The 230686-nt window shown below is 29.8% G+C and carries 178 protein-coding genes, 4 tRNA genes and 2 pseudogenes (1 of these 184 cut by a window edge); 104 read left to right on the plus strand and 80 right to left on the minus strand.

The window, feature by feature from the left end; all coding sequences use genetic code 11:
- Positions 1-281: 281 nt before the first annotated feature.
- Positions 282-710, plus strand: a complete 429-nt coding sequence (locus tag DAD81_RS16290) for a DUF6526 family protein (protein ID WP_111709376.1) — start codon at positions 282-284, stop codon at positions 708-710.
- 45 nt (positions 711-755) lie between these two features.
- Here the strand turns inward: DAD81_RS16290 and DAD81_RS16295 are convergent, their stop codons facing one another.
- The 6 genes from DAD81_RS16295 to DAD81_RS16320 form a co-directional block, all read right to left on the minus strand.
- Positions 756-1973 (minus strand): ABC transporter permease, encoded by a 1218-nt coding sequence (locus tag DAD81_RS16295; RefSeq protein WP_111709377.1) that lies wholly within the window; start codon positions 1971-1973, stop codon positions 756-758.
- 2 nt (positions 1974-1975) lie between these two features.
- Positions 1976-3145 (minus strand): ABC transporter permease, encoded by a 1170-nt coding sequence (locus DAD81_RS16300; protein WP_157961161.1) that lies wholly within the window; start codon positions 3143-3145, stop codon positions 1976-1978.
- Position 3146: 1 nt separating this feature from the next.
- Positions 3147-4139 carry an HlyD family secretion protein gene (locus DAD81_RS16305; protein WP_111709379.1) on the minus strand — a complete coding sequence of 331 codons (993 nt, stop codon included), beginning with the start codon at positions 4137-4139 and terminating at the stop codon, positions 3147-3149.
- A 7-nt stretch (positions 4140-4146) separates the two neighbouring features.
- Positions 4147-5517, minus strand: a complete 1371-nt coding sequence (locus tag DAD81_RS16310; protein ID WP_111709380.1) for a TolC family protein — start codon at positions 5515-5517, stop codon at positions 4147-4149.
- Between the two features lies 1 nt (position 5518).
- On the minus strand, positions 5519-6112 hold the full coding sequence (locus DAD81_RS16315) for a TetR/AcrR family transcriptional regulator (RefSeq protein ID WP_157961162.1): 594 nt from the start codon (positions 6110-6112) through the stop codon (positions 5519-5521).
- A gap of 160 nt (positions 6113-6272) precedes the next feature.
- On the minus strand, positions 6273-7415 hold the full coding sequence (locus tag DAD81_RS16320) for an acyl-CoA dehydrogenase (RefSeq protein WP_111709382.1): 1143 nt from the start codon (positions 7413-7415) through the stop codon (positions 6273-6275).
- 784 nt (positions 7416-8199) lie between these two features.
- Between DAD81_RS16320 and nhaD the strand changes: the two genes are divergently transcribed.
- From nhaD to DAD81_RS16350, 6 genes are all read left to right on the plus strand, one after another.
- Positions 8200-9564, plus strand: coding sequence for a sodium:proton antiporter NhaD (nhaD, locus tag DAD81_RS16325; RefSeq protein WP_111709383.1), 1365 nt, complete (start codon positions 8200-8202; stop codon positions 9562-9564).
- A gap of 102 nt (positions 9565-9666) precedes the next feature.
- A complete protein-coding gene (locus tag DAD81_RS16330) occupies positions 9667-10359 on the plus strand; it encodes a MotA/TolQ/ExbB proton channel family protein (RefSeq protein WP_111709384.1) in 693 nt (230 codons plus the stop codon).
- Between the two features lie 60 nt (positions 10360-10419).
- Positions 10420-10812 carry an ExbD/TolR family protein gene (locus DAD81_RS16335; RefSeq protein ID WP_111709385.1) on the plus strand — a complete coding sequence of 131 codons (393 nt, stop codon included), beginning with the start codon at positions 10420-10422 and terminating at the stop codon, positions 10810-10812.
- A gap of 4 nt (positions 10813-10816) precedes the next feature.
- Positions 10817-11701, plus strand: a complete 885-nt coding sequence (locus tag DAD81_RS16340) for a cell envelope integrity protein TolA (RefSeq protein WP_111709386.1) — start codon at positions 10817-10819, stop codon at positions 11699-11701.
- A 6-nt stretch (positions 11702-11707) separates the two neighbouring features.
- Positions 11708-12925 carry a bifunctional folylpolyglutamate synthase/dihydrofolate synthase gene (locus DAD81_RS16345; RefSeq protein ID WP_111709387.1) on the plus strand — a complete coding sequence of 406 codons (1218 nt, stop codon included), beginning with the start codon at positions 11708-11710 and terminating at the stop codon, positions 12923-12925.
- A 138-nt stretch (positions 12926-13063) separates the two neighbouring features.
- A tRNA-Val gene (locus DAD81_RS16350) sits at positions 13064-13141 on the plus strand.
- A 740-nt stretch (positions 13142-13881) separates the two neighbouring features.
- Here the strand turns inward: DAD81_RS16350 and DAD81_RS16355 are convergent.
- Entirely contained in the window at positions 13882-14751 is an 870-nt protein-coding gene (locus tag DAD81_RS16355) for an AraC family transcriptional regulator (RefSeq protein ID WP_111709388.1), read from the minus strand.
- A gap of 155 nt (positions 14752-14906) precedes the next feature.
- On the opposite strand from DAD81_RS16355, the gene DAD81_RS16360 reads away from it, so the two are divergent.
- The 8 genes from DAD81_RS16360 (at position 14907) to DAD81_RS16395 (ending at position 24201) form a co-directional block, all read left to right on the plus strand.
- Positions 14907-16346: a sugar porter family MFS transporter gene (locus DAD81_RS16360; protein WP_111709389.1), complete on the plus strand. Its 1440-nt coding sequence runs from the start codon at positions 14907-14909 to the stop codon at positions 16344-16346.
- Entirely contained in the window at positions 16339-17049 is a 711-nt protein-coding gene (locus DAD81_RS16365; RefSeq protein WP_245949332.1) for an RraA family protein, read from the plus strand. Before DAD81_RS16360 ends, DAD81_RS16365 begins: the two co-directional genes overlap by 8 nt.
- A gap of 11 nt (positions 17050-17060) precedes the next feature.
- On the plus strand, positions 17061-17342 hold the full coding sequence (locus tag DAD81_RS16370; RefSeq protein ID WP_111709390.1) for a UxaA family hydrolase: 282 nt from the start codon (positions 17061-17063) through the stop codon (positions 17340-17342).
- Positions 17343-17346: 4 nt separating this feature from the next.
- Positions 17347-18537, plus strand: coding sequence for a UxaA family hydrolase (locus DAD81_RS16375; RefSeq protein WP_111709391.1), 1191 nt, complete (start codon positions 17347-17349; stop codon positions 18535-18537).
- A gap of 10 nt (positions 18538-18547) precedes the next feature.
- Positions 18548-19312 carry an SDR family NAD(P)-dependent oxidoreductase gene (locus DAD81_RS16380; protein WP_111709392.1) on the plus strand — a complete coding sequence of 255 codons (765 nt, stop codon included), beginning with the start codon at positions 18548-18550 and terminating at the stop codon, positions 19310-19312.
- Positions 19313-19374: 62 nt separating this feature from the next.
- Entirely contained in the window at positions 19375-21213 is a 1839-nt protein-coding gene (locus tag DAD81_RS16385; RefSeq protein ID WP_111709393.1) for an alpha-L-fucosidase, read from the plus strand.
- Entirely contained in the window at positions 21213-22361 is a 1149-nt protein-coding gene (locus DAD81_RS16390; RefSeq protein WP_111709394.1) for an alpha-amylase family protein, read from the plus strand. The genes DAD81_RS16385 and DAD81_RS16390 overlap by 1 nt, the downstream gene beginning before the upstream one ends.
- A gap of 40 nt (positions 22362-22401) precedes the next feature.
- Positions 22402-24201 (plus strand): arylsulfatase, encoded by a 1800-nt coding sequence (locus tag DAD81_RS16395; RefSeq protein WP_111709395.1) that lies wholly within the window; start codon positions 22402-22404, stop codon positions 24199-24201.
- 123 nt (positions 24202-24324) lie between these two features.
- Here DAD81_RS16395 and DAD81_RS16400 read toward each other — a convergent pair whose 3' ends face one another.
- The 9 genes and pseudogenes from DAD81_RS16400 to DAD81_RS16435 form a co-directional block, all read right to left on the minus strand.
- The gene (locus DAD81_RS16400) at positions 24325-25122 is read right to left on the minus strand and encodes a DUF1961 family protein (RefSeq protein ID WP_111709396.1); all 798 of its coding nucleotides are present in this window, start codon (positions 25120-25122) and stop codon (positions 24325-24327) included.
- Positions 25123-25258: 136 nt separating this feature from the next.
- Positions 25259-26413 (minus strand): alpha-amylase family protein, encoded by a 1155-nt coding sequence (locus DAD81_RS16405; protein WP_111709397.1) that lies wholly within the window; start codon positions 26411-26413, stop codon positions 25259-25261.
- Positions 26414-26593: 180 nt separating this feature from the next.
- Entirely contained in the window at positions 26594-26806 is a 213-nt protein-coding gene (locus DAD81_RS21045; RefSeq protein ID WP_262511284.1) for a transposase, read from the minus strand.
- Between the two features lie 42 nt (positions 26807-26848).
- Positions 26849-26959: pseudogene (locus DAD81_RS21050) on the minus strand (IS6-like element ISPmar1 family transposase); the annotation flags it as partial.
- A 107-nt stretch (positions 26960-27066) separates the two neighbouring features.
- Positions 27067-27915, minus strand: coding sequence for a sugar phosphate isomerase/epimerase family protein (locus DAD81_RS16415; RefSeq protein WP_111709398.1), 849 nt, complete (start codon positions 27913-27915; stop codon positions 27067-27069).
- 117 nt (positions 27916-28032) lie between these two features.
- Positions 28033-28860 carry an SDR family oxidoreductase gene (locus DAD81_RS16420; RefSeq protein WP_157961163.1) on the minus strand — a complete coding sequence of 276 codons (828 nt, stop codon included), beginning with the start codon at positions 28858-28860 and terminating at the stop codon, positions 28033-28035.
- Complete coding sequence (locus DAD81_RS16425) at positions 28850-30436, minus strand: sugar porter family MFS transporter (protein ID WP_111709400.1); 1587 nt, start codon at positions 30434-30436, stop codon at positions 28850-28852. The genes DAD81_RS16420 and DAD81_RS16425 overlap by 11 nt, the downstream gene beginning before the upstream one ends.
- 9 nt (positions 30437-30445) lie before the next feature.
- Complete coding sequence (locus DAD81_RS16430; protein ID WP_157961164.1) at positions 30446-31162, minus strand: ThuA domain-containing protein; 717 nt, start codon at positions 31160-31162, stop codon at positions 30446-30448.
- Positions 31163-31249: 87 nt separating this feature from the next.
- On the minus strand, positions 31250-33598 hold the full coding sequence (locus DAD81_RS16435) for an agarase (RefSeq protein ID WP_157961165.1): 2349 nt from the start codon (positions 33596-33598) through the stop codon (positions 31250-31252).
- A 318-nt stretch (positions 33599-33916) separates the two neighbouring features.
- Here DAD81_RS16435 and DAD81_RS16440 point away from each other — a divergent pair, with 318 nt between their 5' ends.
- Together DAD81_RS16440 and DAD81_RS16445 are read left to right on the plus strand one after the other, a co-directional pair.
- Positions 33917-34813 (plus strand): tetratricopeptide repeat protein, encoded by an 897-nt coding sequence (locus DAD81_RS16440; RefSeq protein WP_111709403.1) that lies wholly within the window; start codon positions 33917-33919, stop codon positions 34811-34813.
- Positions 34814-34857: 44 nt separating this feature from the next.
- Entirely contained in the window at positions 34858-35520 is a 663-nt protein-coding gene (locus DAD81_RS16445; protein WP_111709404.1) for a helix-turn-helix transcriptional regulator, read from the plus strand.
- A gap of 145 nt (positions 35521-35665) precedes the next feature.
- Here DAD81_RS16445 and DAD81_RS21260 read toward each other — a convergent pair.
- Together DAD81_RS21260 and DAD81_RS16455 are read right to left on the minus strand one after the other, a co-directional pair.
- Positions 35666-36034 (minus strand): annotated as a pseudogene (locus tag DAD81_RS21260) (DDE-type integrase/transposase/recombinase); the annotation flags it as partial.
- Between the two features lie 105 nt (positions 36035-36139).
- Positions 36140-40225, minus strand: coding sequence for a hybrid sensor histidine kinase/response regulator transcription factor (locus tag DAD81_RS16455; RefSeq protein WP_111709406.1), 4086 nt, complete (start codon positions 40223-40225; stop codon positions 36140-36142).
- Positions 40226-40987: 762 nt separating this feature from the next.
- Between DAD81_RS16455 and DAD81_RS16460 the strand changes: the two genes are divergently transcribed.
- From DAD81_RS16460 to DAD81_RS16475, 4 genes are read left to right on the plus strand one after another with little or no spacing between them, the layout of a single operon-like run.
- Entirely contained in the window at positions 40988-42580 is a 1593-nt protein-coding gene (locus tag DAD81_RS16460; protein WP_111709407.1) for an arylsulfatase, read from the plus strand.
- Between the two features lie 22 nt (positions 42581-42602).
- Positions 42603-44981, plus strand: coding sequence for a glycoside hydrolase family 95 protein (locus DAD81_RS16465; protein ID WP_111709408.1), 2379 nt, complete (start codon positions 42603-42605; stop codon positions 44979-44981).
- A 1-nt stretch (position 44982) separates the two neighbouring features.
- Positions 44983-46407, plus strand: a complete 1425-nt coding sequence (locus DAD81_RS16470) for a sulfatase (RefSeq protein ID WP_111709409.1) — start codon at positions 44983-44985, stop codon at positions 46405-46407.
- Complete coding sequence (locus DAD81_RS16475; RefSeq protein ID WP_111709410.1) at positions 46404-47942, plus strand: glycoside hydrolase; 1539 nt, start codon at positions 46404-46406, stop codon at positions 47940-47942. Before DAD81_RS16470 ends, DAD81_RS16475 begins: the two co-directional genes overlap by 4 nt.
- A 181-nt stretch (positions 47943-48123) precedes the next feature.
- On the opposite strand, the gene DAD81_RS16480 is transcribed toward DAD81_RS16475, so the two are convergent.
- Entirely contained in the window at positions 48124-48606 is a 483-nt protein-coding gene (locus DAD81_RS16480; RefSeq protein WP_111709411.1) for a hypothetical protein, read from the minus strand.
- A 92-nt stretch (positions 48607-48698) separates the two neighbouring features.
- Entirely contained in the window at positions 48699-49073 is a 375-nt protein-coding gene (locus tag DAD81_RS16485) for a hypothetical protein (RefSeq protein ID WP_111709412.1), read from the minus strand.
- Between the two features lie 777 nt (positions 49074-49850).
- Here DAD81_RS16485 and DAD81_RS16490 point away from each other — a divergent pair.
- From DAD81_RS16490 to DAD81_RS16555, 14 genes are all read left to right on the plus strand, one after another.
- Positions 49851-52910: a SusC/RagA family TonB-linked outer membrane protein gene (locus DAD81_RS16490; protein ID WP_111709413.1), complete on the plus strand. Its 3060-nt coding sequence runs from the start codon at positions 49851-49853 to the stop codon at positions 52908-52910.
- Between the two features lie 12 nt (positions 52911-52922).
- Entirely contained in the window at positions 52923-54500 is a 1578-nt protein-coding gene (locus tag DAD81_RS16495; protein ID WP_111709414.1) for a RagB/SusD family nutrient uptake outer membrane protein, read from the plus strand.
- A gap of 68 nt (positions 54501-54568) precedes the next feature.
- Positions 54569-56047: an arylsulfatase gene (locus DAD81_RS16500; RefSeq protein ID WP_111709415.1), complete on the plus strand. Its 1479-nt coding sequence runs from the start codon at positions 54569-54571 to the stop codon at positions 56045-56047.
- A 33-nt stretch (positions 56048-56080) separates the two neighbouring features.
- The gene (locus DAD81_RS16505) at positions 56081-57409 is read left to right on the plus strand and encodes a hypothetical protein (protein WP_157961166.1); all 1329 of its coding nucleotides are present in this window, start codon (positions 56081-56083) and stop codon (positions 57407-57409) included.
- A 41-nt stretch (positions 57410-57450) separates the two neighbouring features.
- Entirely contained in the window at positions 57451-57633 is a 183-nt protein-coding gene (locus DAD81_RS16510; protein WP_111709417.1) for a hypothetical protein, read from the plus strand.
- A gap of 28 nt (positions 57634-57661) precedes the next feature.
- Positions 57662-60841 (plus strand): glycoside hydrolase family 2 TIM barrel-domain containing protein, encoded by a 3180-nt coding sequence (locus tag DAD81_RS16515; protein ID WP_111709418.1) that lies wholly within the window; start codon positions 57662-57664, stop codon positions 60839-60841.
- A 223-nt stretch (positions 60842-61064) separates the two neighbouring features.
- Positions 61065-64136 (plus strand): glycoside hydrolase family 2 TIM barrel-domain containing protein, encoded by a 3072-nt coding sequence (locus DAD81_RS16520; RefSeq protein WP_111709569.1) that lies wholly within the window; start codon positions 61065-61067, stop codon positions 64134-64136.
- Positions 64137-64218: 82 nt separating this feature from the next.
- Positions 64219-65730, plus strand: a complete 1512-nt coding sequence (locus DAD81_RS16525; protein ID WP_218939725.1) for an alkaline phosphatase D family protein — start codon at positions 64219-64221, stop codon at positions 65728-65730.
- Positions 65731-65845: 115 nt separating this feature from the next.
- Entirely contained in the window at positions 65846-68116 is a 2271-nt protein-coding gene (locus DAD81_RS16530; protein ID WP_111709419.1) for a glycoside hydrolase family 3 N-terminal domain-containing protein, read from the plus strand.
- 385 nt (positions 68117-68501) lie between these two features.
- Positions 68502-69959: an arylsulfatase gene (locus DAD81_RS16535; protein WP_218939726.1), complete on the plus strand. Its 1458-nt coding sequence runs from the start codon at positions 68502-68504 to the stop codon at positions 69957-69959.
- A gap of 55 nt (positions 69960-70014) precedes the next feature.
- Entirely contained in the window at positions 70015-71490 is a 1476-nt protein-coding gene (locus DAD81_RS16540; protein ID WP_111709420.1) for a sulfatase-like hydrolase/transferase, read from the plus strand.
- 107 nt (positions 71491-71597) lie between these two features.
- Complete coding sequence (locus DAD81_RS16545; protein WP_111709421.1) at positions 71598-72725, plus strand: alpha-L-fucosidase; 1128 nt, start codon at positions 71598-71600, stop codon at positions 72723-72725.
- A 37-nt stretch (positions 72726-72762) separates the two neighbouring features.
- Positions 72763-74139: an alpha-L-fucosidase gene (locus DAD81_RS16550; protein WP_111709572.1), complete on the plus strand. Its 1377-nt coding sequence runs from the start codon at positions 72763-72765 to the stop codon at positions 74137-74139.
- Positions 74140-74183: 44 nt separating this feature from the next.
- Complete coding sequence (locus DAD81_RS16555) at positions 74184-75758, plus strand: sulfatase family protein (RefSeq protein WP_111709422.1); 1575 nt, start codon at positions 74184-74186, stop codon at positions 75756-75758.
- Positions 75759-75950: 192 nt separating this feature from the next.
- Here DAD81_RS16555 and DAD81_RS16560 read toward each other — a convergent pair whose 3' ends face one another.
- From DAD81_RS16560 to DAD81_RS16595, 8 genes are all read right to left on the minus strand, one after another.
- Entirely contained in the window at positions 75951-78869 is a 2919-nt protein-coding gene (locus DAD81_RS16560; RefSeq protein ID WP_111709573.1) for a glycoside hydrolase family 3 N-terminal domain-containing protein, read from the minus strand.
- Between the two features lie 13 nt (positions 78870-78882).
- Positions 78883-79896 (minus strand): dipeptide epimerase, encoded by a 1014-nt coding sequence (locus DAD81_RS16565; protein WP_111709423.1) that lies wholly within the window; start codon positions 79894-79896, stop codon positions 78883-78885.
- Between the two features lie 139 nt (positions 79897-80035).
- Positions 80036-81100 (minus strand): anhydro-N-acetylmuramic acid kinase, encoded by a 1065-nt coding sequence (locus tag DAD81_RS16570; RefSeq protein ID WP_111709424.1) that lies wholly within the window; start codon positions 81098-81100, stop codon positions 80036-80038.
- A complete protein-coding gene (murQ, locus tag DAD81_RS16575; RefSeq protein ID WP_111709425.1) occupies positions 81097-81924 on the minus strand; it encodes an N-acetylmuramic acid 6-phosphate etherase in 828 nt (275 codons plus the stop codon). The genes DAD81_RS16570 and murQ overlap by 4 nt, the downstream gene beginning before the upstream one ends.
- On the minus strand, positions 81914-83371 hold the full coding sequence (locus tag DAD81_RS16580) for a sodium:solute symporter (protein WP_111709426.1): 1458 nt from the start codon (positions 83369-83371) through the stop codon (positions 81914-81916). Before DAD81_RS16580 ends, murQ begins: the two co-directional genes overlap by 11 nt.
- Before the next feature lie 84 nt (positions 83372-83455).
- Positions 83456-84802 (minus strand): RagB/SusD family nutrient uptake outer membrane protein, encoded by a 1347-nt coding sequence (locus DAD81_RS16585; RefSeq protein ID WP_157961167.1) that lies wholly within the window; start codon positions 84800-84802, stop codon positions 83456-83458.
- A gap of 24 nt (positions 84803-84826) precedes the next feature.
- The gene (locus DAD81_RS16590; protein WP_111709428.1) at positions 84827-87832 is read right to left on the minus strand and encodes a SusC/RagA family TonB-linked outer membrane protein; all 3006 of its coding nucleotides are present in this window, start codon (positions 87830-87832) and stop codon (positions 84827-84829) included.
- 138 nt (positions 87833-87970) lie between these two features.
- Complete coding sequence (locus tag DAD81_RS16595) at positions 87971-88720, minus strand: DeoR/GlpR family DNA-binding transcription regulator (RefSeq protein ID WP_111709429.1); 750 nt, start codon at positions 88718-88720, stop codon at positions 87971-87973.
- A 243-nt stretch (positions 88721-88963) separates the two neighbouring features.
- Here DAD81_RS16595 and nagB point away from each other — a divergent pair, with 243 nt between their 5' ends.
- From nagB to DAD81_RS16615, 4 genes are all read left to right on the plus strand, one after another.
- Positions 88964-90901, plus strand: coding sequence for a glucosamine-6-phosphate deaminase (gene nagB / locus DAD81_RS16600; RefSeq protein ID WP_111709430.1), 1938 nt, complete (start codon positions 88964-88966; stop codon positions 90899-90901).
- A 213-nt stretch (positions 90902-91114) separates the two neighbouring features.
- Positions 91115-92221, plus strand: coding sequence for an acyltransferase family protein (locus DAD81_RS16605; RefSeq protein ID WP_111709431.1), 1107 nt, complete (start codon positions 91115-91117; stop codon positions 92219-92221).
- 53 nt (positions 92222-92274) lie between these two features.
- Positions 92275-92352 (plus strand) — tRNA-Val (locus tag DAD81_RS16610).
- 362 nt (positions 92353-92714) lie between these two features.
- Positions 92715-93041: a YegP family protein gene (locus DAD81_RS16615; protein ID WP_111709432.1), complete on the plus strand. Its 327-nt coding sequence runs from the start codon at positions 92715-92717 to the stop codon at positions 93039-93041.
- Between the two features lie 132 nt (positions 93042-93173).
- Here the strand turns inward: DAD81_RS16615 and DAD81_RS16620 are convergent, their stop codons facing one another.
- The 4 genes from DAD81_RS16620 to DAD81_RS16635 form a co-directional block, all read right to left on the minus strand.
- Positions 93174-96482, minus strand: a complete 3309-nt coding sequence (locus tag DAD81_RS16620) for an alpha-amylase family glycosyl hydrolase (protein ID WP_111709433.1) — start codon at positions 96480-96482, stop codon at positions 93174-93176.
- A 130-nt stretch (positions 96483-96612) separates the two neighbouring features.
- Positions 96613-97995: a SusE domain-containing protein gene (locus DAD81_RS16625; RefSeq protein ID WP_111709434.1), complete on the minus strand. Its 1383-nt coding sequence runs from the start codon at positions 97993-97995 to the stop codon at positions 96613-96615.
- Between the two features lie 17 nt (positions 97996-98012).
- Positions 98013-99557, minus strand: a complete 1545-nt coding sequence (locus DAD81_RS16630; protein WP_111709435.1) for a RagB/SusD family nutrient uptake outer membrane protein — start codon at positions 99555-99557, stop codon at positions 98013-98015.
- A 9-nt stretch (positions 99558-99566) separates the two neighbouring features.
- Positions 99567-102626 (minus strand): SusC/RagA family TonB-linked outer membrane protein, encoded by a 3060-nt coding sequence (locus DAD81_RS16635; RefSeq protein ID WP_111709436.1) that lies wholly within the window; start codon positions 102624-102626, stop codon positions 99567-99569.
- Between the two features lie 302 nt (positions 102627-102928).
- Here DAD81_RS16635 and DAD81_RS16640 point away from each other — a divergent pair, with 302 nt between their 5' ends.
- The 12 genes from DAD81_RS16640 (at position 102929) to DAD81_RS16695 (ending at position 121914) form a co-directional block, all read left to right on the plus strand.
- On the plus strand, positions 102929-103948 hold the full coding sequence (locus DAD81_RS16640; RefSeq protein WP_111709437.1) for a LacI family DNA-binding transcriptional regulator: 1020 nt from the start codon (positions 102929-102931) through the stop codon (positions 103946-103948).
- A gap of 262 nt (positions 103949-104210) precedes the next feature.
- A complete protein-coding gene (locus DAD81_RS16645; protein WP_111709438.1) occupies positions 104211-105554 on the plus strand; it encodes an MFS transporter in 1344 nt (447 codons plus the stop codon).
- Position 105555: 1 nt separating this feature from the next.
- Complete coding sequence (pgmB, locus tag DAD81_RS16650; RefSeq protein ID WP_111709439.1) at positions 105556-106212, plus strand: beta-phosphoglucomutase; 657 nt, start codon at positions 105556-105558, stop codon at positions 106210-106212.
- Positions 106213-106216: 4 nt separating this feature from the next.
- The gene (locus DAD81_RS16655; RefSeq protein WP_111709440.1) at positions 106217-108523 is read left to right on the plus strand and encodes a family 65 glycosyl hydrolase domain-containing protein; all 2307 of its coding nucleotides are present in this window, start codon (positions 106217-106219) and stop codon (positions 108521-108523) included.
- Positions 108524-108539: 16 nt separating this feature from the next.
- Complete coding sequence (locus tag DAD81_RS16660; RefSeq protein ID WP_111709441.1) at positions 108540-110405, plus strand: glycoside hydrolase family 13 protein; 1866 nt, start codon at positions 108540-108542, stop codon at positions 110403-110405.
- Between the two features lie 238 nt (positions 110406-110643).
- Positions 110644-113007 (plus strand): glycoside hydrolase family 31 protein, encoded by a 2364-nt coding sequence (locus tag DAD81_RS16665; RefSeq protein WP_111709442.1) that lies wholly within the window; start codon positions 110644-110646, stop codon positions 113005-113007.
- Between the two features lie 3 nt (positions 113008-113010).
- Positions 113011-114678, plus strand: a complete 1668-nt coding sequence (locus DAD81_RS16670; RefSeq protein WP_111709443.1) for an alpha-amylase family glycosyl hydrolase — start codon at positions 113011-113013, stop codon at positions 114676-114678.
- Position 114679: 1 nt separating this feature from the next.
- On the plus strand, positions 114680-116797 hold the full coding sequence (locus tag DAD81_RS16675; RefSeq protein ID WP_111709444.1) for a glycoside hydrolase family 97 protein: 2118 nt from the start codon (positions 114680-114682) through the stop codon (positions 116795-116797).
- 86 nt (positions 116798-116883) lie between these two features.
- Positions 116884-118764 carry an alpha-amylase family protein gene (locus DAD81_RS16680; RefSeq protein WP_111709445.1) on the plus strand — a complete coding sequence of 627 codons (1881 nt, stop codon included), beginning with the start codon at positions 116884-116886 and terminating at the stop codon, positions 118762-118764.
- 252 nt (positions 118765-119016) lie between these two features.
- The gene (gene pfkA / locus DAD81_RS16685; RefSeq protein WP_111709446.1) at positions 119017-120003 is read left to right on the plus strand and encodes a 6-phosphofructokinase; all 987 of its coding nucleotides are present in this window, start codon (positions 119017-119019) and stop codon (positions 120001-120003) included.
- 29 nt (positions 120004-120032) lie between these two features.
- A complete protein-coding gene (gene gap, locus DAD81_RS16690) occupies positions 120033-121037 on the plus strand; it encodes a type I glyceraldehyde-3-phosphate dehydrogenase (protein ID WP_111709447.1) in 1005 nt (334 codons plus the stop codon).
- Between the two features lie 22 nt (positions 121038-121059).
- Positions 121060-121914, plus strand: coding sequence for an N-acetylglucosamine kinase (locus DAD81_RS16695; protein WP_111709448.1), 855 nt, complete (start codon positions 121060-121062; stop codon positions 121912-121914).
- Here DAD81_RS16695 and DAD81_RS16700 read toward each other — a convergent pair.
- Both DAD81_RS16700 and gldJ read right to left on the minus strand, forming a co-directional pair.
- Positions 121906-123165 (minus strand): UDP-N-acetylmuramoyl-tripeptide--D-alanyl-D-alanine ligase, encoded by a 1260-nt coding sequence (locus DAD81_RS16700; protein WP_111709449.1) that lies wholly within the window; start codon positions 123163-123165, stop codon positions 121906-121908. The two genes, DAD81_RS16695 and DAD81_RS16700, sit on opposite strands and share 9 nt — an antisense overlap.
- Positions 123166-123228: 63 nt before the next feature.
- Positions 123229-124938 carry a gliding motility lipoprotein GldJ gene (gene gldJ, locus DAD81_RS16705; protein WP_111709450.1) on the minus strand — a complete coding sequence of 570 codons (1710 nt, stop codon included), beginning with the start codon at positions 124936-124938 and terminating at the stop codon, positions 123229-123231.
- Between the two features lie 162 nt (positions 124939-125100).
- Here gldJ and porU point away from each other — a divergent pair, with 162 nt between their 5' ends.
- Genes porU through DAD81_RS16730 form a run of 5 tightly spaced genes read left to right on the plus strand, consistent with a single transcriptional unit; the run spans position 125101 to position 132071 of the window.
- Positions 125101-128901 carry a type IX secretion system sortase PorU gene (gene porU / locus DAD81_RS16710; protein WP_111709451.1) on the plus strand — a complete coding sequence of 1267 codons (3801 nt, stop codon included), beginning with the start codon at positions 125101-125103 and terminating at the stop codon, positions 128899-128901.
- 37 nt (positions 128902-128938) lie between these two features.
- The gene (gene porV / locus DAD81_RS16715; RefSeq protein WP_111709452.1) at positions 128939-130075 is read left to right on the plus strand and encodes a type IX secretion system outer membrane channel protein PorV; all 1137 of its coding nucleotides are present in this window, start codon (positions 128939-128941) and stop codon (positions 130073-130075) included.
- Positions 130076-130084: 9 nt separating this feature from the next.
- Complete coding sequence (gene cdd, locus DAD81_RS16720; protein ID WP_394340172.1) at positions 130085-130582, plus strand: cytidine deaminase; 498 nt, start codon at positions 130085-130087, stop codon at positions 130580-130582.
- A gap of 2 nt (positions 130583-130584) precedes the next feature.
- Complete coding sequence (locus DAD81_RS16725; protein WP_111709454.1) at positions 130585-130968, plus strand: group III truncated hemoglobin; 384 nt, start codon at positions 130585-130587, stop codon at positions 130966-130968.
- A 38-nt stretch (positions 130969-131006) separates the two neighbouring features.
- Entirely contained in the window at positions 131007-132071 is a 1065-nt protein-coding gene (locus DAD81_RS16730; RefSeq protein WP_111709455.1) for a 3-oxoacyl-ACP synthase III family protein, read from the plus strand.
- A gap of 69 nt (positions 132072-132140) precedes the next feature.
- Here the strand turns inward: DAD81_RS16730 and pafA are convergent, their stop codons facing one another.
- Complete coding sequence (gene pafA, locus DAD81_RS16735; RefSeq protein ID WP_111709456.1) at positions 132141-133826, minus strand: alkaline phosphatase PafA; 1686 nt, start codon at positions 133824-133826, stop codon at positions 132141-132143.
- Positions 133827-133940: 114 nt separating this feature from the next.
- Here pafA and DAD81_RS16740 point away from each other — a divergent pair, with 114 nt between their 5' ends.
- The 5 genes from DAD81_RS16740 to DAD81_RS16760 all read left to right on the plus strand — a co-directional run bounded on the left by DAD81_RS16740 (position 133941) and on the right by DAD81_RS16760 (position 138236).
- Positions 133941-134681: an MlaE family ABC transporter permease gene (locus DAD81_RS16740; RefSeq protein ID WP_111709457.1), complete on the plus strand. Its 741-nt coding sequence runs from the start codon at positions 133941-133943 to the stop codon at positions 134679-134681.
- Positions 134682-135452 (plus strand): ABC transporter ATP-binding protein, encoded by a 771-nt coding sequence (locus DAD81_RS16745; RefSeq protein ID WP_111709458.1) that lies wholly within the window; start codon positions 134682-134684, stop codon positions 135450-135452.
- A gap of 59 nt (positions 135453-135511) precedes the next feature.
- Positions 135512-135584 (plus strand) — tRNA-Lys (locus DAD81_RS16750).
- Positions 135585-135631: 47 nt separating this feature from the next.
- A tRNA-Tyr gene (locus DAD81_RS16755) sits at positions 135632-135712 on the plus strand.
- 112 nt (positions 135713-135824) lie between these two features.
- Positions 135825-138236, plus strand: a complete 2412-nt coding sequence (locus DAD81_RS16760; protein ID WP_111709459.1) for a TonB-dependent receptor — start codon at positions 135825-135827, stop codon at positions 138234-138236.
- Here DAD81_RS16760 and DAD81_RS16765 read toward each other — a convergent pair.
- From DAD81_RS16765 to DAD81_RS16785, 5 genes are all read right to left on the minus strand, one after another.
- Complete coding sequence (locus DAD81_RS16765) at positions 138233-139660, minus strand: DUF389 domain-containing protein (protein WP_111709460.1); 1428 nt, start codon at positions 139658-139660, stop codon at positions 138233-138235. The two genes, DAD81_RS16760 and DAD81_RS16765, sit on opposite strands and share 4 nt — an antisense overlap.
- 161 nt (positions 139661-139821) lie before the next feature.
- Positions 139822-140418 carry a SprT-like domain-containing protein gene (locus tag DAD81_RS16770; protein WP_111709461.1) on the minus strand — a complete coding sequence of 199 codons (597 nt, stop codon included), beginning with the start codon at positions 140416-140418 and terminating at the stop codon, positions 139822-139824.
- Positions 140419-141099 carry an SDR family NAD(P)-dependent oxidoreductase gene (locus tag DAD81_RS16775; RefSeq protein WP_111709462.1) on the minus strand — a complete coding sequence of 227 codons (681 nt, stop codon included), beginning with the start codon at positions 141097-141099 and terminating at the stop codon, positions 140419-140421. It abuts the gene before it with no gap.
- 77 nt (positions 141100-141176) lie between these two features.
- The gene (locus DAD81_RS16780; protein ID WP_111709463.1) at positions 141177-142700 is read right to left on the minus strand and encodes a hypothetical protein; all 1524 of its coding nucleotides are present in this window, start codon (positions 142698-142700) and stop codon (positions 141177-141179) included.
- A gap of 22 nt (positions 142701-142722) precedes the next feature.
- Positions 142723-143757 (minus strand): glutaminyl-peptide cyclotransferase, encoded by a 1035-nt coding sequence (locus DAD81_RS16785; RefSeq protein ID WP_111709464.1) that lies wholly within the window; start codon positions 143755-143757, stop codon positions 142723-142725.
- 118 nt (positions 143758-143875) lie between these two features.
- Between DAD81_RS16785 and DAD81_RS16790 the strand changes: the two genes are divergently transcribed.
- The 4 genes from DAD81_RS16790 (at position 143876) to DAD81_RS16805 (ending at position 147991) form a co-directional block, all read left to right on the plus strand.
- The gene (locus DAD81_RS16790; protein ID WP_111709465.1) at positions 143876-144127 is read left to right on the plus strand and encodes a type B 50S ribosomal protein L31; all 252 of its coding nucleotides are present in this window, start codon (positions 143876-143878) and stop codon (positions 144125-144127) included.
- 126 nt (positions 144128-144253) lie between these two features.
- On the plus strand, positions 144254-145360 hold the full coding sequence (locus DAD81_RS16795; RefSeq protein WP_111709466.1) for a nickel-binding protein: 1107 nt from the start codon (positions 144254-144256) through the stop codon (positions 145358-145360).
- 19 nt (positions 145361-145379) lie between these two features.
- Positions 145380-146450 (plus strand): nickel-binding protein, encoded by a 1071-nt coding sequence (locus tag DAD81_RS16800; RefSeq protein WP_111709467.1) that lies wholly within the window; start codon positions 145380-145382, stop codon positions 146448-146450.
- A 146-nt stretch (positions 146451-146596) separates the two neighbouring features.
- Entirely contained in the window at positions 146597-147991 is a 1395-nt protein-coding gene (locus tag DAD81_RS16805; protein ID WP_111709468.1) for an FAD-binding oxidoreductase, read from the plus strand.
- A gap of 153 nt (positions 147992-148144) precedes the next feature.
- Here the strand turns inward: DAD81_RS16805 and DAD81_RS16810 are convergent, their stop codons facing one another.
- The 3 genes from DAD81_RS16810 to gcvP all read right to left on the minus strand — a co-directional run bounded on the left by DAD81_RS16810 (position 148145) and on the right by gcvP (position 153879).
- Positions 148145-149797: a pyruvate dehydrogenase complex dihydrolipoamide acetyltransferase gene (locus tag DAD81_RS16810; protein WP_111709469.1), complete on the minus strand. Its 1653-nt coding sequence runs from the start codon at positions 149795-149797 to the stop codon at positions 148145-148147.
- Positions 149798-150790 carry a pyruvate dehydrogenase (acetyl-transferring) E1 component subunit alpha gene (pdhA, locus tag DAD81_RS16815; RefSeq protein WP_111709470.1) on the minus strand — a complete coding sequence of 331 codons (993 nt, stop codon included), beginning with the start codon at positions 150788-150790 and terminating at the stop codon, positions 149798-149800. It lies immediately after the preceding gene.
- 242 nt (positions 150791-151032) lie between these two features.
- The gene (gene gcvP, locus DAD81_RS16820) at positions 151033-153879 is read right to left on the minus strand and encodes an aminomethyl-transferring glycine dehydrogenase (RefSeq protein ID WP_111709471.1); all 2847 of its coding nucleotides are present in this window, start codon (positions 153877-153879) and stop codon (positions 151033-151035) included.
- A gap of 138 nt (positions 153880-154017) precedes the next feature.
- Here gcvP and DAD81_RS16825 point away from each other — a divergent pair, with 138 nt between their 5' ends.
- Together DAD81_RS16825 and DAD81_RS16830 are read left to right on the plus strand one after the other, a co-directional pair.
- Positions 154018-154845, plus strand: a complete 828-nt coding sequence (locus tag DAD81_RS16825) for a UbiA prenyltransferase family protein (protein WP_111709472.1) — start codon at positions 154018-154020, stop codon at positions 154843-154845.
- A gap of 10 nt (positions 154846-154855) precedes the next feature.
- A complete protein-coding gene (locus DAD81_RS16830) occupies positions 154856-155665 on the plus strand; it encodes a class I SAM-dependent methyltransferase (RefSeq protein WP_111709473.1) in 810 nt (269 codons plus the stop codon).
- 47 nt (positions 155666-155712) lie between these two features.
- Here the strand turns inward: DAD81_RS16830 and DAD81_RS16835 are convergent, their stop codons facing one another.
- Both DAD81_RS16835 and DAD81_RS16840 read right to left on the minus strand, forming a co-directional pair.
- Positions 155713-156486, minus strand: a complete 774-nt coding sequence (locus DAD81_RS16835; RefSeq protein ID WP_111709474.1) for a zinc ribbon domain-containing protein — start codon at positions 156484-156486, stop codon at positions 155713-155715.
- Position 156487: 1 nt separating this feature from the next.
- Entirely contained in the window at positions 156488-157582 is a 1095-nt protein-coding gene (locus DAD81_RS16840; protein WP_111709475.1) for a Nif3-like dinuclear metal center hexameric protein, read from the minus strand.
- Between the two features lie 99 nt (positions 157583-157681).
- On the opposite strand from DAD81_RS16840, the gene lpxK reads away from it, so the two are divergent.
- From lpxK to DAD81_RS16855, 3 genes are read left to right on the plus strand one after another with little or no spacing between them, the layout of a single operon-like run.
- Positions 157682-158719: a tetraacyldisaccharide 4'-kinase gene (gene lpxK, locus DAD81_RS16845; RefSeq protein ID WP_111709476.1), complete on the plus strand. Its 1038-nt coding sequence runs from the start codon at positions 157682-157684 to the stop codon at positions 158717-158719.
- Positions 158691-159500, plus strand: coding sequence for a purine-nucleoside phosphorylase (locus tag DAD81_RS16850; RefSeq protein WP_111709477.1), 810 nt, complete (start codon positions 158691-158693; stop codon positions 159498-159500). Before lpxK ends, DAD81_RS16850 begins: the two co-directional genes overlap by 29 nt.
- A 40-nt stretch (positions 159501-159540) precedes the next feature.
- Positions 159541-160026: a thioredoxin family protein gene (locus DAD81_RS16855; RefSeq protein WP_157961168.1), complete on the plus strand. Its 486-nt coding sequence runs from the start codon at positions 159541-159543 to the stop codon at positions 160024-160026.
- A gap of 591 nt (positions 160027-160617) precedes the next feature.
- Here DAD81_RS16855 and DAD81_RS16860 read toward each other — a convergent pair.
- The 5 genes from DAD81_RS16860 to DAD81_RS16880 all read right to left on the minus strand — a co-directional run bounded on the left by DAD81_RS16860 (position 160618) and on the right by DAD81_RS16880 (position 165574).
- Positions 160618-161853, minus strand: coding sequence for an OmpA family protein (locus DAD81_RS16860; protein ID WP_111709574.1), 1236 nt, complete (start codon positions 161851-161853; stop codon positions 160618-160620).
- Between the two features lie 138 nt (positions 161854-161991).
- Positions 161992-162888 carry a Ppx/GppA phosphatase family protein gene (locus DAD81_RS16865; protein WP_111709479.1) on the minus strand — a complete coding sequence of 299 codons (897 nt, stop codon included), beginning with the start codon at positions 162886-162888 and terminating at the stop codon, positions 161992-161994.
- A 5-nt stretch (positions 162889-162893) separates the two neighbouring features.
- Positions 162894-163382 (minus strand): SixA phosphatase family protein, encoded by a 489-nt coding sequence (locus DAD81_RS16870; protein WP_111709480.1) that lies wholly within the window; start codon positions 163380-163382, stop codon positions 162894-162896.
- A 30-nt stretch (positions 163383-163412) separates the two neighbouring features.
- Positions 163413-164060 carry a pyridoxamine 5'-phosphate oxidase gene (gene pdxH / locus DAD81_RS16875; RefSeq protein WP_111709481.1) on the minus strand — a complete coding sequence of 216 codons (648 nt, stop codon included), beginning with the start codon at positions 164058-164060 and terminating at the stop codon, positions 163413-163415.
- 50 nt (positions 164061-164110) lie between these two features.
- The gene (locus DAD81_RS16880) at positions 164111-165574 is read right to left on the minus strand and encodes a sodium:solute symporter (RefSeq protein ID WP_111709482.1); all 1464 of its coding nucleotides are present in this window, start codon (positions 165572-165574) and stop codon (positions 164111-164113) included.
- Between the two features lie 78 nt (positions 165575-165652).
- Between DAD81_RS16880 and recR the strand changes: the two genes are divergently transcribed.
- Positions 165653-166264 carry a recombination mediator RecR gene (gene recR / locus DAD81_RS16885; RefSeq protein ID WP_111709483.1) on the plus strand — a complete coding sequence of 204 codons (612 nt, stop codon included), beginning with the start codon at positions 165653-165655 and terminating at the stop codon, positions 166262-166264.
- Between the two features lie 3 nt (positions 166265-166267).
- Positions 166268-167416, plus strand: a complete 1149-nt coding sequence (locus DAD81_RS16890; RefSeq protein WP_111709484.1) for a glycosyltransferase family 2 protein — start codon at positions 166268-166270, stop codon at positions 167414-167416.
- 4 nt (positions 167417-167420) lie between these two features.
- Here the strand turns inward: DAD81_RS16890 and DAD81_RS16895 are convergent, their stop codons facing one another.
- The 6 genes from DAD81_RS16895 to DAD81_RS16920 form a co-directional block, all read right to left on the minus strand.
- Positions 167421-169478, minus strand: coding sequence for an acetate--CoA ligase family protein (locus tag DAD81_RS16895; protein ID WP_111709485.1), 2058 nt, complete (start codon positions 169476-169478; stop codon positions 167421-167423).
- A gap of 16 nt (positions 169479-169494) precedes the next feature.
- Positions 169495-170079 (minus strand): indolepyruvate oxidoreductase subunit beta, encoded by a 585-nt coding sequence (locus DAD81_RS16900; RefSeq protein WP_111709486.1) that lies wholly within the window; start codon positions 170077-170079, stop codon positions 169495-169497.
- A gap of 6 nt (positions 170080-170085) precedes the next feature.
- A complete protein-coding gene (locus DAD81_RS16905; protein ID WP_111709487.1) occupies positions 170086-171702 on the minus strand; it encodes a thiamine pyrophosphate-dependent enzyme in 1617 nt (538 codons plus the stop codon).
- A gap of 219 nt (positions 171703-171921) precedes the next feature.
- Positions 171922-172482 carry a CopD family protein gene (locus tag DAD81_RS16910; protein ID WP_111709488.1) on the minus strand — a complete coding sequence of 187 codons (561 nt, stop codon included), beginning with the start codon at positions 172480-172482 and terminating at the stop codon, positions 171922-171924.
- 8 nt (positions 172483-172490) lie between these two features.
- Positions 172491-173507 carry a ferrochelatase gene (gene hemH, locus DAD81_RS16915; protein WP_111709489.1) on the minus strand — a complete coding sequence of 339 codons (1017 nt, stop codon included), beginning with the start codon at positions 173505-173507 and terminating at the stop codon, positions 172491-172493.
- Positions 173508-173511: 4 nt separating this feature from the next.
- Complete coding sequence (locus DAD81_RS16920) at positions 173512-174405, minus strand: AraC family transcriptional regulator (RefSeq protein WP_111709490.1); 894 nt, start codon at positions 174403-174405, stop codon at positions 173512-173514.
- Positions 174406-174678: 273 nt separating this feature from the next.
- Here DAD81_RS16920 and hemA point away from each other — a divergent pair, with 273 nt between their 5' ends.
- The 7 genes from hemA (at position 174679) to hemN (ending at position 182863) form a co-directional block, all read left to right on the plus strand.
- Positions 174679-175932: a glutamyl-tRNA reductase gene (hemA, locus tag DAD81_RS16925; protein ID WP_111709491.1), complete on the plus strand. Its 1254-nt coding sequence runs from the start codon at positions 174679-174681 to the stop codon at positions 175930-175932.
- 2 nt (positions 175933-175934) lie between these two features.
- Complete coding sequence (hemC, locus tag DAD81_RS16930; RefSeq protein WP_111709492.1) at positions 175935-177536, plus strand: hydroxymethylbilane synthase; 1602 nt, start codon at positions 175935-175937, stop codon at positions 177534-177536.
- Positions 177537-177547: 11 nt separating this feature from the next.
- Positions 177548-178513: a porphobilinogen synthase gene (gene hemB / locus DAD81_RS16935; protein ID WP_111709493.1), complete on the plus strand. Its 966-nt coding sequence runs from the start codon at positions 177548-177550 to the stop codon at positions 178511-178513.
- 103 nt (positions 178514-178616) lie between these two features.
- Positions 178617-179912, plus strand: coding sequence for a glutamate-1-semialdehyde 2,1-aminomutase (gene hemL / locus DAD81_RS16940; RefSeq protein WP_111709494.1), 1296 nt, complete (start codon positions 178617-178619; stop codon positions 179910-179912).
- Positions 179913-179941: 29 nt separating this feature from the next.
- Positions 179942-180967, plus strand: coding sequence for a uroporphyrinogen decarboxylase (gene hemE / locus DAD81_RS16945; RefSeq protein WP_111709495.1), 1026 nt, complete (start codon positions 179942-179944; stop codon positions 180965-180967).
- On the plus strand, positions 180942-181493 hold the full coding sequence (locus DAD81_RS16950; RefSeq protein WP_157961169.1) for a GNAT family N-acetyltransferase: 552 nt from the start codon (positions 180942-180944) through the stop codon (positions 181491-181493). The genes hemE and DAD81_RS16950 overlap by 26 nt, the downstream gene beginning before the upstream one ends.
- A gap of 11 nt (positions 181494-181504) precedes the next feature.
- Positions 181505-182863 (plus strand): oxygen-independent coproporphyrinogen III oxidase, encoded by a 1359-nt coding sequence (gene hemN / locus DAD81_RS16955; protein ID WP_111709497.1) that lies wholly within the window; start codon positions 181505-181507, stop codon positions 182861-182863.
- A gap of 71 nt (positions 182864-182934) precedes the next feature.
- Here the strand turns inward: hemN and DAD81_RS16960 are convergent, their stop codons facing one another.
- From DAD81_RS16960 to DAD81_RS16975, 4 genes are read right to left on the minus strand one after another with little or no spacing between them, the layout of a single operon-like run.
- Positions 182935-183789 carry a TerC family protein gene (locus DAD81_RS16960; RefSeq protein WP_111709498.1) on the minus strand — a complete coding sequence of 285 codons (855 nt, stop codon included), beginning with the start codon at positions 183787-183789 and terminating at the stop codon, positions 182935-182937.
- 3 nt (positions 183790-183792) lie between these two features.
- Positions 183793-184164 carry a hypothetical protein gene (locus DAD81_RS16965; protein ID WP_111709499.1) on the minus strand — a complete coding sequence of 124 codons (372 nt, stop codon included), beginning with the start codon at positions 184162-184164 and terminating at the stop codon, positions 183793-183795.
- Positions 184165-184174: 10 nt separating this feature from the next.
- Positions 184175-185518: an adenylosuccinate lyase gene (purB, locus tag DAD81_RS16970; RefSeq protein WP_111709500.1), complete on the minus strand. Its 1344-nt coding sequence runs from the start codon at positions 185516-185518 to the stop codon at positions 184175-184177.
- 58 nt (positions 185519-185576) lie between these two features.
- A complete protein-coding gene (locus DAD81_RS16975) occupies positions 185577-186146 on the minus strand; it encodes an adenylosuccinate lyase (protein ID WP_111709501.1) in 570 nt (189 codons plus the stop codon).
- A gap of 180 nt (positions 186147-186326) precedes the next feature.
- On the opposite strand from DAD81_RS16975, the gene DAD81_RS16985 reads away from it, so the two are divergent.
- The 4 genes from DAD81_RS16985 (at position 186327) to DAD81_RS17000 (ending at position 188697) form a co-directional block, all read left to right on the plus strand.
- Positions 186327-187310 (plus strand): DUF1028 domain-containing protein, encoded by a 984-nt coding sequence (locus tag DAD81_RS16985; protein WP_111709503.1) that lies wholly within the window; start codon positions 186327-186329, stop codon positions 187308-187310.
- Positions 187311-187317: 7 nt separating this feature from the next.
- On the plus strand, positions 187318-187755 hold the full coding sequence (locus DAD81_RS16990; RefSeq protein WP_111709504.1) for a heme-binding domain-containing protein: 438 nt from the start codon (positions 187318-187320) through the stop codon (positions 187753-187755).
- Between the two features lie 34 nt (positions 187756-187789).
- Complete coding sequence (locus DAD81_RS16995; RefSeq protein WP_111709505.1) at positions 187790-188425, plus strand: carbonic anhydrase; 636 nt, start codon at positions 187790-187792, stop codon at positions 188423-188425.
- 80 nt (positions 188426-188505) lie between these two features.
- Positions 188506-188697, plus strand: coding sequence for a cold-shock protein (locus DAD81_RS17000; protein WP_111709506.1), 192 nt, complete (start codon positions 188506-188508; stop codon positions 188695-188697).
- Between the two features lie 122 nt (positions 188698-188819).
- On the opposite strand, the gene DAD81_RS17005 is transcribed toward DAD81_RS17000, so the two are convergent.
- Positions 188820-189476 (minus strand): outer membrane beta-barrel protein, encoded by a 657-nt coding sequence (locus DAD81_RS17005; RefSeq protein WP_111709507.1) that lies wholly within the window; start codon positions 189474-189476, stop codon positions 188820-188822.
- Positions 189477-189649: 173 nt separating this feature from the next.
- Between DAD81_RS17005 and mnmA the strand changes: the two genes are divergently transcribed.
- Genes mnmA through DAD81_RS17025 form a run of 4 tightly spaced genes read left to right on the plus strand, consistent with a single transcriptional unit; the run spans position 189650 to position 194133 of the window.
- The gene (gene mnmA / locus DAD81_RS17010) at positions 189650-190837 is read left to right on the plus strand and encodes a tRNA 2-thiouridine(34) synthase MnmA (RefSeq protein ID WP_111709508.1); all 1188 of its coding nucleotides are present in this window, start codon (positions 189650-189652) and stop codon (positions 190835-190837) included.
- Positions 190838-190886: 49 nt separating this feature from the next.
- Complete coding sequence (locus tag DAD81_RS17015) at positions 190887-192569, plus strand: S8 family serine peptidase (RefSeq protein WP_179950068.1); 1683 nt, start codon at positions 190887-190889, stop codon at positions 192567-192569.
- Positions 192569-193513, plus strand: coding sequence for an NAD(P)H-dependent flavin oxidoreductase (locus DAD81_RS17020; RefSeq protein WP_111709509.1), 945 nt, complete (start codon positions 192569-192571; stop codon positions 193511-193513). The genes DAD81_RS17015 and DAD81_RS17020 overlap by 1 nt, the downstream gene beginning before the upstream one ends.
- Positions 193498-194133: a SanA/YdcF family protein gene (locus tag DAD81_RS17025; RefSeq protein WP_111709510.1), complete on the plus strand. Its 636-nt coding sequence runs from the start codon at positions 193498-193500 to the stop codon at positions 194131-194133. Before DAD81_RS17020 ends, DAD81_RS17025 begins: the two co-directional genes overlap by 16 nt.
- A 64-nt stretch (positions 194134-194197) precedes the next feature.
- Here DAD81_RS17025 and DAD81_RS17030 read toward each other — a convergent pair whose 3' ends face one another.
- From DAD81_RS17030 to mtaB, 8 genes are all read right to left on the minus strand, one after another.
- Positions 194198-194467: a DUF1456 family protein gene (locus tag DAD81_RS17030; protein ID WP_111709511.1), complete on the minus strand. Its 270-nt coding sequence runs from the start codon at positions 194465-194467 to the stop codon at positions 194198-194200.
- A 32-nt stretch (positions 194468-194499) separates the two neighbouring features.
- Positions 194500-194982, minus strand: a complete 483-nt coding sequence (locus DAD81_RS17035) for a GNAT family N-acetyltransferase (protein ID WP_111709512.1) — start codon at positions 194980-194982, stop codon at positions 194500-194502.
- A 54-nt stretch (positions 194983-195036) separates the two neighbouring features.
- Complete coding sequence (locus tag DAD81_RS17040) at positions 195037-195960, minus strand: sterol desaturase family protein (RefSeq protein WP_111709513.1); 924 nt, start codon at positions 195958-195960, stop codon at positions 195037-195039.
- An 86-nt stretch (positions 195961-196046) separates the two neighbouring features.
- Positions 196047-196430, minus strand: coding sequence for a sulfite exporter TauE/SafE family protein (locus tag DAD81_RS17045; RefSeq protein ID WP_317047334.1), 384 nt, complete (start codon positions 196428-196430; stop codon positions 196047-196049).
- Between the two features lie 23 nt (positions 196431-196453).
- Positions 196454-197383 carry a lytic transglycosylase domain-containing protein gene (locus DAD81_RS17050; RefSeq protein ID WP_111709514.1) on the minus strand — a complete coding sequence of 310 codons (930 nt, stop codon included), beginning with the start codon at positions 197381-197383 and terminating at the stop codon, positions 196454-196456.
- 154 nt (positions 197384-197537) lie between these two features.
- Positions 197538-198200 carry an alpha/beta hydrolase gene (locus tag DAD81_RS17055; protein ID WP_111709515.1) on the minus strand — a complete coding sequence of 221 codons (663 nt, stop codon included), beginning with the start codon at positions 198198-198200 and terminating at the stop codon, positions 197538-197540.
- The gene (locus tag DAD81_RS17060; RefSeq protein ID WP_111709516.1) at positions 198193-198840 is read right to left on the minus strand and encodes a MarC family protein; all 648 of its coding nucleotides are present in this window, start codon (positions 198838-198840) and stop codon (positions 198193-198195) included. Before DAD81_RS17060 ends, DAD81_RS17055 begins: the two co-directional genes overlap by 8 nt.
- Before the next feature lie 15 nt (positions 198841-198855).
- Positions 198856-200190, minus strand: coding sequence for a tRNA (N(6)-L-threonylcarbamoyladenosine(37)-C(2))-methylthiotransferase MtaB (gene mtaB, locus DAD81_RS17065; RefSeq protein ID WP_111709517.1), 1335 nt, complete (start codon positions 200188-200190; stop codon positions 198856-198858).
- 48 nt (positions 200191-200238) lie between these two features.
- On the opposite strand from mtaB, the gene DAD81_RS17070 reads away from it, so the two are divergent.
- The gene (locus DAD81_RS17070; protein ID WP_111709518.1) at positions 200239-200556 is read left to right on the plus strand and encodes an antibiotic biosynthesis monooxygenase family protein; all 318 of its coding nucleotides are present in this window, start codon (positions 200239-200241) and stop codon (positions 200554-200556) included.
- Positions 200540-202144: an ABC transporter substrate-binding protein gene (locus tag DAD81_RS17075; RefSeq protein WP_111709519.1), complete on the plus strand. Its 1605-nt coding sequence runs from the start codon at positions 200540-200542 to the stop codon at positions 202142-202144. The genes DAD81_RS17070 and DAD81_RS17075 overlap by 17 nt, the downstream gene beginning before the upstream one ends.
- Positions 202145-202179: 35 nt before the next feature.
- Here DAD81_RS17075 and DAD81_RS17080 read toward each other — a convergent pair whose 3' ends face one another.
- Positions 202180-202926, minus strand: coding sequence for an arylesterase (locus DAD81_RS17080; protein WP_111709520.1), 747 nt, complete (start codon positions 202924-202926; stop codon positions 202180-202182).
- Between the two features lie 31 nt (positions 202927-202957).
- Here DAD81_RS17080 and DAD81_RS17085 point away from each other — a divergent pair, with 31 nt between their 5' ends.
- The 9 genes from DAD81_RS17085 (at position 202958) to DAD81_RS17125 (ending at position 216297) form a co-directional block, all read left to right on the plus strand.
- Positions 202958-203653, plus strand: a complete 696-nt coding sequence (locus DAD81_RS17085) for an ABC transporter ATP-binding protein (protein WP_111709521.1) — start codon at positions 202958-202960, stop codon at positions 203651-203653.
- 37 nt (positions 203654-203690) lie between these two features.
- Positions 203691-206186 (plus strand): ABC transporter permease, encoded by a 2496-nt coding sequence (locus tag DAD81_RS17090; RefSeq protein ID WP_111709577.1) that lies wholly within the window; start codon positions 203691-203693, stop codon positions 206184-206186.
- A gap of 394 nt (positions 206187-206580) precedes the next feature.
- Positions 206581-207120 (plus strand): YfiR family protein, encoded by a 540-nt coding sequence (locus DAD81_RS17095; protein ID WP_111709522.1) that lies wholly within the window; start codon positions 206581-206583, stop codon positions 207118-207120.
- A 6-nt stretch (positions 207121-207126) separates the two neighbouring features.
- Positions 207127-209454 carry a TonB-dependent receptor plug domain-containing protein gene (locus DAD81_RS21150; RefSeq protein ID WP_157961170.1) on the plus strand — a complete coding sequence of 776 codons (2328 nt, stop codon included), beginning with the start codon at positions 207127-207129 and terminating at the stop codon, positions 209452-209454.
- Between the two features lie 49 nt (positions 209455-209503).
- Positions 209504-211825 (plus strand): TonB-dependent receptor plug domain-containing protein, encoded by a 2322-nt coding sequence (locus DAD81_RS17105; RefSeq protein ID WP_111709523.1) that lies wholly within the window; start codon positions 209504-209506, stop codon positions 211823-211825.
- 39 nt (positions 211826-211864) lie between these two features.
- Positions 211865-212338 carry a hypothetical protein gene (locus DAD81_RS17110; RefSeq protein ID WP_111709524.1) on the plus strand — a complete coding sequence of 158 codons (474 nt, stop codon included), beginning with the start codon at positions 211865-211867 and terminating at the stop codon, positions 212336-212338.
- A gap of 170 nt (positions 212339-212508) precedes the next feature.
- Positions 212509-214131, plus strand: coding sequence for a sensor histidine kinase (locus DAD81_RS17115; protein WP_179950069.1), 1623 nt, complete (start codon positions 212509-212511; stop codon positions 214129-214131).
- Between the two features lie 9 nt (positions 214132-214140).
- The gene (locus DAD81_RS17120; protein WP_111709526.1) at positions 214141-214536 is read left to right on the plus strand and encodes a response regulator; all 396 of its coding nucleotides are present in this window, start codon (positions 214141-214143) and stop codon (positions 214534-214536) included.
- Positions 214537-214545: 9 nt separating this feature from the next.
- On the plus strand, positions 214546-216297 hold the full coding sequence (locus tag DAD81_RS17125) for a response regulator (RefSeq protein WP_111709527.1): 1752 nt from the start codon (positions 214546-214548) through the stop codon (positions 216295-216297).
- Positions 216298-216401: 104 nt separating this feature from the next.
- On the opposite strand, the gene DAD81_RS17130 is transcribed toward DAD81_RS17125, so the two are convergent.
- The 9 genes from DAD81_RS17130 to DAD81_RS17170 form a co-directional block, all read right to left on the minus strand.
- Entirely contained in the window at positions 216402-217190 is a 789-nt protein-coding gene (locus DAD81_RS17130) for an aldose epimerase family protein (protein WP_245949337.1), read from the minus strand.
- Between the two features lie 143 nt (positions 217191-217333).
- Positions 217334-219460 (minus strand): S9 family peptidase, encoded by a 2127-nt coding sequence (locus DAD81_RS17135; RefSeq protein WP_111709528.1) that lies wholly within the window; start codon positions 219458-219460, stop codon positions 217334-217336.
- 61 nt (positions 219461-219521) lie between these two features.
- The gene (locus tag DAD81_RS17140) at positions 219522-220541 is read right to left on the minus strand and encodes an endonuclease/exonuclease/phosphatase family protein (RefSeq protein ID WP_111709529.1); all 1020 of its coding nucleotides are present in this window, start codon (positions 220539-220541) and stop codon (positions 219522-219524) included.
- A 1-nt stretch (position 220542) separates the two neighbouring features.
- Complete coding sequence (locus DAD81_RS17145; RefSeq protein ID WP_111709580.1) at positions 220543-221376, minus strand: rhomboid family intramembrane serine protease; 834 nt, start codon at positions 221374-221376, stop codon at positions 220543-220545.
- 1 nt (position 221377) lies between these two features.
- The gene (locus DAD81_RS17150) at positions 221378-222112 is read right to left on the minus strand and encodes a rhomboid family intramembrane serine protease (protein ID WP_111709530.1); all 735 of its coding nucleotides are present in this window, start codon (positions 222110-222112) and stop codon (positions 221378-221380) included.
- Between the two features lie 19 nt (positions 222113-222131).
- Positions 222132-223946 carry a DNA mismatch repair endonuclease MutL gene (gene mutL, locus DAD81_RS17155; RefSeq protein WP_111709531.1) on the minus strand — a complete coding sequence of 605 codons (1815 nt, stop codon included), beginning with the start codon at positions 223944-223946 and terminating at the stop codon, positions 222132-222134.
- Positions 223946-224233 carry a hypothetical protein gene (locus DAD81_RS17160; protein WP_111709532.1) on the minus strand — a complete coding sequence of 96 codons (288 nt, stop codon included), beginning with the start codon at positions 224231-224233 and terminating at the stop codon, positions 223946-223948. The genes mutL and DAD81_RS17160 overlap by 1 nt, the downstream gene beginning before the upstream one ends.
- Positions 224234-224308: 75 nt before the next feature.
- On the minus strand, positions 224309-224788 hold the full coding sequence (gene ribH, locus DAD81_RS17165) for a 6,7-dimethyl-8-ribityllumazine synthase (protein ID WP_111709533.1): 480 nt from the start codon (positions 224786-224788) through the stop codon (positions 224309-224311).
- 6 nt (positions 224789-224794) lie between these two features.
- Complete coding sequence (locus DAD81_RS17170; RefSeq protein ID WP_111709534.1) at positions 224795-225559, minus strand: tetratricopeptide repeat protein; 765 nt, start codon at positions 225557-225559, stop codon at positions 224795-224797.
- A 112-nt stretch (positions 225560-225671) separates the two neighbouring features.
- Between DAD81_RS17170 and recF the strand changes: the two genes are divergently transcribed.
- Both recF and DAD81_RS17180 read left to right on the plus strand, forming a co-directional pair.
- Positions 225672-226751 (plus strand): DNA replication/repair protein RecF, encoded by a 1080-nt coding sequence (gene recF / locus DAD81_RS17175; protein ID WP_111709535.1) that lies wholly within the window; start codon positions 225672-225674, stop codon positions 226749-226751.
- Positions 226751-227047 carry a DUF721 domain-containing protein gene (locus DAD81_RS17180; RefSeq protein ID WP_111709536.1) on the plus strand — a complete coding sequence of 99 codons (297 nt, stop codon included), beginning with the start codon at positions 226751-226753 and terminating at the stop codon, positions 227045-227047. Before recF ends, DAD81_RS17180 begins: the two co-directional genes overlap by 1 nt.
- A 31-nt stretch (positions 227048-227078) precedes the next feature.
- On the opposite strand, the gene DAD81_RS17185 is transcribed toward DAD81_RS17180, so the two are convergent.
- The gene (locus tag DAD81_RS17185) at positions 227079-227513 is read right to left on the minus strand and encodes a nucleoside-diphosphate kinase (protein WP_111709537.1); all 435 of its coding nucleotides are present in this window, start codon (positions 227511-227513) and stop codon (positions 227079-227081) included.
- Between the two features lie 173 nt (positions 227514-227686).
- Here DAD81_RS17185 and DAD81_RS17190 point away from each other — a divergent pair, with 173 nt between their 5' ends.
- The 4 genes in view from DAD81_RS17190 to DAD81_RS17205 are tightly spaced (at most 13 nt apart) and all read left to right on the plus strand, a layout consistent with a single transcriptional unit that may run on beyond the window.
- A complete protein-coding gene (locus tag DAD81_RS17190) occupies positions 227687-228718 on the plus strand; it encodes a DHH family phosphoesterase (RefSeq protein ID WP_111709538.1) in 1032 nt (343 codons plus the stop codon).
- Positions 228708-229250 carry a gliding motility-associated peptidyl-prolyl isomerase GldI gene (gene gldI, locus DAD81_RS17195; RefSeq protein ID WP_111709539.1) on the plus strand — a complete coding sequence of 181 codons (543 nt, stop codon included), beginning with the start codon at positions 228708-228710 and terminating at the stop codon, positions 229248-229250. The genes DAD81_RS17190 and gldI overlap by 11 nt, the downstream gene beginning before the upstream one ends.
- Positions 229237-229965, plus strand: coding sequence for an FKBP-type peptidyl-prolyl cis-trans isomerase (locus tag DAD81_RS17200; RefSeq protein ID WP_111709540.1), 729 nt, complete (start codon positions 229237-229239; stop codon positions 229963-229965). The genes gldI and DAD81_RS17200 overlap by 14 nt, the downstream gene beginning before the upstream one ends.
- Positions 229966-229978: 13 nt before the next feature.
- Positions 229979-230686: the 5' portion of a peptidylprolyl isomerase gene (locus tag DAD81_RS17205; RefSeq protein WP_111709541.1), read on the plus strand. 405 nt of this gene lie beyond the right edge of the window; only the first 708 of its 1113 coding nucleotides appear in the window; its start codon is at positions 229979-229981; its stop codon lies off the right edge, out of view.

Below are 230686 nucleotides of genomic sequence, written 5' to 3' on the forward strand. Positions count from 1 at the left end.
TCCGAACAGAGAAGTTAAGCCTATCAGCGCAGATGGTACTGCCACTAGGTGGGAGAGTATGTCACCGCCTTTCTTTTGAAAAACCTTCAATTTAATTATTGAAGGTTTTTTTTTGCCCTTTTTTTAACTCAAAACCTTCGTTTAATTCATTCTTAACCTTGAATTATAGGTGTATTAGCATATACCACTATTAATTTAAATACTTTTGTTGTTATTAGTTACCTAAATAGTTACCTAATTTTGTTTAACTTTAAAAATAAATAAACTAATAAAAATAATTTATGAAACATCAAAATTTAGAAAATCACGGTAGAATTGTAATAGGTTTTCACGGTTTAACATTCTTAGCTATTATTGTATTGTTAATAGGCTCCATTATGTCATTGGTAAAATCAAATGAAGAGACTTTATATACTGCTTCATTGCTTGTTTTGATTGCAGTTATTTTGTTGATTTTATCTTATTATATTAGAGGATTTGCGTTAAAAGCTCAAGATAGAGCAATTAGAGCTGAGGAAAAGTTAAGATATTTTATATTAACGGGAAAGGCAGCACCGAATGAGTTAACTACACGTCAGTTTATTGGTCTTCGTTTTGCTCCTGATGATGAATTTGTAGAGTTATGTAAGAAAGCTATAAAGGAAAACCTTTCTGAAAAAGATATTAAAAAATCTATTAAGAATTGGAAAGCTGACAATTATAGAGTGTAAATTTTTGTACCTAATAACTTAATTAAAAAATCCTTATAATTTATTTTATAAGGATTTTTTAGTTATATTTTTTCGCTCTTTAGTTGATTGTAATTTTAATGTAATTGTAGCTAGTACAAAATAAATAAGGGCTAATAACCATAAGTGATTCCATTCAGGTGAGACTTCACTAAAAGATGCTTTCATTTGTGTTAGTTTTACAAATCCATTGATACCTGGTGTTGAAGGTATTGTTTGAGTAATATATTGGTAAAATTTAGGAAATCCTTCCATAGGAAAGGATAATCCGCTTAACATTAAAGATGGTATTGACGTTAAAACTATAAATACAACAGAATCTTCTCTTCTTTTAAATAATGAACTCATAGCGATACCAAAAAATACCACAGCTAATAAATAAGGTAAAGAGAATATATAGACCATCCATAAAGAAGATCTAACAGGTATAGAAAATAGAGTATACACAATACCAATTTGGATTGGTAAAATAATTGAAAATAAAGCGGTATAAACAAATGATTTCCCTAATAATACTGGAATCGTTCCACCTTTGTGAAGGATTCGAGGGAAATTTGACAACATGTTGTTATCCTCATGTCTTGTACCATTTATGATACCTATAGCCATTAATAAAACTAATTGAACTATTAATGCAGTTAAAACGGGAATTAAATAAGTAGCATATCCTGAAGATGTGTTAAATAAACTGGTTGTAACTGTTTGAACAGGAGTATAGTTAGCCTTCGCTTGTGCTATTGAATTTCCCTTTGCCATATTTTTTTTAATGACAATACCTGCGTTAAAATATCCTGTAGCAACCGTTACATCTCCTATTACTTCTTTGTAAAAGAGCATATTTGAAGCATCAGCATAAGTTGTTATGGTTGTTTGTCTCCCTCTCCTAAGATCTTTTCCAAAATTCTTAGGGATTATTACAACTCCCATAATTTTGTTCGAATAGAAATGCTGTTTAGCTTCTTGTAAATCGGCATAATTTGTTTTTGTATCTATACCTTTTGAAGTATTTAGCATTGAAATATAATCCCTACTTGTTTTAGAAGCATCTTGATTTACAATTGCTATAGGTACTTCTTTAACAACTTCGTTCGAGTATAAATACGTGTAAACAATTAAAATTATAAATGCTACCGATAAAAAAGTACTAACTAAAGCTTTGTCTAATTTTATAGCATTCCATTCTGTAGCGACAGAGTTCCAAAATGATATTTTAGCACGATGATATTTTTTATAAAATGATTTCATATTTATGTACGTTCTAAAAATGAACCTCTCTTTAATAATTTGTTTAATTTTTTATAGCTAATTAAAAAAACAAAAACATTTATAAATATTAATATTAATATTGGTTTAAAAGAAAAGAATATGGGGATTCCTCGTTGTGTTTGATCTACAAATAATTCAAAATAATGTGTAAAAGGGAATATTTGACTTAAATATTGTATGAATTTAGGCATCCCAAAAATTGGAAAAGTAATTCCAGAGAAGGATAAACTAACAGCTGCAAATCCCGATCCGAAAGTTAACGCTTCCCTAAAACTTCTACTTACTGCTATAAATAATAGCGAAAAAGCTTGTGTAGAAGTAATTAATAAAAATAGCCCTAAAAGAAGTATTATTTTATTCCCGGTTAAAGGGAAATCTTGTAAAACAAACATACTATAGTACATTAAAATACCTATAAATAAAAACCATAATGTGTATGGTAATGTTTTTGCAAATATAATTACTGGTAAATTTTCTTTACCTATGTTATATAGTTTTTCTCCTTTATTATATTTTAAATCAACACCAAAACAATAAATGGTAGTTAATATTACAAATATTTGTAAAAAATAGGTTAAAAAACCTGAGTTTAAATAATAGGAGTAATTGGTGTATGGATTGGATAAAACGTGATTATCTGAAGTTATAGGTTGGAAATTTGCTTTTGCTTGGCTTATTGAGGTTCCATTAGCCATTTGTTTTTGAATATTTACACCAGCTGAAAATGTTGCTACGACTTTTCTAAAAGCTTTATTTTCTAAACCAGAAGGCAATAAAACATTGCTATTATATTGGTTTATTACTTTGGTTTGTTTGCCTTGTTTAAGATCACTTGCAAAATTAGCAGGAATAATGACTAAACCATATGCCTTTATTTCTTTTACCAAGCGCTCTCCTTCTAATTGATCGATTGGCTTATATTTTACCAATATTTCAGGAGTAGCATCTAACTGACTTATTAAATTTCTTGATATGGAAGAATTATCTAAATCTAAGACAGCTATTGGTAAATCTCTTGCAACTCCTTTACTTAGTAGGGTGTTAAAAAAAAGTATAGCTATAATCGGTAGAATAACTGCAAAAATAAAAATTGCTTTATTATGAAAAAGCATTCTAAATTCACGGTTAATGATGTTTAAAAACGGTTTCATTTTAGTTTTTAAATTGAGAAGCATCAATTAAAATACTCATTCCTGGGCGTAATTCAATTTCTGAATTTACAGGAGAAGCCTTAATTTCAAAAGTTCTAATGTCAAAATCTCCAGTTGTTTTTGTTGCGTTCCAAGTTGCGAAATCTCCTAGGGCTGCAACATAGTATATTTTAAATGTCACGGATTTGTTTTGTAATGCAGGGATTGTTGCTGTAAATTCTGAACCTTTTTCAAAATTGAATAAACTAGTTTCCTTCACATTTACAACAGCAAATGAATTTGATAAATCTACTAAATGCACTACAGGATACCCAGCTCCAATTAATTCTCCTTGTTCAGGTAAAAAATCCATAACTTCAGCATCAATAGGGCTAGAAATGAATTGTTCACTTTTATAACTTTCTAATTCATCTAAAGCTCCCTCAGCTCTTTTTAGCAATGCATTTGCAGCGGCAATATCTTCTTTTCTGGCTCCTTTTAAAGCAATTTTGTATTGTTCATACGCAGCTTCTTGGTCTTTTAATGCAGCATTTTTCTTTGCTAGAATTTCATCTCTTTGTTGTTCAGAAACCACACCATCTTTAAATAAATTTTCAATTCTATTGTAAGATTTAATCATTAAATCTGCTCCAACTATGGCTTTTTCATAAACACTTTTGTATGCATTTATTTCTTCAATTCTAGCTCCATTTACTGCTTTATTTTGTTGTGCACTTGCAGCATCTTTTGCCGCCAATGCTTGTCTTTCTTTAGCATTAATTTCAGGGCTTTCAAGTGTGGCAAGTAGTTGACCTTTTAAAACACTTGAACCTTCTTTTACTTCAGTAGTTTTTAAACGTGAAGGTATTTTTGCTGAGAGATATATTTCTTTAGCTTCAATTCTACCTTGAAAAACCACTTCTTTAGGTTTATTTATTAGCCAAATACTTATCAGTAATAATATAGCGATAATTAAAATGCTTACTATTAATTTTATAGGTTTTGAATTTTTCATTTTAATATTAAATTTTATTCAAGAATTTTTCTGTTTTGTTGATATTTACCATTAATTCTCCATAAGTTTTGTTGTAATGGTAAAGCGCTTTTATTTTGTATAACTTTATTTCAGTTAGTTGCAAGGTGGCATCTATAACTTCTAGGGATGTTCCTGTACCTTCTTCAAAGGCACGTGTACGCATAAATTTAAGTTTTTCTGCAAGTGCTTCATCATTTTTTAAACTATTGTATTGTTCAAGTTGCTTTTCTAATTCATTGTAAAGTTTTTCTGTATATGTCAATAAATTTAGCTTTGCTTGTTTTTCGAGTTGTTGAACTTGAATAACCTTATGTTTTGCAGCTTTAATTTTATGTTCTCTTTCAAAACCATTAAATACATCCCAAGAAGCACCAACACCAACTATCCAATTAAGATCTACTAGCGATAAATTATCTTTCCATAAAGTATGTTTTCCAAAGAGTGCAACTTTAGGAAAGTATTCGCTAGTTTCAACTTTAACTCCGATTTTAGCTAGTTCTTGATTTTTTTCTAGGAATTTTAGTTGTTCATTTTCTTTAATCATTTCAGTTTGAAATTCCTTTAAAGAAGTTTGTATTGAAGGAATTATAAAATCTGATGAAGTAGTATTAAAATCTTTACCGCCAATTAAATTTTTAATAGCTGTAGTAGCGAGTGAGACATCTTTTTCAGCGGCTAATAATTCTCTTTTTGCGTTTGAAAGGGCTACTTTAGCATTTAAAGTTTCAACTTCAGGAATTATTCCATTTTCAAATAATTTTGTTGCGTGATCACTATGTATTTGAATTGTTTGGTAAACTTGTTGCCGTAATTCTTTAGCTTCATTTGCTAATTTTAATTTATAATAATAGTCTATTAAGTTAATTATTAGCGAATTTTCTTTAATTGTATGACTATTTTCAGAAAGTTCATATTTAATTTGGGAAGCTTTATTGGCAGCATTTATTTTTCCACCAGCAAAAATTGGCCAATTAATATCAGCAGTAGCAAATCCTAAATTTTTTTCAAGGGCTGTAAAATTCCAATCACCAAGTACTGTAGGATCTGAAATACCAAGAAGTCCGCTAGCCATATTCCGTTGTTCGTTTAAATCAAATCCGATATCATTTTGTAAATGTACATAAGTACCAGATAGACTAAGAGAAGGATAGCGCAATCCTTTAATAGCTTTTTGTTCCTCTTTTTTTGCATTTACTTCTTGTTGAGAAGCATTTATATCTCCATTTTTTAAAATCATTAATTCGTAAGCTTCTTTTAATGATAATTCTTGAGCATTAGTAAAAGTGCTTAAAAAAAGTAATAGGAGAGGGATTGTTTTAGCTGATTGTTTTAACAGCAATTTAAAATTGATAAACATTTTAATTATCTTTTTTTAGTATGTTTAGTATGTTTTCAGTTAAATAAATAACATCATTATTATTTATAGTTTCAATTCCAAAATTGTTTACCTTTTTAAAATTAATATAATCTACTACGTAAATAAAAAGGTGAAAATGTATTTGTAATATGTTGATGTTTTTTCCTATTTCACCAGATTTTTGGCCAATACTTTTAAGGTTTTCTATTAGTAGTAAGTTTCGTTCTTTTAAACTTTTATCAACCTTAAAATTATTGTTGTGAAGTAATTGGTAATAAAATTTTGAAGCTTCAGGTTTGTTTACGGCATAATTAATTCTGTTTTTAATAAAAGCTGTAACAATTGCAGTTACACTTGTTGGATTTGAATTAATTAAAATTTCTAATTCATTATTAATTGAAACAACTTTATCGAAATAAAGTTCATCTATTAAGGCTTGTTTACCGCTGTAAAGTCTATATAGATATCCTCCACTAACATTGGCATTTTTAGCGATCATTGCAATGGTGGTTTTTTCTATTCCACGATCAACAATAGTTTTCATTGTAGCTTTTTTAATTCTTACAAGCTTATCATTATCAATTTTCCGAGCCATTACACCTTTTAAAATAGAGTGTAAATGTATGAATAAACATTCATTCATTAATAAACTATATCATAAAATTTTGTTATAAATTTTAAGTTTATTGTTTGAAAAAACAAAAAAAGTCTGCACTTTTAATGCAGACTTTAAGTATTGTAAGGTATTGTGGAAATTATTTACCTAATACGCTTCTTGAAATTACTATTTTTTGAATTTCGGAAGTTCCTTCGTAAATTTGAGTGATTTTAGCATCACGCATTAATCGTTCTACATGGTATTCTTTAACAAAACCATATCCCCCGTGAATTTGTACAGCTTCAATAGTTACTTGCATAGCCATTTCCGCAGCAAATAATTTAGCCATAGCACTACTTAAGTCATAATTATTTCCTTGATCTTTATCCCAAGCAGCTTTCATACAAAGGTGACGAGCAGCCTCTATTTGTGTGGCCATATCTGCTAATTTAAATGCAATTGCTTGATGTTTACTAATTTCTTTTCCAAAAGATTTTCTTTCTTTTGAATATTTTAGAGCTAACTCATAAGCACCGGAAGCAATTCCTAATGCTTGAGAAGCAATTCCTATGCGTCCACCGGCTAAAGTTTTCATTGCAAATTTAAATCCAAATCCATCATCTCCAATTCTATTTTCTTTAGGTACTTTTACATTAGTAAACATTAGTGAATGCGTGTCTGATCCACGAATACCTAGTTTATTCTCTTTTGGACCAACTATAAATCCTTCCATTTCTTTTTCAACAATAAAAGCATTAATTCCCTTATGGCCTTTTTCTTTATCCGTTTGGGCAATTACAATATATACACTTGCAGTGTTACCATTTGTAATCCAATTTTTTGTTCCATTTAATAAGTAATGGTCTTCTTTTTCAATAGCAGTTGTCTTTTGTGAAGTTGCGTCAGATCCTGCCTCTGGTTCACTTAAACAAAAAGCTCCAATAATATCACCTTTAGCCAATGGGACTAAATATTTTTGCTTTTGTTCTTCTGTTCCATAAGTTTCCAAACCCCAACAAACCAAAGAATTGTTAACCGACATAACTACAGAAGCGGAAGCATCAACTTTAGAAATTTCTTCCATTGCAATTACATATGAAACAGCATCTAAACCACTACCACCATATTTTGGGTCTACCATCATCCCCAAAAAGCCAAGTTGTCCCATTTGTTTAACTTGTTTGGTTGGAAATTGTTGGTTTTCATCTCGTTCAATAACACCTGGTTTAAGCTCATTCTGAGCAAAATTTCGAGCTGCATTGCGTATCATTATATGTTCTTCAGATAATTTAAAATCCATAATTGATAAATTTTTTAGAAAATTGATTGATGTATCTCAAATATAGTTTTTTTTTAATAGTTTTTTATTAAATATGCCTATCAAATAGGTACAAAAATTTGAGTTGGAGAAACATTTAGTAATAAAACGAAATTAATGGTTGTTTGTTATTTTAGAATTTAAGATTTTGTGTTTGGAAGGTAAGGAACTCCTTTATTACTAATTAGAGATTTATTATTATTTAATTATGTTTATTATTTAAGTTTAAAAGGATTTTCTTTTAACATTTACCAATTAAATTTTTTAGGTTTTAAAATAGTAAAAAAACTAATTTTATTAATAATTATAAATTATCTATTGAAGCTGTTTTAAGAATTTTTATAGAACATATTACAAAATAAACCTTGGTAATTATTAATACTAATTCTACAATAAAAATATTAATCACTAGAGCTAGAGTGACCAATAAATTTTTTATTTTAAGAATAATAACCTTGGTAAAATGTATAAATGGAATACCTAATACATTATTAATTGATTAGGAAGAAGTTCTAGTTTTAGTATTATTAGAAGTGTTAAGTATTGAAAATGAGGTTGATTGGTTAAACGATGTAACAGTGTCTATAAAAAATAATTCTTCATGTAAAATCATTATATATTAACCATGAAGTTTATTATATTTGTTATTCACACAAATTCTAATTAATCAAATATAGAGGTTTAAATAATTTAAATTTTAAAGGGACTTAATATAAAATTTATAATAACCTATATTTACAGCAAAACAATAAATTAATAATAACAAATGGATACACTAATAATTATAATTTTTATTTTAGGTTATTTAGCGATAACCCTTGAGCACAATTTAAAATTGGATAAGTTAATTCCTGCTTTAGCAATGATGGCAATTCTATGGGCATTAGTATCATTTGGGATTGATGATTTTACCAGCTGGTTTGATTCTGCTGGACATAAATTAGTAGAAGGGTTTTCAGGTTTTACTAGTGAAGAAAAACATCATTTACTAGAGGAAACATTGTTACATCATTTAGGGAAAACAGCAGAGATATTATTTTTCTTATTAGGAGCAATGACTATTGTTGAAATAATTGATTATTTTGATGGTTTTGCAACTTTTAAAAACTATATAAAAACAAAGAAAAAGAAAAAATTATTATGGATTTTTGCTGCATTAGCGTTTATATTATCTGCTATTATAGATAATTTAACGGCTACAATTGTTTTAATTACAATTCTGCAAAAAATTATTAATGATAAAAATACAAGGCTATGGTTTGCAGGATTAATAGTTATTGCAGCAAATGCTGGAGGAGCTTGGAGTCCTATTGGAGATGTTACAACTACAATGCTTTGGATTGGTAAAAAAGTAACTACTTTTAAATTAATTGAATACTTAATTATACCATCTTTATTATGTGTTTTAGTTCCTGTTTTAATAGCTTCATTTATGAAACCATTTAAAGGAAGTTTAGATGTTGTTGAAGGAGAGACAAATGGTAAACCTAATAAATATGGTCCAATAATGCTTTATTTAGGTTTATTTGCAATCATATTTGTACCTATATTTAAAACAATTACGCATTTACCACCATATGTTGGTATGATGTTGTCATTATCTGTTGTTGGTATTTTTGCTGAAATTTATAGTAGATCACAATTTAGTATTTCACATGCAATAGATACAGAAGGTGATGATTCTCAAGGGTTTCATAGCCCAGTTCATCAATCATTATCTAAAATTGAAATGCCGAGTGTCTTGTTTTTCTTTGGAATTTTAATGGCGGTTGCCGCATTAGAATCTTTAGGAATGTTATTTATTGGTGCAGAACATTTAAAAGTAATTATACCTAATAATGATATTGTAATTCTTTTACTAGGTATAGGATCTGCAGTTGTAGATAATGTACCATTAGTTGCAGCAAGTATGGGAATGTTTCAAGCTGGTATAGATGATCATATATGGCATTTTATAGCTTATTCGGCAGGAACAGGTGGTAGTATGTTAATTATTGGATCAGCTGCAGGTGTTGTTGCAATGGGAATGGAAAAAATTAATTTCTTTTGGTATTTTAAAAATATTGCTTGGCTAGCAGCTATTGGTTTTTTAGTTGGAGCACTCGCTTTTATGCTATTAAGAAATTTTTAAATAAATTTTAACCCAAGAGTTTAATTCTTGGGTTTTTTATTAAAATATTATTAAACAATTTTCAGAAATTTTATTCGTTAAAGAAACATAAAAATTAAATTCATGTTATTAAGTATTTTACAAAATCCCCCAGAAGAATTAGCAGAAGTAGTTTCAGAAGAGAAAACACTTTCCATTTATAAATTAATAATGGATGGAGGTATAGGAGGACAAGTTATAATTGCCATACTAACTGTTTTATTAGCAGTGGCTTTATATATTTATTTTGAAAGGTTTTTTGCAATTAAAGCAGCTTCAAAAATAGATAGTAACTTTATGAATCAAATTAGAGATTATGTTTCAAATGGAAAATTAGATGCTGCTAAAGCATTATGTTCTCAAGCAAACTCTCCAGCTTCAAACTTAGTTGAAAAAGGAATTTCTAGAATTGGAAAACCCCTGGCAGACATCAATTCAGCTATTGAAAATGCAGGTAGGTTAGAAATATATAAATTAGAGAAAAATGTTCCGGTTTTAGCAACAATTGCAGGTGCTGCTCCAATGATTGGGTTTTTAGGAACTGTAATTGGTATGATTGTGGCAATTCATGAAATTGCAAATGCAGGTGGACAAATAGATATTAAAATGCTGTCTGATGGATTGTATACGGCAATGACAACTACTGTAGCAGGACTAATAGTTGGTATTATATCTTATATTCAATACAACCACTTGGTGGTGAGAACAAATAAGGTGGTGTACGAAATGGAAGCCAAATCTGTTGAATTTCTTGATTTATTAAACGAACCTATATAGTTGATGGTTTACAGTTTCAGTATAAAAATAAAACTATTCAACAACAATAAATAATAGCAAATGGATATTAGAGGTAGAAATAAAATAAATCCGAATTTCAATATGTCTTCAATGACAGATATTGTGTTTTTATTACTCATATTTTTTATGATTACTTCCACATTGGTAACTACTAGCGCATTAGATATTTTGTTGCCAAAAGCCAGTGGTAAAACGGAAAACAGAAAATCTGTATCTGTGAGTATAACTAAGAAACTCGCTTTTTATATTGATAATAAAAAAGTAAGTGAATCTAAATTGGAACAAGATTTGTTATCTATTTTAGCAGGTAAGGAAAGTCCAACAATTGTTTTACGAGCTGAAGAAGGAGTTCCTATTGAAAAGGCTGTAAAAGTAATGGATATAGCCAATAGAAATAGGATTAAAGTTATTTTAGCTGTTAGACCAAAATAAGAATATGTCTACATTATTAAATACAAAACATAAAAGAAAATCAGCTGTTATAACAAGTGTTATAATGAGTTTGTTATTGATAGCAATTTTTTTTGTTGGAATGAAATATATGGATCCACCAGCAGAATATGGAATTGCTGTTAATTTTGGAACTTCAAGTGTTGGTAGTGGAAATGTTCAACCTAAAGAACCTTTAAAAGCCGCTTCAGAAGAGAAAATAGTTGAAGAACAACAAGAAGAAATAAAAGAAATTAGTGAACCTAAAGTTGTGGAAGAAACATCTGAAAAAACTGAAGATGTTGCAACTCAAGAAAACGAAGAGGCAATTGCTATAAAAAAGGAACAAGAAGCAAAAAAAAGAGCTGAAAATATTGCTAAAAAAGCTCAATTAGAAAAAGAAAGAATAGAAAGAGAGCGACAAGCCGAAATTGCAAAACAGAAAGCTGAAAAAGAGGCTAAAAGAAAGAAATTAGATGCATTGATTGGTGGTGTAAAGAATTCTACTGGAACTGCAACCGGAGGAGAAGGAAACGATGGTGTTCCTGGTGATAAAGGAAAAATTACTGGAGATCCTAATGCTAGTGGTTACTACGGTAATGGTGGTGGAGGCGGTAATGGAGATTACAACCTGGGTGGAAGAAAACCTTTAAGTAGACCAAAACCAGCATATATTTGTAATGAAGAAGGTTTAGTTGTTGTTAGAATTGAAGTTGATGTTAATGGTAGAGTAATTAAAGCAACACCAGGTGTAAAAGGATCAACAAATACAGCTTCTTGTTTGTTAACACAGGCAAAAGTAGCTGCATTAAAAACCAAGTGGCAGCCAGATTCTAAGGCACCATCTAAACAAGTTGGAACTATAAAATATAGATTTTCATTATCTCAATAACTTTTAATGGATTATAAGAATACCGTCAATTGGATGTTTTCGCAATTGCCAATGTATCAGAGGCAAGGTGAAACTGCTTTTAAAAAAGATTTATCTAATACTTTAAAACTTGCAACATATCTTGGAAATCCGCAGAGGAATTTTAAGTCTGTTCATGTAGCGGGTACCAATGGAAAGGGATCAACCAGTCATATGATTGCATCTGTTTTACAAGAAGCAGGCTATAAGGTTGGTTTATATACTTCACCCCATTTAAAAGATTTTAGAGAACGAATTAAAATAAATGGTGAAGTAATTTCAGAAAGTGATGTTATTAATTTTACTGAAGCAAACAAATCTTTTTTAGAAGAAAATAAATTATCTTTTTTTGAAATGACTGTAGGTTTAGCTTTTAATTGTTTTGCCAATCATAAAGTAGATATAGCAGTTGTTGAAGTTGGTTTAGGAGGACGTTTAGATTCAACAAATATTATTTCACCAGAAGTTTCTATAATTACAAATATAGGTTTAGATCATACACAGTTTTTAGGTGAAACCTTACCCGAAATAGCCTTTGAAAAAGCGGGTATAATTAAAGATTCAATTCCTGTAGTAATCGGTGAGTATCAAAGTGATGTTTATACTGTTTTTAAGAATGTTTCAGAAGATAAAAATGCAATTATTTACAATGCGTTTGATTTAGAGGGAAATCCTTTTAAAACCGATTTACAAGGTGATTACCAAGAGAAAAACATTAAAACAGCTGTTCAGGCAATTGAAGTTCTTAATTTAAAGAAGTACAATATAACTAGGCAACAAATTGAAGCAGGTTTATCAAATGTTGTTAAAAATACAGGACTGTTAGGTAGATGGCAGGTTTTAAATGAAAAACCAAAAGTAATTTGTGATACAGGACATAATAAGGATGGGTTAACCTATGTATTTAATCAATTAAAAAAACAAAATTATAAGAAATTGCATATAGTAACTGGAGTTGTAAATGATAAAGATTTGAAATCAATTTTACCATTGTTTCCTAAAAATGCAATGTATTATTTTTGTAAACCAGACATTCCTAGAGGGCTTTCAGAAAAAGATTTACAAAAAACAGCTTTTGAGTATGGTTTAATAGGAGATACTTATAAATCGGTAAATGAAGCTTACAAGTTTGCTCTTCAATCTGCAGATAATAATGATTTAATATTTATAGGAGGAAGTACATTTGTTGTAGCTGAAGTAGTTTAATTTTAGGTGAAAGAAATTAAATTTAATTACTAAAATATTGAAATTAAAGAGGTTGTGTTTTATTGTGATTTTTTATTAAAAATTATTTCAAATTAGCTTTGTTACTATGATAATAGACTGTATATTTGCATCCGCTTAGGGCAATTAGCTCAGTTGGTTCAGAGCACCTCGTTTACACCGAGGGGGTCGGGGGTTCGAATCCCTCATTGCCCACCAAAGTAAATCCTACTATTTCTAGTAGGATTTTTTTATGCTTTATATTTTGGGAATTAGCTTATTTAATTGGGTTTAAAACTATGATGGTAAATCAATTCAGATTTAATTGTTTTTAAGAATGACTCTGTCACAGTATTATCTCAACAATTTCCTTTATACTCATACTTTGAGTAATTAGTTTATTTGTTTTCTAAATTCTTTACTGGCATATTGGATTCCTTTACACGAATAAAAAAGCAACAATCCAACAACAGTAAACTGCAACTAATAAGAAGAAAATACCTATGGTAACGGAACAGAAAGCACATAATTTTTTGAGGATTAGTATATTTAATGTAAATCCAACAATAATAAAAAAATAAATATTAAAAGTCTATTTAACCGCAAATAAGATGTTGAAATTTCAAAAACCTATGAAATTGAGTAATTATTTATTTGAATTATATGGCAACACATAGTATTGTTTACTTTGATGATTAAAATTACTTAAATCCAGCCAATACTATTTATTAATTAGGCCCACTACTACGTGAGATTTAAAATAGAATCCGTTGCATCTTTTAAAATAGAAGTAAAAGATAAGCAACTATATTTAAAAGAATGCATCTTAAAAGAAAAGCTAATCCTTTATTGGTTTAAAGGACTAGGCAAAAATCAAACTAAACTCAATTAAATACTGTTACCGTATCTAATATTTAAGATGCGGTAACTTTATGCTTCTATTTCGTACCCTATAGAAATTAAATTGTTTTGATATTTATTCTAAATTTAGAGGGTAATGTTTTTTTGTGTTTTTTAAAAGTTCTAATAAAATGAGGGATGCTATTAAAGCCGCAACTAAATCCTATTTCAGATAGGCTCATTTGATTTTCTTGGATTAATCCACAGGCATAATCAATACGTAATTCATTTAAAAATTCTTTAAAAGTTTTTCGAGTATGTTTTTTGAAATATCTGCAAAAAGCATTTGGTGTTAAATGAGCGATATTACATAATTCCTGTATAGTTATATCTTTTGTGAAATTATCTGAAATATAATTAATCACATTATTTAATCGTGTTAAGTTTTTATCATCTAAAGAGAAATTTACTGATGACGACCCCAAGATACTTATACCCCTATCCTTACTAAGAATATCTAATATTTCAATAAAACCAATAATTTTTCGGGATTTAGATAATTCTTCAAGTTTATACAATTTTCCAAGAACAGACTGTGTAATTTCCGGACTAAATAAAATACCTTTACTTGATTCATCTAGAAGTTTCTTAATTAAATTCATTTCAGGAATACTCCAAAAAGATTCACCTAAAAAATTTAATTCAAAATGTATGACAAAAGCATGTGCTTTAAGTTTTGATTCTTTGGAAAAGTGGGTATGGTCATTTTTCCAACAATGGGGTACATTTGGACCAACAAGAACTAATTCACCAGGAAGAAATTTATGAATACTATTTCCAACGAATCTAGTGCCTTCACTTTTAATAATATACACAAGTTCTAATTCATTATGATAGTGAAAAGGATTATAGAAAAAAGGAGTTATTTCATTCACTATATAAAACGAAATATCTGTTTTATTTGGAACTTGGATTAATTTAGGCTTCATATAAATTACTTTTTCAATCAAAAATAATCATTTAATTAATACATTTAAGGTAGAATACTGCAATTTTGTGCTTATAAACATAAATTATTTAAAAATATATTTTAATAATTTTGTTATCAAAGAAGTGAATTTAAATAAAGAACCTAAGACTGAGTATGAAAATAAAATCAGAAAAATTAAATTACGAGACAAATCGCTCAAACTTTTACTTATGGTTTATTTGTATAATAGCTGCTTTTGGAGGACTCCTTTTTGGATATGATGCAGTAGTAGTATCAGGTACAAATTCACAAGTGGTTGAGCAGTTTTCTTTCTCAAATGCTGAATTAGGCTTTTATGTAAGTTGTGTTCTCTGGGGATGTGCAATAGGTTCTGCTATCGCTGGGCCAGTTTCTGATACATTTGGCCGTAAAAAAACTTTAATGATTGCTTCAATATTAATTTTTATATCTGCAGCATGGAGCGGTTTAGCAAGTACTCCAACGGATTTAATAATAGCTAGGTTAATTGGAGGGTTAGGAATTGGTTCTGCAACTATGGTTTGCCCTTTGTATATTTCAGAAGTATCTCCAGAGAAAATGCGAGGTAGAATGGTTACTTTATTTCAGCTAACCATTACTATTGGTATTGTTATGTGTGTATTTGCTAATTGGGGGATTTTCAATTTTAAAGAAGTCAATTCAGATAGTATAACCGGAGATACAAGTATCTCTAAACTTTGGAAATGGGTAATAATAGATGAGAATTGGCGTGCAATGTTTATGGCTGAAGCACTACCTGGATTACTTTTCTTAGGATGTACATTTTTTATACCCGAAAGCCCTAGATGGCTTGTGAAAAAAAATAGAGGACAAGAAGCTGAAAATATTTTGGCTAGAATTAACGGCCCAAAACGTGCTAAGGAAATAAGAATGGATATAGAAGATACACTTACTGAAGAAGGAAGAATTAATTTTTCAGACTTATTCAAAAATCGCCTGCGCCGTCCATTAATTTTGGCAATTTTAATTTGTATATTGTCTGAAGCTTGTGGGGTTTCAGTAATATTTTATTATGGACCTCAGATTTTTGAAAGTGCAGGTTTTGATTTAGGTGGATCATTAGGTGGCTTTGCAAGTATTGCTATCGTAAATTTTATAGCAACACTTTTTGCTCTAGTATTTATTGATTCAGCTGGAAGACGAAAACTACTAGCAGTTGGAACAATAGGAGCATTCTTTTCGCACATTGCTATTGGTTTATTATTTATGAATGGTTCTACAGGTTGGCCTATTGTACTTGCTATTAACGTATTTATAGCCTTTTTTGCTTGTGCTATTGGTCCAGTAAAATTTGTGATTGTATCTGAGATTTTTCCTAATCAAGTTAGAGGAAAAGCCATCGCATTGGCTACGTTTTGTATTTGGATAACTAGCGCTGTTGTAGCACAGGTATTCCCTATAATTGAGGCATCAACACCAACAGGGACGATTTATTTCTTCTTTGCGATTGAACTATGTATATTACTTTTGGTAGTGAAGTTCTTAATGCCAGAAACAAAAGGGCGAACAATAGAAGATATTGAACGGTCTTGGTTAAAAAAAACTAATGAATAAATTTTTAAATATGAATCTTTGGAAAAATGACAGTGAGTTATTTCAACTTGCAAAAAAAGAACTTTTTGTAGCTCTTGTTGGTGATGTAATGGATAAAATGGGATTGTTACACCAATTCTTACCACAACAGATTAAGCCTTTGAATAGTGAAATGGTTGTAATAGGTAGAGCAATGCCTGTACTTGAAGCAGATGTGTTTTCAGAAAAACTAGAGGGCACGGCAAATCCAATTATGGCAAAACCTTTTGGTTTAATGTTTGAAGCTTTAGATAGTTTAAAAAAAGATGAAGTTTACATTTGTTCAGGAGGTTCCTATAATTATGCTATGTGGGGTGGATTAATGAGTACAAGAGCAACAAATTTAGAAGCAGCGGGAGCAGTAGTAAATGGTTTTTCAAGAGATACAAATGAAATACTACGTCTTGACTATCCTACATTCTCTGGGGGTACTTATGCCCAAGATCAAGGACCTAGAGGAAAAGTAATTGATTATGGTATTCCAATTGAGTTTGGTGGTATTCTTGTAAATCCAGGAGATGTGGTTTATGGAGATCGAGATGGAGTACTAATTGTACCTGCCGAAAGAGTAGAAGAAGCTTTTTCCTTGGCTTTAGAAAAAGCTAGAGGAGAAAAATCTGTTCAGATAGCATTGGAAAATGGGATGAGTACCGTAGAAGCTTTTGAAACATTTGGAATTATGTAATTTTAAGAAATATGGCTAAAAGTAAAATTATTATACTGCATCCATCTGATAACGTAGGAGTAATAATATCAGATGTTAAAAAGGGTGAATCTATTGAAATTAGTGGGGGAATAATTAAAACAATTTCTGATATAACTTTTGGGCATAAAATGGCGCTTAAAAACTTATCTAAAGGAGAAAAGGTGAAAAAATATGGTGTACCTATTGGGATAATTACTTCAAATGTTGATGCTGGTGGTCATGTTCATATTCATAATATTGAGAGTTTGTACATGAAACAATATACAAAATAAAGAAATGTTAAGAGGCTATTTAAGAAAAGACGGTAGAAAAGGAATTCGGAATTATACACTTGTTGCGTATACGGTTGAATGTGCTCACCATGTAGCTAGAGAAATACAATATCCATTTAGAGATAAAGGTGTACATCTAATTGGATTTCATGGATGTGCGCCAAACGATTACGCAAATCAAATGATGCAATCACTTTGTACGCATCCAAATGTTGGAGCAGTACTTATTGTGTCATTAGGTTGTGAAAATTTAAATAAAGAATTACTTGAAGAGAGTATAGGCAAGGCAGGTTTACCAGTTAAAACGATAACTATCCAGAAGTCAAAAGGAAGTAGAACATCTATTTTATTGGGGCAAGAATGGATTCAAGAACAAATTGAAATTCTTAAAGAAGTACCTACTGTTCATATGGCAGTTGAAGAATTAGTGGTTGGAACAATATGTGGTGGATCTGATGCAACTAGCGGAATAACAGCAAACCCAGTTATTGGTAAAGTTTTTGACAGCATATTAGCTCAAAAAGCAACAGCTATTTTTGAGGAAACAGGAGAATTGATCGGTTGTGAACATATTATGGCTGAACGTGCCTCTACTCCTGAATTGGCAGAACTACTCATTAAAACTGTAAATAAAGCCAAAGATTATTATTTAAAAATGGGCTTTGGAAGTTTTTCAGATGGTAATGCAAAAGGTGGACTTTCTACAATCGAAGAAAAATCAATGGGAGCCTATAGTAAAAGTGGGAATTCGAAAATTGATGGTATTTTAAAACCTACAATACAACCAACAACGAAGGGACTATTTTTATTAGATGTGGTGCCAGATGGTGATCCTTTATTTGGTTGGCCTAATGCTAATGATAATGCCGAAATAGCAGAGTTAATAGCTTGCGGATCGCACTTAGTTCTTTTTTCAACAGGAAGAGGGTCGGTAGTTGGATCAGCAGTAGCTCCTGTAATTAAAATTTGTGCAAACCCAGAAACCTATGACAATCTTTCTGAAGATATGGATATTAATGCTGGTAAAATTTTAAATGGAGATACAACTATAGAGAAAGTAGCTAAAGAATTGGAAGATTGTATAATAGATATTGCAAATGGAAATTTATCAAAATCTGAAGAACTATTGCATCAAGAATTTCAGTTAGCGTATAAAAAATTTAACAAACTAGAACCTGGTTGTTTACCAGGATAAAAAACAAAAAATGAATTTATCACAATTTAGTTTAAAAGGAAAAACCGCCTTGATTACAGGAGGAGGCTCAGGAATTGGCCTTGGAATTGCAAAATCCTATATTGAAGCTGGTGGGAAAGTAATAATTATTGGAAGAACAGAAACTACACTAAAAGAGGCTTGTGAAAATCTAGGTGAAAATTCTGCTTATTATGCTTTTGATATCACTCACCAATTAGGAATTAAAAATTTAGTAAATCAAATAGAAACCGATCACGGCGCAATTCACATTCTTGTTAATAATGCAGGAATTCACTTAAAAGCTTCGGTATCTCAAACTACAGATGAAAGTTTTTTGAATGTTATTCAAACCCATTTGTTAAGCTCATTTACATTAAGTCGAGAGGTAATGGAATCGATGAAAAGAAATAACGTTAAGGGCTCAGTAATAATGATTAGTTCTATGACTGGAATTATGGCAATGACTCAGGTTGTTGCTTATACAAGTGCAAAAACAGGTATGTTAGGTCTTATGAGAGGTTTGCTTGCAGATTATGCAGAAGATGGTCTTCGTGTAAACTCTATAGCTCCAGGTTGGATTGAATCTAAAATGTTGCATCAAGCATTGGACAATGATGAAAAGCGAAAAAATAAAATTTTAAACAGAATTCCATTTAAGCATTTTGGTAACCCTGAAGATATTGGGAATGCTGCTATTTTTTTAGCATCAGACGCCTCAATTTATATTAATGGGGTTTTATTACCTGTAGATGGTGGTGCGGCAGTAGGATTTTAGTAAGTCCTATTTCTTTAAACTTTTGAGACTTTTTTAACTATTTTGAACTATATATTAAAACAATGAAAACTATCTTCTTAACTTCTTTACTAATTGTTTTATCGGCAACACTTTTTGGTCAAGAAAACAACGCCCCAACCAAAGTCGAAATTGAACCAATTTCTGATAAACAATACAATAACGATTGGGCGGAAATAGACAAACGTCCCTTACCTGGTTGGTTCAACAAAGCCAAGTTTGGGATATTTGTAGTTTGGGGTCCTTACTCAGTTCCATCTTATGCACCCGTTGGACCAAATGGTTATGCCGAATGGTATTGGGCACGTCTTTTAAATGGAGATAAATCCGTAGAGAAATTTCATAAGAAAGTATATGGAGACACAAAAGTTGAAGACTTGATTCATGATTTTACGGCAGACTTTTTTGATGCGGATGAATGGTGTGATTTATTCGAAAAAAGTGGTGCAAAATATGTTGTAACTACTGCAAATTACCACGATGGTTTTGCAATGTATCCTACCGAATATTCGGAAACACAATCTACAAAAGAATGGAATAGTATGGTTGTTGGCCCTAAACGAGATGTCATAGGGGAACTGAATGATGCTGGCAATAAATTAGGCCTAAAAATGGGGATATATTATTCTTTGTACGAATGGTATCATCCTCTTTGGCTCAGCAATCGCGATAAATTTGTGACAGAACAATTCCACCCAAAACTGAAAGAGGTGGTTACAAAATATAAACCTTGGAGTATCTTTTTTGATGGAGATTGGGCTATGTCAGGTAAGAAGTGGAGAAATAATGAATTAGCGAAATGGCTTTACAACGAATCTCCAGTGAAAGATCATGTGGTAGTGAATGACCGTTGGGGAAGTTCACGTGGTATAAACGGTGATGTTTTTGAAAGTGAATACGGTTATGGGAAATGGACTTCTCCTGAGCATCCTTGGCAAGAAGATCGTGGAATTGGACAAAGTTATGGATATAATCGAGAAGAGAATATTAACGATTACAATAGTGCAGATGAGTTGATTGAACAATTGTGTTTAGTCACAGCAGGTGGTGGAAACTTCCTTCTTTGCGTGGGCCCTACAGCCGACGGTCGTATTCCTGTAATTATGCAGGAGCGTTTACTTGAAATAGGTGATTGGCTAAAGGTAAATGGTGATGCAATTTACGATGCAGGCTCCAATCCATTCTGGCCAAGAACATTCGATTGGGGAACAATAACTTCTAAAACCGATACACTTTATGCTCATGTATTTAATCCGAAAATCAATAAAATTACGATTGATGGCTTTTCAGGAAAAGTTACTGAAGCTTATTTCATTGGAGAAAATGGAAAACAGCCAATTAAGTACAAGTCAAAAAAAGGGATGCTGAAACTGCAATGGTCAAACGAGGTACATCTTAGTTCTGTGAGTGTTATTACGCTAGTTACTGAAGGAGAATGTACTTACGATAAGATTCAACGTCAATCGAAAAATGGTGAACTTTTTTTAACAGCTCGTGCATTTTCTTTCTCAAATTCAGAAATAAAACCGATGTATGGAGGCTTCCGAGATCGTATGAAAGTAGTAAACTGGAATAACAGGGATGATTTTGCTACTGCCAATGTAATTATTTCAGAACCTGGGAAATACAAGGTTTCATTAACTTATATGGCAACGGCCAACAACCAGACTGGAAGTGAGCTGGAATTAAGTTTTGCGAATAAAACCTTTCAGCACACAACCATTCTTTGCAAGGAAAATGAAGATTTTATTTTCGAGCCTAAAACCTTAGGAGAAGTTCAAATAGGTAAACCTGGAAGATACACTATTATCATTAAGCCTAAAAAAGAAGGAGTATGGAATGGCTTAGGTCTACAATCGTTTAAAATTGAAAAGATAAAATAATGAAAAATCTAATAATTGTAGTTGGGATAAGCTTGTTTTTGTTTGCATGTTGCAGGAATAAAACCGAATTTAAAACTACTCAAAAAGAAGAAGAAATAAAAGCTTTCTGCCTCGATGTTAATTGGCGTATTGCCAGTGATAAGAGAAAAGAAAATATTAATTCTTTTGCACCTCCAGGAGCATGGGCCGATCTTGATCCTGCGGAGCATGTAGCATGGTGCAAAGAATTGGGTGCCAATGTAATTCAAACCTTTGCTGTCTCTTGTAACGGTTATGCATGGTATAAAGGAGGGGAAGTACCTGAACAACCGGGATTGAAAACCGACTTTTTAACTGAAATGGTTAAACTTGGACATAAAGAAAATATGAAAGTGTTCGGCTATTTTTGTGTAGGTTCAAATACTCGATGGGGACTAGAGCATCCAGAACTTAGTTATGGCACACCCAGCCGACCACATATTCCCTTTACAAAAGAATACAATACCTTTTTAGGCGAATCCATAAAAGAAGCTTTTGAACTTACAGAAATGGATGGATTCATGATTGATTGGTTTTGGAATCCAACAGTAGGTCTTGGAGGGCCAGCTCTACCAACACGGTGGTTAGCTTGTGAGCAAGAAATGTATGCCGAGTTAATGGGCGAACCCTTTCCTGGCAAGGAACAAGTGAGTGACTCCCTTGAGTTGGAATTTAACAGAAAAGCCATAAATCGTTGTTGGCAGCATATAAAAAGAACAGCCAAGACGGTAAAATCCAATGGTGTTATTTGGTTGTCGTGCTCAGAATTAACACATCCCGAGATGCAAAACCACCCCTTAATTAAGGAAGTAGATTGGTTACAAAATGAAGCGGGAGATAAAGAATCATTTGATATAATCCGAACACAAACTGGTAAGCAAACACGATTAATAACCACATTTAGCGCAAATTTCTTTAAACGAAATAATTTGAAAGGTGAGGAAGTGGCTACATATGCTCAAAAAGAAAACATTGGCATGTACTGTTATGCTGGTCCTAAATCATACGATTATGCATTTCCACCAGTTGAAGATTACATTTCCAAACCTTTAGAGTCGTTCACCGATTTAGATGAACGTAATATTGCGATTTTAGCGAGAGTTTTTAATAATTTACCCTTTGACAAATAGGTTAAATTATTTCTGAATATAATTTTATACAAGTACCATTATGAGAAATTTATTGATTTTAATTATTTGCCTAGCTTTTTATGCCTGTAATAATCCTAACACCGAAAGACCAAATGTAATTATCATTTTAACGGATGATCAAGGATATGGTGATTTTAGTTGTCATGGAAATCCGATACTTAAAACACCTAATGTGGATAATTTATATAATCAAAGTATTAGGTTTACAGATTTCCATGTCTCATCGATTTGCACACCTACACGAAGTCAGCTGCTTACGGGTCAAGATGCTTGTCGTAATGGTGCTTTTGCTTGGGCCTATAGCCGTGAAATAATTCACTCGAACATTCCAATGATGCCAGAAATATTTAAAGAAAACGGGTATAATACTGGACAATTTGGTAAATGGCACCTTGGGGATAATTACCCATATCGACCTATGGATAGAGGGTTCGACGAATCGGTAAAACATGGTGGAGCGTCCATTTTTCAAACGCCGGATTATTGGGATAATGATTATCAGGATGATTTTTTTGAACACAATGGTGTAATGCAACAGTACAAAGGTTATTGTACCGATGTGTGGTTTGAGGAGACCAAAAAGTTTATTCAAAAAAGCAAAAATGATGGTAAGCCATTTTTTGTATATCTGCCCACTAATACACCCCATTCACCAAATATTGTACATGAAAAGTACAGTGAAAAGTACCGAGATACACTGAATCAAGGTTACGAGCCTGTTAAAGAGTTTGCCGAAAATAAATTTCACGCTGATGGTATTTCATGGTTTTATGGTATGATTGCCAACATTGATGAGAACATTGGAAAAATGGATGAGTTCCTAAAAACAAATGATCTTTTTGAAAATACTATTTTCATTTTTATGACTGATAATGGAGGAACAGGTGGTTTGCGTGTTTTTAATGCCGGGATGCGCGGTGGGAAAACTAGTTTGTATGAAGGAGGGCATCGTGTACCTTTTTTTATACGTTGGCCCAATGGCAACCTGTCAAAACCTAAAAATATTGATAAGTTAACTCACTCGCAGGATATTTTACCTACGTTGATTGATTTATGTAATTTGAAGTGTGATGAGCAAGACTTTAATGGTGTTAGCTTGAAAAAATTAATGACTGATGCAGATTCGGAATTGGAAGAACGCATATTAGTGATGCAGAATGCCCAATCTGCACTGCCAAAGAAATTCGATGCTACTGTAATGTGGGGTAAATGGAGATGGATCAAAAACAATGAGTTATACAATATTAAATCCGATCCGGCACAACAAATCAATATTGCAGATAAGTATCCCATGGTAGTAGAAAAGATGAGAGCTTACTATGAACAGTGGTGGTTATCGGTTCAACCTTCATTAGAAAATGTACCTGCATTTCCGGTAGGAGGTGATAAATGTGAGGAGGTAACCCTAACTTGTTTCGACTGGCACGGTATTGAAGGTGCAGGAAATGTAACAGTTCAACCTACAATTCGTAAAGGCCAATCGGCAAATGGTTATTGGAACATTGAGATAGTAGAGGATGGTGAGTATGAAATTCGCTGTTCCCGTTGGCCTGCTGAAGCCAAAACACCTATAAGAGCCGGATTACCAAAGCATGAAACTATGACCATTACATATCCAGAAGGGAAGGCTTTGCCAATTGCTTCTGCACAAATTAAAGTAGGGGATGCATCAAAATCAATTAAAATAGAAAATTCTGATTTGTTTGCTTCTGAAAGATTTATTTTGTCAAAAGGTAAATACAAACTAAAAACTACCTTTTTTGATAAAGATGGAGAACTTGTTTGTGGGGCATACTATACCTATTTGTATAAAATATAAATTTCTTAAGAAGGTAAATATAACGTTTGATATAACAGTCAGGACTGTTATATTAGAATTAGAACCTAACAATTAAGAAAAAAATAAATTTCTAATAAAGGGTAATGTGTAGTTATTAATGATTTATTCTAACCCCCAAATTTTAAAGTTCTTATATCTTGCACTTCTTGTGTACATATGCCTTAAACCGACCCTTCCAGATTTGCATGAAGTAAATTTTGAAACATCCCATTTACAAACTAATCGGTCCTCAGCATTCATTTTATTTTGAACGTACATTTCAATTGTATTGTTAAATTTAATGACTTCAACATGATATGTCACATCTGTTTTAAAAAGTCCCGTTTTAAAATGGTCTCCTAGAACATAGGTTCCTTGAAACCTTTTAAGACTTGGGACATATCTACGTAATCGAATATAATCACTCCCTTTTGAATACTTGTTTGCATCAAAAGCAGCATAGCTTATGTGATATGTGTTCATATTCTTAATATATGTACTCATATGCGGTACTGTTCTTTTATTATTCCAAAGTGATATATCCATTGGATATGATGAATCGCCTTTTCCCGTAGCAAGAAAGTATAGAATATTGACACAACGTGAAGTAGTATCGGTACGCGTATAATCGTATTCAATAGCTATGTTTCCCTTGAAGCTTTTTTTTGTCCATAGCACCATGTGACATGTGTCATTACCATGCTCTGTTCCGGCAATTAACTCCATTCCTTTATCTGAATTTTTAACTTTAGATTTCTCACCATCAAGCATCCATTTTTGCTTCCAATTACTTATGCCCTTGTCTTCAAATAGCAGCTCCTTTTTTGACCATTTAGCTTTTCGTTTTTCCTTATTTGAACAACTATAAAAGCTACAAGTTAAACAAAGTGTGAAAAATAAAAAATAGATTTTAGTCGGCATATTTATAGTTTTTAAAATATTGATTCAATGTATTAATTTTATCATTTTCCCAATTATTTTTCATTCTACTTTATTAATTACTCAAAGATATTCGATCTTGGATATTTAAGAATTGGAAAGATTCTATGCGTTTTCTTTATGGTTTTACAAATTCAGGAGAATAACCATGAAATACACGAGCCAGTAAGGCAATGTTTTTTTCTACTCCAGTATCAAAATCAGTCAGCGGACGTGTTAAATAACTTTCAACAGGCTCGAAAAATTGGTCATAAGTTTTTAAACTTGTGTAGCAATAAATACCAATATTATCTTCTAGTGCATACTTTACAACATCTTCTGCTCGTAAATTCATTCGCTTTAAAAAAGTAGTTGATAATGTCGCAAGTAGACGGGTATGTTCACCTATTTGTTTGCGAGCAAAATCTACAGATTCTTTGTCACCGGCTTCATTTTGTAACCAATCTACCTGTCTTAGTAAGTCGGAATTTGTAATCTCTGGATTTTCAATTTGAGAACATGAGAGCCAGATAACACAATTGGGTTTTGTAGTTTTTGTTGTTGTATAGATTGCTTTCCAGCAGCGATCAATTGCTCTTCTTTTGTATTCTAGTAACTCTTGGGAAGTTACATTGTCTTTTCCTGGGAATGGTTTTTTCATTAGCTCAACATACATCTGTTGCTCACATTTCAACCATTTTTGCTCACGTTCCGGACCACATACTGCAGCTGTTGGATTCCAAAGCCAATCGATCATAAAACCATCCATATCTGTTTTTTCTATTGCATCTTTTATAGTAGTAGTTAGATAATTCAGGTATTCGGTAGTAAATGGAATATGTGGTTGATGCGGTGTTCCATAACTTAGATCAGGGTGTTCTAAACCCCATTTTTCGTTTGAGCCTACACAAAAATAGCCAAACACTTTCATGTCATTTTCACGTCCTAATTTTACCAAGTCTGTAAGAAAATCAGTTTTTAAGCCCGGTTGCTCAGGTACTACACCATCTTTATACCAAGCATAGCCATTAGACGAAACAGCAAAAGATTGAATAACATTACATCCGAGGTTCTTAAGCCAATCTACTTGTTCTTTTGGGTCAAAATCCGCCCAAGCTCCCGGAGCCGCAAATTTATTGCCATTTGTTTCTAGAGTATCACTTTTAGTTCGCCAATTGTAATCGATGCAGAAGGCCTTAATAGAATTATTTGTTTCAGTCTGACATGAATTTCCAAGGATAATCAGAACTAAGTACAGTGTGCATTTTTTCAATTTTGCATAAATGTCGTTCATATGTTTATTGTTATAGAGTTATTCATCTTTTATATCTAAAATTACATCTTTCTCCCGTGATAGTGGTGTTACTATTGTTTCTTTAATAATTTCGTCTTTAAATATACACTCTACACTTGTAATGTTAGGTTCTGTCACATCTGTTAAATTTAAGTATAAAGTTTTAAACTAATTTATTTTTTAAGATGCTAATGATATAAATGATTTGTAGGTTGAACTTTTAGGGTTCAACACTTGATTTTTCTTTATCATTCTAACAACTTCTATTCCTGATACGGTTTGCTTTGCTGATTCAAATTCTTTAAAACCTAAACATAACATTATACGCCACTTTATCATTGGATGATTTTGTTCTGCAATATTAATCAAATACTTGCATTGCCTTATTTTAATGTTTGAATAGTTGCATGATTCACTTTAACCCCCCCCCGCCCCGCCCCTAATAAATAAGAGTTCCTCTACATCTCTATAGCTATGACTAAACCTTAATTTAAAATAAACCGCTTGTAATATGATTGCCTTGGGGAAACAATGACTTTTAAACATCTCTTTTTAAAGTAAAGATAGATTTTTAGGTTTTCTTTAAACTAGATGCGACAGAACCGAATATTAATAGTAAAGAGCAGAACAAGGTCAATGTAAATTTTTTCATTTTAATAATTTGCCCTATGATTATTAATATACTCGGTTACATAATTAAAATAATCTACCGATTTACTGATGTATTCAACATTACTATTACTAAAATATTCAAACGAGATATTCCCATTAAAATTCTGACGTTTTAGTTCGTGTAACATTCCTATTACATCCATACAACCAGTTCCCCAAGGAAGAATACCTTCTTTATCACACCTGTCTTTTAATTGAATTCCAATAACCCTGCCTTCGCAAAGTTTAAGCATTTCCAGCGGGTTTAAACCTGAATAGGCCCAATTATTAGTATCAGGATAAATACCAATGTTTTTACTCAATTTTAATGTTTTGAAATAAGACATAATAGTACTAGGGTGCCAATATTTTGTTGGTGCCGGGTGGTTATGAATACCAACTGGAATACCATATTCTTGCGACAGTTTATCTACTAATTTTAGGTCCTTATATTCGGGTTCACTAATCAGCATTTTCACCCCCATATATTTAGCAAATTCAAATATATCACGCCATTCTTCTTCGCTTTCACCTTGAATAACACCAAAATGATTTAGCTCCATGCCTTTATCTTTAAAAAGCTTTTTTACCTTGTCCAATTTTTTCTTATCCAACCAATAATGAAGCGTATCAATTCCTAATCCCACATGCTGAGTACCACGATAAGTATCAACTTTTGTTAGCCCAGTAGCTTTTATGCTATCTAGCGATTCATTAATAGTATTTTCTTTTATAAAACTAACTGTGTGTACTGAAAGTGTCCAGTTTAGTTTTTCTGCCCCGCTTTTTGTTTGTCCAAATCCTACTATATGAATAGCGAAAAGGATTAATGTAATCATGTAATATTTCATCAGTAATATATTTAATTTATAAATCAATATTTAAATGGGCTTCACCACCAAACCCGACTTTATAATCTTTGTCTTTAGTGCAAACTATCTACTGTTATGGGCTAGAGTAAAAAACTATCACAGAATAACCCTAAGTAGGTTTTTTTCTTGTTTTACAAACTCTTTTTCATTTAAAAGAACCTCTTCAATATTTTTATCATCCGAGAAAAAATACTTACCTGACAATTTATCTGCTCTCCCACTAATGAGAGCAGAAATTAAGTCAATGGAATCTTGAGCATCAGACATTTTTCCATATTTAAGAATTTCTTCTAGTTTGGGCATGTATTTTCGACATACATCGGATTCTACTAGGTCCTCTGTACGTTCATTTTTTATAAAACCGGGATTAAAGCTAAATGCTTTTATATTTAAATTTTCTTCTTCTAATTCAATATTAACCGTTTCTGTAAATTTCACTATTGCTGTTTTTGCAGCACCGTAAGCAGAACCAAATGGCTTTGGCTCTTGAACTCCACCACCACCTAAATTAATTATATATCCAGAGTTTCTATTTTTCATAAGGTTAATAGCTGTTCGCGTACCTATAAAAGCGGTATAAAGATTTAAAGATACTTCGTTCCACCAATTTTCAGGTTCTAGCTCCCATGTTGGGCCAATGGCATTATGATTATTAACACCTACGTTATTAATCCAAACGTCGACTTTACCAGTGTTTTTAATAATTTTATCGCTAGCGTCTAAAACCATCTGTTCGTTCATCATATCTACAATATTAAAGGAAGCACTTCCTCCTAGAAGTTCAATATCTTTTACCAATTCCTCTAGACGATTTTTATTACGTCCTAAGCAAATAATATAATTTCCTTTTTTAGCTAAGCCTTTAGATATCATGCTTCCAACACCTCCACTCGCTCCAGTAATAACGATTATTTTATTTGACATTTTTATTTGTTTTTTTAGATAATACATTCTGTATTTGTTCTATGCTCATGTTTTTTGTTTCTGGTAAATATTTTATTAGTATAGCTAAACCTACTAATCCAAATAAAGCGTAACTCAAAAAGATATAAGCTACCCCCATATTTGCTAATTGCCAGGGGAAAAATAATTGCACTAAATAACTTGAAATACTAGTTAAAAACGCAAATGATGGAATCGCAATACTACGTAAAGAAATTGGAAATATTTCAGAAAACAATACCCATAGCACAGGGCCTATAGAAAAATGAAATGCGGCTATAAAACTTAAAATTCCAAATAAAATTAGACCTATATTTAACTTTGCAGCCTTTTGAATAATTGAGCTAGAATGTATTTTAGCTTCGTCTTCCCCTAATAGAAGTATAATTTTATCTTTAAAAACAGTATCACTTTCAAATTCTTTGTCAGCCAAAGAATTTAACACATGTTTATTTTTGATATCACTTAATTGAGAGACATCTTCCGTAGATAACTTATAGGTAGCGGCTTTAAATCCATAAGAACAGATGCTCAAACTTATAATTATCCATAAAAGCCCCCATATTACCATAGGTCTTCTGCCAATTTTATCAATTAAAAAGATGGCCAAAACAGTAAATAAAAGCCCGGTAAGTCCTACCCAAATAGCCTGAACAAAAGCAGCGTCTGTTCCAACTCCTAATTGCTCAAATACGGTAGGGGCATAGAACAAAACAGCATTAATCCCGGTTAGTTGTTGTACCAATGCAATGGTTACTCCAATGATTAATGTAAGTCGCATTGGCTTTCCTAAGATCTCTTTAAATTGAATCCAGATAGATTGATTTTGCTCCGTTTTAGACAAGTTTTCTTGCATGTCAATAATTTGATTATCGACTTCATTGTCTGGATAAATCTTTTTCAAAGTAGCTTTTGCGGCTTCAATATTATTGGTTAAAACTAACCAAGATGGACTTTCTGGAATAAAAAACAATAATATGAACCATAACAACGCAGGTAAAATTTCGGAACCCAACATCCATCTCCAAGTTTGCTCTTTCATTCCCCAAGAATCTATCCAAAGAGCATCACTGCCAACAGCTTGAATAATCAAATAATTTATAAAATATGCCGCCAATAAACCAATTACAATATTGATTTGATTTACAGAAACTAGCTTTCCTCGCCATTTGGGTGGAGCAATTTCGCCAATATACATGGCTGCAAGAGATAGCGAACAAAATGCCATACCTCCTAGAAATCTAGCGACAACTAAACTGGCATAATTAGGAGCAAAAGTGGAGCATACAGCAGAAATTAAATATACCAGAGCTACTAACTGTAGCGCTTTTTTTCTTCCAAAACGATTGCTGAGATATCCTGCTAGGGGTAAAGCGGGTAATACCCCCAAACCGGGTGCGCTTACCACAAAGCCTACTTCCCAATCGTTTAATAAAAATTCTTGAGTTATGTATTTAATTGTTCCTGAAATAACCGCGGCATCTAAACCGAAAACAAACCCTCCTAAAGCTACAATTGCAGCAAATGTAAATGCATTAATTTTTTCGTAATTTCTCATTTAATATTTTCAGTTTCTATTTAAACCAACGTAGTAGAGCGCATTGGTAATTAATTTTTTATAAGATGTATTTTCGTAAGCTTCTTTTGTAAATCCAGGCATTACATACACAATTTTTGATTTATTATAGTAATGACTCCAAGCGATTACGCTAGAAACGTCTGAATGATTACTACCTAGCAAAGGATGTACAGAGGGATCTCTATAAATATTTCCGTAATAAGCATCTTTTAGTGTAAAGTTCTCCAGTGCTTTCGTTACTGGGTGATTCTTATCAATTACCTCAATATCAAGTGTCATGTCTGTGAAATAAGTAGAATGCAGTTTTTCATCTTCAGTATAATTCTTTAAAAACCATTTTCCACCAATCAAATCGTGATACTCATCCCACTCTGGTTGAGAGGAGAGTGTAAAATGAAGAAATACCATGCCTATACCATGCTTTGTTAAAACGATATACTTTTTTTTATTCCAATCGTATTCAGAGTAATGTTTATTCTGATTGAGAAAAAGTATAGCGTCATATTTTTCCTTTATTTCATCTATTTTCATATCATAAAAATGTGAGTTAAGGACCAATGTTGCATTTACACCATCAAGATTGGAACACATATTTTCAAAATCTGGCGTATCATATGTATGACCTCCTCTAACCACCAAAAGGGATAATTTATCTTCTTTAGCTCTAAAACAAGACAGCATCAAAAGTGAACAAAGAATATACATCAATGGTGCTTTAAATATTTTAACTAACATGTTTCATCTAATTTTATGATTTTGTTTTGAAGGTGATTTCATTGGCATATTTAACATCTATTCAGACATAATATGCTTCTTTTTCTTCTCTTTTTTTAAATCGCCAAAACGTCTTGTATATAAATTTTCATGTAATTCTTTAGCTGCTTTTACCATCTGCGGATAGGGGATATCTGTCCCTGTAACGAAACCAACATTATAATTTTCACCATCATGGGCTCTTCCTGATATTGGCGAATCTGTGTATTGAAACCAATGAGCTCCTACGAAATAAGGGTTGTCAATAACGTCTCCAGTATATTGTTTATACATGCGAGCTCGATCTTCTTGATTTGTTGCATGAACAATACCTGGATGAAAAAGCCCTGTATCTAAAGCTCCAATATGATATTCACCTATAATTGCAGGCTTATCAAGTTTTTCAAGAAATCCCCAAGACTTTTTTCCGATACTCTCTCTATAGTAATTTATACTAAAAACATCAATGTATTTAGCGGCTGCCTGTCTTACTTCAGCAGTCATGCCCCAAGGGGTAAATCTAACTCCCATATAAAGATGATTTGGAAGTTTTTCTTTTAACTCTTCATTTACAATTCTAAAATATTCAGAAGCGTAAACTACAGTCATTTCTGCTAAATCGTCTAATAATCCTTTACTAAAAACGGTGTTATTATCAACTGCGACTCCCTTAGCTAAATCATTCCAAGAATTAATTTTTATACCCCAAGACTTACTCAACGATTTTATATTTTTATACTTTTCTTTAAGCAGTTTCATATAAACAGCTTTTGTTGGTTGTTCTTTCGCATTTTTCTTTAAAGCATCAATAGCTATAATAAAGCGTTCTTTAGGACTCGTATGATTTCCCCAACTTTTTTCGTTGTCAATAAAAACTCCAATACACCAAGGGTTACCTTTCACCTCATCTGCGACAACTTCTATGGACTGTTTTGCTCTTCTAGCAAACTCAGGATCAAATGGGTCTGGCATTGCTCCCCAATAGCCTTTACTTAGTGTTTTAAAATCACCAATAATCCATCCATTAGCAAAATATGGCATACGTTTGCTGCCATAGAAATCTTCAGCAGCCCAATTACCAAATGAAGTGAATCCCCAATCTAGCATACGGTCAATAGTTATATCTCTCCATTTAAGGATATAAGAGCCTGGATATTGCTCACCATATTTACGTTCTAAATTTGCTTGGTAAAAACTATAGGTTTCACCATGCTTAACAGGGCCTTTATGTGTTTCTCTGCGGTAACTGTAATGATTTGCTAATGGGTCGTTGTAGTCTGGAAGTCCAACAAACATATCGTTTCGATTAGGGTAAGCCCTGTATGCCGTATTTGTAATTTTCTCATTAAGCGTAACAATCCCTTTCGAATCTTCTGGAGTAACATCTTCAGGGTCCACATAACGTACAGAATCGTTTTTATAGTCAATCCCCGTAAAAGTTGTGGTGTTAGCCATACGAGCGTTTGCTATTCCTGTCGAGAAAAACAAATACCCTTCAGGATCGACTAAAGCCCACTTCTTTCCAACTTTTTCGGTTCTAAAAAACCCGGTTGCCTTTAATTTTGGACCATCTTTCCACCCGCCATAAGTACTACGGTCTGGCATTGGTTTAGATACCGCTAGTTCTCGTAATTCTTTTTCTGCAATTTGCCTTAATTCTTTATCCGATTTAACCTTTAAAGGGAAATCTAATTTATTACTTTGTCCGTATTTATCTACGATATTTTTTAAATAATCAGGATCAGTTTCGGGACTTTCGACCAAACGGATATTATCTAAAACTACTGTTTTATCCTTAAAATTACTTTTTACAAAAAACTTTATTTTTGAAATTTCTGAAAAATTAAGATTGTATTTCCATCCATTAATAAGCATTTTAACGGCTTCTGTTTTAAAAGCAACAGGATCGTCTCGTAATCCATAATCTTCACCAAGGGATTTGCCTTGGGCTTCTAAATAGTATGTTTTAGTTTGCCTTGAAGGTAATGCTACAGAACGTGATATGTTTTCATTATTAACGCTTTCAACACCAACATGTAATTGCACAGAAACATCTGTTAAATTAGTAGCATCGAAAACCAAACAAAAATTCTTAAACTCATTAGTAATCCATGGGGATTTAGGTTTCAAACTAACCCCCGAAGTTGACTCGTCTCCTTTAAAAGTTACTTTTAAGGCCTTATGACCTAGAGTTACTCCTTCTCCTCCAACAATTTCGGATGTGCCTTTTTGATATTCAATATCATATAAAATGTTTTTTGATTCGAAATTAAATAATTCCTTTTGCTTTTGATCTGCCCAAATCATTTCATTATTTTGTCCGTGTGAAATTATTGCGAAGCCATAAGCACACAGAACAATCATTTGTTTTATTAAATGTTTCATCATAATATTTTCTTTTATTAATCTTGATACTTTTATCTTAATGGTTCTAAGTATATTCCTGTTTTAGTTTAAGTAAATAGATAAAACGATTAAAATATAGGTATCTCAAAAATAACAGAAATAGAATTAAAAAATTAAAATTACTTATGTATTTAATATAGACATTTTGTAAAATTCAATAAAAATAATATAGACAAATTGATTATTTTTCTATTACAACCCCTTTTATTTTCTTACATTTAATAATTACATTTATTTTGATGATTTTTTTAAGATAATACTTTTTAACAGGGATTCTAACAATCAAAGATTTATTGACTAATGGTGTTTCATACTGCTTTTATTTTATTAACATTCCTTTATCAATTCGGTTCTAATTTTACTGAAACCGGATTTGAATCATTTGAGGTAAATCAAAGTCATTTCAATCAAGAAATTTTAGGCTCCGATAGTATGTCTTCTAATAGACAATCTCAAATAGAATACTTTGCTAAAATAGATACCTTACACGCAATTGATTCAATTATTAAAGGAGCAAATACTAATGCTTCCATTGGGAATTATTCAAAATCTTATGATGGTTATTGGGAAGCTCTAATTTATTCAAGTGAAATATCAGATAGTACGAGTATTGGTGAAATATATACAGGACTAGGCGTTCTATATAGCATGTTTGGAAGAAGTGTTGATGCTGAGAAATATTTCAACTTATCGTTATCATTACAAAAGAAAGATACAATAGAATCTGATAGAAAATATGGTTTACTTAGTAATACATATTATATGTTGTCTTGTCATAATAGAGAAAATAACAATTATGGAATTGCTCAAAGCTACTTAGATAGTTGTTGGGTTTTAATTAGGCAAAATCCATTAAAAATAGAAACCTATTTTTTGGAGGCAGAGCAAGGTTATCTTTTTTTTTATAAAGGTGAAATAGATAAAGGACTTGATCTTTTACTTAAGACTGAGAATGAATTTATTTCAAAAAACCCTTCATATTTAGTGATTCTTTATTATTTCTTAGGCAATATGTATTTTGAGAAACGAGATTATAAAAACAGTGAAAAATACTATATAAAATCATTAGAGTTTGCTGAAAAATATAATAGTCATCAAAACTATGTGCCAAGAACTTATCAAAAACTGGCAAATCTATATGTTCAAATAAATAGGGTAGACTTAGCTTTTAAAATTTACAGTTATCAAAAGATTTAACAGAACAACTTTTTAGCGCTAGGAGTAAAACAAATGGAGATGTTTTGGAAATTAAAGATGATTTTAGAATAAAAATCGAACTTCAAAAAAAAAAGCTAGAAACATCTAAATACAATGAATTGAAGCAACAGCAGAAAAATTTATTTTTAAAAAATGTAGTATTATCTATTTCATTTGCTTCTTTAATCATAATCTTGAGTTTTATTGCGTGGTATCTTTATAAAAGAAGAAAAACGGAGTACGAGAACTTTTTGATTAATCAAAAAATGAATGAAGAACGTACAGAGGAAATTATTGAATTTAAAAATAAGGAACTTACCTCATCTGCTCTTCAGCTTATTCAAAAAGATGAACTTATTCTTGAAATTAAAGAAATGTTAACCATGGTGAGTAAATCCAGTAGTAAAGAAGTTAGCCCGATTTTAGCTAAAATAAAGGTTAATAAAATCATGGATTGGAAAGAATTTAACACTCGGTTTACAACGGTAAATAAATCCTTTTATAATGCATTGAAAAATCAGTACCCTGAATTGAGTAATCGTGATCATAGGTTGTGTGCTTTAATTAAGCTCAATTTCTCAAGTAAAGAAATCTCTAGATTAATTGGTGTTTCAATGCAAAGCGTAAATACATCGCGCTATAGACTTAGAAAAAAAATGAATTTAAGTAAAGATGAAAATTTGTCTGAAGTACTGTTTCTTTTTTAATACAAAATCAATTTTATAATTCTTTCAGATTCTATATCATGTAGTTAAATGGAAAACTAAAACTATATTCAGATACGATAGAACCATATATGGATTCTGTCGCATCTGTTAAATCTAAGCATAAAGTTTTAATCTAATTTATTTTTTAAGATGCTAATGATATAAATAATTTGTAGGTGGAACTTTTAGGGTTCGACAGTTGATTTTTCTTTATCATGTGTACAATTTCGATTCCTGAAATAGTTCTTTTGGCTGATTCAAAATTTTTAAAACCAAGACCTAGCATTATACGCCACTTTATCATTCGATGATCTTGTTCTACAATATTATTCAAGTACTTACATTGCCTTATTTTAATGTTTGAAAAATTTCTCCGATTGTATCGCTTTATCGCTGCTGTATTCGACTCGCTCTTATCGATGTTTATCAGTTCTGGCATAACATCACTTTCGAGGACTTTAATTAAAAATCTTTGTGCAGATATTCGTTGTCTTCTTTTGGTTAACAAAAAGTCTACAGTATTACCATCTTAATCAACCGCTCTATATAAATATCACTGTTTCTATTAATAAGATTTAATTAAGAGGATAACTCATTAAAGCGTATATAATACTTTAAATTATGATTCTGAGTGTTTTTTTATGTATTCAGTTGGACTAATACCATATTCTTTACTAAAACATTTACTAAAATATTTTTGATTATTAAAACCAGTCATAAAAGCAATTTCAGAAATGTAAATTTTATTTTTCTTTAGTAACTGAGCGGCTCTTTTCAATTTAATTGTTTTTATAAAGTTTACTGGTGTATCATTTAAAATAACTTGAACTTTTCTGTAAAGGTTGGCTCTACTCATACCTATTTCAGATGCTAGAAACTCAACATTTAAAATGTTATCACTTATATTATCTTCAATTATTTTTATAAGTTTTTTTATGAATTTTTCATCATTTGAATCTATTTGAATATCTGTAGGAGCAGTGGTTATTAATTTACTGTATTTTTCTTTAAGCTCTTTTCTTGTTTTAATAGTGTTTTTTATTTTCCATTTTAAAAACTCAATGCTAAAAGGCTTTTCTATATGATCATTTGCACCAAGACTTAGACATTCAACTTTTGTTTCACTCGAATTTTTAGCGGTTAACATAAAAATTGGAGTATTATTAAATATTGGGTTTTTCTTAATCTGTTTAAGCATTGAAATACCGTCTTGTACTGGCATTAAAATATCGCTGATAATAAGATCTGGTTTTTCTTTTACAGCTACCTCATAACCTTCTTTTCCATTTGAAGCTTCAACTACATCATACTCTTTAAACAATTCTTCCATAATCATTTGTCTTAAATCATCATGATCTTCTACTATTAATATTTTTGTTTTATTGGTTTGTTTCTTTATTTCATTGTTAGGGTAATTTACTAATTGATGGTCGATAACCTGAAATTCTGAAGTCTTAATGAAATTCTTTTTTAAAGGCATTCCAGTTTCAATACGTTCATTTTTATGATATCTATTTTTTGATATAGGAATGTAAAAGGTAAATTCTGTATAAACATTTTCTTCGCTCTCTACCATTATTACTCCGTGGTGTGTTTCTATTAGTTTATAAACCAATTCCATACCAATACCTGTTCCTGGAATTTGTTTTTTTTGTGGTTTTGTTGCTTGATAGTAGCGGTTAAATATATTTTTTATATCTTTTTTTGGAATACCAGTACCATTATCTCTAACACTACATTGTAAATACTTTCCATCTATATTATGGTTGCCAATTAATATATTATCAGCTTTTAAAAGGTTTAAGTTTACTGTTATTTTTCCTTTTTCTCCTTTTTCTTTGGTATACTTAAATGAATTAGATAAAAGGTTAAATAATATTTTTTCTAAAATATCAACATCGTACCAGCCTTTTATTTCTTTTTCTTCAGATATGAAATTATACTTAATATGATAAATTTTAGCAAAATCATTAAAAGCGTTTTTAATGATATTTATATCTTTAACAATATCATTTTTAGAAATATGTAATTGAAATTTACCTTCATCAAATTTACGAATATCCATAATTTGATTAATAAGTCTATGCATTCTTAACGTATTGTTATATATGCGCTGCGAAGTAATGGGGTTTAAAGTATGTGTTTTTTCTTTAATTACTTTTTCAATACTTCCAAGTATTAAAGATAATGGTGTTCTTAATTCATGTGAAATATCAGTAAAAAAGGTCATTTTCATTCTACTATGTTCATTGTCTTTTTCTCTACTAATAGTTTCTTTTAACAAGTTTTTCTTTAACAAATACCATCTTCTAATTAAGAACGTACTTACGTATATAATAATTAATGCTAATAAAACATATATTAAAATAGCCCATAAACTTTTCCAAATAGGAGGATTTATTTTAAAGGTTACTTTAGATGGTACTTCATTCCAAATACCATCACTATTTGAGCTTTTAACCATAAAAGTATAAGTTCCTGGAGCAAGATCATTATAGTTTGCATTTCTATTAAATGCGTTGGTATAAACCCAATAATTATTTAAACCCTCTAACTTATAAGCATATTCATTTTTATTAGGAGCAGTAAGGTCTAATGATGAAAAATTTACATATATATTGTTTTGGTTATATGGTAAAACAATCTGTTTATCAGAGTAAATATTTATTTCGTTTACGGGGCTTAATGCATTATCTGCATTATTTTCATAAACCTCACCAAGTGTAGAAAAGCTAGTAATTGCTGTTGTTGGAACAATATTTTGGGCAATTAATTTTTTAGGATATACACTATAAAAACCATTAGCGCATCCAAAATATAAGATTTTTTTTTGTGGATTTGAAGCACTGGAATTAAAAACAAATTGACTTTCATTTATTCCGTCTTCAACACCAAAAGACATAAATCTTTCAGTTTCTAAATTCAACAAAGCAATTCCGTCTCGGGTACTCATCCAAATATTACCATCAATATCTTCCTCTATTGCCGAAATTATATTTGGATTATTTGTTTTGGTTTCTCTGAAATTTTTAAACTTTTTTATTTTTTTATCATACATATTTAAACCGCCACCCCTTGTGCCAATCCAAATATTTCCATTTTTATCTTCATAAAGACTTAAAATGGCATTTGAAGTTAATCCATTTGCAAATGTTGGTAAATAGTGGTTTATACTCTCTTTAACAAGATCCACAATATATAATCCTTCTCCTCTAGTGCCAATCCATAATTTATTGTCTGATGTTAATAAAAGTTTTGAAGTGTGATTATTTTTTAATTCTTCTCTAACTTGTTTTTTAAAATCTGATAAGGAATTTTCACTATTAATAATATCTAAACCAGAGCCCCATAATGCAACCCAAACTTCATTTTTATTAATTGCAATTATGTCTTTAATTGGATTATTGTAAGTCTTAATTTTAACCAGATCAAGTTTAGATTTATTGGGCTTGTAATTTTTAGAAGTGTAAATATTAAGATTATCAGCAATTAAAAGTTCTGTTTTATCAAAGTTTTTTGTAACAACATTAACTATTTCAAGATTGGTTTCAATCTTCGAGTAGCTTTTGTTTTTTTGATTAAAGTTAAATAATCCATTTAGGGCTACTAAAGTATTATTAGAATTTTGATTATTAATACTGTGTACTAAATTATTTTGAGAATAAAATTCATAAAATTCAAAAAGAGGTGTTCTACCTAAATATTTATTTACTCCTTTAAATGAACCAATCCATAGATTTCCATAAGTATCAAAAATTGTTGAAGTGATATTGTTATTTAGTAAATTAATATTATTAGATTCTTTTGAATAATAAGAAAAATCATATTGATTATTTTTTCTGTTACCTTTAATTAATCCAGAAGATGTTCCAATCCAAAGATCACTGTTTTTAGGGTTAATTGCTATAGTACTTAAAGTTATATTTGAGTCAAGTTTTTTTAATATTTTAGAATAATGTTCTCGCACTTCCAAGCTACTATCCGATTTGTTATAGCCTAAAATGTATATGTCGTTTGGAGTTATAGAAATAATTTGATTATTTCCATAAAGTTTCATATTTACTACGTTTTCTTTAAATTTTGTTGGTGAAATTTCTCCCTTAGCATTTAGTTTGTAGATGCCATCTTCTGTTCCAATCCAATTTCTTCCAAAATTATCTTCAACTAATGAAATTTGCTGTTTTTCAATTTTATAAATGTCTTTTATTAATTGAGAACTAAATTCAGCGTTTAATTTTATTTTGTTAATGTCTTTTTCTGATTGGATTTTTAACAATCCATAATTTTCTAATTTCACCCATATTTTTCCATTTTTACCTTTATTTGTAACAATAGATGTTCTGTTTTTTAAGAAACCTTTAAACTTATTCTCTTTTCTATCAAAGCAAATAAGATAACTTTCACTACCTATCCATAAATTATTAAAATCATCTTCAAAAATTGAATTTATATTATTATTGGGAAGGGAATTTGGGTTAAAAAGATCATACTGATATTTACTTATATTATGCCCGTCATATTTATATAAACCAGAGTTACTACCAATCCATAAAAACCCAAAACTATCTACAAATAAAGTGTTTACTTTTTTATTGAATAGTACTCCATGAATATCTAACTTATGAAGATTAATTGAATTAGTCTGTGAATAGATTACTGTAATACTTAACAGTAAAATAGCTCTTACAAAATATTTTTTAAACATAATGTACTTTATTAAATTTTAAAAAAATGAAAGAGTAAAAATGTTTCACTTTTTATGGTTATAAGATTTAAGGCAATTTACATAATGTTTGTCTAATTTGCTGAGTTTTTAGAGCTATTAGATAGTGAAAATGTCTATAATGATGGTTAATAATGTTGCAATTTATTGTTTTTACTACTGTTTCGAGTTTTTGCAACATTTATAGGGAGTGTTTGGTAATATCTTTCATAATTACTGTTGTAAATTCGTTTTTGTTAAATAATCTAACAGTACAAAATAATACGAGTATTTATATTAGGTGTTTCTTAAAAGAGTAAACAGACTAGGAATTACAAAAAAAAATCAGTTAAATACAATGTTTTAATAGAAGCTAGAACGTTTTAAAGGTATTTAATTTTGAATGGGTTTTATTTAAAATTTATTAAATAATATAACATTACTTATGACTTATAAGGGCATAAAATTAAAAGACATGAAAGTGTTTTTAATGTTAGAATTACAGATGAAGTATGTAATTTTAAACATCTAGATTTTATTTAGATGGTTGATGAAAAAAAGTTTGAAACAGGATATCATCTTATCTAGATTAAAAGATCTCATAGGCTTACAGATATATCAATTTCAAGAGTAAAAGTTAATTCAAAATATGCACTAAAAGGTTTTGTTACAAATAATGGTAAAACAATTGAAAATGCTTTTGTAAATAAACATATAACGAAAAAATAGAATCAAATATATAACCAACAAATAATAGAATTACAAATGAGAAAAATTTCCTTAATACTGTTACTGTTTTTTGTAATTGGAGCTTGTAAATCAAAAAGAATAGCTGAAGTAACTTTGTCTGTAGAAAATGCCACAAATAAAAAACCTAATATTATTTTAATTTTTGCAGATGATTTAGGGATTGGATTATTAGGTCAAAATGGGCAAAAAATCATAACAACTCCAAATATTGATAAATTAGCAGAAGAAGGAATTACTTTTAAAAATACGTATTCAAATATGTTATGTGCTCCATCCAGAGCGTCCTTAATAACGGGACTAAATGATTGCCACGCTAACAAGTTTGATATAACTTCAGGTGGAGTATATAAGAAATTAAGTACCGGAAAAGCTACGTTAAGTGAAGTTGAAAAAAGCATTAACAAAGTGCTAAAACCTATTAATGAAGATGCCGTTTTTCTAGGTGCAGTTGCTAAAGAAGCTGGTTACAAAACTGCTCAAGTAGGAAAATTAGAGTGGGGGTTTTCAGCAACTGACACACAAATGAAACGTCACGGCTGGGATTATTATTTTGGTTATTTAGACCACGAAAGAGCACACGGTTTTTATCCTTCATTCTTGTTTGAAAATGGAAAAAAGGTTGATATTTCGGGGAATTTACTTGTAAATTCAGGTAAATCTCACGAACCTGAAACAGCCGAAAGTTATAAAGAAAGACATGATATGACTGGCAAAAAGGTCTATTCTCAAAACTTATTTATGGAAAAAGTTTTAAGCTTTATAACTGAGAATAAAGAAGATCCTTTCTTTTTATACTTTCCCACACAATTACCGCACGGGCCTGTTTCAATTCCTAAGGTACATTTAGATTTTGTGAATGATGATAGACTAACCCCAATTGAAAAAGAATATGCTTCAATGGTAAAAATGTTAGATGATAATGTTGGGCAAATTATGCAGAAATTAAAAGATGAAAATATAGCTGATAATACCATTGTAATATTTATGTCTGATAATGGGCACGAAATTTATTATGGACAAAAAGGAAGAGTTCAAAAACCATATATGAATATGAAAACTGGAGAACGCTTTGATAATTTAGAACGCAAATATTACAGCGATTTAGGAGGTGATGTTTTTGATGGTAATGGAGGTAGAGCAGGTTTAAAACGAAGTAATTTACAAGGAGGAATAAATGTTCCTTTAATTTTTAATTGGCCAAATAAAATAAAGCCGGGCACTACAAGTAATAGATTGGTGGCTAATTACGATATACTTTCTACAATTGCAGATATAACAGGATTTAATAAGCCAGTTAAAACTGATGGAATCTCTTTTTATAATGAGCTTATAGGAAGTGGAGAAACAAAATCACATGATTTTGTTGTTTATTCATCATACACTGGCCCAACATTAATTACAAACGAAGGCTGGAAAATAAGAACATATTTAAAAAAAAATGTGTTCGAACTTTATTATTTACCAAATGATTTTAAAGAAGAAAATAATTTATCTGACGAATATCCAGAAAAATTAGAAGAACTTAAACAAAAATTATTAATAGCCTGCGAAGGAGATTTTAATAATGGGTTTTATTCTTCAAAAAATAGCGAAATAAAAATAAATTAATTGACCATTTTAACTATACAAAATGAGAAGAATATATAGTATTACTAAAAAAACTTCATTACTAATTGTTATGGTTTTTATGTTGGTTTCTTGCAATAAAAGTAACTTAGAACATAAATATAAAAATCAAGTGTTATGGTATAAACAACCAGCACAAATTTGGAACCAATCCTTACCGTTGGGTAATGGTAGAATTGGTGTAATGGTGTTCGGGAAAACTTCAAATGAACGTATTCAATTGAATGATGACTCCATGTGGCCAGGCTCAAACGGCTGGGATGAGCCAGATGGAAATAAAGAAGATCTTCAACAAATAAGAGAACTTCTATTTGCTGGAGATAATAAAAGTGCAGATAAACTTTTTGTTGAAAAATTTTCTCGAAAAGGAGTTGCTAGGTCTCACCAAACTTTAGGTGATTTATATATTGATATTAATCACGAAAATATTACAGATTATCATAGAGAATTAAATATTAGTAATGCAACTTCAACGGTTTCCTATAAATCTAATGGTGCATTAATAACTGAAAAAGTATTGGTTTCACATCCCGATCAAGCAATTATAGTTGAATTTGAATCTAAAGCAGAAAATGGTTTAAATGGAAAAATTCGTTTAACAAGACCAGAAGATAATGGTTTTCCAACTGTTGTTTCTAAAACAACTGAAGACAAGCTTCTTTTAATGACAGGAGAAGTTACTCAACGAGCAGCAGAATTCAATTCAGAGCCAAATCCAATATTAGAAGGTGTTAAATTTCAAACTTGTTTAAAAATTAAAAATGAAGGCGGGGAAATTATTAAAGGAGATGATTTTTTAGAGTTGAAAAACGTGAAAAAAGCTACTTTTTATGTAGTTTCTAACTCTTCATTCTATTTTGAAGATTATGTTCAACAAAATAAAATTGAATTAGCTAATGTAATTCAAAAAGACTTTAAAACTATTGAAAAAACTCATATTGAAGATTATAAAAGCTTATTTGATAGAGTTAGATTTGAGCTTCCTGACACTGGTTTAGATTCAATACCTACGGATGAAAGAATTCAAAGAATTAAAAAAGACAATATAGATTTAGGTTTAGAAGCTTTATTATTTCATTATGGCCGTTATTTACTAATTAGTTCATCTCGTGATGGTACTAACCCGGCTAATCTTCAAGGTTTATGGAATGAGCATATTATAGCTCCTTGGAATGGAGATTATCACTTAAATATAAACCTTCAAATGAATTATTGGTTAGCTGATGTCACTAATTTGGGAGATTTAAACGCTCCGTTGTTTGATTATTTGGATAAATTGGTTGAAAATGGCAAAACTACGGCAAGTAAAAATTTTGGATGTCGTGGTTCTTTTTTCCCCCATGCAACTGATATTTGGGCACCAACCTGGTTAAGAGCTCCAACGGCATATTGGGGTTGTTCGGTTGGAGCTGGAGGTTGGATGATGCAGCACTATTGGCAACATTATGAATTTACAAAAGACACTATCTTTTTAAAAGAACGTGCTTTTCCGGCTATAAAAGAAGTTGCATTGTTCTATAGTGATTGGCTAATTGAAGATCCAAGAGATGGAAAATTAGTATCTGCTCCTTCTACATCTCCAGAAAATAGATTTTATAATGAGAAAGGTGAATTAGTAGCTTCTTGTTTGGGAACCGCAATGGATCAACAAATTATAGCAGAAGTATTTACTAATTATATAAAATCTTGTGAAGTTCTAGGAGTTAATAATGATCTTTTGAAAAAAATAAAGTCTCAATTAAAACAACTACGATTTGGTTTTGTAATTGGTGATGATGGTCGAATTTTAGAATGGGACAGACCGTATGAAGAACACCAAAAAGGTCATAGACATATGTCTCATTTATATGGATTCCACCCAGGAACTAGTGTTTCAAGAGATAAAACACCAGAAATATTTAATGCGGTTAGAAAAACGTTAGATTATAGATTGGCAAATGGTGGTGCAGGTACAGGTTGGAGCAGAGCTTGGTTAATAAATTGTAGCGCAAGATTGTTAGATGGGGAAATGGCACAAAAACACATTCAATTGCTGTTTAAAAAATCTATGTATCCAAACTTGTTTGACGGGCATCCACCATTTCAAATAGATGGTAATTTTGGTTATACAGCAGGTGTAGCAGAAATGTTGTTGCAATCTCATGAAGAAAATACTATTAGAATATTACCAGCTTTACCAAATACTTGGAAAAAAGGACAGGTAAAAGGATTAAAAGCAAGAGGAGGCTTAACCGTTGATATTTCTTGGAGCAAAAATAAATTAGAAGAAGTAATAATTACATCAAAATTTGATACTAATCTTACTTTAATTTATAAAGATACTAAAACACCTATAAATTTAAAAAAAGGTCAAACATTTGTATACCAACCATTAAAAAATTAAAATGAAAAATATATTTTTATTTACAATTGCCTTACTTCTATTTAGTTGTGCTAAATCTAAAAATAAAACAATTAAAAAAAAGAAGCCTAATATTATTTATATAAATGTAGATGATTTAGGTTGGATGGATACGGAAACCTATGGAAGTTCATTTTATGAAACTCCAAACATTTCTAAACTAGCCAAAATGGGAATGAAATTTACCCAAGGTTATGCTTCCGCAGCAAATTGTGCCCCAAGTAGAGCTTGTTTAATTAGTGGTCAAAATACACCTAGACACGGAATTTATACAGTTGGTAATTCAGATAGAGGAAATAAAAAAACACGTAAATTAATACCTGTAGAAAATACTGAAATACTGCACGATAGTGTTTTTACTTTAGCTGAAATGTTTAAAAAAGCAGGCTATGTTACTGGAACTTTTGGTAAATGGCATTTAGGAGAAGATCCTACAACACAAGGGTTTGATGTAAATGTAGGTGGTGGTTTAAACGGTAATCCAGGTTCTGAAGGTTATTTTAGTCCGTATAATATTAAAAATATTGAAGATAATACACCAAATGAAAATTTAACGGATCGGCTAACTTCAGAAGCTATTAAGTTTATTCAAAAAAATAAAGAAAAACCATTTTTTGTGTACCTTCCTTTTTATGCAGTTCATACACCTTTGTCTACAACATCGTTATTAGAAAAAAAATATACAGATAAGGGAGGGAATCAACTTCAAAATAAAGCGGTTTATGCTGGAATGATTGAAACAGTTGATACAAATATTGGCCTTCTATTAAATACTTTAGAAAAGCTAAATTTACAAAATACCCTTATAGTATTTACTTCAGATAATGGAGGAATTAGAGCCGTTTCGTCTCAAGAACCGTTAAGAGCAGGAAAAGGTTCTTATTATGAAGGAGGTATTAGAGTTCCGTATTTAATTAGTTGGAAGGGAGTTATTAAGCCAAATACAGTTTCTAACGTTCCAATTACTAACCTTGATTTTTACCCAACTTTTATGGATGTAATAGATGTGAAATTACCAAATAAAATTTTGGATGGTAGATCAATTTTACCAGTTTTAAAAGGGAAATCAATAAATGAAAGGGCATTATTTTTTCATTTTCCAATTTATTTACAGTCCTATGCAGGAAAAAAAGATGATGCTCGTGATCCATTGTTTAGAACCCGTCCTGGTTCTGTTATTATTGACGGTAATTGGAAATTACATCAATATTTTGAAGATAATACTTTAGAATTATACAACTTGAACACAGATATAGGAGAACGAACAAATGTTCTTGATGTTAACCCAAAAAAGGCAGCAGAACTTTTAGAAAAATTGGATAATTGGAGAAAAAACACAAATGCGCCAATACCAACGGAAATAAATTTAGACTATGATTCTAATTTTGTAAGTAAAAAAAATAGATGAATACAAAACTGAAATATATTTTTATAAGTTTCATTTTTCAATTTTCTTTTGGTCAAAAAAAAGAAGCTTTAAAAATAACTGTTTCTCCTAAAGTTGAGTATCAAACCATTCATAATTTTGGAGCTTCAGATGCTTGGACTACACAATTTGTAGGTAATTGGCCTTTAAAGAAAAAGAGCGCAATAGCCGATTTATTATTTGGTTTAGATTTCGACTCTACAAATTCACCAAAGGGAATAGGGTTGTCGGCTTGGCGATTTAATATTGGAGCAGGAAGTTCAGAACAAGCAGAGCTAAGTGGTATTAAGGATCCTTGGAGAAGAGCGGAAGGTTTTTTACAAAATGATTTGAGTTACAATTGGAAAAGTCAATTGGGTCAACAATGGTTTTTAAAAGCAGCAAAACAAAGAGGTGTAAAAGATTTTATAGGTTTTGTAAATAGTCCTCCGGTACAATTAACTAAAAATAAAAAAGCGTATCCATCAGATCCAAATTCATCAAATCTTTCAAAAGAAAATTATAAATCTTATGCTGTTTTTTTAGCTGAAATTGTTAATAATTTTAAGAATCGTTTAAATATTGAATTGAACTATATAAGTCCTTTTAATGAACCTCAATGGGATTGGGTTAAAGGAAATCAAGAAGGGTCGTCTTGGAACAATGATGAATTGGCAATGGCAACAAAAGTTATTGATTCAGTTTTTAATAATGAAAATATTAAAACAAAGTTAGAGCTTACTGAAGCAGGATCTATTGATTACTTAACTTCAGAAAAAAATAAATTAAAAAATAGAAGTAATCAAGTAGATGCATTTTTTAATTCAGAAAGTAGTAATTATCTGGCTAATTTAAATTCTGTGGCTTTAAAATTTGCAGGACATAGCTATTTTACAACTTGGGATATTTCAAAATTAAAAGAGGAACGAGAAAAGATAGCTCAGAAATTAAAACAATATACTAATCTGGAATATTGGATGACAGAATATTGCGTTTTAGAAAATAATGAGGAAATAAGAGGAAAGGGAAAAGATTTAGGAATGAAAACAGCGCTATATGTTTCAAGGATTATTCATTCAGACTTAACAATTGCAAATGCAAGTGCCTGGCATTGGTGGATTGCATTAAGTGCTTATAATTATAAAGATGGATTAATTTATGTAGATAAAAACACCAATAGTGGTGATTTTGTAGATTCTAAATTGTTGTGGGCATTGGGTAATTATTCACGGTTTATTAGACCAGAAGCGAAAAGAATAAAAGTTGATTATAAAGAATTAAATTTAATAGATAATTTAAAAAATGGACTGTTAGTTTCAGCGTATAAAAATATTGATAATAGTGTTGTGGTGGTTATTGTTAATCAACAAGAAGAAGCTGTTTCTATAGATTTATTAATAGATGATGTTCCTGCCTTTAAAGCTTTAAAAATGTTTACAACAAATAAAACTTTAAACTTAAAAAGTGTTGAAATAAAGAAAAATAAGCAATTTTTGGTTTCTGGTAAGTCTGTAAATACTTTAATTTATACAAAATAGCTTATATTTTCTGTTACATATTATTAATTTACATTTTCAATATTAATCTTTATTTTATCTTGTATTTCCATAAAAAAAATAGTGTTAAGAGTTACACTATATAAGAATGAGACAAACATTTAAAAAAAAGCCTAGCTAATTTTATTTAGTTAGGCTTTTTTAATTATTAATAGCTGTATTTTTATTTTTTACTTTCTAGCTTGTTATTAATCAATTTGTTCCATTTTTGTATTGATTGTAATTCTCCACTTAATTGAAAACTCTCTTCTGAATTATAAAATTCAAATAAAATATTGCTTTGATTTTTATTAATAGGAATAAAATCTAAATTTAATTGTTCAATTTCTTTATCATTATAGGAATTAGAGCTGCTATAATTTGCGAGTTTACATTTTTTAATTGTTGCAAGATCAATAAATTGCTCCTTAATTACATTTTTATTTTTTAATTGAAAGAAAACAAAGTTTTTAGTCTCGTCTATACCAATGGCATAATTCCCACAAGTTTCGTATTGTGTTATTTCACTATCTTGTTTTTTTGCCAATTCTTTTAGCGACGATATTAGTGCTTTTTCATTTTTTTTTCTACTTCTTGTTGTTATTACAAAGGGTATTGCACATACCGTTGTACTAATAATACCTATTAGGGCTGTTCCTAAATCCATTTTTTTAATTTTTTAATTTTAATACAATAAGTTTTTTGCGAGGTGGAAAGCCACAACGCATTTAAATAGTTTATTTTAATACCAAAAAAGTATTACCAAAAATTATGAAAAGGGAAAATAAGGTCGGATTTTCTATTTCTTATAAGTACATTTTTAAAATAGTTTTTATATTGTCTGTACTTATTTTTAAATATTAATTCACTTGAAACTACGGTTTCCCAAAAGCTTTTGTAGTGTAAATTAAAATTAGGTGTTATATATTCTATATTTTCTGAAACTAAATTTTCAGATTGTTGTGTGTGAACAATTGGAGCTTTATATACGTTTGTATAGTACTCTTTCTGTTTCTTGTTTTGTTCAATTTTTTGAGCACTAGAATAGGCTACTGTTTTTACAGGTGCAAAAATGCCAAAACAATAAATTGAAATGAGCAATAATACTTTTAATATTTGATGTAACTGGTTCACCTTTAATTTAATTTTTTTTATAAAGTAATTATTTACTTCTAAAAAAATTGATAATTATTAATCTATAAAATTCGTGTAAAAAAAATCAACAAATAAAAATATTTCAATTTTTTAATTGCTGTTTACTTTTTTTTCGAGAGCAAAATTAGTTTTTTTATTAATTATTATAATTAAAATTATTATTTATTTTTAGGTTCTAATTAATATTTTTTTCAATTAATATAATTAGTTTAATAATTTCATTATTATCAACTCCATATTTATCTGGCGCTCTTGCTATATTTAATAATCTTTGTTCAATTTCTTCAATTATTTTAAGTTTTAAACTTAAACTATAATCTTTTTGTGTTCGCTTTCTTTAATTTTAATCTTGTATTTTCATAAATAAGTTGTGTTAAGTGTTAAACTATATTAAGATTAGACAAATACCTTAAAAAAAGAACTCATAATTATATTTAAATAAGATTTTCATGCTTTTCAAATACTAGAGATATACAATATTATAATAAAATAAAAACATTAGTTTTTATTTTATTGAATGATATGGTAAAAGATTAAAAGTATTTTAATAGTTAAATTAAATTTTCTGTAATTATATAGATTTAGAATGTTTTAATAGATGTAAAATTGTTGCAGAGGGTTTAATATTTGTTAATTATTGCAATTTGCAACATAAGTACCCCTTTTTAGAGAACCTTACTTGTTATTTATCTTCTAAATTTGTTTTAATCATTTGTTATAATGATGCAACCAAACTATAAATAAATATTAAGTAGTATGAAATTAAAACTAAGTATTTTATTACTGTTATGTTGTGGTTTTATGTCCTTAAAGGCACAAACAATCATTTCAGGAACAGTTACAGACAACACAAACCAGCCTTTACCAGGAGTTAACGTTTTGGTGAAAGGAACAAATCGGGGAGCAAGTTCCGATTTTAACGGGAATTATTCTATTGAAGTTTCTAAAGGAGAAACTTTACAATTTTCATATGTTGGATTTGTTATCCAAGATATTTTAATTGGTAATCAAAAGGTATTGAATGTTACCTTAAAAGGAGATTCACAACAATTAGATGAAATTGTGGTAATTGGGTACGGAACTACATCTAAAAAAGATTTGGTTTCTTCAGTTTCCTCTGTGAAATCAGATGTTTTAGAGAATCAACCAGTTGCAAGATTAGATCAAGCATTGCAAGGTAGAGCAACAGGTGTTTCAGTAACATCTAATAGTGGTGATCCTGGTTCAGGTTCAACTATTAGAATTAGAGGTACAAGTTCAATAAATGGAAATAACAACCCATTATACGTTGTTGATGGATTTATTGTTGGAACTGGATTTAACTTAAACACTTTAAACGTAAACGACATTAAATCTGTTGAGGTTTTAAAAGATGCTACTGCATTGGCGATTTATGGAACCAGAGGTGCTTCAGGGGTTATTTTAGTTACAACTAAAAATGGTACTGAAGTTTCAAAAGGAAAACCAAAAATTAGTTTAAACCATTATAACAGTATTCAAGAAGTAGCTAATGAAATTGATATTGTAAACGGACAAGATTATGTAAATTATATTAATGAAGCAGGTCAATTTAATCCAAATTTAAATAACGGATTTGGGGGTACAGATGCTAGTTTACCATTATTGTTTGATGAGCCAGGAGTTGTTGAAACAACTGATTGGCTAGATCTTGTTTCTCAAACGGGTCATGTAATGAATACTGATTTATCAGTAATGGGTAATTCAGAAAATTCAAATTATTATATTTCTTTAAATCATTTTGATCAAGAAGGGATTTTAAAAGGTTCTGGTTTAGAAAGAGTTACTTTTAGAACTAATATTGATGTAAAACTTTCTGACAAGTTTAAAATGGGAATTCGGTTAAATGCTACTCATTATAAAAAAGAGAATAATAAAGTAAATTATTCAAATATTGTTGATCAAGTTTTACCAATAAGAACTGTGTATGATGCAAATGGGAATTATACAGGAATTAATCCAATAAGTTCAGCAACTGAGCGAAATCCTGAAGCGGATATTCAATTAAGAGTTGACCATGATTTAATAACAAAACTTGTTTCTAATGCATACTTTGAGTATGAGTTATTTGAAAACTTTAAATTAAAATCAACTATTGGTGCTGAATTAACACATGCTAAATACAACGATTATCTTCCTGGAACTTTACCAGATAGAGTAATTAGTAAAGGTGGTACAGGATATGGTAAAGTAGCAACAAACTTTGCTAAAAGTGTTTTGAACGAAAATACATTTACTTATGATCTAGATTTAGATGATCATTCTGTTAAATTATTAGGAGGATTTACTTGGCAAAAAGACAATAATGAAAGTACAGTTTCAGAAGCTGATGGTTTCCCTAATGATGCGGTATCATTTAATAACCTGTCTTTAGGAGATGCAGAACTTTATTTTGCTAATTCAGGATATAGCCAAAGAACTTTAACTTCATTTTTAAGTAGGGTAAATTATGGTTATAAAAGTAAATATCTTTTAACATTAGTTGGTAGATATGATGGTTCTTCAGTTTTTGAAGAAGGAAATAAATATGCATTTTTCCCTTCAGTAGGTGCTGCTTGGAATGTTACTGAAGAAAGTTTTATGGAAAATGTTGATGTTATTAATAAATTAAAAGTTAGAGGTAGTTACGGTATTGTTGGAGAACAAGGTGTAAACCCTTATAACTCTATTGCAACATACAATAACACAATAAATATTTTTAATGATAATGTTGTAAATGCGGTTCAATTAGGATCTGTACCAAGTGATGGATTAAAGTGGGAAACTACTAAACAGTTAGACCTTGGTTTTGAAGTAAGTCTTTTAGATGATAGAATTTCATTTGAAGCAGATTATTATAACAAAACTACAGAAGATTTATTATTAGCTAAAGCTTTATCAGCTCAAGCGGGTGGTGGAACTCAATTACAAAATGTAGGTTCTGTAAGAAATAGTGGATTTGAGTTTTCATTAAACACTATTAATATTGAGAAAAAAGATTTTTCGTGGAATTCAACATTAACAATTTCAACAAATAAAAGTGAAGTTATAGAATTAGATGGTAGAGATTATATTGATTTGCAATCTACGGGTAATCAAGGTGGTACTTCAGCAAGACTGATTGTTGGTGAATCTATGCCTGTATTTGTTGGTCTTAATTATTTAGGTACCTATAAAACGGCAGAAGAAATAACTGCAGATGGAAGAGAAGGAATGTCATTTATTGGTGGTCCAAGATTTGAAAATTTAGATGATAACCCTACTTGGAATGATGAAGACGCAACTATAATTGGTAGCCCTGAGCCAGATTTTTATGGAGGTTTTAGAAATACATTTACATATAAAGGACTTTCCTTAGATGTCTTTTTTCAAGGTCAATATGGAAGTGATATATTTAATATAAGAACTCAAACTTCATATTACGGTAGAGGTGAAAAGAATTTAGATTCAAGAGTCTTAGATCGTTGGCAAGAAGGAGTTAATGAAAGTTCAGATGTTCCAAGAGCTGGAGCTTCTACAAGTTTATTTAATCCAAATAGTACTGTTAATATTGAAGATGGTTCATTTTTAAGATTAAAAACTACTACTTTAAATTATAATCTTCCATTGGAGAAATTAGGATGGAATGATACCTTCAGTGCATTTAATGTTTATGTTACAGGTTCTAATTTATTTTTAATCTCTAAGTTTAAATTAGGAGATCCAGAAACAAATAATTTTAGCTCAGGTAGTGGTTTTGGATCAGTATCTCAAGGTTTTGCTGGTGGAACTTACCCGTATGCAAAGTCTGTTACATTAGGATTAAAAATGGAATTTTAAAAAAATAATAAAATGAAAAACATACTAAAAAATAAAGTAGTCCTAGTATTATTAGGTTTATTTGCTATAATTTCATGTGATGAATATTTAGAAGAAGATTTGAGGGATGCAATTACTCCTGAGAACTTTTATAATAATGACAAAGAGGCTGAATTAGCTGTAAACGGAATTTATAGAATATTCCATGATAATAATTTATATAGACAAAGAGGATTAGATAATTATTATACACATGGTGCTGATGTAGTTGGACCAAATAGAAATGTAAACGGATCTATTCACAATTATTTAATTGCAGAAGGTGTAGCCGACGGAAACGGTACCTGGGCTCAATTATATGAAGTAGTAAATGGAACAACTGAATTTTTGGCAAATATTGATGGTAATGAAAAACTAACTGAAGCCAATAAAAACCAAGCAGTAGGAGAGTTGTTATTTTTAAGAGCCTTAGCTTTTTACCATTTAACAAATTTATGGGGAGATGTTCCTTATTTTAGAGAAATGTTAAATCCTATAGAAGCAGGAGAATTAGGTAGATATGATAAAGATTTAATTAGAACCGATATGAAAGATGATTTAACAAGAGCTATATCTTTGTTACCATCATCATACAGCGGTTCAGATTTAGGAAGAGCAACAAAATGGGCTGCATATGCTTTAAAAGCAAAGTTTCATTTATTTGACAAAGAATGGGCGTTAGCTAAAAGTGCTTGTGATGAAATTATTAATAATTCACCACACACTTTATTAGATAATTATGCAGATGTTTTTAACCAATTAGATCCTACAAATGCAATAAATAACGAACATATATTTATTATTGATTTTAAAGCAGATGAGCTTGCTACAACAAGAACTGATGATTATAATCCTCGAATAAGAGATGAACCTTCAAATAGAAATGGTAATGCTGTAGACGAGTTTGGAAACCCAGTTCTTAAAGCAAATGGTACACAAATGAAACGTTGGGAATATTTTCAAAGTTTAATGTTAGAACAAGAAGAAGATATGCAAGGGTATGGTTGGTCTGTACCTTTACCTGAAATAGCTGACAGAAACAATTGGCAAGAAGGAGATTTACGTTATGACGCTTCTATTGTAACCGAATATTTAGGTTTTCAACTTGCATTCCCATATTACAGAAAAAACTGGAATTTAGATCAAGTTAACTCACTAAGAGGAAATCACCATGAAAACTATATTGTTTTCCGTTTGGCAGATATTTATTTAATGGCTGCTGAGGCAGAAAATGAAATGAATGGACCTGCAAATGCATATGCATACGTAAATAAAGTTCGTGAAAGAGCTTTTGATCCTGATCAACCTTGGAGTGGAATGTCTCAAACTGAGTTTAGAGAAGCTATGTATTCTGAAAGAAAATTTGAACTTGCTGCCGAAGGACACAGAAAAATGGATTTAATTAGATGGGGAATATTGTTAGACGTAGTTAAGTCTACAGTTCACAGAAATTGGAATAATCCAGCGGCAAATATTCAACCGTATCATGTGTTACTTCCAATACCACAAGCGCAAATATTGCTAAATGAAAATTTATTAACATCAGATCCTTCAAATAACGGTTACCGTTAAAATACCAATAATTTAAAGTCAGGGTGTAAATGTTAATTGCACTCTGGCTTTTTTAAAATATTCTATTTATGAAAAGATTACTGCTTTTTACACCCTTTTTATGTTTTTTAATTAGCGTTGTTTCTTGTTCTAATAAGAAAGAAAAAGATACAGATTTAATTACAGTACAAAAGAGTTCAAACAAACCTAACATCATTTATATTCTTGCTGATGATTTAGGTTACGGAGATTTAAGTTCCTACGGGCAAGAAAAATTTACAACACCAAACATTGATAAACTGGCCTCTGAAGGTTTAGTTTTTACACAACATTATGCAGGTAATACTGTATGCGCACCATCAAGGTCTGCGTTATTAACTGGAATGCATACAGGTCATACGCCTGTAAGAGGAAATAAAGAAATTCAACCAGAAGGACAATATCCAATACCTGCAGATACTTATACTATGGCAGAAGCTCTTAAAAAAGGAGGTTATGTAACAGGAGCATTTGGAAAATGGGGATTAGGTTACCCTGGTTCCGAAGGAGACCCTGTATATCAAGGTTTTGATACTTTCTACGGATATAATTGCCAACGTTTAGGGCATAATTATTATCCTTTTCACTTATGGTCTAATAGAGATTCTATTGTTTTAAGTGGTAACAAAGGACACCTAAAGGAGCAATACGCTCCAAATTTAATTCAAGAAAAAGCTATTGAATTTTTAGAGAAAAATAAAGACACTACATTCTTTTTGTATGTACCAACTATAATTCCTCATGCAGAATTAGTTGCGCCAGATTCAATAATGAATAAATACAAAGGTAAATACCTTCCTGAAACAAAATATGAAGGAGTTGATGGAGGGCCAGATTACAGACTTGGTTTTTATGAGTCTCAAGATGAACCACATGCCGCTTTTGCTGCTATGATTGACGTAATGGATACTCAAGTGGGAGAAATCATGAAAAAAGTTAAAGAACTGGGAATTGAAGACAATACAATTTTAGTATTTGCCTCAGATAATGGCCCACATACTGAAGGTGGTGCAGACCCAGATTATTTTAAGAGTAGCGGACCTTTTAAAGGAACAAAAAGAGATTTATACGAAGGAGGTATTCGTGTTCCAATGATTGTTAAATGGCCTGGAAAAATTAAAGCAGGAACAAAAACAGATTTAGTTTCAGCTTTTTGGGATGTGTTTCCAACATTTTCAGAAATAGCAGAAATACCTGTACCAGATAATTTAGATGGTATTTCATTTTTACCAACATTGTTAAATAAACCTGAAGAACAAAAACAACACGAATATTTATATTGGGAATTTCACGAAAAAGGAGGAAGACAAGCAGTTAGAAAAGGGAATTGGAAAGCCGTTAAGTACAATGTTTTAAAACATCCAAATGCTCCTATAGAATTATATGATCTTTCAAAAGATGAAGGGGAAACAAATAATATTGCAAGTAAACATCCCGAAATAGTTAAAGAAATGGAGCTTATTTTAAAAGAAGCGAGAACTCCTTCAGATGTTTTTACATTTAGTCAAAGTACTTTTGTAGCAGATTAATAAAAGAATATTGTGATTATAAATTTAATATCAATGCAGTTTAAGAATAATTTATTTATCACAATATCTTTATTATTGTTATTGTCATGCGGCGGAAATAAGGATGAATTATTAAATGAAGAATCTGAATTTGAGCAAGAAGAAACAATTATAACAACAATAAATAGCGTTATTACTTTTAATGAACCAGGTCAGTTAATAAATGTGTTTTATTACGATGTGAAATTTGGTAATAAAGCTGTTACATCTGCTTCTCAAGCAAAAGAAATTTTTGGAATTGATGATTTAAACGGAATTAGAATACCCATTTTTGGTAATATTAATAAGCCGGCTCATCCTAATGAAGGAGTTATAATTGATTCCTATTATGAAGGTATTATTAACTCAATAAATTTTGCAAAAGAGGCCAGAGGAACTAAAGAATTTAAAGTTTTTGCTAGTAAAAAATTGGACGGAGCAGATTCTTTTCCAGATTGGGTAAAAGATGATAATGGTATAGTTCCAGAGAAATATGCTATTCTGTTAGCTGATTTTATTGAGTTTATGAATTCTGAAAATATACAAATTGATTATTTAGGAATTGATAATGAATTTATTTACAATGAAGGAAATATTACTCCAGAAAAATATTCTGAAACAATTGATTTTTTAAGAAATATAGCTTTAACTCGAGGTTTTGAAATGCCTCTTTTATTAGGTTACGATGATTATGGGCCAAATAAAAGAAATTGGGTAAAAACCTTGATGGATAATAATTGGGGAGATAAAATGGATGTTTATGGAACACATTATTATCCAGAATGGAGACCTAAAACCAAATTGTTAAATGATTTAGCCTTAATAGGAAACCGTCCATTTTGGTCTACGGAACCTCACTGGAATGCTAAATCTGATGTAAATGATTTGGACGAAGCTGAAGCAGGAATGGTAAGTCTTTGGGATCAAATAGATGTGGGTATGTCTGGTTTTATGTGGTGGGGTTATGGAACAGATAACTCTTTACGAAGTAATTTAATGAGAGCGGCTTCTGTTCCTTTATTAGGGTCCCGACCAATAAAAATTACAGATGTAGATGGAGAGGATATTACTGAGCTAGGTAAATTACAAACAAGAGCATTTATTGAAGATAAATCTATTACGGTTTACGCAATTAATATGAGTTCTTCTAATAGTTTTGAAAATTATACTTTTAAACTAGATGGAGGAATAATTGAAGAAAAAGTATATTGTAAACAATGGTCTAATGTATTATCTAATGAGGGTGATACTCATTTAATTAATCCAATTGGAGATAATTCAAATGTATTTTCAATAACATTACCAAAAAGATCAATTTCTAGATTTGTATTTACAATAAAGTAAGTTTTATAAATAGTTAATTAACAATATTAACTTTCAATTATATGAGAAAAATAACAAAAATAATATTCCTTTTAGCGTTTGTTTATTCAACGTTGTGTTTTTCGCAAGTTAAGTTACCATCATTCTTCAATAATAATATGGTGTTACAACAAAACACCTTAGTTTCTATATGGGGAACTGATAAACCAGCATCATCATTTAGAACTGATAATTGGAAAAATTAAAAAAATATTAAATCAAAAATAGAGTATTATGCAAAAGTTTTATTACCTAATATTAATCACTGTTTTATTTTCTTCGTGTGAGAATAAAATAGAACGACCGAGTTATGTTGCCGAGAAATGGGAAAATCCAGAATGGGAAAATCCAGAAGTTTTTCAAATAAATAGAGAAGAACCTACTGCTTCATTTTATAAATATAATAAAGAAGATGCAGCATTAGAAAATGAAAACTGGGAAAATTCTTCATTGTACCAATCATTAAATGGAACTTGGAATTTTTATTATGCAGATAGCGTGCAAGCGAGACCGGTAGATTTTTATAAAAACGATTTTGATATATCTGCATGGGATAACATTGAAGTTCCATCAAATTGGGAAATGAAAGGATTTGGAATTCCAGTGTATACAAATAGAACTTATATGTTTCCAGCAAATCCTCCTTTTATACCTCATAATATTAATAATGTAGGTAGTTATAAAAGAGATTTTGAAATTTCTGAAAATTGGGATGGAAAAAATATTTACCTTCATTTTGAAGGCGTAAGTGGTGCTATGTATATTTGGATAAATGGAGAAAAAGTTGGTTATAATGAAGGTAGTAAAACAGCCGCAGAATTTAAAATAACAGATTTTGTTAAAAAAGGAAAAAATACTGTTGCAGTTCAAGTATTACGTTGGTCTGATGCCAGTTATATGGAAGATCAAGATTTTTGGAGATTGAGTGGTATTGAACGAGATGTTTATGTTTATGCAAGTGATAAAATAACGTTAAGAGATTTTAGAGTAACCTCTGATTTAATAAATAATTTTACCGAAGGCGTTTTTAAAGTAGATTTAAAAGTTGATAATAATACAAGCAACACTATTGAAAAAGACGTGAAAGTTCGGTTATTGGATGGTAGTAAAGAAATTTATGCGGCAACCAAAAAAGTAAATTTACAACAAGGTAGAAATACTATTGTCTTTAATAAAAACATTTCAAATGTAAAAACGTGGAATGCAGAAACACCTAATTTGTATACACTTTTAATTAGCGTGAATGGCGAGTCAACGGCTATAAAAGTTGGTTTTAGAAACATTCAAATTAAAAACAATCAGTTTTTAGTAAATGGAAAAGCTGTTTTGTTAAAAGGAGCAAATCTTCATGACCATAGCGATACTGAAGGACATGTTATTTCAGAAGAATTAACAATGTTAGATTTAGAGGTGATGAAACAAAACAACTTAAATGCTATTCGTTGTAGTCATTATCCTAAAAATCCACATTTTTATAGATTGTGTGATAAATATGGGTTTTATGTAGTTGATGAAGCAAATATTGAAACCCATGGAATGGGAACAACAAATCAAGGTTTAGATAACGATGAAAAAGCGAAAGCTATTCATCCAGCATATTTACCTGAGTGGAAAGAAATGCATTTGGATAGAACAGTTAGAATGTTTGAACGTGATAAAAACTACCCTTCTATTGTAACTTGGTCTTTAGGAAATGAAGCTGGGAACGGAGCTAATTTTGTTGCAACTTACAATTGGTTAAAAGAAAATGATACTACGCGTCCAACACAATATGAAGGAGCTACACAATACAGTAATACAGACATTCAAGCACCAATGTATTGGACTATTGAAAAAATGAAAAAATATGCTGAAAATAATCCTACTCGTCCATTAATTCAATGTGAATATGCACATGCAATGGGGAATAGTGTTGGTAATTTACAGCAATATTGGGATGTAATAGAGGAGTATGATATTATGCAAGGTGGATTTATTTGGGATTGGGTAGACCAAGGAATGCTAACCAAAAATGAAGCTGGTGAAGAGTTTTGGGCGTATGGCGGAGATTTAGGAGCTCAAGATTTACAAAATGATAAAAATTTCTGTTTAAACGGAATTGTAAATCCAGATAGAACAGCACATCCTGCTTTGTATGAAGTGAAAAAAGTATATCAATACATTAAATTTAAAAATGTAAATGCTAAAAAAGGAGAAATTTCAATTAAAAATATTTATGATTTTATCAATTTAAAAGAATTTGATTTTACTTGGAAACTTTTAGAAAACGGAGTTGAAGTATCAGAAGGAACAATTCCAGTACTTGATATTGAGTCTTATAAAACCAAAACTGTAAAAATAAAACTTCCTAAATTAAGTAATTCTTCAGCTGAATATCATTTAAATGTGTATGCATTAAACAAAAAAGAAACTGATTTAATGCCAGTTGGACATATTGTAGCTTTTGAACAGTTTCAACTAACAAATAAGAGTTTACCTGTTTCAAATAGTGAAACAACAGAAGAAATAACTGTTATTTCTAAAGATAATATTGCAACTATTTCAAATAATAATTTTGAACTAAAATTTAATACAAAAACAGGTTTAATGAGTTCATTAGATTATGGTAATGGAAATTTATTGGTTAAAGGAGTTACTCCAAATTTCTGGAGAGCAACTACAGATAATGATTTTGGAGCTAAATCTCCTGAATTATTAAAAGTTTGGAAGCAGGCTTCGGATAAGCAATCTCTAGTTGAAGTTAATTTATTAAATAATTCAAAAAAAATAGAATTAACTGAAGAACCAAAAGTATTTAATACAATTGAAATTCAAACTTTATTTAATTTACCATCAGTTAATGGTCAAATTATTGTGAGTTATGCTATTAAAAATAACGGAGAAATTTCAGTTAGTAATCAGTTAAAAAATATAAGTTCAGAACTTCCAATTTTGCCGAGATTTGGTAATAATTTTATTATAAATAATCAATACCAATCTGTTACGTGGTTTGGTAGAGGTCCTCAAGAAAATTATAACGATAGAAATACAGCGGCATTAGTTGGGTTATATAAAGCTTCTGTTGAGGATTTATACTTCCCGTATATTCGTCCTCAGGAAAATGGAAATAGAACAGATGTACGTTATATTGAATTTACCAATACTGAAGGGAAAGGAATTAAAATTGAAGGAAATCCATTAATTAGCTTTAGTGCACATCACCAATATAATAGTGATTTTGATGCCGGAGAAACTAAACAACAACGCCATACTACCGATATTAAAAAAAGAGATTTTATTAATATTAATATAGATTATATGCAAACCGGAGTTGGAGGTGATAATAGTTGGAGTTTAAAAGCAAGAGCTCATGAACAGTTTAGAGTTAAACCTGAAAATTTAAAATATTCATATAAAATTACACCAATAAAATAATGATATTAATTAAGTTGAGTTTAATTATTTTAAGTTAGTTTGATTGAAGAATTCTCTGTCTGTTAGCAGAGAATTCTTTCTGTTTTATACTTAGGTGAGTTTGGGATATAAATCAATTCAGTAAAGGGAAATCATTAGGTATATTCAATTTTAAGTAAATAATTTAAACATAAAGTAATTGATTATTATAATTAAGCGTATTACTATTAAAAGTTATAAAATAATGCAAAAAACAAACTTTATCTTATTTTTTGTAATCTGTTTAATCCTTAGTGGATGCAATTCTAAATCAGATCAAATTAAAAGGAATCAGAAATCTAGTTTTAATTCAAATTGGAAATTTATTCAAAAAGATGTTGATGGAGCTGAACAAATTGAGTTTAACGATACATCTTGGAGAACGTTAAATTTGCCACATGATTGGAGTATAGAAGGTGAGTATAATGAAAACAACCCTATGGCTGGTCAATGTGGTTATTTACCGGCTGGATTTGGATGGTATAGAAAAACTATTTCAGTTCCAGAATCGTGGAAAGGACAATATGTAGAAATTGCTTTTGATGGTGTATTTATGAATAGTACTGTTTGGGCAAATGGTAAAAAATTAGGAAACAGACCTTATGGATGGATCTCATTTTCTTATGATATTAGTGAAATAGTACAAAATTCAAAGAAAATAACATTTGCCGTACGTGTAGATAATGACAAACAACCATCGGCACGTTGGTATACAGGAAGCGGTATTTATGCACATACATGGATAAATGTAAAGAATAAAAATCATATTTCTAGAGATGGTATTTTTGTTAGAACAGAAGAGAACAATATTTTTGTTGATACAGATTTAACAAGTATAGATGAACAAGCAAAAAAAGGAGTTCTAATCACATCTGTTATAGATAAAAATGGGAAAATAGTAGCAACTGCCGAAAATAATTTAATGTCTAGTGAAGATTTAATAGTTAAAACAAATTTAACATTGAATGATCCTAAACTTTGGTCAACTAATTCTCCTTATTTATACACTTTAAAAAGTGAATTAAAAATAAATAAGGAAATAGTAGATATTGTTGAAACCAAATTTGGTGTTCGTGATATTAAGTGGATTGCCGAATCAGGAATGTGGTTAAATGGAGAAAATATTAAACTTCAAGGAGTTTGTAATCATCAAGATGCAGGAGCTTTAGGAGCGGCAGTTCCAGATAAAATACTTCGTTTTAGAATTCAACAATTAAAAAACATGGGTGTGAATGCAATTAGAACTGCTCATAATCCGCAAACTCCAATCTTTTATGACATTTGTGATGAACTTGGAATGTTAGTAATGGATGAAATTTTTGATGGTTGGAAGAAAAAAGCTACAAACGATTATGGAGCACATTTCTTTGATGATTGGTGGAAACAAGATTTAACAGATTGGATAAAACGAGATAGGAACCATCCTTCTATAGTTATTTATAGTGTTGGTAATGAAACAGGAGGTGCTATTGGTAAAAATTTGGTGGAAGCTTGTAATAATTTAGATCCTACGCGTCCAGTAACTTCAGGTCATTCAGGTTCAGAATATATGAATGTTTTAGGAGTAAATGGAAGTAGTGAAAAGAAAGGTTATTTAGAAAATTTAGAAAAGAATCAAAAAGGAAAGGTTTTTATTGGAACTGAAAATACACATACATGGCAGGTAAGAGGTTATTATAGAACTAAGACCTGGTTTAGAGATGGTTTTCCAAATAAAAACCAAAGACCTTATGCTATACCGGATCTAACAGAAAAAGAGGTATTTAAACATGATTGGATTGAAGAACTTGATAGAAAGAATAGAAAGCAAATTTTTAATTCAAGTTATGATAATGCAACTGTACGTGTGTCATCACGATTAAATATTGCTCAACTTCGCGATATTCCAGCCTATGCAGGTTCGTTCCGTTGGACAGGTTATGATTATATTGGTGAAGCTAGTTATGTGCATGGGGGTTGGCCATTTAAGGCGTTTATGGGAGGTGCTATAGATTTAGCAAATTTTGAAAAAGATTTGTATTTCTTATACCAAAGTCAATGGACAACGAAGCCAATGGTTCACATTTTACCACATTGGACACACCCAAAAGTTGATCTAGGTACAGAAATTCCAGTTTGGGTTTATTCTAATTGTGATGAAGTTGAACTATTTTTTAATGACACATCCTTAGGGAAAATGAAACCAGCTAAAGCTTGGGATAAAATGCAATGTCAATGGTTAGTTAAATGGCAGCCTGGAACTTTAAAAGCTGTAGGTTATAAAAATAGTAAAGTTGTTTCTGAAGAAATAATAAGAACAGCTAATGCACCTTCAAAAATTAAATTATCTATTGATGGAGAACCTTTAGAAGAGACTAAAAACGATATTGTTCAGGTTAGGGTTACAACAACAGATGATACAGATGAGTTTTACCCTTATGGAGAAAATAGAACTTATTTTAATGTAATTGGTGCTGGAAAAATTAAAGCATTAGATAATGGAAGCCCAGTAGATGTTGAACAACATGTTGGCCCAAATCATAGAAAAGCCTTTTATGGATTAACACGTGCTTACATAGAATCTTCAGATGAATCGGGCGCTATTAATCTTTTAGCAAGTTGTATTCTAGGCGAGAAAAAACAAGTTACTTCTAATAAAGTAAGTATAGATACAAAAATTATTAATCTAAGAGGTACTAAAATTAATCCTAAAATTGAAATTTTTTACACTACTAATGGTGATGTTCCAACACTTAACTCCAAACGATATAAATCAAGTTTTGAAATTGCTCCAGAAACTACAGTAAAAGCATTAATAGTTGTTGATGGTAATTCAGTTCAAATTTTAGAAGAAAAATTTGGCAAGAAAGAAGGATTCACTTGGAACAAAAATACGGGAAATAATAACCAAATAGGAGAACAAGCTGAAGAAGCTACAATAACCAAAGGAAGAGTTTTAACGAATGGTAAAAACTTTAAAGGTAAAGGTTATGTAAGTTTAGATAAAAAAGCGGGGGCGTCTGTAGCTTGGTATCAAGAAAATGATGGAGGAGCTGGTGAAGTAGATTTATATATTAGATATAGTTCAAAAATTAAAGATGCTTCTGGTACTTTTATAAAAGTTATTGTAAATGATAAAGTTATAAAAGAGAAGCTTTTCTTATCAAATACAGATAATTGGGGTAGTTTTTGGAGTAAAGTAAAAGTGCCAATTCAAATAAACCGTGGAGCAAATACTATAAAATTAGAAACACTTGAGAACAAAGGTCTTTTTATTGATGAAATTATTTTTAAATAAGGAGTGTTCTTCATTTTTTTTGAGGATGTAACCATTAATTATTTGTCAAATTTTTTTAAAACATTAACTCATAATTAAACTAATGAAAAATATAAATATACTTAATAAATTATGCTTTGTTTTTGTAATACTATTTATTAATAACAATGGCTTTAGTCAAAACACCAATACTGTTTCTGTTCGCAATAAGGTTACCCTTAAAGAAGCTCATAAAGGAGATTTAGCTATTGACACTATGCTACTCGACAGCTACGGGCTTTTACCAGAAAACATTAGACAGTTTTATATGGAATCTCGATTTATTTTTTCTGAAAATAGAGATGCTAATTTTACTAATATAAAAATTTTAGCATCTGCAAAAAAGCATAATATGGCTTTAATAGGCGGGCCTATGCTAGGAAATTTAAAACAAGATAAGGTAACCATTTGGTTGCGAAAATCCTCAACAGCACCATTAACAGTTAAAGCAATAAATTTGGATAACAACATTGAAAAAATTTATTATAAGAAAAATATTGATCCAGGAGTGGAACAACGAATTGTATTGGATGGATTAGCAGCTAATTCTGATTATAAATATGAAATTTATGAAAATAAACTTAAGATTGCAGAAGGGAAATTTACAACAGCTCCAACCTCTGAAGAAAAAGGTTTATTTAAACTAGCCTTTGGGTCAGACTTTCATAAAGTTGGTTTACATAATCCAAATTTAGTAACTCAAATTATAAAAAGAGATCCTAAAGTAATGTTATTATTGGGAGATATAGCTGTTGATGATAGAGAAAACAAGATTAACATGCACAGATCAGATTATCTTTTACGGGATATGTCTAAACCTTGGAGATATCTTTCTGCCAATATACCATTATACACTGCTTGGGACGATCACGATTATTTAAACAACGATCTTAGCGGAACTCCTGAACGTTTTACTACTGATGATGTTGATGCACTTCGAGCTATGTGGTATCAGAATTGGAATAATCCTAAATATAAGGGAGAAGGTATATATTTTAGTACTCAAATAGGACTTGTTGAGGTGATAATGTTGGATACCCGTTCGTGTCGAAATGTTGAAGCACGAGGACAATATGGTTGTTATTTAGGTATGGAACAACAAAACTGGTTAAAAGAAACTTTAAAAAACTCTACAGCTCCTTTTAAGATTATTTCAAGTGGAACTATGTGGAGTGACGATATATCCAATGGAAAAGATTCTTGGGGCACGTGGGATACCTTGGCAAGAGAAGAAATATTTAACCTTATTGAAGTAGAAAATATTTCAGGTGTATTATTAATTAGTGGAGATCGGCACGGTACACGGGCATTCAACATTCCTAGACCATCAGGATATACGTTGTATGAATTTGAAGCAGGAACATTAGGTGGCGTTCCTGGACCAGAAGCTATGGCAAAAGACACAACAAATCAACTTTTTGGCTATGCAGGGACCGATGTTATTGCTTTTGGTGAGTTTATCTTTAACACCAAAATAGATAAGCCTGAGGTTACTTTTAGGCTAATTGATGAACATGGTGAAATTTTAGAAAAACATGTATTAACATATGATCAGCTAACACCACAAAAAAAATAAGAAAGCTTAACGAATAATCTGTTTGAATAAGTAGAAATAAAAAATCAAAAATACAATTGAGTTAACAACTCCAACAAAATTTCTAAAAAAATAACCTAAATTAATATTATTAGTAATGAAGAAAATATCCATTTTATTATTAGTCGCACTCACTTTTCTATGGAATACTTATGGTCAATCACTATCTAGTTCAAAAGACTATAAAAACGCATCTTTATCAATTGATGAAAGGGTAGAAGCCTTATTGCCTTTAATGTCTTTGGAAGAAAAAGTAGCTCAAATGCGAATTTTTCATGCAGGTATTGGAGTAAGGTCAGATAAAGAAGGGAATCTAAAACTCTCTAAAAATGTTTTAAAGAAATTAAAGTTAGGTATTGCAGGTATCAAAAATCCTGGAGAATATTTAAGTGCTGTTAATTCAGCAAAATTTAATAATAAGCTTCAGAAATTTATTATTGAACAGAATCGTTTGGGGATTCCCGCTTTGTTTGTAACTGAATCTTATAATGGAGTAGATGCAGACGATGCTACAAAGTTTGGTAGACCTATGACATCTGCAGCATCATTTAACCCAAGTTTAGTAAATCGTATTTGGGATGTTGTAGGCCGTGAAGCAAGGTTAAGAGGAATGCATATGTGTCATTCTCCTGAAGCAGATATAGTGCGTGATCCTCGTTTTGGGAGAATGAGCGAAGCATTTGGAGAGGATACATATTTAACAACACAAATGATTAAAAATGCTGTTATTGGTGTTCAAGGAAATTATAAGGGTTTAGGGAATGGTACTCATATTGGTGCAGTTACAAAGCATTTTGCAGGATACGGACAAGTATTAGGAGGTTCTAATTTTGCTGCTATAGAAATTTCACCAAGAACATTAATTGATGAAATATACCCGCCTTTTGAAGCCGCAGTAAAAGAAGCAAAAACTTTAGGTATTATGGCTTCTCACGGAGATTTAAACGGAATTGCAAGTCATGGAAATCCAGCATTATTAACGGGAGTGCTTCGTGATGATTGGAATTTTAAAGGTTATGTAGTTTCCGATGCAAATGATATTGGTCGTTTACATTATTTTATGAAAGTAGCAGAAACTCCTGAAGCTGCTGCACAAATAGCATTAGAAGCAGGTGTAGATATTGATTTATACGCAGAAGATGCATACGCTTATTTACCTGAAATGGTTGAAAAAAATCCTGAACTAAGAAAGTTTATAGACAGATCTGTAAGACGTGTTTTAAGAACAAAATTTATATTAGGTTTATTTGACAATCCATATATTGATATTTCAGAAGTTGAAAAAGGTGTTCGTTCTCAATCTTCATTAGATTTGGCTAAAGAATCAGACTTAGAATCTATCATTCTATTAAAAAATGAAGAGAATACACTTCCTTTAAATAGAAATAAATCCATAAAAATTGGACTTTTAGGACCTTTAGTTAAAGAAAATACGAAAACCATGTTTCAGTCTGTTGTAGGTAATAATATAAAATTTGTTGCAGAAAAAGGTTTTAGTTTAACAAATGGAGATAGTGCAATACCAAAACTTTTAAAAAGAGACCCAAAATCAATTTCAAATTTGGTAAACATTGCAAAAGGTAATGATGTAAATATTTTATTTTTAGGAGGAGATAAGTACACTTCAAAAGAAGCATACTTTGAAGGTACTTTAGGAGACAGAACTTCTATTGAGCCTCTTGGGCCACAAGACGAATTGATAGAAAAAGTGAAAGCTTTAGGGAAACCAGTAATTGTAGTTTTAAAACATAGAAGAACATTAGCAATAAATACTATAGCAAAAGAAGCAGATGCTATTTTGGATACTTGGGATTTAAGTGAGTTTGGAGATGAATCTACAGCAAAAATTATTTTTGGTGAAGTTTCTCCTTCTGGAAAATCACCTGTTACAATACCAAGATCTATTGGGCAATTACCTTTCCATTATAGTATGAAAGAAATTAACTACAAAAAAGGATATTTATTTATTGAAAATGGTCCAATTTACCCATTTGGTTATGGATTAAGTTATGCTGATTTTAAATATTCAGATATTAAAGTTTCAAATTCAGAAATAACACCAAATTCAGAAATTGAAGTGAGTGTAACGGTTACAAATTCTGGAAAAATGAAAGCTAAAGAAGTTGTACAAATGTATATTAAAGATATAATAGGCTCAGTTACAAGACCAGATAAAGAACTAAAAGCGTTTGATAAAATTGAATTAACTCCTGGTGAAAGTAAAATAGTAACATTTAAAATTACTCCAAAAATGTTAGAGTTTACAGGTGTTAAAATGGAAAAAACTTTAGAGGCTGGAGATTATGCCGTTATGGCTGGGACATCTTCTAAAGAGTATTTAGAAACATCATTTAAATTAAAATTATAAAAAAAACAATATTTGCACTTTTTGTAATTATTATATTTTTCAACTATTCTATAACGCAAAATATTTTTAATAATAGTTGGCGAAATTTTGAAGCTGAAGACTAAGATTTTTAATCTTATTTTGTGAAAATAATGTTCTACTTTAATGCAAAACGAAGAAATAGCAAAAAATGGTTGAAAAGCTTTCTCATTACTTCAATAAATAAAAGTCAATTCAATTTTTTATATAAAAACCATCCTATATTTCATCTAAACATGAATAAAACTAGGTTTTTTACATTTTAAGCAACATTTTGAACCCCCATGTGAGAAATTTTTAACTTAATAAAACACTAATTTTATATCTATAAAGTTAGTATCCAATTCTATTTATCATTTTTTTAAATATGAAAGTTAAATTATACATACCACTATTAACAGTTATATTAATGGCTCTAGGTTTTAGTTGTAAAAGCAAACAAAATGAAGTTTCAAAAGCTGTTAATACAAAGCAGAAACCAAATATCATTTTTATTATGGCAGATGATTTAGGTTATGGGGATCTAGGTTGTTATGGTCAAACCAAAATTAAAACACCAAATATAGATAAAATGGCATCAGAAGGAATGATTTTCACCAATCATTATTCCGGATCAACAGTATGTATGCCTTCGCGTGCTAGTTTATTAACTGGTTATGACCAAGGACATGCAAGTGTTAGAGGAAACCCTGTTTGGACCAAAAGCGGAACCCCTGTTAACCTTAAACCAAATGAACTAACTGTTGCAAATGAACTTAAAAAAGCCGGATATAAAACAGCTATTATTGGGAAATGGGGACTTTCAGAAGGTAATACTAAAGATAATATGCCTTCTAACCACGGTTTTGATTATTTCTTAGGATATAAGAAACATAGTGATGCGCATCACTATTATTGGGATACTTTATACCGTAATAATGATCCTTATATTTTAAAGGAAAATAACTTTTCATTGAAACAAGGAAAATACACACACGATATATTTGTAAATGAAGCATTGAGCTATATTGAAAAAGAAAAAAACAACTCTTTTTTTCTGTATTTAGCGCTTACTATTCCACATTTGGAGCTAACGGTTCCTGAAGATTCCAAAAAACCTTATCAAAACCTGGGGTGGCCTAAGCGTAAAATGAATACGAATGGGCATTATAAAAATGATGATGAAGGAAACGCCACGTATGCTGGTATGGTTTCTCGTATGGATAGAGATTTAGGTAAACTATTTGAAAAGTTGAAAGAATTAGGAATTGAAGAAAATACGATTGTTGTTTTTACAAGTGATAATGGTCCTGAATATGAATCGAAAGATCGGTTTTTTAACAGTAACGGAAAATTAAAAGGAGGAAAAAGGGATTTGTATGAAGGAGGAATTCGTATTCCATTTATTGTTAAATTTCCAGGTAAAATTGCTCCTGGGTCTAAAAGTGAACATATTTCAGCTTTTTGGGATTTTTTACCTACAGCTTGTGAATTAGCAGGTATTGAACCTTCAAATAATGATATTAATGGAATTTCTTTAGTCCCTGAATTAATGGGCAATACAGAAAAACAAAAAAAACACGACTACCTATATTGGGAGTTTAATGAGCGTGAAGGACCAATTCAAGCAATTAGAAAAGGTGATTGGAAATTGGTTTGGAAACTAGAAGGTAAGCCCGAATTGTATAATCTTTCAAATGATATTGGAGAATCTGAAAATCTAGCTTTAAAAGAACCTGAAAAATTAAAAGAAATACTCGGTTTATTAAAAAATGTTAGAACTGAAAATAACGAATTCCCTTTAAAAACAAGGGCATTAGCAGTAAAAAAAAGAGGTGAAAAGTAAGATTAAATTAAAAATTAGATAAAAGTTTAAAAAATAATAATATTTTAAATAAATAATGAAGAGAATAATTTTAACTAGTTTACTGTGCATAGTGTATTTATCATCAAATGCACAAGAGAAAAAAATATTGAATGAAACTGTGAACAAAAAACGACCAAATTTTCTGTTTATATTAGTTGATGATCAATCTCCTTTTGACTTAAAAACTTATGATGCAAAATCGATATTAGAAACACCAAATATAGATAAACTTGCAAAGGAAGGAATCGTTTTCGATAGTGCACGTAATATGGGGGCAATGAATGGTGCTGTTTGCACACCATCACGTCACATGATAATGTCTGGACGTACCGTTTGGAATTTGCCGCGCAGTGCAGGTTATAATAAAAACATAAATTGTCCCGATAGCCTTCAACTTCAAACTATAGGAGCCGTATTTAATAGAGATGGATACAAAACCATGCGGACATGTAAAAAGGGAAATTCATATGCAGCAGCAAATAATCAATTTTCAGTAATTCACGATGCAGTTAAACGAGGAGGTACTGAAGAAACAGGTAGTGCCTGGCATTCTAAACAAGTGCTTAATTATTTAGAAAACCGAGAGGAAAGTAAAGAAGTAAATCCTTTTTTCATATATTTTGGTTTTTCTCATCCACATGATGAGCGTAATGGAACTCCTGAACTACTAGCAAAATATGGAGCTACCAATCATACTGACCCTAGCAGTCTTCCTCCAAAAAACTCAAAACAACCAGAATTACAAGATAATTACCTTTCTGCACACCCATTCTTTCATGGTCATAAAAATTTAAGGGATGAAGAACGTGTAATTGGAGTTTGGAAGAATAGAGATGAACAAACTGTTAGAAATGAATTGGGGCGCGAATATGCTTGTGATGAAAATATAGATATTCAAATAGGTAAAGTTCTTAAAAAGCTTGAAGAAATGAACGAATTAGATAATACTTATATTATTTATACTTCGGATCACGGAATAGCAATTGGACGACATGGACTCATGGGAAAACAAAATTTATACGAACATACTTCTCGAGTACCTTTTATTGTTAAAGGGCCAAAAATAAAAGCAGGACAACGTGTTAAAGGAAATGTTTATTTATTAGATATTTTACCAACAGTTTGTGATTTAGCAGGTATTGATATTCCTAAAACAGTACAAGGAGTTAGTTTTAAACCTTTATTAGAAGGTAAGAGAAGTATAATGAGGGATGTAATGTATGGAGTTTATTGTGGAGGGTCTAAACCAGGAATGCGCAGTGTAGTTAAAGGTGATTGGAAACTAATAAAATATGACCTTATGGAAGGTACAATTAGAAAAACTCAACTTTTTAACCTTGCTAAAAACCCGAATGAATATTTACAAGAACATAAGAAAACTGGTGAAATGGAAACCAATTTAGCTAATAATCCCATATATGCTGAGAAGTTAGCTGAAATGGAAAAATTATTATTGGAACAAATGATAGAAAATAACGATCCATATAGATTATGGGATCAAGTAGATTAATAATTTTTTAACGAAAGCACAATAAAAATATTTAGTAAATATCATTACAATATAGAGAGTATTTGAACTAAAAAGATTTATAAAAGTAATAAAAAATAGGAAAACTTATGGATAGAAGAAATTTTATAACTTTATCATTATTGGCAAGCGCTGGAGCTATGTTATATACAGGATGTTCAAATATTACTGATAAATCCATTCCTCCGTACTTAACAGATTACAAAGATTTATATAGCCAAAACCCACGAAAGGCAGCCACTGAGTGGTTTAAAGATGCTCGCTACGGAATGTTTATTCATTATGGGTTATATTCTCTTTTAGGAAGACACGAGTGGGTTATGCGCAATGAAAAAATTCATGTAGCTGAATATGCTAAACTAAAAGATAAATTCACTGCCGAAAAATTTGATGCAGATTTCATTACAGATCTTGCACTAGAAGCAGGTATGAAATACATAAATTTAACCACGCGTCATCATGATAGTTTTTGTCTGTGGGATACAAAATTTACAGATTTCAATAGCATGAATTCTCCTGCAAAAAGAGATTTAGTTGCCGAACTTTCTGAACAATGCAATAAGAAAGGTATTGCACTCTTCTTGTATTATTCACATGGACGAGATTGGCGTCACCCTCATGCACCAAATAACGATAAATGGAAAGGAGCTGCTCGCCCTGATTATGAGACTAAAGAACCTTTTTATAAATATGGAGAAGAACACGACTTAAATATTTATCTAGATTTTATGTCGAACCAAGTGAATGAATTGCTCGAAAATTATGAAAACATAGCGGGGATTTGGTTGGATGGTTTTGCAACGCCGGCATCAGGAGATCGGTCACTTTTTAAGTGTCAGGAGTTATATGATTTAATTCATAGTAAACAACCACAAGTATTAGTTTCTTATAAACAAGGAATGTTAGGTACTGAAGATTTTCTTGCTCCTGAACACAAATATAAAAAAGGACAAAAAATAGAAAAACCTTTAGAAATTTGTGACCATCTGCAGCGAAAAGGTTGGGGATATCTTTCTTCAGAAGATGGCAATCACAAATCCAAAGAAGAGGTAATTGAGATGCTTAAAAAAGCGAATGAATATCCAGCTAATTTATTATTAAACACAGGGCCTCTTCCAAGCGGAGAAATGCATCCTGAAGATGTAAAAGTTTTGCGTGAAGTTGGAAAAGAAATAAATTCAAAAGGTTGGGAATCTCTTTTAAAAGAAAGTCTATAGATTTTTCTTGAAAAAAATTACTATAATTCAAAATACAATGAACAAAACTATTATAATATCTATACTACTTTTTGCCTTTTTAACCTCAAATGCACAGCAAAAAAAGATATGGAATGAAACAAAAAAAGAGAAGACAGAGCGTTTAGCTTGGTGGACAAATGATCGTTTTGGAATGTTTGTACATTGGGGAACATATTCTTTAGCTGGAAGACATGAATGGGTTAAAAAACGAGAAAAAATCTCTGATGATGTATATCAAAAATACTTTGATAATTTTAATCCAGATTTATACAATCCACAAGAATGGGCCAAATTAGCAAAAGCAGCTGGAATGAAATATGCTGTTATTACCACAAAACATCATGAAGGTTTTACTTTATTCGATTCTAAATACACAGAATATAAAGTTACAAATACACCTTATGGAAAAGATGCCCTTAAAGAATGGGTTGATGCATTTAGAGCAGAAGGACTTAAAATAGGGTTTTATTATTCAATTATTGATTGGCATCATCCACAATATACTATTGATAGAGTACATCCATTAGCTCCAAATACAGACAAAGAATATAAAGAATTAAATAAAAATCGTGATATGACTATTTATCGCGAATATTTAAGAAATCAAGTAACTGAAATTTTAACTAATTACGGTAAAGTTGATATGCTTTGGTTGGATTATTCAATATCAGGTAAGCATGGTAAAGGAAGAGAAGATTGGGGCTCTGTTGAACTTATGAAACTAATCCGAAAACTACAACCAGAAATTATTGTTAATGATCGTTTAGATTTAAAAGAATATGCGGGAGGATGGGATTTTACAACACCAGAACAGTTTAAAGTAAATGAGTGGCCTACCTACAACGGAGAAAAAATACCATGGGAAACTTGTCAAACTTTTAGTGGATCTTGGGGCTATTATAGAGATGAATTAACTTGGAAAGATAATAAGCAATTATTAGTATTATTAATAGAGTCTGTAAGTAAAGGAGGTAATGTTTTACTAAATGTTGGTCCAACCGGAAGAGGTGAAATTGATTATCGAGCAGAAAGTGCTTTATTACAAATGGGAGATTGGATGAAATACAATGGAAAATCAATTTATGGTTGCACCCAAGCTCCAGAGGAATTTGAAGTTCCTGATAATTCATTATTAACGTATAACTCAAAAACAAATAGACTTTATATTCATTTACTGGATTATCCATTACAAAATTTTACACTTAAAGGCATGAAAGGTAAAATAAAATATGCCCAGTTTTTACATGATATGTCTGAAATACAAATTGCTACACGGCATGGAGCTTGGGGAAAAGAAGAGTTAGCTGAACAGGATGTTAATCTAAGGCTTCCAGTAGTTAAACCAAATATTGAAATTCCTGTTATTGAGATAATATTAAATGAAAAAAATTGAGTATCACCTTTAAACAAAAGTTTATATAAATAAAATTTAATATAATGAGAAAAATCACTCAACAACTAATTGTTTTATTATCTTTTTCTTTTCTTATTAGCAGCTGTTCATTACAAAAAGAAGCGGAAGTAAAAGAACAAGAAAATCCAAATATTATTTATATTCTAGCTGATGATTTAGGTTATGGTGATATAAAAAGTTTTAATCCAAATGGAAAAATACCTACACCAAACATAGATAATATGGCTGCCAATGGAGTTATGTTTACCGATGCACATACTTCATCTGCTGTTTGTACACCAACTAGATATGGAATTTTAACTGGGCGTTATAATTGGCGTAGTAGTTTAAAAAGCGGAGTACTTGGCGGTTATTCAAAATCGTTAATTACACCAAATCGTACTACAGTTGCAGATATATTAAAAACACAAGGGTATACCACAGCTTTTATTGGAAAATGGCATTTGGGTTGGGATTGGTCTTTTGAAGAAGGTGAAAATACAGATATAAACAAACTACATGTAATACAAAAAGTAAATTATAAAATACCAGTTAAAAACGGACCATCTACACATGGTTTCGATTATTCATTTGGTTTTTGTGGTTCTTTAGATATGCCTCCTTATGTGTTTGTAGAAAATGATTTTCCAACCATGGAACCAAAAAAAAATACTGTAAATAATGATTCAAAAGGTTTTTGGAGAAAAGGTCCAACTTCAGAAGATTTTGTTCACGAAACAGTACTACAAGATTTAACAGATAAAGCTATAAATTATATTGAAGAAAAATCGAAAGGAGATAAACCTTTCTTTCTTTATTTTCCTTTACCAGCTCCACACACGCCTATTTTACCTTCAAAAGAATTTTTAGGAAAAAGTAATACCAATGAGTATGGCGATTTTGTAATGCAAGTAGATGATGTTGTGGGGCAAATTAGAGAAACACTTAAAAATCAAGGTGTTTCAGAAAATACGCTCTTGGTATTTACCAGTGATAATGGATGTTCTCCTAAAGCTAATTTTGAAGAACTTGCAAAAGTAAAACACAATCCTAGCTATGTTTTTAGAGGTATGAAAGCTGATATTTATGAAGGCGGGCATCATGTTCCATTAATTGTTGAGTGGCCTAAAAAAGTGTTGAAAAATTTTAGCTCTAGTAAAACAATTTGTACAACTGATTTTTTTGCAACTTGTGCAGATGTTACAGGATACCAAATTAAAGAAACCGAAGCAGAAGATAGTTATAGTATGTTACCTTTAATAATGAATGAAAACTCTAATGATATTAGGGAATACACGGTTCACCATTCTATTAATGGTTCTTTTGCAATTAGACACGGAGATTGGAAATTGTGCATAACTCAGGGTTCTGGAGGATGGAGCTACCCAAAACCTCAAGAGATAAAAAAGAAAAATTTAGATTTACCTACAATGCAATTATTCAATTTAAAAGTAGACATTGAAGAAACAACAAATTTAATTAGTCAAAATCCAGATAAAGCAGTTGAATTAAAAGCAGCGCTTAAAATAATAATTCTAGATGGAAGAAGTACAAAAGGAGTTATTCAAACAAATGAAGATATGGAAAATTGGAAGCAAATAGAATCAATAGTTAATTAACATTAATGTATACTTTAGTGAAAAAGGATATTTATACATTGCCTATAAAAGTAAATCCTACTAGAAATAGTAGGATTTTTTTATATTTAAGAGTTAGTTAAAGGTTTTACTTAAATAGTAGTTTTAAAATATGCTTAATAATATTTAGTTTTCTCAATAATAATGTACTTATAAACTAAAACTATTTAATTTTTAAGGTTTAATAATTGCTTCGTAAATTAAATTATGAATAATAGTCCTTATGTCTTTTTCACCAAGTTTGTTGTTACTCATTGTAGGATAAACTCTATTAGAAAGGAAAACATACAATAAACCATTATCAGGATCAACCCAAGTATATGTTCCGGTGAAGCCACTATGTCCAAAACTATTTGCAGAAGCATATTTACTACTTGCTTTAATTTCTGGATCTAAACTAGGCTTATCAAACCCAAGACCTCTTCTAATGCTATCTTTTGAAAAATATCTGTGGTTAAATTTATCTATAGTTTTTGCTTTAAAATATTTTTTCCCACCATAAAATCCTTTTTGAAGGTACATCTGCATAATTTTGGCAACATCATTTGAATTTGAAAACAACCCAGCATTTCCACTAACTCCATTCATCATAGCAGCTCCCATATCATGAACATTCCCTTGTAATGTTTGGTGTCTAAAATAGTCATCTATTTCAGTGGGAGCAATACGGGTTTTTGAAAATTTTTCTAAAGGATTATAAGTCAGTGTTTCGGCTCCTAATGGTTTGTAAAAGTTTTCATTATTTAAGTAATCCATTTCCTTATTATAAGTGTCTTTTATGTATTTTTTAAATAAGTAAAAAAGTAAACCACTGTATTTATAACCATTTTCTAAACGTTGAGGAGCTTCTGCTATTTTTTTATAAATAGAATCTGTATAGGAATTTGTTAAGAATAAATTTTCTGCAACTTTTATAGAAAATTTTTCATCTTTTGTATTACTATAATATTTTTTTAATGGTTGTGTTTTAATGCTGTCAATTGTTTCTAAATAATAAGGAATCCAAGGTTTTATTTTAGCTACATGAGATAAGGCTTCTTTCATAGTAATTGTATCCTTATTTGAACCTTTTAAATATGGTAATAATTCGCCAAGTGTTGAATTTAAATTAAATAAACCAAGTTCCTCACTTTTCATTATTATTGGTAACCCACCTAATATTTTTGTTACTGAGGCTAAATCATATAAATCGGTTAATTTTACTTTTTGCTTTTTATTATAGGTTTGATAACCAAAACTTTTATGATAAACAACTTTTCCGTAACGAGCCACTAAAACTTGTCCGCCAGGAGCCATTAAAGAATCAACAACCATTGTAGTCATCGAATCTATTTTTTGAAGTAATTTAGAGCTCATATCAACTTCCTCAGGAATTGAATAAGAAAGTCTCAATAAATTTGAAGTTGTTAATCCTGTTCCTTCAGGAAATGTATTTTTAATTGAAACAGGTAACTTTCCCTTAGCTTCAATTGCTCCAAAAATCATTTGAGCCGAAATTTCTTGAGAAACATCACTGTTTTGATAGGAAACAATAACAGCATTTATGTTTTTAAAATTTGAAATATCTAAAAGTGAATAAGGGCTTGCAAAAACATCTAATATTACCTTATTGTTTTTTGAAATTTCTTGAAGCCAAGAAAGTTCTTTCGGAGTCATTTTAAAACTTTTCCAAGGAGTTTCGTTAGATTTATGATAACCTACAATAACGGTGTTGTATTTTTCTAATTGTTGAAGTAACTCTGTAATGTTATCAGCTAAAACAATATCAATTTTTGTGTATTTTTTCAGCGTATTTGTAAAGTTAAAATTATCTGAATCACCTAATTTAACATACGCAATTTTAGAATTGGAGAGGTCTTTAATAGGGAGTGTTTCATCATTGTTTTTAACAAGAGTAATGGCTTCTTTTATTAAAGATCTGTATAATAATTTATCTTTTGAGGTAATAATATCTTCTTGAATATTAGTTTCTTTAATAGGAGTGAAGTTATTTAAACCAGCCCAATATTTTGCTTTCAATATTTTCCTAACAGATTCATTTAATCGTTCTTCTGTGAAAATATTATTTTTAAGTGCTGTTTTTAATTTTTTTACTGCAGCTTTAACATCTTCAGGAATAAGCAACATGTCATTACCTGCAATAAATGCAGCTAAATCAATATCACCAGGTTTTGCGTAATTTGCAGCACCTTTCATATTTAAAGCATCAGTAAAAATTAACCCTTTAAAATTCATTTTCTTTTTTAAAAGTTCTGTTACTACTTTGTATGAAATTGAAGTTGGAACTCCTTTTTTTGGTTCTAAAGAAGGTACATTTAAGTGCGCAATCATTACACTTGCCAAATCTGTTTTAAAAAGTTTTTTATAAGGGAATAATTCAATAGAGTCTAAACGTTCTAAACTAAAATCTAAAAAAGGAAGTGTTTTATGTGAATCTGTTGAAGTATCTCCGTGCCCTGGAAAGTGTTTTGCATTTGCTAAAACACCTGCTCTCTGCATCCCTTTTATAAAAGAAATAGCTTTTTCGGTTACATTGTATTTGTTTTCACCAAAAGATCTATTGCCAATAATTGGATTTTTTGGGTTTATATTAATATCAACAACAGGTGCAAAATTAATATGAATACCAACTCTTTTACAATGTTTACCTAATTGTTCTCCAAATTGTTCAATTAATTTATTGTTTTGAACGGCACCTAATGTCATATTCCAAGGATAGCGAAATGAGTTTTTTAATCGCATATTCAATCCCCATTCACCGTCAAAACCAATTAATAAAGGAATTTTCGATTTATTTTGATAGGTATTTGTAAGGTTAACTTGTTTTTTTGGTGTTCCTTGCATGAAAATTAAACCGCCTATATGATATTTTTTTATCATTTTTTTTATAAAAGCGGTATGTTTTTTATCCTTATTTGAATAAGCTTGAATCATAAATAACTGACCAATTTTTTGGTCTATATTTAATTGACTCATAATACTATCAACCCATTGGTTTTGATTTTTAAAATCTACAGTACTTAATGGCTCTTGCTGCTGTGCATTGCTTGTGGTTAAAAATAAAAGGAAACCTACAAAAAGTATTTTTTTCATTATTAATAATATTTTAGTCATTTAAAAGTACACCTGTTCCGTTTAATTCTGAAAATATAGTATTTCCATTTTCTAATTTCACACCTGTTGCAATATCATTAGTTAATAATAATGCACCATCCATATCAACATAATCTAATATTGGAGTTAAATGAGCAATTGCTGAAATTCCAACAGAAGATTCTGTCATGCAACCAACCATAGTTTTTAAACCTAACGATTTGGCTTTTTCAATCATTCTTTTAGCAGGAGTTAGTCCACCGCATTTCATCAGTTTTATATTTACACCATGAAAATGATTGTAACATTTTTCAATATCGCTTTCAATAATACAGCTTTCATCAGCAATAATTGGTAAATAAGAGTTTTCATAAACAATTTTTGAGCCTCTCCAGTTTTCGGCAGCTAAAGGCTGTTCAATAAATTCAACACCTAGTTTTTTTAATTCTATAGAGTTTTTAACTGTTTCAGTAACGTCCCATCCACAATTTGCGTCAATTCTAAAAATTGAGTTAGAGTGTTTTCTTAACTCTGTAATTATTTGAATATCATTTTTAGTGCCTAATTTTATTTTATAAATTGGCCAAGGCATTTCTTTCATTTTAGAGACCATATTTTCTATGGTATCAATTCCAATTGTGAAATTTGATTGAGGTAATTTTTTTAATTTAAGATTCCAATAATTGTAAAGTTTTACACCCTTTTTACGCGTGTATAAATCGGTATAAGCTTCATCTAGTGCACATAATAAAAACATGTTTTTGCTAAAAAAAGGGAATAGGTAAGTCCAAAAATCTTGTGGAGTTTTATCTAATTTAACTTCAATAATCTTACGTTTTTTAATTAGTTCTTGTTCAAATTGTTCAACAGTAGTGTTATAATATGGGTTTGCTGTAGCTTCTCCAAAACCTGATATATTATTTTCTTGAAGCTCAATTATAATTAATGGAATTTCAGTTCTAGTTCCTCTTGAAATTGTAAAAGGATGTTTTAATTTTAATTTGTATGTTCTTATTATGAGTTTCATTTTATAACAAAGCTTCTCTTAAAATTGATATAATATTTTGAAATCCGCAGAGTTCCATATTTAATTTTATATGGATAATTTACACTTGTAACTGCTATAATTGTTCTAGTAGATTTACAGTAATTTAAAACGTTTTATTTTAAATTTCAAAAATTACACCGCTACTATGATCTTTACTTGCACCAGTTACACTTTTTAAGCAATTATTTTTGCCTTCATCTTTTAGAAAACCTAATAAAGCAAAAACCAACGCTTCTTTATAATTAATAATGGTGTTGTTTGGTATAATAAGTTTAGTTTTAGTGTATTCCTGAATTTTTTTAGTAAGGAATGTGTTATAGGCTCCACCACCAGCAACAAGTATAGTTTTAGATGCGTTTGAATCAATTTTTCTTGAAATTTGTATTGCAATATGTTCAACAAAAGTTCTTAAAATATCTTTGGTGTTAAGGTTGTATTTGTCTATAATAGGGATAATTACTTCTAGAATAAATTCATAACCTAAAGATTTTGGTTTAGAATCATTATAAAACGGTAATGAATTTAATTCATTAAGTAAAGCTAAATTAACTTCACCTGTAGAAGCAATTGTTCCTTTATCATCATAATCAAGATTTAAAGCAGCAACATAATGATTCAATACAATATTAGCAGGGCAAATATCAAATGCAATTCGTTGCTTATCTTTAGTTAAAGAAATATTAGAAAAACCACCTAGGTTTAAACAATAATCATATTCAGAAAAAAGAAGCATATCTCCTATTGGAACTAATGGAGCTCCTTGACCTCCAAGAGCAATATCTTGAATTCTAAAATCACAAATTGTTTTAATCCCCGTAATTGAAGTTATGTAAGGCCCGTTTCCAATTTGAAGGGTATAACTTTTAGCAGGGTTGTGATATATAGTATGGCCGTGTGATGCTATATAATCTATGGTTGAAATGTTATTTTTAGCAATGAAATCTTTAATAATCTGGCCTAGGAAAATTCCATAGTCTGCATCAAGTTTTGTAAGTTCTTCTCCATTTAAGTGAAATCCTTTTTTTAATGTAAATTTCCATTCTTTACTGTATGGAACAGTTGTAGCATTAAGTATTTCAAAAGTATAATTTGAGTTGCTATTTATTTTAGCATAAACAATATCAATTCCATCTAATGAAGTTCCACTCATTACGCCAATTATATGCTTAGTTGTACTTTTCATTTTGGTTTATTTTCGTTTTTATAATTGTCTAAAGCATTTTTTACGCTTTTATGTTTTTCTAAAAGTAGAGAAGCTAATCCTTGATCAATATGAAGTTCATCCATAATCATAAGAACACCTCTGTTAATTAACTTATTATTTGATAATTGCATGTGTACCATCTTATTACCTTTAACTCTGCCCAATTTAATCATAACAGCTGTAGATATCATATTTAGTACTAATTTTTGCGCAGTACCAGATTTCATTCTTGTGCTTCCTGTTACAAATTCAGGTCCTACAACTATTTCAATAGGATAATTAGAAACTTCTGAAACAGGACTATTTTCATTACATACAATACATCCTGTTACAATATTATGTTCATTTGCTTTTTTAAGACCACCAATAACATAAGGGGTTGTTCCTGAAGCGGCAATACCTACCAAAACATCTTTATCTGAAATATTATATGAAGTTAAATTTTTCCAAGCTAATTCTGTATCATCTTCGGCATTTTCTACTGCTTTTCTAAGTGCTGAATCTCCTCCAGCAATTAAACCAATAACCCAATTGTCAGAAACTCCATAAGTTGGAGGGCATTCAGAAGCATCTAGGACTCCCAATCTTCCACTGGTTCCTGCTCCAATATAAAATAATCGTCCACCTTTTTGCATTTTAGCATGAATAATATCTACTAATTTTTTAATTGAAGGAATTACTTTTTCAATTGCATTTGGAACCGTTTTGTCTTCTGTATTTATATTTGTGAGTAGTTCTGATGTACTCATTTTTTCAAGGTTATTATAGTTGGAGGCTTGTTCAGTTGTGGGTTTATTTTTCATTTTTTGTTTTTACGATAATTAAACTTACAATAGTTAATAGTGCATTAACTAATATATTCATAAAACCTAAATCAAATGAAAACTGAGTTATGAATAAATAATTTAAATAATAGGTTAATAGCGGCATTAAAATACAAATGTATGGAACTGCAACATCGTTTATTTTTATTTTTGTGAAAATTCCTAATAAATAAAGGCCTAATAAAGGTCCGTAAGTGTACCCCGCAACTTTAAATATTGTTGAAATTACATCTCCTTTACTTTGGGAGAATGAAAGTATAATGGTGAATATAACTAAAGAAAACCCTAATAATACATAATTTTTTATTTGTTTTTTTTCTTTAGAACTTTTGTGCTGAATATCTAAAAAGTCGTAGGTGAATGATGTTGTTAATGCTGTTAAGGCAGAATCTACACTTGAAAATGAGGCTGCGGTAATTCCTAAAATAAAGCTTATACTAGCTATTGTTCCAAAATGATTTAAAGAAAGCAGAGGGAATAGGGTATCGGTATTTATAAATTTCCCGTTTTCTACGTCTAATTGAATTCCAAATTTTTCAGCATATAAATACAGCATAACTCCTAATCCTAAAAATAGAAATTGAGTAATAGCTAAAATAATACTAAATGTTAATATATTTTGTTGCGCTTCTTTTTTGTTTTTACAGGTTAAGGTTTTTTGCATCATATTTTGATCCAAACCTACCATGGCAACAGCAATTAAAATTCCTGAAATAAATTGTTTGAAAAAGTTACTTCCGGAGTTAAAATCCCAATTAAATATTTTAAAGTATTTATGGTTAGTTACTGATGTGATAGTCTCTGAAAAGCTTAAATCTAAAGAGTTTTTCACAACGTATATCGTTACTATTACAGACATTAGTAAAAAAAAAGTTTGAAGTGTATCTGTCCAAACAATTGTTTTAATACCTGATTTATGAGTGTATAACCATATGAGAATTAATATAATAAGTACAGTAATGAAAAACGGAATATGAAAGGCGTCAAATACGGCGTATTGTAAAATTTTTGCAGCAAGTAATAATCTTAGAGCCGCTCCAAATGATTGGGATATTAAAAAAAATAGTGAGCCAGTTTTATAGGTTCTAACACCAAATCGGGTTTCTAAATATGTATATATTGAAACTAATTTTAGTTTGTAATAAATTGGAACCAATACGTATGTTATAAATATGTATCCAACAACATTTCCAAAAACAAATTGTAAATAATAAAAATAATTAGTACCTACCATTCCTGGAATTGAAACAAAGGTAACACCAGATAATACGGCTCCAATCATTCCAAAAGCAACTATTTGCCAAGGAGATTTTCTGTCGCCTGTATAAAAAGAATTATCACTTGTGTTTTTTGAAACAAAATGAGAAATGAGCATTAAAGCTCCAAAATATGATACTATTATTATTAAAATTAGTGTTGAATTCATTTGTGATTTTGAATTATTTTATTTTATTAATAAACGGGGTTTTTTTAAAATCCCGTTTATTAATAATGTTTACTCTAAACTTAATTATATGCTTGGATCTGCCGGAGTGTTAGGGTTATTTTCTCTCTCAATAGATGGATAAGGATAATAGTTTCTATTTCTTTCATTAGTTGTATTTGTAGCGGAAGGAACAGAAAAATCTGGATGAAATCTTTTACTGTCTCCAAATCTCAACCCTGTTAAAAATAATTCAATACATCTATTTTTATATATTTCTTCTAAAATGTCATTTTGACTTGTTTCGTCTCCAGTCCATGCAGGAAGGTTTGCATTAACACCTAGAGGGTCATTATTTTTTTGTCTTACTAAATTTAATTCAATAACAGCATTACTTAATTGATTTTGTCTAGCATAAGCTTCCGCTTTATTTAATAGCATTTCTCCATTAAGGTAAATAGGAATTGCAGATGTACTAGTTCCAAAAAAACCTAGCATTTCACTTAAATCTTGTGCGCCTGCATCTAAATTAGCGGAACCAGCATCTTCTCCTAAATAAAAATCAACACGGCCATCACCTGTTTCTGGAGCATATGCGCCTAATAAACCAAAGTTAGTTTGTGGGTTTAAATCTGCAGAATTTACTGTACGATTCCAAATTGGGTTTTGATTATTAGCATCAAAAACCCACATTGAATTAGTTGTGTCACTATTATTTAATACAGCATTTGCAGCAGTAATTGATTCGGTATAATTACCAGCTAATAAATAATATCTAGAAAGGAACGCATTTACTGTTTTTGGTAAGTTCATTTCAGACCATAAAACAGTTGATTTAAATTCATCTGATATTGGTGCTGCAGACATGATGTCTCTGGCTTCTTCTAACAATGAAATACAATTAGCAAGAACTGTTGTCCGATCACTAAAAATAGCGGCACCATCGGCAGAATTATTAATTGGTACTTGTTCAAACATTTGAATAAGATAACCTAAACTCATAGCTTTAATTAGATTTCCATATGCTAATACACCACTTTTAGTACCTTCAGAAAGATTCACTGTATTTGCACCATTAATTAATGATTCAGCCATTCCTTTCACTCGGATAATATTTACCCAAGGATTTGTGATACCACCACTCTCAGCTGGTAATTCAGCGCCTCCTTTGGCTAATTCATTAATATTTAAAAAAGTATTGGTTACTCCTAATTCTCTAGTGGTAATTCCCGGAGCTTCTATAATTTGTCTCAATGCTGTAACTGAATAATATTGTCTTATTCCGGTTGCTAAAGCAAAAAGGCCCTCTTTTGTTCCTAAAACAACATCTTCTGTTGGGTTATTTGGGTTTTCAAACTCGGTATCACATGAATTGAATAAACCACTACTAATAAGTAAAGCACCTATGATTGTATATATTTTTATATTTTTCATTTTATAATATTTTATAGTTAACACTTAAAATGTAGCTGTTACACCAAATTTAATTACACTTGGTATTGGAACAAGTCCCATAATACCTCCTCTAGCTCCATTACTTTGTCCATCCATGTTTACTTCAGGGTCATAACCCGAGAAATTATCAATAGAGAATAAATTACGGCCAGTTATGGTGAATTTTACGCTGTTAACTCCTTTTATAGGATCTTTTAATAAATAGGCCGTTGAAATTTCTCTAAGTTTAATGTAAGAACCATCTTCAATATAAGCTTCAGCAATACCAAATTTGGCGGCACCAGTTCCTCTTACACTCTCACCGCTTAATTCGCTAGCGCTAGCTGGTCCGCCTCCAAAACGATAGAACATTCGCGTATCCCAGCTTAAAACATCTACTCCTTGCACAGCATCAAACTGTAATCTAAAAGAAAAGTTTTTGTAATTAATTTCATTTGTTAAAGAGGCTATAAAGTCAGGATTTGGGTCTCCAATTACTTTACTTAAGGATGATCCTGTAGGTTGACCAGACGCATCTCTTTCAGAAATAGGATTTCCATTTGTGTCATAAGATCCTTTATCTCTTTGAGGAAGTCCTCCAGGAGTTAAAAGTAAACTGCCATCAGTATTTCTTGCGTAAAAACCTTGATAAAATACACCTAAAGGTTCACCATTCTTAGCAACTGAAAATCCGAAATTTCCAATTCCAAATTGTTCACCTTCAATATCATTTACTTCATTTTTATTTGAAGAGTACGTTCCAGTAATTGACCAGCTAAAATCGTTTGTTTGGATTGGCATTGCTGTAATTAACGCCTCAAATCCTTTATTAGACATTGTTCCTATATTTTCTACTCTTGAACCAAAACCAGTTGAAGGAGATAATGTTCTTGCCAATAAAAGATCTTCAATATCTTGTTTATAATAGGTAAGTTCTATACCTACTTTATTATTAAAAAGTCCCATATCTATCCCAAACTCTAATTCAGTTTGTCTTTCTGGTTTTAAATCAGCGTTACCTAGTCTTGTAGGGGCTATTAAACCTGAAGTTCCATCAATGCTTATAGCGGAATAGTTAGACAATCTATCAAAAGGCCCAATAGCTGTAAGATTCCCTGCTTGACCCCAAGCAGCTCTAATCTTAAAGCTGTTAATTGAATTTCCAAAACTATTTTCCCAAAAATCTTCTTCAGAAACTAAATATGACATACTTGTTTTTGGATAGAATTGATTTCTTTCATCTTTACCAAATACTGAAGAACCATCTAACCTAATTGCTCCTGTAAGAAAAAGCTTGTCACTTAAACCAAATGTTTGTTGTAAAAAACCACCCCAAAATGTTCTTTCACTTCTGCTTTCGTCTGTAGAGATAGAGGCTGCTCCATCAGTAGTTTTTACTCCTAATGCAAGTCCTGTTCCAGAAATAGTACGTAGTAATGTTTTATCTGATTGCCAAGAAAACCCAGCTGTTGTTGTAGATTCTATGTTATCGTTTAAGTCTTTATTTAAAGATGCATTTAAATCGCTATTTAATTGTTTTGTGCTAATAGTTGTTGTTGCAGCTTTACCTAAAGCAACAGTGTTAGTTCCAATTGGAATATAAGAATTACCTATAGATTCAGAATTGTCATAACCAAGAGTGTAATTTATTTTGAGTCCATCAGTAGGTTTTAAATTAAGTTGAAAATCACTAATAGTTCTATTGTTTTCTTGCGTAAAATCGAAAGTTTCAATGTATTCCAAAATGTTAGGATAGAAAGTCATATTTGGATAATTACCTTCTGCATCTGGATTAGGATCTATTTTATTGTTTGTAAATAGTATAGTTGGTAAAACTCCAGCGGTATAACCACCATTAGGTTGATCGTTACTTTTACTTGTAGAAAAATAGGTTCCAAAAGAAGCGGATGCCCAATCATTTAATACTTGGTTAATTCTAATTCTACCACCTTGCCTTCCGTAATTGGTACTTTTAAGAATTCCATCATTTTTTAAATATGAAAATGAACCGAAATAATTGGTATTTTCTTTTCCTCCGGACATGGAAACGTAGTTGTCTGTTCCAATAGAGTTTTGAAATACCATATCCTGATAGTCATATCTTGTTGCTGGTACTTTATCAAGATTGGTTATATCACTTGAAGCCCATTCAAAAGGTTCTTGGTTATAATCTATTTTCTTTCTTAATGAATTGAAGTTTACGCTACTAGAAACTGTAATTACGGGCTCTCCAGATTGACCTTTCTTTGTGAAAATCTGCACAACTCCATTACTTGCTCTTGAACCATAAATTGCAGCTGCAGCAGCACCTTTTATAACTTCAATTCTATCAATATCTTGTGGGCTAATATCAGACATTCTATTTTGAGTAACTCCTTGAGTGCCTAAAACATTAGTGGAGTTGTTATTTACAATTACTCCATCAATAATGTATAATGGGTCTGAGCTTCCGTTAACAGTACTTGCACTTCTTAATCGAACGCTAATACCACCTGCAGGATCACCTGAATTTTGAGTTACTTGAATTCCTGCTAATTTCCCCGAGAGCCCAGCTGTAATATCTACAGATCCAGATTCAGAAATTGCCAAACCTTTAACGCTAGAAATAGTATTACCTAATTGTTTTTTTGCAGTTAATGCTCCTGCACCAGTAATCACAATTTCATCTAAACCTAGAATATCTAGCTTCATAATAATATTATTTATTACTTCAGGTTTTGCTCCTAAAATAATTTTCACTTCTTTGGTTGTTAATCCCATTGATCTAAAAACAAGTGAGTAATTACCTGGTTTTAAGTTAGCTGTTAGATTGTAATTTCCATCAAAATCAGTTGTTGCACCTATATTAGCGTTTTTAATTTGTAGACTAACGCCAGGGGCTGGTGCACCTATATTATCTGTTACATTACCTTTTAATGTATAAGAGGTCGTTTGCGCTTGTACGCTAAGCCCCAGTATCATAAGCGTAAATAGGCAGCTCATAAATCGAAATCTCTTTGTAAAAGAGAAGTTTTCATTTGTTTTGTTCATAAAAATGGATTTAAAATAATAATATATAACCCAAAAATAGCATTAATTTTTATAATACGTTAACAAATGGTTAAAAAAACGCAAAATAAATCATTTAAAACTGCATAAAACAGCATTTAAATTATGTTTTGTAAGTATTTACAGAATTGTAACTCCATTTTCTTTAAATGAATTAAATATTTGATCAGTAGGATTGAGGTCTGTTATTATTGTGTTTATCCTATTTATAGGAGTAACAGGATACCTTTTTATTTCGTTAATTTTATTATTTGTACACAAAACTATTACTTTGTCACTAGCTTCAATCATACATTTTTTTATGTGCGAAACCTCCCAGTTGGGTTCTGTCATTCCGTTTTTAACATTAATACCACCAGTTCCCATAAAGCATAAATCTGCTCTTAATTGTGAAATTGAAGAAACTACGTCAAGTCCAACAGTAACTTGTGCAGGTTTATTTAATTTTCCTCCAATAAATATTATTTCTAAAGAAGAGTGTGCGGTTAATTGAATTGCAATTGGTAAGCTATAAGTGTAGATAGTTGCGTTAATATCAGACGGAATTATTTTTGCTAGTTGTAAGTTAGTGGTACTTCCACTCATTATTATAACTTGTCCGTCTTTAATTAAGTCTACCGCTTTTTTAGCAATAATATTTTTTTCTTTTAAGTTGTAGTTGCTTCTTTCTTCGTAAGAGGGTGCTAATGTGTCTTTTAGGAGTGCTCCTCCATGTACTTTTTTTATTAGGTCTTTTGCAGAAAGTTCATTAAGATCTCTTCTTATAGTGTCTTCAGAAACATTTAACTCATTACTTAAATCAGATGATAATACCTTTCTGTTTAATTTTATTTTATCTAATATGTGGAGGTGTCTTTCTTCTTTTAGCATATCACAAACTTTATTTAATGCAATTATAATTACAAATATGCGATTTATTTTGGTTATAAATTAATAGTATAGCTAATTAATTAACGTGTCTTAGCCGTTTTATAGTTGTTTTTGAGCATATAAAAAGCATTTATAGTCGTTAAATAAAGTAAAAAGCGCATAAAACAGAATAAAAATGCATTTTATTGTTTTGATTTAAGGGTTTTATTGTAATTTTGTTGTTTTAAACTCAAAACTCAAAAGATGGAAATTAAATCAATAGGAAATTTAAAAAGTATTAGATATGAAGAGGCAGGGAAGTTTGAGGAGACTAGATTTGAAAAAATTCATAATGTATTAGTTCCAAATTCAAGAGAGGGGTCAATAAGAGTGGCAAAAGAAATTTATGAGTTAATTATTGATAAGCAATTAAACAATGAAGAATGTGTTTTAGGTTTAGCTACAGGGTCCTCTCCAATAAAAGTTTATGAAGAATTGGTGAGAATGCATAAAGAAGAAGGATTAAGTTTTGTAAATGTTGTTACTTTTAATTTAGATGAATATTATCCTATGACAAAAGGTAACATTCAGAGTTATTATTACTTTATGCATGAGCATTTATTTAATCATGTAGATATATTACCTGAAAATATACATATACCTGACGGAACTGTATCTAATGATGAATTACATGAGTATTGTATAGATTATGAGAAGGCAATAGAAGAAAAAGGGGGGATTGATTTACAATTATTAGGAATTGGAAGAACTGGGCATATTGGTTTTAATGAACCAGGTTCTCATTATAATTCTGAAACAAGAAGTATTATTTTAGATTATATAACAAAAGTAGATGCTGCACCTTCATTTTTGGGTATTGATAATGTACCTAGAAAAGCTATTACTATGGGGATTAGAACTGTAAGAAAAGCTAAAAGAATTATTTTAATGGCTTGGGGACAGAACAAAGCTTCAATAATTAAAAAAACTATTGAAGAAGATATTTCTTCAAAAGTGCCTGCTTCATATTTACAACAACATAATAACACAACATTTATTTTAGATATTGAAGCAGCTTCAGATTTAACAAGAATTAATACTCCTTGGTTGGTGGGACCTTGTGTTTGGGATGAAAAACTAATTAATAAAGCTATTATTTGGTTATGTGAGAAAACGGGTAAATCAATATTAAAATTGATTGATGAGGATTATAATGATAACGGCATGTCTAGTTTATTAGCAGATAAAGGCTCATCTTATGATTTAAATATTAAAATGTTTAATAAAGTGCAGCATACAATTACTGGTTGGCCAGGAGGTAAGCCTAATGCAGATGATACCTCAAGACCCGAAAGAGCAACTCCAGCGGTAAAGAGGGTGTTAATTTTTAGTCCCCATCCAGATGATGATGTTATTTCAATGGGAGGAACTTTTGATAGGTTAGTGGAGCAGGGTCATGAGGTTCATGTAGCTTATCAAACATCAGGAAATATTGCTGTATCTAATTATGAAGCTCTTAAGTTTGTAGAAGTTACAAAAAGTATGAGCGCCAAAAATGATATGGATTTAATTAATAAAATAGTTAATGATATTAAATCTGAAAAAGAAAATGAAGTTGATAGTTTTGAGGTTAGGAGATTGAAAGGTATTATTCGTCAGTGTGAATCTTTAGGAGCCACTAGATATTTAGGTGTTTCAGATAGTAATGTCCATTTTTTAAATTTGCCTTTTTATGAAACAGGAAGTATTAAAAAGAATCCACTTGGAGAAGAAGATGTTAAAATAATGTGTAATATTATTAAAGAAATTAAGCCACATCAAATTTATGCTGCGGGAGATTTAGCAGATCCACATGGAACACATAAAGTGAGTTTAGATGCATTGTTTGAAGCTTTGAAAATATTAAAACCAGAACCATTTATGAATGACTGTTGGCTATGGTTATATAGAGGGGCATGGCAAGAGTGGGATATTAATGAAATAGATATGGCGGTTCCAATGAGTCCAGATCAGGTATTAAAAAAGAGAAAAGCTATATTTTTTCATCAATCACAAAAAGATGGTGTAATGTTTCAGGGAAGTGATATTAGAGAGTTTTGGATGCGTGCTGAAGATAGAAATACCAAAACAGCTCAAAAATATAATGAATTAGGATTAGCAGATTATGAAGCTATGGAAGCATTTGTAAGATGGTATTTCTAATCATTAAAAAAACATAACATTAATTTTTTTTGTGGCTATGGTTCTTTAAATATCTTTTTTTTTAATAAAATTGTATGCAGAAAAGGAATGTCACTGCTTCAGGTTTTTGTGTTTTATTACCCTATATTAATTATTTTATATTACACTTTTGAAAGCCATGAACTAGGTTTGAAAAAGGAATAATTAACAATCAATTAAAATTTAGTAAATGCAATGATGACTGCTAAAAGATTGATGTCACTAGATGTTTTAAGAGGTTTAACAATAGCCTTAATGATTATGGTTAATAACCCCGGAAGTTGGAGTTATGTATATTCACCTTTACGGCATTCTAAATGGCATGGTTGTACACCTACTGATTTAATTTTTCCTTTTTTTTTATTTATTGTTGGAGTCTCTATGTGGTACTCCTTTAAAAAGTATGGAGAAGGGGTAACAAGAAAGGCATTGTTAAAAGTATTGAAAAGATTTTTAGTAATCTTTTTGTTAGGTCTTTTTTTAAATGCATTTCCTAAATTTAATTTTGAAAATTTACGATTTTTCGGAGTTCTTCAGCGTATCTCAATTGCTTATGCGGTAGGAGCTCTTTTTTGCATGCGATTTAATTATAAGCAATTATTAATTGTGTGTACTTTAATATTAATAGGTTATTGGGGGATACTTTCTTTTTGGGGCTCAGGAGATGTTTATAGTTTAACTTCTAATGCCGCAGGGAAATTAGATTTACTTCTGTTTAGTGAAAATCATATTTACAAAGGGTTTGGAATTCCTTTTGATCCAGAAGGTTTGTTGTCTGCAATTCCCTCAGTAGTTACAGTAATATTAGGTTATCTTTCAGGTAGGTTAATTAATGTATCTGAAAACGTAATAGAGGCAGTTAAAAAACTAATAGGCTATGGGATGTTAATTACCGTTTTTGGTTGGTTTTGGGGGTATGTTTTTCCAATAAATAAACCTTTATGGACAAGTTCTTATGTTTTATATGCAGGTGGTTTGGCAATGCTGTTTTTAGCTTTATTATTATGGGTTATAGATGTAAAAGGAATTAAAAAATGGACAAAACCGTTTATTCATTTTGGGACAAACCCATTATTTATTTTTGTGTTTTCTGGAATTTATGTTAGGGTGATTATATATTTAGTGAAAAGTACAAATTCTGAAGGAGAAACGGAGACTGGTTATGAATATTTATATAACCATTTATTTGTTCCAATTGCAGGGAATATGAATGGTTCACTATTATTTGCTATTTCACATATTATTGTATTTTGGTTACTAACCTATATTTTATATATGAATAAAATATTTATTAAAATATAAAGTAAAAAAAACTTTGTAGAAATAAAAATAGATTATATATTTGCATCCGCTTAGGGCAATTAGCTCAGTTGGTTCAGAGCACCTCGTTTACACCGAGGGGGTCGGGGGTTCGAATCCCTCATTGCCCACCAAAGTAAATCCTACTAGAAATAGTAGGATTTTTTTATTTAAAATAATTTACAAAAGTATGACACTTGTCATATGTTTATAGAGTAACTTAAGTTACATTTGTAATGTAGATTTAATTATCTACATTCTTTTTCATAGCAATTTTACCCTCTTAGCATCTTGCTTAAGAGGGTTTTTTATTTATATAATGCTTTTTAAAATTTAAAAGCTTTTTTAAGGTGTTTATGAATGTATCCTAAAAATATTTTTTTTATAAAAATCTAATTTTTAGTTTTTTACAAATAGTCAGTCTTTTTTTTTCCTCTAAAAATGTGACTTTTTTTGAAGTTAGTGTCAAAAATTTTAAATAATAATTGAATATAATATGGCGAAATTTGAAATTTTTAAAGATAAAAAAGAGGAATTTAGATTTAGATTAAAGGCTGGAAATGGGCAAATAATTTTGGTTAGTGAAGGTTATAAAATAAAAGCAAGTTGTTTAAATGGGATTGAATCTGTACGAGAAAATTCTCAAGATGATTCAAAATTCGAAAAGTTGATTGCAAAAAATGGAAAGCCACATTTTAATTTGAAAGCATCGAACGGGCAGGTTATTGGAGTGAGTGAAATATATTCATCAATGATAACTATGAATAATGGAATTAATTCTATTAAAAAGAATGCTGTAAAGGCTATAATTGTAGAAGTTTAAAAAAGGATTTATTATTATAATTAAAAAAACCACAGACAAATTATTAATTTGATGTGGTTTTTTTGTTGAAAACAGATAAAGTTTTTAATTAATTATTGTTTTAGTAATTCTTTAATACATTTATTTTTAAAGTTATTGTTTTACAATTTTAAAAGAGATTGGCTCTTCTAAATAAACTTTAGCGATATATATTCCTGTTGGATTATTTTCTAAATTAAGTTGAACTTTTCCAGACAAAACAGGGTAGGTTTTAGATGAAATTAATTGAGATTGAATATTGTAAATTTCAATGTTTACTTTTTTCTCTGCAGTTGGTAATGCTATTTCAAAAGCTCCTTGTGTAGGATTTGGATACCCAATTATTTCTTCAGTTAATTTTATCATTTTAGAATAAACTCCTTCGCAGGTAACTGCTGATTTAACTGAAACAACATCACCATTTTTAACTGAAACAGAAAATTCTGGTGCATAGGTGTTTAAAACGGATTTGTTATTAACAAACACATTAAAAGGTGCTGTTCCATTAGTAATTTCTATTGAAGCAGTTTTGGAACTAATGTTAGTTTTTCCTGAAATTACTGTACCTTCTTCAATGGTAACCGAATAACATTGGCTAAAAGTTGTGCCCACTACTTCAATACAGAAATCGTAAGTTTCGGGTGCTAAATCTTCAACAGAAAGTGCTGTGTTATTAGTTAAATTGTATTTTTGGTTGTCTATTGTAACAGTATAATTATAAGACTCTTCTGCTGAAATAATTATTTGTCCATTATTTTTATCTGGACAAGTTTCGCCAATAGCTTCAATAGTAAAATTATTTGCAGCTAAAGAAAAAGATGTACATCCAGTTGAGTTTACTTCTTGCCCTAAAGGTGTATTTGGACATAAATCTTCGGTGTCAGGAACGCCATCTCCATCGCTATCATCGGCAGAAGTTCCACCACGAGGATCTAATACTTTTTTAGAAGTATACATTTTATATTCTCCAGGATTTAAAGTAATAGATTGTGTTGTATTTGATACATCATTTTCTTCTCCTGTAAAATACTCATACCAAGTTCCTGTTTTTGTAAAATTGGTTGCAATTGATTTACTAGTAATGTCAAAATTACCAATAATAACAACATCCATTGAGGCGTGTTTTAAAACAATTGATTTGGATAAACCACTTACATTTAAAGTAAAATTTGAAGTGTTAAATACTTCAGGATATTGTTTTTTAAAGGCAATCATGGTTGCCCAAGTTGTATAAATATGATTTCTGTTTACATCACTTTTATATTCCCATTTAATTGGTTTTCTAAATAATCTACAATCATCACTAATAGTTGTTCCATCATCGCAAGTATTTATGGAATAATCGTAACCTAATTCTCCAAATTGCCAAATCATTTTAGGTCCAGGAATTGTAAAAAAGAACATTCCAGCAGTTTCTTCTCTAGATAAAGCTGTAGTTATATCTGTTACATTATATTCGGAATTATTATTTCCATATTGTAAATTTTTATACATTAATCTTTCTTCATCATGGCTTTCCATATACCCAACAACATTAGGGTTGTTCCAACCTCTTTCTTTATATGAAATCCAAGAAATATCAGAATCTGAACTATATCCCATTGTGTTTTGGTTGTAGCTAGAATTCATATTTCCCCATAGCATTATACCGTAATTAGCTAATTCTGTTTCTTCGGAATTATCTGCTAAATGTTCAAAAATAACATAAGGTTTGTTTGTTGGGTTGTTGCTCCAAACATGGTCTGCATAATTTTTTAATATTTCAATTCTTGATGCATCATAATCACTTCCCCAACTAGATGTTCCGTAGGGCGTATTTGAAAAACCTTTTGTAAAATCGAATCTAAAACCATCAATTTTATATTCGTTCATCCAATAATCTAAAACATTGTTAAAAAAAGAAGTAGTATATGTGGATTCATGATTAAAATCGTAGCCCCATTGTGCACTAGGGTTTAAAAAATTACTTTTTTCATTGTACCACGGATTGTCTGCTGAAGGTCTGTTATTAAGATCATCCCAATACATTTGAGCTAAAGGAGATTGACTATAAGAATGATTAAAAACAACATCTGCTAAAACTGCAATTCCACGTTCATGACAAGCATCTACAAATGTTTTAAAATTATTTTTTGTACCATAAGCTTTATCCAATGCCATATATAAAGCAGGGTTATATCCCCAGCTATCAGCACCTTCAAATTCATTTATAGGCATAAGTTCAATGGCATTTACACCTAAAGTTTCTAAATAATCTAAATGAGTTAAGGCTTCTGTAAAAGAATCATTTTCAGTAAAATCTCTTATAAAAAGTTCATAAATAATTAAATTATCCTGTGCTGGTTTTACAAAATTGTTAATATTCCAATTATAGGATGTTTCGTTTATTTTAAATGTTGAAACATAACCTGTTGTTAGGCCTTCAGGATATACTTTTAGATTTGGATAATTCCCAGTTTTAATATATTGGTCTGTCCAAGGATCTAATATTTTTTCAGAATAAGGATCGGCAACTTTAATAGTATAATCTATTAAATATTGGTAGGCATATTCTGTGTTTGTATCTAAATTGTTAAGAGTAATCCAGAAGTATTCACCATCTTTATAAAGTTGGTAGTTTTCATTAATAGTCCAATTGTTAAAATCGCCAATTAATAAAACATCGTTTTTATTTGGAGCTAAAAGTACAAATGTAAATGTACCGTCTCCGTTATTATTAAATCCATTTGTTACACCAGTTGGCATTGGTTGGTTTTGAGTTGGATTTTTTACATAAATGGAAGTTTCAGTTTCCTTAGTTTCACTTCCAGAAGTTACTGTAGCTTTTATTAAATACGTACCTATTGAGGAAAGTATTATAGATTTTGATATACTATTTGTGTTTGAAGCAGTTTGTTGTAATTCTCCGTTCACAAAAAGTTCTAAATCAGCATTTATTGAAGATTCTGCTGAAATAGTTATAGTTGAGTTTAAATTGAATGCACTTCCATTGGATGGTTCTGTAAAAGTGATATTTAAACCTTCTTCGTACAAAGGAACAAATATGTCTGAAGTTTGTTGAGAGCCATTAGAAGATCTGAAAACAAAATTTAATTTTGTAATTACTTCAGAAGTAGCAACTCCATAAAAAGAATATAAATTGGGTGTTATTACAAGCTCATACTGGTTGGTTGAAGTACGGGTTAATTTTACTTTAGGAGTGTTTACACTCCATTCAGCAATTACATTTTGCCATTGTTCTCCATTTACGGTTATGCCCGTATGTGCATATACATCTCCGGTGTAACCATCTAAACCTGTACCTGTTGCGTCAAACTTTATTGTAATTTCGCTTGTAGCAGTTGGAAGTGCAGGAACAGTACTAACTTGAGCAAAAGTAAGTATTGGTAAAAAAACGAGTAATATGTATAATAGTTTTTTCATTTTTTTATTTATTAAATGATTACTAAATGCAATGAACCGGAAACATAAAAGGAACCGGTTCACAGCAATAATTAATGTGATAAAAGGCTGTTATTAGTAACAGCCTTTTTATTTACTATAAATATTTATTTTATTGGTTTATTGAATAAGTTCCATTATTAATATCTAGTACTATTCTAGCACTTCCACCAGTAGAAACTATATTATCACCTCCAGCATCTAAAGTACCATCAGCACCAGTATCACCAAAATCTGAATCCCAAGCTTCGTTTAAACGGAATTTAATTTCACCATCAATAAGGTTTATAATATCTCCAACCCATAAACCAGGATTTACTTCTGTTAAACTAAAATCAGGTGTAGCACCCCAGTCATTATAACCAGAACCGATAACTCCCCATATGTCTGATTCAACAATAGTGTATTCATTATTATTGAAGTCTAATGTAACAGTATAAAAACCATTAGTAGAAACTATATTATCACCTCCAGCATCTAAAGTACCATCAGCACCAGAATCACCAAAATCTGTATCCCAAGCATTATTAAATCGGAATTTAATTTCTCCATCAATTAGTTTAACACCTACTTTAAAAGTATCGGTTGTGTAATCGTAGTAGAACTTAGCATCTGGTGTTGCTCCCCAATCATTATATCCAGACCCTACAATTCCCCAAGAAAATGGCTCAATACTGTAAGCTAGCGTGCTTGTGTTAAAAGTAACTTTATAGTTACCTGCAGTTACAGCAATATTATCACCTCCAGCATCTAAAACGCCATCAACACCTGTATCACCATAATCATTAGTCCATTCGTTGTTTTCTCTGAATTTTATTTCACCATCAAATAATGTTGCATAAGCTACTAAAACATCTGAATCGCTTGTTGTATAAAAAGGAGCATCAGCATAAGCACCCCAGTTATTATAACCAGAACCTACAATACCCCAAGTTGAAACTTCAATACCGCTTCCTTCTCCAGTTAAACTATCTTCAATTAATGAAATGTTAAGGTTGAAAATTTCTGATGTCTTATTAATTGCATCTGCACCAGCTCCAGAACCTACATAGGCATTAATTCTAAAATAGATTGTTCCATTATTATTTGGTTCTCCATCATCTCCAATTGTAGAAGGATCTGTATCTAATAATAGAGCATCTTGCGCCATTGTTAATAAGTCACTTACTTTTATAGCGTAGTTTGTAGCTACTAATTCACCTGAATGAAAATCTACTGAGTTAAAAGTCTCAGAAACAGAAGCTTCAACTTCATAATTTATTTCAGTTTGAACACCAAAATTTGGAGCATTCCAAACAAATCGTTCGGCAATATTATCTTTAGTTTCTTTTGAAAGTAAATATTGTTCAGATAACGAATTTAATAGAGTTACTTCTTCCGATGACGGTTGAAGCGTAAATTCAGGTACTAAATCATCATTGTCACAAGATGTAACTAGTAATGATGTTATTGCAAAGACAAAAAATGATGCAAAATTGATTAATTTATTTTTCATGATATATTTTTTTAGTATTAATAACCAGGGTTTTGTTCTAAATTAGGATTTGCTTCTAAAGCTGTTAAAGGAATTGGAAATAATTTATAAGTTGAAGGAATTGAAGCACCGTTTAGAGTGTTACCTTTCCAAGGCCATAAATAACTTCCACCTGTAAATTTCCCAAATCTAATTAAGTCAGATCTTCTGTGACCTTCTAAATTTAATTCTCTTCCTCTTTCAATTAATAAGAAATTTAAATTTAAATCTGAAGAATTAATTGTACTGGCGTTAGCTCTTGTTCTTACCTTGTTTACGTAATTTAAAGCAGTTCCCATATCAGTTCCTGCAGCTCCTCTTACAGCGCATTCAGCATACATTAAATAAGCGTCAGCCAATCTAAATAATGGAAAATCTGTACTTGAGAATGCACTTGCAACTGATGTTCCTGAAAAGTTTGAATTTCTAAATTTTATTGAAGGATATCCATCAGTCCATTTTTTATAATCGGCCATTTCATAAGCGTGTCCTTCAGTCCAAAATAATTTAGCTCTATCGTCTGTTGCATCTGCACCAACTTTATTAAATAAACCGTACCAGGCTTTAGAAGATCTGTGACCTCCCCAACCGTCAGTTGCTCCAAAATTATTAATAGGCATTGTTTCTGTACTTAAACTTCCATTAATAATGTAAGTTGTGTTACCATAACTTTGGCTAATATCTGCATCGGCTATTAAAGGAAAAATAATTTCTGTTGAAGAATAATTATCTCCTGAAAAATTGCTTACAAAATCATTTGAAAGAGAGTAACCACCTTCATCTATAACTTTTGAAATATAAGTTGCAGCGTCATCATATCTTGGTGTTCCAGTGTAAACTTCAGCATTTATATATAATTTAGCTAAAAGCATTCTTCCAACACTTTTATTTGCTCTACCATAATCATTAGTAGTTGGCAATTCATTTTCTATTGCTAATAATTCTGATTCTACATAATTAAAAAGTTCTAATCTAGAAGATTCAGGAAGCGGAGAGGAAGTACCTATGTTTTCTTCGGTAGCTAATACACCTTTTCCAAAGCAATCTATTTGATAATAATATGCTAAAGAACGTAAAAATCTAACTTCAGCAGAAACTTCTGTTTTACCTTCAAAATCAACATTATTTAAAACTTGCATTAAATTGTTTGTTTGAGGAATGGTATAATAAATTCTATTGTACATATATCTAAAGAATTTATTGTTTTCATCCCAATTAGATGTAGTGGTTAATTGGTCTAAACCATCATCACCCCATCTGTTTTTCATTGCATCTGCTGTAAAATCTTGTAAATTTACAATCCCTCTTAAAAATGGAGATTCACCAGCATCATCACTTATATCTGAGCTTTCTGGTCCATCAGGTCCAGATAAAGCAAATGAAGCGTACAATCTAGAAGTAATTCCTTCAATTGCGTTAGGGTCTTTAGCCAACAATTCATCTAAGGTTAGCTCAACAACTGGTTCAGTATCTAAATCATTAAGACAACTTTGAACCGATAAGGCACCTACAAATAGTAGGCATAAATAAAATATTTTTTTCATAATTTAAAATTAAAAGTCCATAGTTAAACCTAATGTGAAAGACTTAGGTCTAGGATAAAAATTATCATCTATTGAATTATAGTTTTCAGGATCTTGACCACTATAATTAGTTATAATAAACGGATTGTTTAGTGCTCCATATACTCTAAAATTTATTTTGTCACTTACAGTATCAATCGTATAACCAACTACAATATTTTCACATCTTAAAAATGTTGCATCTTCTAAGTAATAATCAGAAAACTTAACATTACCGTTGTTATCAATAAAATTAACATCTGCTGAATCTGTATAAAAATCTAATACGTTAGATAAACTATTAGAGTTGTTAGGAATTGCATTGTCTACATAACCTGAAGTTAACCTTCTAGAATTGTATACTTGACCTCCAAATTGCCCTCTAAAACTTGAGCTTAAATCAAATTTTTTGTAATTAAAATTAAGTCCAAAACCAAAAGTCCAATTTGGTCTCAATGCTACATAGTATCTATCATCATTATCAACAGAACCATCTCCGTTAAAATCTGCAAAGGCGTCATGAATAGGATTTCCAGCCTTATCATATAATTGTCTATATACCCAAGCTGAATAAGGTTGGTGATCAACGGTATGATAAGCCAAATTAACACCTGTTCCTACTGGTAATCCAGAGTCATCAGCTGTTATTCTATTAACATCTTTTAAATTAGTAACTTCAGATCTTGCATAAGAAACGTTGCTATAAAAATCTAGGTTCATATCTTCAGTATTTAAGACATTGAAGTTTAAATTTAATTCAAAACCTTTACTTTCAGTTTCACCAACATTTTGAACAAATGAATCTGTTAGTCCTTGTCCTGGAGCAATAGGTACTTCTGCTAATAAATCTGAAGTTTCTCTATAAAAGACATCAAAATTACCAGTCAAAATACTATTTTCAAATAAATCAAAGTCTAACCCAAAGTTATACGTTGTTGTTTTTTCCCAAGTTAAATCTTCATTAAATGGTTTCGCAGAGTAAAGAGGAACACCCTCTAAGTATTGACTAGTACTAGACCCTGTTTCAAACAGAGGAGTAGAAGGATAAAAACCTACGGCGCCTGTAATATCTTGTTGACCAGTTTTACCCCAACCTAAACGCATTTTTAAAGTATTAATAAAGGATAAATCTTGAATAAACTGTTCTTCATCCATTTTCCAAGCCATTGCAGCTGCAGGGAAAGCTCCCCATCTATTATCTTCATTAAATAATGATGATCCATCTGCTCTTATTGAAGCTGTAAATAAATATTTATCAAGTAAATTTAAATTTGCTCTTCCAAAGAAAGATTGCAAGTTTAATTCATTATAATATCTGTTATAAGGATTTTGAGCATCAAATTGTACTTCTCTTAAACCTGTTTCAGTATTATATCTATATTCTTCTTTTGTTCCGTCATTTTTAAAGTTTTGATAAGAGTACCCCCCTTGAACATCAAAACTTTTAATGTCTCCATCTAAATCTTTTGCATATGTTAAATAAGCATCTAAAGTACGGTTGTCAATACTTTGATTTTCACCATAATTTTTACCAGGGTTAAAGATGTACGAGCTAGTATTATTGTTAAGTTTATAAGTTGCTAATGAATTTTGAGAATAAGATTCAGTAATATCTGCTTCAGAAGATTCTACCCCAACATTTACAACAGCTCTCATTTCTGGTAAGAAATGAAGTTTATAATCTAATTCAACATTTGCTAAAACTTTTTTAACTTTTTCAGGGCGTGTTCTTTGCATTAATATGGCTAACGGATTCCATTGTCCATCTATACTAGAATCAGCATTTAAAGATTGGTAGTAACCTCCAAAAAGACTAGAATCATTATAAATTGGTTTAGTTGGATCCATATTAATTGCTCCACCTAAAGCACCTCCATCATCAATAGCATCTTTTTTAGACACAATTCCTTTGAAGTTAAAATTTACTTTTAAGTGATCCTCAAAAAATACCGGAGTTAATTTAACAGAAGATGTAAATCTTTCATAATCATTTTCTTTAACTAATCCTTCAGTATTTGTATATCCCGCTGAAAATCTAATAGGTACTTTATTAAATAAACTTCCTCTAGCACTAAAGTTGTGATCGTAAGAAATAGTATTTCTATAAATAGCGTCTTGCCAATCTGTATTAGATAATATACGGCCTTCTATTTCACTAGTAGTTGGATCATCTACTAAATCATTTGAAGGATCATCTATTCCTAATAAATTAGTATAAGAAGGATGATATTCATTTATGAATTTAGTGAAAGTACTGCCATCCATAACATTAATTTTATCTCCAACTTTTCCAAAAGTGGCACTTGTTGAAAAATTAAATTTAACACCACCTGAGATCCCTTTTTTGGTAGTAATAATTATAACTCCATTTGAAGCTCTAGAACCATAAATAGCTGTTGCAGAAGCATCTTTTAATATTGAAAAACTTTCAACATCATTTGGGTTAATTAAAGATAATGGGTTTCCTACTCCGGCAGGATTGGTATTATCAATAGGAATTCCATCAATAACAATTAAAGGGTTGTTATTTCCAGATAAAGAAGAACCTCCTCTAATTCTAATATTAGGTTCTGCATCTGGTTGACCACCACTAGAAGTGATTCTTACACCAGCGGCCTTACCCGTTAATAATTGATCTGTTGATACAATTGCACCTTTGTTAAAATCATCTTCAGTAACAGCAGCCACAGATCCAGTAGCGTCTTTTACAGTTGTGGTTCCATAACCAATTACTATTACTTCTTCCAAAGCTTCAGCACTTTCCTCAAGAATTACATCAATTATGTTGGAATTTCCAACTGATATTTCTTGTGATTTAAATCCAATATAAGAGAATACTAAAATATCTCCTGTTTTAACGTTTTCTATTTTATAGTTTCCGTCAAAATCGGTAGAAGTACCTGTAGTAGTTCCTTTTATTATAATGCCAACACCAGGTAAACGAGTTCCTGCCGTTGTTTCCGTAACTTTCCCTGTTATTGTTTGTTGTGCAAACATTAGTACAGGAAATAGAAATATGACACTAAAAAAATAAAATCTAAAATTTTTCATCTATTTTAAGTTAATTAATAATTAAATTGTTTTAATAATTGTACTATTTTTAAAAACTTTCACGTTACAAAGCTAAGCCCAAATCATAGTGTTTACAACAATTTAAGAGTTACTCAAACGTTTTCGTGTTAGTAACTTTTTCACTCTAACGTTAGAGTAGATAAAGTTTTTTAACTTTTAAATGTTAATTAATTGTAAAAAGGAGGTAAAATAGAGTTAAAATGAGATATAGAGTGTTAAAAAAATAACATTTGGTTAAATTTAAGCATTATATTTGCCAGTGAAAAGGACTATTAAGATTTATGAAGACTAGAATAACACTAAAAAAAATAGCCAATGAGTTTGGGGTTTCAATTTCAACAGTTTCAAAAGCTTTAAAAGGAAGTCATGAAATAGGAGAAGAGTTGAGAGGTAAAATTCAGGCATTTGCAAACTATTATAACTATAAGCCTAATAATTTAGCGTTACAATTAAGAAGTCAAAAAACCTCTGTTATAGGAGTGGTGATTCCTGAAATAGTACATCACTTTTTTTCTACGGTAATTGATGGTATTGAGCATTATGCAAATAATAAAGGGTATAATGTAATGGTATGCGTTTCTAACGAATCATATGAAAAAGAAGTCTTAAATTTTAATGTATTGGCAAATGGAAGTGTTGATGGTTTAATTGTTTCTTTGGCAAGAGGTACTCAAGAAAGCAGGAAATATGACCATATAAAAGGACTTGTAAAAGATGAATTTCCTTTTGTAATGTTTGATAGGGTTGTAGATGAAATTGAATGTGATAAAGTTATAATTGATGATATGGGAGGAGCTTGTAAAGCAACTGAGCATTTAATTGAAACTGGTTCTAAACGGATTGCTCTATTATCAACTAAGGATTTTGTATCTGTAGGTTTACTAAGAAAAGAAGGATATATAAAAGCACTTTATCAAGCTGGATATACTGTTGAGGATGATCTTATTTATAAAATAGATGATTCAAAAAATTTATACGATCAAATTAAAAAAGTTTTTGAAAGTCCAATTATGCCAGATGCTATTTTAGCTGTAAACGAAGTTTATGCTGCAAATGCCTTAATTATTGCAAAAGAAAAAGGGTACTCAGTGCCTGAAGATATTGCAATAATAGGTTTTACAAGTGGTTTAATTTCAGAATTTACTTCACCACCATTAACTTCTGTTCGACAGCATGGGTTTTTAATGGGAGAGCAAGCTGCAGAATTATTAATAAATCGTATTGAGCAAAAAGAGCCACAGGGCTTTAAAACAGAAATTATTTCAACAAGTTTAAAAATTAGAAAGTCAACAAAATCTTAAAATTTTAGGGTATTTGGACTTTAATTTTGAAAAAAAATAAAATTAATTCAATTTTTTTTAATACTACTCAAAGGTTGTAGTAAGCAATATGTTAATATTAACATAAGTAGCAGATCTAAAAACTGTTGAAATTTTAAAAATAATTTATATATTTGTTAAGTAAAATTATTTTTACACATACTATTTTTTCACACTTCACACAAAAACAATCAAAGTATTATTATACCTTGAACTGTATTTATTATATCAAATTTTAAGATTTATGGAAAAACGGAAACTAAGTTTCTGGGATATCTGGAACATGAGTTTTGGTTTCTTAGGAATTCAAATGGGGTTTGCGCTTCAAAATGCAAATGCAAGTAGAATATTGCAAATATTTGGAGCAGATATTCACGAATTATCCTGGTTTTGGATTGTAGCTCCTTTAACAGGTTTAATAGTTCAGCCAATAATTGGATATTATAGTGATAGAACTTGGACTAGGTTAGGTAGAAGAAGACCTTATTTTTTAACGGGTGCATTACTAGCTTCAGTAGGTTTAGTTTTAATGCCAAATGCAGATATGTTTACTGCTTTTATGCCAGCTTTATGGGTAGGTGCAGGAATGTTAATGATAATGGATGCTTCTTTTAATGTTGCTATGGAGCCTTTTAGAGCTTTGGTTGCTGATATTTTACCTTCAGATCAAAGAACATTAGGTTTTAGTATACAAACTGTTTTAATTGGAATTGGAGCTGTAATTGGTTCTTGGTTACCATATGTGCTAACAAATTGGTTTGGTGTTTCAAATCAGATGGATTCTGGAGGGATTCCTTTAAATTTATTACTATCATTTATTATTGGAGCTGTTGTTTTAATAATAAGTATTTTAGTTACGGTATTTACAACTAAAGAGTATTCTCCTGAAGAAATGGCTCAATTTAGTAAAGAAGAGGAAGTTGTAGAGGAAGAATCAAGTTTACTAGATATTTTTAGCGATTTTAAAAAAATGCCTTTAACGATGAAACAATTGAGCTCGGTTCAATTTTTCTCATGGTTTGGATTGTTTGGAATGTGGGTATTTTCTACCCCGGCAATAGCACATCATATTTATGGTTTGTCTTTAGATGATCACGGAACTGAATTTCAAAACGCAGGAGATTGGGTTGGTATTTTATTTGGTATTTATAATGCAGTTTCTGCTGTATATGCTTTCTTTTTACCTGCAATTGCAAAAAAAATAGGTAGAAAAATGACACATTCAGTTTCATTGGTTTTTGGTGGATTGGGTTTAATTTCAATCTATTTTATGCCAAATGAAAATTGGTTAATACTTTCTATGTTTGGAATTGGAATAGCTTGGGCTAGTATTTTAGCAATGCCATATGCAATTTTAGCAGGGTCAATACCAGCAAAAAAGATGGGTGTTTATATGGGAATATTCAATTTTTTTATCGTTCTTCCGCAAATATTAAACGCTTTAATTGGTGGGCCAATGGTAAAATATGTTTACAATGATAATCCAATTTACGCCTTAGTTATTAGTGGTGTTTCACTATTAATAGCAGCAGCTTTAGTGGTTAGAGTAAAAGATATTGATGATAATAATGTAATAACAAACAATTAGAATGAAAAAACAAATAGCATTTATTTTTGACTTAGATGGTGTAATTGTAGATACGGCAAAATATCATTTTTTAGCTTGGAGAAATTTAGCAAATCAATTAGGTTTTAAATTTACTGAAGAACATAATGAATTATTAAAAGGTGTTAGCCGAGTAAAATCATTAGAAATTTTATTAAGTATTGGTAAAGTAGAACTTTCAGAAGAAGAAAAACAAAAGTACCTTGTTCAAAAGAATACAGAGTATCTAAGTTTTGTTAATAAAATGACTACTGATGAGATATTACCAGGTGTAACAGATTTATTAGATTATTTAGATGCAAATAAAATTACATATGCTTTAGGATCTGCAAGTAAAAATGCACCTTTAATTTTAGAAAAAATAGGATTGTACAATAGATTTACTGCTCTTGTTGATGGAAATGATGTTTCTAAAGCGAAGCCAGACCCAGAAGTATTTTTAATAGGAGCTAAAAAACTGCAAATGAAACCTGAAAATTGTGTTGTTGTTGAAGATGCAATTGCTGGTGTTGAAGCAGCAAAAGTAGCCAATATGTATTGTGTTGGTATAGGAGATAAAGAGGTCTTGAATAAAGCTGATATTGTTTTTAAGGATATGACTGGTTTTACAAAAGATTTTTTAGAAAATTTAATCAATTAATGAGATGAATAAGGATTATATAATGCCAAATGAATGGTCAATCATAGAAGAAGGGTTTAATGATGAGAATGTAAAAGCTTCTGAAAGTTTATTTAGTATTGGAAATGGATCGATGGGGCAAAGAGCCAATTTTGAAGAAAATTATTCAGGTGCTACTTTTCAAGGAAGTTATATTGGAGGGATTTATTATCCTGATAAAACACGAGTTGGTTGGTGGAAAAATGGATACCCAGAATATTTTGCAAAGGTACTAAATGCTCCTAATTGGATTGGAATTCAAATTTCAATTAACGGAACAGAATTAGATTTAAACACATGTAAAGTTTTAAACTTTAAACGTGAATTAAATATGAAAGAAGGCTGGTTAAGTCGTTCTTTTATTGCCGAATTATCTTCAGGTGAACAAGTTGAGGTAAATACAAAACGATTTATTAGTGTTGATTTTAATGAAACGGGTGCTATTGAATATCATATAAAAGCTATCAATTTTTCAGGTGAAATTATTTTTTCGCCATATGTTGATGCTGGTATTATGAATGAAGATACCAATTATGATGAATTTTTCTGGGAAATATTAGAAATTGTTGAAGGTGAAAATAGTGGATGTATTCAATCAAAAACATTAAAAACAGAATTTCATGTAAGTACAGCAATGCAAATTCAGTTGGCTTTAAATAACAAAGAAATTTCAGCATCTCATAAAACTATAGTTGAAGATAAAAAGTTAACTTATACCTATATTGTTGAAGTTAATAAAGGTGATATTGCTACTATTTACAAATATGGTAGTTATGCAACTTCATTAAATTATAAAATTGAAGATTTAAATAGTGCTTCACTTTCAAATGTGCAAAATGCCAAAGAATTAGGTTTTGAAAAATTATTAGAAACTCAAATTAAATCTTGGGGAATAATTTGGGAAACAGCTGATATTGTAATTGAAGGAGATGTAAAAGCACAACAGGGAATTCGTTTCAATATTTTTCAGTTAAACCAAACTTATATGGGTACTGATGCTCGTTTAAATATTGGACCAAAAGGTTTTACTGGAGAAAAGTATGGAGGAAGTACTTATTGGGATACAGAAGCTTATTGTATTCCTTTTTATATGGCAACAAAAGATGCTAGTGTAGCTAAAAACCTATTAATGTATCGCTACAACCAATTAGGTAAAGCCATTGAAAACGCTGAAAAATTAGGTTTTAAAAATGGAGCTGCATTGTACCCAATGGTTACAATGAATGGTGAAGAATGCCATAACGAGTGGGAAATTACTTTTGAAGAAATTCATAGAAATGGCGCCATGGTTTATGGAATTTACAACTATGTAAATTACACCAAAGATTTTGATTATGTAGTAAAGAATGGTATAGAAGTAATTATTGCAATTGCACGTTTTTGGCATCAAAGAGCAAATTATTCTGCAGCAAAAGACAAATATGTAATTCTTGGAGTTACTGGTCCAAATGAATACGAAAACAATATAAATAATAATTTTTACACAAATTATTTAGCAAAGTGGTGTATTGAATATGCTGTTGATTGTTTAAATAAGGTAAAACATAATTATTTAGAAGATTTTAAAAGAATTTTAGATAAAACAAATTTAACTATTGAAGAAACGTATCAATGGTTAAAAGTTTCAGATAATATGTATTTCCCGTTTGATGAAGAAAAACAAATTTATTTGCAACAAGATTGCTTTTTAGATAAAGAGATTATTCCTGTAAAAGATTTACCTAAATCTGAAAGACCAATTAATCAAAAATGGTCTTGGGATCGTATTTTACGTTCTTGCTATATTAAGCAAGCTGATGTTTTACAAGGAATGTACTTATTTGAAGATAGATTTTCAAAAGAAGAATTAGAACGTCATTTTGATTTTTATGAGCCTATAACTGTTCATGAATCATCATTATCTCCTTGTGTACACTCTATTTTGGCTGCCTCAATAGATAGAATGCCAAAAGCTTACGAGCAGTATTTACGCACTTCTCGATTGGATTTAGATGATTATAATCATGAAGTTCATGAAGGTTGTCATATTACAAGTATGGCAGGAACATGGATGAGTGTTGTACAAGGTTTTGGAGGAATGCGAGTATGGGAAGATGGAATTTTATCATTTAATCCACAAATTCCAGAAGAATGGAAATCATATTCTTTTACCATTAATTTTAGAGGAAGTATTATAAAGGTTTACAAAAGTCAAACAGAATGTAAATTTGTTAATAAATCTGATAATGAAGTTAAAATGTTACTGAATAATAAAGAAGTTTTATTACCTCCTAACAAGCTGTTTATAGTTTAAAAAGAATCAAAAAATAATGAAATTTAATAGCTTACTAATATTAATTATTATGGTTGGCCTAAATTCTTACGCCCAAAAAATAGATAGAATTGAACCTCCAAATTGGTGGGTTGGTATGGAAAATACTGAACTTGAATTAATGATTCATGGTCAAGAAATTTCTAGTTACTCTCCTGTAATTGAGGATTCAGAAATTGAATTAAAGACAGTTAAAAGAACAGAAAATAAAAATTATATTTTTATAACTATTAATGTTTCAAAAGGAGACGTTGGAACTTTTAAAATTGATTTCAAAAAGAAGGGTAGAAAAAATAATTTTAGTGTTAACTATGAATTGAAAGAAAGAAAAAAAGATTCAAAATTACGTAAAGGATTTAATAGTAGTGATGCTATTTATTTAATTACACCAGATCGTTTTGCAAATGGAGATACTTCAAATGACATTGTAAAAGGATTAAGAGAAACTAAGATAAATAGAAAAGATGATTACGCACGTCATGGTGGTGATATTAAAGGAATTATTGATCATTTAGATTATATTTCTGATATGGGTTTCACATCTATTTGGCCAACTCCTCTTTTAGAAAATGACATGAAAGAAAGCTCTTATCATGGATATGCAATTACCGATTTATATAAACCAGATCCAAGATTTGGAACCATGGAAGAATATCTTGAATTAGCGAAACAATCAAAAGAAAATGGATTAAAGTTAATAATGGATCAGGTTGTGAACCATATTGGAATTGAACATTGGTGGATGAGAGATTTACCTGCAAAAGATTGGGTTAATTTTCAAAAAGAATCACAAGAAGGGGAATTAATATTTACAAATCATAGAAGGACAGTCAATCAAGATTTATACGCTTCAAAGAAAGATAAAGATTTAATGCATAATGGTTGGTTTGTTTCGGCAATGCCAGATTTAAATCAGAATAATAAATTGCTTGCAACCTATTTAATTCAAAATAGTATTTGGTGGGTTGAAACATTGGATTTAGGCGGAATTAGACAAGACACATATCCATATTCAGACAAACAATTTATGAGTAATTGGTCTGGAGCAATTATGAAAGAATATCCTAATTTTTCAATTGTTGGAGAGGAGTGGAGTTACAACCCGCTGTTAGTTGCGTATTGGCAAACCGGCCATCAAAATAAAGAAGGTTATGAATCTAATTTAAAATCCACTATGGATTTTCCAATGCAAAAAGCAATTATTGATGGACTTATGGAAGAGGAGTCTTGGGATGAAGGGTTTGTGAAAATGTATGAAGGTTTGGCCAATGATTTTAATTACACCACTCCGCAAGATATTATGGTGTTTTTAGATAACCATGATAAAAGTAGGGTGTTTACAGAGCTTAAAGAAGACTTAACCAAAACTAAAATGGCAATGGGTTACTTATTGGCACTGCCAAGAATTGCTCAGGTATTTTATGGTACTGAAATTCTTATGAATGATACTGCTAATCCGGGAGATCATGGTTTAGTTAGAAGTGATTTTCCAGGTGGCTGGAAAGGAGATAAAGTAAATGCTTTTATAGGAAAAGGGTTAACCAAAGATCAAAAAGAAATGCAGTCTTTCCTTAAAAAAGTATTGAACTATAGAAAAAATAGTGAAGCAATACATGTTGGAAATACTATTCATTTTGCACCTGAAAATGGAGTGTATGTTTTATTTAGAATTTTTAAAAATGAAGTTGTAACTGTTATTTTAAATAAAAATAAAAAGGCTATTGAGTTAGATTTAACTCGTTTTAAAGAAATTGGATTACAAGGAAAAAGTGTTAGAAATATTATTTCTAAAAAAAGTTTTAAGTGGAATAAAACCTTAAAAATTAATAAAAAAGGAATTACAATTTTAACTACAAAATTATAGTTTATTAAGAGTAGTTATTGTTATACCTGCGAGAGCAGATACCTATTATACAATTACACTCAAATTAAAAAATAAAGCGTTGACCTGAACTTGTTTCAGGTTGTTATAATAATGATAAGAAAAATGTTATACCTGAAAACAGAGATCAACAAGTTCAATAGGTTAATATCAATGTGAGTCTTATGGATTTTTACGTGCTTAGGAATGACATTAAAGAATTAGAATAAAATATATTTAGATGACAAGATTTAAATTACTTATATTATTTTTTTGTATAAATTTTATTGGGTTTTCTCAAAATTCAAACAGAAAATTTGAAAGTATTACAAAGCATAAATCATTTATTGAGTTAAAAACAAATGATGGATTGTACAGATTTCAACCATACGGAAATGAAATTATAGAAACTTCATTTATTCCAAATGGAGAAACTTTTAATTCAAACTCGAAAGCTGTAGTTTTAAAACCTGAAAAAGTTAAAATGGAAATTGTTAAAAGTTCCAATTTAACTGAAATTAAAATGTTAGATATTACCATAAAAATAACACATTCACCATTTCAAGTTTTTTATTATTATGAAGGGAATTTATTGACTTCAGAAAAAAATGGTTATTCAAAAAATGAGAAATACGAAACATTAGATTTTAATTTAACTAATGATGAGATTTTAATGGGCGGAGGCGCTCGGGTTTTAGGAATGAACAGAAGAGGCAATCGGTTGGAATTGTATAATAAAGCACATTATGGCTACGAAACGCATTCAGAATTAATGAATTTTACTTTGCCTTTGGTGTATTCTTCAAAAATGTATGCCATTCATTTTGACAATGCTCCAATTGGGTTTTTAGATTTAGATAGTAAAAAAACAAATACACTTGCTTACGAAACAATTTCAGGTAGAAAAACTTACCAAATTATTGCAGGTGATAACTGGGAAGAATTAGTAGAAAACTATGTAAGTTTAACAGGATTTCAACCTTTAATTCCTCGTTGGGCATTGGGTAATTTTTCAAGTAGATTTGGCTATCACTCACAAAAAGAAACTATTGCAACTGTTGATAAATTTTTAGATGAAAAAATTCCTGTTGATGCAGTTATTTTAGATTTGTATTGGTTTGGGAAAGAAATTCAAGGAACTATGGGAAACCTGAAATTTGATAGAGATTCATTTCCAAACCCTAAAAAAATGGTTGACGATTTAACTAAAAGAGGGGTTAAAACTATTTTAATTACTGAGCCTTTTGTGTTAACAACTTCAAACCGGTGGAAGGAAGCTGTTAAAGAAGATGTACTTGGGAAAACAAACCAAGGAAAACCCTACACTTATGATTTTTACTTTGGAAATACAGGTCTTATAGATATTTTTAAACCAGAGGGAAAAGATTGGTTTTGGAATGTTTATAAAGAATTAGCTGATTATGGAGTTGAAGGTTGGTGGGGAGATTTAGGCGAGCCAGAAGTGCATCCTTCAGATTTGTTGCACGCAACAGGAACAGCAGATGAGGTTCATAATATTTATGGGAATGAGTGGGCAAAATTAATTTATGAAGGGTATGCAAAGGAGTTTCCAACTAAAAGACCATTTATTTTAATGCGTGCCGGTTATTCAGGAGCACAACGTTATGGATTAATTCCTTGGTCTGGTGATGTAAATAGAACTTGGGGAGGATTAAAACCTCAAATGGAAATTGCGTTACAAATGGGAATGCAAGGTTTAGGATTTATGCATTCTGATTTAGGTGGTTTTGCAGGGGCAAATTTAGATGATGAATTGTATACACGTTGGTTACAATATGGGGTTTTTCAACCAATTTATCGTCCACATGCGCAGGAGGAAGTAGCTTCTGAGCCTGTTTTTAGAGAAGAGACAACGAAAGCATTGGCTAAAAAATCAATTGAACTTCGTTATAGTTTAATGCCTTATAATTATAATTTAGCTTTTGAAAATAATCAAAAAGGAGTTCCTTTAATGCGTCCTTTACTTTTTGAAGATGAAAATTTAATAGAGGTTGATAAAACCTATTTATGGGGAGATTCATTTTTGGTAAGTCCAGTAATTTCTGCAGGAATTAAAGAGCAAAAGGTAGTATTTCCAAAAGGATCTAATTGGTTTAATTTTTATTCAGATAATAAAATTGAAGGAGGCCAAACAAAATTAGTTCAGCTAAATGAAGAACGAATTCCAACGTATGTTCGTGGAGGTGCTTTTATTCCAATGATAAAACCAATTCAAAATACATTAACATATAGTTTGGATAAATTTGACCTTCATTTTTATTATGATAAAACCGTTAAGAATAGTGATTACAAATTATATAATGATGATGGTGAAACTAAAAATGCTTTTGAAAATGGTTTGTATGAAATAATTTCATTTAAAAGTGAATTAAAAAAGAAATGCATAACTATTAAAATTGCTCCCAAATTAGGGGAGGACTTTAAATTTTCTTCAAAAGAAATAAACTTAATACTTCATAATATTTCAAAAAAACCGAAAAAAGTAAAAGGTTATAATTTTACTTGGAGTGAAAAAACTGGAATACTGAAAATTTCTGTTTCATTAAATAATTTATCAGAAAAAATAATAAAAATAAAATTCTAAGGAATGAAAAAATATTTAATTTTAATCGCTGCTTTTGTTTCTATAACTAGTTGCTCAAATATAGTTCAAGAAAAGAATAAATCAACTATGAAATCTAAAACACCTTTTGTTTGGGAGAATGCCAACATTTATTTTATGCTAACTGATAGGTTTAATAATGGTAATACTTCAAATGATGTAAATTTTAATAGGGTAAAGAAAGCTGCAAAATTACGAGGCTTTAAAGGAGGTGATATACAGGGAGTTATTCAGAAAATAGAAGAAGGTTATTTTAATGATTTAGGAATAAATGCCATATGGATGACTCCAATTTTTGAACAAATACACGGTTTTGTAGATGAAGGAACTGGTGTTTCTTATGGTTTTCATGGTTATTGGACAAAAGATTGGACAGCTTTAGAACCAAATTTTGGAACTAAGGAAGATTTAAAAAAATTAATTAAAGTTGCGCATAAAAATGGGATAAGAATTATTTTAGATGCTGTAATAAATCATACAGGCCCAGTAACAAAAGTAGATCCAGTATATCCAAAAAGTTGGGTAAGAAGAGGGCCGCAATGTAATTACAAAGATTACAATTCTACAGTAAGTTGTACGCTGGTTAAGAATCTTCCAGATATAAAAACAGAAAGTATAGCAGATGTTCCTTTGCCAAAAGATTTAATCAAAAAATGGAAAGCGGAAGGAAGATTTGAGCAAGAGGTTAAAGAATTGGATGCTTTTTTTAAACGAACAGGTTATCCAAAAGCTCCAAAATATTATATAATGAAATGGCTGTCGGATTATATAACTGAATTTGGGATTGATGGTTTTAGAGCTGATACTGTAAAGCATACAGAAGAAGATGTTTGGCAAGATTTTAAATCGGTTTGTGATACTTCCTTTGCTGAATTTAAAAAGAATAATCCTAAAAAAGTATTAGATGATAATCAATTCTATTTAGTTGGTGAAATTTATAATTATGGAATTTCAGGTGGTAAATATTATGATTTTGGCGACAAAAAGGTAAATTATTTTGATAATAAATTTACAAGTCAAATAAATTTTGAGTTCAAATGGAATGCCGCACAAAACTCTTATGAAGAACTCTTTTCGCGTTATTCTTCAATTTTAAATAATGAATTAAAAGGATTTAGTGTATTAAATTATGTTAGTTCTCACGATGATAGCCAGCCTTTTGATAAAGATCGTGAAAAACCTTATGAATCGGCTACAAAATTATTATTATGTCCTGGAACTTCACAAGTTTATTATGGTGATGAATCTGCTCGTCCGTTAATTGTAGAAGGAACAACTGGAGATGCAACCTTACGATCGTTAATGAATTGGGATGACATTAAAAATAATCCAAAAACACAAGAAATTTTAAAGCATTGGCAAAAATTAGGGAAGTTTAGAAGTAATCATCCGGCAATTGGAGCAGGAGTTCATAAAATGATTTCTCAAGAGCCTTATGTTTTTCAAAGAACATACTCTAAAGGAATGTATTCTGATGCTGTTGTTATAGGTTTAGATGTACGAGTGGGAGAAAAAGAATTAAAAGTTGGTGCCATTTTTAAAGACGGAGAAGAATTATTGGATACTTATTCTAATACTATAGTTACTGTTAATAAAGGTTCGGTTAAAATGAATTCACCATACTCTATAGTCTTATTAGAAAAACATAACTAATATGAAAAAAACACAAATAATTGTAGTGCTTTTAATAGTGCTATTTGTGTCTTGTACAAATAAACGAGATAATGTTACGTTTATAAAATCACCAAATTCTAATATTCAAATTCAATTTAAATTATCAGAGATAGGTGAGCCAATCTATTGGGTGAATTATATAAGTGAGGAGGTAATAAAACCATCAACTTTAGGTTTTGATTTAGAAAATTCACCTTCATTAAAAAAAGATTTTAAAATTGTAAATACTTCAACAAGTGGATTTAATGAAACTTGGCAGATGCCTTGGGGAGAGCAAATAGATGTTGTAAATAATTACAATGAATTAAAGGTTGAATTACAAGAAACTTCAGAATTAAAAAGAAAATTAAATATTGTTTTTAGAGTGTTTGATGACGGTGTTGGATTTAGATATGAATTTCCATATCAAGAGAATTTAAAAGAAGTTTTAATCAATGAAGAAAATACAATATTCAATTTAACCGGAGATCATAAAGTATGGTGGATTCCAGGAGATTGGGATATTTATGAGCATTTATATAATACAACTAAGTTTAGTGAAATTGATGCGTTAGCAAAGGCAGGGCATAAAAATTTAGCACAAACTTCAATTCCAAATAATGCGGTAAATACACCAGTTACAATGAAAACTGAAACTGGATTGTATTTGAGTTTTCACGAAGCTAGTTTGGTAGATTACTCTGGAATGACTTTACAAGTTGAACCCGGAACTTTTAAAATGAAAAGTGTATTGGTAGGTTCAAAAAATAACAAATACAAAGTAAAACAAACAGTTCCTTTTAAAACACCTTGGAGAACCATTCAAATTACTGATGAAGCTAAAGATTTAATTACTTCAAAATTAATTTTAAATTTAAATGAGCCAAATAAATTAGGTGATGTTTCTTGGTTTAAACCAACAAAATATACTGGTATTTGGTGGGAAATGCATTTAGGGAAATCTACGTGGGATTATGGGATGGAAGAGTTGGATGGAAAATGGATTGATACGGGTAAAGCTCACGGAAAGCACGGAGCAACTACAGAAAACACAAAGAGATTTATTGATTTTTCAGCAAAAAATAATATTGGAGCGGTTTTGGTTGAAGGCTGGAACACGGGTTGGGAGCATTGGGTTGGTTTTGAAGATAGAGAGGGAGTATTTGATTTTGTAACTCCTTACCCAGATTATGATTTGCAAGAAGTTGTTCGTTATGGAAGAGAAAAAGGTGTTGATATTATTATGCACCATGAAACTTCTGCAGCTACTCAAACATACGAAAAACAGCAAGATACTGCGTATGCATTAATGCAAAGTTTAGGAATTCACGCTGTAAAAACGGGTTACGTTGGTAAAATAATTCCAAAAGGTGAGTTTCATCACGGTCAGTATATGGTAAATCAGTACAACAATAATGTAATTAAAGCTGCAAAATATGAAGTAGCAGTTAATGCACATGAACCAATTAAAGCAACTGGTTTAAGAAGAACGTATCCGAATACTATTTCAAGAGAAGGTTTAAGAGGGCAAGAATTTAATGCTTGGTCTTCTGATGGAGGAAATCCACCAGAACATTTGCCAATTGTAGCTTTTACAAGAATGTTAGCAGGACCAATTGATTATACTCCAGGAATTTTTGATATTAAATTCAATAAATGGAAAAAAGAAAATCAAGTAAATACAACTATTGCTCAGCAATTGGCTTTATACGTGGTTATTTATAGTCCAGTACAAATGGCAGCGGATTTAGTTGAAAATTATGAGGGGAATCCTGCGCTTCAATTTATAAAAGATGTTGGTGTAGATTGGCAACAAACTAAAGTTTTAAATGGAGAAATAGGTGATTTTGTAACCATAGCTCGCAAGGAGCGTAAAACTGATAATTGGTTTGTAGGAGGAATTACAGACGAAAACTCTAGAGATATTGAAGTTGATTTTAGTTTTTTGGATGAGGGTGTTATTTATATAGCAACGATTTATGAAGATGGAAAAGCAGCACATTGGGATAACAATCCAACAGATTTAAATATTAGAACTATTGAAATTAGTAAACAATTAAAAGAAAAGTTCCATTTGGCGGCAGGTGGAGGTTTTGCAATTAGTTTGATTAAAAAATGAGATTATTAATAATTTGTTATTCCTGCAAAGTTCACAGACAGGAATCTAAAATCTACGGATAGCACGAACAACCAATATTTAACAATATGAAAACAAAATTTATAACAGGAATTGTTACGTTAATTCTTATTTTTGTCGCTTGTAATCAGGAAAAAAAAGAAGATAAAAAGGAGATGAAAGCTAAAAAAAACCATAAAGAAGTAGTTTATCAAGTGTTTACAAGGCTGTTTGGGAATACCAATACAACTAATAAACCTTGGGGAACTTTAGAAGAAAATGGAGTAGGGAAATTTAACGATTTTACCGAAAAAGCTCTTAAAGAAATTAAAAAATTAGGAGTTACATATATATGGTATACCGGAGTTCCTCATCATGATGTTATTAGAGATTATACCAAGTTTGGTATTTCTAACGATGATCCAGATGTAGTTAAAGGTAGAGCGGGTTCACCTTATGCTGTAAAGGATTATTACAATGTGAATCCAGATTTAGCAGTAAATGTTGAAAATAGACTTGAAGAGTTTGAATCTTTAGTGAAAAGAACTCATAAAGTTGGAATGAAAGTAATAATTGACATAGTTCCAAACCACGTTGCTAGGAATTATAAAGGAGTTACAAATCCAAAAGGAATTGAAGATTTTGGAGAAAGTGATGATAAAACAAAACAATACGATGTAAATAATAACTTTTATTACAATCCAGGAGAAGCTTTTGTTTTACCTGATTGGCAAGATGGGTACTTGCCTTTAGGAGGGGAAGAAAACCCTTTAATTGATGGTAAGTTTGAAGAAAACCCAGCTAAATGGACCGGGAATGGCTCAAGAGCGTCTAAACCTGGTTTTAATGATTGGTATGAAACAGTTAAAGTAAATTATGGTGTAAGCCCAGATGGTAGAAAAGATTTTGCTGAGTTGCCTAGCGGATTTGAAAATGAAGATTATAAAGCTCATTTTAAATTTTGGAGCGATAAAGATGTGCCAGATTCTTGGATTAAATTTAGAGATATCGCTTTATATTGGATAGCAAAAGATATTGATGGATTTAGATATGATATGGCAGAAATGGTTCCTGTAGAGTTTTGGAGTTTTATGAATTCTTCTATTAAAATGAAAAATCCAAAAGCTTTTTTATTAGCAGAAGTTTACAATCCAGACATGTATAGAGATTATATTAGAAAAGGTAAAATGGATTATTTATATGATAAGGTAGCTTTGTACGATACCATTAAAAATATAATGCAAGGTCATGGTTGGACAGATCATATAACTGGAATTCAAGATTACAAATCAGATATAGAGCATAATATGCTGCATTTTCTTGAAAACCACGATGAACAACGTATTGCTAGTTCTGATTTTGCAGGTTCAGCAGAAAAAGGAAAACCAGCTATGGTTGTTTCTGCAACTTTAAGTACATCGCCAACTATGGTTTATTTTGGACAAGAAGTAGGGGAACCAGGAGATGAAAAGGCAGGTTTTGGATCACCAACACGTACGTCTATATTCGATTATATTGGAGTGCCAACGCATCAACGTTGGATGAATGAAGGAAAATTTGATGGAGGAAAATCAACAAAACAAGAAAAAGACTTACGAGATTTTTATAAACACCTGTTAAACTTTACAATAAATAGTGAAGCATTAATGGGGGAGTATCAAGAAATTCACCATTACAACAGACAATTGGTTAGTAATTATACAAGAAAAATATTTTCATTTGTTAGATGGAGTGAAAATGAAAAATTACTTATAATATCAAACTTTGATGATTTAATAAATCATGATTTAGATTTATTGATTCCTTCAGATGTAATAACAAAATGGAATTTAAAAGACGGATCTTATACATTTACTGATCAATTGTATAAAAAATATACTACAAAATTAATAGTGAAAAATGGAGAAGGGAAGTTTAATGTAAAATTAAATACTCTTGATTCTTATATTTTAAAACTCGAAAAAAAATAGGTTAAAATTCAATTTGAGAGAATTAACGCTCAACATATTTTAGTTTAATTAAAAATTAACATTTTATTTGAAATAATAAAGCTAAAATATATAACTTTATAGGGTTGAAAATAAGAAGGTTGAAATTGAAAAATCAAGCTCTTTTTTCAACCTTTTTTTTACGGTAATAGCGAAATCGTTTTAGTGAATAATGCGCTGATTTGTAGACTAAAACCCTATAAAAGGGTTAATTTTGATGTATAATTTTAAGGAATGAATGAACCAATAAAAAAGATAGCAGTATTAACCTCTGGAGGAGATGCCCCAGGGATGAATGCAGCCATACGTGCCGTTGTTAGAGCATGTACATATTATAGAGTAGAATGCGTTGGTGTATATAGAGGATACCAAGGCTTAATTGAAGGTGATTTTGAAGCTTTATCTGGTCGTAATGTTAGTAATATTATTAATAAAGGGGGGACTATTTTAAAGTCTGCCAGATCGGAAGAATTCAAAACCACAGAAGGAAGAAAAAAAGCCTACGAAAATTTAAAGAAGGAAGGTGTAGGAGCTTTAGTTATTATTGGAGGAGATGGTACATTTACCGGAGGTCTTAAATTTATTCATGAATTTAATTTCCCTGTAATTGGAATCCCGGGTACAATAGATAATGATATCTATGGAACTGATAGAACTATTGGTTATGATACGGCTTTAAATACAGTTGTAGAAGTTATTGATAAAATTAGAGATACAGCAAGTTCACATAATAGATTATTCTTTATTGAAGTTATGGGACGTGACGCTGGGTTTATAGCCTTAAATTCAGGAATTGGTGCTGGTGCTGAGGAAATTTTAATTCCAGAAAAGAATTTAGGATTAGAAAGATTAGTAGAATCTCTAAAAGCAAGTAAAGAAAAAGGAAAGACTTCAAGTATTGTAGTTGTTTCTGAAGGTGATAAAATTGGAAAAAATGTATTTGAATTAGGAGATCATATTAAAGAAATTTTCCCTGATTATGATATTAGAGTTTCTGTATTAGGTCATATGCAACGTGGTGGTTCTCCAAGTTGTAGAGATAGAGTATTAGCTAGTAGGTTAGGAGTAGCTGCTGTTGAGCATTTATTAGATAGAACATCTGGTGTAATGGTTGGTATTACTAATAATCAAGTAACTACAGTTGGGCTTAATAAAGCCATTAAAATGAACCACGATATAGATCAAGAATTATTAAAAGTAGCTGAAATAACTTCAGTATAAACATAGATTAATAGATAAAAACAATAAAAATGTCAACAATTAAAATTGGAATTAACGGATTTGGTAGAATTGGTAGAATCGCTTTTAGAGTAGCAGCTAGCAGATCAAATGTAGAAGTAGTAGGTATTAATGATTTATTAGCTGTAGAACACTTAGCTTATTTATTGAAATACGATTCAGTTCACGGACAATTTGATGGAACTATCGATGTAAAAGATGGTAACTTAGTTGTTAATGGAAAATCAATTAGAATTACTGCTGAACGTAATCCAGAAGATTTAAAATGGGATGCTGTAGGTGCTGACGTTGTGTTAGACTGTACAGGTATCTTTACAAACTTAGAAGGAGCTCAAAAGCACATTACTGCTGGAGCTAAAAAAGTTGCAATTTCTGCACCTTCTGCTGATGCACCAATGTTCGTAATGGGTGTAAATCACAAAAACATTACTGCTGCTGATACTATCGTATCTAACGCATCTTGTACTACAAACTGTTTAGCTCCTATCGCTAAAGTATTAAATGATAAATTTGGTATCGTTGAAGGGTTAATGACTACAGTTCACGCTGCAACTGCAACTCAATTTACAGTTGATGGACCATCAAGAAAAGACTTTAGATTAGGACGTGCTTCTTTAAACAACATTGTACCTGCTTCAACTGGAGCTGCAAAAGCTGTTGGAAAAGTAATTCCAGAATTAAATGGAAAATTAACAGGTATGGCATTTAGAGTACCAACTGTTGATGTATCTGTAGTAGATTTAACTTGTCGTTTAGAAAAAGGTGCTTCTTTTGATGAAGTAAAAGCGGCAATCAAAGATGCTTCTGAAAACGAATTAAAAGGTATTCTTGGATATACTGATGAAGGTGTTGTTTCTCAAGATTTCGTATCTGAACCAAGAACTTCTGTATTTGATGCTAACGCTTCTATGGGATTAAATGATAACTTCGTAAAAATCGTATCTTGGTACGATAATGAATTTGGTTACTCAACTAAATTAGTTGATTTAGCTACTTACATTAGTGAAGTTAAATAATTTTATAAAAATAAAATAAAAAATGATTCTAATAGCTGATGGAGGCTCTACAAAAGCCGATTGGATTTTGCTAGATGCAAAAGGCGAAGTGGCTTTAAAAACTAGAACAGGAGGATTAAATCCCGCTGTTTTCCCAGTTGACTTATTAAATGAAAGACTTTCTGAAAATGAAGACTTTCAAAAAATAAAAGAAACTGTTGAGGAGGTTTATTTCTACGGAGCTGGTTGCGGAACACCAAAACCTACGGCATTGCTTAAATCAATATTTGAATCATTTTTTATTAATGCAAAGGTTGTTGTAAAAGAAGATACTTATGCAGCTGCTTATGCAGTAACCAACAAGCCAGGAATGGTTTGTATATTAGGAACTGGATCTAATTCTTGTTATTTTGATGGTAAGAATGTAGATGTTCGTATTCCTTCATTAGGGTATATTTTAATGGATGAAGCAAGTGGTAATTATTTTGGTAAAAAATTGATAAGAGATTATTACTATAAAAAAATGCCAAAGGAAATAGCTAAAATGTTCGAAGAGCAATTTAATGTTGATGCAGACATTATTAAAAATAATATTTATAAAGAAGAAAACCCAAATACATATTTAGCAAATTTTGCTGAATTTATGTTGAAAAATAAAAGGACTTTATATTTTAATAAAGTACTTCATAAGGGGATGAAAGAATTCTTTAAAAATAGAATTTTACCTTATAAGGAATCACAAACTGTTCCTGTACATTTTGTAGGTTCAATTGCATTTTTTGCTCGTGATATTATTGAAGATGTTGCCAAATATTATTTGGTTGACTTGGGAAATATTGTTCGTCGTCCAATAGATGGATTGATAAAACATCACCGTGAGTTAATGAATTTAAAATAAATCTAAGATTCGTTCTAAAGCCATTCCTCTAGATCCTTTAATGAGTATAGTTGAATTGGTGATTAATTTACAATTTGTTGAATTTTTAAAAGATTCAAAACTATCATAAACAAAAGCATTTTTTACACTAGTTGTAGAAAATGCTTTTCCTATTAAAAACACTTTGTTAAATTTAAAATTAGTGGCAAGATCTGCAATTGATTGATGCTCTTTATTACTTGTTACTCCAAGCTCAAACATATCTCCTAAAAAAACAACTTTTGACGAACTATTTAATTGTTTAAAATTATCTAATGCAACCTTCATACTACTTGGATTTGCATTATAAGCATCTAAAATAATTTGATTCGTTTCTTTTTCAATAATTTGAGATCTATTGTTTGTAGGAATGTAATTTTCAATTGCTTCTTTTATATCTTCTAAACTAACTTTAAAGTAGTTTCCAATGGCTATAGCAGCAGCAATATTATTATAATTATAACTTCCAATTAATTGACTTTGTATTAATATATTTTGAAATTTTACTGAAACAAAAGGATTTGCTTCAATAAATTTTATTTCTTTTGAATTAAATAAAATAGAATCGGTACCATTACTTTGTTTTATTTGTATTTCATCATCTTCATTAATAAAAGCCTTTCCGTTTGAATTTAATAAAAATTCATATAATTCAGATTTACCTTTTATTACACCTTCAACACCACCAAAACCTTCAAGGTGAGCTTTACCAAAATTTGTAATATAACCATAGTTGGGTTCAGCGATATTACAAGATAATTCAATTTCTTTTAAATGATTGGCTCCCATTTCAACAATTCCAATTTCGGTTGTTTTATCCATTGATAATAAAGTTAATGGAACTCCAATATGATTGTTTAAATTTCCTATTGTAGCAGTGGTATTATATTTTTTTGAAAGAACAGCGTTTATTAATTCTTTTGTAGTTGTTTTTCCATTACTACCTGTTAGTGAAATTATAGGGATATTAAGTTGTTTTCTATGGTAATTGGCAAGCTTTTGAAGCGTTTTTAAAACATCTTCAACTAAAATAGTGTTGTTATGAGTATTAAATTCTTTCTCATCAATAATAGCATATTCAGCTCCTTTATTTAAAGCAGCTGTGGCGAATTTATTACCATTAAAATTATCACCTTTTAAAGCGAAAAATAAACTTCCTTTTCTGATTTTTCTTGTATCAGTATCAATTAATAAATTCTTTGAGAATAGCGTATAAATATCTTTAATATCCATAATATAAATATAAAAAAAACCTCACTGTTATTCACAATGAGGTTTTTATTATTATTAAATGTTTTAGTGTCTTACTTTTGAGGTAACAGGTGTTCTTCTTTTATTTGTCATTGGTCCAATTTTATCTGTTACACATCTAAATCCAATGTAATTTGTAGCCATATATTCAGGAAGAAATCTTCTTTGAGAAGGGTCTAACCAGTATTCCCTATCTCTCCATGATCCTCCTTTGTAAACACGAGATTTATCACTAATTAAAGTATTTCTTTTCTTAGTATCATATTGTTGCATTATAAATCCACTTTCACCAATTACTTTAGGTTTAATAGGAGAGTTATACATTCTAGGTTTAACTTCTAATTCTTCCTCTTCCTTGTCATAAAGTTTTGTTGAAGCTAAATCACCATCTTCAGCGTCTACATTATAAGCTTTTTCATAATTATTTCTCATATATGCGTCACGTTTTGTAACTGGCACATATTTAACACTACCTGGTAAATCTTTTGGAATAATTCTTCCGTTATCAAGAGTGTCATATTGAACAGAGAAATTATCTGCAACTACAACTTTTCCTTCTGAATCAATCATTTTTTTAGTGAATATGTTTCCTCTAAAATAATTGAAATCATTTGCATCATTATCTACTATAGGTCTATAAACATCAGCTACCCATTCAGCAACATTACCAGACATATCATATAATCCAAATGCATTTGGTTCATAAGATTTCACCTGAATGGTTATGTCTCCACCATCATTACTCCAACCTGCAACACCACTATAATCCCCTTTACCTTGTTTAAAATTGGCAAGTTGATCTCCTAAAAAGCGTTTATCTTTATTTCGAGTGTATTTACCACTCCAAGCATATTTTTTTCTACCTCTAATGTTGTTGTATTCTCTTCCCTCAATAACTGCTTTAGCAGCATATTCCCATTCTGCCTCAGTTGGAAGTCTGAAACTACCAGATAATATTCCATCAGCTACTTTTACATGTCTCCCCGTGAAAGCACCTCTTTTAGTTTTAGGAGCTCCTTTTTTCTTTTTAGCATATGCAGGAAGTCCTTTATGGTAGATAGTTGAATCACCATCAAAAAGAGCATTTGGGTTTTGTTTATAAGCTTCAGTATCGAAATGATTTTTACCTTCCACTTTAACTGAATCTAATTCGAATAATGGATTTAAGATACCTTTATTCATTAAAATCTTTTCATTAACTCTATTAGTTCTCCATTTACAATATTGATTAGCTTGAACCCAGCTAACACCAATTACTGGATACTCAGCATATCCCGGATGTCTTAAGTAATTTTCAGATAATAGTTCATTAAAACCTAAAACATTTCTCCATACTAATGTATCAGGTACAGCAGATTCGTAAATGTGTTCATAATTTATATTATTAGGAGGGAAAACTTTTTCCATCCAATCTAAATAAAATAAATATTCTGAATTCGTAACTTCGGTCTCATCCATATAAAAAGATCGAACTTGTTGTTTAACAGGTGTAGTATTCCAATCAAATAGAACATCATCTTGAACTTGACCCATTGTAAAAGTTCCTCCTTCAATTAAAACCATACCAGGAGGAGCTTCTTGGCCTTGGTAATCTCGTTTAGAATCATAGAATCCAACAGCGCTTTTATCTGAAGAACTCCATCCAGTTAGCCCACCTGCATTATGAGGGTTTCTACTATGGCAACCAACTAATGTTGTTATTAGAATAAATGAAAAAATTACCTTTGGTATTATTTTAAAATTATTGAGGTTCATACTAATATTATAAGGGTTTAATAGGTCGCAATTTACGCTAAATAATTTTTTTTGCAACAAAATAATTAATTATGTTTTTTATAACGATTGTTTTTGTACTTTATTATATGTAATGTTGTATAAAAATTAAGATTAATCCCAAAATTAAATGTTTTTTAATTGATGAAGCAAATTCAAATTATATTAATTTTTCTTCTGTTTATATCTGTAACTGAGTTATTTTCCCAACAAAAATCTTCTAAAAAAATAAACCTTATATGGGAGGATAATATTGAATTTGTTGTAAATAAAGATGTAACTATAAATACTTGTTTTGTTAAAGGTAATTTGCTGAATGAGAGTTTGATACCTGTTTATGATAGCGATTGGGAAATTGAGAAAGGTAAAGTATTAACAAGTCATTCAATTAGTAATGTTGTTTATGAAAATATTAATTCAAATTATTCAATTCCAAAAGAATTTATAGGAGCTTCATTAAGTTATAATTTAAATATAGCTAATGATAAAGAAAAATCATTTTTAGCTTTAAATTTAATACCAATTATTAAAGTTAAAAATAAACTTAAACGCGTTATTTCATTTCAATTGAATTATTCTTTTGGAAATTATAAAAATAGTTTAAAGCATAAAAGTTCAGTTAAAAATTCTGTATTGGCTAATGGAAAATGGTTTAAATTTTCTATTAATAAAACAGGAGTTTATAAAATTGATAAGAATTTCTTAGAAAAATTGGGCGTAGATGTTAATACTATAAATCCGAAAAATATTAAGATTTATGGAAACGGAGGTAAAATGCTTTCTCAAAAAAACAGTAATATTAGACCTGATGGACTGCAAGAGAATTCAATTTATATAGGAGGAGAGTCTGATAGTAGTTTTGATAATGGTGATTTTATATTATTTTATGCTCAAGGACCACATTATTGGGAACATGATTCAAATCCAAATTTAAACACTTCAAGACATATATATAATATTTATTCGGAAGAATCATTTTATTTTTTAACTATTAGTGATTCTTTAGGGAAACGAATTTCTACTAAACCTGAGGTTTTGGGAAGTGCCAATTTAACATTCTCTTCTTTTGATGATTTTACATTTTATGAAAAGGATGAGGTGAATTTGTTTGGAGCAGGACAACAATGGTTTGGAGATGATTTTAATTTTGAAAATATTAATTCATATTCAATTCCTTTTGATGAAATTGATTCTTCAGAAAAAGTTAAGGTTAGAGTTAGAGGTGTTGTTCAATCCTATTCAACAACTTCAATGGATATTTTAATAAATGACAGTGAAATGTTAAATATTAATTATGGAACATATAGTGGGTTAACAGGGGCTATTGCAAATGAAAACATAGGGGAATTTGAATTGTCTGGAGATGAGGTAAATATTGATGTAGAGTTTAATAATAATAGTAATCCTGGGGCTAAAGCCTGGTTAGATTATATTGAGGTTTTAGGACGTAGAAAATTAATAGCGAAAAAGACACAATATAATTTTCGAAATTTTAGCACAGTTGGATCTTTAAATGTTTTTGAATACTCAATTCAAAATAGTAATAATATTAAATGGGTTTGGGATGTAACAAATCCATTAGATCCAAAAGTGGTTGAAAACAAATCAACAGGTTCTAATTTTACATTTAATTTTAATGGAGGGGAATTAGAGGAATATTTATTAATTCCAGAAAATGATTATTACTCACCTAATCAAATAGATCAAAGTGTAGTTGAAAATCAGAATTTACATAGTTTAAATAATATTGATTACATATTAATAACACAAAACTACTTATTCAATGAAGCTCAAAGATTAGCTAATTTTCATAAGGTAAATTCAGGATTAATTACAAAAGTAGTTAGTTTAAATGAAATTTACAATGAGTTTTCATCGGGCTCACAAGATGTAACTGCAATAAGAGATTTTATTAAACATCTTTATAATAATTCAACAACTAACAAAATTAAATATGTTTGTTTATTTGGTGATGCTTCTTATGATTTTAAAGATAGAATAGAAGGTAATAACAATATTGTACCTGTTTTTGAGGCGTACAACAGTTTTAATTTAGCATCTTCATATGTAACAGATGATTATTATGGAATGATGGATGAAAATGAAGGATTAATGAATTCTTTTGAAAGACAAGATGTTGCAACAGGTAGAATTCCTGTTACAGATGTTATTGAAGCAAAACAAGTAGTAGATAAAATATTAGATTATTATAGTGAGGATTCATTCGGGAATTGGCGAACAAGATTAACATTAATAGCTGATGATATTGATAGTTCGGGAGAAGAAATAATTCAGCTAAATATGGAGAAAATAGCTGATTCAATATCTTCCAAAAAGCCAGTTTTTAATTTAAATAAAATTTATTTAGATGCCTACACACAAGAAACAACATCTTCAGGGAAAGTTTACCCAACAGTTAATTTGGATATTTTAAATAAAATTGAAAGCGGAACTTTACTTATTGATTATTTTGGTCATGGAGGAGAAAACGGTTGGGCTAGTGAAGGAATTTTAAGATTAGAAGAAATTCAAAAGATGGAGAATAAAAATAAACTACCATTATTTGTTACTGTTACTTGTGATTTCTCTAGATTTGATAACCCTTTAAGAAAAACAGCAGGAGAATTTTTATTTTGGGAACCAAATTATGGAGCTGGTTCATTAATTTCTACTTCAAGAGAGATTTATATTAGTGTTGGTCAAGTTTTTAATGACCGTTTAATTAAACCATTGCTAAAATTTGATAATGAAAATTTGTCGATTGCAGAATGTTTGGTTGAGGCCAAAAATCAATTTTCAACCACCCAACGTTTCTTTATATTTAATTTTGGAGATCCGGCTATGCACTTGAGTGTTCCTGAACCTTCTATTAATATTACAGCAATGAACGGTAAGGATGTGGCTACTTCTACAGATACTATTAAAGCTCTTTCATATATTAAATTTGAAGGTGATGTTGCAGATATTAATAATAATGTTTTAAGTGATTATAATGGAGAAATTGATATTTCAGTATTTGATAAAGCAATAATAAAATCAACACTAGATAATGATTCTAAAAATATTAAAATGCAATTTGATGTAATTGATAGTAAAATATTTGAAGGAAGATCTAAAGTTGAAAATGGTAAATTTACCTTTGATTTTGTAGCTCCAAAAGATTTAAAGGTTGCTTATGGTAAAGGTAAACTTAGTTTTTATGCAACGGATAAAAAATCGGATAAAGCAGGTTTTAACTTTGATATTACCGTTGGTGGAATAAATAAAAACGCACCAGAAGATACCAAAGGGCCAGTTGTGCAATTATATATGAATGATTTAAACTTTGTTGATGGAGGTACTACAGATAGTTCACCAATGTTTATTGGTGTTTTAGAAGATGAAAACGGGATTAATACTTCAATAACGGCAGTAGATCATGATATTGTAGCGATATTAGATAATGATCAAGCAAATCCAATAATTTTAAATGATTATTATCAAACCGATTTAAATAATTATAAAAAAGGAAAGGTAACATATTCATTTAAAGATCTTTCAGAAGGAATGCACACAATAGACCTAAAGGTATGGGATACTTACAATAATTTAACAGAATCAACGTTTACATTTACTGTAACAGATAGTTCAGATTTAATTTTAACTAAAGTACTTAATTATCCGAATCCATTTGTTAATTATACCGAGTTTTGGTTTAATCATAATAAACCTAATGAGTTATTAAATATTCAAGTGCAAATTTTTACTGTTTCAGGAAAATTAGTTAAAACAATAAATGAAACAGTTCAAGCGGATGGAAATTTATGTAGGTCTTTAAATTGGAATGGTTTAGATGATTTTGGTTCAAAAATTGGAAAAGGAGTATATGTTTACAAAATTAAAGTAAAAGCAATTAATTCTAATACTACTGCTCATAAAACTGAAAAATTAGTAATATTGCAATAATGATTTAATAAAATTATTAAATTAAAGAAAACCATTAATGAAAAAAATAATTTTAGTTTCTCTAACTGTTTTATTTGCACTTTCAAATATAAATGCACAAGAAACGGCAAATCCAATTACAACCGCAGCACCTTTCTTATTAATAGCACCTGACGCAAGAGCAGGAGGTATGGGAGATATAGGGGTTGCAACTTCTCCAGATGCAAACTCACAACATTGGAATGCTTCAAAGTTTGCTTTTATGAGATCTCAGTTTTCCGTTGGAATAATTTATACTCCATGGCTTAGAGAATTAACTAATGATGTTTTTTTAGGAGGATTTTCTTTTGCTAACAGAATTGATGAAAGAAGTGCCTGGGCTGCAAGTTTAAAGTATTTTAATTTAGGAGAAATTCAATTAACAGATAATAGTGGTTTTCCAAATGGTACTGAAAAATTAAATGAGTTTTCTGTTGATGCATCTTATTCTTTAAAATTAAATGAAACATATTCTATGGGTGTAACTTTACGTTATATTCGTTCTGATTTAGGTATAGAATCTGCAAATTCAACAATTAGTCCAGTAAATTCATTCGCAGTTGATATTTCTGGTTATTTTCAGTCTGATGAAAAAAACTATGGAGATTTTAATGGTATTTGGAGAGCTGGTTATAATATCTCTAATATTGGTCCAAAAGTTTCCTATTCAGATGATGGTCAAGACAATTTTATACCAACAAATATGAAAGTTGGAGGTGGTTTTGATTTTATTTTAGATAATTATAATAAAATAAGTTTAAACTTAGAATTGAATAAATTATTAGTGCCAACACCAAGTGTTTCAGATGATGGTGAACCTCCATATTCTCAAGATGATATTAGTTTTTTTAGCGGAATGTTTAAATCATTTAATGATGCACCAGGAGGATTTAGTGAAGAGATGAAAGAATTTACTTGGGCATTAGGAGCGGAATATATGTACGATAATTCTTTTGCAATTAGAGCAGGTTATTTTAATGAAAGTGATTTAAAAGGAGCTAGAAAATATTTCACTATTGGGTCTGGGTTTAATTTTAAAAGTTCTAAATTAGATATTTCATATTTATTCAATGCTTCAGATATTAATAATCCACTAGAGAATACACTAAGATTTTCTCTGTCTTTTGATTTTGGAGATATTTTTGAAGTAAATTAACAAAGTTTAATAGATCAATTATTAATGAAAAAAGTTGAAATTACAACTAGTATTTCAGTTTATGATTCAATAGATGAACTTCCAAAAGAAGTATTTACTCTTATGAATAAGGCTATTGAAGCTAAAAAAAAGGCATATGCACCCTATTCAAAATTTTCTGTTGGAGCAGCTTTTTATTTAGAAAGTGGTGAAATTATTACTGGAAATAATCAAGAAAATGCAGCATACCCATCTGGGATGTGTGCAGAAAGAGTAGCTATTTGGAAAGTGTCTTCAGAATATCCAGAGGCTAAAATCAAAATATTAGCAATTACGGCTAGTTCAAGTTCCCAAGTTTTAAAAGAGCCTGTGGCTCCTTGCGGAGCATGTAGGCAAACTTTATCTGAATATGAACTAAAACAAAACAGTAATGTAGAAGTTTATTTTATGGGAGAAGAAGGTAAGGTGATAAAAACAAATTCTATTTCAGACTTACTTCCAATTGCTTTTGATAAATCATTTCTTTAATAATGAAGAAAGATATTGAGAATAGAGAGGATATTTACCTATTAGTAAAAACATTTTATATAAAATTAATGAAAGACGAATTAGTCCGGCATTTTTTTGTTAATTTTGAAAATCCAAAACAGTTAGAAATTCATTTACAAGTTCTAGTTGATTTTTGGGATAATGTATTGTTTTATTCTGGTGGGTATCGTAAAAATGCAATGGCTCCACACCTGAAATTACATCAAGAGAAACCTTTTAAGGTGGAACATTTTAAGTGTTGGTTATCAGCGTTTAATAAGACAGTTGATGAGTTGTTTGAAGGTGAAATGGCGCACACGGCAAAGTCTAGAGCATTGTCGATAGCCACCGTAATGGAATTAAAAATTTCAGAGTTGAATAAGTAATTCAATTTAAATTTGTTTATTAACTTTTTACAAAAAAAATGAGGTCAGTAATAACAGGAACCGGAAGCTATATTCCAAATGTAGTTAAAAAGAATTCAGACTTTTTAAACCATGAATTTTTAAATGAAGATGGAACTCCATTTGATCAGGAAAATGAAGTAATTATAGAAAAATTTAAATCTATAACAGGTATAGAAGAACGAAGATATGCTGAGGCTGAAATGAACTCTTCAGATTTAGGTTCTTTTGCCTCTGAGCGAGCAATTAAAGATGCTGGAATTGATAAGGAAGATTTAGATTATATAATAGTTGCACATAATTTTGGGGATGTAAAAACAGGAAGCATACAAAGTGATATGTTACCTAGTTTAGCTTCAAGAGTTAAATATAAATTGGGGATTAAAAATCCAAATTGTGTTGCTTTTGACTTATTATTTGGTTGTCCAGGATGGGTGCAAGGTGTAATACAAGCTGAAGCTTTAATTAAGTCTGGAATTGCAAAAAAATGTTTAATAATTGGTTCTGAAACATTATCTAGAGTTGTTGATCCATATGATCGTGATTCAATGATTTTTGCTGACGGTGCAGGAGCTAGTGTAATTGAGGCGGTTGAAGATGATGAGAACTCCGGAATTTTAAGTCATGCAACAAGAACTGATGTTATTGATGAATGTTTTTATTTACATTATGGTAAATCCTTTAATAAGGAGTCAGATCAAAATATTAACTACATAAAAATGTTGGGAAGAAAGATTTACGAGTATGGTTTATCTAATGTTCCAATGGCTATGAAAACTTCTTTAGATAAATGCGGAATTGACATTTCAGAAGTGAAAAAAATATTCATTCATCAAGCTAATGAAAAAATGGATGAACAAATTATAAAAAGATTTTATAGACTATATAAAACTAAAGTACCGGTAGGAGTAATGCCAATGAATATTCACAGGTTAGGAAATAGTTCTGTAGCAACAATTCCAATATTATTAGATCAAGTGAGACAAGGTCAAATGGAAGGACATGTAGTTAATCCAGGAGATGTTATACTTTTTGCATCTGTAGGTGCGGGAATGAATATAAATGCTATTGTATATAGATATTAGTTCAATAGTATTAAAACATAAAAAAAAGCCATCAATGATGGCTTTTTTTTATGTTTTAATACTTCTTTTTTATTCTAATACTTCTGTTATGGTTTTTCCTGAAGTTCCATTAGGTTGTTCTATTTTAAGAAAACTGGCTAAGGTAGGAGCAATGTCTACAATTGGATAATCTTTATCTGAAGATCCTTGTTTAATTCCGTTTCCATAAAATATTAATGGAACATGGGTATCGTAACTGTATCCAGATCCGTGAGTGCTTCCTACGTGGGCATAACTTATAGTGGTTGGTTTAGGAACAAATAAAATATTTCCTGAACGTTTTTGGTTATATCCATTTTGTAATTTTTGCAGCACTCCCGAATTAAAAGAAGTTGCTTGTAACGTATGGCCGCTTACAGATTTATAAACATTGGTAAAATTTATAATTTCATCAACAAGAACTTGTTCAACTTTTAAAATGTCTAAATTTAAATCAGTAATTATTTTTGTGTTTAAAAACAATTGATTATTAGAAATATTTTCTACTATATTTTCAGAATTGAAATGTTTAAAAGTAATTGAGTTTACATATTTTTTAAATGCAGCATTGTCAAAATAACCTCCTGGGATTTTTAATGTTTTTAAATAAGAAGGAACCTGAACGGCAGCATGGTCTGCAGTTAAGAATAAAGTATAATTATCAGATCCAATTTCGGTGTTTAAAAAATTAATTAAATCTTCAATGTTTTTATCTATTCTAATGTAAGTGTCTTCAATTTCTTTTGAATCTACACCAAATCTATGTCCTACATAATCTGTGCTAGAAAAGCTAATTGCTAAAAAGTCGGTGTATTTACTTTTACCTAAGTTTTCTCCTAAAATTGTAGCTTTAGCAAAATCGGTTGTAAAATCATTCCCAAAAGCAACAGCTTTTAGTAAGTCATAATTTCCATTAACTTTTCTTAATTCAGATAAATTATAAGGAAAGGAAGGAGCGCTTTTTCCTTTAAAAGGTTTTTCAAAATTATTATCATCAATAATAGATTCATTATAAGAATTAATATCATAATAAGTATTCCATGTTTTTTCTAAATAATTATTTGCTACCCCAGAATTGTTAAATTTATCAACCCAAGATGGTAATTTATCCATATAAAATGAGCTAGTTATAAATTTACCTACATTTCCACCTTCAAACCAATAGGCGGCATTTGCTGTATGACCAGCTGGTAAAATTGCCGATCTATCTTTTATAGAAATCCCAATACTTTTACCATTCATATTTTGTGAGAGCCTAAGTTGATCTAAAATTGTTGTTGTTAACATTCTATGAGGTGATTTTTTACCACCTGTTTTTGCACCTATAGTCTCATAACTGTCATCATCTACACAATAAATAGATTTTTTTTCATATTTATCATACCAATTATTGGATATAATTCCGTGATTTGTTGGAGTAGTCCCTGTGTATATTGAAGTATGCCCTACAGCTGTATATGTAGGAATATAGTTGTAATGAACATTGTTTAAATTGTAACCTTTGTTCATTAATCTTTTAAAACCTCCTTCTCCATACTTATTATAAAATCTAATTAAATAATCATAACGCATTTGGTCAACAACAATTCCAATAACTAATTTAGGGGATTTAGAATTTGTTTTATTTAAAGTTGTTTCTTGTTTTTCAATGGTTGTAGTTGGGTTAGATTCTGCTTTTATAGCTATACATTGTACAAGTATTATACTTGTAATAAGTAGGGCAAATATTTTTTTCATTTTATTAAATTTAAGATTTCAAAATTAAGATTTTTTTTTAGTTGCATTTGAATTTTATGATACAAAAAGCACATAGCTTGTATTAATTTAATATTTTAGCGAAAAAGAAACTAAATGAATTATATAGAGCATATAGGAAAATATTTTATTATGCTGAAGCAAGTTTTTAAGAAACCCCAGAAATGGTCGGTTTTTAGAGAAACATTGTTCCGTGAGATTGAAGACTTAGGATTAAAGTCTTTAGGGATAATAATGTTTATTTCCTTTTTTGTTGGTGGAGTTGTAGCAATTCAAACGGCGTTAAATGTTGATAGTCCTTTTATACCCAAATATTTGATTGGTTTTGCAACAAAACGATCAATGATTTTAGAATTTGCACCAACTTTTATGAGTGTTATATTAGCAGGTAAAGTGGGTTCTTATATATCATCAAGTATTGGTACTATGAGGGTTACAGAACAAATAGATGCTTTAGAGGTAATGGGAATTAATTCATTAAATTATTTAGTGTTACCTAAAATTGTAGCAACATTATTTTTCTATCCTTTATTAATTTCATTGGCAATGTTTTTAGGTATTTATGGAGGTTACGTAGCCGGACTGTTAACAGGAAGGTATTTTACAGAAGACTATATTTACGGAATTCAATTAGATTTTGACCCTTATTTTGTTAAATATGCTTTAATTAAAACGGTAGTTTTTGCATTTGTAATTGCTACAATTCCTGCATATCATGGTTATTATGTAAAAGGAGGATCTTTAGAAGTTGGTAGAGCTAGCACACAAGCTGTAGTTTGGACCAGTGTAGTTATTATTTTATTAAATTATTTCTTAACTCAAATGCTATTAGGATAAATGATTGAAGTTGAAGGATTATATAAAGAGTTTAATAAAGTTCCAGTTTTAAAAGGTGTTACAACAACTTTTGAAAAAGGGAAAACTAGTATGATAATTGGTCAGAGCGGATCTGGTAAAACAGTATTTTTAAAGTGTTTACTTGGGCTTCATGTTCCTGAAAAAGGAATCATCAGTTTTGACGGTAGAAAGCAATCAGAGTTAGATATTAAAGCTAAAAGACAGTTAAGAAAGGAAATGGGAATGGTATTTCAAGGAGGCGCTTTATATGATTCGCTTACGGTTGAAGAAAATATTATGTTTCCTTTAAAAATGTTTACCAAAGATTCAAAAGGTGAAATGCAAAAAAGAGTTGACTTTGTATTAGACAGGGTGAACCTAGAAAACGCTAATAAAAAATTTCCTTCTGAAATTTCTGGTGGAATGCAAAAAAGAGTTGCCATAGCTAGAGCAATTGTAATGAATCCAAAGTATTTATTTTGTGACGAACCAAATTCAGGATTAGACCCAAATACTGCAACTGTAATTGATAATTTAATTCAAGAAATCACAAAAGAATATAATATTACAACTGTTATTAATTCTCATGACATGAATTCGGTAATGGAAATTGGAGAAAAAATTGTTTTTTTAAAAGATGGTGTAAAAGCATGGGAAGGATCCAATAAAGAGATTTTTAAAACTGAGAATGAGGCGATTGTAAATTTCGTGTATTCTTCCAATTTATTTAAAAAAGTTAGAGAGGTATATTTAAATGAAAAAAAATATTAAAGATGTTTGGTTATATGAAAATAAACTATATCTTTGCAGCCGCTAAAAAGGAAATAATTGACCTGGTAGCTCAGTTGGTAGAGCACCTCCCTTTTAAGGAGGTGGTCCTGGGTTCGAGCCCCAGCCAGGTCACAAAAACTTCTCGATTTAGAGAAGTTTTTTAGTTTTTTTGAAACTATGGTGAGATACTCAAGTGGCCAACGAGGGCAGACTGTAAATCTGCTGCGCAAGCTTCGAAGGTTCGAATCCTTCTCTCACCACAAACCTCAAACATCTAGTTTGAGGTTTTTTTTACAACAACTATAAAATGTTTAACATTAAGACGTAGGAGTTAAACAAAAATGCTATATTTGTATTGTATTAAATACTATTATGAAAAAGCAATTCTTATTTATTGGTATATTTCTTTTTACTATTTTAGTTGGGGTCTCTCAAAATACGGGAGTAGTTTCAGGTAAAATTATTGATAAAGAATCTAGAGGTATAATTCCTTTTGTAAATGTTATTATTAGCGGTACCTCTATAGGCACAGTTTCAAATGAAAATGGTGTGTTTTCAATAACTAATGTTCCGTTAGGGTTTGTTAAAGTTCAGGTCTCTTTGTTAGGGTACCAAACTACTGTTTCTGAAGATTACTTAGTAACCTTAGAGAAGTCGCCTTATATTGTTGTTGAATTGGCTCAGAGTAGTGAAGAATTGGATGAGGTTTTAATAGAAAGTAGATTGTTTAAAAAATCTATTGAAAATCCTTTATCTGTTCAAACTTTAGGAATTACTGAAATTGAGAAAAATCCAGGAGGGAATAGAGATATTTTGAAGGTTATTCAATCTTTACCCGGAGTTGCTTCAAACCCTGGTTTTAGAAATGATATTATAATTAGAGGTGGTTCGCCTTCCGAAAATAAATTTTATGTAGATGGTATAGAAGTGCCAGTCATAAATCACTTTCAAACTCAAGGATCATCAGGTGGTCCTGTGGGAATAATGAATGCTGATTTAATTAGAAAGGTTGATTTTTATACAAGTGCTTTTTCTGCAAATAGAGGAAATGCACTTAGTTCTGTAATTGAATTTACTCAGAAGGATGGAAACCCTAATAAAATTAACTCTAGGGTTACTTTGGGGACTTCTGACGCAGGAATAACTTTGGATGGACCTCTTAGCTCTAAAACTACTTTTATCGCTTCTATGCGTCAATCTTATCTTCAATTATTATTTAAACTAATTAAGCTTCCTTTTTTACCAACTTATAATGATTTTCAATTTAAGGTTAAGCATCAAATATCAGAAAATGATGAGATTTCAATAATTGGTTTAGGCGCAATTGATAATTTTGAGTTGAATGAAGATGTAAATGATGATGTTACTGATGAAGAAACTATAAAACGAAATAGATATATACTTAGTAATATTCCAGTTCAGGAGCAATGGAATTATACAGTTGGGATTAATTATAAGCATTATGGAAAACACTCAATGCGGCAATTTGTTTTAAGTAGAAATGAGTGGAGTAATAATGCTAAAAAATATTTCAATAATACATTTTTACCTTCAGATTTAATATTAAAATATGATTCTAAAGAAATTGAGAATAAGTTTAGATTTGAAAACACTTCAACTTTAAAAAATAACTATAAATTAAATTTTGGAGTAGGGTTAGAATCTGCTAAATATTCAAATAGTACTTTTCAGAAAATTGCGAATACTTCAGGTGTTTCAATAATTAATTTTGCTTCGGATCTTAATATGTTGAAGTACAATATTTTTAGTCAGATTTCAAGAAGATTTGTAAAATCAAAACTAGGTGTTTCTGCAGGAATTAGATTTGACGGAGCTGATTACAATAGTGAAATGAAAAATTTATTTAATCAATTTTCTCCACGAGTTTCATTAACATATGGTATAAATGAAAAACTAAATTTTAATGCTTCAACCGGAATATATAACCAATTACCTGCGTATACGGTTTTGGGCTATAGAGATTCCTCTAATAATTTAATAAATAAAGAAAATGGACTGAAATATATAAATGTAACTCATTATGTTTCAGGTTTAGAGTTAAATTCAAATGCAACTTCAAAAGTATCATTAGAGGGGTTTTATAAATCATATAAAAATTATCCATTTTCTGTTAGAGATCAAATAAGTTTGGCAAATTTAGGGTCAGATTTTGGGGTTGTAGGAAATGAAGAGGTAACATCAACTTCAAAAGGAAGAGCCTATGGTGTTGAGGTGTTGGCTCAAAAAAAATCATACAATGGTTTGTATGGAATTGTGTCTTATACATTTGTGAAAAGTGAATTTCAAAATTCTATAAATAAATATATTCCTTCTTCTTGGGACAATAGACATTTGTTAACAATTACAGCTGGAAAAAAATTGAAGAAAAATTGGGAAATAGGTGGTAAATTCCGTTTAATAGGAGGGCAACCTTATACGCCGTATGATGTAAATGCTTCATCGTTAATTGAAAATTATGACGTTTCTAATAGTGGAATATTAGATTATTCTAAATTAAATTCAGAGCGGTTTAATACGTATCATCAATTAGATGTTCGTTTGGATAAAACTTGGTATTGGAAAAAAATGTCTCTTAATTTTTATTTAGATATTCAAAACTTATATGCAAGTGAGTCTACTTCTCAATCGTATTTAATTCCATTAATTGATAATAACGGAAATAGGGTTATAAATTCATCAGATTCTTCACGATATAATTTGGAAGAAATTGAGAATTCTTCTGGAAATGTATTACCTAGATTCGGTCTTATTTTTGATTTTTAATTATTATTTAACTGAATACTATCAATATTTAAGCGTGTTTTAAGCCATTTACCCAGCAGTATCTGTTGCTGCTTAACGTTTGGAACAGAATCATACCATTTAGCATTAAAAACAGTGATAGTATCAACTGAATTGAAATTATTTTCAATCAATTTGGCATAACCTAATTTTGATAAACCAGAATAGTTTATTTGAGCTTCTTTACTAATTTGAATAAACGGAATTTCATTAGCCTCATATTTGGATAATTGTTTAGTTAAGAGTTTTATTTTATCTTCTTTTTCTTTAACAGTTTCATCTCTAGATGATATTATTCTTTGATTTTGAACATATAAATCTGTTAAGTTTTTTACATCATCCCTTAAATCTGAATGATCAACACCTTGTTGAACAATTAATTTAGTGTCTTTAAGACCGTAATCATTTAACTTAGACTCCCATTTACTTAAATCTTCTGCAGTAAGTTTATTCCCATATACTACAATATTTATTGATTTTTCAGGATATTTTATATTGTTTTCATTTTCATCAATTATGCTTATCCCGCTTTTTTTTATGTCGTTTATCAGGTTTTGAGCATTTTGTCTGTATTGGTTTTCTTGAAATAAATTTATAAACATATAAATACTACCCGCAAAGACCAATAAGGCAATGAATGAAGCTGTACGTGCAATTCTTTTTCTTTTTGCTGAATTAATATATTTCAACATAGGAAAACGTAAAAATTTAACAATAACAAATGTTGCTAATGCAATAAAGATGGTATTAATAGTAAATAAAAACATGGCACCTCCAAAATAAGCAAGGTTCCAAGTTGCTAATCCGTAACCAGCTGTACAAAGTGGAGGCATTAAAGCTGTGGCAATTGCAACACCAGCAATGGTGTTGGTTTGCTTAGTTCTTCTGCTCAGCGCAATAATTAGGGCTAAACCACCTGAAATTGCAATAAAAACATCTCTAACATCTGGTGCTGTTCTAGCCAATATTTCGGGTGTTTCATTCTGAAATATTGGAAATATAAAAAATAAGGTTGAAGTCACAAGGCTTAAGCCAACCATAACACCTAAGTTTATAAGCGACCGTCTTAAAGTATCTATATCGTTAATTCCAATAGACAATCCTACTCCTAAAATTGGTCCCATTAAGGGAGATATAAGCATTGCTCCAATTACAACTGCTGTTGAACTAACATTAAGCCCAATAGAAGCTATTAGGATTGAAAAAACCAATACCCAAGCAGTATGGCCTTTCATTGAAATGTTTTCTTTTATATCTTCAATAGTACCTTTTTTATCAGTATCTTTTCTTATGTCTAGTAATTCGTGTAAAAATGCTACAATACTGGCCCAGATCCCTATAATATCATTATTTTCAGGTGTTTCTGGATTTTGGGATTCAGGTTTTGGATTATTATTGGTTTCCATACAATTTAAATTTAAACGAAATTATCTCCAAATTTGGATTTAACTTCAGCCGTTATTTTTTATATCCTGTCCTTTTTTTAAAATTGTTAAGGATATTTATGTGGTAAAATAATTAAAATTTTATTCTAATTTCAATTGTCTTAATAACTGCATAATAATTTTTATTCATTAAAGATACTTTCTATTTCTGCATTTTGATTGAATAAATACACTTTGTTGCTTTTTAATTCAATGCATTCAATTCTTGTTCGTCTAAGTTTAATTTTTTTATAAGTTTTACCATTATAAATAAAATTATGTCCATTACTTAACTCAAAGATAAAGCACTTTCCTGAATTATCATCAAACTGTTTTAAAGCATATGTTAAATTTACATCAGATCCAGTACTTGCTTTGGGGTTTTTTAAATAATTTGCTAATAGAGGAAGTAATTCAATAGGGAAAATGGTTGGTGTTATAAATGGAAGCATTAGATGCTGGAAACTTATTTTCCATTCAATTCCATGTGGTTTAACCTTATTGTATTTTTTAAAAGTAACAAAATGTGCTATTTCATGAATAAGTGTTAACAGAAATTGATAATGGTTTAAATTATTATTAATAGTAATTTGAAATTTGTGATTGGAGGTTCTTTTAAAGTCTCCGTGCTTAGTTGCTCTTTCATTAACAATTTTAATTTCTAATGGATGCTTAATTAAAATTTCGTTTAAAGGAACTTTTGCATTTTGAGGTATGTATTTTGATAATTTTTCAATCATTTAAGGCGTAGTTGAAGAGACTTGTAATATTTTACCATTATAAAATTTGTTACCATTTAAAGAAAAATTATAGATATAATCAGCCATTTCTATTGCAGAAACTGGTGCTTTATATCCAGGGAAAGCTTCTTCAAGCATTTCGGTTTGAACCGCACCTAAAGCTAAAACATTAAATGCAATTTGTTGTTCTTTGTATTCTTCTGCCAAAAGCTCTGTAAGAGTTATTATAGCTCCTTTTGCAGAACTATACGCTGCAAGTCCAGGAAATTTTAAGCTTCCTTGAACACCTCCCATACTACTTATATTTAATACATGGCTACCTGTTTGTAAGAAAGGAATTAATAATTTAGTTAATGAAGCAATTGCAAAAACATTTACTTGGTATACATCAATAAAATCTTGAGTTGTTAATTGTTCAAAAGGTTTATTAACTAGTTTTCCGGCATTATTTATTAATATATCAACCTTATTCCAATTTTTAGAAATAAAATCTGTTACTTTTTTTAAATCTTTTTCAACTAAAAGATCTACAGATAAAGGTGTAATATTTTTAATGTTTAATTCTGAAAGTGGTTTTGTATTTCTTGATAATGCTAAAACTTGATAATTGTTTTTTGCAAAAATTTGAGCCAATTCGAAGCCTATTCCTCTACTAGTTCCGGTAATTATAATGTTTTTCATAGTTAGATGTAAATACGGATAATTAATTGTGGTAAAAATACAGAATTTAAGTTATAGATTTTAACGAAAATACTAATTTAGTCCTCTAAGTTTATATGTTGATAGGCTCCAATATCTGCTGGGAAATTGCGTTGAACTCCTAAAATATCAAAAGGAGATTTTGTCGTTCCATTTAAATTAGCTTTGTTATTTCCTTCAGAATTTTCCCCAATAATTAATTCATTTTTAAAAGGAGCTTTAAAGTGAGGATCTCCATTAAATATATTTTCTGAATAATGATTTGTATCTTCAAAATTATATTCTGGAATATTTTTAAGGTTCTCATTAAAATCATTAAATTTTATGAGGTTATTTTTAAATGAATAGTTAAATACAGAACCATCTACCTTATCAATTAATAATTCAGTATTAGCGCTTCCTCCAATAATACAATTTGTGAAATTAGCATCATATAAATTTTTTGTAACTATTTTTTGAGTTCCATTTTCATAAAATGATGAATAATTATTTATTAAAACACTAGGATATTCTCTTAAACTATTATTCCAGAAATTTACAAATGTAGAATGAGTGAAGTTGTAAGTTCCTCCAGTAGTGCAAGCTAAGGAAGCTTGTCCGCTATTATTAATAACAAGGTTTTCGCCTTTTATATTTGCTTCTCGTGCTAATAATCCAAAGTTTGAAGAATTGTAAATTTCAGTATTGTTAATAGTGAGGGTAGCAGAGGTGTCACTCCCTATAGAGTCCATAATAATTCCTATAGATGCGTTTTTTATTATTGTGTTTTTTATGGAGTGGTTTTTACTACCAGCTCTTAACCAAATAGCTCCCCATTGCCCTGGAATATCACTAAATATAGGTTCTAATCTATCGCCTTCAAAAGTTACTTTATTTTCTAATTCTCCTTCAATCTTTAAAGTCGCATTTTTTTCTATGATAATTCCAGAATTTGTGTGAAAATGTATTGTTGCTCCTGCTTTAATTGTAAGAGTTTTATTCTCAGGAACTGCACAATAACCATAAATTACATAGGGCTTATCATTCGTGAAAGTAGTATTATCTTTTAAGTAAAAACCATTTATTTTTATTGGATTTCCTTCTGAATTAATTCCTGTATTAATGGTTTCAACAAGTCCATTTAAATCTTTTGAAGGAAATAGAAAGTGTGCATCTTTAACTAAAGTTATTAATTTAACATTTTGCCCTTTTTTACCATTGTCAAAAACTATGGAATCTTTATAAATTGGATTTGTAATAGCATTGTAATTGATAGTTGTTTCAACAAAAATATAAATACTATCGTTTGCTAAAATTTCAACATTATCAAATATTTTTCCAGGAATCCCGTCAACATTTAATTTGTAGTTCGAGTTTTCTCCTCTACCTAATTTCACTGATGGTATTGAAATTGCGTGGCTACTTTTATTATAAACTTTTAGGTTGTATGTGCTTGATCCTATATTTGTAAAAACAGTATCTAAATAAAGAGTATCTTTTGAAAAAGATAAATTTCCAGAACTTAAAACTACATCAAAGTCTTTTCTGCAGGAAGCAGTTAAAAATAAGCTGATTGCAAAAATAAATATAAGGGAAATTCGCATTTTTATTATTTAAAATATAAAATTACTTTTTAAATAGTTTAATCTCATACAATTTGCTCCAGTGTTTACCTGTAACAAAAAGACGGTTGTTTTCTTTATCAAATGCTATTCCATTCAATACATCGTCATCTTCCCTTAAATTTTGGTCTTTTTCAATTAATTTTTTTAAGCCATTTAAATCGGCTACACCATCAACTTTACCGGAACTAGGGTCTACAATTAAAATAGAATTTTTTTGCCAAATATTAGCGTAAATTTTCCCGTTAATATATTCAAGTTCATTTAATTTTTCAACCTTTTGTTTGTTGGTATAAGCTTCAATATAACTTTCTTCAATTAAAGTATCTGGGTTTAAGAACCAAATACGTTCAGTTCCATCAGATTTAATAAGTTGCTTACCATTATTAGTTAAACCCCAACCTTCACGGCTTTTTGTGTATTTAAATTCTTTCTCTTTTTTAAAAGTTTCTAAATCATAAACCAAACCTATTCCGTCTTGCCAGGTAAGTTGATATAATTTATTGTTTAAAATAGTTATTCCTTCACCAAAGTAGGTTGCGTCTAAATCTTGTTGTTGTAAAGATTTTCCTGATTTTAATTCCGTTTTTCTAATATATGAAGATCCTTTTCTTCCTGTGCCTTCATATAAATAACCATTATGATATTCTAAACCTTGAGTGTACGATTTTTCATCATGTGGATAGGTATTTATTATCTTGTATGTATAAATTTCAGGAGAAGTATCGGCCATAAAATATACCGCTTTAGTTACCTTTTCAGTTTTATCTTCAAAAAATACAAGTGCAGTTAATTGATGTTTTCCAAGTCTGAAATCTTTTGTATTAATTTTGGCAGATGTTCCTTCCGAGGTGATTTTTTTATTATCTATTGAAAATTGAACAGATTTAATTGGTTTTCCTTCTTTTTCAGAAATGGAAACTTCAAGCACTTCATTAGTTTGAATTTTGCTTGGAGTTTTTAAAACAAACTTATATTCGCTCTTGCAAGAAATTAAAATTAGAAACAAAAATAAACCTGAAAATGTTTTATATGACATACTAAAATAGCTTTTTATGAATTTTTATGTAAATTAAATAAATTATTTGTTTGAAGTTTCAAAAATATAGTTAAATTTGCAGTCTGAAAAATAAAATTAGAATTAAAACGAGTTTACGATGAGAAAAGGTATACACCCAGAAAATTATAGAATGGTAGCATTTAAAGATATGTCTAACGAAGATGTGTTTTTAACTCGTTCAACAGTAAATACTAGAGAAACTTTAGATGTAGATGGTGTTGAATATCCTTTAGTAAAATTAGAGATTTCAAGAACTTCACATCCTTTTTACACAGGTAAATCTAAGTTAATAGATACTGCTGGACGTATTGACAAGTTCAAATCTAAATATGCTAAATTTAAGAAATAGTATTCTAGATTAAAATATTTAAAATCCTCAACTAAAGTTGGGGATTTTTTTTGTTTATAAATGGTTCGTTTTTAGTCTACTAAATAAACTTTATAAAAAAATGTTTATCTTGTAGTAAAAACTACTATGCCTATTTATATGGATCGCCACGATATTCCAAGTGAGATATCCGCAGAACATGTGGCTCAAATGCACGAGGAAGATTTAAAAATTGAACACTTATTTGGTTGTAAAGGGATGACTTATTGGTGTGATGAGAAGAGAAGAACTGCATTTTGTTTAATTAAGGCCCCAAATAAGAAAGCGATTCAAGATATGCACCAACATGCGCATGGTGAATACCCTCATAGTATTATTGAAGTTAATGAAAAAATTGTTGAATCTTTTTTAGGGAGAATTGAAGATCCGGTAAAAGCACAAAATACAAAGTTAAATATTATTAATGATCCTGCTTTTAGGGTAATAATGGTTATTAAAACAAGTAGCTATTTAAATAGGTTAGAAGCAAATCAATTTAGTTTATTTACACAAAAATTTCATAACAGTGTTTTAAAGTCAACAAAGCATTTTAAAGGAAGAGTTGTTAAAAAGGATAACAATAGTTATCTCGTCTCCTTTAAATCGGTTAGTAATGCTGTTTGGTGCGCTTTAAAAATTCGATCAAATTTCAAATATATTACACCAAAATTTGATTTGAAGAATCGTAAAATGAAGATAGCTCTTAGTTCAGGTATACCGGTATCAGATAAAGAAAGTATTTTTGAAGATGCCATTGTTTCTGCCAAAAGGATGTGCGAAATTGTTTCTGAACAATTAGTTATTACAAATGAGGTGAAAGCATTGTACGAAAGTGAAAATAGAAATGATAGTATTGATAATGATTTAATTAGAATATTAAAACCTACTGAAGAAAAATTCTTAAATCATTTAATGGATTATGTTGAGAAAATTTGGAATAAACCCAATTTTAAAGTTGATGACTTTAGTAATGATTTAGGGTATAGTAAATCTCAACTTTATAGAAAATTAATTAAGTTGGCGGGTAAATCTTCTAATAATTTTATTAAAGATTATAGATTGAAAGAAGCTTTAAAAAAATTATATAAGCACGCTGGTAATATTTCAGAAATTGCTTATGAGTCTGGTTTTAATAGTCCTGCTTATTTTTCGAAATGCTTTATGGATAAGTATGGAATTTTACCGTCAAAATACATTCAGCAACATACTGTTTAATAATTCTTAAATATAGATTATGCCTTTATACATGGATTTTCACAAATTGGGTTCTGGTGAGATTAAATTAGATGATCTTATTAAAGCTCATGCTGCGGATGTGGCTATCCAGGAAGAATATGGTGTCTTCGAAAAAAAATATTGGGTAAATATTGAAACTAAAACCTTGTTTTGTCTTACACAAGCACCAAATAAGGAAGTTTGTAATGAGGTTCACAAAAAATCTCATGGAAATACAGCTTGTAATATTATAGAGGTTTCTGAAGAGGAATTTAGCATGTATTTAGGAGTTGGAACAAGTAAAAATGATTTAGCTCATACGCTTTCTGGAGAATTGGATTCTGGTTATAGAACGCTATTAATGCTTAGTATTTATGACTTTACGGGGAATTATAATCACTATATAATTAAAATACAAAAATTAATACAAAATTATAATGGTGTTATTGTTATGCAGCCAACTGAAGATATTAAGGCTTCATTTATTTCTGCATCTGAAGCCGTAATTTGTGCTATATCTATTTTTGAATTACTTAAATCTATTCCTGATTTTTACTTAAATAAATTATCAATTGTAACAGGAAAACCCGTAGATGAATTAGGAGACAATTTATATGAAGAAGCTAATAAAAAGGTTGAGCAATTAAATAAAATTGGGTCAAGTAATTATATTTATATTGATACATACACAAAACTATTGTCTGATAAAGAGTCGGATACAGTAAAAAGGAATCAAAAATACATTAAGGTTATAAGTGAATTAAATTTTTCATTTTTAGATGAATTATTAAATGTTTTGAATAGTGAATTGTATAATTCCGATTTTAAAAGTGTACAATTATATACTCCCTTAGGATTGAGTAAATCACAAGCCTACAGGAATATTAAGGCTTTAACAAGAATGTCTCCAAACAAATTTATTCAAGAGTTAAGGCTTCGTAAATCTCTAGATATGCTTAAGCTTAATAATAAAACTATAGCAGAAATAGCCTATGATTTAGGCTTTAATAGTCCAACTTATTTTACCAGAGTCTTTAAAAGAAGATATAGAATGCTTCCTACAGTATTTGCTAGAAATTCAATTAAATAAATTTATTTTTTGAATTTTAATGAATCAATTGTATCATTTTTTGAACTAAAACTAACATTGTTTCAGGTTTTAATGTTCCAAATTTGTAGTGTTAAATCTTTGTAAATAAGATTTTTCAGCTACTTATTAACTAAAAAAATTAAAACATGAAAAATTCAGTAAAAAGTTTAGATCCTTCATTAATTGAAGGATTGGCTTCACAATTAAGGGGTAAACTTATTAAGCCAACAGATGCAGAATATAACGACACACGTAAGGTGTATAATGCAATGATAGATAAAAAGCCAGGACTATTTGCTATGTGTGTAGATGTTGCAGATGTAATGGCATCAATAAATTTTGGAAGGAATAATGATTTATTAATTGCAGTAAGAGGAGGAGGACACAATGGAGGCGGATTAGGACTTTGTGATGACGGTTTAGTGATTGATTTATCAGGAATTAAATTTGTTCTAGTAGATACTTCAGATAATACGGTAAGAGTAGGAGGTGGTAATCTCTGGGGAGAAGTTGACCATGCAACATACCCCTTTGGGCTTGCTGTTCCTGCAGGGATGGTATCTACAACAGGTGTTGGCGGATTGACTTTAGGAGGTGGAATTGGTTATTTAACAAGAAAATATGGACTTACAATAGATAATCTATTAGAAGCAGATATGGTTTTAGCTGATGGTTCATATGTTACAGTAAATAAAAATAAAAATACCGATTTATTTTGGGCTATCCGAGGTGGTGGTGGAAACTATGGGGTAGTTACTTCTTTCAAATTTCAGGCGCATCCTGTTAAAACGGTGTTTGGAGGGCCAACCTTATGGCCAATAGAGCAAACAGAAGAAATAATGGAGTGGTACCATAATTTTATAAATAAGGCTCCAGAAGAATTGAATGGTTTTATAGCAACAATGGTAATTCCTGGTCCTCCTTTTCCAGAGCATTTACATAAAAAACAATTCTGTGCAATTGTTTGGTGTTATTCAGGAGATATGGAAAAAGCTAAAGAAGCTTTTAAGCCAATTTTGGCAAAGAATCCTATATTTGAGCATGTAGGTGAAATGCCTTACCCAGCTATTCAATCAATGTTTGATGGTTTATTGCCAAATGGGTTACAGTGGTATTGGAGAGCTGACTTTTTTAATGAATTAGGCACAGAGTTGAGAAAGCAACACTTAAAGTTTGGTTCTAATAATCCATCTTTGTTGTCCCAAATGCATATGTATCCAATTTCTGGAGCAGCAAGTAGAGTGGGAGTTGAAGAAACACCTTGGGCTTATCGTGACGCTAAATACGCTGGAGTAATTTGTGGAGTAGATCCAGATCCTAAAAATGCAAATAAAATAACAAAATGGTGTAAAGAATATTGGGAAGCTTTGCATCCATATGCTGCAGGAGGAGCTTATTCAAATTTTATGATGGATAATGAAGGGCAGGAGCGTATTAAAGCAAGTTACAAACACAACTATAATCGTTTAGCTAAAATAAAGGCTATATATGATCCAAATAATGTCTTTAGAGTTAATCAAAATATTAAACCAAGTAATTAAATAATAATAAATAAAACTATTAAATTGATTGTTTGATTTTTAATTTCTTTTTTTGAATTCTAGAATGTTAATTATCTTAGATGTTCAATTTTAAAACATAAAAAACCCATTGTTGTTTAACAATGGGTTTTTTAATTATAAATATTCAATAAACTATGCTATCATAGTTACTGGGTTTTCAATATATTGTTTTAAAGTATTCATAAAAGCAGCACCTACAGCACCATCAATAGTTCTGTGGTCACAAGCTAAAGTTAAAGTCATTACATTTCCAACAACAATTTCACCATTTTTAACAACAGGTTTTTGTTTGATACCACCTACAGACAAAATTGCTGAATTTGGTTGGTTAATAATAGAAGTAAAACTATCTACACCGAACATACCTAGGTTAGAAACCGTAAAAGTAGAACCAGACATTTCATCTGGAGTTAATTTTTTATTTTTCGCTTTAATTGCTAAGTCTTTTACTTCAGCACCAATTTGAGTTAAACTTTTAGTGTCTGTAAAAGGAATTACAGGAACTACCAATCCATCTTCAATAGCAACCGCAACACCAATAGCAATGTGGTTGTTATAGATAGTTTGTTCGTTTGTCCACTCAGTATTAACTTGAGGATGAGATTTTAAAGCCATAGCTGTAGCTTTTACAACTAAATCATTAAATGAAATTTTTGTGTCAGGTATTGAATTGATTACTTTTCTGGATGCTATAGCATTGTCCATATCAATATCCATTGTTACTGTAAAGTTTACAGCAGTAGTTTGAGAATTGTCTAGAGCTTTCACAATTGCTTTACGCATTTGAGAATTCTTTACCTCAGTCTTGCTGATTTCTCCAACAGGAGCGGCTACGGTAGTTGCAGAACTAGCAGCAACTTCAACTATAGGATTGTAATTTTCAATATCTATTTTTACTATTCTACCTCCTTCACCTGTACCAACAATTTTAGCTAAGTTTATTCCTTTTTCTTCAGCTAAAGCTTTTGCTAGTGGAGAAGCTATAATACGTCCGTTTTCAGAATTAATTGCGCTAACTTTTTTAGTAGCTGTAGTATTTGAATCTTTTATAGGAGCAGCAGATGCAGGAGTTTTTTTCTCAGCAGTTGGAGCTTTTGTTTCAGCTTCTTCTGTAGCAGCAGGTGCAGTAGTAGTTGTAAATCCTGAAACAACTGCAGTTACATCAGTTCCAGCTTCACCAATAATTGCTAATAATGAATCAACAGGAGCATTTTCACCTTCTTGTAATCCTATATATAATAAAGTTCCTTCGTTAAACGATTCAAACTCCATAGTAGCTTTGTCAGTCTCTATTTCAGCTAGAATATCTCCTTCTGAAACTTTGTCACCAACTTTTTTTAACCAAGTTGCTACTGTTCCGTCAGTCATAGTATCACTTAAACGAGGCATAGTTACAATAGTAACATTATCTGGAACCACAAATGCTTCTGTAGCAGGTTTAGTTTCTGCTAGAGGAGCTGCTTCTTTAGAAACAGGAGCGGCAGTTTCTTCGCTAGTTACTGCTGCTTTTGTAGCATCTCCAGCCAATAAAGCAGAAATGTCTTCATCTTTTTCGCCAATAATAGCTAATAAGCTATCAACAGGAGCAGTTTCTCCTTCTTGTAATCCAATGTGCAATAAAAAACCTTCGTTAAAAGATTCAAATTCCATAGTAGCTTTGTCAGTTTCAATTTGAGCAAGAATATCTCCTTCTTCAATTTTGTCTCCTACTTTTTTTAACCACTGTGCAACAACTCCTTCGGTCATTGTATCACTTAAACGCGGCATTGTAATTATTTCAGCCATTTATCTATGTTTTAAAAAAGGGTAATCTTCTTGTTCGTATACCATATCATATAATAACTGTTTATCTGGAAATGGAGATTCCTCAGCAAATTTTTGACATTCAGCTACTTTATCTTTAACATCTTGATCCCAAGATTTGATTTCATCTTCAGAAGCGTATTTCTTCTTTTTAATGACTTCTAATACTTGTGAAATTGGATCAATTTTTTTGTATTCTTCAACTTCTTGTTTTGTTCTATAGTGTTGAGCATCACTCATTGAGTGCCCTCTATATCTATAGGTTTTAATATCTAACAATGTTGGACCGTCACCTCTACGAGCTCTTTCTATCGCTTCGTTCATTGCTTCAGCAACTTTTACAGGATTCATTCCATCAACAGGTCCACAAGGCATTTCATAACCTAAACCTAATTTCCAGATTTCATCATGATTTGCAGTACGCTTAACAGATGTACCCATTGCGTATCCATTGTTTTCACAAATAAATACTACAGGTAATTTCCAGTTAATTGCCATGTTGAAAGTTTCATGCAAAGAACCTTGACGAGCGGCACCATCACCAAAATAAGTTAAGGTAACACCATCTCTTTCAAAATACTTATCAGCAAATGCTAATCCAGCTCCTAATGGAATTTGTCCTCCAACAATTCCGTGACCTCCATAAAAATTATGTTCTGGAGAAAAAATATGCATAGAACCTCCCATACCACGAGATGTACCAGTATCTTTACCTAGTAACTCAGCCATAATCCTTTTAGGATCAACGCCTAAACCAATTGGCTGTACATGATTACGGTATGCGGTAATCATTTTATCGTTTTCATTCATTGCATGCAGAGCTCCAGCTAACACAGCTTCTTGCCCATTATACAAATGTAGAAAACCTCTTACTTTTTGTTGAATATAAAGAGCTGCTAATTTGTCTTCAAATTTTCTCCAGAAAAGCATGTCTTTATACCAATTGATATAAGTTTCTTTAGTGAATTTTTTCATTTATGAATATGATATTTAATTTCAATAGAACTGCAAAAGTACTATTTTACGCACTAGTATAAAAATATGTCTACAAATTTTTTGTTAGAATGCAGTGGAAATAACATAAAATTAAGAAACCCTATTGAATTTGATAATAATGGATATTTACAATTATGAAATTATTAATTTTTCAAAAAAAATAGGTTAAAATAAATAAGCCTCTGTAAAAAAGAGGCTTATCTTTTATGTTTTATTATAATTTAATCCATATAGTGCTCTATAGGAGTACATGAACAAATTAAATTTCGATCCCCATAAGCATCATCAATTCGTCTTACAGATGGCCAAAATTTATTTTCTTTAATATAAGGTAAAGGGAAAGCAGCTTCTTGTCTTGTGTAAGGTAAATTCCATTCATCTGAGGTTAACATTGCCTCTGTATGAGGAGAATTTTTAAGAGCTGAATTAGTATCACCAGGTTCCATAGTATCAATTTCTTTTTTAATGCTAATTAAGGCATTACAAAATCTATCAAGTTCTGCTTTGTTTTCGCTTTCAGTAGGCTCAATCATTAGGGTCCCTGCAACTGGGAAAGAAACTGTTGGAGCATGATATCCATAATCCATCAACCTTTTGGCTATATCAGTAACTTCTATTCCTTTTTCTTTAAATTCTCTAAAATCAACAATCATTTCATGAGCAGCAAATCCATTTTCTCCAGTATAAAGTATGCTGTAGTGCTTTTCTAATAGAGCTTTAATATAGTTTGCATTTAAAATAGCGTTAATGGTAGATTTTTTTAATCCCCCAGTTCCTAATAATTTAATGTAACTATATGAAATTAATAATACTAAGGCAGAACCCCAAGGAGCTGATGAAACAGCTGAAATTGGTGTTTCTCCTCCAGTTGGAATAATTGGATTTGAAGGTAAAAATGGAGCTAAATGTTTTACAACACAAATTGGACCAACCCCTGGACCACCACCACCATGCGGAATGGCAAAAGTTTTGTGTAAATTTAAATGACAAACGTCTGCTCCAATTGTAGCAGGATTTGTTAATCCTACTTGGGCATTCATATTTGCACCATCCATATATACTTGTCCTCCGTTTTCATGAATAATTTCAGTAATTTCTTTTATTGTACTTTCAAAAACCCCGTGAGTTGATGGGTAAGTAACCATAATAGCTGCTAAGCTATCTTTATGAAGTTCAGCTTTTGCACGTAAATCAGCAATATCAATATTTCCATCTTCAGTTGATTTTGTTACTACCACTTTCATACCAGCCATAACTGCAGAAGCAGGGTTTGTACCATGAGCAGAAGCAGGAATTAAGCAAATTTTTCTATGACTTTCGTTTCTAGATTTATGGTACGCTTTAATTACCATTAAACCAGTATATTCTCCTTGCGCTCCAGAATTAGGTTGCAATGATGTAGCGTAAAAACCGGTAATTTCGTTTAAAGCAGTTTCTAGTCCTTTAAATACTTCATGATAGCCTTGCGCTTGATCAACTGGTACAAATGGATGCATTACTCCCCAATTTGGCCAACTTATAGGTAACATTTCAGTTGCTGCATTAAGTTTCATTGTACAAGAACCTAATGAAATCATAGAATGAGTTAATGATAAATCTTTACGTTCTAATTTTTTAATATAACGCATCATTTCAGTTTCTGAATGGTATTTATCAAAAACTTCATTGGTCATAAAACTAGAAGTTCTTTTTAGTTCTCCAGGATTATTATTAATAATAATTTCATCTAATACAATATTTTCTTTCCCTTCAGATTTGGCTAAAATTGAAATAATTTCATTTATATCCTCTAATCTTGTTGTTTGATTAATTGAAATACTTACCTCAGTTTTAGTAGGGTAATAAAAATTGATTCCAGATTTTTCTGCAATTTCTTTAAGTTTAGCACTATCAGTAATTTTAACAGTTAAAGTGTCAAAATATACTGAAGTTAAAGGTTTTAATCCTATTTGAGAAATACCTTTATGCAATGTAGCAGCTAAATTGTGAATTCTATTTGCAATATATTTTAATCCTTCTGAGCCATGAAAAACACCGTACATACCTGCCATAACAGCCAATAAAACTTGAGCAGTACAAATATTTGATGTTGCTTTTTCACGTTTTATGTGTTGTTCACGAGTTTGTAAAGCCATACGTAAGGCTCTATTTCCGTCCTTATCTTTACTAATACCTATTATTCTTCCAGGAATATTTCTTTTGTATGTTTCTTTAGTTGCAAAATAACCAGCGTGAGGACCACCATACCCCATTGGAATTCCAAAACGTTGCGTGGTTCCAACTACAACATCAGCACCCCATTCTCCAGGAGGTGTAAGAATTGCTAAGCTTAGTAAATCAGCTGCAACGGCAATTCTAGCCTCAACAGAATTTGCTTGATCAACAAAGTTTTTATAATTATAAACTTGTCCATTTTTAGAAGGATATTGAACAATACCACCGTAAACATTTTCATTAAAACTAAATTCTAGATGATTTCCTATTATTAACTCAATTCCTAAAGGAACTGCTCTAGTTTTTAAAACATCTATGGTTTGAGGGAGTAATTCTTCAGAAACAAAAAATTGAACAGCATTGGATTTTTTTTGAGTTTTTGATCTTGTATTTAATAACATTATCATTGCTTCAGCCGCTGCAGTTCCTTCATCTAAAAGAGAAGAATTTGCCAATTCTAGGCCTGTTAATTCAGAAACCATTGTTTGGAAATTCAATAAAGCTTCTAATCTACCTTGTGAAATTTCAGCTTGGTAAGGAGTATAAGCAGTATACCAACCTGGATTTTCCAAAACATTTCGTTGAATAACTCCTGGGATAATTGTTGGGTGGTAACCTAAACCAATATAATTTTTAAATAGTTTGTTTTTGTTCGCCAATTCCTGAATATGTAATATATACTCATATTCACTCATTGCTTTAGGTAAATTTAATTCATTTTTTAACCTAATATCCTTTGGAACTGTTTTGTCAATTAATTCATTTACAGAAGCAACGCCAATAGTTTTAATCATTTTATTAACTTCATTTTCACTTGGTCCTACGTGTCTTAAAACAAAAGAATCTGTTTTCATTTAATATATTGGGTTAAATTAATTTATATGAGTGTCAAAATTACTGAAAATAACAGCATAAAAATAGCTTGGTTTTACTTAATTGTGATATTTTGTTAACCAAAATTTTGATATAATATTAAATTGTATTTTTGTTCGATGCCAAGTTTAAAAAGAATAATTGATTTTTATATAATTAGTAATATTCATGTTGCTGTTGCTGGGTTTTGTATTAGTAAAATTACTTTACTAAAATATGGTATTCACAATAATTTAGTGCCATTTTTTGTTGGGTTTTCAATAATATTATCATACAATTTTATCCGATTTTATGAAATTAAAACAAATAGAATGAAATGGTATAGAGTATGGCTTAATCAAAACAAAAAGTTGTTAATAACTTTACAAGTATTTTCAATCTGTTCAATAGTATTTATTCTCTTTTTTAGAACATTTGATTTAAAATCGATAGCTACTCTTTTTCCTTTTGGATTAATGACTTTTTTTTATGTTGTTCCAGTGTTTAAATTAAATAATAAAGAATTTTCATTTCGCTATTTTCCAGGGTTAAAAACATATAGTATTGCAATTGCTTGGGCAGGTGTTTCGGTTTTGTTTCCATTGTCTGAATCAAATGTAATTATTGATTTTAATGTAGTATTGGAATTTATTCAGCGTTTTTTATTTGTATTAGTTATAACAATTCCTTTTGATATTAGAGATATGGATTCAGATGCTATTAGTTTAAAAACTATTCCTCAAGTATTTGGAGTTTCAAACACTAAAAAATTAGGTTTAGTTTTATTAGTGATTTTTGTGTTAATTAGTTTATATGTTAATAAATATTTAATTATAGATGTACTTATAGCCACTATATCAGGCTTGTTTTTATGGTTTTCAACTAGCGATAGATCTAGATATTATACAGGCTTTTGGGTAGAATCTGTTCCTATTATTTGGTTGTTTTTATTGTTAATATTGAATTAAGAAGAGAAGAATGAAGAAAAAATTAGAATGTTATTTTGAAGTAAATAAAGATACTTGGAATAAAAAGGTTGAAATTCATAAAAAATCTGAATTTTATGATTTAGAGTCTTTTAAAAAAGGGAAATCTTCTTTGAATTCTTATGAAATTAATGAATTAGGAGATGTTAAAGGAAAGTCTCTTTTACATTTGCAGTGTCATTTTGGACAAGATACGTTAAGTTGGAGTAGGTTAGGAGCAACGTGTACTGGAATTGATTTGTCTGATAAAGCCATAACTGAGGCAAAAAAGTTAAATAAAGAACTTGGACTAAGTGCAACTTTTATTGAAAGTAATTTATATGATGTACCTAAAAATGTGTCAGGGGAATTTGATATTGTTTTTTCATCTTATGGTGTAATTACTTGGTTGCCAGATTTGAAAAAATGGGGAGAAATAATTGCAAGTAAATTAAAAAAAGGAGGTGTATTTTATTTAATTGAGTTTCATCCAATAATTTGGATGTTTGATTTTTTACAGGCTCCACCTAAATTAATATATTCATATTCTAATAAGAAGGTTATTTATGAAGAATACAAGGGGACTTATACAAATAATGATGCTGATATTATAAGTAAAGAATATGCTTGGAACCACGGATTGGGAGAGGTGATTTCGGCCTTAACTTCAGCAGGTCTTGAAATAGAATTTTTACACGAATTTGAAGAATCTCCTTATAACATTTTTCCTGATATGGAAAAAACAAAAGATGGTAAGTTTCAATTTAAAGAAAGTGAAAGATTGTTTCCTTTATTATTTTCAATAAGAGCTATTAAGAAATAAAAAAGGCTTCCAATTGGAAGCCTTTTTTATTTCTTAATGTTTTGAAACTATTTTAATAAGTTGTTGATTTTTTCTTTTTCTTCTTCAGCTAAAGCTCCATCAACTAAAATTCTTCCACTATGCTCATCCGTAATTATTTTCTTACGACTTGCAATTTCAACTTGTCTTTGAGGTGGAATTGTAAAGAAAGAACCTCCTGAAGCACCTCTTTCAATTGAAACAACCGCTAAACCATTTTTAACAGATGTTCTAATTCTATTGTATGCTTTTATTAAATGATCATCAATTAATTCAGAATATTCTGCTGATTTTTTTAGTAATAATTCTTCTTCTTTAATGGTATCACCCATAATATCGTTCAACTCAGCAGATTTATGTTTCAATAAATCGTCTTGTCTTGCAATTTTTTCTTTAGTAGAAGTAATTATTTCATTCTTTTGCTCAATTTTAACCTTATATTCTTTAATTCTTTTTTCGGCTAATTCTATTTCAAGCTCTTGATATTCAGTTTCTTTACTTATAGAGTTAAATTCTCTATTGTTTCGAACCTTTTTTTGTTGCTCAGCATATTTTTTAACCAATGCATTTGCTTCTTCGATTACTAATTTTTTTCCAGAAATCTCACCTTTCAAATTTTCAACATCCTTGTCTAAATTAGAAAGCCTTTTATTTAGGCCAACAATTTCATCTTCTAAATCTTCAATTTCTAAAGGTAGTTCTCCTCTTACATTCTTAATTTCATCAACTCTTGAATCAATTAATTGTAAGTCGTAAAGCGCTCTTAATTTTTCTTCAACAGTAACTTCTTTCTTTTTGGCCATATTATAAGTAATAAATTGGATTTGTGTTTTTTTCCGATAAAATGATTGCAAAATTAGGAAATTTTTTCGTAAGTATGTCTACTAAAAGATTTTTTGTGTATTGTTCACTCTCATAGTGGCCTATATCTGCAATGACAATTTTGTTTTCTGCTTGATAAAATTCGTGGTATTTTATATCTGATGTTATGTAAATGTCTGCTTTAGAGTTAATTGCGTTTTTTATAGCAAAGCTGCCTGAGCCACCTAACACTGCAATTTTTTTTATAGGTTTATTTAATAGTTTTGAATGCCTTATGCCTTTTGCGTTCATTTTTTTCTTTAAAAAAGTTAAAAAATCAGCTTCAGTTTGTTCATTTGCTAATTCACCTATCATACCCATACCAATATCTTGATTGTAATTTTCTAATGAAACAATATCATATGCAACTTCTTCATAAGGGTGCGTTTCAAAAAGGGCTTTAAGAATTGAATTTTCGTTATGTTTTTCAAATATTACACTAATAAATGTTTCGTTTTCAGTGTGTATTATACCTTTTTCACCTATAGTTGGATTCGAATTTTCATTTCCTTTGTAAGTTCCAAATCCTTCTGTATTAAAACTACAATTATCATAGTTTCCAATATTTCCGGCACCCGCATTAAATAAAGAATTTCGAACTAATTCAGCGTTTTCTTTTGGAGCGTAAGTTGTTAATTTTTTAATGGTGTTTTGCTGAGGAATTAGTATTTTTTTATTTTTAAGCCCTAAAACATCACAAATTTTAGCATTTACACCTTCTATTGAATTGTCAAGCGCAGTGTGCATAGCGTAAATAGCAATTTCATTTTTAACGGCTTTTAAAACAACTCGTTCTACATAATTATTACCATTTAACTTTTTTAAGCCTGAAAAAATTATGGGATGAAAACTAACTATTAAATTACACTTTTTTTCAATGGCTTCATCAACAACATTCTCTAATGTATCTAGAGTTACCAAAACTCCAGAAACAGGTGTTTGGTAATTTCCTATTAATAAGCCAACATTATCAAACCCTTCAGCATAATTTAAAGGGGCAATTTCTTCAATACAATTGGTGATGTCTTTTATTGTCATAATATTAAAAATAATTCCAATAACAAAGGTAAATTTTACACGATAAAGTTAAAGTATTTTATCATAAATATTATAATATGTTTTGTATTTTCGCTTTTAGTGAATTTACTAAGAAAAATATTATATCCATTTTCATTAATATACGGTTTAATTACTCGTATTAGAAATTTCCTATTTAATAAAGGTGTGTTAAAATCTACCAAATTTAAAATCCCAGTGATTGTAGTTGGTAATTTAAGCGTTGGTGGCACAGGGAAAACTCCACAAATTGAATATTTAGTTAGGTTGCTTAAGGAAGACTATAAAGTGGCAGTTTTAAGTAGGGGATATAAAAGAAAAAGTAAAGGATTTATTATTGCAGATGAAAATTCAAATTCAGATTTAATTGGAGACGAACCTTTTCAATATTTTAAGAAGTTTAAACAGGTTATTGTAGCTGTTGACGCGGATAGAACTAACGGGATAAAGCAATTAAAAAATCTTAAAAATCCACCAGAAGTAATTTTATTAGATGATGCTTTTCAACATAGAAAAGTAGAAGGAGGATTTAATATTTTATTGACACCTTTTAATGATTTATATGTAGATGATACGCTTTTGCCAACAGGTAATTTAAGAGAACCTATTTCTGGAGCTAAGCGAGCACAAATTATAATTGTTACAAAATGTCCAGAAAAGTTAACTGAAGAGGAACAATTTAAAATTGCAAAAAAATTAAAACCAACACTTTCTCAAACCGTATTTTTTACTACTATTTCTTATAGCGAAAAATTGAAAGGGGAGTCAGAAATTGGAATTGAAGATATAAAAGGGAAGTCAGTTTTATTATTAACAGGAATTGCAAATCCAACCCCTCTTGCTGAATATTTAAAAAAGAAGCAAGTGAATTTTGAACATTTAGATTATCCAGATCATTATAATTTCACAAAAGATGATTTAGATTTAATCTCGGGTAAACTGAAATCTTTGAAAGGGGAAATTATGTTAATATTAACAACAGAAAAGGATTATGTACGTATCTTTGATAAATTAAAGAATCTTTATTATTTATCAATAAAAACACAATTTATAAATCATGAAAATGATTTTAATAACATATTAAAAAGCTATGTGGGAAAAAGTTCAGGAAACAGTTAATTTTTTAAAAGAAAAAGGAATAAAAACTCCAGATTTTGGAATTATTTTAGGAACTGGTTTAGGTAATTTAGTTGAAAAAATAACTATTGAAATTGCTATTCCATATGATGAAATTGTGAATTTCCCAGTTTCAACTGTTGAAGGGCATTCAGGGGAATTAATTTATGGGAAAATTGGTAATAAAAAAGTTATTGCAATGCGTGGACGATTTCATTATTATGAAGGTTGGTCTATTCATGAAACTGTTTTTCCTGTGAGAGTTATGAAATATTTGGGGGTTGAACAGTTAATAGTTTCAAACGCGTCTGGAGGAGTAAACCCAGCATTTGAGGTGGGGGATATTATGGTAATTACAGATCACATAAATTTAATGCCTGAGCACCCGTTAAATGGAGCTAATGAGAATAGATTTGGACCAAGATTTGTTGATATGCACGAAGCTTACAGTAAGAAAATGATATCTAAAATGGATGTTGTGGCTGAAAAATTAGATGTTCCATTACATAAAGGAATATATTTAGCCTTGCAAGGGCCAACTTTTGAGACGCCTGCAGAATATAAAATGGTGAAAATTTTAGGAGCTGATGCCGTAGGAATGTCAACTGTGCCAGAAGTTATTGTAGCTAAACATATGGGAATGGAGTGTTTTGGGGTTTCTGTAATTACAGATTTAGGTGTTGAAGGTGTGGTAGAGTCGGTTTCACATGAAGAGGTGCAAGAAGTTGCTAAAAAATCAGAAAAAATTGTTGGTAGATTAGTGGAAGAATTTATTAAATTATAAATTTGGCATTATATTGGAAGTGATAATGAAAATAATTAGTATGAAGAAAGTAATATTTAGTTGTGTTTTTACCATTGGAATTTTTTTTCAAGCAATTGGACAAGATAGTTTTAAAGAGAACAATATTGAAGATAATATTGAGGTGAATTGGGAAAAGGATTATTCTAAAGCTGTTAAATTATCTAAATCTTCTAAAAAACCATTATTAATCTTTTTTACAGGATCAGATTGGTGTAGTCCTTGTAAAATGTTAGTTGCTGATGTTTTTCAATCAAAAAAATTTAAAAATTTAAGTGAAGATGATTTTGTTTTATATGAAGCAAATTATCCAAGGAATAAAGATTTAGTGTCAAAATCTCAGAAAAGTAATAATGAATCTTTAAAAAGGAAATTTAATATAAATACATATCCAACAGTTATTATTGTAAATTCAAAGGAACATGAATTGGGTAGATTAAAAGGTTATAATTTAATGAGAGATACAAGTTATCATTATTCCTTCTTTAAAGAAACTCTAAATAAATAAAATTTAAAAGAACCACCATCGGTGGTTTTTTTATGAATAAACAGTATAGATTTTATAACTCTATAAGTTTTTTTACGTTTCTATTAATCCATCTTTCAGTATAATAAAGACCATAAGACAATCTATTTGTTAATTATATGTGTTTAAAATGGTTAAAGTTTTAAATAGTTAAAAATCTAAAGCTCTAGTTTTAAATAAATCTTGGATATTATATTTAACAACTCTACTAATTGTATTAGTATTAAAAATTGGAGCTGTTTAGTTTGAATAAAGAAAGTAAATGTGTATGAATAACTACTTAAGATTTATCGGTAAGTTACTTTCTAAATTTAAGTTAATAGTTTAAATATTACATTCCGTTTATTTTTAATAATTAATTTACCTTTAATAGAAAATTTCTTTAGTAATAGTTTTCATTTTGAAGGAATGGCTTTGTCTAAAAAATATTGTAATAGTATTTATTCTGTCTGAATTTCATTGAATGTAATATCATAAATATTTTCTTATAGATTATTAAATTAAAGAATCAACGAATAATTAAAACAAAAAAAACCGCCATTGGCGGTTTTTTATAAATAAACATTTTAGTTCTTATTGATTTACAACTCTAAATGTAGTTCTTCTGTTAGCTTTATGTTCTCTTTCTGTACAAGAAACGCCATCAGCACATCTGTTTGTTAATCTTTTTTCACCATATCCATTTGCAGTTAATTGACTAGAATTAATTCCTTTTGAAATTAAGTAGTTAGAAACAGCTAAGGCTCTTCTTTCTGATAAATCTTGGTTACTTACTTTTGAACCTCTAGAATCTGTATGAGATTCAAGAACTACAGCAACACCTGTTTTTAATACAGGAAGTAAACGAGTATCAATAATTCTTTTAGCTTCAGGCGTTAAAGATGCACTTCCTAAATTCCAATTGATAGGTAATATACTTGATTCTGTTAATTTACAATCAACTTCTTTCCAAGTAGTTAATCCACCTTTTTGAACTAATACTTCTTTAGAAACAGTTTTATATTGTGCAGGAATAGTTTTATCTGTAGAACTTGCGTCTCTATCTAAAAGAACTTTTGTGATAGTAGCGTATTCTGCAGGGATTTCAACAACTCTTGTACTTGGAGGTGTTACCATAACAGTTTTCTTAATAACTTTAGTTACTTCAGGAATCTCAACTCTTCTAGTTGTTGGTTTTGTAGCAACTACCGTTTTCTTATATGTTTTATTAAATCCAGGTACAGAACTTCTTGAAACATAAGCATCTTTATCTAATAAAGTTTTAGAAATAGTTACATATTCTGCAGGAATTGGTTTATAACACCAGTATCTACAGTCGTTAGGATCACTAGATTCACAATCAGGAGCCACATCACTCATTTGCCAAGTTGCAGAGGCTGGTTTAATTTCAATAGTTTCAGAATCAGATTTAAATATAGCTGGTGTTACGTTTAATTTAGATCCATCTTCTTTAGCTGTATAAGTTAAAGTTTCAGATCCGTATGAACCTGCAATAGGCTCTAATCTGTAACTAGCTTCTTTTACAACAACAACAACATCTCTAGTAGAATAAGTTGCAGGAACAATCTCTAAACGTTGACTAGCTTCTTTTACAAGTACTCTTTCAGTAGTTGTTTTGTAAGTTGCTGGTGATGTTGAAATTGTTTTGTAAGCAGCTTTGGTTTCAATTGTTACATCTTGGTTTTTCCAAACATCAGGAGTTTTACATCTTACGTAACATTTTCCAGGTTCAGGATTTGAAGGTAAATCTTGTGAATAAGCACTTGCTCCAAAAATTAACAAAGTAGCGGATAGTAATAGTTTTTTCATTTTCATAATTAAATTAAATAGGTTAAGTAAATATATTTAGATTTTCTAAACGATTTCTAACTTATGACACGCAATTTTTAAGATAGTCACAAAACTTCTTAAATTTAATGAAAAAAAAAAGGAAAAATAAGTAAAAGTTTATATTTTTTTGAAATAGAGGCTTTTAACAATGCCATCTGCAAGTCCAATTTTTGGAACATAAATCTTTTTAGCATTACTCCATTTCATTGCAGATAAATATATTTTAGTTGCAGGAATAATTACATCGGCTCTATCTGGGTTTAAATCGAGTTCTGAAATTCTTTCATCATAACTCATCTTTTTTAAGAAATGGTATTGCGCTTTCATATAAATTAATGAGAGTGGTTTGCCAATTGGTTTTCCAGAAAGTTTAAATATTTTATTAATATTACCTCCAGAGCCTATTAAAATAGGTTTATTTAATTTTTGAGTATTGGCTTTTATCCAAACTTCCATGTGTTCCCATATATCCTTAAATGATTTTTGTTTGTTAAGTAAACGAACAGTACCTATTTTAAAAGATTTAGAATTTATTATTTTTCCGTTAGAAAATATTGTAATTTCAGTACTGCCTCCGCCAACATCTACATAAAGATAAGATTTGTCATTTTCAATTAATTCTGATAAATCGGTAGAAAAAATAATAGCAGCTTCTTTTTTACCTTCAATAATATTTATTTTAACAGATGTTTTTTCAAAAATTTCATTGGCAACGTCTAATCCATTTTTTGCTTCTCTCATTGCTGAAGTTGCACAAGCATAATAATTTTCTACACCATGAACATCCATAAGAAGTTTAAAAGCCTTCATAGCTTTAATCATTCGTTCTTTATTTTCATCAGAAATGAAGCCTTTTAAAAAGGTGTCTGCTCCTAAGCGAATTGGAACGCGAACCAAAGCTGATTTTTTAAAACTTTGATTTCCTCCTTTTTCATATGTTATTACATTTGATACCAATAAACGAATGGCGTTTGAACCAATGTCAATTCCTGCTAGTTTCTCAATTTTTAACATGTAAATTATTTGTAGTTTTTTGGGAATTCCGTTAAAAACGTATTTCCAGATTTAATATTTTTCCAATGGTTTGTGTCAAATTTAATTCCAACAACTCCACAAGTTGGTACATGGTCAATTTCTTTACTTCCAAATTTATTCACAAAAGTATTTATACCATGATCATGACTGAAAATAATAGCTGAATCAAAACTATCATCTAAAGCTTTTACGGTTTTAATTAAATAACCATCACTAAAGTTATAAAGAGATTTACTTATTCTAAGATTGGCTAAAGGGTAATTAAAAGTGTAGCTAAAAATCATTCCAGTATGTAAGGCTCTATTTGCACAGCTTGAGATAAATACATCTGGGGTGGCAATTTTTTTATTTAAAACGTTTGATATTAAATAAGCATCATTTATACCTCTTTTTTTTAGAGGTCTGTCAATGTCTTTAATACCTTTATATGTCCATGAGGATTTAGCGTGTCTTACTATATAAAGTGTCTTCATATTGGGTTGTTGAGGTTCAAATATAAATAATTAAGGGGCTAATCTTTCAATTTTCCAATTAAAATCTTCTTGTAATGTGTATCTTATCCTATCATGCATTCGGTTTGGTCTACCTTGCCAAAACTCTATACTTATTGGTTTTACAATATACCCACCCCAATGTTTAGGCCTAATTATTTCTTTGTTTTTAAATTTTTCTTCATATTTTTTTAAACGATCATCCAAATAATTTCTTGAAGGAACCGGTTCACTTTGTTCTGATGCCCAAGCTCCTAATTTACTTCCATCAGGTCTCGATTCAAAATAACCATCAGATAAGTTTTCCGAAATTTTTTCTGCAGTACCTTTAATAATTATTTGTCGTTCAACGTTATTCCAAAAAAAGGATAAGCAAACATTTGGATTATTTTCAATAGCTTTTCCTTTTTCACTATTATAATTTGTGTAAAAGATGAAACCTTCCCAAGTGTATTTTTTTAATAAAACTACTCTTGATTTTGGGAATCCATCTAATCCAACAGTAGATATAGTCATAGCATTTGATTCTATATCACCACCAAATTGATCAACCTCAAAAAACCATTTTTGAAATAATTCCATAGGGTTTTCCAAAATATCATTCATTGAGAGTTCAATTTTCTGGTAATTTCTTCTATAATTACTTAGATCTGTTTCCATAAGGCTAAATTAAAAATTCTTTAATAAAATTAAATTCATTTAAAAAGTTTTTATGAATTTGTTTTTTTTATTGCCAATAAACCTACAAATGTTATTAAGCCATTAACTATTAAAAGCTCATAGCCAAAAATATACCCATTAAATAGTTGAGCGGAGTAACTATTTAAAATATACGTTACGATTACTGAAATTAGGGCAATTGCCCAAACTAAATTATCTTTAATATTAATTTTAGTGAAAATACCAAAGGCAAATAGCCCAAGAAGAGGTCCATATGTGTAAGACGCAACTTGAAGTACACTGCTTATAACGTTGTCTTCTAATACATATTTAAAAATAATAATAACAATTACTAAAACTGCTGAAATTACAATATGTGTTCTTTTTCTAATTGCTTTTTGTTTTGATTTTTCTTTGTTTTCAATATCTAAGAAATCAATACAATAAGATGTTGTTAATGAGGTAAGAGCACTATCCGCACTTGAATAAGCAGCGGCAATTAAGCCTAAAATAAATACTATACCGATAGAACTTCCTAAATTACCATTTAATGCAATTTCAGGAAATAATAAGTCTGTTTTAATACTGCCATCAACAACAGGGACTTTTATTCCCATTTTTTCAGCATAAATAAATAATAATGCACCTAATGTTAAAAAAACAAAATTTACTAATATTAAAACAAACCCTAGTGAAAGCACATTCCATTGTGCTTCTTTAGTGTTTTTACAAGTTAAGTTTTTCTGCATCATATCTTGATCTAATCCTGTCATTGCAATTGCAATAAACATTCCTCCCAAAAATGATTTTACCAAATGTTTTTTACTATTAAAATCATCAGTAAAAATAATTTTGCTGTATTTTTCAAATTCACTAGAAGCTAATAAATCAGATATAGACCAATTTAAGTTGTTAAGAATAATAAATATGGTTGAAACAACGGCAATTAACATGAACAGTGTTTGCAATGTATCTGTCCAGACAATAGTTTTTATGCCTCCTTTAAATGTGTACACCCAAATTAGGAGGATTGAGAGAATTACAGTAACCTCAAAAGGAACATTCCAAGCATCAAAAATAAAATATTGTAAAACTGATGCAACTAGAAATAAACGAAATGAAGCACCTAAAACTCTTGAAATGAAAAAGAAAAAAGCTCCTGTTTTATGAGATGTTGGGCCAAATCTATGTTTTAAATATTCATAAATTGAAGTAACCTTAATTTTGTAGTAAATTGGGATTAAAACGTATGCAATAACAAAATACCCAAATAAATACCCGATAACAATTTGCATGTAGCTAAATTGAGAGCTTTGTACCCAACCAGGAACAGAAATAAAAGTTACTCCAGAAAGTGACGCTCCAATCATACCAAAGGCTACAACATACCAAGGAGATTTTTTATTTGCTTTAAAAAAAGTATCATTACTATCATTTTTTCCGGTGAAATATGCTATTAATAAAAGAACACAGAAATAAATAATTATTAAGGAAAGAATGTATACAGGTTGCATTAACTTATTTAATATTTGTTAGGTGAACAAAGAACGTAAAATTATTGAGAATATCGTTTGAAATTGTACATTTGCTGAATGAATTTTTCTTCCAAACTTTTAGAAAATGCTGTTAATGAAGTTTCTCAATTGCCAGGTATTGGTAAAAGAACAGCTTTAAGATTGGTTTTGCATTTATTAAAACAACCCGAATCACAAACGCATCAATTGTCAAAAGCTCTAAATAGTTTAGTTGATGAAATTAAATTATGTAAAAAATGTCATAATATTTCCGATGTTGACATATGTGAAATTTGTTCAAACCCTTCTAGAAATGAAGAGGTAATTTGTGTGGTTGAAGATGTACGTGATGTTATGGCAATAGAAAATACGGCCCAATTTAAAGGTTTGTATCACGTTTTAGGAGGTAAAATTTCACCAATTGAAGGAATAGGTCCTCAAAATTTAACTATTGAAAGTTTAGTTGAAAAGGTGAAAAAAGGAGTTGTAAAGGAAGTTATTTTTGCATTGAGTTCAACTATTGAAGGTGATACTACAAATTTTTACATTTTTAAACAGATTGAGAAAGAAGGGATAAAAACTTCAACAATTGCACGAGGAATTGCTGTGGGAGATGAATTAGAATATGCCGATGAGATTACGTTAGGAAGAAGTATTTTAAATAGAATACCATTCGAAAATTCATTGTAATTTATGGATATATCAGTTGTAATTATTAATTATAATGTACAATATTTTTTAGAACAATGTATATTAAGTATTTATGAGTCTTCTAGGAATTTAACTGTTGAAATTATTGTTGTTGATAATAATTCTGATGATGATTCTTGCGCTATACTAAAGGAACGATACCCCAATGTTATTTTAATTGAAAATAAAGAAAATGTTGGGTTTTCAAAAGCCAATAATCAGGGAAGTAAATTAGCTAAAGGAGAGTTTATACTAATCTTAAATCCAGATACAGTTATTGGAGAAGGTACTTTAGATAGTATTATAAGCGTTGCTCGTAAAAAACAAAATTTAGGTGTTTTAGGTGTAAAATTGATTGATGGTTCTGGTGAGTTTGCTCCAGAAAGTAAACGGGGAATCCCAACTCCAAGCGTCTCGTTTAATAAACTTTTTGGAATTTCAAGTAAACAAACATGTAAGTATTATGCAACTCAATTAGGTGAAAATGAATCTGGAATTATGGATGTTGCTTCTGGTGCATTTATGTTTTTAAGGCTTAATGTTTTTAAAGAAGTAAAAGGTTTTAATGAAGATTATTTTATGTATGGAGAAGATATTGATCTTAGTTTAAAACTATTAAATAAAGGATATCAAAATTATTATTTAGGTAATACTAAAATAATACATTTTAAAGGTGAAAGTACAAGGAAAGATACAAAATATTTAAACTATTTTCACGATGCAATGCGTATTTTCTATAGAAAACATTTTAAATTTAATAAGGTTTATGACTTTTTTATGAAGCTAGGTATTGAATTTTGGTATTTGTTAAAATATTTAAAATTTAGAAAAGAAAAAACAATATCTAAACCCATAAGAAATTTATTGTATCTAGGAAATGATGAAACTATTGTAAACCATTTAGATAAAAAATATTTAGTCTTAAAAGGTAAATTAATTGATGATTACTTAAAAATAAAAACAGTAGTGAAAAACAAGAATATAGATACTGTTGTTTTTGATAATTCAGAAATTTCTTATAAAAAAATAATAGAACATTTTGAAGTTTTAAAAAGTGAAAAAGTAGCATTTAGAATACACCCTAAAACAACCAATTATTTAATAGGGAGTTCTAGTCCTAATGTAAGAGGGCAGGTAGAAATTATAGGCTAAAAGGTTACTTTTCTATTTTAATTCTTGCATCTACAGCTATTATTTCTTTAGAGTTTCCAATTAATGGGTTTAAATCTAGCTCAATAATTTCAGGAGCAATTGTCACTAAATTCGAAACTTTTAAAATGATTTTAGTAAAGATATTTTCACTTACTCCTTCTTGATTTCTTACTCCTTGAATAATTTTATATGATTTTAAACTTTGTATCATTTCAATAGCTTCATTTTTTGAAACAGGAGCCAAACTAGTTTTAATATCTTTTAAAACTTCAATATAGATTCCTCCTAAACCGCATAAAATTAAATGACCAAAATTACCTTCCCTTTTTGCACCAATAAACAATTCAATACCTTTTTTCATAGGTTGAATTAAAACTCCTTCTACATTCTTAATTTGCATTAATTTTTGATATGAGTGCGTTAATTCCTTTTCTGAATTTATGTTTAAAATAATTCCTCCAACATCCGATTTATGAATTGGTCCAACAACCTTCATAACAACAGGAAACTCTATTTTATTTAAAATTCTGGAGCACTCACTCAATGTTTTACAAATAAATTCTGGAACGGTAGGTATTTTTGCTGCTTGAAGAATTTTTTTAACATTATAAGTGTTTAAATAACCATTTTCCGAATTATCAATAATTTTCCGAATGTTTATTCTATCTATTTTTTCTGTTGTTTTTTTTCTAATTATTGCTTTTGAAGTATTGTAAACCCTACCTAACGCTTCACCAAATAAAACTTCATCCGGAAAAGAAATATTTCCTTTTGAAATAAATTCATCTATTTCATTTTTTACATTTATAACAGAAGGCATTATAGCAAAAATTGGTTTTTTGCAAGTTCTAATCTTATTATGTAAAGTTTCATATACATCGTAAACTTCAAACAAACCCGGACTTCCAAAAATAACTACTATAGCATCTATTTCAGAGAAATGATGCTCACAATAATCAATAATAATTCCTAATTGTTCTGCATTTCCTGTTGCTAAAAAATCAATAGGATTAGCAACTGAAGATCCATGATATAATTGAGTTAATAATTCTTCACTTTTTAAATTATCTAGTTTTGGAACATTTAATCCGTTTTTTGAAAGTGTATCAGTTAACATTACTGCGGGACCTCCAGCATGTGTAATTATAGCAATGTTATTCCCTTTTAATTTAGGGTGCGTAAATATAGAGGCTACATTAATTAACTCATTTCTGCTATAGCACCTAACTATTCTTGCTTTTTTAAACAATGCATCTACCGCGAGATCTGAATTTGCGAGCGCTCCAGTATGTGAACTTGCAGCTCGGCTTCCAGCCTCAGAACTTCCCGCTTTTATTGCTGCTATTTTACAACCTTTTTTAACTAATGATATAGCGTGTTTTAATAGTTTTTGAGGGTTTTCTATACTTTCTATATATAATAATTTGATCTTAGAACTTGTATTAGAATCAAAAGATTCATCCAAATGTTCTAAAATTTCTTCAACTCCAATTTGTGCTGAATTTCCAACAGAATAAACACTTGAAAAAGTTAAGCCTGTAGATTTGGCAGCTTCAATAATAAAAACCGCTGTAGCTCCTGAACCTGAAATAAAATCTACACCTTTTTTATTTATTTTGGGAATAGGAGAGGTGAAAGCACCTGCATAATTTTGGTTGATTAAGCCAATATTATTAGGGCCAAGTAATGTTCCACCTACAGCATTAATTTCTTGTACAATTGCATGTTCCAATTTTGCTCCGTCTTCATCCTTTTCGCTAAAACCAGCTGAAAATATTATAAAACCTTTTGTGTTTTTATTTTGAGTTAATTCTTTTACTGTCTCTAAAACATATTTTGAGGCTATTGCTATAATTGCTAAATCAACTTCAGGAAGTTCATGTATATTTTGAAAACATTTTATGCCTTGAACACTTTCTGCCTTAGGATTAACCGCAAATAATTCTCCCTTAAAATTATTATTTATTAAATTTTTTAAAACACTTCCTCCTGGTGTTTTTGTGTTATTAGAGGCTCCAATAATTACAATACTTGAGGGGTTTAAAAGCTTTTTGTTTAGCATTTATTTTAGATTCAATTTATAAAACTAAGTTAGAAGTAATTTCTTTTCCTTTGTTAAAAGCTTCTAAGTTTTTATTTATAATTCGCTCACCTTTTTTTTCGAACAATGTCTTTATTGCAGTTTGTAAACTTTCATCGCTAAGGGGCAGCAAATGTGCCACAGCTCCTAATAATACAATATTTGTAGCTTTAGAATTTCCCAATTGTTTTGCAATAGCTTTTGCATCAATTAAAATGGTATTTGGATGTGATTTTATTTCAGAATATAGTTTTTCTAATTCAGGGTAGTTTGTAATATTCATAAATGGATTACTATCCGTAACTAAATATCCTTTCTTTTTTAAATATGGTAAATAACGTAATAACTCCATTGGTTCTATAGAAATTATAATATCTGCTTTTCCTAGTGGAATTAAATCTGAAAATATTTCTTTATTAGAAATGCGAACATGACTAAGCACAGCACCACCTCTTTGGCTCATACCATGTACTTCATTTTGTTTTATGTTTAAATTTGAATTCAGAGCAGCAGTATCTAAAATTGTTGCAATAGTTAAAATACCTTGACCTCCAACTCCTGCTAAAATTATGTTTGTTTTCATATTTTTCTAATTTAAGATCATTTGTTGCTCCTTTTTTATTTTATCTTTTTTATCTTTTGATAATTGTACACAAGGACGTTGAGCAATTACTACAGAAGTACCTTTGTAATTAATTTCGTTTCTTATTATATCAATGTTTTTATCTAGGTTTTTATGAAGAGGAGTGATAATTTTTAAATGATTTTTATCAACGCCAATACCTTTACAAATATTAATTAACCTACCAGAAGCTGCTGAATCTTGGGCACCTGTCATTGCAACTGCAGAATTATCTGAAATTATTACTGTAATAGGAGAATTTTCAATTACAGCATCTAATAAACCTGTCATTCCAGAATGCGTAAAAGTTGAATCCCCAATTATAGCAATTGAAGGATGAATTCCTGCATCAGAGGCTCCCTTAGCCATATTTATTGAAGCTCCCATATCAATTAACGTATTAATGCTTTCATAAGGAGGAAGTACACCAAGTGCATAACAGCCAATATCTCCAAAAACTTGTTGTTGTGAATTTTCCTTTTTCAATTTGTTTATTGCTTCAAACAAATCTCTATGAGCACAGCCAACACAAAGTTCAGGAGGTCTACCAGTTACTATACTAGGGATATCTTCTGTTATTTTATCATTAAAGCCCAATGCATTTGCAATATTATCGGGATTTAATTCTCCAACTCTATTAACATGTCCAGTGAGTCTGCCTATTACCTTTTTATGTTCACTAAAATAATCAGAAACTAATTCTTCAATAAACGGAGCACCATCTTCTAAAACCAATATTTTTTTACATTTATCAAATATTTTTTTTACTTGCTTTTTTGGGAGTGGGTATTGCGATATTTTTAAGATTGGGTATGGGCACTTATCATCCTCAAAATTTTCCAAAACGTAATTGTATGCAATTCCAGAGGCAATAATTCCAATAGAAGTATTTGGCCCGTCTATATATTTGTTGAATAAACTATTTTCTGAACTCTCTTTAGAATCCGTTTGTATTTCAATTAAATGTTGATATCTGTTTCTAGCATATATTGGTATTAATTGAAATTGATGAGGGGTTTTAGGAAGATTAATTTTGTTTTGTAATTTTCTTTCTGAAACCTCAATACCAGTTCTTGAATGAGACAATCTAGTTACCATTCTTATCATAATTGGTAAACCCATTTGTTCTGATAAATAAAAGGCATATTTGGTTATATCATAAACTTCTTGTTGATTTGAAGGTTCTAAAATAGGGATCATTGCAAAACGACCATAATTTCTTGAGTCTTGTTCATTTTGTGAAGAATGCATTGAAGGATCATCAGCAACTACAACAACTAAACCACCATTAATTCCAGAAATGGACATATTCATAAAAACATCTGCAGCCACATTTAATCCAACATGTTTCATAACTGTCATAGCTCTTTTTCCAGCATATGACATTCCTAAAGCAGCCTCCATAGCTGTTTTTTCGTTAACAGACCATTTGGAGTGAATGTTTAATTCTTTTGCCGTTTTAGATTTTTGAATGTATTCTGTAATTTCCGTTGAAGGTGTTCCGGGGTATGAATAAACCCCTGAAATTCCGGCATCAATTGCTCCTTGCGCTAAGGCTTCATTTCCTAATAACAGTTTTATCATAATTAATGAAATTATAAAGTTGATTTATTATGACATTAAATTTACGAAAACGTTTTCGGGTAAAGTGTGATTTTAATCACTAAGTAATTAAGTGTCTTAAAATTACAATTCGATATTTTTAAGGATGTAATGGGTTTATTTAAGTATAGTTAATATTTAAGAAATATTAATTAAAGAAACGTATTAAAGTATAATTTACGTTATAGATTTAATAAAAATTTAATTGATTTTATTTGATTCCCAACTTTTCTTTTTTCGTATGTTTTTATAAAGTTTTACTCCTAACATTAATAAAATGGAGACCCCAACAATTCCAACAACTCCAAAAATCCAATCAAAAGTACTTTTAAGAACTACTAAAAATACACAAGAAAATAAAATTAAAGTAGCTACTTCATTCCATATTCTCAAAGCAAAAGAAGAATATTTTAATGATCCTTTTTCAATTTGATTGTACATAATTTGGCAAGACCAATGATAAGCAAAAAGTAAGGCTACGAAACTAAGTTTAATTTGCATCCAACTTTGTTGAAGCCAAACAGGTTGTAAAACTAGTAACCAAATTGCAAAAAGTGTAGCTAAAACAGCCGATGGCCAAGTAATAATATACCAAAGTCTTTTTATCATTAATTTGTACTGAGGTAGAAGAATATTTTTAGAAGTTTCATCTTTTTCTTCAGCTTCTTTGTAATATATAAAAAGACGAATTATATAGAATAATCCTGCAAACCAAGTGGTAATAAAAATTATGTGAAGTGATTTAATGTATAAATATTCCATTGTTTAAATTAATTAGTTGCCCAAGTATTAATCCAACTAGAAAGTGTTTTAATCCATTTTTCATCTTCATTTAAACAAGGAATTGCAGTAAATTCTTCACCACCGTTTTTAATAAAAGAATCTTTAGCTTCCATTCCAATTTCTTCCAAAGTTTCCAAACAATCAGAAACAAAAGCAGGTGTTACAACAGCTAATTTTTTTAACCCATCTTTCGCAAAATCATCAATAACAAAATCTGTATAAGGTTTAATCCAAGGATCTCTACCTAATCTTGATTGAAATGATACACTATAGTTTTCTTCTTTCAAGTTTAATTTTTCAGCAACTAATCTTGTTGTTTCAAAACATTGGTGTCTATAGCAAAATTCATGTGCAGGAGAAGGTGTTTTACAACAACTGCCATCTAATTTACAGTGAGATTTTGTAACATCTGATTTTCTTATATGGCGTTCTGGAAGTCCGTGATAAGAAAAAAGTAAATGATCTGGTTTTGCTTTATTTAAGGATTTTCCAATATTTTCACTTAGAGCTTCAATATAATCTGGTCTGTTATAAAACGCAGGAAGATCGCTTAAAGTTACTTTTGGAAAGTGTTTTTTCACTAATTTGTCTGCAAAGGCTAAGATAGTTTCTGTAGATGCCATTGCAAATTGAGGATATAGAGGTACCAAATAAATTTCTGTTACTCCTTGGTCAACTAATTTTTGAATACCTGTTTTTAAAGATGGTTTTCCATAACGCATTGCTAATTCAACAGGAATATCAACTTGTTCTTTCACCTTTTTATGTAGTCTTTCAGAAAGTACAATTAGAGGAGAACCTTCATCCCACCATATTTTTTTGTAAGCGGCAGCTGATTTTTTAGGACGAGTATTTAAAATAATTCCTTTAACTAATAATGCTCTAAAAAAATAAGGTTTATCAATAACGTATTCATCCATTAAAAACTCATCTAAATAATTTTTAACATCTTTTACTGAAGTACTATTTGGTGATCCTAAATTAATTAATAAGGCTCCTTTCATTGTGTTATGATTTTGCAAATTGTTTTGGTGTTATTCCGAATTTTCTTTTAAAAGCAGCAATAAAATGACTTGAATTACTATAGCCCAAATTTAAAGCTATTTCATTTACATTTAATTGCTGTTCTTGTAATAATTTTTTAGCGAGTTCCATTTTGTAATTTAATAAGAATGTAAATACAGGAGCTCCATAAAATTCTTTAAAATCAGTTTTTAATTTTTTTATATTTAACCCAACTTTTTTGGCTAATTCATTTAGTGAAGGTGGGTTATTCATTTCTTCAATTATAATCTCTTTTGCTTGTTTAATTTTACTAATTGTCTCTTCACTAGCAATATATGGGCAATTTTCTGTTTCGGTCTCAGCATTTGAGCTAAAATAATAGCTTAATAATTCATATACTTTACCTTTTATATATACAGTTCTTAAAGATTGATTTGTTTGTTTTGTTTTTAATTGGTTTAAAATTAAACCAATAGAAGGATTTATTTCTTTGGGTTCAATAATTGGTTTACCTGTTTTAAAACTACTAAAATCAAAAGGGATATTTCCTTCAGTAGAAAATAAAGAATGGAAATACTCAATAGAAATTAAAACACCAATGAGTTCAGATTTTGGTGTAATTTTAAAAAGAACATCCATAGTTTCATCTTTAAAATAAACCATAGTAGAATTTCCAGATTTAATTGGAACAGCACAGTGCTCCATATTAATGGCAACCACATTATCTCCGTGTAAACTAAAGTATATTTGAATATAATTTGTGGTTAAATTCTTTTTTAATAGTTGTGTCTCATCACTTAAATTATTGAAATAAAACACTTTAAATGTGCTTTTCTCGTTAAATATTAAATAAGAACTTTTGTCGATGTTTTTATAGTTGTTTGTATTTGGTTTCATTGGTGATTTTTATAAAAAAGATCTTAAACTAGGGCAAAAATACAATATTTATAGCTTTTCTATTAATATATTCAATTTAAAAGTGTGACATTTGTCATATTGGAAATAGTAGTATTTTGCCTATGTTTGCAGCAAAACACAGTGAAAACACTAATTTAGAATGTTTCTAAATTAGAATTAATAACTTATATCGATAATAAAAGTACTTTTGTCGGTATTTTGGCAAAAGGTAAATATGTACTTTTGTCGATACTTATTAGGATAACCAATTTTATGGGATTAGATAGTTTACCAACTAAATTGTACAATGTAGGTTTAAGTTATAAAAAAGCCGATGTTAAAGTTAGAAGTGCGTTTAGTGTTTCTAAAAAAAATCAAAAGTTACTTTTACAAGAAGCTAAGGATAAAGGTATTGACGGTATTATTGTTCTGTCAACTTGCAATAGAACAGAAATTACAGGTTTTGCGAAGCATCCGTTTGAATTAATTAGTTTGTTAGTTAAATACTCAAACGGAAGTGTTGAAGACTTTATAAATGTTTCTAATGTTTATAAAAATAAAGAGGCAGTTGCTCACTTATTTAAAATAGGGACTGGTCTTGAAAGTCAAATATTAGGTGACTATGAAATAGTAGGACAATTGAAGGAGTCTTACAAGTTGGCCAAACAAATGGGGACAACAAATACGTATTTAGAGCGTATTATGAATTTAGTTTTACAAGCCAGTAAAGAGGTTAAAAATAAAACAAAATTAAGTTCGGGAACTACTTCAGTAGCTTATGCGGCGGTTCAATATATAATTAAACACGTTCCAAATTATCAGGATAAATCTATTTTAGTTTATGGGTTAGGAGAAATAGGGAAAAATACGTGTAAAAATATTCTTGAATATACGAACAATAAAAATATTTCTTTAATTAATAGAACAACAGCTAGATCTATTGAATTTAAAGAACAGCATCCTGAATTAGGTATTGAAGAGTTTAGTTCATTATCAAATAGTATAAATGATTCAGATATTTTAGTAGTTTCAACTGGCGCAAATAGTTTTACTGTTACAAAAGAACATATTCATTCAGAAAAAAACTTGTTGATTTTAGACCTATCAATGCCTGAAAATGTTGATGCTAAGGTAAAAGACATGAAAAAAGTTGATTTAATTAATGTTGATGAACTTTCGAAAATTACAGATGGAACTTTAGAAGTAAGAAAAAATGAAATTCCTTTAGTTGAAAAAATTATTGAAAAATATCAAGAAGAATTCAATGATTGGATTTCAAATAGAAAGTATGTTCCTGCAGTAAATGCATTAAAGGAATCCTTGCAAGCAATACAGCAAGATGAAATTGACTTTCACTCAAAAAAATTAAAAGATTTTAATGTTGAACATGCTGAGTTTTTAACTAACAGAATGATTCAAAAAATAACTACACAATTTGTTAAACATTTAAAAGCTGATGAGACTTCTGTTGATCAGAGTATAAATGTTATAAGCAAAATATTCTGCAAAGAAAAAACCGAAGTTTAAGAATGGAAAAAATTATTAGAATTGGTACTCGCTCTAGTGAATTAGCACTATGGCAGGCTAATACCGTTGCCCAACAATTAGAACATTTTGGTTGTGAAACTGAAATTGTGAAAATTGATTCAATTGGAGATGTTGTTTTAGATAAGCCCTTATATGAATTGGGAGTAACAGGAGTTTTTACCAGAAATTTAGACGTTGCCTTGTTAAATGGTAATATTGATATTGCTGTGCATTCTTTTAAAGATGTTCCTACAAAATTACCCGAAGGTGTGGTTCAAGCAGCCGTGATTAAAAGAGGTGATTTTAATGATGTTTTAATTATGAAAGATGATGATGAGTTCTTTTCTAATAAAACAGCTACAATAGCTACAGGTAGTTTGCGCAGAAAAGCGCAGTGGTTATATAGATATCCAAACCATAAAATAACAGGTTTAAGAGGAAATGTTCAGACTAGATTGCAAAAGTTGGACGACAATGATTGGGATGGGGCTATTTTTGCAAAAGTAGGATTGAAAAGATTAAAGTTAATGCCTAAACCAGACGAAGCTTTAATATTAGATTGGATGGTGCCTGCGCCAGCTCAAGGAGTAGTTATGGTTGCCGCGTTAGGAGAAAATACAGAATTAGTAGAGTTTGTAAAACAAATTAATGATGAAGATACTGAAACTTGTGTAAAAATTGAACGAGATTTTTTAAGAGTTTTAGAAGGTGGATGTACAGCTCCAATTGGTGCTTTGGCATTGGTGATAAAAGATGAAATTAAATTTAAAGGAGTTTTGTTTAGTCCAGATGGAAGAAATAAAATGGAATTTTCTAAAACATCACCAAAAGATAATGCTTGGGATTTAGGAGAGTATGGTGCTAAATTTTTATTAGAAAGAGGTGCTAAAAATTTAATGTACAATGTTCAAGAGGATATTGAAAAATCTACATTAATTTATTCAACAAAAAGTTTATCACACGATCAAACATCTATTTTAAATTCAAGAATTGGAGTTGTAAGTAGTGATTTTATTACTATAAGAAACAATCGTTTAAAGCCTTTAATAGTTAAAAAACCAATAGAAAATGTTGTTTTTACTAGTCAAAATGCAGTTGAAGCATTATTAAATAACTTTTCACCATTAGAATTAGATTTTTCAAATATTTATTGCGTTGGTAGAAGAACCAAAAAATTAATAGAAAAGAAAATTGGCAAGATTGCGCATATAGAAAAAGATGCAGAAAAGTTAGCCAATTATTTAGTTGAAAATTTAGAAAATAAAAAGGTTACTTTTTTCTGTGGAAATATAAGAAGAGATGATTTACCAACAATTTTAAATAATAATAAAGTTGAGGTAAATGAAGTAGAGTGTTATCAAACTCAGTTAACACCAAGAAGTGTTGAAGATAAATTTAAAGGAGTGTTATTTTACAGTCCGTCAGGTATTGAAAGTTATCTTAAAGATAATTCAAAAGGAAAAGGGGTTGCTTTTTGTATAGGAGAGACTACAGCTACCGAGGCAAGAAAGCATTTTGAAGAAGTTGTTGTAGCAAAAGTGTCAACAGTAAATAGTGTATTGAGTTCAGTGAATGAACACTTTAAAGACAGTATAGAAAATTAAAAAATATAGTCATGAACAGAACCAGACGTCTTAGAAAAACCGAAAATATTCGTCGTTTAGTTAGAGAAAATAAATTAACTATTGACGATTTAATTTATCCTTTATTTATTGAAGAAGGAGAAAATATAGAAACAGAAATAGTTTCTATGCCAGGTATAAAAAGATTCTCTTTAGATAGGATTTCAAAAGAATTGGATGAGGTAGTAGAATTAGATATTCCTGCAGTATTACTTTTTGGAATTCCTTCAAAAAAAGATGATACAGGTTCTGAAACTTGGAATGATAATGGAATTATGCAACAAGCTATTCGTTTTATCAAAAAGAATTACCCAAGTTTATATGTAATTACAGATGTTTGTTTTTGTGAATATACAAGCCATGGACATTGTGGAATTATTCATGATAATGATGTTGATAATGATGCAACATTAGTAAATATTGCAAAACAAGTTATATCTCATGCAAAAGCAGGTGTTGATATGGTTGCACCATCAGGAATGATGGATGGTATGATTCAAGCTATTAGAGAAGCCTTAGATAATACAGGTTTTTCAAACCTACCGGTAATGTCATATGCAGTAAAATATTCATCAGCTTTTTATGGTCCATTTAGAGATGCAGCAGATTCTGCTCCTACATTTGGCGATAGAAGAACATACCAAATGGATCCTTCAAACAGAGATGAAGGTTTAAGAGAAGCAACTTTTGATGATGAAGAAGGTGCTGATATTTTAATGGTAAAACCAGCATTGGCTTATTTAGATATTATTCGTGATTTAAAGAATAATTTTGATCGTCCAATTGCTTGTTATAATGTAAGTGGAGAGTATGCAATGATAAAAGCTGCAGCTGCTAAAGGTTGGATTGATGGAGATAGAGTAATGATGGAAAGTTTACTTTCAATGAAAAGAGCAGGAGCCGATATTATTATCACTTATTTTGCAAAAGAAGTTGCTAAAATATTACAAAAAAAATAAAAGTATTCTGAGTAAAGTTAAAGTTGGCCACTTAGTAACATCATAGTGATTATCTGAAATAAATTAATTATTACTCCGTTCATTCACCAATAACAATAACAATATGAAATTAGAAAAATCAATTGAATTATATACCAGAGGAAAAAGACACCTAGTTGGTGCAGTAAATTCACCGGTAAGAGCATTTAAATCTGTTGGTGGAGTTCCTATTTTTATTGAAAGAGCTAAAGGAAGTAAAATTTATGATGTTGATGGAAATGAGTACATAGATTTTGTTCTTTCTTATGGCCCTATGATTTTAGGGCATAGAAATGGTGTTGTAGAGAAAACCATAAAGAAATATATGAAGAATGGTTACACTTTTGGAGCTTCAACCAAAGGTGAAATTATAATGGCAGAAATGGTTTGTGATGCTTTTCCAGGAATGGACAAAGTTAGATTTGTTAATTCAGGAACTGAAGCGGTTTTAAGTGCTATTCGTTTAGCAAGAGCTTATACAGGAAAGAATAAAATAATAAAATTTGCAGGTTGTTATCATGGGCATTCAGATGCTTTGTTAGTGGCTGCCGGATCAGGTTTAGCAACATTAAGTATTCCAGGGAGTAAAGGTGTGCCAGATGAAGCTGTGAAAAACACGTTGATCGCTGAATTTAATAATATAAAAAGTGTTGAAAATCATATTAGAAAAGGAGGGATAGCGGCTGTAATTATAGAGCCTATTGCCGGTAATATGGGGGTTATTCAGCCAGATAAAAAGTTTATTAAAGAATTAAGAGAGTTAACAAAAGATAACGATGTTTTGTTAATTGCAGATGAGGTAATGACAGGTTTTAGATCTCAATATGGAGGTGCTCAAGAACTTTTAGGTTTTGAAGCTGATATTACTTGTTTAGGTAAAGTTGTTGGTGGAGGTTTTCCTGTGGGAGCTTATGGTGCTAGAAATGAAATTATGGAAATGGTGTCGCCTTTAGGAGATATGTATCAGGCAGGTACATTATCGGGAAATCCTATTGCTATGGCTTGTGGTATAGCAACTTTAAAAGAATTAAAAAAACAGAATCCATATAAAGATTTTGAAAAAACGGCAGCTTTTTTAGAAAGAGAAATGAAATCTGCTGCTAAAAAAAATGGTATTGATTTACAAGTAAATAGATTTGGTTCTATGATTAATCCATTTTTTACAAAAACTAGAGTTGTTGATTTTAAAACAGCTCAAACAAGTGATACAAAAAAGTTTAAAACGTTCTTTTGGAAAATGATGGAGAATGGTGTGTTTTTACCACCATCTCAATTTGAGTCTTGGTTTTTAGGCACTGCAATGACCAAAAGAGATATTTATAAAGTAAGATCGGCTATTCAAATTGCTATGAAAGCAGTTGCTGATAAATTTAATAAATAACGAATACTACTAATTAGAATATAGCATAAATGATTAAGAACGATTTATTTTTAAGAGCTTTAAAGGGTGAAACAGTTGAACGTCCACCAGTTTGGATGATGCGTCAGGCAGGAAGATATTTACCAGAATTTATTGCTATTCGCGAAAAGTATGATTTTTTTACACGATGTAGAACTCCAGAATTAGCTTCAGAAATAACAGTGCAACCAATACGTAGATTTGGAATGGATGCTGCTATTTTATTTTCTGATATTTTGGTGATTCCACAAGCAATGAATATTGAGGTTGAAATGAAAGAAGGAATTGGGCCTTGGTTACCTAATCCTATTCGTTCTCAAAAAGATGTAGATAACGTAATTGTGCCAGATGTAACTGTAGAATTAGGTTATGTAATGGAAGCTATTAAAGCGACTAAAGAATTATTAAATGATGAAATTCCTTTAATTGGTTTTGCGGGTTCACCTTGGACAATTTTATGTTATTGTGTGCAAGGACAAGGTTCTAAAAACTTTGATAAAGCTAAAGAATTTTGCTTTACTCAACCAATTGCAGCACATACATTACTTCAAAAAATAACTGATACAACTATTGCTTATTTAAAAGAAAAAGTAAAGGCAGGTGTTAATGCTGTTCAAATTTTTGATTCTTGGGGAGGAATGTTGTCTCCAGTAGATTATCAAGAATTTTCTTGGCAGTATATCAATCAAATTATTGAAGCATTGAAAGATGATGCTCCGGTAATTGCTTTCGGAAAAGGATGTTGGTTTGCTTTAGAAGATATGGCAAATTCAAACGCATCTGCTTTAGGTGTAGATTGGACAGTTTCTCCAAAAGTTGCAAGAAAATTAACAGGAAATAAAATCACATTGCAGGGAAATTTTGATCCAGTTCGTTTATTATCAACTCCAAAAGTTATTAAAACTATGGTAAAAGAGATGATTAATGAATTTGGAAAGGATAAATACATTGTAAATTTAGGACACGGAATTTTACCACACGTGCCTGTAGATAATGCAAAAGCATTTATTGATGCCGTTAAAGAATATAAATATTAATATAGGTGATTTTGCTATTGTAAATCTTAAACAGAAAGATGCTATCAGTTTAAGTGAAATGCTATTGGTAAATAAAGTTAGGTTTCAACGTTATTTTCCTAAAACTCTAGAGGAAAATTTAAATCTAGAAATGACCAAATTATATATTGATACTAAAAACGCATTATTACTTTCTAATAAAGAGTATACTTTAGGTATAAAGGATATCAAAAATGAGAAAATAATAGGATTGGTTATCATTAAAAATATAGATAACAATAAAAAAAATGCAGAAGTAGCATATTCAATAGATAGTGATTACGGCAATAAAGGCTTAATGACAAAAGCTGTAAATGAAATAAGTAAGTTTGCACATAAGAAAGTAAATTTAAAATCACTCTTTATATTAGCGCATAAAACAAATTTAGCAAGCGTTAAAGTTGCTAAAAAAACAGGGTTTGTTTGGAAGAAAACTGAATTAAAAAGTTATATTCCTAAAAATGAGCTTGTAGCCATTGATATGGAGATGTTTGTAAAAGAATTTTAAATAGTTTAGAGATGAAAAACCTAATTCAAAAATATAATATTCCTGGCCCAAGATATACTAGTTATCCAACAGTTCCTTTTTGGGATAAAGAAGGAATTGCACAACAAGAATGGGAAAGAACGGTTAAAAAATCGTTTAATGAAAGTAATGATGTTGAAGGAATTAGCTTGTACATTCATTTACCGTTTTGTGAGAGTTTATGTACGTTTTGTGCGTGTCATAAAAAAATAACAAAACGTCATGAGGTTGAACAACCTTATATGGATACTGTTTTAAAAGAATGGGATTTATATTGTGATTTGTTAGAGGAACGTCCAAAAATTAGAGAGATTCATTTAGGTGGAGGAACTCCAACTTTTTTCTCTTCTGAAAACTTGAAAAAGTTAATTAACGGAATTTTTAAAAGAGCTGAGAAGTTTAAGACCTTCGATTTTAGTTATGAAGGACATCCAAATCATACTTCCGAAGAACAATTACAAACATTGTTTGATTTAGGCTCAAGAAGAAATAGTTTTGGAATTCAGGATTATGATCCTATTGTTCAAAAAGCAATTCATAGAATTCAAAGTTTTGATCAAGTGAAACGTGTAAATGATTTATCTCGTAAAATTGGATATGAATCTATTAGTCACGATTTAATTTTCGGATTGCCATTTCAAACAGAAGAAAGCATTAGAAACACCATAAAAAACACTATTGAATTAAAACCAGATAGAATAGCCTATTATAGTTATGCACATGTGCCTTGGATTAAAGGAGTTGGGCAGCGTGGTTTTGACGATAGTGATTTACCAAAGGACAATGAAAAGCGTCATTTATACGAGTTAGGAAAACAATTATTTTTTGATAATGGTTATGTTGAAGTAGGGATGGACCATTTTGCGTTACCAACGGATTCATTACATAAGGCGATGGAAGCTAAAAAGTTACATCGTAATTTTATGGGGTATACAGCAGGTAAAACTGAATTGATGATTGGTTTAGGAATGTCTTCAATAAGTGATTCTTGGTATGCTTTTGCTCAAAACGAAAAAAATATAGATGATTATACTGAAAAGGTAAATAACGGTATAATTCCAATTTTTAGAGGTCATTTATTAACAGATGAGGATTTAATTATAAGAAAGCATATTTTAAATTTAATGTGTAATTTAGAAACAACTTGGAATGTTGGACTGGATGAAAAAACAATAGCAGAAATTATAAAAAGATTACAGCCAATTATTGATGATGGTTTAATAGATGTTTCTTTAACTAAAATTACTGTAAAAGAAGAGGGAAGAATGTTTGTACGTAATATTTGTATGGCTTTTGATCTTCGTTTAATTGATAATAAGCCAGATACAAGATTGTTTTCAATGACTATCTAATAGAATAAATAACATAAAAAAAGCCGAACAAATTAATTTTGTTCGGCTTTTTTTATGTTATAATTAGAAAATTACTTATCTAATATTTTAGAGTTTTTTAGTTTCTCATCAACAATAGTTGAGTTGTGTAATTGAACTGGGTTTTTTCCTTTTTTCAATTTTAAATTCAGAAATTCTACGAAAAGTGAGAAAAATATAGCAAAATATAAATACCCTTTAGGAATACTATGTACTGGATTTCCAAAGAATTCAAAATGAGCTAAATGTGATCCTTCGGCTAATAGCATAACACCAATTAACAATAGAAACGATAGACCTAAAATTTGAATGGTAGGGTGTTCATTCACAAATTTACTCACAGGTCCTGCAAATACTAACATAATAATTATAGAAACAATAATGGCAATTATAATGATAGCCATTCCTCCAAAATACCCAAATCCAACAGGAGGAGTATCAAAACTAACCAATCCAATTGCAGTTAAAATACTGTCAAAAGAAAAAACTAAATCTAAGACAACAATTTGAATAATTGCATTTAAGATAGTACTACTAGCCTTTGTATTTGTCTCATTCTCATCACCTTCTAATTTGTGATGGATTTCGGCAACACTTTTATATAAAAGGAACAGTCCACCAGCAATAATGATTAAACTTTGACCAGTAATCCCAGCTTTTAACCAGGTAGTATCAATGTGTATTAATACATTTTGTAATTGTAGTACCCAAGATATTCCAAATAATAAGCCAATTCTAAAAACCATAGCCAATATTAAACCGATGTTTCGTGCTTTTGGTCTATCTTTTTCTTCTAGTTTATTTGAAACAATAGAAATAAAAACAATATTATCAATACCTAAAACTATTTCCAAAAAGATAAGAGTTAATAAGGCAATCCAAGTGTTTGCTTGTAAAAATATCTCCATAGCTTATTCAGATTTTTTAATTAATTCACCTTTTTGCACAAAATTAGAATGACCAATTACAGCTTCAAATTCATATGAATTACTTTCTATATTGGTAATTTTAATATGAATAGGATCTTCATCAATGGCAGATTTTGGATTGATCATTTTTAATGTATAATTAAAATTATTTTTCCAACTGATTGATAAAGTGTCTATTCTATCTTGATATTTTTCTATTTGAAGAGAATCTTGCCTAATAATAATTGTTTTTTCATAACCTTTACCTTCTGGAATTTCAAAAGTCCCAGATTTAAATCTGTCAGGGTTTAAAGGTTCATCCTGACAACTTGTTACCAGTGTTAAAAACAATACTATTAATGCAATTTTTTTCATTTTGTAAATTTTAAATTCCAGTGTAATTACTTGGTGTAATAGCTTTTAATTCAGTTTTAATTTCGTTTGAAACCTCTAAACTATCAATAAAATCAGCCATAGATTTCTGAGTAATTTTTTCGTTAGTTCTAGTTAAACCTTTTAATGCTTCATATGGATTTGGATATGCTTCTCTGCGTAATATAGTTTGAATAGCTTCAGCAACAACAGCCCAATGATTTTCTAAATCTTCAGCAAATTTTTCTTTATTAATTAATAATTTATTTAATCCTTTTAACGTAGAAGTGAAGCCAATAATTGTGTGACCAAACGGAACACCAATATTTCTTAAAACAGTTGAATCTGTTAAATCACGTTGTAAACGAGAAATAGGTAATTTTGCCGAAAGATGTTCAAAAATTGCATTTGCAATTCCTAAGTTTCCTTCTGAATTTTCAAAATCTATAGGATTTACTTTATGTGGCATTGCAGAAGAACCAACTTCTCCTTTTTTGATTTTTTGTTTAAAATAATCCATAGAAACATATGTCCAAATATCTCTATTAAAGTCAATTAAAATAGTGTTGATACGTTTTTGAGCATCAAAAATTCCAGCTAAATGATCATAATGTTCAATTTGAGTTGTAGGAAAAGAGTGGTGTAAACCCAATACTTTTTCAACAAAATGAGTTCCGAAAGTTTTCCAATCAATGTTTGGATAAGCAACAACATGAGCGTTATAATTACCAGTTGCTCCACCAAATTTGGCTGCATAAGGTATATTTTGTAATTGTTTTACTTGTTGCTCAAGACGTTCTATAAATACTAATATTTCTTTTCCTAAACGAGTAGGGGAAGCCGGCTGACCGTGAGTACGTGCTAACATAGGAATGTCTGCCCAAGCAGTTGCTAATTGTCTTAGTTTCTCTATTAAAGTTGCTAATTCAGGATAGTAAACAATATCAAAAGCATCATTAATAGATAATGGTGTAGCCGTATTGTTAATGTCTTGAGAAGTTAAACCAAAGTGAATAAATTCTTTATAAGCTTGTAAACTTAAAGCATCAAATTTTTCTTTAATAAAGTATTCAACCGCTTTTACATCATGGTTTGTAATACTTTCAATATCTTTAATTTTTTGAGCATCAGCTGAAGTGAAATCAATATAAATTGCTCTTAATTGAGGAAAAAGTGAATTATCAAAGTTTACTAATTGTGGCAATGGAATTTCGCACAATGCAATAAAATATTCAATTTCTACTTTTACTCTGTATTTTATTAGCGCTTCTTCCGAAAAAAATGGAGCTAAACCTTCTACTTTACTTCTGTATCTACCATCAATTGGAGATATTGCGTTTAAACTTGTTAATGCCATCTGTTAGTTTTGTGTTGAAAAAAGCAAAATTAATGAAATTAAGCTAAAAAGAATACTTTTATTGTCTGTTTATCAAGTCTAAAGTAATCTTTCCACGTGCTTTATATGCGGGACTTTCTTTTGGTATGTTTTGTTGTATAATTAATTTCAGTTCTTTGTGAACCCAATCTGAGTTTTTTCCAAAAATATAAAGAAAATTCATTGCATATGCTTTTGTGGCTACTTTATGGTTGCTTATCATCCAATCGAAACCAGTTTCAATAATTGCGTTAATATGTTTTTTTGAAAGTGTGTTTTTTAGAATGCTGTCTTTTTTTGAATTGAATGTAATAGCGATAAAATTACAAATTTTAGATAAAGGTCTAACGGCACTATCTAAATAAGCTTTTCCAATATTTAATGTAAATAGATCCAAATATGGAGCTACCCAATCTATTTTTTGTTCACAAACTAATTCTAATACCCAGGCTGCTTTAATAGAAACTTTATCATTTACATTAAATGAAATTTCTAATAAAAATGGAAATAATTCCGGATTATCGATTACTAAATCTCTAATACGATTACGATTTACACGCAAAGCTGATCCTAAATTTTCTAATTCTTGAATTAAAAATACTTTAGTCATTTTTTTTCTCTTTTGTTTTTTTAGGAGATAATTTTATTAATAAATAAGCAAAAGCAATAATTATATGAAGTATTACTAAAATCATAATTGTGTAAAACCAAAAATTGGAAATGGCCATATTGTTGTATATTGTATTATAAAAAATAGGATATCTGTCTTTAATTTCTAAATTTACAAAATATGAAATATTTGAGTGTGGTAATAGTAACATTACTATTTTATTTTAATGGGTTTTCACAGAAAGTCTATTCAAAAAAAGAACCATTTGCTCATACTTATTCAATAGTTGCAAGAGATACAGTTACAGGTGAAATGGGTGTTGCAGTGCAATCACATTGGTTTTCAGTTGGTAGTTTAGTTACTTGGGGAAAAGCAGGAGTTGGAGTTGTAGCAACACAATCATTTATAAACCCTTCATTTGGACCAAGAGGTTTAAGTTTATTAGAAAATGGGCTAACACCAAAATTAGCTGTATCAACTTTATTAGAATTAGATGAAGGTAGAGACGTTAGGCAATTAGCAATTTTAGATGCACATGGAAATGTAGAAGCATATACAGGGGAAAAGTGTATTAAGAATGCAGGACATATTATTGGAAATAATTTTTCAGTGCAAGCAAATTTAATGGATAAAAATACGGTTTGGTCAGCAATGGCTAAAGCTTATGAAAACAGTAAAGGAAGTTTAGCAGAACGTATGTTAGCAGCAATGAAAGCGGCTCAAAAAGAAGGTGGTGATATAAGAGGTAAACAATCTGCTGCAATTTTAATAGTGAAAGCAAAAAGTACCGGAAATAGTTGGCAAGATAAAGTGGTTGATTTACGTGTGGAGGATAACGAAAACCCCATTGAAGAGTTGGATCGTTTATTAACAATTCATACAGCATATGAATATATGAATAAAGGCGATTTAGCAGTAGAAATAGGAAATAATAAATTGGCTAAAGAGCATTATATGCATGCTCAGGAATTAAATCCAAATAATTTAGAAATGAAATTTTGGTACGCTATTACGTTGGCTAATAATGGTGAGTTAATTGAAGCGAAACATATTTTAAAAGAGTTGTTTCAACAAAATGAAAAATGGAAAGTGCTAATTCAAAGATTGGTAAAGCCAGAATTATTAACTATTTCGAAAAAAGAATTAGAAGAACTATTAAACTAATTAATTTATGAAAAAAGGAATACTAAGTATTGTGGTTGTTTTTATCCTAATACAGTTAATAAGACCTAATAAAAACGATTCAGGAAATAATATAAATCATATTTCAACAGTAATAAATGTACCTGAGAATGTTCAAAGTATTTTAAAAAAATCGTGTAATGATTGCCATTCAAACAATACAGTATATCCGTGGTATAGTAAAATAGCACCAGTATCTTGGTATTTAGCTTCACATGTAAATGATGGTAAAGAGCACTTAAATTTTTCAGAATGGACAGCTTATAATATAAATCAGAAAAAACATATAATTAAGGATTTGGATGAAGTTTTAAAATCTCATGAGATGCCTTTAAAAAGTTATTTAATAATTCATAAAGATGCAAAAATGAATGCGGAACAATTTGAGTTATTAAGTAATTGGGTGAAAACTATAAAAATAAATTAAAAAAAGAATTGTTTAATTAATAAAACTTAAGAAATTGGATATATCAAAAATATTTGAAAACAATAAAGTATGGATTGCAAATAAGCTAAGTGTAGATAAGGATTATTTTATAAATTTAGGGAAAGGGCAAAGTCCAGAGGTTTTATATATTGGCTGTTCAGATAGCAGAGTTACTGCAGAAGAATTGATGGGAGCAAATCCAGGAGAAGTATTTGTACACAGAAATATAGCAAATATGGTTCCTAATACAGATTTAAATGTAATGTCTGTAATAAATTACGCAGTGAGTAATTTAAAGGTAAAGCATGTAGTTATTTGTGGTCACTATTCTTGTGGAGGTGTTAAGGCTGCAATGCAATCTGAAGATTTAGGATTGTTAAATCCGTGGTTAAGAAATATTAGAGATGTTTATAGATTGCATAGAGTAGAACTAGGCTCAATTAAAGATGAAAATAAAAAATACGATAGATTAGTAGAGTTAAATGTACAAGAACAATGTGTAAATGTTATGAAAACAGCTGTTGTACAAAAAGCTATGTTAGAAAAAAGAATAACAATTCACGGCTGGGTTTGGGATATTCATAATGGCAATATTGTGGACTTAAAGATTGATTTTGATAAAATCTTAGAGGATATTAGAGATATATATCATTTGTCGAGTGACAAATAATTCATTTTAAAATTAAATTATACCTAGTTAAAGAAATAAAGAGTATCTTTGCAACAATATAATTTATAAAAATATCAATAATGAGTAAAGGTACAGTAAAATTCTTCAATGAAACTAAAGGTTTTGGATTTATTAAAGAAGATGACTCAAACAATGAACATTTCGTACATATTTCTGGTTTAATCGATGAAATCCGTGAAGGTGATGAAGTAGAATTCGAATTACAAGAAGGACGAAAAGGAATGAACGCAGTAAACGTAAAAGTTATTTAAGACTTAAATAATATACATTTTAAAGTGTTTAAGCCTATCAAATTTTGATAGGCTTTTTTTTGTGCTTTTATTTTACAATAATAACTTTTTTAGATTTGAAATGCTCTTTTTATAGAAATTGGTTATAAATAATAAGACAAGCCAAAAGATAAGCTTGAGGTATTTAAATTGAATCTAAAGCTGTTGCTTTTTGTAGAATTAGATCTATTATTTTGTTCGCTTTTTGTATGGCTATAACCTAATGAGCCTGCTTGAGCTTCTAGAGCAAAGTTTTTATTAATAAAATAGGTAATCCCTGGGCGAATTCCAATAAAATAATTATTTGATTTATAGTTGTACTCAGATGAATTATTTTCAAATACATCATTCCAATTTCTTGTATATTCAAAGTTCCCTTGTAAATTTATAGAGACTTTTTCTCCAATACCAAAATGTTTTTTTATATAAGGGATTAAAGAAAAAGAATAGATTTTCTGTTCATTTTCAGCGGCATCATCATTATTAAAATCGCTACTAGATTTATTATAACTATAGCCAGTTCCTAAACCAATCACTAAATTATTATTAATGGCGTATCCAAATTTAGGTGTTATTGTAAAACCTAAATTTTCTCCAGTTAAATTTCCATTTTCTCTTATACTTTCATTATTATTGACACTTAATGAGATACCCCCTCCAAAATTCCAGGTTCCTTGTTTAATTGTTAAAGTTTTGTCTTTTTCTTGTGCAAAAAGAATTGTAACAGCAAAGAATAGAGTAATAAATAATGATTTTTTCATATTTAATAATTTAAAGTTAAGTATTTGTTTTAGCGAAGGTAATACCGTCGTTTATTTGTAATGTTATTTAAAAGTTAACTTTGTTTTTCTAAATAGTTTGGTAAATTACTAATCAAAAATTAACTTTTCCTTACTAAAAGTAATCTGTATCTTTGCTCTCTAAATTTTTTAAAATGAAACGTGTAATAGTAGGGCTTTCTGGAGGTGTAGATAGTAGTGTAGCTGCATACTTGTTAAAAGAACAAGGATATGAGGTTATTGGCTTGTTTATGAAAAACTGGCATGATGATTCTGTTACTATTTCTAACGAATGTCCTTGGTTGGAAGATAGTAATGACGCAATGATTGTTGCAGATAAGTTAGGAATCCCTTTTCAAGTTGTTGATTTAAGTGAGCAGTATAAAGAACGTATAGTTGATTATATGTTTAATGAATATGAAATGGGACGAACTCCTAATCCGGATGTTTTATGTAATAGAGAAATTAAATTTGATGTTTTTATGAAAATTGCAACGGATTTAGGAGCTGATTATGTAGCAACCGGACATTATTGTAGAAAAGGAGAGGAAGAGATTAATGGTGAAAATGTATATAAATTATTAGGAGGTGTTGACGGTAATAAAGATCAATCTTATTTTTTATGTCAGCTATCTCAAGATCAACTTTCTAAAGCAATGTTTCCAATTGGAGAATTAACAAAACCAGAAGTTAGAAGAATTGCTGCTGAGCAAGATTTAATTACTGCAGATAAAAAAGATTCTCAAGGGTTATGTTTTATTGGGAAAGTTAGACTTCCTGAGTTTTTACAACAAAAATTAAAACCAAAAGAAGGTGTAATAGTTCAAATTCCATCAGATTTTGAAAAATACAATAGAGAGATTCCTATTTTTGCTTCAAAGGAAGAAGAATTAGCTTTTTTTGCTTCAAAATATAAATATTCCATTAAAGATGGAAAAATTGTAGGGAAACATCAAGGTGCCCACTATTTTACTAAAGGTCAAAGAAAAGGATTGGCAGTAGGAGGAACTAAAGAACCTTTATTTGTAATTGATACAGACGTAAAAGAAAATGTAATTTATACTGGAGAAGGTAAAACCCACCCAGGTTTGTATAGAAATACTTTGTTTGTTTCAAATGACGAAATCCATTGGGTTCGAAAAGATTTAGCATTAAAAAATGGGGAATCGTTAGCTGTTTTAGCACGCATAAGATATCGTCAAAAATTAGAAAAAGCCATAATTTATAAAGTTGAAACAGGCTTGTATGTTCAATTTGAAAATAAGCAATCTGCAATTACAGAAGGACAATTTGTAGCTTGGTATATAAATGAAGAATTAGTTGGTTCTGGTGTAATATCTTAGTTTTCAGTATTATTTCTTATTTTAGGAAGGTAATTTTTAAATTTTAAAAGTGAAACGTTTATATTTTTTTATCATAATTACCTTTTCCGTTTCTAACTTGTCGGCTCAAATTGAAGATGCTTGGGTATATTTTAAAGATAAACCAAGTGAGGCGAGTTATTTTTCTTCACCTTTAAAAATGTTAACTCAGCGATCTTTAGATAGAAGAGCACGATTTAGTATTCATTTAGATAGTAAAGATGTACCTATTGATGCGAGTTATGTATTAAAGATAAAAGAAAGTGGAGTTTCTATTTTGGCTAGGTCAAAGTGGTTAAATGCTTTGCATGTTCAAGATACAAAAGTTAATATTGATGCATTATTAAGTATAGAATTTAATGGGAATACAATAGTATCTTCAATTGAATATGCCAATAAATCATTAAATAGTTCTAAAACACCAAAATCCAAAAATAAAATTTCAAAAAAAAGAAATAAATTAGAGTTTAAAAAGGTTGATATTTATGGAGATGCAGAAAATCAGCTCTCAATGTTAAAAGGAGATTCGTTACATCTAAAAGAATTAAAAGGTTTAGGGATTCAAATAGCTGTTTTGGATGCAGGTTTTCCAAACGTAAATTCTTTGTTGGCATTTAAGCAGGTTATAGATAATAATCAAATATTGGGTGGCTATGATTTTGTAAATAGAAGTTTAAATTATTTTACAGGGAATTATCACGGGATGTCTGTTTTATCAACTATGGCGGGATATTTAGAAAATGGAATAAATGGAGCTACAAATAATTATATTGGAACAGCTCCGGGTGCAGAATATTACCTTTTTATAACTGAAGACTCAAACAAAGAGGTTAAACTAGAGGAAAGTTTATGGGTAGAAGCAGCTGAAAGAGCTGATAGTTTAGGAGTTGATATTATAAATACGTCTTTAGGATATTCGGTGTTTTTTGATAATACAAATCATAACTATTCTTATAGTGATATGGATGGACAAACAGCCTTTATTACTCGTGGTGCAGAAATAGCATTTTCAAGAGGAATGATTTTAGTGAATTCAGCAGGGAATGAAGGAGGTGATCCAGATTGGCCATATATAAATGCACCTGCTGACGGACCTTCAGTATTAACTATTGGGGCTGTAAAATCTAATGAGGAAATAGCATCTTTTAGTTCTTTTGGCCCAACTTATGACGGACGAATTAAACCAGATGTTTGCGCTCAAGGGCAAGGCACAGCTCTTATTAATACATCCGGAAACGTTGTTTTTGCTAACGGAACCTCGTTCTCTTCTCCTGTATTGGCAGGTGTTATTGCGTGTTTATGGCAAGCTTTCCCTAATAAAACAAATGATGAAATTGTACAGCTAGTTAGAGAGTCAGGTCATTTATACGATGTTTCAACAAAGACAAATGCAACAATTGATTATCAAATGGGATATGGAATTCCAAATTTTTCATCAATTTTTAATGCTTTAGAAATTGAAAAAATACAAAAAGGTACTGCTGAAGTAGTTTTTTACCCAAACCCAGCATCTAATAATGTTTATATTAAATTTCCTAAAGGTATAAGTAATTTGGAAATTACATTATTTAGTACTTCAGGTAGTAAAATAATAGAAGAACAGTTACATAGTGAAAATCCTAAATTAGATATATCCTATTTATCTACAGGGTTATATCTTTTAAAGATAAACTATGGTAATGAGATTAAAGAATTTAAAATTTTAAAAAACTAATGGAAAATAGTATTACAAAACTATTCAATATAAAATATCCAATTATTCAAGCTGGTATGGTTTGGAATAGTGGGTGGAGATTAGCATCTGCTGTAAGTAATGCAGGAGGATTAGGATTAATAGGCGCTGGATCTATGTATCCTGAAGTATTAAGAGAACATATTCAGAAATGTAAAGCTGCTACGGATAAGCCATTTGGTGTAAATGTACCTATGTTATATCCTAATATTGAAGAAATAATACAAATTATTATTACTGAAGGCGTTAAAGTGGTTTTTACTTCAGCAGGAAATCCCAAAACTTGGACTTCATATTTAAAAGAAAAAGGGATAACTGTAGTTCATGTTGTTAGTAGTGTGAAATTTGCAGTAAAATCTGAACTTGCGGGTGTTGATGCTGTTGTTGCAGAAGGTTTTGAAGCTGGAGGACATAATGGTAGAGAAGAAACTACGACATTTACTTTAATTCCTATGGTTAAAGAAAAATTAACTATACCTGTTATTGCGGCTGGAGGAATTGCTACAGGAAGAGGAATGCTAGCTGCAATGGTTTTAGGTGCTGATGGTGTGCAAATAGGAAGTAGATTTGTTGCTAGTGAAGAATCTTCAGCACATATAAATTTTAAAGAAAAAGTTGTGAATACTCAAGATGGGGATACTCATTTAACACTAAAAGAATTAGCACCGGTTCGGTTGATTAGAAATAAATTTTACAATGAACTACAAGAATTATATAAAGAAAAATCTTCAGTTGAAGTTCTAAAAGAAAAATTAGGTAGAGGTAGAGCTAAAAAAGGAATGTTTGAAGGAGATTTGGAAGAAGGTGAGTTAGAAATAGGGCAAATTGCAGGCCTTATTCATAACATTAAACCTGCTAAGGATATAATAAATGAAATATTATTAGAGTTTGATTCTGTAAAAGATTCAATATGTTTAAACGATTAATTTTACTAACTTCTTTAATTGTTTTTTTAATTGGAACGTCGTTGTATTTTTCGAATTATATAATTGAAAAAGAAACGAAGCCTTTTATTTTTAAAAATGTAAAAAATATCCCTAAACATAAAGTTGGAGTTGTTTTAGGAACTACAAAATATTTGTTAAATGGAACTCTCAATTTATATTATAAGTATAGGTTAATTACAGCCTATGATTTGTTTAAATCCAATAAAATTGAATTCATTTTAGTAAGTGGTGATAATAGTTCACCGTCTTATAATGAGCCTTTAACCTTTAAAGAAGATTTAATTAAATTGGGTGTTCCTGAAAGTAAAATATATATGGATTTTGCGGGGTTTAGAACGTTAGATTCTATGGTAAGAGCAAAAGAAATATTTGGTTTAAGTGAATTTATTGTTATATCACAAGAGTTTCATAATGCAAGGGCAATTTATATTGGAAAGAAAAAAGGAATTAATGCTATTGGGTTTAACGCTAAAAATGTTCCTTCTAAATATGGGTTTAAAACTAATATACGTGAGAAATTTGCACGCGTTAAAGTGTTTATAGATTTATTTTTTCATAAAAATCCTAAATTTTTGGGAGATAAAGTTATTATAAAATAAAAAGACCTTGATTAATCAAAGTTCGTTTTAGTTATCAAAGTAATTGATAGACATTATAATAAGTTTAGACTTGTTTTTTTTTATCTTCTTGTTTTTTAGCCACTTTTGGAGGCATTGGTCCTCTTAAGTGAATAATAAGACCATTTAAGAAATTACGTAAAAATTGGTCTCCACATTCCATGTATTTTGGATGATCCTCACTTCTAAAAATTGCTCCTAATTCACTTTTAGTTACTTTAAAGTCAACTAATTCACAAATTTTTATAATATCAGTATCACGAAATTTGTGAGCTACTCTTAGTTTTTTAAAAACATCATTATTTGTTAATCCCATAGTGCAAAGATAAGATAAAAACCGTGTTAATTTTATATTTTAAGTTGCCAATATCCAACATCAATCCATTTATTAAATTTTAGGCCTACTTCTTTAAAATGCGCAATTTTTTTAAATCCAAATTTTTCGTGAATAGCTATGCTTGCTTCATTAGGTAATGAGATTCCACCAATAATAGAATGGATATTTCTAGATTTTAAATCATTAATTAAATGTTCATATAGTTTCTTTCCTATTCCTTTTCCAATTGCGTTTTGCATTATGTAAATAGAACTTTCAACTGTAAAATTATATGCATTTCTTTTTTTCCAAGTGTCAGCATAGGCATAACCTAAAACTTTATTGTTTTCTTCATAAACAATCCAAGGATGTTTCTTTGTAACATTTTTAATTTGTTGAGAAATTTCATCTACACTAATAGGGTTTAAATCAAACGTTACAATAGTGTTAAGAACATGGTAATTATAAATTTCAGAAATTATCTGAGCGTCAGCAACTTTAACATTTCTAATCATATCTGTAATACCTCATTAATTTATTATTAATTGAGAATCTATAATATTTTACTTTTAAACTTTATTTTGTTTAATTTCTAATTGCATTTGTTTTACTGTTTGTGTGCTATTATCATGGCTCCAACCTGGAGGTCCAAAAATGTACATAAATTTATGATACCAGTTTTTAGATTTTTTAGTGTCATTCCAAATATCTTTATATTCATGGGTTAAAATAACCCAAGGGTTGTATGATTCTGGAGCATGTGTTACTCCATATTCAATAGAAATATTCTCATCTAATTCTTTCCAAGTACCAAAAACTTTATCAAAAATATTTAAAAACCCTCCATGATTTTTATCCATATATTCTATATTTCTCGCATGATGAACTTGGTGCATTGTATGGGTGTTAAATATTTTTTCAATAAATCCCATTTTTGGAATATAAACGGAGTGTAGTTGAAATTGCCATAAAGCTTCTATACCAAGACAAACTACTACCATTTCAGGTCTAAAACCTAATGCAGGTATCCACATGTAAAATAAAGGTTTGTAAAGAATGGTAAACCATCCGTTCCTAACGGCAGTTCCAAGATTAAAATTGTCAGAAGAATGATGCACAATATGAGCAGCCCATAAAGCTCTAACCATATGATTTTGTCTATGGAACCAATAGTAAGTGAAATCATCTAAAATTTGACAAATTAACCAGATATACCAAGCGTAACTAAAAGATTCCCATCCAAAAATATTTGTTCTTATACCATTAATTTCAGGATTAAAAAATTCAAATACAAGATTGAAAATTACAATTGCCGAAACTGTTTTTATAAGTGGAGCAATTATTGCTGAGCCAATGCCCATAAAAAGACTGGCTCCTAAATCTTTCCATTCATATAATTTTTCTTTTTTGTGAGTTTTGCTATAAGTAAGTTCTAATAAAATTAAGGCAAGAAAGCAAGGAACTCCATATACTAGAGGGTTGGTAAAATCCATTTGATGGTTTTAATTAAAAGTTTCAATGTAAGGATATTTTAAAGAATCCTAGGTTAATTTATAATTAAACTCTAAAAGTTGTCTTTTTATTTTGTGAAAATTAATTTAATTGCAACTACTAACATAAAAAAACCAAATATTCGTTTAAGTGTTTTTTGATCTATTTGCAATGCTATTTTAGATCCGAGGAAGCCACCAATAATAAATAATGCAGAAACAATTATGGCAACTCTCCAATCTATATTACCTCCATCTCCTGCAGTATGATAATTATAAACAGCTAAGAAAGTTACTGGTGGTAACATTACAGCTAGGCTTAAACCTTGCGCGTTGTACTGAGTTAAACCTAAAAATAAAACAAATAGAGGAACCATAATAATTCCTCCTCCTACGCCAACCAATCCACTTAAAATACCTGCAGAAAGACCAATAATAATTAAAAACAGAACAGTTGTTAGTGTCATTTTCATCTTTAATTTATTACTGATAATAATTAAATTTCAGAAGGAATTTTTATTTTATATAATTTTCGTGACTTATTATTTAATTTATTTTCACGTAACCAAGGGTTGTGTGTTTTTAAAATTTTATAATTAATTCCTAAGTTTTTAGAAAATACAGCAATATTAGTAATAGCTGTATCTACTTCAATTAATTTAGTTGGTTTTAAATTGTATAGATCTTCAGAGTCAAAAATAAATCCGTATTTGGCAGGATTAGATAAAATTTCTTTAACAGCTACAATTCTAGGAAGATATCTTTTAGTTTCTTCGCCTAAAAGAAGATCGTAATAATCTTCTACTTTTTGAGCTTTTATTTTTCTAGACATACCAGCATTTCCTGCATTGTAAGCAGCAGCAGCCATAGTCCAGTTTCCAAATTTGTCTTTTGCAGCTTTTAAATATTTACATGCTACTTCGGTTGCTTTCTCTAAATTGTAACGTTCATCAACATTAGAGTTTACTTCAAGTCCGTTTTCTTTTGCCGTGCTAGACATAATTTGCCAAAAACCTCTTGCTCCCGCAGGAGATGTAACGTTTTGTAATCCACTTTCAATTACAGCTAAATATTTAAAATCATTTGGAACACCATTTTTCGCTAAAATTGGTTCTATAATTGGAAAGTATTTATTTGCTCTTTTAAGAAGTAATAAACCATTAGATTGCCAATAAGTATTTACTAGAAGTTCACGATCTATTCGTTCTTTAATATCAGATTTTTCAATAGGAACTAATTCTCCCGCAAATTTTAAATTAGCCGGGATTTTTAAGGCCTTAATTTGATAGGTTTCACTTGTGTTTTTATCACTTTCTTCAAGTTTTACCTTTTCTTTATTTGTATTGTCTTTTTTAGTGCCGAACATTAATAATGAACTTACCATTATAATGGCAACTAGACCTAAAATTTTAATTATATTTTTCATCTTTATAGAATTTTATTTTTTTATAATTTTAGTTATTTAACTAAATTGGCTGTATTAATTCCTGAGAATTAAGAATTTTAGTTTAAATAATTAACTAATGTTTTAAGATACAAATTTATTTGTATTGATTAAGAAAAGAAAGCTTTTTTAACAGTTATTTTAGGACTTCAACAATTAATTTGCTAATTGTTTTTGCTTTATTTAAAATCATTATATGGGTTCCTTTATTAATTGTATGACAATTTTTTATATGTTTTATTGGAAACACATGATCTTCGGATCCGTGAATATGAAAAATATTATCTAAAACATTTTTTTGTTTCCAGTGCAAAACATTATAAATACTCCAGTTTAAGTATTTTTCATCTCTAACAGATAAATACTCTTTATAGAGTTCCACTCTTTTTTTTGCGAAATCACCAAAAATATAGGACGAAAATTGTTCCATATTTTTTATAGATTTTGAAGGGAATAATTTATACAACCAAGTTCTTTTAAGGAGTTTTAATCTTTTTGGTAATTCACTTCTACATTTAACACTAGAAATTAAAATAATTTTTTTAGCATTTAAATGCTTGCTCATTTCCTGAACCATAATTCCTCCAAAGGAAACTCCAATAAGTACTGGGTTTTCTTTCAATACAAGATTGGCCATTCTTTTGGAATAATCTTCTATTTTTTCATTGTCTGAAAGTGGAATTAACCATTCTATGTAATTCACTTTAAATTCATTTTCAGGAAATTGTAAATATTCAAATATTTTAGAGCTTGCAGCCAATCCTGGTACAAAATATAGATTTATAGGTTGTTTATCCATTGTTTAATATTCCTAATAAAATTGGTTTTAGACCGCTAAAGAAAAATTCAACAGCAATTACCATTACAATTAATCCCATTAAACGCATCATAACTTTGTTTCCTGTAGATCCTAATCTATCTGTAAATTTACTTCCTCCAATAAGAATTATATAGGTTAATAATAAAACAACTGCAATAACACCAATTAATGTTGCTTTAAACATAATATTAGAAGAAGCGTCTTCCATAAGAATAATGGCATTGGTAATTGCTCCAGGGCCGCAAATCATTGGGATAGCCAATGGTGTAATTGATATATCTTCAACATAGGCATCAATTTTTTCTTCTTCATCGGTGTGTTTCATAGAGCCAAGTCTAGCTTGTAACATATCCCAACCCATTGCAAAGAAAATTACGCCTCCAACAATTCTAAAACTATGAACAGAAATCCCGAAAAAATTAAATAAAATCTGACCAGAAAAGGCAAATGCTATAATTGTGAAAAAGGCAACTAAAGTGGCTTTTTTAGCGGTTTGTCTTCTGCGTTGTTTATTTAACGTAGAGGTCATTGACATAAAAATAGGCATTGTACCTAATGGATTTATCAATGTAAAAAATGAAGTAAAAACTAAAAGCCCGTATGTATAAAGATCTGTCAAAACAATTTTAAATTATTATATAAATGTAGGTACTTTTACCCAATCGAAACGTACAATTCCATCGTTATCAATTTCAGTAAGTTTAATTGAATGCAGAGTATTTACTAATTCCGGATTCCATGGTGTTTTTACTTTTACATAATTTTCCGTAAAACCGTGTATAAACCCTTCTTTATTTTCACTTTCAAATAAAACAGTTAAATTATTTCCTATTTGGCTTTCATAAAATGCTCTTCGTTTTTTTACAGATAGGCCTCTTAACATTTTACTGCGTTTTGCACGAACCTTTTGAGGAACAACCCCTTCCATTTCAATAGCTTCTGTATTTGGTCTTTCAGAATAAGTAAATACGTGTAAATATGAAATGTCTAATTGGTTTAAGTAGTTGTATGTTTCTAAAAATAATTCATCCGTTTCACCAGGGAAACCAATAATAACATCAACGCCAATACAAGCATTCGGCATTGCTTTTTTTATGGCGCTAACTCTACTATTATATGTATCTGTTAAATATCTTCGTTTCATTAATTTCAACAATTCATCACTACCACTTTGCAATGGAATATGAAAATGAGGAACAAAACTATTAGAGTTTGCAACAAATTCTATCGTTTCATTTTTAAGTAAGTTTGGTTCAATAGAAGAAATTCTTAATCGGTGAATTCCATCAACTTTGTCTAGAGCTTCAACCAATTCAAAAAAGGTGTGTTCGTGTTTTTTGTTTCCAAATTCACCTTTACCATAATCACCAATATTTACACCAGTAAGTACAATTTCTTTAATTCCTTTTTCTGAAATTTCTTTGGCATTTTTTAAAACGTTGTTTAATTCATCACTTCTAGAAATACCTCTAGCCAACGGAATTGTACAATAGGTACATTTATAATCACAACCATCTTGTACTTTTAGAAAAGCACGAGTTCTATCGCCAATAGAGTAGGAACCAACATAAAAATCTGCATCTTCAATTTCACAGGAGTGCACTTCACCCATTTCATTTTTTGAAAGATCATTTATATAGTCAGTAACTTTAAATTTTTCGGTAGCACCTAAAACCATATCAACACCATCAACAGCGGCAAGTTCTTCAGGTTTAAGTTGTGCATAACAGCCAATAGCAATTAAAAAAGCATTTTCATTTTGTTTCAATGCGTTTTTAACAATTGTTTTAAAACGTTTATCGGCATTATCTGTAACAGAACAGGTGTTAATTACGTATATATCAGCAATTTCATTAAAATCAACACGGTCAAAACCTTCATTTTGAAAGTTTCTTGCTATTGTTGAAGTTTCTGAAAAATTAAGTTTACATCCAAGTGTGTAAAATGCCACTTTTTTTTGTGCGCTCATTCTTGTACATTTATCGGGTGCAAAAGTACAGAATTTTATTTTGATAGTATGTTAGCAAAAACACCAAATACACCTTATTATGCAGTAATTTTTTCAACCTTAAGAACTTCAATAGATGAAGGTTATATGGAAATGGCAGAAAAAATGGAAGAATTAGCAAAGCAACAAGATGGTTATTTAGGAATTGAATCTGCGAGAAACGAAGTTGGAATTACAGTTTCTTATTGGGCAAGTTTAGATGCTATTTTAAAATGGAAAAATAATGCAGAGCATTTAGAGGCAAGAAAAATGGGGAAAGAACTTTGGTATAAAAAATACCAACTTAGAATTTGTAAAGTAGAGCACGAATATGGTTTTAAGAAGTAATTATTGGTTGTTGGTTATTGGTTGTTTATTGGTTATTTCTTGTACTTCTGAAGAAACAAAAAAACGCGATTTAAAAGTATTTAGATATAATGAACATGCAAATATTACAACCTTAGATCCCGCTTTTGCAAAAGATTTACGTACGGTTTGGGTTACAAATCAGCTGTTTAATGGTTTGGTTCAATTAGATGATAAATTAGAGGTACAACCTGATATTGCCAAATCTTGGGAAATTACTAATGAAGGTAAAACCTATGAATTCTATTTAAAAAAAGGAATTTATTTTCATAAACATTCCTTATTTGGAAAAGACTCAACAAGAATAGTTACAGCTAAAGATTTTGAATATAGTTTTAACCGATTAATTGATCCAAAAGTTACCTCTCCTGGAAAGTGGGTGTTGGAATTTGTAGATGATTTTAAAGCTAAAAACGATAGTACATTTGTTATTAATTTAAAGCAATCTTTTCCGCCTTTTTTAAGTTTAATGAGTATGAAATATTGCTCAGTAGTTCCTAAAGAAGCAGTTGATTTTTTTGGTAACAATTTTAGGGCAAATCCCATAGGTACTGGACCTTTTAAGTTTAAATTATGGGTTGAAAACACAAAACTTGTCTTTAGAAAAAATGAATTGTATTACGAAAAAGATGAAAAAGGAAATAGCTTACCGTATTTAGAAGCTGTTGCTATTACTTTTTTACCAGATAAACAAAGTGAATTTCTTCAGTTTATACAAGGTAATTTAGATTTTATGAGTAGTATAGATGCTTCTTATAAAGATGATTTGTTAACCACAGAAGGAGAGTTGAAGGAACATCATAGAGATAAAATAAATATGATTTCTAGTCCGTATTTAAATACCGAATATTTAGGTGTTTATTTAGATGCTGAAGAGAAAGAAGTTAGTTCTATAAAAATAAGAAAAGCTATAAATTATGGTTTTGATCGTGTAAAAATGTTGAAATTTTTAAGAAACGGAATTGGAACACCCGCTGTAAATGGTTTTATACCTAAAGGTTTACCAAGTTTTAATGAAATGAAAGGTTATACTTATCAGCCAGAAAAAGCAAAAAAATTGGTGCAAGAGTATATTAAAGAAACAGGTAATGAAAATCCATCAATAACCATAAGTACCAATAGCCAATATTTAGATTTGTGTGAATACATTCAAAGAGAAGTTGGAAAAACGGGATTGCATGTTAATGTGGATGTGATGCCACCTTCTACATTAAGACAAACAAAAGTAAATGGGAAATTAAGTATTTTTAGAGGAAGTTGGGTTGCCGATTATCCTGATGCTGAAAATTACTTATTTATTTTTCATAGTAAAAACTTTTCTCCAAACGGACCAAATTATGTGCATTACAGTTCTAAAGAATTTGATGATTTATATGAAGCTTCAATAAAAATTAATGATAATTTAAAACGCAGAAAACTATATCAAAAAATGGATAGTTTGGTAATGTCTTCGGGTGCTATAATTCCGTTATATTATGATGAAGTAGTGCGTTTTACACAAAAAAATATAATAGGTTTAGGAATTAACCCTGTTAATATGTTAAGTTTAAAAAGTGTGAAAAAGAAATAATTTTTTTAATTTAATTAGAGGCTTTTCTTTTTGACTTACATTGTTATAACTTCTTTTAAAACTGCCCAAACATTTTTGGCTACTATCTTTTGCCCTTTAACCGTTGGGTGAATTCCATCTGCTTGGTTTAATGTAGGAATGCCAGCAACATCTTTTAATAAAAAAGGAATCAAGTGAAGCTGATTCTTTTTGGCTAATTCAGGGAAAATAGTTTTAAACTTAGTAGTATAATCTTTTCCCATATTTGGAGGGAGTTGCATTCCTGCCAATATAATTTTAGTATCTGAATTTTTTTCTAAAACAGCATCTATAATTGCTTGTAAATTTTCGCGGGTTTCTTTTAAAGGAACACCTCTTAAACCATCATTAGCGCCTAATTCTAAGACAAAAACATCAATTTTTTGATTATTTAATATCCAGTTTATTCTACTTTTTCCACCAGCAGTTGTTTCACCGCTAACTCCCGAATTAATAACGGTATAACCTAAAGAAAGTGAGTCTATTTTAGTTTGAATTAGAGCTGGAAAACCATCATTTACATCATTTAGTCCATAGCCTGCAGTTAAACTATCACCAAAACATAAAATAGTTTTTGTGGCACTATTAGTAGTATTAGCTTCAGTTTCAATTGGTGTTGTTTCAGTGTTTTTTTCCTTTTTAGAAGCGTCTGATCCACATGCTAGAAAAAGTAGGAAAAATGAAAAATAACAAAACTTTAAGAAAAACTTCATTCCACTATAATTAAAATTTAAAATCAATTGTTTAATTTTCAGTTTTTGCATTTTTAGGCAGTATATTTATTAAATGAATACTATGACAAAGATATTAAACATTCATGAACTTGAGAAAACATATACAAGTGGTTCAAAAAAATTAACAGTGCTAAGCAATATCTCTTTTGAAGTTGAAAAGGGAAGTACCTTTTCAATTGTAGGGCCTTCTGGAAGTGGTAAAACTACCTTACTTGGTTTGTGCGCTGGTTTAGATCATCCAAGTAATGGAACTATTGAGTTGTGTGGGAGTAAGTTAGAAGATTTAAATGAAGATGAACGTGCACAATTGCGTAATAAAAAAGTTGGTTTTATTTTTCAAAATTTTCAATTATTACCAACACTAACAGCACTAGAAAATGTAATTGTACCGTTAGAGTTACAAGGAAATAAAAATGCAGCTAAGATGGGTATGGAGTTATTGCAAAAGGTAGGATTGGCAGATCGTTTTCATCATTATCCTTCACAATTATCGGGTGGTGAGCAGCAGCGTGTAGCATTAGCCAGAGCTTTTTCTAACAAACCTTCTATTTTATTTGCTGATGAACCTACTGGAAATTTAGATGAAGAAACAGGTGAAAAGGTTATTCAATTGCTTTTTCAATTAAATAAAGAAGCAGGAACAACCTTAGTTATTATTACGCACGATTTAGATTTAGCAAATAGAACACAACAAATATTGAGACTAAAAGGGGGTAAAATAATGTCTAATGAAAAAACAATGGAGATTAATGAGTAATTTATCTTCAAGAGCTTCTTTGCAATGGCTATTTAAAATGGCTTGGAGAGATGGAAAGGCTAGTATTTCTAGATTAATGCTATTTATGGCATCCATAATTTTGGGTATTGCAGCGGTGGTTTCCATTCAATTGTTTAGTGAAAATTTAAAGCAAAACATTAAAAATCAGTCCAAAGCTTTAATGGGTGCCGATTTTATTATAGACAGTAGACAGCTTCCTTCTAAAAAAGTACAAGCAATTATAGATTCTTTAAATGTTGCAGCTTCAGAAGTAAATTTCGTTTCTATGGCTGCGTTTCCTAAAAATGATGGAACAAAATTAGTGAAAGTACGCGCTATTGAAGGTGATTTTCCATTTTATGGAACCTTAGATACCGAACCTATTATTGCTTCTTCACAGTATCAAAAATCAGGTGGAGCATTGGTAGATGCTACTTTAATGCTACAATTTAATTTAATACCAGGAGATTCTATTAAATTAGGGAAGCTAACATTTCCAATAATAGGAGCACTAAAATCTGTTCCTGGTAGTACAGCTGTTTCCTCTACAGTAGCACCTCCAGTGTTAATTCCTTTTCGTTTTATAGATGATACTGAATTATTGCAATTAGGGAGTAGAAAAGAGTATCAATACTTTTTTGTAGCTACACCTAAAACGGATTTGGAGCTTTTAGAAAAAAAAATAGATCCTATTTTAGATTATGAAAATGCCGATTTAGATACACATACAAGTACTAGTGAACGTTTGGGGAGACGCTATGATAATGTGAGTAAATTTTTAAATTTAGCAGCATTTATTGCCCTTTTATTGGGTTGTGTAGGTATTGCAAGTTCTGTTCATATTTATATAAAAGAAAAATTAAAAAATGTAGCAGTTTTAAAATGTATTGGAGCTACAAGAAAACAAACATTCTTAATTTATTTGATTCAAATTGCGGGAATTGGATTGATTGGTGGGATTATAGGATCCTCTATTGGGGTAGGATTACAATATGCTTTTCCATATTTTTTAAAAGGTTTTTTACCGTTTGATGTTCAAATTTCTATAACAGCACAGCCATTAATTATGGGAATATTATTGGGTGTTTTAATGTCTGTTTTATTTGCATTATTACCATTGTTAGGTACTTGGTACGTTTCTCCGTTAGAAGTGTTAAGAGGTACAGATGAAAATTTAGTAAAACCAAGAAAAGCTAGACTTTTTACCTTAGCTGCCATTTTACTTTTTATATTTTTATTTTCATTTTGGTTGTTAAAAGATGCTTTATTTGGATTGGTGTTTACTGTTGGGATTTTAATAACATTTTCTATTATGGCTGGAATGGCAAGCCTTTTTATGAAAGTTATTAAAAAATATTTTCCAAGTAATTGGGGTTTTACAGAACGCCAAAGTTTGTTAAACTTATTTAGACCGAACAATCAGACCATGGTACTGATTTTAGCCATAGGTTTAGGAACCTTTTTTATTAGCACATTATATTTTACAAAAGATATTTTGTTAGCTAAAACATCTGTTGAAAATAATTCAGAAAATGCAAATATTATTTTAATGGATGTGCAAGCTGAACAAAATGAAGCGGTTGTAAATACGGTGATTTCAAAAGGTTTAAAGGTTATAAATAACATTCCTATTGTAACTATGCGTATGTACCAAATTAAAGATAAATTGGTGAATGACATTCGTAAAGACAGTACTTCAACAATGAATCAATGGATTTTAAATCATGAGTTTAGAGTTACTTATCGAGACTCTTTATTAGTTTCAGAAGAATTATTAGAAGGGGTTTGGATAAAAAAAAGAGAACCGGGCGAATCTATTTTAGTTTCTATTTCAGATAATATAGCAAGAGATGCCGATTTAGAAATAGGAGATCAATTAATTTTTAATGTACAAGGAGTTTTAATGGAGACTAGCATTGGAAGTATTAGAAAAGTAGATTGGGGACGTATGCAAGTTAATTTCTCTGTGGTATTTCCAATAGGTGTTTTAGAAAATGCGCCACAATTTAATGTAGTGACAACCAATGTGCAAAATGAAGTAAATTCTGCAGACTTACAGCGAGATTTGGTAAAGAAATTTCCAAATATTTCAGTATTAGATTTACGACAGATGTACACTATAATTGAAGATATTTTAGATAAAATCTCATGGATTATTAATTTTATGGCTTTCTTTAGTATTCTTACAGGAATTATTGTTTTAATAGGTTCGGTTAAAAACAGTAAATATCAGCGAATTAAGGAAAGCGTATTGTTAAGAACATTAGGAGCAAAGAGCAAACAAATAATAAGAATTACGGCACTTGAATATGTTTATTTAGGGATTTTAGGAAGTTTATTAGGTATTTTATTGTCTTTAATAAGTAGTCAATTATTAGCCACACTTTTATTTAAAGAACCTTTTATTCCGTCTGTTGTTCCTTTTTTAGTATTTCTACCAGGAATTACCATATTGGTTCTAATTATTGGTTTAAGTAATATTAGAAGTGTTTTAAAAAGTCCACCACTAGAAGTTTTGAGAAAAGAGAGCTAGTCAATATTTTTAGCAACCAATGTAAATACCGCGAAAATTTCATTTATTAAAACAATTTAATTATAACTTTAAGGGCTTTTAAATAACTTGTATTTTTATATGTTTTTTTTAATTATTGTTATTGAAGATGTTTAAGATATAAATAATTAAACTGCTTTAGTTCAATGGAATATTTTGAAAAATATTTTTGAAAACAAAAAAATGCAATTACATAGTACTTTTATTTACTAATTATAGCCTTGTAAATTATGTTAATAAAATGGATATTTGATTTTATTTATGTTAAAAAACATATTGAAACATGATAAAAATCATAGTATTATTATGTAAAAAACATTAAATTGCAGGAATTATTGATTTTAAAGTTAAAGTTTGAACCCCACCTTATACTATAATGATTGACTTGAAATCACCCTTTTCTATTACTTTTTTTACTAAGGGATTAGTTTTTATATGTCTTTTTTTCTTTTGGGGTAATTCAGTTATATCACAAAATACACTTGTACCTGAAAATATTCAGGCAGCGCTCTTATCTAAAGTTTTAAAATTTAACCCAGATCTACCACAAAATACAACAATAAAAATGTTAGTTGTATATGATAATAATTCTGAAATAAATAAGGATAAATTTATTAAGGGATTAGGTAATTCTATGTCTGTAAAGGCAATTAATCCAATGGAACTGAAACAAAATATTTCTGGCTATAATGTTGTTTATTTTATGTCAGGAATATATGATTATGCTGGGGTATGTAAAGCTAATAAGGTGCTATCAGTAACTGGTAGTGCTCAATATGTTGAGCAAGGTGAAATTTCACTAGGTTTTGGAATACAAAATAATAAGCCAAAGATATTGGTTAATCTAACTTCTTTAGATAAAGAGGGGCAGTCTTTCTCCTCCGATATTTTAAGAATAGCCAAAATATTTAATTAACCAGCTATGAATCTAAAAAGAAAAATATTTGTTTTTATTTTGGTTATTAGTGCCGGGTTGTTTACTGAAGTTTCAAGTCAGGAAAATAAAGTTTATAATGATATGACTTTAGATGAGATTTTAAATATTGATGTTGTAGTAACAGCATCTAAGCATCCTGAAGACCTTTTTGAAACACCTTTGTCTACAACTATTATAAGCAAAGAAGAAATTGAAAAATCTGGTGTTACCAGTATTCCTGAAGCTCTTAGGTTTGTTCAAGGTGTAATTGTTAGAGAGATAACCCCAGGAAATTATGATATTCATATTAGGGGGTATGATGACATTACAAAAAATGCATATGTAACGCTACCTTATAATACTACAACGCTTGTTATGATTGATAACCGAGTTGTATACAGTTATTTTAGTGGTGGAACATTTTGGGAAACGTTTCCAATTGATATTATTGATGTTGAAAGAATTGAAGTTGTTAGAGGGCCTGCATCAGCATTGTACGGGCCAAATGCTGTTACTGGTGTAATTAACATTATAACATCTCATGCTAATAAAAAAGGTAGGAATGTTTCATTAACTAGTATAGTTGGGACTAACTACGCTAAAAATGCTAGTGTAAATATTGGATATAACTGGGATGATAAAACGAAGCTTTCATTTTCAGGTAATTTTACAGAACGCTATCGTTTTAATGATGAGTATTATGATTTTAATAAAAAAGGATATACAGATATTGAAGATCTAACCATGTTTGTTTGTCCTGGTAAAGATGAAAACACCAATGAGGATTGGAAATATAAAGAATACCAAGAAGCACTTGGCGCTTATTATGATGTAGATCTTAGTTTAAGAAAATTAGGAGGAAATATCTTTCTTTTACATAATTTTTCTGAAAACTCAAATATAGATGTTGCTGTGGGAGCTCAAAAATCTCAAAGTCAAAAAACAGGATTTTTAAACTTTTCAACTCCTTTGTCTCAAAGTGAATCAGAAAGCTATTATTTAAATACAAGAATAAAGCACAAAAATTTGAGTGGTCAATTTAATTTGAATTCAGGACATGATAATAATAATTACAAATTTAATTCCTATAAATTCACCAATATTGAAGGTAACCTTGAATATTTTAAGCAGTTTAAATCTTTTAGTATTAGACCAGGAATAAGTTTTAAACATTTATCCTATAATAGTTCTCTAACCTATAATGAACCGTTAGATTTTAACAAACTTAATTATAAATTTAAGGATGAGCCTAGAGAAACTTCTTCTTATTCAGCATTTATATTAACAGAATGGAATCCTATTTCAAACCTTAGAATGATAGGAGCTATTCGCCATGATAAGTTTGAGTTTAATAAAAATTGTTTTACTAATTTTGAATTAGCAACAACCTATCGTATTAATAAAAATAACTTAATTAGAGCGGTATATTCAAAAGCTAACAAATCGCCTTTTTTCTTAGATTCTTACATGAATGCTAAAATGTCTGTAGCATACATTCAGCCAGCAACTGATACACAAAGTTCTTTAAATGTTCCTGTTAACTTAAATATAAAAGGTCAAGCGGATTTGAAATACCCAACTATTATAAATCAAGAAATAGGTTGGAGAACTAAAATAAATTCAAATCTAAAATTAGATGTTGAATTGTTTTATTCAAAAGTGGATAATTTTGTGAATACAAACATTTACCGAAATTTTAAAGTAGAGCAACAACTAAACGCATTAGGAGAACCAGAATCTATAATTTCTTTAAGTGCTGATGGGGATGCAGTTTTTGAAAATTACGATTTAAAAGCCGATCAATTTGGTGTTGGATTTACCTTAAATTATGAGTTTTCTAATACCTTTAGAGCTAATGTATTTGGAACCTATCAGATTACTAATAATTCAGGGGAAAAAGATATTAGTATAGAAACTACCAACATACATTTTGATGATATTACCCCAGATAACATTCTTGTTTCAGAGGTAAATACAATAATGAACCCCGTACAATGGAGTAGTGAAGTAACACCTTCATTTTTTGGAGGTTTCTTACTAAATTATAAGCCAAATAAAAAGTGGAATTTTTGTACAGATGCAAATGTATATTCTAATCAGGTTTTTACAAACTATAATTATTATAAATTGAATGACATAACTAGTATTGATGAGGCCTTAATAGAAAACCATATTAAAGCAAACATAATTTTAAATGCAAAAGCATTTCTTCAATTAAATAAAAATACATCCTCAAGTTTAACAATAAAAAATATATTAGGAAATCATCTTGAATATGGTTTTGCAGATCAGATTGGAAGACAATTACTGATTGGTATAAAATGGGAATTATAATAAATATTAAAAATAATTATAATTTAAATGAAAAAGTTTTAAATATTTAATGAAAAACAGACTAAACATATTAATTTTAAACCTATTGCTTCTTTTGCTAAGTAGTCACTTATTAGCTCAGGATAAAAATGTTTATGAAAATATGTCTTTGGATGAGATTTTAAATATTGATGTTGTGGTAACAGCATCTAAACAACCAGAAGATCTTTTTGAAACCCCTTTATCGGTTACAATTATTAGTAGAGAAGATATAGATAACGCGGGTGCTACAAGTATTATGGAAGCATTACGCTTGTCTCAGGGGTTAATTGTTAGAGAAATCACTCCAGGGAATTTTGATGTGCAAATTCGTGGTTTTGATGATATTACCAAAAATGCTTACGTTTCATTACCATACAATACTACAATTCTTGTAATGATTGATAATAGAATTGTTTACGACTATTATTCAGGTGGTACACTTTGGGAAACATTACCAATAGATATTAATGATATTGAACGTATTGAAATTGTAAGAGGTCCAGCTTCAGCATTATATGGACCCAATGCAGCAACAGGAGTTATTAATATAATAACCTCACATTCAAAAGAAAAAGGATTAAATATTTTTACTTCTGGTAAAATTGGAAATGCTAACACTAAAATTGCAAATGCAAATATTGGTTATAACTGGGATAATAAAACCAGTTTAACATTAACTGGTAATTTTACAGTACAAGATAGGTTTGATAAAATGTACTATAATTGGTGGGATCAGAAATACACAAATTTAGAAGATATGCACATGATGTTGGAAATTGAAAAGGATCCAAATACTCATGAAGTATGGAAATATGAAGATTTTAGTGAAGCCGTATCTAGTAAATATAATATTGATCAAAGTTTACAAAAAAGAGCGGCTAATATTTTCTTTACGCACGAATTTAATGAAAATGCAAACTTTAACCTTTCATTTGGAGGTCAAAAATCAGAAAGCCAGAAAATTGGGTTTTCAAATTTTGCGACACCACTTTCACAATACAATTCTGAAAGCTTTTATATTGATAATAAATTTAAAATAAATAATTTTTATGGGCAATGGAATGTCTCTAAAGGTGAAGTTTTAGGAAATTCCTTTAATACTTTTAAATTTAATAATTTAGATGCTAGTTTGGAATATTTATTCAGATATAAAAACTTAAGTTTAAGACCAGGTGTGAGTTATAAAAGAAGTTGTTATAATAGCCCAGTTACATATGATGAGGTATTTGATCTTTCAAAACTAAATTATGAATTTAAAGATGAGCCTAGAAAGTTTACTAGTTATTCGGGGTCTTTACTTACTGATTGGAAGTTATCATCTAAATTAAGAATGATTGGAGGATTACGTATTGATAAATTTAATATTAATAAAAACTATTTTGTAAATTTTGAACTGGCAAGCACTTATCGTTTAAATAAAAATAATTTGTTACGAGCTGTAATTTCTCGAGCAAACCGTTCTCCTTCTTTTTATGATACATTTATAAATACAAAGATGAGTTTTTATTATGGACTGGCAACAGAAACAAATACGGAGCCAGTTTATATACCTGTTGAACAGTATATTAAAGCTAAAAGAGATCAAAAATACCCAACTAATTCAAGTTTAGAATTAAGCTGGAGAAGTAAATTAAGCCCTAAAGTAAATTTAGATATTGAAGCATTTTTTCAAAAATCAGACAATCTTCTGGCATCTGTTGAATACAGAAAAATTAATTCCAAAGTTCAATTAAATGCAGATAACGAAGTTGAGAACGCAATTTCAGGATCTGGATTTGCTAGTATGAATTTTCAAAATTATGATTATGGATCCTCTCAGTTTGGGGTAAGTTTTATGTTGAATTATAGTCCTAATTCAAAATTAGATTTTAAACTTTATGGTACACTGCAAAAAACCTTTTTAAATGATAATACGGAGTTTGAATTTGATATAATTGATACTAAATTCTCACTTGATCCAGAAACAAATATTTTAAACACTACTATATTTTCTAATGTTAATATGACTTTATTAAGTGATGAACTTACACCAACATTTTATGGTGGATTTTTGTTGAATTATAAACCAAATAATAAGTTTAACATTAATTTAAATAGTTATACTTATTCAAAACAAGTTTTTGAAGCTATGCCTATTGATAATGTAATTTCTGATTATACAGGTGTTTATCATAAAAAAACAGCAGCAATTAAAGCTAACTCAATTATTAACGCAAAAATTGGTTATAATCTTAATAACAAAACATCAATAAATATATCCATGAAAAACATGTTAGGCAAACAAAGACAATTTGGTTTTGCTGATAATATTGGTACTACTTTTTTAATTGGTTGCCAATGGAAATATTAAATATAAAAAAACTAAAATAATATTAAACCCCAATTAATTATGAAAAATAAATACTTTTTAATTACCCTTTTTTGTATCACATTAAGTTTAGTTTCTTGTAGTAATGATGATTCAACAGAACCTCAATCAAAAAATGAAATGCTTACTGATAAGTCATGGATGGTTCAAAGTAAAATTGTTACACCTTCTATTAGTTTGGGAGGAATGGAAATTTCAGATATTACAATGCTGGATGAAGAAGAGGTGAAAAGCTATATTTATAAATTTAGCAGTGATGGAACTTTAGTTGTAAAGAATTCTTCTGAACAAATTATTCTTGAAACCTCTTGGGGTTTTAATTCAGATAAAACTCAATTAACCTTAAGTGATCCTTTAATTTTTAATTACCCAGTTGTTGGAGAAATTGGTTTATCAACAATTACTCTTAATTCATTAACAACAACAAAAATGGTTGGTACTATTCCTTCAATTTATGATGGTGTAAATTATGTTGTTACTATAACATTTGTTTAAAATAATTTGTAAAACAGAACTAAATTTAAATAAATATTTCACTTATGATTTTTAAAAACTTATCTATTAAAGTTAAAATGATATTGATAATTCAATTGGTGTCATTACTTTCTCTTTTGATAGGTTTTACTTATGTAATATTTAGCAATATTGCAAATTATAAGGAGGATATGAAAAATAACACAATAATTAATGCAACTCTTATTGGAGATTATTGTGCAGTACCTCTTTTATTTAATTCTTCAGAAAATGCAGTTGAAACATTGGATAAATTAGAAATTATTCCTTCTGTTAAAGTTGGAATTGTTTATAATGATAAAAATGAAATTTTTGCACAATTTTATAAAAATGGAGAAAAAACTCCAATTGAAAATTCAGAAATCAATACACCTTGGAATAAATTTGAAAATGATTATTTAAGTGTTTCTCATCCTATTTATTATGAAAATAAGTTAGCCGGTAAAATTTATTTAAGAGTTTCCACGGAGCAACTGTCATTAAAAATTAAGGATTATTTATTAACAATGTTTTTGCTTCTTATTTCTTTACTTATAGTTAATTACATTCTTGCTCTTTGGCTACAAAGAGTACTTTCAGAGCCTATTTTAAATTTAACAAAGGCAACAAAAGAAATTTCTAAAGAAGGAAATTATCAGGTAAGAGTTCAAAAGAAAGGAAATGATGAAATAGGTATTTTAGTTGATGAATACAATAAAATGTTAGCGCAAATATATGAGAGAGAAGAGGCCTTAAAATTGAGAACAAATGAGCTAACACAAACCTTAGGAGATTTAAAACAAACGCAAGAGAAGCTTATTAATTCTGAAAAATTAGCAGCGCTTGGTCAATTAATTGCAGGGGTAGCACACGAAATAAACACACCTCTTGGAGCTATTCGCTCATCAATAGGTAATATTAAAAATACCTTAATATTTGTGTTAAAAGAATATCCTATATTTATTAACGAATTACCTGAAAAATTAAAAAAAGAATTTTTCATTTTAATGGATAATTCTCTTAAAAGTAAGCATTCATTAACCTCAAAAGAAGAGCGAGTTTTTAAAAAAAATATTACTAAAATACTTGAAAAACATAATATTGAAAATGCATATTCATTTGCCGATACTTTTGTTGATATGTTGTTGGTTGATAATGTTGAAAAATATTTAGATCTTTTAAAAAATAAAGATTCGGAGAAAATTATTGATATTGCATATAAAATTACCAGTCTGCAAAGAAGTACTGAAAATATTGAATTTGCTGCTGATAGAGCTTCAAAAGTTGTATTTGCACTTAAAAATTCATCAAGAATTAATAATTATGAAGAGTTGATATTAGCAGATATTATTGAAGGAGTTGAAAATGTGTTAACGTTATATAATAATCAGATTAAACAAGGTATTGAAGTCTCTAAAAAATATGAAGAAATACCGAAAATATATTGTTATTTTGATGAACTAAATCAGGTATGGACAAATATACTTCATAATGCTATATATGCTATGGATCTTAAAGGTAAATTAGATATTAAAGCATATACAGAAAAGGAGTATGTAGTAGTTTCAATTACAGATAGCGGAAAAGGTATTCCTCCAGAAGAAATTGATAAAATATTTGATCCCTTTTTTAGTACAAAACCAACTGGAGAAGGAACGGGTATAGGATTAGATATTTCCAAACGGATTATTGAAAAACATCAAGGAAAAATTAAAGTAGAGAGTAGGCCAGGAAAAACAACTTTTAGTATTTACTTGCCAATAAATAAAAAGTTAGAAAATCAAATAAAACCATAATAGCGTAGCATGGAAAAAACTGTAATTTTATGTGTTGATGATGAAAAAATAATATTAAATAGTATTAAAGCTCAGTTAAAAGAAAATTATGGTAATTCATTTTTGTATGAAACTGCAGAAAGTGCTCTAGAGGCTTTTGATATTATTGATGAAATAATGATGGATCAACCTCAGAAACTTATAATAATTAGCGATTGGCTTATGCCGGTAATTAAAGGAGATGAATTTCTAATAAAAGTTCATGGTAAATATCCAAATTCGTTAAAAATAATGTTAACAGGTCAGGCAGATTTGGAATCAATTAAAAAAGTAGAAACTGAAGGGAATTTATATAAATGTATTCAAAAACCTTGGTTAGTATCTGAACTGATTTCTTGTATTGATTCTGGAATGCTATTAATTTAAACTATAAATATGAAAAAGGGGGTAATATTTTGTGTTGATGATGAAAAAATTGTTTTAAATAGTTTAAAAACCGAGCTGAAAAATGCTATTGGAAATGATTATATTATTGAAACGGCTGAATCAGGAATTGAAGCTTTAGAAGCTATAGAAAGTTTGATAGAATTAAATTACGAGATTCTAGTAGTAATAGCAGATTACGCCATGCCTATAATGAAAGGAGATGAGTTTTTAACCGAGCTTCATGAAAAATCACCAAGTACTTTAAACATATTATTAACCGGGCAAGCTACTGTTGAAGGAATTGCGAACTCAATAAATTACGCTGATTTATATAGATATATTTCTAAACCTTGGCATACTAACGACCTTATTTTAACAGTTAATCAAGCTGTAAAAAGTTACCATCAAGAAAATCAAATTAAAATTCAAAATAAAGAATTAACTGAGTTAAGTTCTTCTTTAGAAAATAAAGTTCAATTACGTACTCAGGAACTAAAAAATAAAAATAGCTTACTTTTAGAAAAGCAGAAAGAGATTACTATTCAGAATGAAGAATTAGAAAATTATAGAAATCACCTTGAAAACCTTGTTGAAGAAAGAACTTTGGAGCTAACAATGGAAAAGGATAAAGCTCAAGAAAGTGAGAGGTTAAAATCTGCCTTTCTAGCAAATATGTCACATGAAATTAGGACTCCTATGAGTGGGATATTGGGCTTTACCGAACTTCTGAAAGAACCATTACTTTTAAAAGAAAAGCAGCAGAAATATCTTGAAATTATTAAAAAAAGTGGAGAACGTTTACTAAACATAATAAATGAAATAATTGATATTTCTAAAATAGAAGCTGGGATAGTTAAATCACTAGATTTAGAAATAAATGTTAATAATAAGATAGACTATTTATATACTTTTTTTAAAACAGAAACAGAAAAAAAGAAACTAGAATTTTTTTGCAAGAAAACATTATCTAATGAACAAGCTGTTATTAAAACTGATGGCGGAAAATTAGATGCTATTCTTATTAATCTTATTAAGAATACTATTAAATATACCGATTATGGGTGTATAGAATTTGGGTACAATTTAAATAAGGAAAGTGATTCTAATCTGCTAGAATTTTATGTAAGAGATACGGGTATTGGAATACCAAAGGATCGTCAGCAAGCTATTTTTGATTTATTTGTGCAAGCAGATATTGAAGATAAAAATGCTATGCAAGGAGCTGGCTTAGGCCTCTCAATTACAAAGGCATATGTTGAAATGATGAACGGTAAAATATGGGTGGAAAGTGAAGAAGGAAAAGGATCTATTTTCTATTTTACAATTCCGTATTGTCCCGTAAATTTAATAGTTAAAAAAGAGGTTTTAATTAGTAATTCTAGTTTAAATTTAAATAATAAACTAAAAATATTAATTGTTGAAGATGATGAAAGTGCAAAGCAGTATTTATCAATAATATTAGAATCTTTTAGTAAAAATACTCTTTTGGCGGGCAATGGAAAAGAAGCAGTAGAAATCTGTAAAAATAATTTAGATATAGATTTAGTTTTAATGGATATTAAAATGCCGGTTATGAATGGTTTTGATGCTACAAGAGAAATTAGACTGTTTAATAAGGATGTAATAATTATTGCACAATCTGCATATGCATTATTTGGAGATAAGGAAAAAACTCTTGAATCTGGATGTAATGATTATATTTCTAAGCCTATTAGTAAAAAACAATTAACAACTATAATATTAAAATACTTTAGTTTATAAGCAGTTTGGAATTATTTTTTTGAATTTAAATAAACTTTATTAAATATAAACAACTGCTTTTAATTTGTTAAGAGCAGGACATTTCTTCTAAATAAATGCTATAATTATTTTAAAGGCGAAATTAATACTTCAAAAGTATCTAAGCCTTTTGAATTGTTAAAAAGTTCTTTTGATAATAATTTTCCTTCAACATAAGGGTACGCAGTAATTGGTTCTATACATAACATATTGGGTACTTCTGTCCAAAGCATAAAATTATTGTAACCACTAGTTTTAATATTAATATTGTAACCTTTTTCTTTAATTAAAGTAATTTCATTGGTATTTAATATTGGATAAGCACTTGCTCCACTATCAATTATTTCTTGGAGTGTAATACTTTCTTTAGCAGTGTTACAAATTTCAGAATTATTTCCGTTTAATTTAAAAGCAGGGTGATACCCTAACATAAAAGGCATCCCTTTTTCTGAAATAACTTCAAAAGTTATATTTAAAGAGTTGTTGTTTAAGTTGAAAATCTTTTTAAAAGTAAAGTTATAAGGCCAAGAAACTAATCTTACCACAGATTTTTCTGGATATTTAGAGTTTTCAACAGCTGTGTAGGCTGTATATTTTTTTTGAAAAATACAGGTGTTTTCTGTTTGCTTTTCAATTTTATAATTCAACTCTCTTAAAAGTCCATGTTGATCTTGATTGTAATTTCCTTTAGGAGTTACAACATTAAATTTATTGGCTTTTGTAGGTCCAATAATAGGGAACATTTCAGTGTCAGAATTTCTCCATCCAGCAGTGCCTTTTTGGTGGATAAGTTCTTCTTTATTAAAAATATAACTTAATAATTCACCTTTATCAATTTCAACAATTGAGTTTTTATCAGAGCTAATTAAAATCATTTAGTTTAGATTAAGTTAATAGTAAAAAACATCAATCTAAACTTGTTTCAGAATCTTATAAGTTTAAAATGAACCTATGATAGAAATATGAAACAAGTTTAAATTGACAGAATTAAATTTACTCAAAATTTAATAGAGTAATTCTAGTTATTATTATCAACAATATAACCCATCATTTTTTTAATTAAATGAACTCTATCGTAACCTCTTACGTTATGCTCATGCATTGGGTATGTGAAAAAATCTATTTGTACTTGTTGTTTAACCGCTTCTTGTAGTAATGTCATACTATGTTGTGGAACCACTGTTGGATCTATACTTCCATGGATAATTAATAATTTTCCGTCTAAGTTTTTAATATAATTAGAAACTCTAGCTTTTTTATAGCCTTCAGGGTTTTCTTGTGGAGTATCCATATAACGTTCCCCATACATAACTTCATAATATTTCCAATCTATTACAGGTCCACCAGCAACTGCAGTAGTAAATACACCTGGATGACGCAGCATTAAACTAGTTGTCATAAAACCACCAAAACTCCATCCGTTCACAGCAATTCTATTATTATCAACATAGTTTAGGCTTTTTAAATAATCAATTCCTGTAAGTTGGTCTGTAATTTCAACATCTCCTAATTTACGATGAATAACGCTTTCAAAAGCAAAACCTCTGTTTTCAGAACCTCTATTATCTAAAGTAAATACTATATAATTATTTTTTGAAGCAAAAGCTTGCATCCATAAATTAGAACCTCCTAACCAAGAATTTGTAATCATTTGGGCGTGAGGACCTCCATATACATAAACTAATACAGGATATTTTTTTGAAGCATCAAAATTTGCAGGTTTAATTATTCTAGTATATAATTTAGTTCCATCTTCTCCTTTTAAACTACCAAATTCTGTAGTTCCTAAAGCATATTCTTTTAAAGGATTTTCCGACGAATAAATTGAAGTTGATTTGCCCTTTTTAGTATCAATAATGTTAATGTTATTAGGGGTTGTAAGATTGCTATATTGATCAATTAAGTAATTTCCATTTGAGCTTAATTGGGTTCTATGAGTACCGGGATTTGTAGTTAACTTTGTGTATTTACCAGATTTTAAATTAACTTTATATGTATGGTTTTCTCTAGCATCTTCACTTGTTCCAGCAATAAATACATTTTTTACTTTAGAATCAAAACCTAAAATATCTTTAACTACCCATTTAAATTTAGTTACTTGTTTTACAAGTTTTCCTTCGGTAGTATATTGGTATAAGTTCATAAAACCATCACGCTCGCTAAACCATAAAAAGTTAGAATTGCTGTTTGGTAAAAATACGGCGTCGTGTTCTGGTTCAGTCCATTTATCACTAGTTTCTTCAAATAATGTTCTTACTTTATTACCAGTTTCAATATTGTATATGTTGTACCAATAATGATTTTGACCTCTATTTATTTCTGCAACTAACACAAATTTTTCATCAGGTGTCCACGAAAGGTTTGTTAAATAATGCTCATCAGAAGTATCAATATTTAAGTAGGTTGTTTTTTTAGTTTCTAAATTAAAAATTCCAATTTTAGCAATTTCACTTCCTTGTCCCGCCATTGGGTATTTAATATTTTTTAAAGAGGCTGGGTACGTGTTAATATCAACTAAAGGATAGTTTGTTACATTGCTTTCATCTTTTTGGTAAAATGCTAAAAAATTACCTTTTGGACTCCAAAAAGTTCCTTTATGAATACCAAATTCACTTCTGTGAATTGCCTGTCCAGAGACTATATTTTCATCATCAATAGCTGTTACTGCTATTTTATCACTTGAACTTGTGGCAACATAAAGATTATTATCAATTGTATAAGCTATTGATTTAGCGTTTGAATTGTACTCGTTGTTTTGAGCATTTTCATCAACGTTAATTGTAGCTTCTTTTGTATTGGTAATATAGTTGTAAACTTCAATAGTATTACCATTTCTAAAAGAAAAAGAAGTAGTAGAAATATCCTGTAAATTTGGAAAACGTTTTAAGGTAGTATATGTTTTATTTAGTGTTTCAAGAGAAATAGTTTTAATTTTAGAATTTTTTTTGGCATCTGTAAAAATTAATTCGTTTTCTTTTTGATATACATAGGTATTTGAATTCTTAACCCAATGTCTGTTGTAAATTGAAGAAGGATACAAGCCTTTATAATAGCCCAAAACGGCATCGTCAATTGTTAGTTCTTTTTGTTGAGAGTATCCTAAAAATAATACACTAATAAATAGAAATGTCAATATTTTTTTCATTATTTAAAATTATAAGTTCAATTTATAAAATTAAGAAAAATAAAAAGAAAAATGGTGTTATTTAGTCTTTGTTGAAGCCAATTCTTGCCATTATAGGGAAATGATCAGAATACTTAACATTATAAGTTTTGTAGTTGTTAATTTTTAAATGATCATCAGCTAAAATAAAATCAATTCTAAACGGAAATGTATAATCGTATGTATTTCCAAAACCCTTACCTGCTTCTTCAAAAGCATCTTTTTTGTTTTCTTTTAAAGTGTGATAAACCCAAGAAAATGCATTGTTATTAAAATCTCCACAAATAACAGATTTAAGCGTTGTTTTTTTCTGGTGTTGAATTATTAATGACGCTTGGTTGGCTTGTTTTTTAAAGGCATTTTGAACTCTAATTTTTAAACGTTCAGAATTTTCTTGAGTTAAAGTTTCTTTTTTAGGATTTATCTTTAAAGATTCTAAATGAATATTATAAACTCTTAAAGTATCTTTTCCTTTTAAAATATCGGCAAAAATGGCATTGTTACTACTATTAGAAAAATTTAATGAACCAGAGTTGAGAATTTTATATTTTGAAAAAATAGCATGTCCAAAGTTATTTTGATTCACTCTTATTTTAACATGTTTGTAAGGGTAGTTAAGGTCTTGTTTTTTTGTAGGATGAAACTCTTGAATACATAAAATATCGGGAGATTTATCTTTTATAAAATTATAGATATTTTGTTCAATTCCTTTTTCATCAATCCAATTGTACAAGTTAAACATACGAACGTTATAGCTCATGATTTTTAAATCATCATTCAGTAATACTTTTTTCTCTGAAAGTCCATAAAATTTAGATATGTATTGAAAACCAATAAGTAAAATTATAACAGAAACTAAAAATTGTTTTTTCAGTTTTATAAGCCAATAAATTGCAAAAAGTATATTTATTACTATTAAAAAAGGAACAGCTAAACTTAAAAAAGAGAAAATTGAAAATGAGTTTGGAGAGAAAAAATACCCTAAATATGAAATTAGTAATATTGCTGCCAAAATTGAATTAATGGCAAATAAAAACTTATCTAATAATGATAATTTTTTCATATTATTTTTTTCCAGCCCTAAATAAAAAATCTTTTTCGTCTTGAGTTAAACTTTCATAACCCGATTTGCTAATTTTATCTAATATACCATCAATTATTTTTTGTTTTGGTATTTCAATATCTTTTTTTGAGGCTCTTTTATTAGATTTATAAACTGTTTTTAAATTAGATTTTTGTTTAGGTTTAAATAAGTTAGCAAAATAATCTAAAAAGTTTTCAAACCATTTACCAATATCATTTCCTTTATTTAATTGGCTCGCATAAATAAATCCAAGTAACGCTCCTCCAATATGTGAAATAGCTCCTCCATTTATTGGGTTTGCTAATTGCAATATACTTAAAGATACCCAAATTGCAGCTAAAACCCATAATTCTACACTACCAATAAATCTTAATTGTACTGAATATCGTGGTATTTTGGTTGCAATTCCTACAAAAATACAGGTTACTGCAGCTGAAGCTCCGCCAAGTGGAGTTCCTAATTTATTTGTAAGATAATAGTAAGCTAAAAAAACAATTGCTCCAAAAATAGCACCTAAAAAATAAAAGTTTAAAAATTGTTTTTTGGTGTAAAAATTTAAAAAAAGATTACCAATATAATATAAAACTAAAAGGTTGGATAATATGTGAAATAATCTTTGGTGTATAAATGCATAAGATATTAGGGTCCATGGTTTTAACAGAAAGTTATTAAAACTTGTTGGTAAAGCCAACCAATTTATTGCAAATGAGGTGAACAATACAGTGATTAAAAATAAAATAACATTAATGTAAATTATCCGCTCAACAATGTTAGCTTTATTATAGGCTTGTTGTATTTCGTTAATTATATTCAAACTAATTCCAGCGTTTAAATTGATTTTGTTTCCAATACCAAGCAATTATAAATCCTATTAAAGCACCACCAACATGGGCAAAATGGGCTACATTTCCTACCGAATATTTAGTCATTCCAAAGAATAAATCACCAATAATAATTGCTGGGATAAAATATTTTGCAGCAATAGGTACTGGGAAAAAGATCAATGCTAATTTTGAATTAGGAAAGCTCATTCCAAAAGCTACAAGAACACCATAAATAGCTCCAGATGCTCCAACCGCAGGAGTATGGTAGGTTGCATAAAATTCTGATAGTTTAGTTTCTGAAATAGTTTCTAAGATTTGATTGTTATAGCTACCAGTGGTTAATATATTTTGAATATCAGTGCTTGATAAACCTATATTTACTAATTGATCGTAAACGCCATTGAATTGATAATAATTTACTAATGTATAGATAGCACCTGCACCTAAACCGGCAGAAAGGTAGAAAAATAAGAATTTATTTCTTCCCCACATTTGTTCTAAAGGTGTACCAAAAGCCCAAAGACCATACATATTAAATAAGATGTGAGTAACCCCACCATGCATAAACATATGTGTTAGAAATTGCCAAAAACCAAATTTTGGATTCTCTGGAAAATAGAGCGCAAACATACTTTGTAAATCTACGCCTTGTATAAGTTGTGGTACAATAAATAATATTACATTAATTATTATAAGGTGCTTAACAGCTTCTGTAATTCTTCCCATATTTTATCTGATTAACAAATTAATTGTTAAACTTTTTATCAATTTCATCAATATTAATTGTAACAAAAGTAGTTTTTCTAAACGGAGATAAATCGGGTTGTTTGCAAGAAAAAAGTTTATTTACTAACTCTTCTTGTTCTTTTAAATCTAATTTACTTCCTGTTTTTATAGCTAAACTTTTAGCTAAACTTTTTGCCATTATATCTAGTTGGCTAAAGCTAGCATCTGGTATATCGTTTTTTATATCTTCTAGTAATTGTTCAATAATAATTGTTATTTGGCTTTCAACAATAGTTACAGGCATACCTTTTACAACTATTGTATCATCTAGTATTTTATCAAATAAAAAACCTACATTTTCTAAATCTTCTTTAATATCTTTTATTAGTTCAATATCCGATTTGTTAAAAGAAATTTCAAGAGGAAATAACAATTGCTGACTCATTGCATCTTTAACTGTTATGTTTTCTAAAAACTCTTCATATAAAATACGTTGATGCGCTAAATTTTGATTTATATAAACAATACCAGATTTAATACTACTTACTATATATTTATTATGAACCTGATATGTTTTACTATTTTGTTTTTCTTCAGAAAACATTGAAGGGTTAATAGTTTCAGATTTTACTTCAATCTTATCTAAATCTATTTCTGTATATAAACTTTCCCATTGAGCCGATGTTTCTTTTTTAAAAGGAGAGTTTAATGGTTTTTGAGTTTCAGCCTTAAAAGGGTTAAAGTTTTGGTCAACATTTATACTCGGAGTTGTACTTTTTTTATTCTTAAATTCATAAGGAGTATCAAATGAAGCACTTCTTTCAAAATCCAATACTGGCGCTACGTTATACTGCCCTAAACTATGTTTTATTGTTGAGCGTAAAATAGCATATAAGGTTTTTTCATCTTCAAACTTAATTTCAGTTTTTGTTGGATGAATATTTATATCAATACTTTTTGTTGGTACGGTTAAATATAAAAAATAAGTAGGGTGGAAGCCATTTGAAAGTAAACTTTCAAAAGCGCTTGTTACGGCATGATTTAGGTAAGCATTTTTAATAAATCTATCATTTACAAAAAAGAATTGTTCTCCTCTTTTTTTCTTTGCAAACTCTGGTTTAGCAACATATCCGTTTATTTCAACAATATCAGTTACTTCTTTAATAGGAACTAATTTTTCATTGGTTTTTTTACCAAAAATAGCTACAATTCGTTTACGTAAATTACTAGCTACTAAATTGTATATTTCATTTTCGTTATGGTAAAATGAAAAAGAAATTGATGGGTGTGCCAATGCAACTCGTTGAAATTCATTTACAATATGGCGAGTTTCAATGGTATTTGATTTTAAAAAATTTCTTCGTGCTGGTATGTTGTAAAATAAGTTTTTAACTGCTATTGAGGTTCCTATAGAGGTTCCAATATTTTCTTGTGAAATAACTTTACTGCCTTCTATTTTTATATAACTTCCTAATTCTGAATTTTCTTGCTTTGTTTTTAAATCTACGTGAGCAATGGCGGCAATAGAAGCTAATGCTTCACCTCTAAATCCTTTGGTTTGTAGATTAAATAAGTCTTCTGCTTTTTTTATTTTAGAAGTTGCATGTCTTTCAAAAGATAAACGCGCATCTGTTTGGCTCATTCCTTTTCCATTGTCAATAACTTGAACAAGGGTTTTGCCTGCTTCTTTAATTATAAGTTTAATGTTAGTTGCACTGGCATCAATTGCATTTTCAAGCAATTCTTTAACAACAGATGCCGGACGTTGAACAACTTCTCCAGCAGCAATTTGATTTGCAACATGGTCAGGAAGTAGTTGAATAATATCAGACATTAAAATAATTTATGTAGTTCAAAAAGATACGCAACAATACCAACAAGTATTGCTATAATTAAAGCTAACCTAATATTGGTAGATCTATCTGTAGCACTTCTTTTATTTTTAACCCAATCGTTTTTTAGATTGTTTTTGGATAAGGAAATTCTAGGTGCATCCTTATCTTTATTATCGCCATGATACTTTGCCTCTAAATTATCTAAACGCTCTTTGCGCTCATTATAATAACGAGGTTTGTAATCAAACACATAATGTGAACGAGGTTTAAATAATTTACCAAACATAAAATAAAATTATACAGTATCCTCAAAAATACTGAATTATAAATTTGTGGTCAAGTTTTTTAGAAAAGTAGGGTGTTAAAACTCTCTTAAAGCTGCCATTTTTATAGCTGCAATAGCACATTCAACACCTTTGTTACCATGTATACCTCCTGAGCGGTCTAAAGATTGCTGTTTGTTATTATCTGTTAAAACACAAAATATAACAGGGGTATCATAAATTACATTAAGGTCTTTTATACCCTGAGTTACACCTTCACAAACAAAATCAAAATGTTTTGTTTCACCTTGAATTACATTACCAATTGCAATAATTGCATCTACTTTTTGAGATTCAATCATTTTTTTGCAACCATATATTAATTCAAAACTCCCAGGAACATCCCATTTTGTAATATTTTCTGCAATAGCTCCATTTTCAATAAAAGCTTTTTTAGCACCCAAATAAAGGTTGTGAGTTATTTCTGGATTCCATTCAGAAACAACAATCCCAAATCGAAATTTCTTCGCATTTGGGATTGTTGCTTTATCGTAATAAGATAAATCAGTTGTTGCCATTAAAGCTTAGTTTTTAGAAGCAAATGTTGCTTTATTAATATAAATATCAATGTTTCTAGCTTCGTTTGCTTTTGGATAGTCTTTTTTAATTCTTTTGAAAAGATCTAAAGCTTTATCATATTTATTTAAATCCATAGCTGTGTTTGCAGCTTTAAATAAAAATAATGGTGTTGAAAAATTGTTATCTCTTAAATTGGCTGCTTTTAAATAATAGTCTAAAGCATCTTCAGGTTGGTTAATATCAGAAAAAGCATCTCCAATAGCACCTTTTGCTGTAGGAGCTAATAATTCATCATCAGAAGAAAATTTCTCTAAATATTCAATAGCTTCCTTGTAATTTTTTAATTTTAAATAAGAGATACCAGCATAATAGTTAGCTAAATTTCCTGCTTTAGTACCACTATATTCACTTGCAATGTCTGTAAAACCATATTTACCATCATTACCATTTAAACTTAATGTTAAAAGAGAATCAACGGCAACTGTACTATTCATTGCGTCTTCAAAGTATGTTTTAGGGAAAGCCAATTCATCAGCAGCAACTTTTTCTTGAGGTTCTTTAACATATTTTTGGTAAGCTAAATAACCTAATATAAGAACTGCAACCGCAGCTAAAATAACAAAAATTGCTTTTTGATTTTTAATTACAAATTGTTCTGACTTTGATGCTGTTTCATCTAAAGTGTTAAATACTTCAGCTGTAGTAGAATTACTTTCTATAGTATTTTGAGCTCCTTGTACTTTTTTTGCTTTCTTTTTATATGTTGCCATTTATTCTAAAATTTGTAGGCGCAAAAATAGTTTTTTTAATTGGAAAGTAAAAATGCATTTGTACCTAAATTTTCATTTATTTTGAATATTTTTATGACCCGAAAAAAAATAGATGTATTTACAAAAAATTACTTTAGTCAATTTTAAGAATTTTGAAACGCAAAGCTTTGATTTTGAGTCTAAAATAAATTGTTTTGTAGGTAATAATGGTGTTGGAAAAACTAATGTTTTAGATGCAATTTATTATTTGTCTTTTGCTAAAAGTTACTTTAATTCGGTTGCTTCTCAAAATATAAGACATGGTCAGGACTTTTTTATGGTTCAAGGGGAGTATTTAATCAAAGAAAAATTAGATACTGTAATTTGTAGTTTAAAAAGAGGTAACAAGAAAGTTTTAAAAAGAAATGGGAAGGTTTATGAAAAATTTTCAGATCATATAGGGTATTTACCTTTGGTAATAATTTCACCTGCAGATAGAGATTTAATAATTGAAGGGAGTGAAACTAGAAGAAAATTTATTGATAATGTTATTTCACAATCAGATAAAAATTATTTACAAACCATTTTAAAGTATAATAAGGTTTTAGCTCAAAGAAATTCTTTGTTAAAATATTTTGCAGCAAATAGAACTTTTGATGCATTAAATTTAAATGTTTATAATGAGCAGTTAAAATCATATGGTGAAGTGATTTTTGATAAACGTTCAAAATTTTTGGATGCATTTATTCCTATTTTTAGAGAGCGGTATAAATCTATTTCAAATAGTATGGAGGAAGTTAATATGTTTTATAAAACACAATTAATGGGGGCTGATATTATGGAATTGTTTGATAAAAGTTTAGAGAAAGATAGGGTGCTACAATATACAAGTGTAGGTACACATAAAGATGATTTAACATTTGAAATTGACGGTTACCCTGTAAAGAAATTTGGCTCTCAAGGACAACAAAAGTCATTTTTAATTGCGTTAAAGTTGGCGCAATTCGATTTTATTAAATCGCAATCTGCCGTGAAACCAATATTGTTGTTGGATGATATTTTTGATAAATTAGATGATTCAAGAGTAGAACAATTAATTTCACTAGTTAATAATGATAATTTTGGACAATTATTTATTAGTGATACACACGAAGAACGAACAGAAGAAGTTGTAAGACGGACAAATCAATCATATAAAATATTCAAGATATAATGGCTAAAAGATCAAACGAGTTTCATTCAATTAGTGATTTAATGAAAGATGTAATTAAAGAAAATAAGCTTTCAAAAGGAATGCATCAAATATCTGTTAAAGATGCTTGGGCAAAACTAATGGGACAAGGCGTAGTTTCTTATACTGAAAATATTCAATTGCAGGGTAAAACGTTGGTTGTGAATTTAAAATCTTCTGTTTTACGTGAAGAGTTGAGCTATGGAAAGGAAAAAATGGTTAAAATGTTAAATGAAGAGTTAGGAGAAAATCTAATCTCTAAAATAATATTATGTTAAAAAAAATCCGTTTTTAACGGATTTTTTTATTTTATAAGAAAGCTCCTGAGAATACTTCTCTTCCAGAAAAATGGAAAGCACCTTCAATTTGGGCATTTTCATTACTATCCGATCCGTGAATGGCATTACTACCAATAGATTCAGCATATAATTTTCTAATTGTTCCTTCAGCAGCATCTTCTGGATTTGTAGATCCAATTAAAACTCTAAAATCTTCAACAGCATTTTCTTTTTCTAAAATTACTGCTACAATAGGGCCGCTTGTAATAAAATCAACTAATTCACCAAAAAAAGGACGCTCCTTATGAATTTCATAAAAGGCACTAGCACCTGCTTTAGTTAGTCTGGTCATTTTCATTGCAACAATTTTAAATCCTGCAGCATTAATTTTTTCCAGAATTGGTCCAATTACTCCTTTTTCAACCGCATCCGGTTTAATCATTGTAAAAGTTCTGTTTGTTGTCATTTTTATAATTGGTTTTTAAACGCATCAAATATAGCTTTTTCATTATTAAATAAAAGTAATTATTTAATATGTTAAACTTTAATGATTAACGTACTGTTTTTTTAAGTAAACTTTAATAAAGATACAATACTTTTTGAAATATTTTCTTTTATTATATTGTATATTTGCGGCCTATGAGTACGAATGAAATTAAGGAAATAAAAGAATTACTTTCCAGCCCAAAGAAAATAGTTATTGTTCCACATAGAAATCCGGATGGAGACGCTATGGGGTCTAGTTTAGCAATGTATAATTATTTGATTAATTTAGGGCATGAAGCTACGGTTGTGGCTCCAAATGATTATCCAGATTTCTTAAAATGGATGCCAAATTCTAAGGATGTTTTAAAATTTGATATGCAAAACAGACAATCTAAAAAAGCAATTGAAGAATCGTCAATTATATTTTTATTAGATTTTAATGCATTGCATAGGGTTGGTTCTGATATGGAAAAAACATTGAAAGAATATAAGGGTTCGTATATAATGATAGATCATCATCAACAGCCAGATGATATTGCAACATATTTATTTTCCGATACTTCAATTTGTTCAACCTGTCAAATGGTATATCATTTTTTAGAAAAAATGGATGGTATTTCTGAAATTAATAAAGAAATAGCAACTAGTTTGTATACAGGAATTATGACCGATACAGGTTCATTTAGGTTTCCTTCAACAACAAGTGTTACTCATAGGATTATTGCAGATTTGATAGATAAAGGAGCTGAGAATGCTAAGATTCATAATAATGTGTATGATTCAAATTCATTTAGTAGACTACAATTATTAGGTAAATCATTAACTAATATGGTTGTAATTAAAGAACTTAAAACAGCCTATATAACTTTGTCTCAAGCAGAATTAGATGCATATAATTATCAAAAAGGAGATACTGAAGGAGTTGTAAATTATGCTTTATCTGTTGATGGAGTTATTTTTGCAGTAATTTTTATTGAAGACTCTGATCAATCAATTATAAAAATATCTTTAAGATCAAAAGGAAAGTTTTCGGTAAATAAATTTGCTAGAAACCATTTTGATGGAGGAGGTCATGACAATGCAGCAGGAGGAAAATCAACCATTTCATTAGAAGATACTGTTGCTGAATTTTTAAAGATTTTACCAGAATACAAATCGGAGCTTTTAAATTCATATGAAGCATAATTTTTTCATACTTCTTTTAATACCGTTGTTGCTTTCTTGTGAAGCTGAACCAAGAAGAGCTATTTTAAGAAAGTCTTCTTCAGGAATTAAAAAGTCTATTTTGTTGAATAAAAACTTAATAGCAAATCAAGAATCTGATTTCAGAAAAATAATGAAACAAGATAGTTTAAATAACTATCTTGCGAGCGATTTTGGATTTTGGTATAAAATAAATTACAAATCAAAAGAGAATTATTTCCCTAAAAATGGAGATGAAATAATATATACTTATGAAGTTTTTAGTTTAAACGATAAGATTATATATAATAATAAGGAAGTTGGAATTCAAAAATATGTTACCGATAATCAAGAAATTGTTGAAGGGTTACGTGAAGGTTTAAAATTAATGAATATTGGAGATAATATTACTTTTTTATTTCCTTCTCATAAAGTTTTTGGATATTTGGGCGATAAAAATAAAGTAGGTATTAATCAACCATTAATATATAAAGTTCAATTAATTAAAATAAATAAAAAAAATGAAAGTAATTAAATTATTAGTTGTTTGTACAGTTGTTGTAACACTAATTTCATGTAACAAAAATGGAGTTTCAAACAAATCATTAAACAGCCAATTAGATTCAGTAAGTTATGCTATTGGTTTAGATATGGGAATGAAATTAAAAGCGAATTTTGAAGATGCAGATGCAGAATTATTTATTCAAGGATTTCAAAATGCACTTGATTCAACAAACATTTTAATAGCGCCAGATCAATTAAATGCAACAATTAGTGCTTATTTCCAAAAGAAGCAACAAGCAGATATGATAAAACAACAAGCAGAGGCAGCTGAAAAAGCAGCAGCTGAGTTTGGAGATGTAAAAAAAGAAGGAGAAAAATTCTTGGAAGAGAATAAAACTAAATCTGGAGTAACTACTACAGCAAGCGGACTTCAATATTCAATTATAAGAGAAGGTAGTGGTGAAAAACCAACTGCAGCTTCTCAAGTAAGAGTACATTATCACGGAACTTTAATTGATGGTACTGTTTTCGATAGCTCTGTTGATAGAGGAGAGCCTGCACAATTTGGTGTTGGTCAAGTTATTAAAGGGTGGACTGAAGGTCTTCAATTAATGTCAGTAGGTTCAAAATTCAAATTTTATATACCTCAAGATTTAGCTTATGGAGCTACACCACGCCCAGGAGGAGCAATTAAACCATTTATGCCACTTATTTTTGAAGTGGAATTATTGGAAATAGTAAAATAGAAAATTTAAAAGTATGAGAGTTTTAAAATTATTTATTGTAGTTATCTCTATAGGTTTATTTTCTTGTAAACCTACAAAATATGCAGATTTAGAAGATGGTATGTATGCCGATATGCTAACTAATAAAGGTACAATATTGTTAAAACTTGAATTTGAAAAAACACCAATAACAGTGGCTAATTTTGTTTCTTTAGCCGAAGGAACAAATAAGCTTGTTAATGAAAAATATAGAGGAAAAGCATTTTATGATGGGTTAATTTTTCATAGAGTGCTTCCCAATTTTATGATTCAGGGTGGTGATCCGTTAGGAAAAGGTTCTGGAGGGCCAGGTTATAAGTTTGTTGATGAATTTCCAAAAGACGAAAAAGGAAATTTGTTATTAAAACATGATAAACCAGGTACCTTGTCAATGGCAAATTCAGGTCCAAGAACAAATGGAAGCCAATTCTTTATAACACATAAAGAAACTCCTTGGTTGGATGGTAAACATACTGTTTTTGGTAATGTGTTAGAAGGACAATCTGTTGTTGACTCAATAGCACAGAATGATACAATAAAAAAGCTTGAAATTATTAAAATTGGTAAATTAGCAAGAAGATTTAAAGCAGGTAAGTTGTTTTCTGAATATTATGATAATATTAAGGCAGAAGATAAAGCACGAAAAGAAAAACTTGAAGCTGCAATTGCAAAAAGAGTGAATTCATTTAGTGAAAACAACCCT

It is taken from the genome of Lutibacter citreus (assembly GCF_003260195.1).
GTDB classification, from domain to species: Bacteria; Bacteroidota; Bacteroidia; order Flavobacteriales; family Flavobacteriaceae; genus Lutibacter; species Lutibacter citreus.

Coding starts and splice junctions, on each gene's coding strand:
- DAD81_RS16855 (WP_157961168.1), top strand. CDS start 159,541: ATGAAGAAAGTAATATTTAGTTGTGTTTTTACCATTGGAATTTTTTTT.
- DAD81_RS16395 (WP_111709395.1), top strand. CDS start 22,402: ATGAGAAATTTATTGATTTTAATTATTTGCCTAGCTTTTTATGCCTGT.
- DAD81_RS16990 (WP_111709504.1), top strand. CDS start 187,318: ATGAAAAAAGGAATACTAAGTATTGTGGTTGTTTTTATCCTAATACAG.
- DAD81_RS16470 (WP_111709409.1), top strand. CDS start 44,983: ATGAAAAATATATTTTTATTTACAATTGCCTTACTTCTATTTAGTTGT.
- gcvP (WP_111709471.1), bottom strand. CDS start 153,879: ATGAAAACAGATTCTTTTGTTTTAAGACACGTAGGACCAAGTGAAAAT.
- DAD81_RS16760 (WP_111709459.1), top strand. CDS start 135,825: ATGAAAAAGCAATTCTTATTTATTGGTATATTTCTTTTTACTATTTTA.
- DAD81_RS17045 (WP_317047334.1), bottom strand. CDS start 196,430: ATGAAAATGACACTAACAACTGTTCTGTTTTTAATTATTATTGGTCTT.
- DAD81_RS17035 (WP_111709512.1), bottom strand. CDS start 194,982: ATGATTAGAAATGTTAAAGTTGCTGACGCTCAGATAATTTCTGAAATT.
- porV (WP_111709452.1), top strand. CDS start 128,939: ATGAAAAAAATAATTTTAGTTTCTCTAACTGTTTTATTTGCACTTTCA.
- DAD81_RS16390 (WP_111709394.1), top strand. CDS start 21,213: ATGAAAAATCTAATAATTGTAGTTGGGATAAGCTTGTTTTTGTTTGCA.
- murQ (WP_111709425.1), bottom strand. CDS start 81,924: ATGAAAAATAAACCCACAACTGAACAAGCCTCCAACTATAATAACCTT.
- pdhA (WP_111709470.1), bottom strand. CDS start 150,790: ATGAAAAAATTCACTAAAGAAACTTATATCAATTGGTATAAAGACATG.
- DAD81_RS16905 (WP_111709487.1), bottom strand. CDS start 171,702: ATGATAAAACTGTTATTAGGAAATGAAGCCTTAGCGCAAGGAGCAATT.
- DAD81_RS16595 (WP_111709429.1), bottom strand. CDS start 88,720: ATGCTAAAAGAAGAAAGACACCTCCACATATTAGATAAAATAAAATTA.
- DAD81_RS16960 (WP_111709498.1), bottom strand. CDS start 183,789: ATGGAGATATTTTTACAAGCAAACACTTGGATTGCCTTATTAACTCTT.
- DAD81_RS16505 (WP_157961166.1), top strand. CDS start 56,081: ATGCAGTTTAAGAATAATTTATTTATCACAATATCTTTATTATTGTTA.
- DAD81_RS16825 (WP_111709472.1), top strand. CDS start 154,018: ATGCCAAGTTTAAAAAGAATAATTGATTTTTATATAATTAGTAATATT.
- DAD81_RS16520 (WP_111709569.1), top strand. CDS start 61,065: ATGCAAAAAACAAACTTTATCTTATTTTTTGTAATCTGTTTAATCCTT.
- DAD81_RS17160 (WP_111709532.1), bottom strand. CDS start 224,233: ATGTTTGGTAAATTATTTAAACCTCGTTCACATTATGTGTTTGATTAC.
- DAD81_RS16785 (WP_111709464.1), bottom strand. CDS start 143,757: ATGTCATATAAAACATTTTCAGGTTTATTTTTGTTTCTAATTTTAATT.
- DAD81_RS16330 (WP_111709384.1), top strand. CDS start 9,667: ATGTTATTAAGTATTTTACAAAATCCCCCAGAAGAATTAGCAGAAGTA.
- DAD81_RS16660 (WP_111709441.1), top strand. CDS start 108,540: ATGAAATTTAATAGCTTACTAATATTAATTATTATGGTTGGCCTAAAT.
- DAD81_RS16675 (WP_111709444.1), top strand. CDS start 114,680: ATGAAAAAAACACAAATAATTGTAGTGCTTTTAATAGTGCTATTTGTG.
- DAD81_RS16655 (WP_111709440.1), top strand. CDS start 106,217: ATGAATAAGGATTATATAATGCCAAATGAATGGTCAATCATAGAAGAA.
- DAD81_RS17115 (WP_179950069.1), top strand. CDS start 212,509: ATGAAAAATAACACAATAATTAATGCAACTCTTATTGGAGATTATTGT.
- recF (WP_111709535.1), top strand. CDS start 225,672: ATGTATTTACAAAAAATTACTTTAGTCAATTTTAAGAATTTTGAAACG.
- DAD81_RS17190 (WP_111709538.1), top strand. CDS start 227,687: ATGAGTACGAATGAAATTAAGGAAATAAAAGAATTACTTTCCAGCCCA.
- DAD81_RS16865 (WP_111709479.1), bottom strand. CDS start 162,888: ATGTTAAAAATTGAGAAACTAGCAGGAATTGACATTGGTTCAAACGCC.
- DAD81_RS16455 (WP_111709406.1), bottom strand. CDS start 40,225: ATGTTTAAAAAATATTTTGTAAGAGCTATTTTACTGTTAAGTATTACA.
- DAD81_RS16525 (WP_218939725.1), top strand. CDS start 64,219: ATGAAAAATATAAATATACTTAATAAATTATGCTTTGTTTTTGTAATA.
- DAD81_RS16515 (WP_111709418.1), top strand. CDS start 57,662: ATGCAAAAGTTTTATTACCTAATATTAATCACTGTTTTATTTTCTTCG.
- DAD81_RS16590 (WP_111709428.1), bottom strand. CDS start 87,832: ATGAACAAAACAAATGAAAACTTCTCTTTTACAAAGAGATTTCGATTT.
- DAD81_RS16375 (WP_111709391.1), top strand. CDS start 17,347: ATGTTAAGAGGCTATTTAAGAAAAGACGGTAGAAAAGGAATTCGGAAT.
- DAD81_RS17000 (WP_111709506.1), top strand. CDS start 188,506: ATGAGTAAAGGTACAGTAAAATTCTTCAATGAAACTAAAGGTTTTGGA.
- DAD81_RS16900 (WP_111709486.1), bottom strand. CDS start 170,079: ATGAAAACAAACATAATTTTAGCAGGAGTTGGAGGTCAAGGTATTTTA.
- DAD81_RS16560 (WP_111709573.1), bottom strand. CDS start 78,869: ATGAAAAAAATACTTTTTGTAGGTTTCCTTTTATTTTTAACCACAAGC.
- DAD81_RS17030 (WP_111709511.1), bottom strand. CDS start 194,467: ATGGGATTAACAAATAATGATGTTTTTAAAAAACTAAGAGTAGCTCAC.
- gldJ (WP_111709450.1), bottom strand. CDS start 124,938: ATGAACCTCAATAATTTTAAAATAATACCAAAGGTAATTTTTTCATTT.
- DAD81_RS17090 (WP_111709577.1), top strand. CDS start 203,691: ATGGCTTGGAGAGATGGAAAGGCTAGTATTTCTAGATTAATGCTATTT.
- ribH (WP_111709533.1), bottom strand. CDS start 224,788: ATGGCAACAACTGATTTATCTTATTACGATAAAGCAACAATCCCAAAT.
- DAD81_RS16465 (WP_111709408.1), top strand. CDS start 42,603: ATGAGAAGAATATATAGTATTACTAAAAAAACTTCATTACTAATTGTT.
- DAD81_RS16580 (WP_111709426.1), bottom strand. CDS start 83,371: ATGAATTCAACACTAATTTTAATAATAATAGTATCATATTTTGGAGCT.
- pfkA (WP_111709446.1), top strand. CDS start 119,017: ATGAATGAACCAATAAAAAAGATAGCAGTATTAACCTCTGGAGGAGAT.
- DAD81_RS17025 (WP_111709510.1), top strand. CDS start 193,498: ATGTTTAAACGATTAATTTTACTAACTTCTTTAATTGTTTTTTTAATT.
- DAD81_RS16290 (WP_111709376.1), top strand. CDS start 282: ATGAAACATCAAAATTTAGAAAATCACGGTAGAATTGTAATAGGTTTT.
- DAD81_RS16695 (WP_111709448.1), top strand. CDS start 121,060: ATGATTCTAATAGCTGATGGAGGCTCTACAAAAGCCGATTGGATTTTG.
- mtaB (WP_111709517.1), bottom strand. CDS start 200,190: ATGAGCGCACAAAAAAAAGTGGCATTTTACACACTTGGATGTAAACTT.
- DAD81_RS16430 (WP_157961164.1), bottom strand. CDS start 31,162: ATGTATATTCTTTGTTCACTTTTGATGCTGTCTTGTTTTAGAGCTAAA.
- DAD81_RS16425 (WP_111709400.1), bottom strand. CDS start 30,436: ATGAGAAATTACGAAAAAATTAATGCATTTACATTTGCTGCAATTGTA.
- DAD81_RS16435 (WP_157961165.1), bottom strand. CDS start 33,598: ATGATGAAACATTTAATAAAACAAATGATTGTTCTGTGTGCTTATGGC.
- recR (WP_111709483.1), top strand. CDS start 165,653: ATGAATTTTTCTTCCAAACTTTTAGAAAATGCTGTTAATGAAGTTTCT.
- mnmA (WP_111709508.1), top strand. CDS start 189,650: ATGAAACGTGTAATAGTAGGGCTTTCTGGAGGTGTAGATAGTAGTGTA.
- hemC (WP_111709492.1), top strand. CDS start 175,935: ATGGAAAAAATTATTAGAATTGGTACTCGCTCTAGTGAATTAGCACTA.
- DAD81_RS16840 (WP_111709475.1), bottom strand. CDS start 157,582: ATGACAATAAAAGACATCACCAATTGTATTGAAGAAATTGCCCCTTTA.
- DAD81_RS16310 (WP_111709380.1), bottom strand. CDS start 5,517: ATGTTTATCAATTTTAAATTGCTGTTAAAACAATCAGCTAAAACAATC.
- DAD81_RS17120 (WP_111709526.1), top strand. CDS start 214,141: ATGGAAAAAACTGTAATTTTATGTGTTGATGATGAAAAAATAATATTA.
- DAD81_RS16630 (WP_111709435.1), bottom strand. CDS start 99,557: ATGAAAAAAATATTTTATTTATGCCTACTATTTGTAGGTGCCTTATCG.
- DAD81_RS17135 (WP_111709528.1), bottom strand. CDS start 219,460: ATGAAAAAAATATTGACATTTCTATTTATTAGTGTATTATTTTTAGGA.
- DAD81_RS16645 (WP_111709438.1), top strand. CDS start 104,211: ATGGAAAAACGGAAACTAAGTTTCTGGGATATCTGGAACATGAGTTTT.
- DAD81_RS16780 (WP_111709463.1), bottom strand. CDS start 142,700: ATGCGAATTTCCCTTATATTTATTTTTGCAATCAGCTTATTTTTAACT.
- DAD81_RS16920 (WP_111709490.1), bottom strand. CDS start 174,405: ATGAAACCAAATACAAACAACTATAAAAACATCGACAAAAGTTCTTAT.
- DAD81_RS17080 (WP_111709520.1), bottom strand. CDS start 202,926: ATGCAAAAACTGAAAATTAAACAATTGATTTTAAATTTTAATTATAGT.
- DAD81_RS16670 (WP_111709443.1), top strand. CDS start 113,011: ATGAAAAAATATTTAATTTTAATCGCTGCTTTTGTTTCTATAACTAGT.
- DAD81_RS16440 (WP_111709403.1), top strand. CDS start 33,917: ATGGTGTTTCATACTGCTTTTATTTTATTAACATTCCTTTATCAATTC.
- DAD81_RS16315 (WP_157961162.1), bottom strand. CDS start 6,112: ATGGCTCGGAAAATTGATAATGATAAGCTTGTAAGAATTAAAAAAGCT.
- DAD81_RS16890 (WP_111709484.1), top strand. CDS start 166,268: ATGGATATATCAGTTGTAATTATTAATTATAATGTACAATATTTTTTA.
- DAD81_RS16360 (WP_111709389.1), top strand. CDS start 14,907: ATGAAAATAAAATCAGAAAAATTAAATTACGAGACAAATCGCTCAAAC.
- DAD81_RS16810 (WP_111709469.1), bottom strand. CDS start 149,797: ATGGCTGAAATAATTACAATGCCGCGTTTAAGTGATACAATGACCGAA.
- DAD81_RS16790 (WP_111709465.1), top strand. CDS start 143,876: ATGAGAAAAGGTATACACCCAGAAAATTATAGAATGGTAGCATTTAAA.
- DAD81_RS16370 (WP_111709390.1), top strand. CDS start 17,061: ATGGCTAAAAGTAAAATTATTATACTGCATCCATCTGATAACGTAGGA.
- gap (WP_111709447.1), top strand. CDS start 120,033: ATGTCAACAATTAAAATTGGAATTAACGGATTTGGTAGAATTGGTAGA.
- DAD81_RS16800 (WP_111709467.1), top strand. CDS start 145,380: ATGCCTTTATACATGGATTTTCACAAATTGGGTTCTGGTGAGATTAAA.
- DAD81_RS16335 (WP_111709385.1), top strand. CDS start 10,420: ATGGATATTAGAGGTAGAAATAAAATAAATCCGAATTTCAATATGTCT.
- DAD81_RS16585 (WP_157961167.1), bottom strand. CDS start 84,802: ATGAAAAATATAAAAATATATACAATCATAGGTGCTTTACTTATTAGT.
- DAD81_RS16910 (WP_111709488.1), bottom strand. CDS start 172,482: ATGGAATATTTATACATTAAATCACTTCACATAATTTTTATTACCACT.
- DAD81_RS16420 (WP_157961163.1), bottom strand. CDS start 28,860: ATGTCAAATAAAATAATCGTTATTACTGGAGCGAGTGGAGGTGTTGGA.
- DAD81_RS16500 (WP_111709415.1), top strand. CDS start 54,569: ATGAAAAGATTACTGCTTTTTACACCCTTTTTATGTTTTTTAATTAGC.
- DAD81_RS16745 (WP_111709458.1), top strand. CDS start 134,682: ATGATTGAAGTTGAAGGATTATATAAAGAGTTTAATAAAGTTCCAGTT.
- DAD81_RS16550 (WP_111709572.1), top strand. CDS start 72,763: ATGAACAAAACTATTATAATATCTATACTACTTTTTGCCTTTTTAACC.
- DAD81_RS17110 (WP_111709524.1), top strand. CDS start 211,865: ATGAAAAATAAATACTTTTTAATTACCCTTTTTTGTATCACATTAAGT.
- nagB (WP_111709430.1), top strand. CDS start 88,964: ATGGAAATTAAATCAATAGGAAATTTAAAAAGTATTAGATATGAAGAG.
- DAD81_RS17130 (WP_245949337.1), bottom strand. CDS start 217,190: ATGATTTTAATTAGCTCTGATAAAAACTCAATTGTTGAAATTGATAAA.
- DAD81_RS16460 (WP_111709407.1), top strand. CDS start 40,988: ATGAGAAAAATTTCCTTAATACTGTTACTGTTTTTTGTAATTGGAGCT.
- DAD81_RS16490 (WP_111709413.1), top strand. CDS start 49,851: ATGAAATTAAAACTAAGTATTTTATTACTGTTATGTTGTGGTTTTATG.
- DAD81_RS16565 (WP_111709423.1), bottom strand. CDS start 79,896: ATGAAACTCATAATAAGAACATACAAATTAAAATTAAAACATCCTTTT.
- DAD81_RS16870 (WP_111709480.1), bottom strand. CDS start 163,382: ATGAAGACACTTTATATAGTAAGACACGCTAAATCCTCATGGACATAT.
- mutL (WP_111709531.1), bottom strand. CDS start 223,946: ATGTCTGATATTATTCAACTACTTCCTGACCATGTTGCAAATCAAATT.
- DAD81_RS16775 (WP_111709462.1), bottom strand. CDS start 141,099: ATGAAAAACATTATAATTACCGGAACTAGTAGAGGAATAGGCTTCGAA.
- DAD81_RS16700 (WP_111709449.1), bottom strand. CDS start 123,165: ATGGATATTAAAGATATTTATACGCTATTCTCAAAGAATTTATTAATT.
- DAD81_RS17150 (WP_111709530.1), bottom strand. CDS start 222,112: ATGGGAAGAATTACAGAAGCTGTTAAGCACCTTATAATAATTAATGTA.
- DAD81_RS16730 (WP_111709455.1), top strand. CDS start 131,007: ATGAGGTCAGTAATAACAGGAACCGGAAGCTATATTCCAAATGTAGTT.
- DAD81_RS17085 (WP_111709521.1), top strand. CDS start 202,958: ATGACAAAGATATTAAACATTCATGAACTTGAGAAAACATATACAAGT.
- DAD81_RS17020 (WP_111709509.1), top strand. CDS start 192,569: ATGGAAAATAGTATTACAAAACTATTCAATATAAAATATCCAATTATT.
- DAD81_RS16850 (WP_111709477.1), top strand. CDS start 158,691: ATGTGGGAAAAAGTTCAGGAAACAGTTAATTTTTTAAAAGAAAAAGGA.
- DAD81_RS16540 (WP_111709420.1), top strand. CDS start 70,015: ATGAAGAGAATAATTTTAACTAGTTTACTGTGCATAGTGTATTTATCA.
- hemB (WP_111709493.1), top strand. CDS start 177,548: ATGAACAGAACCAGACGTCTTAGAAAAACCGAAAATATTCGTCGTTTA.
- DAD81_RS17095 (WP_111709522.1), top strand. CDS start 206,581: ATGATTGACTTGAAATCACCCTTTTCTATTACTTTTTTTACTAAGGGA.
- DAD81_RS17170 (WP_111709534.1), bottom strand. CDS start 225,559: ATGGCAACATATAAAAAGAAAGCAAAAAAAGTACAAGGAGCTCAAAAT.
- DAD81_RS16415 (WP_111709398.1), bottom strand. CDS start 27,915: ATGAAATATTACATGATTACATTAATCCTTTTCGCTATTCATATAGTA.
- DAD81_RS16835 (WP_111709474.1), bottom strand. CDS start 156,486: ATGGCCAAAAAGAAAGAAGTTACTGTTGAAGAAAAATTAAGAGCGCTT.
- DAD81_RS16385 (WP_111709393.1), top strand. CDS start 19,375: ATGAAAACTATCTTCTTAACTTCTTTACTAATTGTTTTATCGGCAACA.
- DAD81_RS16530 (WP_111709419.1), top strand. CDS start 65,846: ATGAAGAAAATATCCATTTTATTATTAGTCGCACTCACTTTTCTATGG.
- DAD81_RS16985 (WP_111709503.1), top strand. CDS start 186,327: ATGAAATATTTGAGTGTGGTAATAGTAACATTACTATTTTATTTTAAT.
- hemL (WP_111709494.1), top strand. CDS start 178,617: ATGAAATTAGAAAAATCAATTGAATTATATACCAGAGGAAAAAGACAC.
- DAD81_RS16740 (WP_111709457.1), top strand. CDS start 133,941: ATGAATTATATAGAGCATATAGGAAAATATTTTATTATGCTGAAGCAA.
- DAD81_RS17075 (WP_111709519.1), top strand. CDS start 200,540: ATGGTTTTAAGAAGTAATTATTGGTTGTTGGTTATTGGTTGTTTATTG.
- DAD81_RS16860 (WP_111709574.1), bottom strand. CDS start 161,853: ATGAAAAAACTATTACTATCCGCTACTTTGTTAATTTTTGGAGCAAGT.
- DAD81_RS16830 (WP_111709473.1), top strand. CDS start 154,856: ATGAAGAAAAAATTAGAATGTTATTTTGAAGTAAATAAAGATACTTGG.
- DAD81_RS16950 (WP_157961169.1), top strand. CDS start 180,942: ATGCCGTTAAAGAATATAAATATTAATATAGGTGATTTTGCTATTGTA.
- DAD81_RS17050 (WP_111709514.1), bottom strand. CDS start 197,383: ATGAAAAATATAATTAAAATTTTAGGTCTAGTTGCCATTATAATGGTA.
- DAD81_RS16975 (WP_111709501.1), bottom strand. CDS start 186,146: ATGACTAAAGTATTTTTAATTCAAGAATTAGAAAATTTAGGATCAGCT.
- DAD81_RS16355 (WP_111709388.1), bottom strand. CDS start 14,751: ATGAAGCCTAAATTAATCCAAGTTCCAAATAAAACAGATATTTCGTTT.
- nhaD (WP_111709383.1), top strand. CDS start 8,200: ATGGATACACTAATAATTATAATTTTTATTTTAGGTTATTTAGCGATA.
- DAD81_RS17105 (WP_111709523.1), top strand. CDS start 209,504: ATGAAAAACAGACTAAACATATTAATTTTAAACCTATTGCTTCTTTTG.
- DAD81_RS16805 (WP_111709468.1), top strand. CDS start 146,597: ATGAAAAATTCAGTAAAAAGTTTAGATCCTTCATTAATTGAAGGATTG.
- DAD81_RS17140 (WP_111709529.1), bottom strand. CDS start 220,541: ATGAAAAAATTATCATTATTAGATAAGTTTTTATTTGCCATTAATTCA.
- DAD81_RS16495 (WP_111709414.1), top strand. CDS start 52,923: ATGAAAAACATACTAAAAAATAAAGTAGTCCTAGTATTATTAGGTTTA.
- DAD81_RS16305 (WP_111709379.1), bottom strand. CDS start 4,139: ATGAAAAATTCAAAACCTATAAAATTAATAGTAAGCATTTTAATTATC.
- DAD81_RS16770 (WP_111709461.1), bottom strand. CDS start 140,418: ATGATTGAAAAATTATCAAAATACATACCTCAAAATGCAAAAGTTCCT.
- DAD81_RS16895 (WP_111709485.1), bottom strand. CDS start 169,478: ATGCTAAACAAAAAGCTTTTAAACCCCTCAAGTATTGTAATTATTGGA.
- DAD81_RS16345 (WP_111709387.1), top strand. CDS start 11,708: ATGGATTATAAGAATACCGTCAATTGGATGTTTTCGCAATTGCCAATG.
- DAD81_RS21150 (WP_157961170.1), top strand. CDS start 207,127: ATGAATCTAAAAAGAAAAATATTTGTTTTTATTTTGGTTATTAGTGCC.
- DAD81_RS16795 (WP_111709466.1), top strand. CDS start 144,254: ATGCCTATTTATATGGATCGCCACGATATTCCAAGTGAGATATCCGCA.
- DAD81_RS17125 (WP_111709527.1), top strand. CDS start 214,546: ATGAAAAAGGGGGTAATATTTTGTGTTGATGATGAAAAAATTGTTTTA.
- DAD81_RS16965 (WP_111709499.1), bottom strand. CDS start 184,164: ATGAAAAAAATTGCATTAATAGTATTGTTTTTAACACTGGTAACAAGT.
- DAD81_RS16725 (WP_111709454.1), top strand. CDS start 130,585: ATGAAGAAAGATATTGAGAATAGAGAGGATATTTACCTATTAGTAAAA.
- DAD81_RS16300 (WP_157961161.1), bottom strand. CDS start 3,145: ATGAAACCGTTTTTAAACATCATTAACCGTGAATTTAGAATGCTTTTT.
- DAD81_RS16880 (WP_111709482.1), bottom strand. CDS start 165,574: ATGCAACCTGTATACATTCTTTCCTTAATAATTATTTATTTCTGTGTT.
- DAD81_RS16605 (WP_111709431.1), top strand. CDS start 91,115: ATGATGACTGCTAAAAGATTGATGTCACTAGATGTTTTAAGAGGTTTA.
- DAD81_RS17185 (WP_111709537.1), bottom strand. CDS start 227,513: ATGACAACAAACAGAACTTTTACAATGATTAAACCGGATGCGGTTGAA.
- DAD81_RS16625 (WP_111709434.1), bottom strand. CDS start 97,995: ATGAAAAATAAATTAATCAATTTTGCATCATTTTTTGTCTTTGCAATA.
- DAD81_RS16365 (WP_245949332.1), top strand. CDS start 16,339: ATGAATAAATTTTTAAATATGAATCTTTGGAAAAATGACAGTGAGTTA.
- DAD81_RS16475 (WP_111709410.1), top strand. CDS start 46,404: ATGAATACAAAACTGAAATATATTTTTATAAGTTTCATTTTTCAATTT.
- DAD81_RS17070 (WP_111709518.1), top strand. CDS start 200,239: ATGTTAGCAAAAACACCAAATACACCTTATTATGCAGTAATTTTTTCA.
- DAD81_RS16320 (WP_111709382.1), bottom strand. CDS start 7,415: ATGGATTTTAAATTATCTGAAGAACATATAATGATACGCAATGCAGCT.
- DAD81_RS16680 (WP_111709445.1), top strand. CDS start 116,884: ATGAAAACAAAATTTATAACAGGAATTGTTACGTTAATTCTTATTTTT.
- DAD81_RS16640 (WP_111709437.1), top strand. CDS start 102,929: ATGAAGACTAGAATAACACTAAAAAAAATAGCCAATGAGTTTGGGGTT.
- DAD81_RS16665 (WP_111709442.1), top strand. CDS start 110,644: ATGACAAGATTTAAATTACTTATATTATTTTTTTGTATAAATTTTATT.
- DAD81_RS16295 (WP_111709377.1), bottom strand. CDS start 1,973: ATGAAATCATTTTATAAAAAATATCATCGTGCTAAAATATCATTTTGG.
- porU (WP_111709451.1), top strand. CDS start 125,101: ATGAAGCAAATTCAAATTATATTAATTTTTCTTCTGTTTATATCTGTA.
- gldI (WP_111709539.1), top strand. CDS start 228,708: ATGAAGCATAATTTTTTCATACTTCTTTTAATACCGTTGTTGCTTTCT.
- DAD81_RS17200 (WP_111709540.1), top strand. CDS start 229,237: ATGAAAGTAATTAAATTATTAGTTGTTTGTACAGTTGTTGTAACACTA.
- DAD81_RS16340 (WP_111709386.1), top strand. CDS start 10,817: ATGTCTACATTATTAAATACAAAACATAAAAGAAAATCAGCTGTTATA.
- DAD81_RS16380 (WP_111709392.1), top strand. CDS start 18,548: ATGAATTTATCACAATTTAGTTTAAAAGGAAAAACCGCCTTGATTACA.
- DAD81_RS17180 (WP_111709536.1), top strand. CDS start 226,751: ATGGCTAAAAGATCAAACGAGTTTCATTCAATTAGTGATTTAATGAAA.
- DAD81_RS17040 (WP_111709513.1), bottom strand. CDS start 195,960: ATGGATTTTACCAACCCTCTAGTATATGGAGTTCCTTGCTTTCTTGCC.
- DAD81_RS16765 (WP_111709460.1), bottom strand. CDS start 139,660: ATGGAAACCAATAATAATCCAAAACCTGAATCCCAAAATCCAGAAACA.
- DAD81_RS16635 (WP_111709436.1), bottom strand. CDS start 102,626: ATGAAAAATTTTAGATTTTATTTTTTTAGTGTCATATTTCTATTTCCT.
- DAD81_RS16535 (WP_218939726.1), top strand. CDS start 68,502: ATGAAAGTTAAATTATACATACCACTATTAACAGTTATATTAATGGCT.
- DAD81_RS16405 (WP_111709397.1), bottom strand. CDS start 26,413: ATGAACGACATTTATGCAAAATTGAAAAAATGCACACTGTACTTAGTT.
- DAD81_RS16615 (WP_111709432.1), top strand. CDS start 92,715: ATGGCGAAATTTGAAATTTTTAAAGATAAAAAAGAGGAATTTAGATTT.
- DAD81_RS16545 (WP_111709421.1), top strand. CDS start 71,598: ATGGATAGAAGAAATTTTATAACTTTATCATTATTGGCAAGCGCTGGA.
- pdxH (WP_111709481.1), bottom strand. CDS start 164,060: ATGGAAACAGATCTAAGTAATTATAGAAGAAATTACCAGAAAATTGAA.
- hemH (WP_111709489.1), bottom strand. CDS start 173,507: ATGAAAGGAGCCTTATTAATTAATTTAGGATCACCAAATAGTACTTCA.
- DAD81_RS16555 (WP_111709422.1), top strand. CDS start 74,184: ATGAGAAAAATCACTCAACAACTAATTGTTTTATTATCTTTTTCTTTT.
- DAD81_RS16400 (WP_111709396.1), bottom strand. CDS start 25,122: ATGCCGACTAAAATCTATTTTTTATTTTTCACACTTTGTTTAACTTGT.
- DAD81_RS17005 (WP_111709507.1), bottom strand. CDS start 189,476: ATGAAAAAATCATTATTTATTACTCTATTCTTTGCTGTTACAATTCTT.
- DAD81_RS16480 (WP_111709411.1), bottom strand. CDS start 48,606: ATGGATTTAGGAACAGCCCTAATAGGTATTATTAGTACAACGGTATGT.
- DAD81_RS16620 (WP_111709433.1), bottom strand. CDS start 96,482: ATGAAAAAACTATTATACATATTACTCGTTTTTTTACCAATACTTACT.
- hemE (WP_111709495.1), top strand. CDS start 179,942: ATGATTAAGAACGATTTATTTTTAAGAGCTTTAAAGGGTGAAACAGTT.
- pafA (WP_111709456.1), bottom strand. CDS start 133,826: ATGAAAAAAATATTTGCCCTACTTATTACAAGTATAATACTTGTACAA.
- hemA (WP_111709491.1), top strand. CDS start 174,679: ATGGGATTAGATAGTTTACCAACTAAATTGTACAATGTAGGTTTAAGT.
- DAD81_RS16570 (WP_111709424.1), bottom strand. CDS start 81,100: ATGAAAAGTACAACTAAGCATATAATTGGCGTAATGAGTGGAACTTCA.
- DAD81_RS16510 (WP_111709417.1), top strand. CDS start 57,451: ATGAGAAAAATAACAAAAATAATATTCCTTTTAGCGTTTGTTTATTCA.
- pgmB (WP_111709439.1), top strand. CDS start 105,556: ATGAAAAAACAAATAGCATTTATTTTTGACTTAGATGGTGTAATTGTA.
- hemN (WP_111709497.1), top strand. CDS start 181,505: ATGAAAAACCTAATTCAAAAATATAATATTCCTGGCCCAAGATATACT.
- purB (WP_111709500.1), bottom strand. CDS start 185,518: ATGGCATTAACAAGTTTAAACGCAATATCTCCAATTGATGGTAGATAC.
- DAD81_RS17055 (WP_111709515.1), bottom strand. CDS start 198,200: ATGGATAAACAACCTATAAATCTATATTTTGTACCAGGATTGGCTGCA.